This window comes from Vreelandella sp. V005 (assembly GCF_052645115.1).
Genome location: NZ_JBQXYA010000001.1, coordinates 113,610 through 344,295, shown reverse-complemented (window position 1 = coordinate 344,295; position 230,686 = coordinate 113,610). Strand labels below are relative to the sequence as shown.

203 protein-coding genes and 1 tRNA gene (2 of these 204 only partly in view) are annotated in these 230,686 nt (G+C 54.8%); 130 read left to right on the top strand and 74 right to left on the bottom strand.

The features are described 5' to 3' along the window. Together ACUN8H_RS01565 and ACUN8H_RS01560 are read right to left on the bottom strand one after the other, a co-directional pair. Positions 1–973 carry the 5' portion of a M20/M25/M40 family metallo-hydrolase gene (locus tag ACUN8H_RS01565; protein ID WP_445530441.1) on the bottom strand. 368 nt of this gene lie to the left of the window's left edge, so 973 of the gene's 1,341 nt are visible here — the first part of the coding sequence; its start codon is at positions 971–973; its stop codon lies beyond the left edge, outside the window. A gap of 106 nt (positions 974–1,079) precedes the next feature. Continuing rightward, complete coding sequence (locus ACUN8H_RS01560) at positions 1,080–1,964, bottom strand: LysR substrate-binding domain-containing protein (RefSeq protein WP_445530440.1); 885 nt, start codon at positions 1,962–1,964, stop codon at positions 1,080–1,082. 198 nt (positions 1,965–2,162) lie between these two features. Here ACUN8H_RS01560 and ACUN8H_RS01555 point away from each other — a divergent pair, with 198 nt between their 5' ends. The 6 genes from ACUN8H_RS01555 to ACUN8H_RS01530 all read left to right on the top strand — a co-directional run bounded on the left by ACUN8H_RS01555 (position 2,163) and on the right by ACUN8H_RS01530 (position 9,716). Then, positions 2,163–3,128 carry a TAXI family TRAP transporter solute-binding subunit gene (locus ACUN8H_RS01555; RefSeq protein ID WP_445530439.1) on the top strand — a complete coding sequence of 322 codons (966 nt, stop codon included), beginning with the start codon at positions 2,163–2,165 and terminating at the stop codon, positions 3,126–3,128. 21 nt (positions 3,129–3,149) lie between these two features. Next, positions 3,150–5,057 (top strand): TRAP transporter permease, encoded by a 1,908-nt coding sequence (locus ACUN8H_RS01550; protein WP_445530438.1) that lies wholly within the window; start codon positions 3,150–3,152, stop codon positions 5,055–5,057. Continuing rightward, a complete protein-coding gene (locus ACUN8H_RS01545; protein WP_445530437.1) occupies positions 5,057–6,463 on the top strand; it encodes an acyclic terpene utilization AtuA family protein in 1,407 nt (468 codons plus the stop codon). Before ACUN8H_RS01550 ends, ACUN8H_RS01545 begins: the two co-directional genes overlap by 1 nt. Then, entirely contained in the window at positions 6,450–6,803 is a 354-nt protein-coding gene (locus tag ACUN8H_RS01540; RefSeq protein ID WP_445530436.1) for an AtuA-related protein, read from the top strand. Before ACUN8H_RS01545 ends, ACUN8H_RS01540 begins: the two co-directional genes overlap by 14 nt. Before the next feature lie 142 nt (positions 6,804–6,945). Continuing rightward, positions 6,946–8,169, top strand: coding sequence for a YbfB/YjiJ family MFS transporter (locus ACUN8H_RS01535; protein WP_445530435.1), 1,224 nt, complete (start codon positions 6,946–6,948; stop codon positions 8,167–8,169). A gap of 83 nt (positions 8,170–8,252) precedes the next feature. Beyond that, a complete protein-coding gene (locus ACUN8H_RS01530) occupies positions 8,253–9,716 on the top strand; it encodes a sodium-dependent transporter (RefSeq protein ID WP_445530434.1) in 1,464 nt (487 codons plus the stop codon). Here the strand turns inward: ACUN8H_RS01530 and ACUN8H_RS01525 are convergent. Further along, a complete protein-coding gene (locus ACUN8H_RS01525; protein WP_445530433.1) occupies positions 9,678–11,048 on the bottom strand; it encodes a Y-family DNA polymerase in 1,371 nt (456 codons plus the stop codon). The two genes, ACUN8H_RS01530 and ACUN8H_RS01525, sit on opposite strands and share 39 nt — an antisense overlap. After that, complete coding sequence (locus tag ACUN8H_RS01520) at positions 11,045–11,488, bottom strand: LexA family protein (protein ID WP_445530432.1); 444 nt, start codon at positions 11,486–11,488, stop codon at positions 11,045–11,047. The genes ACUN8H_RS01525 and ACUN8H_RS01520 overlap by 4 nt, the downstream gene beginning before the upstream one ends. A gap of 261 nt (positions 11,489–11,749) precedes the next feature. On the opposite strand from ACUN8H_RS01520, the gene glyA reads away from it, so the two are divergent. The 21 genes from glyA (at position 11,750) to ACUN8H_RS01415 (ending at position 35,604) form a co-directional block, all read left to right on the top strand. Continuing rightward, the gene (gene glyA, locus ACUN8H_RS01515; protein WP_445530431.1) at positions 11,750–13,015 is read left to right on the top strand and encodes a serine hydroxymethyltransferase; all 1,266 of its coding nucleotides are present in this window, start codon (positions 11,750–11,752) and stop codon (positions 13,013–13,015) included. A gap of 845 nt (positions 13,016–13,860) precedes the next feature. Continuing rightward, on the top strand, positions 13,861–14,679 hold the full coding sequence (locus ACUN8H_RS01510; protein ID WP_445530430.1) for a Wzz/FepE/Etk N-terminal domain-containing protein: 819 nt from the start codon (positions 13,861–13,863) through the stop codon (positions 14,677–14,679). 237 nt (positions 14,680–14,916) lie between these two features. Continuing rightward, positions 14,917–16,176, top strand: coding sequence for a hypothetical protein (locus ACUN8H_RS01505; protein ID WP_445530429.1), 1,260 nt, complete (start codon positions 14,917–14,919; stop codon positions 16,174–16,176). A 2-nt stretch (positions 16,177–16,178) separates the two neighbouring features. Next, positions 16,179–17,159, top strand: a complete 981-nt coding sequence (locus ACUN8H_RS01500; protein ID WP_445530428.1) for an NAD-dependent 4,6-dehydratase LegB — start codon at positions 16,179–16,181, stop codon at positions 17,157–17,159. Between the two features lie 7 nt (positions 17,160–17,166). Continuing rightward, entirely contained in the window at positions 17,167–18,330 is a 1,164-nt protein-coding gene (locus ACUN8H_RS01495) for a LegC family aminotransferase (protein WP_445530427.1), read from the top strand. Beyond that, the gene (neuC, locus tag ACUN8H_RS01490; protein WP_445530426.1) at positions 18,330–19,496 is read left to right on the top strand and encodes a UDP-N-acetylglucosamine 2-epimerase; all 1,167 of its coding nucleotides are present in this window, start codon (positions 18,330–18,332) and stop codon (positions 19,494–19,496) included. Before ACUN8H_RS01495 ends, neuC begins: the two co-directional genes overlap by 1 nt. Further along, entirely contained in the window at positions 19,496–20,569 is a 1,074-nt protein-coding gene (gene neuB / locus ACUN8H_RS01485) for an N-acetylneuraminate synthase (protein ID WP_445531068.1), read from the top strand. Before neuC ends, neuB begins: the two co-directional genes overlap by 1 nt. Continuing rightward, entirely contained in the window at positions 20,566–21,234 is a 669-nt protein-coding gene (locus tag ACUN8H_RS01480; protein ID WP_445530425.1) for an acetyltransferase, read from the top strand. The genes neuB and ACUN8H_RS01480 overlap by 4 nt, the downstream gene beginning before the upstream one ends. Then, positions 21,231–22,286, top strand: coding sequence for a nucleotidyltransferase family protein (locus tag ACUN8H_RS01475; protein WP_445530424.1), 1,056 nt, complete (start codon positions 21,231–21,233; stop codon positions 22,284–22,286). Before ACUN8H_RS01480 ends, ACUN8H_RS01475 begins: the two co-directional genes overlap by 4 nt. Beyond that, entirely contained in the window at positions 22,283–23,002 is a 720-nt protein-coding gene (locus tag ACUN8H_RS01470) for an acylneuraminate cytidylyltransferase family protein (RefSeq protein WP_445530423.1), read from the top strand. Before ACUN8H_RS01475 ends, ACUN8H_RS01470 begins: the two co-directional genes overlap by 4 nt. Positions 23,003–23,007: 5 nt before the next feature. Then, on the top strand, positions 23,008–23,970 hold the full coding sequence (locus ACUN8H_RS01465; protein ID WP_445530422.1) for a polysialyltransferase family glycosyltransferase: 963 nt from the start codon (positions 23,008–23,010) through the stop codon (positions 23,968–23,970). Positions 23,971–24,162: 192 nt separating this feature from the next. Then, the gene (locus ACUN8H_RS01460) at positions 24,163–25,596 is read left to right on the top strand and encodes an O-antigen ligase family protein (RefSeq protein WP_445530421.1); all 1,434 of its coding nucleotides are present in this window, start codon (positions 24,163–24,165) and stop codon (positions 25,594–25,596) included. Beyond that, positions 25,589–26,710, top strand: a complete 1,122-nt coding sequence (locus ACUN8H_RS01455) for a DUF1972 domain-containing protein (protein WP_445530420.1) — start codon at positions 25,589–25,591, stop codon at positions 26,708–26,710. Before ACUN8H_RS01460 ends, ACUN8H_RS01455 begins: the two co-directional genes overlap by 8 nt. Before the next feature lie 7 nt (positions 26,711–26,717). Further along, positions 26,718–27,812 carry a dTDP-glucose 4,6-dehydratase gene (rfbB, locus tag ACUN8H_RS01450; protein ID WP_445530419.1) on the top strand — a complete coding sequence of 365 codons (1,095 nt, stop codon included), beginning with the start codon at positions 26,718–26,720 and terminating at the stop codon, positions 27,810–27,812. Positions 27,813–27,832: 20 nt separating this feature from the next. Continuing rightward, positions 27,833–28,711, top strand: coding sequence for a glucose-1-phosphate thymidylyltransferase RfbA (rfbA, locus tag ACUN8H_RS01445; protein WP_445530418.1), 879 nt, complete (start codon positions 27,833–27,835; stop codon positions 28,709–28,711). Then, the gene (gene rfbC / locus ACUN8H_RS01440) at positions 28,708–29,250 is read left to right on the top strand and encodes a dTDP-4-dehydrorhamnose 3,5-epimerase (RefSeq protein WP_445530417.1); all 543 of its coding nucleotides are present in this window, start codon (positions 28,708–28,710) and stop codon (positions 29,248–29,250) included. The genes rfbA and rfbC overlap by 4 nt, the downstream gene beginning before the upstream one ends. 2 nt (positions 29,251–29,252) lie before the next feature. After that, a complete protein-coding gene (gene rfbD / locus ACUN8H_RS01435; RefSeq protein WP_445530416.1) occupies positions 29,253–30,143 on the top strand; it encodes a dTDP-4-dehydrorhamnose reductase in 891 nt (296 codons plus the stop codon). Between the two features lie 75 nt (positions 30,144–30,218). Then, a complete protein-coding gene (locus tag ACUN8H_RS01430; RefSeq protein WP_445530415.1) occupies positions 30,219–31,601 on the top strand; it encodes an undecaprenyl-phosphate glucose phosphotransferase in 1,383 nt (460 codons plus the stop codon). Positions 31,602–31,750: 149 nt separating this feature from the next. Continuing rightward, positions 31,751–33,004 carry an O-antigen ligase family protein gene (locus ACUN8H_RS01425; protein ID WP_445530414.1) on the top strand — a complete coding sequence of 418 codons (1,254 nt, stop codon included), beginning with the start codon at positions 31,751–31,753 and terminating at the stop codon, positions 33,002–33,004. 282 nt (positions 33,005–33,286) lie between these two features. Continuing rightward, positions 33,287–33,970 carry a hypothetical protein gene (locus tag ACUN8H_RS01420; protein ID WP_445530413.1) on the top strand — a complete coding sequence of 228 codons (684 nt, stop codon included), beginning with the start codon at positions 33,287–33,289 and terminating at the stop codon, positions 33,968–33,970. 182 nt (positions 33,971–34,152) lie between these two features. Further along, entirely contained in the window at positions 34,153–35,604 is a 1,452-nt protein-coding gene (locus ACUN8H_RS01415) for an MBL fold metallo-hydrolase RNA specificity domain-containing protein (protein WP_445530412.1), read from the top strand. Positions 35,605–35,681: 77 nt separating this feature from the next. Here ACUN8H_RS01415 and ACUN8H_RS01410 read toward each other — a convergent pair whose 3' ends face one another. Beyond that, complete coding sequence (locus tag ACUN8H_RS01410) at positions 35,682–36,263, bottom strand: FlgO family outer membrane protein (RefSeq protein ID WP_445530411.1); 582 nt, start codon at positions 36,261–36,263, stop codon at positions 35,682–35,684. A gap of 4 nt (positions 36,264–36,267) precedes the next feature. Next, on the bottom strand, positions 36,268–37,005 hold the full coding sequence (locus ACUN8H_RS01405) for a hypothetical protein (protein WP_445530410.1): 738 nt from the start codon (positions 37,003–37,005) through the stop codon (positions 36,268–36,270). A 284-nt stretch (positions 37,006–37,289) separates the two neighbouring features. Here ACUN8H_RS01405 and ACUN8H_RS01400 point away from each other — a divergent pair, with 284 nt between their 5' ends. The 3 genes from ACUN8H_RS01400 (at position 37,290) to ACUN8H_RS01390 (ending at position 40,985) form a co-directional block, all read left to right on the top strand. Beyond that, entirely contained in the window at positions 37,290–38,288 is a 999-nt protein-coding gene (locus ACUN8H_RS01400; RefSeq protein ID WP_445530409.1) for an OmpA family protein, read from the top strand. Between the two features lie 487 nt (positions 38,289–38,775). Then, complete coding sequence (locus ACUN8H_RS01395) at positions 38,776–39,768, top strand: HAD-IIB family hydrolase (protein ID WP_445530408.1); 993 nt, start codon at positions 38,776–38,778, stop codon at positions 39,766–39,768. Further along, positions 39,765–40,985 (top strand): glycosyl transferase, encoded by a 1,221-nt coding sequence (locus ACUN8H_RS01390; RefSeq protein WP_445530407.1) that lies wholly within the window; start codon positions 39,765–39,767, stop codon positions 40,983–40,985. Before ACUN8H_RS01395 ends, ACUN8H_RS01390 begins: the two co-directional genes overlap by 4 nt. Before the next feature lie 207 nt (positions 40,986–41,192). Here ACUN8H_RS01390 and ACUN8H_RS01385 read toward each other — a convergent pair whose 3' ends face one another. The 4 genes from ACUN8H_RS01385 to ACUN8H_RS01370 all read right to left on the bottom strand — a co-directional run bounded on the left by ACUN8H_RS01385 (position 41,193) and on the right by ACUN8H_RS01370 (position 47,328). Then, positions 41,193–42,791 carry a methyl-accepting chemotaxis protein gene (locus ACUN8H_RS01385; RefSeq protein ID WP_445530406.1) on the bottom strand — a complete coding sequence of 533 codons (1,599 nt, stop codon included), beginning with the start codon at positions 42,789–42,791 and terminating at the stop codon, positions 41,193–41,195. 149 nt (positions 42,792–42,940) lie between these two features. Next, the gene (locus tag ACUN8H_RS01380) at positions 42,941–44,554 is read right to left on the bottom strand and encodes a methyl-accepting chemotaxis protein (protein WP_445530405.1); all 1,614 of its coding nucleotides are present in this window, start codon (positions 44,552–44,554) and stop codon (positions 42,941–42,943) included. Positions 44,555–44,705: 151 nt separating this feature from the next. Further along, complete coding sequence (gene dsbG / locus ACUN8H_RS01375) at positions 44,706–45,488, bottom strand: thiol:disulfide interchange protein DsbG (RefSeq protein WP_445530404.1); 783 nt, start codon at positions 45,486–45,488, stop codon at positions 44,706–44,708. A gap of 73 nt (positions 45,489–45,561) precedes the next feature. Beyond that, positions 45,562–47,328 (bottom strand): sugar phosphorylase, encoded by a 1,767-nt coding sequence (locus ACUN8H_RS01370; protein ID WP_445530403.1) that lies wholly within the window; start codon positions 47,326–47,328, stop codon positions 45,562–45,564. A gap of 211 nt (positions 47,329–47,539) precedes the next feature. Between ACUN8H_RS01370 and nrdR the strand changes: the two genes are divergently transcribed. The 12 genes from nrdR (at position 47,540) to ACUN8H_RS01310 (ending at position 63,008) form a co-directional block, all read left to right on the top strand. Next, positions 47,540–48,001 carry a transcriptional regulator NrdR gene (nrdR, locus tag ACUN8H_RS01365; RefSeq protein ID WP_290695679.1) on the top strand — a complete coding sequence of 154 codons (462 nt, stop codon included), beginning with the start codon at positions 47,540–47,542 and terminating at the stop codon, positions 47,999–48,001. Then, positions 47,998–49,164: a bifunctional diaminohydroxyphosphoribosylaminopyrimidine deaminase/5-amino-6-(5-phosphoribosylamino)uracil reductase RibD gene (gene ribD / locus ACUN8H_RS01360; RefSeq protein ID WP_445530402.1), complete on the top strand. Its 1,167-nt coding sequence runs from the start codon at positions 47,998–48,000 to the stop codon at positions 49,162–49,164. The genes nrdR and ribD overlap by 4 nt, the downstream gene beginning before the upstream one ends. Before the next feature lie 107 nt (positions 49,165–49,271). Next, positions 49,272–50,438, top strand: coding sequence for a bifunctional 3,4-dihydroxy-2-butanone-4-phosphate synthase/GTP cyclohydrolase II (gene ribBA / locus ACUN8H_RS01355; RefSeq protein WP_445530401.1), 1,167 nt, complete (start codon positions 49,272–49,274; stop codon positions 50,436–50,438). Between the two features lie 73 nt (positions 50,439–50,511). Next, on the top strand, positions 50,512–51,000 hold the full coding sequence (ribH, locus tag ACUN8H_RS01350; RefSeq protein ID WP_176302773.1) for a 6,7-dimethyl-8-ribityllumazine synthase: 489 nt from the start codon (positions 50,512–50,514) through the stop codon (positions 50,998–51,000). After that, the gene (gene nusB, locus ACUN8H_RS01345; protein WP_445530400.1) at positions 50,997–51,491 is read left to right on the top strand and encodes a transcription antitermination factor NusB; all 495 of its coding nucleotides are present in this window, start codon (positions 50,997–50,999) and stop codon (positions 51,489–51,491) included. The genes ribH and nusB overlap by 4 nt, the downstream gene beginning before the upstream one ends. 36 nt (positions 51,492–51,527) lie before the next feature. Then, complete coding sequence (thiL, locus tag ACUN8H_RS01340; protein ID WP_445530399.1) at positions 51,528–52,517, top strand: thiamine-phosphate kinase; 990 nt, start codon at positions 51,528–51,530, stop codon at positions 52,515–52,517. Further along, positions 52,514–52,987, top strand: a complete 474-nt coding sequence (locus ACUN8H_RS01335) for a phosphatidylglycerophosphatase A family protein (RefSeq protein ID WP_008959669.1) — start codon at positions 52,514–52,516, stop codon at positions 52,985–52,987. The genes thiL and ACUN8H_RS01335 overlap by 4 nt, the downstream gene beginning before the upstream one ends. Before the next feature lie 88 nt (positions 52,988–53,075). Further along, entirely contained in the window at positions 53,076–54,329 is a 1,254-nt protein-coding gene (locus ACUN8H_RS01330; RefSeq protein ID WP_445530398.1) for a DUF945 family protein, read from the top strand. Positions 54,330–54,501: 172 nt separating this feature from the next. Then, the gene (gene lon / locus ACUN8H_RS01325; protein WP_445530397.1) at positions 54,502–56,982 is read left to right on the top strand and encodes an endopeptidase La; all 2,481 of its coding nucleotides are present in this window, start codon (positions 54,502–54,504) and stop codon (positions 56,980–56,982) included. A gap of 163 nt (positions 56,983–57,145) precedes the next feature. Beyond that, the gene (locus ACUN8H_RS01320; protein WP_445530396.1) at positions 57,146–59,311 is read left to right on the top strand and encodes a methyl-accepting chemotaxis protein; all 2,166 of its coding nucleotides are present in this window, start codon (positions 57,146–57,148) and stop codon (positions 59,309–59,311) included. Positions 59,312–59,480: 169 nt separating this feature from the next. Further along, positions 59,481–61,652 carry a methyl-accepting chemotaxis protein gene (locus tag ACUN8H_RS01315; RefSeq protein WP_445530395.1) on the top strand — a complete coding sequence of 724 codons (2,172 nt, stop codon included), beginning with the start codon at positions 59,481–59,483 and terminating at the stop codon, positions 61,650–61,652. 297 nt (positions 61,653–61,949) lie between these two features. After that, on the top strand, positions 61,950–63,008 hold the full coding sequence (locus tag ACUN8H_RS01310) for an oxidoreductase (RefSeq protein WP_445530394.1): 1,059 nt from the start codon (positions 61,950–61,952) through the stop codon (positions 63,006–63,008). A gap of 52 nt (positions 63,009–63,060) precedes the next feature. Here ACUN8H_RS01310 and nudE read toward each other — a convergent pair whose 3' ends face one another. Then, positions 63,061–63,702, bottom strand: coding sequence for an ADP compounds hydrolase NudE (gene nudE / locus ACUN8H_RS01305; protein WP_445530393.1), 642 nt, complete (start codon positions 63,700–63,702; stop codon positions 63,061–63,063). Between the two features lie 77 nt (positions 63,703–63,779). Here nudE and yrfG point away from each other — a divergent pair, with 77 nt between their 5' ends. The 6 genes from yrfG (at position 63,780) to ACUN8H_RS01275 (ending at position 69,689) form a co-directional block, all read left to right on the top strand. Beyond that, on the top strand, positions 63,780–64,472 hold the full coding sequence (gene yrfG / locus ACUN8H_RS01300) for a GMP/IMP nucleotidase (RefSeq protein ID WP_445530392.1): 693 nt from the start codon (positions 63,780–63,782) through the stop codon (positions 64,470–64,472). Beyond that, complete coding sequence (gene hslR / locus ACUN8H_RS01295; protein WP_445530391.1) at positions 64,469–64,858, top strand: ribosome-associated heat shock protein Hsp15; 390 nt, start codon at positions 64,469–64,471, stop codon at positions 64,856–64,858. Before yrfG ends, hslR begins: the two co-directional genes overlap by 4 nt. Before the next feature lie 41 nt (positions 64,859–64,899). Further along, complete coding sequence (hslO, locus tag ACUN8H_RS01290) at positions 64,900–65,775, top strand: Hsp33 family molecular chaperone HslO (protein ID WP_290695646.1); 876 nt, start codon at positions 64,900–64,902, stop codon at positions 65,773–65,775. 358 nt (positions 65,776–66,133) lie between these two features. Continuing rightward, positions 66,134–67,687: a phosphoenolpyruvate carboxykinase gene (locus ACUN8H_RS01285; RefSeq protein WP_445530390.1), complete on the top strand. Its 1,554-nt coding sequence runs from the start codon at positions 66,134–66,136 to the stop codon at positions 67,685–67,687. Between the two features lie 233 nt (positions 67,688–67,920). Then, positions 67,921–68,418 (top strand): peptide-methionine (R)-S-oxide reductase MsrB, encoded by a 498-nt coding sequence (msrB, locus tag ACUN8H_RS01280; protein ID WP_445530389.1) that lies wholly within the window; start codon positions 67,921–67,923, stop codon positions 68,416–68,418. Between the two features lie 50 nt (positions 68,419–68,468). Then, positions 68,469–69,689, top strand: a complete 1,221-nt coding sequence (locus ACUN8H_RS01275; RefSeq protein WP_445530388.1) for an alpha-hydroxy acid oxidase — start codon at positions 68,469–68,471, stop codon at positions 69,687–69,689. 58 nt (positions 69,690–69,747) lie between these two features. Here ACUN8H_RS01275 and ACUN8H_RS01270 read toward each other — a convergent pair whose 3' ends face one another. Beyond that, the gene (locus ACUN8H_RS01270) at positions 69,748–70,602 is read right to left on the bottom strand and encodes a LysR substrate-binding domain-containing protein (protein ID WP_445530387.1); all 855 of its coding nucleotides are present in this window, start codon (positions 70,600–70,602) and stop codon (positions 69,748–69,750) included. A 126-nt stretch (positions 70,603–70,728) separates the two neighbouring features. Here ACUN8H_RS01270 and ACUN8H_RS01265 point away from each other — a divergent pair, with 126 nt between their 5' ends. From ACUN8H_RS01265 to ACUN8H_RS01245, 5 genes are all read left to right on the top strand, one after another. Beyond that, positions 70,729–70,959, top strand: a complete 231-nt coding sequence (locus ACUN8H_RS01265; protein ID WP_445530386.1) for a DUF1127 domain-containing protein — start codon at positions 70,729–70,731, stop codon at positions 70,957–70,959. Between the two features lie 80 nt (positions 70,960–71,039). Then, positions 71,040–73,397, top strand: a complete 2,358-nt coding sequence (locus tag ACUN8H_RS01260) for a Tex family protein (protein ID WP_445530385.1) — start codon at positions 71,040–71,042, stop codon at positions 73,395–73,397. Positions 73,398–73,527: 130 nt separating this feature from the next. Next, positions 73,528–75,171 (top strand): glutamate--cysteine ligase, encoded by a 1,644-nt coding sequence (gene gshA, locus ACUN8H_RS01255; protein WP_445530384.1) that lies wholly within the window; start codon positions 73,528–73,530, stop codon positions 75,169–75,171. Next, positions 75,168–75,668 (top strand): disulfide bond formation protein B, encoded by a 501-nt coding sequence (locus ACUN8H_RS01250; protein ID WP_445530383.1) that lies wholly within the window; start codon positions 75,168–75,170, stop codon positions 75,666–75,668. The genes gshA and ACUN8H_RS01250 overlap by 4 nt, the downstream gene beginning before the upstream one ends. A gap of 43 nt (positions 75,669–75,711) precedes the next feature. Then, entirely contained in the window at positions 75,712–76,563 is an 852-nt protein-coding gene (locus tag ACUN8H_RS01245) for an alpha/beta hydrolase (protein WP_445530382.1), read from the top strand. A gap of 32 nt (positions 76,564–76,595) precedes the next feature. Here ACUN8H_RS01245 and ACUN8H_RS01240 read toward each other — a convergent pair whose 3' ends face one another. The 13 genes from ACUN8H_RS01240 to ACUN8H_RS01180 all read right to left on the bottom strand — a co-directional run bounded on the left by ACUN8H_RS01240 (position 76,596) and on the right by ACUN8H_RS01180 (position 89,427). Beyond that, positions 76,596–77,009: a RidA family protein gene (locus ACUN8H_RS01240; protein ID WP_445530381.1), complete on the bottom strand. Its 414-nt coding sequence runs from the start codon at positions 77,007–77,009 to the stop codon at positions 76,596–76,598. Between the two features lie 11 nt (positions 77,010–77,020). Next, positions 77,021–77,428: an acyl-CoA thioesterase gene (locus ACUN8H_RS01235; protein WP_445530380.1), complete on the bottom strand. Its 408-nt coding sequence runs from the start codon at positions 77,426–77,428 to the stop codon at positions 77,021–77,023. 49 nt (positions 77,429–77,477) lie between these two features. Beyond that, positions 77,478–78,158, bottom strand: coding sequence for an ABC transporter ATP-binding protein (locus tag ACUN8H_RS01230; RefSeq protein WP_445530379.1), 681 nt, complete (start codon positions 78,156–78,158; stop codon positions 77,478–77,480). Continuing rightward, a complete protein-coding gene (locus tag ACUN8H_RS01225) occupies positions 78,151–78,903 on the bottom strand; it encodes an ABC transporter ATP-binding protein (protein ID WP_445530378.1) in 753 nt (250 codons plus the stop codon). Before ACUN8H_RS01225 ends, ACUN8H_RS01230 begins: the two co-directional genes overlap by 8 nt. After that, positions 78,896–79,936 (bottom strand): branched-chain amino acid ABC transporter permease, encoded by a 1,041-nt coding sequence (locus tag ACUN8H_RS01220; protein ID WP_445530377.1) that lies wholly within the window; start codon positions 79,934–79,936, stop codon positions 78,896–78,898. Before ACUN8H_RS01220 ends, ACUN8H_RS01225 begins: the two co-directional genes overlap by 8 nt. Continuing rightward, on the bottom strand, positions 79,929–80,849 hold the full coding sequence (locus tag ACUN8H_RS01215) for a branched-chain amino acid ABC transporter permease (RefSeq protein WP_445530376.1): 921 nt from the start codon (positions 80,847–80,849) through the stop codon (positions 79,929–79,931). Before ACUN8H_RS01215 ends, ACUN8H_RS01220 begins: the two co-directional genes overlap by 8 nt. Positions 80,850–80,912: 63 nt before the next feature. Continuing rightward, on the bottom strand, positions 80,913–82,055 hold the full coding sequence (locus ACUN8H_RS01210; protein ID WP_445530375.1) for an ABC transporter substrate-binding protein: 1,143 nt from the start codon (positions 82,053–82,055) through the stop codon (positions 80,913–80,915). Positions 82,056–82,163: 108 nt separating this feature from the next. Next, positions 82,164–83,813: an AMP-binding protein gene (locus ACUN8H_RS01205; protein WP_445530374.1), complete on the bottom strand. Its 1,650-nt coding sequence runs from the start codon at positions 83,811–83,813 to the stop codon at positions 82,164–82,166. A gap of 127 nt (positions 83,814–83,940) precedes the next feature. Further along, positions 83,941–85,074 (bottom strand): acyl-CoA dehydrogenase family protein, encoded by a 1,134-nt coding sequence (locus tag ACUN8H_RS01200; protein WP_445530373.1) that lies wholly within the window; start codon positions 85,072–85,074, stop codon positions 83,941–83,943. Further along, positions 85,074–85,886 (bottom strand): enoyl-CoA hydratase family protein, encoded by an 813-nt coding sequence (locus ACUN8H_RS01195; protein WP_445530372.1) that lies wholly within the window; start codon positions 85,884–85,886, stop codon positions 85,074–85,076. The genes ACUN8H_RS01200 and ACUN8H_RS01195 overlap by 1 nt, the downstream gene beginning before the upstream one ends. 24 nt (positions 85,887–85,910) lie before the next feature. Next, positions 85,911–86,393 carry a MarR family winged helix-turn-helix transcriptional regulator gene (locus tag ACUN8H_RS01190; protein WP_445530371.1) on the bottom strand — a complete coding sequence of 161 codons (483 nt, stop codon included), beginning with the start codon at positions 86,391–86,393 and terminating at the stop codon, positions 85,911–85,913. Next, positions 86,390–87,145: an SDR family NAD(P)-dependent oxidoreductase gene (locus tag ACUN8H_RS01185; protein ID WP_445530370.1), complete on the bottom strand. Its 756-nt coding sequence runs from the start codon at positions 87,143–87,145 to the stop codon at positions 86,390–86,392. Before ACUN8H_RS01185 ends, ACUN8H_RS01190 begins: the two co-directional genes overlap by 4 nt. Next, entirely contained in the window at positions 87,142–89,427 is a 2,286-nt protein-coding gene (locus ACUN8H_RS01180; protein ID WP_445530369.1) for a bifunctional salicylyl-CoA 5-hydroxylase/oxidoreductase, read from the bottom strand. Before ACUN8H_RS01180 ends, ACUN8H_RS01185 begins: the two co-directional genes overlap by 4 nt. Before the next feature lie 405 nt (positions 89,428–89,832). Between ACUN8H_RS01180 and rsd the strand changes: the two genes are divergently transcribed. Then, positions 89,833–90,321, top strand: coding sequence for a sigma D regulator (gene rsd, locus ACUN8H_RS01175; RefSeq protein ID WP_445530368.1), 489 nt, complete (start codon positions 89,833–89,835; stop codon positions 90,319–90,321). Positions 90,322–90,378: 57 nt separating this feature from the next. Here rsd and ACUN8H_RS01170 read toward each other — a convergent pair whose 3' ends face one another. Next, positions 90,379–93,450, bottom strand: a complete 3,072-nt coding sequence (locus tag ACUN8H_RS01170) for an efflux RND transporter permease subunit (protein ID WP_445530367.1) — start codon at positions 93,448–93,450, stop codon at positions 90,379–90,381. Further along, a complete protein-coding gene (locus tag ACUN8H_RS01165; protein ID WP_445530366.1) occupies positions 93,434–94,555 on the bottom strand; it encodes an efflux RND transporter periplasmic adaptor subunit in 1,122 nt (373 codons plus the stop codon). Before ACUN8H_RS01165 ends, ACUN8H_RS01170 begins: the two co-directional genes overlap by 17 nt. A gap of 243 nt (positions 94,556–94,798) precedes the next feature. Between ACUN8H_RS01165 and ACUN8H_RS01160 the strand changes: the two genes are divergently transcribed. Further along, complete coding sequence (locus tag ACUN8H_RS01160; protein WP_445530365.1) at positions 94,799–95,773, top strand: malate dehydrogenase; 975 nt, start codon at positions 94,799–94,801, stop codon at positions 95,771–95,773. A gap of 189 nt (positions 95,774–95,962) precedes the next feature. Here ACUN8H_RS01160 and ACUN8H_RS01155 read toward each other — a convergent pair whose 3' ends face one another. Further along, on the bottom strand, positions 95,963–96,619 hold the full coding sequence (locus tag ACUN8H_RS01155) for an HAD family hydrolase (protein WP_445530364.1): 657 nt from the start codon (positions 96,617–96,619) through the stop codon (positions 95,963–95,965). 233 nt (positions 96,620–96,852) lie between these two features. Here ACUN8H_RS01155 and rppH point away from each other — a divergent pair, with 233 nt between their 5' ends. After that, positions 96,853–97,344, top strand: coding sequence for an RNA pyrophosphohydrolase (rppH, locus tag ACUN8H_RS01150; protein ID WP_445531067.1), 492 nt, complete (start codon positions 96,853–96,855; stop codon positions 97,342–97,344). 135 nt (positions 97,345–97,479) lie between these two features. Beyond that, entirely contained in the window at positions 97,480–99,741 is a 2,262-nt protein-coding gene (ptsP, locus tag ACUN8H_RS01145; protein ID WP_445531066.1) for a phosphoenolpyruvate--protein phosphotransferase, read from the top strand. On the opposite strand, the gene ACUN8H_RS01140 is transcribed toward ptsP, so the two are convergent. Continuing rightward, positions 99,738–100,538: an NRDE family protein gene (locus ACUN8H_RS01140; protein ID WP_445530363.1), complete on the bottom strand. Its 801-nt coding sequence runs from the start codon at positions 100,536–100,538 to the stop codon at positions 99,738–99,740. The two genes, ptsP and ACUN8H_RS01140, sit on opposite strands and share 4 nt — an antisense overlap. 207 nt (positions 100,539–100,745) lie before the next feature. Here ACUN8H_RS01140 and ACUN8H_RS01135 point away from each other — a divergent pair, with 207 nt between their 5' ends. The 12 genes from ACUN8H_RS01135 (at position 100,746) to ACUN8H_RS01080 (ending at position 115,537) form a co-directional block, all read left to right on the top strand. Then, positions 100,746–101,978 (top strand): response regulator, encoded by a 1,233-nt coding sequence (locus ACUN8H_RS01135; RefSeq protein ID WP_445530362.1) that lies wholly within the window; start codon positions 100,746–100,748, stop codon positions 101,976–101,978. Then, positions 101,975–102,772, top strand: a complete 798-nt coding sequence (locus ACUN8H_RS01130) for a sulfite exporter TauE/SafE family protein (RefSeq protein ID WP_445530361.1) — start codon at positions 101,975–101,977, stop codon at positions 102,770–102,772. Before ACUN8H_RS01135 ends, ACUN8H_RS01130 begins: the two co-directional genes overlap by 4 nt. Before the next feature lie 83 nt (positions 102,773–102,855). Then, entirely contained in the window at positions 102,856–103,644 is a 789-nt protein-coding gene (lgt, locus tag ACUN8H_RS01125) for a prolipoprotein diacylglyceryl transferase (protein ID WP_445530360.1), read from the top strand. Positions 103,645–103,808: 164 nt separating this feature from the next. Next, complete coding sequence (locus ACUN8H_RS01120; RefSeq protein ID WP_445531065.1) at positions 103,809–104,582, top strand: thymidylate synthase; 774 nt, start codon at positions 103,809–103,811, stop codon at positions 104,580–104,582. Further along, the gene (locus tag ACUN8H_RS01115; RefSeq protein ID WP_445530359.1) at positions 104,579–105,118 is read left to right on the top strand and encodes a dihydrofolate reductase; all 540 of its coding nucleotides are present in this window, start codon (positions 104,579–104,581) and stop codon (positions 105,116–105,118) included. The genes ACUN8H_RS01120 and ACUN8H_RS01115 overlap by 4 nt, the downstream gene beginning before the upstream one ends. Positions 105,119–105,138: 20 nt before the next feature. Then, positions 105,139–106,056 (top strand): ProQ/FINO family protein, encoded by a 918-nt coding sequence (locus ACUN8H_RS01110; RefSeq protein WP_445530358.1) that lies wholly within the window; start codon positions 105,139–105,141, stop codon positions 106,054–106,056. A gap of 260 nt (positions 106,057–106,316) precedes the next feature. Beyond that, positions 106,317–107,396: a porin gene (locus ACUN8H_RS01105; protein ID WP_445530357.1), complete on the top strand. Its 1,080-nt coding sequence runs from the start codon at positions 106,317–106,319 to the stop codon at positions 107,394–107,396. 552 nt (positions 107,397–107,948) lie between these two features. Further along, on the top strand, positions 107,949–109,802 hold the full coding sequence (gene glmS / locus ACUN8H_RS01100; protein WP_445530356.1) for a glutamine--fructose-6-phosphate transaminase (isomerizing): 1,854 nt from the start codon (positions 107,949–107,951) through the stop codon (positions 109,800–109,802). A 31-nt stretch (positions 109,803–109,833) separates the two neighbouring features. After that, positions 109,834–111,174, top strand: a complete 1,341-nt coding sequence (glmM, locus tag ACUN8H_RS01095) for a phosphoglucosamine mutase (protein WP_445530355.1) — start codon at positions 109,834–109,836, stop codon at positions 111,172–111,174. Between the two features lie 59 nt (positions 111,175–111,233). Beyond that, on the top strand, positions 111,234–112,826 hold the full coding sequence (pgm, locus tag ACUN8H_RS01090) for a phosphoglucomutase (alpha-D-glucose-1,6-bisphosphate-dependent) (RefSeq protein WP_445530354.1): 1,593 nt from the start codon (positions 111,234–111,236) through the stop codon (positions 112,824–112,826). A 150-nt stretch (positions 112,827–112,976) separates the two neighbouring features. Further along, on the top strand, positions 112,977–114,650 hold the full coding sequence (pgi, locus tag ACUN8H_RS01085; RefSeq protein WP_445530353.1) for a glucose-6-phosphate isomerase: 1,674 nt from the start codon (positions 112,977–112,979) through the stop codon (positions 114,648–114,650). 26 nt (positions 114,651–114,676) lie between these two features. Continuing rightward, positions 114,677–115,537 (top strand): UTP--glucose-1-phosphate uridylyltransferase, encoded by an 861-nt coding sequence (locus ACUN8H_RS01080; protein ID WP_445530352.1) that lies wholly within the window; start codon positions 114,677–114,679, stop codon positions 115,535–115,537. A gap of 84 nt (positions 115,538–115,621) precedes the next feature. On the opposite strand, the gene rfaH is transcribed toward ACUN8H_RS01080, so the two are convergent. After that, positions 115,622–116,146 carry a transcription/translation regulatory transformer protein RfaH gene (rfaH, locus tag ACUN8H_RS01075; protein WP_445530351.1) on the bottom strand — a complete coding sequence of 175 codons (525 nt, stop codon included), beginning with the start codon at positions 116,144–116,146 and terminating at the stop codon, positions 115,622–115,624. Positions 116,147–116,698: 552 nt separating this feature from the next. Between rfaH and ACUN8H_RS01070 the strand changes: the two genes are divergently transcribed. The 4 genes from ACUN8H_RS01070 to ACUN8H_RS01055 all read left to right on the top strand — a co-directional run bounded on the left by ACUN8H_RS01070 (position 116,699) and on the right by ACUN8H_RS01055 (position 121,391). Beyond that, complete coding sequence (locus ACUN8H_RS01070; protein ID WP_445530350.1) at positions 116,699–118,666, top strand: diguanylate cyclase; 1,968 nt, start codon at positions 116,699–116,701, stop codon at positions 118,664–118,666. A 144-nt stretch (positions 118,667–118,810) separates the two neighbouring features. Beyond that, a complete protein-coding gene (locus tag ACUN8H_RS01065) occupies positions 118,811–119,758 on the top strand; it encodes an AEC family transporter (RefSeq protein ID WP_445530349.1) in 948 nt (315 codons plus the stop codon). A 79-nt stretch (positions 119,759–119,837) separates the two neighbouring features. After that, a tRNA-Arg gene (locus ACUN8H_RS01060) sits at positions 119,838–119,914 on the top strand. 1,000 nt (positions 119,915–120,914) lie between these two features. Further along, positions 120,915–121,391: a CreA family protein gene (locus tag ACUN8H_RS01055; RefSeq protein ID WP_445530348.1), complete on the top strand. Its 477-nt coding sequence runs from the start codon at positions 120,915–120,917 to the stop codon at positions 121,389–121,391. A 115-nt stretch (positions 121,392–121,506) separates the two neighbouring features. Here the strand turns inward: ACUN8H_RS01055 and ACUN8H_RS01050 are convergent, their stop codons facing one another. Both ACUN8H_RS01050 and ACUN8H_RS01045 read right to left on the bottom strand, forming a co-directional pair. Continuing rightward, the gene (locus ACUN8H_RS01050) at positions 121,507–122,073 is read right to left on the bottom strand and encodes a CAP domain-containing protein (RefSeq protein WP_445530347.1); all 567 of its coding nucleotides are present in this window, start codon (positions 122,071–122,073) and stop codon (positions 121,507–121,509) included. After that, on the bottom strand, positions 122,054–122,542 hold the full coding sequence (locus ACUN8H_RS01045) for a pyridoxamine 5'-phosphate oxidase family protein (RefSeq protein ID WP_295711313.1): 489 nt from the start codon (positions 122,540–122,542) through the stop codon (positions 122,054–122,056). Before ACUN8H_RS01045 ends, ACUN8H_RS01050 begins: the two co-directional genes overlap by 20 nt. Before the next feature lie 189 nt (positions 122,543–122,731). Between ACUN8H_RS01045 and ACUN8H_RS01040 the strand changes: the two genes are divergently transcribed. The 3 genes from ACUN8H_RS01040 (at position 122,732) to ACUN8H_RS01030 (ending at position 125,085) form a co-directional block, all read left to right on the top strand. Continuing rightward, a complete protein-coding gene (locus ACUN8H_RS01040; RefSeq protein WP_445530346.1) occupies positions 122,732–123,016 on the top strand; it encodes a putative hemolysin in 285 nt (94 codons plus the stop codon). 41 nt (positions 123,017–123,057) lie between these two features. Further along, complete coding sequence (locus tag ACUN8H_RS01035) at positions 123,058–124,056, top strand: GlxA family transcriptional regulator (RefSeq protein WP_445530345.1); 999 nt, start codon at positions 123,058–123,060, stop codon at positions 124,054–124,056. A gap of 75 nt (positions 124,057–124,131) precedes the next feature. Beyond that, a complete protein-coding gene (locus ACUN8H_RS01030) occupies positions 124,132–125,085 on the top strand; it encodes an ABC transporter substrate-binding protein (protein WP_445530344.1) in 954 nt (317 codons plus the stop codon). Between the two features lie 34 nt (positions 125,086–125,119). Here ACUN8H_RS01030 and ACUN8H_RS01025 read toward each other — a convergent pair whose 3' ends face one another. Genes ACUN8H_RS01025 through ACUN8H_RS01010 form a run of 4 tightly spaced genes read right to left on the bottom strand, consistent with a single transcriptional unit; the run spans position 125,120 to position 128,282 of the window. After that, positions 125,120–125,941, bottom strand: coding sequence for an alpha/beta hydrolase (locus tag ACUN8H_RS01025; protein ID WP_445530343.1), 822 nt, complete (start codon positions 125,939–125,941; stop codon positions 125,120–125,122). A gap of 15 nt (positions 125,942–125,956) precedes the next feature. Beyond that, on the bottom strand, positions 125,957–126,412 hold the full coding sequence (locus ACUN8H_RS01020; protein WP_445530342.1) for a thioesterase family protein: 456 nt from the start codon (positions 126,410–126,412) through the stop codon (positions 125,957–125,959). Next, positions 126,412–127,365: an L-carnitine dehydrogenase gene (locus tag ACUN8H_RS01015; protein ID WP_445530341.1), complete on the bottom strand. Its 954-nt coding sequence runs from the start codon at positions 127,363–127,365 to the stop codon at positions 126,412–126,414. The genes ACUN8H_RS01020 and ACUN8H_RS01015 overlap by 1 nt, the downstream gene beginning before the upstream one ends. Continuing rightward, positions 127,362–128,282, bottom strand: a complete 921-nt coding sequence (locus ACUN8H_RS01010; protein WP_445530340.1) for a 3-keto-5-aminohexanoate cleavage protein — start codon at positions 128,280–128,282, stop codon at positions 127,362–127,364. Before ACUN8H_RS01010 ends, ACUN8H_RS01015 begins: the two co-directional genes overlap by 4 nt. Positions 128,283–128,557: 275 nt before the next feature. On the opposite strand from ACUN8H_RS01010, the gene ACUN8H_RS01005 reads away from it, so the two are divergent. Beyond that, on the top strand, positions 128,558–129,835 hold the full coding sequence (locus tag ACUN8H_RS01005; protein WP_445530339.1) for a PQQ-dependent sugar dehydrogenase: 1,278 nt from the start codon (positions 128,558–128,560) through the stop codon (positions 129,833–129,835). A gap of 89 nt (positions 129,836–129,924) precedes the next feature. Continuing rightward, positions 129,925–130,242: a c-type cytochrome gene (locus ACUN8H_RS01000; RefSeq protein WP_445530338.1), complete on the top strand. Its 318-nt coding sequence runs from the start codon at positions 129,925–129,927 to the stop codon at positions 130,240–130,242. Positions 130,243–130,311: 69 nt separating this feature from the next. Here the strand turns inward: ACUN8H_RS01000 and ACUN8H_RS00995 are convergent, their stop codons facing one another. Genes ACUN8H_RS00995 through ACUN8H_RS00980 form a run of 4 tightly spaced genes read right to left on the bottom strand, consistent with a single transcriptional unit; the run spans position 130,312 to position 136,218 of the window. Beyond that, positions 130,312–131,472, bottom strand: coding sequence for a lipocalin-like domain-containing protein (locus tag ACUN8H_RS00995; RefSeq protein ID WP_445530337.1), 1,161 nt, complete (start codon positions 131,470–131,472; stop codon positions 130,312–130,314). Continuing rightward, positions 131,469–133,949 carry an FtsX-like permease family protein gene (locus ACUN8H_RS00990; protein WP_445530336.1) on the bottom strand — a complete coding sequence of 827 codons (2,481 nt, stop codon included), beginning with the start codon at positions 133,947–133,949 and terminating at the stop codon, positions 131,469–131,471. The genes ACUN8H_RS00995 and ACUN8H_RS00990 overlap by 4 nt, the downstream gene beginning before the upstream one ends. Then, positions 133,946–134,611, bottom strand: coding sequence for an ABC transporter ATP-binding protein (locus ACUN8H_RS00985; RefSeq protein ID WP_445530335.1), 666 nt, complete (start codon positions 134,609–134,611; stop codon positions 133,946–133,948). The genes ACUN8H_RS00990 and ACUN8H_RS00985 overlap by 4 nt, the downstream gene beginning before the upstream one ends. A gap of 47 nt (positions 134,612–134,658) precedes the next feature. Continuing rightward, complete coding sequence (locus tag ACUN8H_RS00980; protein WP_445530334.1) at positions 134,659–136,218, bottom strand: sensor domain-containing diguanylate cyclase; 1,560 nt, start codon at positions 136,216–136,218, stop codon at positions 134,659–134,661. 1,081 nt (positions 136,219–137,299) lie between these two features. Here ACUN8H_RS00980 and ACUN8H_RS00975 point away from each other — a divergent pair. From ACUN8H_RS00975 to uxuA, 8 genes are all read left to right on the top strand, one after another. Next, entirely contained in the window at positions 137,300–138,055 is a 756-nt protein-coding gene (locus ACUN8H_RS00975; RefSeq protein ID WP_445530333.1) for a GntR family transcriptional regulator, read from the top strand. After that, positions 138,052–139,263: a D-mannonate dehydratase ManD gene (gene manD / locus ACUN8H_RS00970; RefSeq protein WP_445530332.1), complete on the top strand. Its 1,212-nt coding sequence runs from the start codon at positions 138,052–138,054 to the stop codon at positions 139,261–139,263. Before ACUN8H_RS00975 ends, manD begins: the two co-directional genes overlap by 4 nt. A 14-nt stretch (positions 139,264–139,277) precedes the next feature. Beyond that, a complete protein-coding gene (locus ACUN8H_RS00965; protein WP_445530331.1) occupies positions 139,278–140,300 on the top strand; it encodes a Zn-dependent oxidoreductase in 1,023 nt (340 codons plus the stop codon). 85 nt (positions 140,301–140,385) lie between these two features. Continuing rightward, a complete protein-coding gene (locus tag ACUN8H_RS00960) occupies positions 140,386–141,354 on the top strand; it encodes a TRAP transporter substrate-binding protein (RefSeq protein ID WP_445530330.1) in 969 nt (322 codons plus the stop codon). A gap of 114 nt (positions 141,355–141,468) precedes the next feature. Continuing rightward, positions 141,469–142,047 carry a TRAP transporter small permease gene (locus ACUN8H_RS00955; RefSeq protein WP_445530329.1) on the top strand — a complete coding sequence of 193 codons (579 nt, stop codon included), beginning with the start codon at positions 141,469–141,471 and terminating at the stop codon, positions 142,045–142,047. Positions 142,048–142,049: 2 nt separating this feature from the next. Further along, positions 142,050–143,330: a TRAP transporter large permease gene (locus tag ACUN8H_RS00950; RefSeq protein WP_445530328.1), complete on the top strand. Its 1,281-nt coding sequence runs from the start codon at positions 142,050–142,052 to the stop codon at positions 143,328–143,330. 3 nt (positions 143,331–143,333) lie between these two features. Further along, positions 143,334–144,806: a mannitol dehydrogenase family protein gene (locus tag ACUN8H_RS00945; RefSeq protein ID WP_445530327.1), complete on the top strand. Its 1,473-nt coding sequence runs from the start codon at positions 143,334–143,336 to the stop codon at positions 144,804–144,806. A 16-nt stretch (positions 144,807–144,822) separates the two neighbouring features. After that, the gene (gene uxuA / locus ACUN8H_RS00940) at positions 144,823–146,001 is read left to right on the top strand and encodes a mannonate dehydratase (RefSeq protein WP_445530326.1); all 1,179 of its coding nucleotides are present in this window, start codon (positions 144,823–144,825) and stop codon (positions 145,999–146,001) included. An 81-nt stretch (positions 146,002–146,082) separates the two neighbouring features. Here uxuA and ACUN8H_RS00935 read toward each other — a convergent pair whose 3' ends face one another. From ACUN8H_RS00935 to ACUN8H_RS00920, 4 genes are all read right to left on the bottom strand, one after another. Next, complete coding sequence (locus ACUN8H_RS00935; RefSeq protein ID WP_445530325.1) at positions 146,083–147,582, bottom strand: sodium:solute symporter family protein; 1,500 nt, start codon at positions 147,580–147,582, stop codon at positions 146,083–146,085. A gap of 157 nt (positions 147,583–147,739) precedes the next feature. Beyond that, on the bottom strand, positions 147,740–148,132 hold the full coding sequence (locus tag ACUN8H_RS00930) for a RidA family protein (RefSeq protein WP_445530324.1): 393 nt from the start codon (positions 148,130–148,132) through the stop codon (positions 147,740–147,742). Positions 148,133–148,137: 5 nt separating this feature from the next. After that, positions 148,138–149,616: an N-acyl-D-amino-acid deacylase family protein gene (locus tag ACUN8H_RS00925; protein WP_445530323.1), complete on the bottom strand. Its 1,479-nt coding sequence runs from the start codon at positions 149,614–149,616 to the stop codon at positions 148,138–148,140. 1 nt (position 149,617) lies between these two features. Beyond that, positions 149,618–150,481: a MurR/RpiR family transcriptional regulator gene (locus ACUN8H_RS00920; RefSeq protein WP_445530322.1), complete on the bottom strand. Its 864-nt coding sequence runs from the start codon at positions 150,479–150,481 to the stop codon at positions 149,618–149,620. Positions 150,482–150,617: 136 nt separating this feature from the next. Between ACUN8H_RS00920 and ACUN8H_RS00915 the strand changes: the two genes are divergently transcribed. After that, positions 150,618–151,826: an amino acid deaminase gene (locus ACUN8H_RS00915; protein WP_445530321.1), complete on the top strand. Its 1,209-nt coding sequence runs from the start codon at positions 150,618–150,620 to the stop codon at positions 151,824–151,826. 24 nt (positions 151,827–151,850) lie between these two features. On the opposite strand, the gene ACUN8H_RS00910 is transcribed toward ACUN8H_RS00915, so the two are convergent. The 5 genes from ACUN8H_RS00910 to ACUN8H_RS00890 form a co-directional block, all read right to left on the bottom strand. Then, the gene (locus ACUN8H_RS00910) at positions 151,851–152,540 is read right to left on the bottom strand and encodes an HAD family hydrolase (RefSeq protein ID WP_445530320.1); all 690 of its coding nucleotides are present in this window, start codon (positions 152,538–152,540) and stop codon (positions 151,851–151,853) included. Next, a complete protein-coding gene (locus ACUN8H_RS00905; RefSeq protein WP_445530319.1) occupies positions 152,537–153,511 on the bottom strand; it encodes a 2-hydroxyacid dehydrogenase in 975 nt (324 codons plus the stop codon). Before ACUN8H_RS00905 ends, ACUN8H_RS00910 begins: the two co-directional genes overlap by 4 nt. 55 nt (positions 153,512–153,566) lie before the next feature. Next, a complete protein-coding gene (locus ACUN8H_RS00900) occupies positions 153,567–154,550 on the bottom strand; it encodes a sugar kinase (protein WP_445531064.1) in 984 nt (327 codons plus the stop codon). An 85-nt stretch (positions 154,551–154,635) separates the two neighbouring features. After that, entirely contained in the window at positions 154,636–155,652 is a 1,017-nt protein-coding gene (locus ACUN8H_RS00895) for a LacI family DNA-binding transcriptional regulator (RefSeq protein WP_445530318.1), read from the bottom strand. 127 nt (positions 155,653–155,779) lie between these two features. Continuing rightward, positions 155,780–157,513 carry an HD domain-containing phosphohydrolase gene (locus ACUN8H_RS00890; RefSeq protein WP_445530317.1) on the bottom strand — a complete coding sequence of 578 codons (1,734 nt, stop codon included), beginning with the start codon at positions 157,511–157,513 and terminating at the stop codon, positions 155,780–155,782. A gap of 353 nt (positions 157,514–157,866) precedes the next feature. Between ACUN8H_RS00890 and ACUN8H_RS00885 the strand changes: the two genes are divergently transcribed. The 3 genes from ACUN8H_RS00885 to ACUN8H_RS00875 are packed head-to-tail and all read left to right on the top strand — an operon-like array spanning position 157,867 to position 161,260. Further along, entirely contained in the window at positions 157,867–159,384 is a 1,518-nt protein-coding gene (locus ACUN8H_RS00885; RefSeq protein WP_445530316.1) for an amidase, read from the top strand. A gap of 35 nt (positions 159,385–159,419) precedes the next feature. Then, positions 159,420–160,259 carry a methyltransferase domain-containing protein gene (locus ACUN8H_RS00880; protein ID WP_445530315.1) on the top strand — a complete coding sequence of 280 codons (840 nt, stop codon included), beginning with the start codon at positions 159,420–159,422 and terminating at the stop codon, positions 160,257–160,259. Next, a complete protein-coding gene (locus ACUN8H_RS00875) occupies positions 160,256–161,260 on the top strand; it encodes a methyltransferase (RefSeq protein WP_445530314.1) in 1,005 nt (334 codons plus the stop codon). The genes ACUN8H_RS00880 and ACUN8H_RS00875 overlap by 4 nt, the downstream gene beginning before the upstream one ends. 24 nt (positions 161,261–161,284) lie before the next feature. Here the strand turns inward: ACUN8H_RS00875 and ACUN8H_RS00870 are convergent, their stop codons facing one another. Beyond that, a complete protein-coding gene (locus ACUN8H_RS00870; RefSeq protein WP_445530313.1) occupies positions 161,285–162,040 on the bottom strand; it encodes a FadR/GntR family transcriptional regulator in 756 nt (251 codons plus the stop codon). A gap of 224 nt (positions 162,041–162,264) precedes the next feature. On the opposite strand from ACUN8H_RS00870, the gene ACUN8H_RS00865 reads away from it, so the two are divergent. The 3 genes from ACUN8H_RS00865 to ACUN8H_RS00855 are packed head-to-tail and all read left to right on the top strand — an operon-like array spanning position 162,265 to position 164,915. After that, positions 162,265–163,005 carry an SDR family oxidoreductase gene (locus ACUN8H_RS00865; RefSeq protein ID WP_445531063.1) on the top strand — a complete coding sequence of 247 codons (741 nt, stop codon included), beginning with the start codon at positions 162,265–162,267 and terminating at the stop codon, positions 163,003–163,005. A 21-nt stretch (positions 163,006–163,026) separates the two neighbouring features. Further along, entirely contained in the window at positions 163,027–163,869 is an 843-nt protein-coding gene (locus ACUN8H_RS00860; protein WP_445530312.1) for a fumarylacetoacetate hydrolase family protein, read from the top strand. Positions 163,870–163,892: 23 nt separating this feature from the next. Next, positions 163,893–164,915, top strand: coding sequence for a zinc-binding alcohol dehydrogenase family protein (locus ACUN8H_RS00855; protein WP_445530311.1), 1,023 nt, complete (start codon positions 163,893–163,895; stop codon positions 164,913–164,915). Between the two features lie 193 nt (positions 164,916–165,108). Here ACUN8H_RS00855 and greB read toward each other — a convergent pair whose 3' ends face one another. Beyond that, positions 165,109–165,639 carry a transcription elongation factor GreB gene (gene greB / locus ACUN8H_RS00850; protein WP_290695419.1) on the bottom strand — a complete coding sequence of 177 codons (531 nt, stop codon included), beginning with the start codon at positions 165,637–165,639 and terminating at the stop codon, positions 165,109–165,111. A gap of 171 nt (positions 165,640–165,810) precedes the next feature. On the opposite strand from greB, the gene ACUN8H_RS00845 reads away from it, so the two are divergent. The 7 genes from ACUN8H_RS00845 to ACUN8H_RS00815 all read left to right on the top strand — a co-directional run bounded on the left by ACUN8H_RS00845 (position 165,811) and on the right by ACUN8H_RS00815 (position 172,372). Then, entirely contained in the window at positions 165,811–166,470 is a 660-nt protein-coding gene (locus ACUN8H_RS00845) for a hypothetical protein (RefSeq protein WP_445530310.1), read from the top strand. Positions 166,471–166,541: 71 nt separating this feature from the next. Next, positions 166,542–167,261 (top strand): NUDIX domain-containing protein, encoded by a 720-nt coding sequence (locus ACUN8H_RS00840; RefSeq protein ID WP_445530309.1) that lies wholly within the window; start codon positions 166,542–166,544, stop codon positions 167,259–167,261. Between the two features lie 2 nt (positions 167,262–167,263). Beyond that, the gene (locus ACUN8H_RS00835) at positions 167,264–167,710 is read left to right on the top strand and encodes a DUF1249 domain-containing protein (RefSeq protein ID WP_445530308.1); all 447 of its coding nucleotides are present in this window, start codon (positions 167,264–167,266) and stop codon (positions 167,708–167,710) included. After that, the gene (locus tag ACUN8H_RS00830) at positions 167,710–168,456 is read left to right on the top strand and encodes a phosphodiesterase (protein WP_445530307.1); all 747 of its coding nucleotides are present in this window, start codon (positions 167,710–167,712) and stop codon (positions 168,454–168,456) included. Before ACUN8H_RS00835 ends, ACUN8H_RS00830 begins: the two co-directional genes overlap by 1 nt. Positions 168,457–168,643: 187 nt before the next feature. Beyond that, positions 168,644–169,666, top strand: coding sequence for a sulfate adenylyltransferase subunit CysD (gene cysD, locus ACUN8H_RS00825; RefSeq protein ID WP_445530306.1), 1,023 nt, complete (start codon positions 168,644–168,646; stop codon positions 169,664–169,666). Continuing rightward, entirely contained in the window at positions 169,666–171,108 is a 1,443-nt protein-coding gene (gene cysN / locus ACUN8H_RS00820) for a sulfate adenylyltransferase subunit CysN (protein WP_445530305.1), read from the top strand. Before cysD ends, cysN begins: the two co-directional genes overlap by 1 nt. A 214-nt stretch (positions 171,109–171,322) precedes the next feature. Next, entirely contained in the window at positions 171,323–172,372 is a 1,050-nt protein-coding gene (locus ACUN8H_RS00815; RefSeq protein ID WP_445530304.1) for an IS110 family transposase, read from the top strand. Positions 172,373–172,679: 307 nt separating this feature from the next. Here the strand turns inward: ACUN8H_RS00815 and ACUN8H_RS00810 are convergent, their stop codons facing one another. Genes ACUN8H_RS00810 through ACUN8H_RS00800 form a run of 3 tightly spaced genes read right to left on the bottom strand, consistent with a single transcriptional unit; the run spans position 172,680 to position 174,930 of the window. Next, positions 172,680–173,489, bottom strand: coding sequence for a substrate-binding domain-containing protein (locus tag ACUN8H_RS00810; RefSeq protein ID WP_445530303.1), 810 nt, complete (start codon positions 173,487–173,489; stop codon positions 172,680–172,682). Positions 173,490–173,542: 53 nt separating this feature from the next. Continuing rightward, positions 173,543–174,274: an ATP-binding cassette domain-containing protein gene (locus tag ACUN8H_RS00805; RefSeq protein ID WP_445530302.1), complete on the bottom strand. Its 732-nt coding sequence runs from the start codon at positions 174,272–174,274 to the stop codon at positions 173,543–173,545. Continuing rightward, positions 174,271–174,930 (bottom strand): ABC transporter permease, encoded by a 660-nt coding sequence (locus ACUN8H_RS00800; RefSeq protein ID WP_445530301.1) that lies wholly within the window; start codon positions 174,928–174,930, stop codon positions 174,271–174,273. The genes ACUN8H_RS00805 and ACUN8H_RS00800 overlap by 4 nt, the downstream gene beginning before the upstream one ends. Before the next feature lie 133 nt (positions 174,931–175,063). Here ACUN8H_RS00800 and ACUN8H_RS00795 point away from each other — a divergent pair, with 133 nt between their 5' ends. The 4 genes from ACUN8H_RS00795 to ACUN8H_RS00780 all read left to right on the top strand — a co-directional run bounded on the left by ACUN8H_RS00795 (position 175,064) and on the right by ACUN8H_RS00780 (position 178,583). Beyond that, entirely contained in the window at positions 175,064–176,002 is a 939-nt protein-coding gene (locus ACUN8H_RS00795; protein ID WP_445530300.1) for a substrate-binding domain-containing protein, read from the top strand. Between the two features lie 110 nt (positions 176,003–176,112). Further along, entirely contained in the window at positions 176,113–176,676 is a 564-nt protein-coding gene (locus ACUN8H_RS00790) for a type 1 glutamine amidotransferase domain-containing protein (protein ID WP_445530299.1), read from the top strand. Next, positions 176,676–177,794 carry an App1 family protein gene (locus ACUN8H_RS00785; protein ID WP_445530298.1) on the top strand — a complete coding sequence of 373 codons (1,119 nt, stop codon included), beginning with the start codon at positions 176,676–176,678 and terminating at the stop codon, positions 177,792–177,794. Before ACUN8H_RS00790 ends, ACUN8H_RS00785 begins: the two co-directional genes overlap by 1 nt. A 114-nt stretch (positions 177,795–177,908) precedes the next feature. Then, the gene (locus ACUN8H_RS00780; RefSeq protein ID WP_445530297.1) at positions 177,909–178,583 is read left to right on the top strand and encodes a zinc metallopeptidase; all 675 of its coding nucleotides are present in this window, start codon (positions 177,909–177,911) and stop codon (positions 178,581–178,583) included. Between the two features lie 67 nt (positions 178,584–178,650). On the opposite strand, the gene ACUN8H_RS00775 is transcribed toward ACUN8H_RS00780, so the two are convergent. From ACUN8H_RS00775 to cmoA, 4 genes are all read right to left on the bottom strand, one after another. Continuing rightward, positions 178,651–179,247, bottom strand: coding sequence for a cyclodeaminase/cyclohydrolase family protein (locus ACUN8H_RS00775; protein ID WP_445530296.1), 597 nt, complete (start codon positions 179,245–179,247; stop codon positions 178,651–178,653). A 55-nt stretch (positions 179,248–179,302) separates the two neighbouring features. Then, positions 179,303–179,617, bottom strand: coding sequence for a thioredoxin family protein (locus ACUN8H_RS00770; RefSeq protein ID WP_445530295.1), 315 nt, complete (start codon positions 179,615–179,617; stop codon positions 179,303–179,305). A 64-nt stretch (positions 179,618–179,681) separates the two neighbouring features. Next, positions 179,682–180,707, bottom strand: a complete 1,026-nt coding sequence (gene cmoB, locus ACUN8H_RS00765; protein ID WP_445530294.1) for a tRNA 5-methoxyuridine(34)/uridine 5-oxyacetic acid(34) synthase CmoB — start codon at positions 180,705–180,707, stop codon at positions 179,682–179,684. Positions 180,708–180,709: 2 nt separating this feature from the next. Continuing rightward, entirely contained in the window at positions 180,710–181,453 is a 744-nt protein-coding gene (cmoA, locus tag ACUN8H_RS00760) for a carboxy-S-adenosyl-L-methionine synthase CmoA (protein WP_445530293.1), read from the bottom strand. A 194-nt stretch (positions 181,454–181,647) separates the two neighbouring features. Between cmoA and pgi (ACUN8H_RS00755) the strand changes: the two genes are divergently transcribed. From pgi (ACUN8H_RS00755) to serB, 4 genes are all read left to right on the top strand, one after another. Next, on the top strand, positions 181,648–183,330 hold the full coding sequence (gene pgi / locus ACUN8H_RS00755) for a glucose-6-phosphate isomerase (protein ID WP_445530292.1): 1,683 nt from the start codon (positions 181,648–181,650) through the stop codon (positions 183,328–183,330). 193 nt (positions 183,331–183,523) lie between these two features. Then, positions 183,524–185,419 carry a DNA topoisomerase IV subunit B gene (parE, locus tag ACUN8H_RS00750; RefSeq protein ID WP_445530291.1) on the top strand — a complete coding sequence of 632 codons (1,896 nt, stop codon included), beginning with the start codon at positions 183,524–183,526 and terminating at the stop codon, positions 185,417–185,419. 6 nt (positions 185,420–185,425) lie between these two features. Further along, on the top strand, positions 185,426–187,681 hold the full coding sequence (gene parC / locus ACUN8H_RS00745; RefSeq protein WP_445530290.1) for a DNA topoisomerase IV subunit A: 2,256 nt from the start codon (positions 185,426–185,428) through the stop codon (positions 187,679–187,681). After that, positions 187,682–188,608 (top strand): phosphoserine phosphatase SerB, encoded by a 927-nt coding sequence (gene serB, locus ACUN8H_RS00740; protein WP_445530289.1) that lies wholly within the window; start codon positions 187,682–187,684, stop codon positions 188,606–188,608. A gap of 123 nt (positions 188,609–188,731) precedes the next feature. Here the strand turns inward: serB and ACUN8H_RS00735 are convergent, their stop codons facing one another. Genes ACUN8H_RS00735 through ACUN8H_RS00710 form a run of 6 tightly spaced genes read right to left on the bottom strand, consistent with a single transcriptional unit; the run spans position 188,732 to position 194,578 of the window. Further along, positions 188,732–189,118, bottom strand: coding sequence for a Na+/H+ antiporter subunit G (locus tag ACUN8H_RS00735; protein ID WP_445530288.1), 387 nt, complete (start codon positions 189,116–189,118; stop codon positions 188,732–188,734). Positions 189,119–189,140: 22 nt separating this feature from the next. Next, entirely contained in the window at positions 189,141–189,410 is a 270-nt protein-coding gene (locus ACUN8H_RS00730) for a K+/H+ antiporter subunit F (protein ID WP_445530287.1), read from the bottom strand. Continuing rightward, entirely contained in the window at positions 189,404–189,901 is a 498-nt protein-coding gene (locus ACUN8H_RS00725) for a Na+/H+ antiporter subunit E (protein WP_445530286.1), read from the bottom strand. Before ACUN8H_RS00725 ends, ACUN8H_RS00730 begins: the two co-directional genes overlap by 7 nt. Continuing rightward, a complete protein-coding gene (locus ACUN8H_RS00720) occupies positions 189,898–191,409 on the bottom strand; it encodes a monovalent cation/H+ antiporter subunit D (RefSeq protein WP_445530285.1) in 1,512 nt (503 codons plus the stop codon). Before ACUN8H_RS00720 ends, ACUN8H_RS00725 begins: the two co-directional genes overlap by 4 nt. Continuing rightward, positions 191,406–191,738: a Na+/H+ antiporter subunit C gene (locus ACUN8H_RS00715; RefSeq protein ID WP_445530284.1), complete on the bottom strand. Its 333-nt coding sequence runs from the start codon at positions 191,736–191,738 to the stop codon at positions 191,406–191,408. Before ACUN8H_RS00715 ends, ACUN8H_RS00720 begins: the two co-directional genes overlap by 4 nt. Next, positions 191,738–194,578 (bottom strand): monovalent cation/H+ antiporter subunit A, encoded by a 2,841-nt coding sequence (locus ACUN8H_RS00710; RefSeq protein WP_445530283.1) that lies wholly within the window; start codon positions 194,576–194,578, stop codon positions 191,738–191,740. Before ACUN8H_RS00710 ends, ACUN8H_RS00715 begins: the two co-directional genes overlap by 1 nt. Positions 194,579–194,749: 171 nt before the next feature. On the opposite strand from ACUN8H_RS00710, the gene ACUN8H_RS00705 reads away from it, so the two are divergent. From ACUN8H_RS00705 to ACUN8H_RS00695, 3 genes are read left to right on the top strand one after another with little or no spacing between them, the layout of a single operon-like run. Beyond that, positions 194,750–195,637: an ion transporter gene (locus tag ACUN8H_RS00705; RefSeq protein ID WP_445530282.1), complete on the top strand. Its 888-nt coding sequence runs from the start codon at positions 194,750–194,752 to the stop codon at positions 195,635–195,637. A 15-nt stretch (positions 195,638–195,652) separates the two neighbouring features. Next, entirely contained in the window at positions 195,653–197,359 is a 1,707-nt protein-coding gene (leuA, locus tag ACUN8H_RS00700; RefSeq protein WP_445530281.1) for a 2-isopropylmalate synthase, read from the top strand. 33 nt (positions 197,360–197,392) lie between these two features. Then, the gene (locus ACUN8H_RS00695) at positions 197,393–198,511 is read left to right on the top strand and encodes a hypothetical protein (protein WP_445530280.1); all 1,119 of its coding nucleotides are present in this window, start codon (positions 197,393–197,395) and stop codon (positions 198,509–198,511) included. A 79-nt stretch (positions 198,512–198,590) separates the two neighbouring features. Here ACUN8H_RS00695 and ACUN8H_RS00690 read toward each other — a convergent pair whose 3' ends face one another. The 3 genes from ACUN8H_RS00690 to epmB form a co-directional block, all read right to left on the bottom strand. Continuing rightward, positions 198,591–200,627, bottom strand: a complete 2,037-nt coding sequence (locus ACUN8H_RS00690) for a pyrroloquinoline quinone-dependent dehydrogenase (protein ID WP_445530279.1) — start codon at positions 200,625–200,627, stop codon at positions 198,591–198,593. A 10-nt stretch (positions 200,628–200,637) separates the two neighbouring features. Further along, positions 200,638–201,003, bottom strand: a complete 366-nt coding sequence (locus tag ACUN8H_RS00685) for a hypothetical protein (RefSeq protein ID WP_445530278.1) — start codon at positions 201,001–201,003, stop codon at positions 200,638–200,640. Positions 201,004–201,402: 399 nt separating this feature from the next. Continuing rightward, positions 201,403–202,425, bottom strand: coding sequence for an EF-P beta-lysylation protein EpmB (epmB, locus tag ACUN8H_RS00680; RefSeq protein WP_445530277.1), 1,023 nt, complete (start codon positions 202,423–202,425; stop codon positions 201,403–201,405). Positions 202,426–202,531: 106 nt separating this feature from the next. On the opposite strand from epmB, the gene efp reads away from it, so the two are divergent. Both efp and epmA read left to right on the top strand, forming a co-directional pair. Continuing rightward, positions 202,532–203,098, top strand: coding sequence for an elongation factor P (gene efp, locus ACUN8H_RS00675; RefSeq protein ID WP_445530276.1), 567 nt, complete (start codon positions 202,532–202,534; stop codon positions 203,096–203,098). A gap of 146 nt (positions 203,099–203,244) precedes the next feature. Beyond that, positions 203,245–204,225: an EF-P lysine aminoacylase EpmA gene (epmA, locus tag ACUN8H_RS00670; RefSeq protein WP_445530275.1), complete on the top strand. Its 981-nt coding sequence runs from the start codon at positions 203,245–203,247 to the stop codon at positions 204,223–204,225. On the opposite strand, the gene asd is transcribed toward epmA, so the two are convergent. From asd to rsgA, 3 genes are read right to left on the bottom strand one after another with little or no spacing between them, the layout of a single operon-like run. Next, the gene (gene asd, locus ACUN8H_RS00665; RefSeq protein WP_445530274.1) at positions 204,222–205,106 is read right to left on the bottom strand and encodes an archaetidylserine decarboxylase; all 885 of its coding nucleotides are present in this window, start codon (positions 205,104–205,106) and stop codon (positions 204,222–204,224) included. The genes epmA and asd overlap by 4 nt on opposite strands. 10 nt (positions 205,107–205,116) lie before the next feature. After that, the gene (locus ACUN8H_RS00660; protein WP_445530273.1) at positions 205,117–205,959 is read right to left on the bottom strand and encodes a sulfurtransferase; all 843 of its coding nucleotides are present in this window, start codon (positions 205,957–205,959) and stop codon (positions 205,117–205,119) included. Between the two features lie 18 nt (positions 205,960–205,977). Then, entirely contained in the window at positions 205,978–206,997 is a 1,020-nt protein-coding gene (gene rsgA / locus ACUN8H_RS00655) for a small ribosomal subunit biogenesis GTPase RsgA (RefSeq protein ID WP_445530272.1), read from the bottom strand. Positions 206,998–207,135: 138 nt separating this feature from the next. On the opposite strand from rsgA, the gene orn reads away from it, so the two are divergent. Beyond that, on the top strand, positions 207,136–207,729 hold the full coding sequence (gene orn / locus ACUN8H_RS00650; RefSeq protein ID WP_445530271.1) for an oligoribonuclease: 594 nt from the start codon (positions 207,136–207,138) through the stop codon (positions 207,727–207,729). A gap of 5 nt (positions 207,730–207,734) precedes the next feature. Here the strand turns inward: orn and queG are convergent, their stop codons facing one another. Beyond that, a complete protein-coding gene (queG, locus tag ACUN8H_RS00645) occupies positions 207,735–208,823 on the bottom strand; it encodes a tRNA epoxyqueuosine(34) reductase QueG (RefSeq protein WP_445531062.1) in 1,089 nt (362 codons plus the stop codon). Between the two features lie 136 nt (positions 208,824–208,959). Here queG and ACUN8H_RS00640 point away from each other — a divergent pair, with 136 nt between their 5' ends. The 11 genes from ACUN8H_RS00640 to ACUN8H_RS00590 all read left to right on the top strand — a co-directional run bounded on the left by ACUN8H_RS00640 (position 208,960) and on the right by ACUN8H_RS00590 (position 222,170). Continuing rightward, positions 208,960–210,432, top strand: a complete 1,473-nt coding sequence (locus tag ACUN8H_RS00640; protein WP_445531061.1) for an NAD(P)H-hydrate dehydratase — start codon at positions 208,960–208,962, stop codon at positions 210,430–210,432. An 11-nt stretch (positions 210,433–210,443) separates the two neighbouring features. After that, the gene (gene tsaE, locus ACUN8H_RS00635; RefSeq protein ID WP_445530270.1) at positions 210,444–210,977 is read left to right on the top strand and encodes a tRNA (adenosine(37)-N6)-threonylcarbamoyltransferase complex ATPase subunit type 1 TsaE; all 534 of its coding nucleotides are present in this window, start codon (positions 210,444–210,446) and stop codon (positions 210,975–210,977) included. Beyond that, a complete protein-coding gene (locus ACUN8H_RS00630) occupies positions 210,968–212,431 on the top strand; it encodes an N-acetylmuramoyl-L-alanine amidase (RefSeq protein WP_445530269.1) in 1,464 nt (487 codons plus the stop codon). The genes tsaE and ACUN8H_RS00630 overlap by 10 nt, the downstream gene beginning before the upstream one ends. A gap of 31 nt (positions 212,432–212,462) precedes the next feature. Continuing rightward, entirely contained in the window at positions 212,463–214,397 is a 1,935-nt protein-coding gene (mutL, locus tag ACUN8H_RS00625) for a DNA mismatch repair endonuclease MutL (RefSeq protein WP_445531060.1), read from the top strand. Between the two features lie 51 nt (positions 214,398–214,448). Next, positions 214,449–215,387, top strand: coding sequence for a tRNA (adenosine(37)-N6)-dimethylallyltransferase MiaA (gene miaA / locus ACUN8H_RS00620; RefSeq protein WP_445530268.1), 939 nt, complete (start codon positions 214,449–214,451; stop codon positions 215,385–215,387). A 164-nt stretch (positions 215,388–215,551) separates the two neighbouring features. After that, positions 215,552–215,800: an RNA chaperone Hfq gene (gene hfq / locus ACUN8H_RS00615; RefSeq protein ID WP_007114649.1), complete on the top strand. Its 249-nt coding sequence runs from the start codon at positions 215,552–215,554 to the stop codon at positions 215,798–215,800. Positions 215,801–215,837: 37 nt separating this feature from the next. Next, on the top strand, positions 215,838–217,148 hold the full coding sequence (gene hflX / locus ACUN8H_RS00610) for a ribosome rescue GTPase HflX (protein WP_445530267.1): 1,311 nt from the start codon (positions 215,838–215,840) through the stop codon (positions 217,146–217,148). A gap of 147 nt (positions 217,149–217,295) precedes the next feature. Further along, complete coding sequence (gene hflK, locus ACUN8H_RS00605) at positions 217,296–218,582, top strand: FtsH protease activity modulator HflK (protein WP_445530266.1); 1,287 nt, start codon at positions 217,296–217,298, stop codon at positions 218,580–218,582. After that, complete coding sequence (gene hflC / locus ACUN8H_RS00600; protein ID WP_445530265.1) at positions 218,583–219,479, top strand: protease modulator HflC; 897 nt, start codon at positions 218,583–218,585, stop codon at positions 219,477–219,479. A gap of 199 nt (positions 219,480–219,678) precedes the next feature. Then, positions 219,679–220,875 carry an ATP phosphoribosyltransferase regulatory subunit gene (locus tag ACUN8H_RS00595; RefSeq protein WP_445530264.1) on the top strand — a complete coding sequence of 399 codons (1,197 nt, stop codon included), beginning with the start codon at positions 219,679–219,681 and terminating at the stop codon, positions 220,873–220,875. After that, positions 220,875–222,170, top strand: coding sequence for an adenylosuccinate synthase (locus tag ACUN8H_RS00590; protein ID WP_290695301.1), 1,296 nt, complete (start codon positions 220,875–220,877; stop codon positions 222,168–222,170). Before ACUN8H_RS00595 ends, ACUN8H_RS00590 begins: the two co-directional genes overlap by 1 nt. 86 nt (positions 222,171–222,256) lie before the next feature. On the opposite strand, the gene cobO is transcribed toward ACUN8H_RS00590, so the two are convergent. After that, a complete protein-coding gene (gene cobO, locus ACUN8H_RS00585) occupies positions 222,257–222,856 on the bottom strand; it encodes a cob(I)yrinic acid a,c-diamide adenosyltransferase (RefSeq protein ID WP_445530263.1) in 600 nt (199 codons plus the stop codon). Positions 222,857–223,101: 245 nt separating this feature from the next. Here cobO and ACUN8H_RS00580 point away from each other — a divergent pair, with 245 nt between their 5' ends. From ACUN8H_RS00580 to ACUN8H_RS00565, 4 genes are all read left to right on the top strand, one after another. Next, positions 223,102–223,587 (top strand): YajQ family cyclic di-GMP-binding protein, encoded by a 486-nt coding sequence (locus ACUN8H_RS00580; protein WP_290695297.1) that lies wholly within the window; start codon positions 223,102–223,104, stop codon positions 223,585–223,587. A 98-nt stretch (positions 223,588–223,685) separates the two neighbouring features. Then, a complete protein-coding gene (pepN, locus tag ACUN8H_RS00575; protein ID WP_445530262.1) occupies positions 223,686–226,316 on the top strand; it encodes an aminopeptidase N in 2,631 nt (876 codons plus the stop codon). Between the two features lie 62 nt (positions 226,317–226,378). Further along, a complete protein-coding gene (yegS, locus tag ACUN8H_RS00570; protein ID WP_445530261.1) occupies positions 226,379–227,338 on the top strand; it encodes a lipid kinase YegS in 960 nt (319 codons plus the stop codon). A gap of 47 nt (positions 227,339–227,385) precedes the next feature. Continuing rightward, the gene (locus ACUN8H_RS00565; protein WP_445530260.1) at positions 227,386–228,162 is read left to right on the top strand and encodes a hypothetical protein; all 777 of its coding nucleotides are present in this window, start codon (positions 227,386–227,388) and stop codon (positions 228,160–228,162) included. A gap of 81 nt (positions 228,163–228,243) precedes the next feature. On the opposite strand, the gene ACUN8H_RS00560 is transcribed toward ACUN8H_RS00565, so the two are convergent. After that, positions 228,244–228,447: a cold-shock protein gene (locus ACUN8H_RS00560; RefSeq protein WP_007114660.1), complete on the bottom strand. Its 204-nt coding sequence runs from the start codon at positions 228,445–228,447 to the stop codon at positions 228,244–228,246. A gap of 135 nt (positions 228,448–228,582) precedes the next feature. Between ACUN8H_RS00560 and ACUN8H_RS00555 the strand changes: the two genes are divergently transcribed. Further along, the gene (locus ACUN8H_RS00555) at positions 228,583–229,239 is read left to right on the top strand and encodes a LysE family translocator (RefSeq protein WP_445530259.1); all 657 of its coding nucleotides are present in this window, start codon (positions 228,583–228,585) and stop codon (positions 229,237–229,239) included. Positions 229,240–229,270: 31 nt separating this feature from the next. On the opposite strand, the gene ACUN8H_RS00550 is transcribed toward ACUN8H_RS00555, so the two are convergent. Further along, on the bottom strand, positions 229,271–230,686 hold the 3' portion of the coding sequence (locus ACUN8H_RS00550; protein ID WP_445530258.1) for a transglycosylase SLT domain-containing protein. Its footprint extends 534 nt past the window's final position; only the last 1,416 of its 1,950 coding nucleotides appear in the window; its start codon lies off the right edge, out of view — the gene reads right to left on this strand; it ends in the stop codon at positions 229,271–229,273.

Sequence of the window (230,686 nt, the reverse complement as noted above, 5' to 3'; positions counted from 1 at the left end):
CGACAATATCGCGCTGCAGCGGAATATCCTGCGCCTTAGCGGCCGTCGCGATAATCCGGTTGAGCTGTTCGCTGGCGATCGAGCCCACCGCCATGGTAAAGCCTTTACCCATTTCCAGCGGCTGCATGCGTTTGTCGCCGATACCCGGCGCGCCTACGTAGTCGTGGTTCACGTCAACGCCGATCAGCGCGTCCGGTTTCATTTCTCCCGCCATGACGCGACTACCAAAGCGGCCAATTTCTTCGTAGCTGGCAATGGCAAATAGCACGCGTACTTTTTTCGTCCCGCCCGCCTCAGCGATCAGGCGCGCCACTTCGGCGGCCACGAAGCAGCCCAGGCCGTTATCGAGGTAAGCACCATAAAAGGTATTGGGGCTAAAGCCGGGGCGAATAGGGCGGTCAAAAATAATCGAATCGCCCGGGCGTACGCCCAGGTTCAACACCTGCTGCTTCTTGTTCTCACCGTGAATCTGCAAATCCAGGTAGATCTGCTCTTTCTTGATCCCTTTGCTGCCATCGCGCTGGCCGGGGTCAGAAAAGTGGATCGCGCCCAGTGCTTCTACTGTGCCGCCTTCAATGCAGCGGTAGCTGCCGGGGGCGTCCGGGTCTTCGCTGAACAGCTTCACTTCGTGGCCGATCAGCACCGACGGCAGGAAGGAATCGGTGTTGATCCAGATCTTGCCGTCTTCGCCAATCGAGCGCACTTGCATACGGATTTTGTCCGCATGGCCGATCAGCATGACCTTGAACATATCGTCGCGGCCGGGGTGAGTGTCTAGCACAACCCCTGCGTTGCCCTTGAACTGGTGAAGGTGCCAGCTTTTAGGCGCAAAGCTCTCAAAATGGGGCTTCAGCACGCCGTAGGTCATCGCCGCTTCAAGGCCCACTGGGCTTGGGGCAGCAAGAATATCCCGCATCAGTTTGAACTGTGCGTCGGGCATGGGTTGTGTCCAGGGTTTTGAAGTATCGCTCATCAATATCGCTCACTTAGTAAGGTGGATGTTCGTCGCTTCTAGTCTGCCAGATTCCTTGCTCGCTTGTAGAGAAAGCCGAGCGGAAATCGTTTATTCATAAAAAGACCTATGCGTGTTCTCGAATCAACTGGCGCAGGGCGCTGGTGGCGGCGGAAGGGGGGTGGCGTCGACTTAATATAATGCCTAACTCCCGACGGATAGTCGGTTCGACAAGCGGGCGGTGCTCGATGCCATCGGTAGCGATTTGGCGAAAGCTAAGCGAGGGCAGCACGCTAATGCCTAAGCCCGCCGCCACCATGCGGCCAACGGTGGCGATCTGGCGCGCATCGCACAGAATATCCAGCCGCTTCCCCACACTCTGCATGATGTGGTCAATATCCTGGCGTGAACTGGAAAGCCGGTTGATACCAATAAAGGGATAGGCGGCCAGTTGGCTCCACGCCACGGCCGATTGCGCCAACAGCGGGTGCCCACACGGGCAAACCGCCACATAGCTATCTTCAAGCACGGGTTCAAAGGTGAGGTCGTCAGCGTCGCTTGGCGGCACTGAAAGCCCCAAGTCGGCGCGGCCTTCCCGCACCATTTGATTGATCTGCTCGGCCAGCACATCGTGCAGGCTTAAATTAATTCTCGGGTAGGCTTCATGAAAAAGCTTAATCACTCGGGGGAATAACCCTGCTGCCAGCGTCGGCAGCGCCGCCACGGTTACTTTGCCGCGCTGTTTGGAAAACTGATCGTTGAGATCCTCAAAGGCTTCGTTCCAGTCATTCAATAGCCGCACGGCAACCGGCAGAAATGCGTCGCCTTCCGGGGTCAAGGCCAGTTGGCGTGATGTGCGGGCAAATAGCGCACCGCCTACGCTCTCTTCCAGCTTGCGCAGTGCAATCGAAATCGCCGGTTGGGAAAGGTGCACGCGCTCGCTGGCCTCCGCAAGGCTGCGGGAGTGTGCGACGGCAACAAAAACACGCAACTGCTGGATGCTTGGGTTCATTTATAAAGTAAAACACAAATTAAAAACTATTCAATATACAAAATGAAACCTGCGGACCATGCTGGGTTTATCGCGATTCGTGCATCGCGGTGATGTTCTACAACAACCAGTTTCACAATAACCGTTTTTACAAAAACTGTATTTACAACACCTCGTTCTACAATAACAACGGCTCGTACAGCGAGCTCCGGAGAGACAATGAAAACGCTACTTACCGCCATGGTGGCAAGCGCCGCGGTGCTGGCTGCTGCCACTTCCCATGCCGATGAGCGCCTGCTGATTGGTTCTACCTCAAGCTCCTCCAGCCACTACAGTTATTTTGTCGCGGTGAATCAGATCATCAACAACCAGGTCGAAGGCGTCAGTTCTTCGGTGGCCGAAACCGGTGCCACCGTGGATAACCTGCGCCGTTTAGGGCGCGACCAGATCGATATGGGGTTGGTGACCACCAATACCGGTTATCACGCCTATGCCGGTGAGGAAGATTTTGAAGGCCGCCCGGTCGATAACCGCCTGCTATGGGTCTATACCGTGGCACCGCAAAACGCCGTAATGCGCCAGGATGCCAACGTAGACACTTTCGCCGACCTGGATGGGGTGCGTTTCAATCCCGGTATCACCGGGTCAGCCACTGAGAAAACCACCGAAGCGGTCATGCGTACCCTCGGCATCGAGCCGGATTACGTGCGTGGTTCCACCACCGACATGGTCGACGCCATGAAGGATGGCCGGGTGATGGGCTCGGTGAAATCAGGAGTCGGCGAGCGTCTGGATGGCTCCTCCATGGATATCGCGACGTTTACTCCCATCAGCGTGCTTTCTCTCGATGAAGCGCAGGCCGACACGCTGCGTAGCGAAATGCCCGATGTGGCGATTGTCGATGTGCCTGAGGGGGCAGCCGACGGTATCCCCGCTTATACCACCTGGGCCTTCGGCGTTGCCGTTCATGCGCATCCGGATATGGATGAAGAGACCGCCTACCAAATCGTTAAAGCCGTGATGGAAAACCCAGAACCGCAGGTCAACGCCTTTGCCGCGATGAAGGATGCCGATATGGCGAAGATGACCTTGGAAGTAGGCACCGTGCCACTTCATGCCGGTGCGGCGCGCTATTTCGAAGAGCAGGGGTACGACATCCCCGATGCCTTGCAGCCCGTTCAGTAAGGCCATTGGGAGAAGATGATCATGCGTGAGACAGTCACCAAAGGCTTGGCGCTGCTGTTGGGCGGGCTAATCCTTTATACCTCCGCCACTGGGCCGTTCGAGAGCTTGATTCAGCGGAGTATCTTTCTCGCGCTGGTCATCCTGCTGGGGCTTGCCGTCTATCCATTGGGTCGCGGTAAGCGCTGGCGCCCGCTGGGTATCGTTATCGATGTCGTACTGGCAGTCGGTGTGGTAGGCGCCTGCGGCTACGTGGCGCTTAACCACGAACAAATTCTGGTCGAACTCCCCTGGGCAACGCCCCGCGATATGCTGCTGACCGGCGTACTGCTAGTGGCGATTTTGGAGCTTTCGCGCCGCGCCATTGGGGCTATTTTCCCCCTGCTGGTGTTAGCGGGATTAGCTTACGCGTGGTTCGGCGCGGCCATCCCCGGGCCGCTCGGCCACCGGGGGTTTGACCTCTACTACATGACCGAAACCATCTACCTAGGCGATCTAGGCGTGTGGGGCATGCTGGTCGGCGTTGCCGCCACGACCATTGCCGCTTTCGTGCTGTTCGGCTGTTTACTCCTGCACACCGGAGGCGGTAATACCTTTATGGATCTGGCGCTGCGTATTAGCGGCCGCTCGCCAGGTGGTGCGGCCAAAGTGGCCACGGTCGCTTCTGGGCTGTTTGGCATGGTCAGCGGTAGCGCGGTGGCCAATGTCGCCACCACCGGCAATTTCACCATTCCCATGATGAAACGCTTGAACTACCCACGCCCGTTCGCGGCGGGGGTAGAGGCGGTGGCCTCGACCGGTGGACAAATCGCGCCGCCGATCTTAGGTGCGGCGGCCTTTATCATGGCGGAAATTCTCGGTGAAAGTTACCTGCGTATCGCCTTGGCGGCCTTGCTGCCAGCGATCCTTTTCTACCTGGGCGTATTTGTCACCATCCACCTAGTGGCCAAACGCCGTCAGCTACAGGTGGTGCCCGATGACGAGCTGCCCAGTTGGGCAGACGTGATCCGCCCCGAACGTATTATTCCTATTCTGGCCGCGTTGGGCGGGCTCTTTTACGGCGTGCTGAGCGGCCGTTCGATTCAGATGTCGGCGTTCTACGGCATCCTGATGACCGTGCTGACGTTCGTGCCTTTTGCGCTGATGGCCAAAATGCCCCTGCGCGAGATTCTCGGCAAGCTGGTGGCGGGCCTGGTCGATGCTGGCAAGGGGATGGTGATTATTGGCGTGCTGCTGGCCGGCGCGCAGATCCTGGTGGCGATGATCGGTATGACCGGCATCGGTGTGACGCTGGCCAGCTTGATCGTCACGGTCGGCGGCGAGTCGCTGTTCCTGGTGGCCTTTATCGTTGGCGGTGTGTGCCTGATTTTGGGCATGGGAATTCCGACCACGGCAGCGTATGTTCTGGTGGCATCGGTGCTGGCGCCAGCGCTCACCACCATCGGTGTCGAGCCGCTGATTGCTCATCTGTTCGTTTTCTACTTCGCCACACTTTCGGTGATTACCCCGCCGGTCTGCATTGCGGTGTTCGTGGCCTCGGGCATCGCCGACACCAACTGGCTGCCTGCGGCGGTTGAATCGGTACGCTTGGCGGCGGCTATCTATGTCATTCCTTTCCTGCTGTTGATCTACCCAGCGCTGGCGGGCTTTGGCTCTGCCCTGGAGATCGTCTTGGCCAGTTGCCAGGGCGTCGTGTTTGTCGTGGCATTTGCTGCGCTAATGTCGCGTGTCGCCATGACAGGCAAGCGCGTCGTCGATGTGCTGGCGCTGATTGCGGTGATTGGGCTTGCACTAACGCCCGGCTGGCTCACCACGCTGGCAGCACTCGCCCTGATCATTGGGCTGTTTATACGCCGTCGTTCGCTGCTGGATAACGAGCCGGTAGCTGCTGACGGCAACAAACCTACCCTTCAGGCCAAGGAGACACACTGATGAGCTTCTTACTCGGCAGTGGCGCGGGCTTCTCCGGTGACCGTACCGATGCGGCCGTGGCCGTGGTGGCAGAGCTGATCAAACGACAGCAACCCGCCGCGCTGGTATTTGAAACCCTGGGCGAACGCACATTGGCCGCTGCCCACCGGGCGATGCGTGAAGATCCCGAAAGCGGGTTTGAACCGCTGCTAGACGAACTGCTGGCACCGGTGCTGCGCGACTGTCTGGATCACGGCATTAAAATTCTAGGCAACTTTGGTGCCGCGAACCCCAGTGGCGCTTGTCAGGTAATTAATGACTTGGCCGCCCAACTGGGCCGTGCCGATGTGCGCATTGCCCAGGTGCATGGCGATGATATCCGTCAGCAACTGCACAGCCTGGATCTACAGCGATGGGAAGCCGAACGGCTGGAAATGCCCAGCGATGACGCCTTGATTTCCGCCAATGTCTATTTGGGCGCCAAGGCACTTGCCGAAGCGTTAGCCATGCAGGCCGATGTGGTGGTTACCGGGCGGGTAGCCGATCCGGCGCTGTTTTTAGCCCCGCTGGTACACCACTTCGATTGGCGTTGGGATGATTGGGACCGCCTCGCTTGCGGCATGATGGCCGGTCACCTGGCCGAGTGCGGCGCCCAGGTGAGCGGCGGCTACTTTGCTGATCCTGGTTTTAAAGACGTGCCTGGCCTCGCCACCGTCGGCTATCCGATCATTGAAGTCGAACAGGATGGCAGCCTGATCATCACCAAGCCCGCCAATACCGGCGGCTGCGTTACTGAGCAAACGGTGAAAGAGCAGCTGCTCTATGAAGTCCACGACCCCGCCAATTACCTGACGCCGGATGTCACCGTGGATCTCACCCATGCGGAAGTACGCCAACTGGCGCCTAATCGCGTGGCGGTGACTGGCATTCGCGGCAAGCCCGCGCCTGAACGGCTAAAAACCACCGTGTGCTACGAGGGTGGCTGGCAGGGCGAGGCGGAAATTTCCTACGCCGGGCCTAACGCGCTGGCAAGAGCCCAACTGGCCGCCCAGGTACTACGCGAGCGGCTGGTATTTCGTGCGCCCGCCGAGCTGCGAACCCGCTTGGATATCATCGGCTTGGCCAGCGTCTTCGATAGCGATAGCGGCGAGCTACAGCGCAGCGCCGCGCCTTCTACCTGCGGTGATTACCGGCTGCGGCTGGCGGCCGAGCACAGCGAACGGCGCTGGGTGGCACGTGCCACGCAAGAGCTTTTGGCGCTTTATTGTGCTGGGCCAGCGGGGGGTGGCGGGGTGCGTCGCCAGTTTCAGCGGCGGGTGTTTACCGCCTCGTACCTAGTAAAGCGCAGCGATATTCACGCCCACGCCACGCTATTTGAACCGTCGGCCCAGCATACCCCTAGGAGCGAGCGCTATGCAGCAAGCTGAACACACCCCAACCGCAGCGCGTTCGCTCACGTCGGTTTCCCTGCATCAACTGGCCCACGCCCGCGCGGGGGATAAAGGCGAGCGCCTCAACGTGGCGCTGTTTGCCTATGACGCGGATCACTACGCCATCTTGCTGGAGCAGGTAACCGAGGAGCGTGTTCTGGCGCTCTTCTCCCACCGCGGCGCCAGCCGGGTGCGGCGTTACCCGCTCCCTAATTTGGCAGGCATGAACTTCGTGATCGATGATGTACTGCAAGGCGGCGTTAACGGCGCGCTCAACCTGGATGGCCACGGCAAAACGCTGTCGTTTCTACTACTAAGCCTGGAGGTAACTCTCTAGCCCGACCGCTCAAGCCAAGACCCCCGACCTAGGGGGTCATGACGCGCTGCTCAAAACACCTTACTATTACATGAAGTTGTATGCGCGCTAATCAATATAGCGCTAGCTAATATAATAATAGTAGTGTTTAAGGAGCAGCCCGATGACCGCAGCAACGCTAGGTTCCCAGCGCTTTAGAGTGCTATTGGCGGGCGTTTTCAGCCAGATATTGTGTGTGGGTATCGCGCGTTTCGCCTATACACCGCTGCTGCCGGTCATGCAGCAACAAACCTGGATGGGCGACGCCGACGGTGGCTGGCTAGCGGCGCTCAACTACGCAGGCTATATGCTGGGGGCGGTGTTGGCGGCCTCTATTCGCAGTGTCTACATCAAAGACACCCTGTTTCGCTGCGGGCTAGTGCTAGCGGTGCTCACCACCGCCGGCATGGCGCTTACCGAACACTTCTGGCTGTGGGCGGGGCTGCGTTTTCTGGCCGGCCTTTCCAGCAGCGCTTCCATGCTTCTGGCCTCTGGCCTGATTCTTCACTGGCTGATTCAGCATCGCCAGCGCGGCGAGTTGGGTATCCATTTTGCCGGGGTGGGCTTAGGCATGATTGTCGCGGCGGTCGCGGTGGAGATGATGCTGCAGCTATCGTTTAGCTGGCAGACCCAGTGGTGGGGCTTTAGCCTGCTGGGAGCCGTGCTGCTCGTGCCTGCCTGGCGCTGGTTGCCGCGTCCGGAAAAACCGGTGGTGGGGGCGAACACGGCGAATACTCAAGCGGAGATGCCGCCTACGCGTACCTTTATGCGCTGGATGCTGGCTGCCTATTTTTGCGCCGGTTACGGCTATGTGATCAGCGCTACTTTTCTTGTCGCGATTGTCGAGCGTGAGCCGCTGCTGGCGGGGATGGGCAACTGGACCTTTGCGCTGGCCGGTTTAGCTGCGGCCCCTGCGGTCATGCTATGGGATCTGGTGGCCCGCCGCGTGGGTTACCTCGGCGCGCTGATCATTGCCATGGGCATTCAGGTCGTCGGCATCGTGCTGCCCGCCATCACAGCCAATGCGGCGATCGTGCTGCTAAGCGCCGTGCTCTACGGCGGCACCTTTTTGGGCTGCGTGAGCCTGGTGCTGACCATGGCGGGGCGGCTCTACCCCTCAAGCCCCGCGCGGTTAATGGGGCAGATGACGCTGGCCTACGGGGCCGCGCAAATCTGCGCCCCGGCGCTCACCGGTATGCTGGCCGAAGCCTCTGGCCATTACGGCGTCGGGCTTTGGCTGGCCGGTGGGTTTGTGACGCTCGGCGCCATCCTGCTGGCCTGTTTACGCCGTGTAGATCAAACCGCCCAACGGCTGGACGCTGCCGCCAAAGCGGCGGTTTATGCTTAGACCCTAGGGGGCGCTTAGACCGAGTGGGCATTGCCCACGAAATCCTTTAGGATGAGTGCCTTTTTTCTGACGGGATACGGGCAATGACCTCTTCTGGGCAACCTCGCACTCAGTGGCTAGGCCGCTGGGGGTTCATGTTGGCGGCCACCGGCTCGGCGGTGGGGCTGGGCAACATCTGGAAATTCCCCTATATCACTGGCGAATTCGGCGGCGGTGCCTTTGTGCTGGTGTATCTGGCCTGTATTTTTGCCGTGGGCGTGCCGGTGATGATGACGGAAATCGCCTTTGGCCGCCGTGGCCGGGGCAGCCCGGTGGACGCCCTGCGCCGCGTGGTCAATGAATCAGGGCGCTCTTCGGTGTGGTCGTTGATCGGCTGGATGGCCATGCTCTGCGGCTTTATGGTGCTGTCTTTTTACGTCGTCGTGGCGGGCTGGTCGTTCGCCTATCTATGGAAAATGCTGACCGGTGGCCTCTCCGGCAGCAGCGTTGACGACATGGCGGCGGTGTTTGGCGCCAATAACGCCAATCCGCTCACGCTCGGTTTTTGGAGTACCTTGGTCACGCTGCTCACCATGCTGATCGTGGGCAAAGGCGTGCAGAAGGGCATCGAGAAGAGCGTTAGCTGGATGATGCCGGGCTTGGTGATCATGCTGGTGGTGCTGATTGGCTTTGGCCTGTTTTCCGGCGGTTTTGGCGCGGCGGTTAACTTTCTGTTCTCCTTCAACGCGGGCAGCCTTTCCAGCGAAGGCCTATTGGCCGCGCTGGGGCACGCCTTCTTTACCCTCTCGCTGGCCTCGGGGGCGATTCTTACCTACGGCAGCTATTTACCCAAAGAGGCATCCATTGGTCGCACCACCGTCAGCGTTGCCGTGGCGGATACGGTCGTGGCCTTGATGGCGGGGTTGGCGATCTTCCCGGTTATTTTTGCCAACGGGATGAACCCCGGCCAAGGCCCAGGCTTGATCTTCATGAGCCTGCCGCTAGCGTTCCAGGCAATGCCGCTGGGCACGCTGTTCGGTATTTTGTTCTTCTTGATGCTCTCCATGGCCGCGCTGACCTCAGCGATTTCCATGGTCGAAGCCACGGTTTCCTGGCTGTGCGATAACAAAGGCCTTTCGCGCCCGGCGGCCGCGTGGGGCACCGGTATCGTGCTGTGGTTGATCAGCACCCTGGCGATGCTGTCCTTCAACCTGGGCGCGGAGTGGACTCTGGCAGACAAAACCTTTTTCGACTGGCTGGATTACCTGACTTCGCGTTGGATGATGCCGCTGGGCGGCCTGGGCATGGTGGTGTTGGCGGGCTTTATATTGAAGAGTGACACCTTTCGCGAAGAGTTGGGGCTCTCACCGCTGCCGTATGCGCTGTGGCTGGCCATGGTGCGCTATGTTAGCCCGCTCGGCATCGTGGTGATTTTCGTCGATGCCCTGGGTATCTATCAGGTCTCGTTTGCCGCCCACTGGCCGTGGCTGCTGGCGATTCTGGTGGTGATGGCAGTGCTAGGGGAAAGCCTAAGCCCGCGGCTGCGCTCTGCGCTTCGCACTGGCTAGGGATTGTTGCTCGCGCTGCTTTGCCTTCTCTTTTTCCTTCGCCTCGGCGGCGGCTACTGCGCCGGGGTGAGTGCCCACTTTCATCAGTTCATCCCAGCGTGTGGTAAAGCGGTTGGAGCGGTGAGCGCAGCGTAGCTGCCAGGCAGCGGATGCATCGGTCATGCCAAAGCTAATGGTGCCTTGCCCCATCTGCTGGTTGATTTGATCGACCGTGGCCATCAAAAACGGATGCCGATCACGGGCCGGGGGATGCAGCAGCGAAAGCTGGTGCTGTTCGGCATCGACCAAATCGAGCAGCATCACGCCAGCCTTCATAAACCGGAAGCGGGGACGGTGAATCTGCTCAAGCCCCTGGCGTACGGCATCGAGAATCACACGCGTATCGTCGCTGGGCGAGTGCAGTGGTATCAGCGCCTGCGGAAAATATTGCGGTTGGTCACGGCGATGGCGGTTGGTCTTAAGAAATATCATTACCGCGCGTGCCAGGCTGCGCTGTTCGCGCAGTTTTTCAGCGCTACGCTGGGCGTGGCGGCGCAGTGCGTTATGCACTTCTGTAAAAGCGCCCGTCATTTGGCCGAACGAGCGCGAGGTCATAATGCGCTGGCGCGGTTGTTCCAGCGCGTTCATTTCCAGGCAGGGAGTGCCGCGCAACTCAAGCGCCGTGCGGGCCAGCACCACCGAGAAGCGCTTACGCAGCCATTTTTCATCGCTTTCACGCAAATCCCAGGCAGTGTTGACACCACCAATGGCCAATCGCTCGGCCAGCCGACGCCCGACGCCCCACACACTGCTCACCGGCGTGTGTTTTAACAGCGCCTCGGTGGTGTGGCCCTGCCCTTGCAATAGGCAAACGCCTTCGTAGCGGGGGTCTTGCTTGGCCAGGTGATTGGCCAGCTTGGCCAGCGTATGGGATGGGGCCAACCCAACACAGACCGGCAGGCCCAGGTGGCGGCGAATACGTTGGCGCAACTGCTTCCCCAGCGCCTCACACTGCTGCGGGGTAAAATCGTCTAAATAGATGAACATTTCATCGATAGAGTAAGGCGCGACCTCTGGGCAGGCGTCACGCAGTAGCTGCGCTAACCGCGAAGACATATCGCCATACAGCTCATAGTTAGACGAGAGCAGGTGTATCTCGCCACGCTGGCGCAGCCCTTCCAGTTTGAAGGCGGGCGTTCCCATGGGAATATCCAGCGCCTTCAACTCGGCGGAACGCGCGATGACGCAACCATCATTATTCGACATCACGCCCACCGGGCGGCCTTCCAGCTTGGGCTGAAACACTCGCTCACAGCTGACATAAAAGTTGTTGGCATCGACCAGGCCAATCATCGTACGTACTCGTGTATCACCGCGCGCACCACGCCCCACAGTTTGCAGTCGCTGCCTTCAAGGGGCAGGGGCGGGTAGTGCGGGTGAGTCGAGCATAGGTGCGGGGTGCCCTGGTAAAGCGAGTAACGTTTAATCAGCACTTCGCCTTCCAGCATCGCGACCAGAATATGCCCCAGCCGCGGCTCAATCCCCCGGTCCACAACGAGAAGATCGCCCTCAAAAATCCCACAGCCCTCCATACTGTCGCCGGTAGCGGTGACATAAAACGTCTGGGTAGGGTGTTTAACCAGCCGCGTATTGAGATCTAGCGTGCACGGCTCGTAATCCTGCGCAGGCGAAGGAAAACCGCTAAAACCAGCGCGGCCCAAAAAAGTTAAATGCGGCAACGGCTGGTCGCTTAACGGCAAAGCGGGGGTAAAGTGAAAAGACTGGCCCGGCATTGTCGGTATCCTGACTCTTAAAAATGTTGTATGAATATACAGTATTTTTCAGAGCGAAGGAAAATGCAAGCGGGCCGCTCGCGAATGACCTTTTGTCTATCGTGATGATTGTCCGTTCGGTCAGTATTTCATGACCAACGCAACATGAAACAGACTCATGCACGACCTGACGCGGATGCGATGAAAGTAGTGGCAGGCTGCGTTATGATAGTTCCCTCGCTTCTTCCATGATGATCCTTTCTCGTTACGAGGTTCCCGCCGATGTTCAGCCGTGATATGACAATTGCCGGATTCGATGATGTGCTGTTTGATGCCATGCAGAAAGAAGTGGCGCGCCAGGAAGCCCACATCGAACTGATTGCTTCTGAAAACTACGCCAGCCCCCGCGTACTGGAAGCCCAGGGCAGCCAGCTGACTAATAAATACGCTGAAGGCTACCCCGGTAAGCGTTACTACGGCGGCTGTGAATTCGTCGATATCGCTGAAAACCTGGCGATCGATTACGCCAAAGAACTGTTCAGCGCTACCTACGTAAACGTTCAGCCGCACTCCGGCTCGCAAGCCAACAGCGCCGTTTTCCAGGCACTGGTTAAGCCAGGCGACACCATTCTAGGCATGAGCCTGGATGCCGGTGGTCACCTGACCCACGGCGCCAAGCCGAGCTTTTCGGGCAAGCACTACAATGCCATCCAGTACGGCCTCAATGACCAAGAGCTGATCGATTACGACCAAGTGGCCCAGCTTGCCCGCGAGCACAAGCCGAAAATGATCATTGCCGGCTTCTCTGCCTATTCACAAATCGTCGATTGGGCGAAGTTCCGTGAGATCGCTGACGAAGTAGGCGCTTACTTACTGGTCGATATGGCCCACGTCTCAGGCCTGGTCGCGGCGGGTGTTTACCCAAGCCCATTGCCCCATGCCCACGTCGTCACCTCTACTACGCACAAAACCCTGCGCGGCCCGCGGAGTGGTGTGATTCTTTCAGCTGAAAACGACGCCGATATCGAGAAAAAACTGCAATCCGCCGTATTCCCTGGCGGCCAGGGCGGCCCGTTGATGCACGTGATCGCGGCCAAAGCAGTGTGCTTCAAAGAAGCCATGTCGCCCGAGTTCAAAACCTACCAGCAGCAGGTAGTGAAAAATGCCCAGGCAATGGCCAAGGTGTTTATCGACCGCGGTTACGACATCGTCTCTGGCGGCACCGAAGACCACCTCTTCCTGCTCTCGCTGATCAAGCAAGGCGTGACCGGTAAAGACGCCGATGCGGCGCTGGGCCGTGCCCACATCACCGTGAACAAGAACGCCGTACCGAACGACCCGCAAAGCCCGTTCGTCACCTCTGGCCTGCGCATCGGCACCCCGGCGGTCACCACACGCGGTTTCGGTGAAGAAGAGTGTACCCAACTGGCTGGCTGGATCTGCGACATTCTCGACGTGCTGGCCAAAGGGGAAGACACCAGCGCGATCGAAGCCCAGGTGCTGGATAAAGTGGCTGAGGTTTGTGCGCGTTTGCCGGTTTATAAATAAGCAACACTTCTTGTAAATAGCTAGCCCGGCGTTCGACAAAGCCGCCGAAGATTACCCTCTTCGGCGGCTTTGTCTGTTATGGCTTGTGCAAATACGAAATGGGCAGCTCCATCTGCTTTGAGCTTGCCATGCCGTATTCGCTAAATCACGCAGGTGTAGAGAAGCATAACCCTGTTCTCCCTACTAGGCAGAGGCGCAGAAAGGCTCGCCCCCCTCACACTGGATAAGGTACCATTGGGCGCATTTTACGCTGGCAAGGAGGCATGGCGATTCATGTGCTCCGTGTGTTAGTAGGAGGTAACTCGTGGGTATCGTTTACCGTGGGGTCAAAGCGCATTATATGAAATTCGCTGTGACCGAACGCTAAACGCTGCCGCTGGTAAGCCAAAGTTAAATAAGAGTAGGGCAAGGGAAATGTCCGGAATAATCCCTGGGCGGTAGCGTGCCTGAAAGGTCTGTACACCTGGAACTAGGGCAATCGTGGCTATTCTGTGTTTAATAGCAGCGGTTTTTAAGAAGCCGGTGCGATTTAGAAGCGCACTACAGCTGCTGCGCAAACGCCTGAGCCACTAAGCTCATTCTCCGAAATGGGAACTCGCAAGAGCTTTGATAAGGCCAGCTTGTTGGGAAACCACCCTATCTACCAAATTTCACTCACGGTACCAACGAGCCTGGCGCTTGTTCACGTGGTGCCTATCATTAAGAAAATGTATCATATCGATTAGTTTACAATTGCAGCATGCACAAATAATTAGCATATTCGCTAAATTGAAGCATGAGGCATATACCTAAAAAGGGCATGGGAAGGCGTCCGGAATATCCCTGGGCGGTAGCGTGCCTTTATTTTGATTATCCTTTACTGGCGAAATAGCATGAATCAGTCTTCTCCTTATGAGCCGCAGCACTCTCCTTCAAATGATGAAATTTCCCTAGTCGATCTCGCTAAAATAATGGTCAGGCGCTGGAAAACCATGGTGCTAGTCTTTCTGGTCGTTGTGCTCGGTGCACTGGCCTATGTGTTGCTAACAGAGCGCGCCTATGAATACGTCTCAATATATCAGGTGGCAGAGGAGGCGCCCGGACGTGCCCTGGAAGCACCAGCTTCCGTGTTGGCCAAGGCTAACAACCTCTATCTTGGACCGGAAACGCGTAAACTAAGAGAGTCGGCAGGATTGGAGAGCCTACCCTTCGAAGTGGCAGCAGCCAGTCCCAGCGACACTTTGCTTATTCGCTTGGGCTCCGAGGCGAGTGCGGACAATAATGAATTGGTCACCCAGATGCATGATGCATTGCTGGCTCGTATGATGGCAGGGCAGCAAGAGCGTGTTGAAAAACACCGTGCCAGCCTTGAGCAGCAGTTAGAGAATGCAGAGCGGGCCTTGGAAGCAGTTGAACAATCTACCAGTGAGAGAGCGGGTGAACTAATTGCGAACTATACGCAACGCTTGGCCGGTATACAGCAAGATCTCACTCAGTTAAGCGAAGGTGAGGTTGTGCAGGTGGCGGTTCAAAGCCTTGAACCCGCTGGCACTGGTCGCAGTTTAATTATGGTTTTGGCTATAGTGCTTGGTGGCATGCTGGCTGTCATCGGAGTATTCATCTTTGAGTTTGGCAGTATTGTTCGCGCAAGCCTTAAGAAAGAAAAAACAGGAAAAGCTTCTTGATTTGTGTTGCTTCGCTCTAGTGTTGATCTAGGCTAGCATTGTTGTAAAAAAAACTTAATGGAAATAACGTTGTTCATATTGCAAAGAGCTTTATGTTTTTATATTGATGGTCTGACAGCTCTCATGAAGCTACGAGTATAGTCTGTCTTTTTAATCATAATACTCAAATCATTATAATCCTAGCTGATAGGCAAGATTTCAGGTTTTAAGTGTGCTATATAACATAAGGTAGTGGTTTTGGGTCCTTTTCTAAAACGGTTGGTCAATGTAGGGCTTCGCGGCGCAACCTTGGTCAGTAAATTTTTACTAATATTTACACTTGCTTATTATCTTGAGCCGAGTCAAGTAGGCATGTATGGCTTGTTGTTTGCAGCTATAAGTTATTCCCTTTATGTGGTGGGCTTAGAGTTTTATATTTTTAGTACACGTGAGATTATTGCCACGAATAGAAATATTTGGGGGGAGTATTTAAAAAGTCATGCTTTATTAATCCTATGTCTATACTGCTTGGTTGTGCCGCTGCTTCTTTTGATTTTTAGCCTCGGGTACTTGCCGGGCGAATTTATGGTCTGGTTTTTTATCCTTCTCTTTTTGGAGCATTTCTCACAGGAGTTCAATAGATTATTAGTCGCTTCATCCAAGCAAGTTGCCGCTAGCTTTGTTCTGTTTTTTAGATCTGGAGCTTGGTGTATTGTAATTACTGGCATTATGTTTTTTTACCCGACTTATAGGTCGCTAGAAGCTGTGTTCCTTGCATGGACGATAGGGGCTAGTTTAGCTTGCTTTATATCGATAGTAATCATATATAGAATGCAACTAGGCGGGTGGAGTGCTAAGGTTAACTGGAAGTGGATTGGGTCTGGCATTATCGTAGCTTTACCATTCCTTCTGGCCTCATTGTCAACTAGGGGTATTTTTACGCTTGATCGTTTTTTTTTAGAGTACTATGCGAATTTAGAAGTATTAGGCGCCTACGTTTTTTTTGTGAGCATCTGTAATGCTCTAGTTTCGTTTCTAGATGCCTCCGTCTTTGTTTTTATATACCCCGTTTTAATTAAAAATTTCCATGATGGCGATATGCCTCTCTTCTTTTCAAATATGAAAAAACTCTTAATGCAAACAGCCATTATTGTAGGGGTGTTTGTTGTTTTTGCGTTTTTCATGATTGATGTTGTGCTGAGTTTTATTGGCAAGGATTCCTACATGGAAAACAAGGGGTTGTTTTATTTAACACTATTGACGGTTGTTGTTTTTGTTGCCGGATTTGTGCCTCAATATGGTCTTTACGCTCAAGGTCATGACCGACCAATCATAATGTCTAGCGTTTTTGCTATCATTGCCTTTGTTTGTTTTGTTTATTTTTCGGTGAGTTATATATCTTACTGGGCTATACCAATTGGTATGATTTTGGCGTTTTCGATTTCTTTTTTGTGGAAAGCGTTTTCTTATTTTAAACTGACGGCGAAAGCCCCTCAGAAGCTAGAAATAGGTAATTAAAAATGATGAAAGTACTGGTTACGGGCGCTGATGGCTTTATCGGCTCCCATCTGACCGAGCTGTTGGTTCGTGAAGGTTATCAGGTTAAAGCCTTGGCCCAATACAACTCCTTTAATAACTGGGGGTGGCTTGAGGATATCGACTGCCTAAACCAAGTAGAAGTGCTAAATGGCGATGTGCGTGATCCACATTACTGCAAACATATTATGAAAGATGTAGATGTCATCTTCCATTTGGCTGCGCTAATTGCTATCCCGTACTCTTATGTTGCACCTGATAGCTATGTGGATACCAATATCAAAGGTACGCTTAATATCTGTCAGGCGGCACTTGAGAATAATGTGAAACGCGTGATTCACACTTCGACAAGTGAGGTATATGGCACAGCCCAGTATGTGCCGATTGACGAGGATCATCCTCTGCAGCCACAGTCACCTTACAGCGCCTCGAAGATCGCTGCGGATGCCATGGCGATGAGTTTTTACAATGCTTTCGGTTTGCCGGTGACTGTGGCGCGACCTTTTAATACTTATGGTCCCCGACAGTCGGCTAGGGCGGTGATTCCCACCATCATTAGCCAGATTGCTAGCGGCATGAAGCAGATCAAACTCGGAGATGTTTCGCCAACCCGTGATTTTAATTATGTAGAAGATACTTGCCGAGGTTTTTTGGCGTTGGCCAACTGCGATGCCGCTGTAGGCCAGACGGTCAATATTGCCTCTAACTACGAAATCTCGGTGGGTGACACTCTCAGCATGATCCGTGAATTGATGGGCAGCGATGTAGAATTCGTGACTGATGAGCAGCGTCTGCGCCCAGGTAAGTCCGAGGTCTTTCGCTTATGGGGTGATAATACGCGAATCCATAAATTGACCGGATTTGCTCCGCAGTATGATATTCGTGCTGGCCTACAAGAAACAATCAGCTGGTTCACCCAGCCTCACCATTTGGCCAAATACAAGGCCGATCTCTACAACGTGTGAGACTTTTATGCCCGTCGTTGAACAGCTTGTCGAATTCGTCCGTGATCACTATCGCACTACGGACTTCGTCCCATTACATGCACCGGTCTTTCGTGGTAACGAAAAGGCTTATGTGGTCGAAACCATCGACTCTACCTTTGTTTCCAGCGTAGGGGCCTTTGTAGACCGTTTTGAGAAGGATATGGCTGCCTACACGGGTAGCTCACGGGCGGTTGCCACCGTTAACGGAACGGCAGCGCTTCACGTTGCGCTTCGTCTAGTGGGAGTAGGACAGGGTGATTATGTGATCACCCAGCCATTGACTTTCGTGGCCACCTGTAATGCCATTGCCTACTGCGGGGCAGAGCCGATTTTCATCGACGTGGATCGCCACACATTGGGCTTATCGCCCACTGCGCTGGAGGCTTGGCTGTCAGAGCATGCTAATCGTGACGACGCTGGGCAGTGTCGCCGACGTGAAGATAACCGCGTCATACGCGCCTGCCTACCGATGCATACGTTTGGCCATCCAGTAGATATTGATGGCTTACTGCGTGTATGCCATGACTGGGGGATTTCCATGGTAGAGGATGCTGCTGAATCGTTAGGAAGCACCTACCGTGGCCAGCATACGGGGACCTTCGGTGATATAGGTACTCTTAGCTTCAACGGCAATAAAATAATAACCACCGGCGGCGGCGGTATGATCCTTTGCGATGAAGAGGCAGGCAAGCGTGCCAAACACCTCACTACGACCGCTAAGCGACCGCACACTTACGAATATGTGCATGATGAGCTGGCCTATAATTATCGTCTACCCAACCTTAATGCAGCCCTCGGCTGTGCTCAGCTAGAACAATTGGACGCCTACATTGCCGATAAGCGCCAGCTTGCGGCCAATTACGCTGCTTGCCTGGACGGCAGCGAATTTACCTTTTTCACTGAGCCGGAGGGATGCCGCAGCAACTACTGGCTCAATGCGGTGATTTGTTCGGACCTGTCTCAGCGCGACCAACTGCTAAAGGTGACCAATGAGCAGGGCATTATGACGCGACCGATCTGGCAACTAATGAATCGATTGCCGATGTATAGCAATGCTCCTAGCGGCGAATTACCTAACGCCTTATGGCTGGAAGCTCGTGTGGTAAACCTGCCTAGCAGCATACGTACTGACCATGCTGGAGAGGCTTGATGCGACGTATTGCGGTGTTTACTGGTACGCGGGCAGACTATGGCTTGCTGTACTGGCTAATGAAGGATATTCAAGCCCACTCCGAGCTTGAGCTGCAAGTATTGGTTGGAGCGATGCATCTCTCCCCAGAATTTGGAAATACCTGGCAGACTGTGGTTGATGACGGCTTCATCATTGACGCCAAGATCGAAATGTTGCTTTCCTCGGATAGTCGAGTGGGTATCGCCAAGTCGATGGGAGTGGGGATGATCGGCGTCGCCGATGCTTTGGAACGTTTGGCCCCCGATGCTTTGGTAGTGCTTGGCGATCGTTTTGAAGCCCTGGTCTTGGCCCAGGCGGCCTTGGTGATGAATATTCCCATTGTCCATTTACACGGCGGGGAAGTGACCGAGGGCGCCTATGATGACGCCATCCGGCATGCTATTACCAAGATGGCTAGCTTACACTGCGTTGCGGCACCAGCTTACCGTCAAAGAGTGATTCAGATGGGTGAGGCACCGGAGCGGGTGCTGAACGTCGGCGCCCTAGGGCTTGATCATCTCACTCGATCACCGCTCATTAGTCGAGAGAACCTCGCCGAAAGTCTAGACTTTTCACTGGATTCACCGTACCTGCTGGTAACCTATCATCCCGTGACAGTGGCTGATGAGCCACCGGTCAAAAGTTTCCAATCGCTGCTGGACGTACTTGACTACTGGCCCAACCATAAAGTCATTCTTACCTATCCCAATGCGGACAACGGCGGACGTGCGATTATCCCCCTCCTTGAAGCTTACGCTGCCCGGCAACCTGATCGGGTGCTGGCGATTCCCTCGCTAGGGTTCAAGCGTTATCTATCGGCTGTGGCCGGTGCAGAGGCTGTGATTGGCAACTCCTCCAGTGGTTTGATTGAAGTGCCCAGCTTCGGTGTGCCGACAATCAACATTGGGCAGCGTCAGGAAGGGCGCTTGGCCGCTGATTCGGTGCTGCACTGTGCCGCCGAAGTTGACGCGATGAATGCTAGCCTTCGCGAGGCACTCAGCCCTTTGTTTAGAGAAAAGTGTCGACATACTCGCAACCCCTATGGCCAAGGCAACGCCTCCCAGCAGATTGTCGATGCATTGATCACACAGCCCCTTGATACTCTAAAGTCCTTCCACGACCTGCCAAGGAGCGACGCGCCGTGATGACCACACAAGCCACTTACATTATCGCCGAAGCCGGGGTTAATCATAACGGCGATCGTCAGCGCGCCTTCGCGCTGGTTGATGCTGCCGCTGACGCGGGTGCCGATGCCGTCAAGTTTCAAACATTTAATGCCAAACGACTGGCCGCGTTGACTGCCCCCAAAGCAGCCTATCAGCAACAGACGACCGAGGCCGATCAAAGTCAGCTTGAAATGCTTGAAGCGCTGGAACTGCCGCTCGAGTGGCATGCCCCTCTTCAAGCGCATGCGCATCAACGTGGAATCGAGTTCCTATCCACCGCTTTTGATACACAAAGCCTAGGATTCCTCGAAACCCTAGATCTGCCATTTTATAAAGTACCTTCAGGTGAGCTTACAAACGGCCCCCTGCTGTGGGCCTTCGCTCGTACCGGTAAACCGTTGGTCATTTCCACCGGCATGGCCACGCTTTCTGAGGTCGAACAGGGTTTGGCGGTGGTTTGCCATGCATTGACTCATGAGCGCCCCCCTGGTTCGCTTAAAGAGGTATGGCAGTGCTGGAGCGAACCTGAGGCACGTGCCACTCTAGTAGGAAAAGTGAGCCTACTTCACTGCACTTCGCAATACCCTACGCCGATGCATGAGGTCAATCTTAAAGCCATGGACTTGTTGGCCGAGGTTTTCCAACTGCAGGTGGGCTATTCCGACCATACTCAAGGAACGCTGATTCCGGTGGCTGCAGTGGCACGTGGCGCTACGATTATTGAAAAACACTTCACTCTTGATCGCCAACTGCCCGGCCCTGATCATAAATCATCCCTAGAGCCGGACGAACTTTCCTGCATGGTGCGGGATATACGCGCCATTGCTGAAGCCCTCGGCGATAGACAGAAAGCGCCCCAAGCGAGTGAGTGGGATACCCGTCAGGCTGCTCGGCAGAACCTTGTTGCCGCAACATCTATCCGCGAGGGTGAGCTTTTTACTAAAGACAATGTCACCACGGCTCGTGCGGGCCATGGTGATTTGGCCATGGCCTACTGGGACCGCCTCGGGCAGGTAGCCGCAAGAGACTTTCAAGCCGGGGATGCGTTATGAAGCAGGCGCCGGTTATTCTGCTCGGCGCTGGCGGGCATGCTAAGGTCGTGCTCGATCTACTCCAAATCCTTAATCGACAGGTTTTAGGCGTTTGTGATCCTGGGCTTGCCGATAAAGGTATTCAACAATGGCGAGGTGTGCCAGTACTGGGAAACGATACTGCGATTGAGCAGTATCACCCTCATAGAATTGAGCTTGCCAATGGTATTGGTAGCCTGCCCGGAAACTCTTTGCGCCGCCGCCTCCACGATCAGTACACTCGTCAAGGGTATTGCTTTACCACCCTGATTCACCCCAGCGCGGTGCTCGGATCCGGTGTCAAGCTGGGGCAGGGTGTACAAGTCATGGCAGGAGTCATCGTGCAGGCCGATACCCAACTTGGTGATAGCGTCATTCTTAATACTGGGGCTCGCATCGATCATGACGGTCGTATTGGCCACCATGTACACATTGCCCCGGGTGCGGTGCTATCCGGGGATGCTTGGGTGGCTAATGAATGCCATATCGGTCCTGGGGCAGTGATTATTCAGGGCGTCAAGCTTGGTCAGGGCGCTGTCGTCGGGGCTGGCACCACGGTGCTTTCCGAACTTCCGGCTCATTATCAGCTGACAGGCCAGCCACCCAGGCCCCCTGTCGATCTTAATATGGGGAGTAAGACTTCATGAAACATTGGGAAGCCGCCGTAGTGGCACCGGGAACCTCGCTGGAGCAAGCTATCCAGGTTCTGGATAAAGCTGCTCTGCGGATTGTCTTGGTGATTGATGCTGAAGGCCAATTGCTTGGTACCTTAACTGATGGTGATGTCAGAAGAGCGTTAATTCGCCACCAGTCTCTTGTCGTAGCAGTCGAGGAGGTAATGAATCCGCGTCCGCATACGGCCACCCGTGAGTGGAGCAAGGAGCGTATGCTCTCCACGATGGAAGAGCGGCAACTGCTGCAGTTACCGATTCTTGACGTTCAGGGACGGGTCATCGGCCTCGAAAGCCTTCATGACCTGCTAAACAAGCCTCGTTATGATAATCCCGTTTTCCTGATGGCGGGCGGATTCGGGAAGCGCCTGAGACCGTTAACCAATGACTGTCCTAAACCCATGCTCAAAGTGGGTGACAAGCCTATTCTGGAACTCATCCTAAACAATTTTATACAGGCGGGATTCCATCGTTTTTTCATCTCTACCCATTATATGCCCGAGCTAATACGCAGTTACTTTGGGGATGGTCGCCAGTGGGGAGTCAGTATCCGTTACATTCACGAAGAAGAGCCGCTGGGTACCGGTGGTGCCTTGGGCCTCTTGCCCCATGACGAAATCGATAAACCGATGTTCATGATGAATGGCGATCTTTTGACCTCATTGAACGTGTTGAGTCTGCTGGATTTTCACCGGGAGCATCCCGGCAGCGCCACTATGTGCGTGCGTGAATATGACTATCAGGTGCCTTACGGGGTCATCGAAAGCGAAGGACATTGCATACGCTCGATAGTCGAAAAGCCCACACAGCGTTTCTTTATCAATGCTGGCATCTATTTGTTGGAGCCAGCGCTTGTTCGCAGTGTGGCGCCTGGTACTCGTGTTGATATGCCAACCCTGCTCGAGAGCGAGATAGCAGACAATAGAGCGGTAAATATGTTTCCCATCCATGAATACTGGCTGGATATCGGTCGTATGGATGATTTTGACCGTGCCCAAACGGAAGTGGGAGGCATGACCAAAGGATGACAAAAGTATTTAAAACAGTCGATATCGTGGCTATTGTCCCGGCGCGAGGTGGCAGTAAACGATTACCTCGTAAAAATGTACTACCGCTTGCAGGTAAGCCACTTATCCAATGGACATTAGATGCAGCCAAGGAGTCTGGTGTAATCGAACTCATCGTCGTCACTTCTGACGATGAGGAAGTGCTGACTATCGCAGAGCAGCATCAGGTCATGGCCATTCGCCGCCCCGATGACTTATCCAGTGATACGGCGACGAGTGTCGATGCTGTACTTCACGCTCTCGATGCGTTGGCAGAACAAGGTATAGTGGCCAAGCGTGTCATGCTTCTTCAACCAACCTCACCGCTTCGCCGAGCTGAAGATATCCGCGACGCAGTAAAAAGAATGGATGATTGCGGGGTGGCAAGTGTGGTTTCTGTCTGTGAAATGGATCATTCACCGTTGTGGTCAAATACATTACCAGAAAATGGTAGTATGGATGATTTTATAAGGCCAGAAATTGTAGGTAAAAGAAGTCAAGATCTTCCTCAATACTATAGATTGAATGGTGCAGTTTACTTAGTCGCCACTAATAAGTTTCGCCAAAAAGAATCTTTTTTTGTTTCGCCCTGCAGTTCTTTATTAATGGAAAAAAGATTTTCGCAAGATATAGACGACAAGAGAGATTTTTTGTTCACAGAATTCTTATTAAGCTCAATAGTTTCAGATTTGGGGTAGTAAGTTTGAAAAAATATTTGTTGGTTTTTTCCTATACTAAATATCATGAAGATTTGCTTTCAAGGGTTAATTTACAAGAGGAGTATCCAGAGTTTAATATAATTAACTTTAAGTCTGAGCTGAATAATGGAAAAATAGTAAGTGCTATTAGTAAAGTCATGATGGTATTGAAATTTTTTATAATGCGCGTTTTTTTGTTTTCAGATAAAAAAAGCGTATCCATCTTGCTTCCTCATCCTGAACAGCTCCTTTCAAATTATTTCTTTTATTCTGATAGAGTTTCAGCCATATCTTTATATGAAGATGGGCTATTGAACTATATAGATGTTCGTTTGAGCGGCGGTTTTAAAAAAAGGTCTGAGAAAAGGAAGTTGATAGGGTTGTGTCTTTTATATAAATTTAGATCTATTGAAGGGCATTTGTCTGGTTGCCAAGAAAGGCCAATCTCTCGAGGATATTTTCAACACCCAGAAATGCTTTATCTTCCGGAAAGGTTTAATAAAGTAATAAAAATTGATGCAGATCATAAAAGCTTGTTAAATATTGACTACAGCATCGCGCTATTTGTAGATCAGAACGTAGAGGCATTATATGGTGAAGTTGAGGGAGGTAGGTTAAGGGAAGAGTTGTATAAGTTCCTTAAAAATTATAAAAAAGTATTCGTAAAGCTACATCACGATTACGTAGCGGGAAATTTTTCAACAACTAACATGCCTGATAATTTTGAGCTTCTCCCTGCTGAAACTCAGAAAGGAGTAGCTGAAAATATAGTCGAGAACTTAAATGTGGGAGTTGTCTGTGGATTTACTAGTACGGCTTTGATTAACATTGCATGTAGGTATACAGATACTAGATGTTATTGCTGTGTTTCAGATTCGCACATGGTTCTTTCTAACTTAGGAGAGGAGAAAATGTCCGACTTTTTAGGAAGGTTTAATATTGAGGGAGTGGGTAAAATTTCGAATTAATATATCTGAGTTAAGAGGGTGAGTGTTGTTGTAAGTTGGATATGATAATTGCTTTATGTCTTGGTTAATTAAATCTAGTGTTTAATGCTTGTGGCTTTTAAAGCAAAGGTTTTCATTTGTTGAGAGTTGTATCTAGATTTCTCATTTCAGTGGCTATGTAGTTAAAAGAAAATCAGCGAGGGTTAATGTATAATGAATGACAACGTGGAGGAAAGATACAGCTTCGAATTCCTTAATATAGCAATCTCAGTTTTTATTTTTACATGTGTTTTAGGTTTTTTTGTTTATCTTTTTATTAGTGGTGCTGGTGATCTTGCTGCGAGTCAAAATGGGGGTATTGGATTAATAGAAATTGGTTCTTTATTGTTTTTTTTCTGTCTTTTGATGCTTTCGTTTATCTCAGAAAGATTTTTTTGGTTTATCCTTCCTTTTTCTGTTTTTTCTATTCCCAATGCAGTGAATGCTTTTTTTCCATCCATAAGAATGGGGGAAGCATACATTAATCCATTTTTTTCTTTATTCACCCATATTGATATTTTTTTGTTATGCGGACTTGTGAGATTTGCGTCTTTTTTTAAAAGAGTACAGCACGATCTTTTGGTTATTTTTGCAGTTTTTTGTGCTTATTTTATTACTTTTTATTTAAGTTTAGGTGGTGAAGAATACTTGGTGTCGTTAATGGGAGGTTTTCAGCTACGGTATTTCATTTTATTGACTGCACTTTTTCTTTTTGCTAATCCGCTTAATTATCAGCGTAATTTTTTGCTTGGACTAGTTTTTGGTTGTGTGGTGACGACAGTAGAAGCTTTCGTATTTAGCTATATCAATGCAGTGCCTGACAGGCTAGCAAGCGGTAATTTTGGCGTTAACTATTTAGGGCATCTGATGGCAGCTGCGTCTATAGTTGCTATATTTTTTTTAAAAGAAACAAAAGGTTTGGCTAGAATTGCTTGGTTCGTAATTGTTTTGCTTTTCTTGTGTGTGATGATAATGTCTGGCACTAGATCTTCGGTTTTGTTTTTTATAATAGCAAGTAGCGTATTTCTATTTTTTGATAAATTTAGCAAAGGCCTTTTATTTGTTGCTGCATTAATGACTGCCGGGGCTCTCATTTTTTTTTATATGTACAGCAGTTTTGGAATATCATTAAGCATAGGTGTTGCAGATATAGTTTCAGGGAATGAGGATGCTAACTTATATCGTACTGCTGAAACTTCCTCTCTGATTACACGTCTTTTTACTTGGTATAAAACTTACTATATGTATTTAGACTATTATTTGTTAGGCGCTGGCCCAGGGATGTGGAGTTATTTGAAGCTAGACTATGGTATTCCATATGTCGGTCTGTTAGATCCACATAATGACATTCTTCATTACGCTGTTTCGTATGGTGTGTTTGGCCTATTTTTTTACTTAACTGTTTACTTTAAACCAATTTTTCAGTATTTAAAAAATGAAAAATATAAAGTTAAAGTTAATTTGCTATATTTTAGTTTGTTGATATTTTTCTTCATGGCGAGCTTTGTAAATGCTTTAACTTGGAAACATCAGTTTGCAATGTTGGTTTTTTGGTTTTCCCTAACACTTACTTGTTCAATTAGAAAAAGTGTAAATTCAAATGTATGATTATAAAATTTCTATTCTGGGAATTAGAGGTTTACCAGCTAAGCATGGCGGATTTGAAACCTTTGCTGAAAAACTTTCTCTCTATCTTGTAGAAAGGGGGTGGGACATTACCGTTTACTGCCAAGAACAAGGCAGTGGCGATGTTTACGAAACTGAATGGCAAGGGGTTACACGCATCCACATTCCTGTTAGTCGGGAAGGAGCTGCCGGTACTATAATCTTTGATTGGAAAGCCACGTGCCATGCTTTAAAGCAGCAAGGACTATTCCTCACACTAGGCTACAACACCGCTTGCTTCAACCTAATGCAACGTTTGAATGGACAGACCAATGTCATCAATATGGATGGCATTGAATGGCGGCGGGACAAGTGGGGGCTGGTGGCCAAAACCTGGTTCTGGCTAAACGAACGGGCGGGTTGCTGGATAGGTAATCATTTGGTCGCCGATCACCCTAAGATTAAGGATCATCTGGCGACACGCGTAAGGGCTGAAAAAGTGACAATGATCCCCTATGGAGGGGATGAGGTGTTGTCAGCGGATGCCGCTTTGCTAGAGCCTTATGCATTGTCACCCAACGATTATTCAGTGATCATTGCTCGGCCTGAGCCTGAAAACTCCTTTCTTGAAATGGTGCGTTCTTTTAGCTGTAAGGTGCGTCATCACAAACTGGTTGTACTGGGAAATTTCACCCCACAAGGTAATGCCTTTCATAGAGCGGTAATGGATGCAGCTTCGGAAGAAGTAATTTTTCCAGGCGCGATTTATGAAGCCCCTGTTGTTCAAGCACTGCGGTTTTATGCACGATTTTATCTACACGGTCATCGCGTAGGGGGCACCAACCCGTCACTAGTGGAAGCGTTGGGCGCGGGTTGTGCCGTGATCGCCCACGATAACCACTTTAATCGCTGGGTGGCGGGTGAGGGCGCAGCTTATTTCGAGAATGAAGCGGCCTGTGAAGGCCTATTCGATCAACTGCTAAATGATACATCCAGGCAACTAGCTATGAAGGAGGCCAGCAAAGCGCGCTTTCATGAACGTTTTACTTGGCCGCAAGTATTGCAGGAGTACGAGCAACTCTTGCAGGATTGGTATCCATCAACATTGAACAAGTAGGGGCTCTATGAGAATTCTCTTGAGCGGCGGTGCCGGTTTTATTGGGTCGGCTGTACTACGTCATTTGATACAGCACACTCAGGCTGAAGTGGCCAATGTCGATAAACTCACCTATGCCGGCAATCTGGAGTCCTTGGCCTCAGTCAGTGATTCGCCTCGCTACCATTTTTATCAGGTTGATATCTGTGACTCAGCGGCGCTTGATCAAGTGTTTGCTGCCTTCAAACCTACCCATGTAATGCACCTGGCCGCAGAGAGCCATGTGGACCGCTCGATTGATGGTCCTGCGGACTTTATCGAAACTAATATTGTTGGTACTTATTCGTTGCTGGAAGCAGCCCGCCGTTACTGGGCATCATTAGATGATGATGGACGTTCAGCGTTTCGTTTTCATCACATCTCTACCGATGAGGTTTACGGTGATCTGGAAGGAACGGATGATCTGTTTACCGAAACCACTCCCTATGCACCCAGTTCACCCTATTCAGCCTCGAAAGCCAGTTCTGATCACTTGGTTCGTGCCTGGCATCGCACTTATGGTCTGCCCACACTGATCACCAACTGCTCCAACAACTATGGCCCTTTCCATTTTCCTGAAAAATTGATTCCGCACATGATCCTCAACGCCCTAGCGGGTAAACCGCTACCGGTGTATGGCGATGGTGCCCAGATACGCGATTGGCTGTTTGTTGAAGACCATGCCCGTGCGCTGGTCAAGGTGGCAAACGAAGGGCAGGTGGGTGAGACCTACAACATCGGTGGTCACAATGAGAAAAAGAACATCAATGTTGTCAGAACCCTCTGTGCTCTGCTGGAAGAGTTAGCATCCGCTGAAAAGCCTGCGGGTGTGGAACGTTATGAAGACTTAATTACCTTCGTGAAAGACCGCCCTGGCCATGATGTGCGTTATGCCATTGATGCCGGTAAAATCCAGCGTGAGCTGGGTTGGGTGCCACAGGAATCCTTTGAATCTGGTATCCGTAAAACGGTGCAGTGGTACCTGGACAATCCTGCATGGTGGCAACGAGTATTGAGTGGGGATTACCGTTTGGGGCGTTTGGGTAAAAGCAGCGTACCTGCGCAGAACGATCAAAATCCATGAGATTTCAGTGAAGGTGTTTTATGAAAGGGATTATTTTGGCCGGTGGTTCCGGCACGCGTCTTCATCCGATTACTAAAGGCGTTTCCAAGCAGCTGCTGCCCATCTACGATAAGCCGATGGTCTACTATCCGCTCTCTGTATTGATGCTGACAGGGATTCGTGAGGTCTTGCTCATCTCGACACCCGAGGATTTGCCTAATTTTCGCAAGTTGTTGGGTGACGGTTCTGATTTCGGTATCGCACTAAGCTACGCGGAACAGCCTTCTCCAGACGGGCTAGCGCAGGCGTTCATTATTGGAGAAGAGTTTATCGGGAACGACTCTGTTTGCCTTGTGCTGGGTGATAACATTTTTCATGGTCAGCACTTCTCCGATCAGTTGAAACGGGCTGCAACTATGGAAAGCGGTGCGACTGTCTTCGGCTACTGGGTGACTGACCCTGAACGCTTCGGCGTGGTGGAGTTCGATGATCAAGGCACTGCGGTTTCCATAGAAGAGAAGCCGACGCAGCCGAAATCCTCCTATGCAGTGACTGGATTGTACTTCTACGATAACGACGTGATCGAAATTGCCAAGGCAGTGACTCCCTCCGAGCGCGGTGAGCTGGAAATTACCAGCGTGAACAATGCCTACCTTGAGCGTGGTGATTTGCGCGTAGAGCGCTTAGGCCGTGGTTTTGCTTGGTTGGATACCGGCACCCACGATAGCCTGCTGGAGGCCTCGCAGTATGTGCAGACCATTGAGCATCGCCAGGGGCTAAAAGTTGCCTGTTTGGAAGAAATTGCTTGGCGGCAAGGGTGGCTATCAGCTCAGCAGCTTTCCCGGCAAGCCAAAGCGTTGAGCAAGACAGGCTATGGCCAATATCTCCAGCGGCTATTGGCTACGGAGGCAGCACAGTGAAAATTACTGAAACTGTCTTGCCTGGTGTGCTAATCATTGAGCCCACGGTGTTCGGCGATCACCGCGGATTCTTCCTTGAAACCTTTCAGACCGAGCGCTATCGCGAGGTAGGTATCGGCCTGCCATTCGTGCAGGATAACCACTCCCGTTCCCAGCGCGGTGTACTTCGCGGCCTGCACCTTCAGCGTAGTCGTCCCCAGGGCAAGCTGGTTAGCGTTAGCCGTGGGGCTGTGTATGATGTAGCCGTCGATATCGACCCTGCATCTCCGACCTGTGGGCAGTATGTAGGCGTAGAGCTCAGCGACGAAAATCACTGCCAGCTATGGATTCCGCCGGGCTATGCCCATGGGTTTTGTGTGTTAAGTGATGAGGCGGACTTTCAGTACAAGTGTACTGATTTTTATTATCCTGACGATGAGACTGGGCTTTTATGGAACGACCCTGACGTTTCCATTCCTTGGCCGATCGCGGCGCCTAAGTTATCCGAAAAAGACCAGAAGTTACCGACGCTGCGCCACTTGCTGAACGGGGAAGGATAACCATGCATGTGCTGGTAACAGGGGCAACGGGGCAGGTAGGTTATGAACTCCTGCGGCTGGTGCCCGAAGGCTTTACGGTAACAGGGTTCGGATCAGCCGAGCTCGATATTACTGATAAGTCAGCCGTTGAAGAGGCCGTTGATCGTGAGACGCCTGCGCTGATTATCAATGCAGCGGCATACACGGCTGTCGATAAGGCCGAGGCCGAGCCGGAGCTTGCATATGCCGTTAACCAAGATGGAGTGGCGAACCTCGCAACGGTGGCAGCGCAGCGTAAAATTCCTTTGCTGCATATCTCTACTGACTACGTATTTGCCGGTGATGCCGAGACAGCATACTGCGAGGAAGATACACCCGCGCCCAGCGGCGTGTACGGAGCCAGCAAATTGGCGGGAGAGAAGGTGCTGGCAGAGACCTGCGCTAACCACCTCATCATGCGAACTAGCTGGGTATTTGGTGTTCATGGCAACAATTTTGTCAAGACGATGCTGCGGCTGGGTCGGGAACGTGAGAAGTTGTCTATTGTGTCCGATCAGCATGGTTGCCCCACCTCTGCCGCTAGTATCGCCCGGGCCTTATGGGCGCTAGTAGAGCAGTACTATGATAAGGGTGCCCTGCAGTGGGGGCTCTATCACTATGCGGGCTTGCCTTCGTGCACGTGGCATGAATTCGCTAAAAGCATCTTTGCTATTGCCCATGAGCTGGGTTTGTTGGAGCGACACCCCCTATTGAATGCCATTGGTACTGCTGACTTTCCTACCCCAGCGAAGCGCCCTGCTTGGTCGGTGTTAGACTCTAGCCGACTGAAGCGGGTACATGGCATTCAGCCAGCGGATTGGCAACTTGAGCTGCGTGATGTACTCAAAGAGTTACACTCACGAAGTAATAATTGATCATTTCAACCTGTATCAATGTATCTCGCTACATGAATAGTAATATCTCAATTAGAGCAAATAACGGATTTAACCATGTCAGGAAAGACTAAGGGGCTAACAGAGCGGTATCCGGCCCAGTTAATAGTACCAGTAGTCGATTTGCTCGCTGTTATATCTGGAAGCTTACTTTCACACTGGTGGCGGTTCGGTCATTTTCATTTACATGAGCGCTACGTTCTTGCTGTCGCCATTATTTCGCTACTCATTTTGATGCTAAATGGCCTGCTGGGTGCTTATGCGCGTTGGCGGGTTACTCGTATATCTACCTTGATCGCTAGGCTGTGCGTCGTTTGGCTAATTGTCGGTATTATGGCCACCTCCATCATCTACTTTGCCCACGCTGCTAATCGTTATTCCAGGCTTTGGGTCGGTGTTTCACTTCTTTTGTCTTTTATCATGGCGGGTGGAGCCAGGGTATCAGTGCAGCTTGTGCTTCGACAGGCGCGCTTGAAGGGTAGGGCGCGTCGCTCGGTGTTCCTGGTTGGCCCTGCTCATCATCTAATCAATGTGGCCCGCGGTATGCGGGCTTCTCCAGGCGAGGGCTATTCCATTGCTGGTGTGGAGCGACTATCGCAATCACCTGATGATGCGTGTCTTGAACGTTTATCTCGTCGGGTGGCTGCTTCTGATGCTCGTGAAGTATGGATTTGTGTGCCCCTGGAAATGGGCAGTATTGTGCGTTCATTATTTTTTGCACTGCGTAACCAAACGGCAGAAGTCCGTTTTATCCCCGAATTCAGGGATATGCATTTGCTTAACCATCGAATGAGCGAAGTCGCAGGACATTACGCTATTGATCTTAGTGTGACCCCTATGAACGGTATGGCGCAGGTGGTCAAGCGGTTGGAAGACATACTCGTTGGAGGGCTTATAAGCCTGCTAATTTTGCCCGTATGTGTTGGCATTGCTATTGCTATAAAAATTACTTCTCCAGGACCTGTGCTGTTCAAGCAGTATCGCACAGGGGCTAATGGCAGAGAGTTTAAGGTCTATAAGTTTCGTTCCATGGAAGTGCACCAGGAAGATAGCGGTACAGTCACTCAAGCCACGCAAGGAGACCCACGAGTGACAAAGCTGGGTGCTTTCCTCCGCCGCACATCGCTGGATGAATTGCCACAATTCTATAACGTTCTCCAGGGGCGAATGTCCATTGTCGGCCCTCGCCCACATGCCTTAGCGCACAATGAGCACTATAAAGAGTTGGTGGAATCTTACATGCGGCGCCATAAAGTTAAGCCAGGCATTACCGGCTGGGCCCAGGTCAATGGTTTACGTGGTGAAACCGATACGTTAGAGAAGATGGAGCGACGAGTAGAGTATGACCTTTGGTATATCGATAATTGGTCGTTGTGGTTGGATTTACGCATCATTGGGCTGACAGTCTTTAAGGGGTTTGTAAATCCCAACGCCTATTGATGCCCCCAACTGGGGAGTATTGCTTGAGCTGCCGGATAAAGCTTACTAGCGATGGCATAAGCCTTCAAATTAAAATCTTTGTGCTAGAGTGGTCGGCCTTTGCGCCGACCTTTTTTGTTTTTACACCTTATTTAGTTGACGGATCAGCAATGCCCAGCCTACCCACTGCCTCTTCCTTTCACCTTCCGGTGGTAATGCGTGCTTATACCAGCCTGGCGGTATTTCTACTGGGCGCTATCGCATTGATCGTGCCGAGTGGGTATTCACTAGGGGCGGTCATGCTGCTGCAGGGCAGTGCTCTCTTACTATTTACCCAACCTGTGCTTGGGTTGAAGCGCCAGGATTATCTGGTGATGGCGGCGTTAATGGCTTACGCCTTCATTGGCATGCTGGCCGCGTGGTGGGATGGCCAAGGCACCCGTGGGTTCGATGAGCCCATACGTTTTTTATTGGCCGTGCCCGCCATGCTGTTAGTAATGGCTTACCCACCCCGTTTGGGTTGGCTGTGGAGCGGTTTGGTCCTTGGGGCTATCGGGGCAGGAGGCTGGGCTAGCTGGCAGAAGCTGGTTGAGGGAGCCTGGCGTGCTTCCGGGTATACCAGCATTATTCAATTCGGCAACTTGAGCATGCTGCTAGGGATCCTCTGTTTGGCTGGGTTAGGTTGGGCAATGGTGCGACCGCACCGAACGGGCTGGGTCGCTTTGCTATTGGTAGGGGCCGTGGCAGGCATGCTCGGCTCACTGTTTTCAGGTAGCCGAGGCGGCTGGATTGGCTTGCCCTTCGTACTGCTGGTGCTTTATCGGGGCTATGGTCACCAATTGCCGAGCCACTTGAACATAAGCGCGCTGCTAGCAGTGGTGCTCGGTGGGCTAATGGTCTATTTCCTGCCACAAACCGGCGTTCAGCTACGGGTGCAAGAGGCTTTTAATGATGTGGCGCTCTACGTATCGGGGGAAACCTCTGCGACTTCCCTTGGGGCGCGTTTTGAGATGTGGAAGGGTGCCTATCACTTGATAGTCGAAAAGCCGCTTTTTGGGTGGGGCGAAAATGGCTATCAGACAGGCATCCAAGTGCTGGCGAATAATGGGGTGATCGATCCGATCGCGACCCATTATAGCCATGCCCATAACGAGTTCATCGATGCTTTTGCCAAGCGTGGCGTGGTGGGCTTAGCGGCGTTGTTAGCCCTTTATCTCGTTCCAATGCGGCTTTTTGCACGGCACATTGCTGCCACCAACCTTGAATTGCGCTCGCTTGCGGTGGCGGGCGTGCTCCTTCCCGTGGCTTTTATCGATTTCGGTTTTTCGCAGGCATTCTTAACCCATAACAGTGGGGTAATGATGTACGCCTTTTTGCTTGCGGTGCTGTGGGGCTGTTTCTCGGTACGCGCCAGGCAATATTGATCAACTTCATAACGGCTGCTTGCTATAGGCAGTGCAAGCGCAGCGTCATCAGTGCCTTTAAAGCTACTTAATTACAGTGTCAACGTAGGTTGTACTGGATTAGGAATCTCAGTAGTCTCAGATGGCGGGATTAGCAATTTTCTACACATGTTTGATGCATGATTAAGTAGAATTTGTTGGTTCGGACTCATGCCTGGGGCGGCGCATCAGTCGCAGGAAACGCTGTATGGTGAGGTCTCCGTACAAGAACAGCCGAATAAATTTCAAGGGATAATGAAAACGATGCTAAATACGAAAAATACACTCGCATTGGCCGTAAGCGCTGTCACGTTGACGATGCTCGCGGGGACTAGCTTCGCGTACGAAAAAAAGGTTTCCGTTTCCGCTATTGCGGGTACCACGGGTTTTGGCGCCGATGCCTCTTGGCGTTTCCATGAAAACCTAGCGGTAACAGCACGTTATACCGATGGTTTGGATTACGATACTGACTTTGATGAAGATGATGTGAACTACGACGCTGACTTTGAAATGAAAGCGTCTAGCGTCAAATTGGATTATTTTCCGCTTGGCGGCAGCTTCTTTTTATCGGCAGGCATCATGATGCCGGATATCGAAGCGAACGTGGTCGGCACTCCGGATAACGACACCACTTACGAATTCAATGATCGTACTTATACTGCCGCTGAGATCGGTTCGGTCGTGGGGACTGCGACCGTTTCGGATGGCACTCAGCCGTATGTAGGGCTTGGATGGCGCAGCTCTCACCAGAGCGGGTTCTCGTTCTTCTCTGAGTTCGGCGTTGTGGCTACCAATGTGGATGTGTCTTTGAGTACTAGCCGTAACTTTGAAGCGCTCAACCCGCAGTTACGCGATGACATTCGTGCTGAAGAGCAAAGCCTCGAAGACGATATCGATAAGTTCCCACTTTTCCCGGTAGCGGTGCTGGGTGTTACCTATACCTTTTAAGCGCTGAGCCTGATTTTTAGTTGCCGATACAAGCGCTTGTAAACCCGCCATCACCCAAGAGGTGTTGCGGGTTTTTGCTAATTAAATATTGCCTTCCATGCTCTCTTATTGCATCGTCACATTGTTATTAGTTTTATTTAATTAAGCTAGTGGCCTTATAGACGCCACTTGGAGAGCTGATGATGGCAACACATTCCTTATCGAATTTCCTATCTACTATCGTTCACCACGGTGGTGCCAGCGGCGTTACCGGTAGTTGTCATCAACTCTTCAGCCATAGTGAGTCTTCACTGTTAATCGATTGCGGTCTGTTTCAAGGCGAAGACGCCCAGCAGGATAGCTTCGATCAGCTCTCAATTGATTTTGATATTTCGACGGTTAAAGCGCTGGTGATTACCCATGTGCATATCGACCACGTGGGGCGGCTGCCTTATCTCCTGGCGGCGGGGTTTGCCGGCCCCATCATCTGCTCAAAACCTTCGGCGAAGCTATTACCGTTAGTGATTGAAGATGCGCTGAAAATAGGTTTTACCCGTGACTCGCGTTTGATTGAGCAGTTTTTAGAACGGGTCGAGCAGCAGCTAGTGCCGATCAATTATGCGAAGTGGCACACCGTCGAGGATGCTTCTTCTTTAAGTATGAAGATAAAACTGCAGCGGGCGGGTCACATTCTGGGGTCGAGTTATGTTGAGGTGGCGTTAGCTGATCCTCGTTCAAAGCGTCGTGAGTGTGTCGTGTTCTCCGGTGATTTGGGGGCGGCCAATTCGCCTTTACTGCCTGCGCCGAAAGCGCCTTCCCAGGCGGATGTGTTGGTGCTGGAATCGACCTATGGCGATCGCCTGCACGAAGGGCGTAATGAAAGAGCGGCACTGCTGAAAAAGGCGATCGAGCAGGCGTTGGTGAATAAGGGCACGGTGATTATTCCTGCCTTCAGTATTGGGCGCACCCAAGAACTGCTTTATGAGTTAGAGGGCATTATTCATTGGGCGGGCAATGATGCGCTCTGGCAGTCGCTGGAAATCATCGTCGATTCGCCGTTGGCGGCGCGTTTTACCCGGGTTTACCGCGATTTAAAACCTTTCTGGGACGCTGAAGCGCAGACGCGCTTAAAGGCGGGGCGGCACCCGCTCAACTTCGATGCGCTGTATACCGTCGATAGCCATGAAACCCATGAGCAAACAGTTAGCTATTTAGCCGAAAGCGGCCGACCTGCGGTGGTGATTGCGGCCAGCGGGATGTGCGCAGGTGGGCGGGTCGTTAATTACTTGAAAGCCATGCTGGGTGATCCGCGCCACCAGGTGTTGTTTGTGGGTTACCAGGGAGCAGGAACGCCGGGGCGTGATATACAGCGTTACGGGCCCCAGGGCGGTTGGGTGATGTTGGACGGCGAGCGTTATGATATTCGCGCAGGGGTGACCACCATTAGCGGTTACTCTGCCCATGCTGACCAACGCGATTTACTCAATTTCGTCAAGCGCATGCGCCACTGGCCGCGGGAGATTCGCCTCGTACATGGTGATGCAGAGGCGAAACTAGTACTTAAAGCGAAGATAGAAGCCTTGGCAGCTAAACGGCATCGCACTGTGAGAGTGGTGTTGCCTGAGAATGCCGCGTCGCTCAGCTCCTCGCAATGACATGAAATAAGGGCGCCTCGCAATTACATGTGGGCTGTCACGGCGAACGCTGCGCTTTATGTCATTGCGATTGGTGCTTACCAGCCCCCTTGGCCTTCTAATAAACTGCGGGTGTTGTTATTTAACGGTAGGCGGAAATCGGCACTGCCGAGCACCATGGCGTCGCCTGCGCGTACCACACGGGCACTCACATAGATGTAGTCCTGGCCTTGTGCGTAGGTGCCCATCAGGATAGAGCGGGCGTTATGCTGGGCACTGAGGCGCTGCACTTGGCGTGAGAGAATCAACTCGCCCACGCTCTCTTCGATAAACATGCTGTCGCGCATTTTGACTTCACGCACTTGCATGCCCTGGCGCGAGAGTGCCGATGCCATGATTTCAGAGCTAATTCGGCCAAGCGTGGAGGACTGGCTCAAGTTGTCGATGCTGACGAACGTGGCGGCAATCATGGGGCTATAGCGCGTCAGGTCCGGGTTGCTGGCAATCATCTGTTCGGCGGCGGCGTGCACCAGCTCAGAAAGGTCGGGTTCCGGTTCGGCGGGGGGGTTGTTAGCATTGCCCATTGCGCTGCAGCCCGCCAGAAAAAGCAGTGCAATGCTCATGGCCGCCATACGGCTGATAGAATAAGCGCGCTGCGCCTTTAAAAGTGTGATCAGCATGACATTACCACGTATCAGTAAGGGGAACGGTGGGAGTGGTAGGCGCCTGGGGCACGCGATGTGGGGCATATTGACGACGGTCGCCCGCATTAATGTAGTAAATGTTGGATGATGAGTAGAGAATTCGTTCGCCATCAATAATTTGCGTCGTCACGATAATTTCTTCATTGCCGGTGTTGGTCCAACTGCCGCTGGTGACGTCGGCGAGCATGCCCGCTGGGATGAGCCCCAAGGCGGGTTCGCTCCACTGATTAAACGGGATGGTTGCCACGGCGATACCCGCGGTTAGCGCGGTGAAAGCGCCTATCGGGGGGCGGATAAAATCGCGATCCCGGTGCTCGACGACTTCGACATCGATGGTAATGTTGGCGCTGTTGGTCGTCGGCACAGTGGTGAGGTTAGCTCCGCGAGAGACCAGTTCACTGGTAAGTAGTGTGCGAAAGCCCCGTTCAAACTCGCCACCGCTATAGGTGCGGAGTTCACCATGGTCAGCTTCGCTGATGTGTAAGTCGCGATTGCGAACACGTTCGCGCTGCAAAATGCTGGTCGCTTCGTGACGCGCCAGCACATCCCAGTGGTGGGCTGCCTGCATGCGCTGCTGTTCGGTATAGGGGTAGGTGACGGCAACGGGCGCTTGTGAGGTATTCGCATAAAAGCAGCCGCTAAGCATTAGCGTTGCCAGCCCCAAACCAACAGGGCGTATGAAATAGGGTAAACGACTTAATGAGGGACGGGTGCGCACCTGCGGGTTCCTTTTTCGCTACAAAACGGCTTTTGATAGACTGTTGGTCATGCTTAGTTCGTCGTGCTTAGTTCGTGATGGTTAGTTTGCCATGGCTAATTCAATGTAACTGTTTTGAAATAGCTAACTCAGTGAGCCTAATTCGAAATACTTAATGTGAAGTACCCGGTTCAGAGTACTTGATTCAAGGTGCTGATTTTAAAGTGCCTAGCGCGGCGCACTTGATTAGATCTACCTAGCTACATCGGCCAAGAGGTTCAAAACTTGAATGAGCGAACATACTAATGCTTGAAGATCACCGCTGCGGCCCGCGCCACGATTCGCTGATGTCGGCTTATCAGGAAAGCGATAGCAATAGCGGTTGGATGATTAGCTATCTCGATATTATGACCTTGTTGGTGGCGCTTTTCGTGGTCATCATCGCGGCCGCCGAAGCGACCGGCCCTGAGTGGTTAGCCGGCGATACCATTGAAGAGGCGATTAACCCACCGGTCCCCACGCTTGGAATCCCTTTGCCAGAGGCGTTAGCGCAAGCCATGCCTGACCGCGCGAGCCTTCCCATCTGGCGTGGTGTAGGGCTGAGCCCCATGGCGGTGAGTGCTTCGCTGGGTGTGGCCGGCTTGCCGCCGCTTTCTGAGCGGCTCCGGCGCGTTAGTTACGGTGTTCCACCGCTCTTGGCCGCACCGCCCCCGGCGCCCGCCATTACATTGCCCAAACTGTTGATGCCAGCCGGTAGCGATGATTTTTCGTCACCCTTGGCGGATTACATGGTGGTATTGACCGATCGGCCGCCGGTGAACGTGCAACCGGTTAGCGATGAATCGGTGTCGGGGGCCTTGGCCTTGAACCAGGCGCTGTCTCAGCGCGTTGAAGAGTCTACCTATCTACCCGACTTGGAAGGTGTCGAGGTGTCACGAGTGGATGAGGGGATTAGTTTGCGTGTGCAGGATCAACTGCTATTTCCTTCCGCTACGGCTGAGTTGACCGACGATGGGTCATCGCTAGTGGGTAGCTTGCTGGAGACGATACAGCGCTACGATGGCGAGGTATGGGTGGAAGGCCACTCTGATAGCCAAACGATCAATACTGAAGAATTCTCTTCCAACTGGGCCCTCTCGAGTGCACGGGCCATTGCCATTGTGGAGGCGCTCGAAGCGTCGGGCGTCGATGCAGAGCGCCTGCGCGCGGTTGGCTTGGCGGCCACTAGGCCACTGGAAAGTAACGCCACGGCAGAAGGGCGTGCGCGTAACCGTCGGGTTGAAGTCGTTATTCATGTGGAGTAGAGCTCTGACTTCCCATGTCATTGCGAGGAGCGCAGCGACGCGGCAATCTCTGCCCGCGGTGTATCCCACTTTTCCAGCATAAAAAAAACCGCCGGGGGAGGCGGGTAGAAAGGGCTTGGCTCACTGCAGCCCACTGGCGTCAGGTGAGGGGTGTACAGGACAACCAGTGGGTACAAGATAAGTATAGCTATTTATGCGCCGCTGCCAAGTCTTGTGTTAGTTTTTTTTCGTTTACCGACGCAAAAAGTGCACTAAAGTGCCTCATGCGCCTTTTTGGTGCTTTTAGGCTGCTTCTTTTTGGTGCCTGCAGCGAAGCCATCTCCCTGGGCGTTCTCAAATGCGCCATAACCTGCTGCTAAAACTACGTTTCTTCGTTTTGGCTTATAACTTGCTATCTTTTTCTTAGCCGAACCATTGCGGGACTTAGCGATTAGCTATCCTTGCCATATACATCGATGATGCGCTAAGACCGAAAAGAGGTAGTGCCATGCCGGAATCAAATCAATTTTCAGCGCCGCTTTCTCCATCGCCATCTTCATTCACCGCATCAGCCGACCCGATGTTGCCGCCGCGTATAGTGGTGACCGATTTAGATGGCTCGCTGCTGGATCACCACACCTATGACTTCAGCCCGGCCGCCCCTTGGCTGGCTCGTTTTAAGCAAATGGGCGTGCCGGTCATTCCGGTTACCAGTAAAACCCGTGCGGAGTTGATTCCCTTGCGCGAAGCGCTCGGCCTCACCGCGACGCCGTTTATTGCGGAAAATGGGGCGGTGATTGGCCTGCCGCCAGGCTGGTGCCATGCGCGGTTAGACCGCCCTGGCGGTGGTCGTGATGGAGTGGTGATTAAACATCCTGGGGTGGATATTGGTTTTATAAGTGCGCGTTTAAAGGTGTGGCGCGAGCGTTTGGATGTTCAATTTACCCGCATGGGTGAGTTGAGTGTGAAGGAAGTAATGGAACTGACGGGGTTGGATGAATCCCGTGCCCATGATGCGCGGCAGCGGGAAGGCAGCGAGCCGCTGTTGTGGAAAGATAGTGACGCGGCATTGGAAACATTTCGTGCGGCTTTGGAAGGGGATGGCCTGCAGCTAACACAAGGCGGGCGTTTCTGGCATGTGATGGGGCGTGCGGCGGACAAAGGCAGCGCCGTGGAGTGGCTGGTCAAACGCTTTACGGCCTTGAGAGGCCGGACGCCTCTCTCGTTAGGCCTGGGAGATGGGCCAAATGATATCTCTATGCTTGAGGCGGTGGATCAGGCCGTGGTGATCCGTGGGTGTCATGACTTAGTCGTTGAGCCATGTAACAGTGCGCTTTACCGCACGGAAGCAACCGGGCCAACCGGCTGGGCCGAGGGGGTGGCCCACTGGTGGGGGCGAGACGAACGCCGTTTAGCGACGGCAGAGAAGGGTGATGCTGTTGTTGTAGAGCGGTTCGTTAATCAAGAACAGTTCGACGAATCCAGGGAGGCAAGCGCATGAGTGACTTTCATCAAAACGGCATTATTACTGACTTTCATAACCTGACGAAGCGCCCAGTGGAGGCGTTAGAAGAAGAGCTTTGCCAGTTCGCTCGTCGGCGGCCGATGGGCTTGATTCTACCGTCACTGTTTTCGGAGTTAGAGGGGCCAGCGCTGTCAGCGATTGTCGATGAGCTGGTTAAAGTGCCTTATCTCAATGAGATAGTCATTGGTCTGGATCGTGCCGACCGTGAGCAGTTTTTATTCGCTCGGGAGTTTTTCTCGCGCCTGCCACAGCATACGCGTATTTTGTGGAACGATGGCCCGCGCCTGAGAGCGCTGGATGCGGAGCTGGAAGCGCATGGGCTAGGGGCGTTGGAGCCTGGAAAAGGGCGTAACGTTTGGTATTGCGCTGGGTATATGCTGTCGTCAGCTCGCTCGACGGTAGTGGGGCTGCACGATTGCGATATTCTCACTTATGAGCGCGGTTTGCTGGCGCGCCTGATGTATCCGGTCGCCCACCCCAATTTCAATTATAGTTTCTGTAAAGGTTATTACCCCCGCATTGCGGAGGGCAAACTCAATGGCCGGGTTTCTCGGCTGCTGGTGACGCCGTTGCTGCGGGCGCTGAAAACCGTCTGCGGGCCGCTGGCGTATCTCGACTACTTGGATAGCTTCCGCTACCCGCTTTCGGGCGAGTTTGCGATGCGCAGCGAGGTGCTCGAAGGCATTCGAATTCCTGCCGATTGGGGGCTGGAAATCGGGGTGTTATCGGAGCTTCAGCGCAACTATTCTACGCGCCAGATCTGCCAGGTGGACATCGCCGATGCCTACGACCACAAGCACCAACCAGTGAGTGAAGAGGACCCTAACGGCGGCTTGAACCGGATGAGTTTGGATATCTCCAAAGCGTTGTATCGCAAGTTGGCCACGCAAGGGATTACCTTTAGCAGTGAAGACTTTCGCACGCTCAAAGCCACTTACTACCGCTTTGCATTGGATTTGATCGAAGCCTACGACCACGATGCGACCATGAACGGTTTGAGCCTCGATCGCCATAGCGAAGAGCAGGCGGTCGAACTCTTCGCCAGCAACCTGCTGGAAGCAGGCAACTTGTTCCTGGACAACCCCAGAGAGCGACCCTTTATTCCCAGCTGGAACCGCGTCCAGGCAGCCGTGCCCGATCTGTTGACACGTATGCACGAAGCGGTCGAGTTGGATAATCAAGGCAAGGTTTAAAACTTCTTGTATTGCCAATATGGAAGGGCGCCTGATAAGCCATTATCAGGCGCTTTTTTTGTCATGGCAATTAACCCCATGCCGCGAGGAACTTCTTTTTCTGTTATTGCGAGGAGCGAAGCGACGCGGCAATCTCAGCTCGCGGTGGCAAGCCAACCCGAGATCGCCACGCTTCGCTCGCGATGACAAAGGCTAAAAATCGCTGTCCTAATAAGCTGCCCGAGAGGCAGATGAGGAGGCGGGTAATGCCTGAGCATGCTCCAGGTTCTGGTTAATACGGAAATGAGCCACCAACTGACGTAACTGGGCGCTTAGCTGGGCAAGCGCCTGGGTCGCGTGGTTGCTCTCTTGTACCAAGCTGGCATTTTGCTGGGTCATTTGATCCATTTGGGTCACCGCTTGGTTGACCTGCTCAATACCGCTGCTCTGTTCGATAGTAGCCGCCGAGATTTCCTGAACCAGCGTGCTGAGCTGCTTGATGTCGTCGACCATCCCATGGATCACGTCGCCGGTCTCGCGTACTTGGCGGCTGCCTTCGACCACTTTGCTATCCGATGCTTCGATCAGCGTTTTGATCTCTTGAGCGGCAGCAGCAGAGCGGCTGGCAAGCTGGCGAACCTCGTTGGCGACCACGGCAAAACCGCGCCCTTGCTCCCCTGCACGTGCGGCTTCTACAGACGCATTCAGTGCCAGAATATTGGTTTGGAAAGCAATGCCGTCAATGGTGTTAACGATGCTGCTCATTTGCGTCGCACTTTCGTTAATGGTCGCCATAGTGGTGATCACCGTCGACATGGCATCACTGCCGCGCTGAGCACTGTCAGCGGTGCGGGTTGCCAGCGTCCGGGCATGATCGGCATGGTCTGCGTTCTGCTTAACGGTTGCGGTAAGCTGCTCCATGCTGGAAGCCGTTTCGGCCAGGGAGGCCGCCTGCTCTTCGGTACGGGTCGAGAGTTCTTCATTGACAGCCACAATCTGCTCGACACCACTATTCACCTGACTTGCCCCTTGGTGGATATCGCCGATCGTGGCGGCCAGGGTTTCCCGCATGCGGTTAATATCGAACAGCAGGCTTTGCTGATCTTTGCTTGAAAGCTGGGTTACCTGGGTGAGATCGCCGTCGGCAATATGGCGCACAACGCTGGCGGCGTAGCGTGGGTCACCGCCTAAGCGGCGGGAAACATCACGAATCACCCAGCCCATCAGCAACGTTACCGGTACGCCAATAATCAACAGAATGACCACCGAGCGAATCAAGCCGGCAATAAACGCTTCGTTAATGTCATCAACATAAACGCCAGACGCCAGCGACCACTGCCATTCAGGTAGGTAAGCGACGTAGCTGATTTTGGGCACCTGCTCATCGCCGGTAATGCGGCGAGAATAGTAACCTACATGCCCACCACCGGATTGGGCAGCCTCAAGAAAAGCGGCGTAAAGATCCATACCGCTGGCATCTTGGTAAGCACTCATATCTTCGCCGCGGGGGCGATTGGGGTGGGAAACGATACGCAGATCGTTGTCGAAAGAGAATAGGTATTCACCGTCGCCAAAGCTAACGCTAGCCATGTTGTCGATAGCGCGCTGTTGCGCCTCTGCTTCGCTGAGTTCGCCAGTGGCCACCCGGGCTTGCAGGGCTTCAATTTGGCTATGTACGCTCTCGATCACGTATTGAATGCTATCGCGGCGCTCACTTTCGATCGTTTGGCGATTTTCCAATGCGAGCCAGCCAACTAATAGCAGCATGGCGATCCAGATGATGCCCAGCGTACCCCAGAGTTTTTGCGTCGTTGTTAAGCGTGTCATGTTCTTCCTAGCCGATGTAAGTAACCAACGGTTTTTTCTATCGGCCTAGGGCGTTAATACATGAGCTTTTTTTAAAGTAAAAGCGGCGGCAAGGTTACTTGCCGCCGCTGTTCACGTGGGTCGCTGCGCTACACTCGCGATCATGAGGCTTAAAAATCGCTGTCCTCATAGGCTGCCCGCGGGGCAGGCGAGGAGGCGGGTAATGCCTGAGCATGCTCCAGGTTCTGGTTAATGCGGAAATGAGCGACCAACTGACGTAACTGGGCGCTTAGCTGGGCAAGTGTCTGGGTCGCATGGTTGCTTTCCTGCACGAGACTGGCATTTTGCTGGGTCATTTGATCCATTTGGGTGACCGCTTGGTTGACCTGCTCAATACCACTGCTCTGTTCGATGGTGGCCGCCGAGATTTCCTGAACCAGTGTGCTGAGCTGCTTGATGTCGTCGACCATGCCGTTAATAACATCCCCGGTATCGCGTACTTGGCGGCTGCCTTCGACCACTTTGCTATCCGATGCTTCGATCAGCGTTTTGATTTCTTGGGCGGCAGACGCAGAGCGGCTGGCAAGCTGACGGACCTCGTTGGCAACTACCGCAAAACCGCGGCCTTGATCACCGGCCCGTGCGGCTTCTACAGAGGCGTTAAGTGCCAGAATATTGGTTTGGAAAGCAATGCCGTCAATGGTGTTAACGATGCTGCTCATTTGTGTCGCGCTTTCGTTAATTGTCGCCATGGTAGCGGTGACGGAGGACATTGAGTCACTGCCGCGCTGAGCGCTGTCGGCCGCCCGGGTGGCAAGCGTGCGCGCATGGTCTGCATGTTCCGCATTCTGCTTAACGGTGGCGGTAAGCTGTTCCATGCTGGAAGCCGTTTCAGCCAGTGAGGCTGCCTGCTCTTCGGTTCGGGTCGAGAGTTCTTCGTTGACGCCGACTATTTGCTCGACGCCGCTGTTCACTTGGCTTGCCCCACGGTGAATATCGCCGATTGTGGCGGCCAACGTTTCTCGCATGCGGTTAATATCGAACAGCAAGCTTTGCTGGTCTTTCGCCGAAAGCTGCGTTACCTGGGTGAGATCACCATCGGCTATATGGCGCACAACGCTGGCGGCGTAGCGTGGGTCACCGCCTAAACGCCGGGAAACATCGCGAATAACCAAGCCCATAAGCAGCGTTACCGGTAGGCCGATGATCAGCAAGATGCCAATTGAGTGAATCAAACCGGTAATAAACGCTTCATTGATGTCGTCGACATACACGCCCGTGGCTAACGACCAGCCCCATTCGGGAAGGTGGGCGACATAACTGGTTTTAGGCAGCTGTTCTTCGCCACCGGCCCGGGTAGAGTAGTAATTGACGTGACCACCGCCTGTTTGGGCAACGCGCAGCAACTCCGGATAAAGCGCCATGCCGCTAGCGTCTAAATAGTCAGTCATGTCCGTGCCGGACTCGCGGCTGGGGTGTGAAATAATTAATAAGTCATCATTGAAAGCGAAAATATACTCGCCCGCGCCGAAGCTGACGCTAGACATATTGTCGATCGCGCGCTGCTGCGCCTCTTCTAGGCTGAGCTCACCGGCGGCAACCCTTTCCTGAAGCGCTTCAATTTGGTTTTGGACGCTTTCGACCACGTATTGAATGCTGTCGCGGCGTTCGTTTACTATCGTTTGACGGTTCTCTAATGCCAGCCAGCCCACCAGGAGCAGCATCGCGATCCAGATGATGCCCAGCGTTCCCCACAGTTTTTGTGTTGTCGTTAAACGAGTCATGGTTTTCCTGTTTTTATAATTGAGCCATTTGTTTCTATCGGCCTAAAGCGTCGATACCTTAGCGTTATTTTTGTATTTCACTCTTGGTGTTAGGTCTTTCCTTCACGTGGAGAGGAACGATACTAACGTGAGAAGTGACACAATCGTTCTTTCAGGGCGCTTCGCTGCCCATCATTTCAGTCAGTTGCTCATCGCTGGGTAGGCCCTGCACGCGGTCAATGCGAACCGTGCCGTCGTCTGTGGTGCGTTGGAAAGCGCTGGTGGGGGTGGCGTAAAGGCCTAGTTCATCAAACAGCTGGTTATTGGCATATACCTGCTCTTCGAACGCCCTTGACTGGGCGCTGGCGTCGACGGCTTGCTCGCCGCTTTCATGGGCGTGCAGTGTGGCCGCGGGGTCATCCGCAGCGAGCAGAGTTGCCGCTTTGGCAGGGCTATCGGGCGCTAAGATACCCACCATGATATGGCGCAACTGTACCTGGCCGGCTTCTACCCAGGGGCGAACGTCTTGCCAAAACTGGCGGCAGTAGGGGCAGTTGGCGTCCGTAAACGTGTAAATGGTACGAGGCGCATCGACATCGCCATCCTGGATCCAGTGGCTTTCGCTAAGTAACTGCCAAGTTTGGGCTTCCAGCGGCGCGCGAACGTGCTCGTCCAGTTGCGCTTCAGTAAGGTCATTACCCTCGCTGTCCATCAGTGTTCCCACCACCGCGTGCTCGCCATCCGGGGTTAGGTAAATCGCCATGTCCTGGCCCTGAACGCTGGCGCCGTAGCCGCGTAAACCGCCGGGGGCGTCAAATTGGCCATGTATTTCCAGGCCCTGGTCGGCTAGCGCCTGAACAGGGGCTGGAAGCTCGTTGGTGTCGTTCGCCGAGGTATTTCCAGTCGCGGTGAGTAGTAATAGTCCGCCAATGACGAAGGGACGTTTCAAGTGCATGCAGGTGCCTTCTTGAATAAAAAAGAGTTGAATAAAAAAATGTTGAATAAAAAGAGATGAATGAAAGGAACGGTTAGTTCGGAGCCACCAGCCAGCGTACCGCATAAGGTGGCAGGGCGCCGCTAGCAGACCAGGGATTATCTGAATCAAGTGCCTGCCAGGCGTGCTGGCTCAGCGCTTGGGTGACCGCCTCGCCTACATTCGCTAAGGGGAGCGGCAGGTCGGTGACGTTATACAGCGCGAGCAGGCGACGGCCATCATGCAGGGGGCCGCGTTCCATCGCCAGTAACTCTGGTGGCGATTCCAACACTCGCTGGGCAGCCGTGGGATGGAAACAGGGCTCTTGACGGCGCTGGTCAAGTAGCTTGTTCAAGGCGTTAAACACATCGTGGGTCGGCGTAGAGGGGCTGTCTAACAGCAGCTCTAGCTCCTGACGCTGCCAGCGCCGCCGGTTGATCGAGCGCAGCCGTCCGCTGCGTTCAACGCCTTCTACATCGTTGAGCGTGCCGGTTAGCGTATGAATATAGAGCGCTGGAATCCCTTGCAGGCTGAGCATGATCGCCTGGCTGCAGAGGAAACGGGCGATTTGCCAGGGGTCAGGCCCCCGCCGTGTGCCGCGCATGGCCTCAAACCAGGTGATGTTGATTTCGTAGGGCGTGTCGCTGCCGTCGGGGTTGCTGCGCATGCTGACAAAACCGCCAAATTTATGCATCAGCTCTAACAGTGCGTCCCGCTCGTGGTCGGGCAATAAGCCTTCCAGTGGCCGCACGCCAATGCCGTCATGGCTGGCGGTAAAATTGAGATAGGTGCAGTGATCAGGCAGCACGGGAAGACTGGTAAGCCACGTTTGTAAGGTGCTGGCTTCACCGCGCGTTAACGTGTGCAGCAACAACGGTGGCAGCGTGAACTGGTAGATCATGTGTGCTTCATCGGGCGGCCCTTTGGGGAGTCGCTCAAGCCCGAAATAGCTAATGTTCTCTTGGTGAGGCACGTTGGTTTCGGTAATCAGCAGGGTGCCGGGGGCAACGTAATCGACAATTGCGCGAAGCAACCGCACCACGGTATGCGTTTCCGGCAGATGAATGCATGACGTGCCGAGGCGTTTCCAAAGGAAAGCTACTGCGTCCAAACGGATAATCCGCGTGCCCTGCTCCAGGTAGAACAGCAGAATGCCGACAAAATCGAGCAACACATCCGGGTTTTCAAAATTTAGGTCGAGCTGGTCTTCGGAGAAGGTTGCCCATAGGTAACGGGTGCCACGCCGGGTGGAAACGGGCACCAGCAGCGGGCTGCTGCGGGGGCGAACGACCTGGGAAACATCGGTGTCGGGGTCAACTTCGATAAAGTAATCACGGCCTGGCAGGCTGCCGCTCAGGTAATCGACGAACCATAGCGATTCTCGGGAGACATGGTTGAGCACCAGGTCGGCCATTAAATCATAGTGACTGGCGAGTTCGCGGATATGCGCCCAGTCGCCCAGCTCGCTGTTCACTTCCCGGTAATGAATTACCGAGAAGCCGTCGTCGCTGCTCCACGGAAAGAAGGGCAGCACGTGTACGCCGCTAATGCGATCACCCAAGCGTGCTTGAAGAAAGTCGCTAAGCACTGCCAGCGGCGGCACGCCCTCTTCTATAATGGAATCACCGTAACTGATGACCCATTGGTCTTTTTCGCTCCAAGACGGTGCGCTTTTCGACGGGGCATCGCCGGGGGCGGACGAAAAAGGGGCAAGCGAGAGAAAGTGCTCAAGATGCTGGTTTAAACGGCGCTGTACTTCACCTGCACGCGGCCCATACAGGTGGTTGAGGTAGCCGTTGATAGTCTGCTCAAAGGGTGACATGGGTGGCTCCTGATAAACAATCTGCGACAAACGCTGCAGCTTGTGTGCCAAATCGTTACAATATGAAGTTGATACCGCGTTTAAACGCTAAGAAGCCTTCGTTTAAGGCAGCTATTACTCGTTTAGATGCCACTAATAGCTCACACATAGACAGGTTATAACACGCTAACTCGTGGAGTAGTCGACACGAGCTGACAACAGGTTGACCGCCATGCATTGCCCTTTTTGTGGTGCAAACGATACTCGAGTGACCGATTCACGGTTGGTGGCCGATGGTGACCAGGTGCGCCGTCGCCGCCAGTGCGCGAGCTGCCAAGAGCGCTTTACCACTTACGAAACCGCTGAGCTCGTGATGCCTCGGGTGGTGAAGTCAGACGGTTCACGCGAGAGCTTTAATGAAGCCAAGTTACGGGCGGGCATGCTGCGTGCGCTTGAAAAGCGCCCGGTAAGTGCTGAGTCCATTGAAGCCGCCGTGGAGCGCATACGTCAAACCCTTCGTGCGCGCGGTGATCGTGAGATCAACGCCCGTGATATTGGTGAATCTGTGATGCAGGCGCTTAAAACCCTCGATCACGTGGCTTATATCCGCTTTGCGTCGGTTTATCGTAAGTTTCAGGATTTGGACGAGTTTCGCGCTGAGATCGATCGGCTTTCTCAAGAGCCGTCAAAATGAGTGCGCTTTTCAGCCAAGACGATCACCGTTATATGGCGCGGGCGCTCAAGCTGGCACACAGAGGGCTTTACACCACCGACCCGAATCCACGGGTAGGCTGTGTGATCGTGCGCGATGAGCAGGTCGTCGGGGAAGGCTTTCATGTGCGTGCTGGTGAGCCGCATGCGGAAGTCCATGCACTCGCAGCGGCCGGTGAACGGGCTCAGGGCGCAACCGCTTATGTCACCCTTGAACCCTGCTCTCATACCGGGCGAACCGGCCCCTGTGCGGTGGCGCTCAAGGAGGCCAAGGTATCGCGGGTTGTTATCGCGATGCAGGACCCCAACCCTCAGGTCAGTGGCCGGGGTATCCGCCTGTTAGAAGACGCCGGTATTAAGGTGGCGATAGGATTGCTTGAGAGTGAAGCACGGGCGCTGAACCCGGGGTTTATCGCGCGCATGACCCTTCAACGACCTTTTGTGCGCCTGAAAATGGCGATGAGTCTGGATGGCCGAACTGCCATGGGGTCAGGAGAATCGCAGTGGATTACCGGGCCCGAAGCGCGTACTCAGGTGCAGCGGCTTAGGGCGCGTTCGAGTGCGATATTAAGCGGCGTCGAATCGATTATCATGGACGATTCGCGGCTAACCCTGCGCTCAGAACAGCTGCAGCTGGCCAATACCGATGACGTCCTTCACCGCCAACCGCTGCGGGTTATTTTGGATACGCGACTGCGTTTACCCCTGGCGGCCGCCTGTTTACGTGAGCCGGGGCGCACGTTAGTGATAACAACGCCCGCCCACTCAGCTGAAAAGCGGGCTCGATTGACCCAGGCGGGCGCTGAGGTGCATGTGCTGCCTGCCGGGCATGATGGGCGGGTTGATTTAGCCTTAATGCTGCACTGGTTAGCCGACAACGAACAGGTGAATGAACTGCTGGTGGAAACCGGGGCGACCTTGGCGGGCGCTATGCTGGATGCAGCACTCGTGGACGAGCTGCAACTGTTTGTCGCCCCCACCTTGTTGGGGGGAGAAGCCAGGCCGCTTTTTGCACTGCCAGGGCTCTCCCGTATGGCTGACCAGCGGCGTTTAACCATTCATGATATGCGAGCGGTGGGTCGCGATTGGCGTATTATTGCGTCCCCGCAGCCGACTAGCGCAACTAGCGATACCAGGGTACCCTGACGCGCGAAATCGGCGCTGACGTGACAATTTTTGGATGACGACTTTTCGTTACATACTGGCGCAACAGCTTTTTGCGGCAACGTTACGCGACAACTTTTGGAGATTCCATGGCGCACTCCTCCTCTAGAGGCTTAGCCCCCATCGCCGAGCTGGTAGATGATATTCGCCAGGGCAAAATGGTGATTCTCATGGACGACGAGGATCGCGAAAATGAAGGTGATATCATCATGGCTGCCGAAAAAGTGCAGGCTGAGCATATCAACTTTATGGCCCGATTTGCCCGTGGCCTTATCTGTATGCCCATGACCCGTGCCCGCTGCGAGCAACTTAATTTGCCGCTGATGGTGCGTGATAACGGCTCCGGTTTCGGCACTAAATTTACGCTCTCGATCGAAGCGACCGAAGGCGTTACCACCGGCATCTCTGCTGCCGATCGCGCACGCACGGTACAAGCGGCCGTGGCAGCCAACGCCAAGCCTTCGGATATCGTTCAGCCGGGGCATATTTTCCCGTTGATGGCTGAGCCGGGTGGAGTACTTCGCCGAGCGGGTCACACCGAAGCGGCATGCGATTTGGCTGCGTTAGCGGGGTTTGATCCTAGTGGCGTAATCTGCGAAATCATGAACGACGACGGCAGCATGGCGCGCCGCCCGGAGTTGGAAGCGTTTGCCCACGAGCACGGTATCAAAATGGGCACGATCGCGGACTTGATTCATTACCGCATCGTCAACGAGCAGACCATCGATCACCTCGAAGCCTCCACTGTGACGACCTCTCACGGTGAACTGACGCTGCATGTGTTTCGTGATCGCATTCAGGGAGCTCACCACTTGGCGCTCGTCAAGGGACAGCCTACGCCTGAAATGCCTACGACAATTCGCGTGCATCTCACCGATACGTTGCGCGATGTGATGGGCTTAATGAAGGGTGAGCAGTGCCGTTGGGATGCTCACCGCGCGCTGGAAGAGATTGCCAACTCCACCGCTGGGGTGTTTGTGTTGATTGACGATGGGCGCCCCCATCAGAATCTTAAGGATCAACTGGATATCTTTTTGGATCGTGTTCGCCAGCCGCGAACCAGCGACTCTGATGGTGCTGGCAACTATTTAACCATCGGCACTGGGTCACAGATACTGCGCTTTTTAGGCGTGGGCAAAATGCGTTTATTGAGTTCACCGTGGAAGTTTTCCGCGCTATCCGGCTTCGATCTCGAAGTCGTCGAGCGGCTGGGGCCTAATGACGCGGCGGATGAGCCAACCTTTCAGCAGGACTGATCCAGCAGGATCAATCCCGCAAGACTAATCCAGCAGTACTAATCCAACAGTACTAAGCAGCAGGAATAAATTGATGAATTCTCTTTCTCAAGTTGAAGGTACTTTTGTTGACGTCGATGGGCATTATGTCATCGTGGTCGGTCGCTTTAACCATCACGTGGTGGATAGTCTGGTGGAAGGGGCAGTCGACAGCTTGACGCGTCATGGCGTTGATGCCGAGCATATCCATATTGTTCACGTGCCGGGTGCCTGGGAACTGCCGCTCGCGGTCAAGCGCGTGCTGAAGGTAATGAAGCCGGATGCCGTCATTGCGCTAGGCGCGGTGATTCGCGGTGGTACGCCCCATTTTGAGTACGTAGCCGGTGGCTGTAACACGGCGATCAATCATTTGCAGCTTGAGTTCGATACGCCGGTCGCCAACGGGGTGTTAACCGTTGAATCGATCGAACAAGCGATTGAGCGTGCGGGCACCAAAGCGGGCAACAAAGGCACCGAAGCGGCCATGGCAGCGATGGAAATGGTCTCACTGCTGCGCGCGCTGCCTTTAGGAGATACCCAATGAGCGAGCGTAAACCCTCTGCCGCTCAGCAGGGCCGCCATGCTGCCCGCGAGCTTGCCGTGCAAGGGCTTTATCAGTGGCACATGACGGGTAAATCCATTACCACCATCGAAGCCGAGTTTCGTAGCCAGGTTGCTGATGATGATCTGGAAGACCACGAAAACTGGGTCAAGGTAATGGAGATCGCCGACAAGGCGCTGTTTCACGATTTGCTGCATAACACCGTGCGTTTCAAGGCGGAGCTCGACCGTGAAATCTCCCCGCTGTTGGATCGCCGCTTGGAAGATCTCGACGCCGTCGAACTGGCGATTCTTCGCTTGGGCGCTTATGAGCTATCCCGGCGCATGGAAGTACCCTATCGTGTAGTGATTAACGAAGGCGTTGAGCTGGCTAAGTCATTTGGCGCCACCGACGGCCATAAATACGTGAACGGCATTTTAGACAAGCTGGCGATTCGCCTGCGTAGTGCCGAGGTCAGCGCTCGCCGTCTCTGAACGCGAGCGTCGTGACAATGCGTTTAAGGGGCCTTTGTGCTTGCCGAATTTGATTTGATCCGACGCTACTTTGTGTCGTCGCAGGAGGCGTCGTCCGCGTCAAATGGCGTCACACTGGGATGTGGAGACGACGCCACGCTATTGGTGCCGCGCGCGGGTCAACAGCTGGCCGTGAGCGTTGATACCTCGGTCGTCGATGTACACTTTCCTAGTGACGCCCCGGCGTTTGCGGTGGGACATCGCGCTTTGGCGGTCGCGCTAAGCGATTTGGCCGCCATGGGGGCGTCTTCCCGCTGGTGCCTGATGGCGTTAACGCTTGATCAGCGCCAATTCTCTGATGAGGATGCTGCCCACGCATGGCTCGCCGAGTATGCGCGGGGCTTTCACACGCTCAGGCAGCAACATGCCACCGCGCTGGTAGGCGGCGATGTCACTTCCGGTGCGCTGTCGATTGGCGTGACGGTGATGGGCGACGTGCCCGTGGGCGAAGCGCTTACCAGAAGCGGTGCTCAGCCGGGCGACCTGATTGCGGTGACCGGGGAATTGGGTGGTGGGGCAGGGGGGCTGGCGCTCTGGCAAAAAGGGGAGCGAGATCTTGCCAACCCTCTGCTACGCCGCTATTTACTGCCTGAACCACGTTTGGCGGCGGGAGTGGCGCTGCGTGGGCTCGCTACGGCGGCGATGGATATTTCCGATGGGTTATTGGCTGACCTGAAACACCTCCGCGAGGCCTCCCAAGTAGGCGCCGTTATTACGCTGGGAGCGCTACCGCTAGCGGAAACGCTTGAAAGCCTGTTGGGCCGAGAGATGGCCTTAAAGGCAGCGCTTTCCGGTGGCGATGACTACGAACTGCTGGTCACGTTAAACGCTGACAGCCTTGCTGAAGCACAACAGCGCCTGGCGCCATTGGGTCTGACGCTGACGGTGATTGGCCACTGCCGTGAGGCAATGGGCGTTAACGCCTCTGACCAGAGCGACCTCAGCGGCTATGCCGGTTGGCAGCATTTTAGTGGGGATACGCCATGAATCGTGCACCGAAAAGTGTCTGGCGTCGCCCAACACATTTTTTTGCGTTTGGCCTGGGTAGCGGCACCGTGCCGTGGGCACCCGGCACCTTTGGTACGCTGGCGGCGATCCCGTTCTACTGGATGATGGCGGACTTGCCACTGGGATGGTACCTAAGTATTTGTTTTGTTGCTTTTGTTGTAGGCGTATGGCTTTGTGATAAAACCTCGCACGACTTAGGCGTACACGACCACTCAGGGATCGTGTGGGATGAGTTTGTCGGTTATTGGTTGACCATGGCAGCGGTGCCTTTTTCATGGGAGGCTGCGCTGTGGGGGTTTGTAGTATTTCGTATCTTCGATGTCTTCAAGCCCTGGCCAATACGTTGGGCAGACCGCCGTGTCGCTGGTGGTTTTGGCATTATGATTGATGATGTGATGGCAGGGGTTTACGCCTGGAGTACCATGCATCTCTGGTTCTGGTTACACTAAAAAACTAGTACAAGTAGGAAAAAAGTACGGATACTAAGCACTATCGGTTGCTGGCGCCATTACCGTGCGGTGGCTCCAAGGAGGTAGCATGCGCAAGGAACGTCTGATTGTCCCTACCTTGGCGATAATCGCCGTGGTATGGATAGCAGCGCAACTTATCTCCAGTGTTCTTTTTGAACGCAGTCTGCGTCAGGCGCTGGAAGATCTTGAAGCGCGTGGCGAGTGGCGTGTCAATAGAACTGAGAGTCATCAGGGCTGGTTAAGTTCCCAAGGGCGACTATTACTTTCGCCACTATTGGGGCGCCCCTGGCGGCTTGAGCTGACCTATCGTGCCCGCCACGGTATTTTGAGTACTGATGTCGAAGGCACGTTGCTGCCTCGCCTTGATACCGTTTTGCAGCAAGCGGTGGGGGAGGTGACGGCGCCCTCTGTGCCGCGCTGGCAAGGGCGTTACCACACCCTTAGCGGCCACAGCGAGCTACGCCTTGCCCTGGCCCCCTTTGTGATTCAACAAAATGGTCGCGAGTTAGCTGTCCGCGGTGGCCGGCTGCGCTTGGAAGGTGTCTTTGGCGATTGGCGTCTGCGCGCCTTATTGGATCAGTTAACGCTGACAGATGGGGCCGCTCAGCTAACCGTTGGACCGTCGGTGCTTGAAAGCCGCTACACCTATACCGAGGGCGCTTACCACTTTGCCCAACGCGATCATCTGCATGTTGAAACGCTGACACTCAGTTACCCGTCCTATGATATTCAACTGGCGCCGCTCGATCTGAACAGCCATATGGTGCTGGACGAAAGTGAGTTGCGTATCAAAGGCGATTTAGAAGTGGGTGAGGTCATGGTGCCCTCGGAAGCGCCAGAAACACCGCTGCTCAATGGACGCATAGAAATGGAGCTTTCGCGTATCAACGCCGATGCGGTTCGCCATGCCATTCGCCGTTTACGCCAGGAAGCGGCTTGGGGAGATGCCAGCCTGCCGATGGCCGAAGGATTGTTGGCGCGCCTTGAGCCGGATTTGCGTAAGATGTTGAGTGACTCGCCACGCCTGGATGTACCCACTATCGCCATCGATAGCCCCTTACTCGGCATTCGTCTCGATGCAGATGGTGCGCTGTTTTTCGATGCCCGCCAGCTAGATGAGCTTAGCGTGGTTCACTTGAACGAAAAGAAAGAGCAGGCGCAATGGCTAGAGCGTGTTGACGGTGATTTTACTTGGCACGATGCGCCCACCGTCGCTGCCCTCTGGTTGGGCCTACCCCTTGGCACCCGCGAGTTGCAGTTCGATGTGGTACGCGGCGTCTGGCGCGTTAATGGCCGCCCGATGCCCGAGCTATGGCCCTAGGCCTGGATAATTGCTCTTCGCGTTGATGGCATAAGCCTCTTCTGACAACGCTAACTGCGGTAGGCATTTTATCTACGACCCACCCCAAGGGTTGAAGTTTTGGCGCACTGCCCGCATTCCATGAACAACGCTAGCCGGTGGTCACCGCCGGTATCGGTTCATTGGAGGACGCATGAGCGACCAGGATTACGAACGCGATCACGAACACCACGATTGGCAACTTGACGATGAAGCATCGGCTACCACTGCTGATGATGAAGGCAATGCTGACGCGCAGGGCGGCGATGAGTACCGTTCCGACGGCGAACGGGTAAACTCGTTGGTGCCTGCCAGCGATATGCTGCCTGAGCGCATTTATCTTCTGCCTATTCATAACCGCCCCTTCTTTCCCGCCCAGGTTCAGCCTCTAGTTGTAAATCGCGAGCGCTGGGAAGAGACCATGCGTCGTGTCGGTAATACCCCGCATCACACGCTGGGCGTGGCATTCGTGGGCGAGCAGGGTGTTACTGCGCTTGATCACGAAGGCTTTCCCGACATCGGTACCGCGGTTAAGGTGCATAAGCTCAAAGGCGAAGACGACCAGATCCAGTTTATCGCCCAGGGGCTTCAACGCTTTAAAATTACCCGCTGGCTCTCCAAAGAACCGCCTTACCTGGTGGAAGTCACTTATCCCAAAGAGCCCGTCGACGCGGAGAATGAAGAGACCCGCGCCTACGCCATGGCGATTATCAATGGGATCAAAGAGCTACTACCGATCAACCCGCTGTATGGCGAAGAGCTTAAGCACTACCTGAACCGCTTTAGCCCCCATCAACCGGGGCCGCTGACAGATTTTGCCGCCGCGATCACCTCCGCGAAAGGGCCTGAGCTTCAGGATGTGCTCGCCACGCTATCGGTGGAAGAGCGGATGCAAAAAGTTCTGCCGTTGCTGCGTAAAGAGATCGATGTAGCGCTGTTGCAAGGCGAGATCAGCGAGCAGGTCAACGCGCAAATGCAGGATCGCCAGCGCGAGTTTTTCCTGCGTGAGCAGCTTAAGGTCATCCAGCGTGAACTCGGTATTTCTAAAGACGACCGTGAAAACGATGTCGATACTTTCCGAGCGCGGCTGGAATCGCTGGTTGTACCTGAGCGCGTCCAAACACGTATCGACGAAGAGTTGAATAAACTCAGCGTGCTGGAAACCGGCTCGCCGGAGTATGGCACCACGCGTAACTATCTCGATTGGCTCACCTCGCTGCCATGGGGCGTTACTAGTCAGGATCAGCTCGATCTTCCCCACGCGCGCCAAGTACTTGATCGCGATCACGATGGCCTGAAAGACGTTAAAGAGCGCATTATCGAGTTTCTGGCCGAGGGTACCTTCAAAGGGGATGTTGGCGGTTCGATCGTGCTGTTGGTAGGCCCACCAGGGGTGGGTAAAACCTCTATTGGACGCTCGATCGCCGAAGCTCTGGGGCGTCAGTTCTACCGCTTTTCGGTAGGCGGCATGCGTGATGAAGCCGAAATTAAAGGTCATCGGCGCACTTATGTCGGCGCAATGCCCGGCAAACTCGTGCAGGCCTTCAAAGAGGTCGAAGTCGAAAACCCGGTCATTATGCTCGATGAGATCGACAAGCTAGGCCAATCCTTCCAGGGCGACCCTGCGTCGGCGCTGCTGGAAGTGCTTGATCCGGAGCAGAATGTCGATTTCCTCGACCACTACTTAGACGTGCGCATGGATCTTTCCAAAGTGCTGTTCGTGTGTACGGCGAACACGCTGGATTCGATTCCGGGACCGTTGCTCGACCGGATGGAGCAAATTCGTCTCTCGGGCTATATCGCCGAGGAAAAACTGGCGATTGCAAAGAATCACCTGTGGCCGAAACTACTCAAGCGCGACAACCTGCCCAAAAAATGCATCAACTTATCCGATGCGGCCTTGAAGCAGGTAATCGAAGGCTATGCCCGAGAAGCCGGTGTGCGTCAGCTTGAGAAGCAACTGCACCGCATTGTTCGTAAATCCGCGGTCAAACTGCTCGAAGAAGATATCGAAACGGTCAAAATATCGGTGAAGAACCTGGAAGAATTCTTGGGTGCGCCGATCTTCCGTAAAGAAAAAGTGCTCACTGGCGAAGGGGTAGTGACCGGCCTAGCCTGGACCTCAATGGGCGGTGCGACTCTGCCCATTGAAGCGGGTAAAGTCCACTCACTGGATCGTGGCTTTAAGCTGACGGGGAAACTCGGCGAAGTGATGCAAGAGTCGGCCAATATCGCTTACAGCTATACGTTGGGCCACCTGCAGGAGTATGGCGCCGATTCAGACTTCTTTGACTCGGCCTTTGTACACTTGCACGTGCCGGAAGGCGCTACCCCGAAAGATGGTCCCTCGGCGGGTGTAACCATGACCACGGCACTGCTCTCGCTTGCCAAGCACAAGGCCATCGATCGACCCTTGGCCATGACCGGGGAGCTAACCCTAACTGGCCAAGTATTGCCGGTCGGCGGTATCCGCGAGAAGGTGATTGCCGCACGGCGTAGCGATATTTTTGAGTTGATCCTGCCCGATGCCAACAAGCGAGATTACGAAGAGTTGCCGGACTACCTCAAAGAGGGCATGACAGTGCACTTTGCCAAACGTTATCGCGATGTGGCGGATGTCGTGTTTGGGCGCTGATAGCGTAGCGTCTACCTCTGCTTGACTAACGGATTAAGTTCTATCCAAGCGCCATACGAAAGTATGGCGCTTTTTTTACAGTTGTTTATTGGTTTGCCGATAGTGAGTTCAGCGATACTATTTTTTAATAAAAAATTAATTATGCCTAATTCTTGGAGAGCCAATGCGCAATAATCAGCCCGTCACACAGCGTGAGTATGTCTTGAGCGAGGAAGCGGTGCTCATTTCCCGTTCGGATCTAAAAGGCAATGTCACTTACGCGAACCCAACGTTCGTTGACGTCAGCGGTTATAGCCGTGAAGAGCTCATTGGTTCGCCTCATAATCTCCTGCGCCATCCTGATATGCCCCAGGCGGCCTACGCCGACTTCTGGAAAACCATCCAAGCCGGCGCAACTTGGCAAGGCGTGGTCAAGAATCGGCGTAAAAATGGCGATCATTACTGGGTACACGCCACCGTAGCCCCGCTGCGAGACGGCGAGCGACTAGTGGGGTACACCTCTGTTCGCCGCAAAGCGCCAGCAAACCTGGTGGCCAGGGCGGAGCAGGTTTACGCCGAAATTAGTGCCAAGGGTAAATCACGCTCCTACAAGCTCACGCAGGGAGCACTTCGCCGCAAGGGCATAACGGGCTTCGTGTCGCGCTTACAGTTGTCGAGTTTAAAAGCCAAGCTCACCAGCATGGTGGTGGCATCGCTGCTATTGCTCTGCCTGTCGGGTGCCTTGGGGGTATATGCGCTCATGGTTTCCGGCGAGCGGCTGGAAATCATTAATCGTTCAGGGTTGGGTGAGGTTGCGTCACTACAACACATCGAGCGCTATATGGGACAAACGGTCGAGACGCTGGAGCCGGTCGTGCGCAATCCACGTCAAGTGGACCTTGACGCCGTTAACGCTGAAATTGGCGACTATGTCAGCGCATTGAACACACTATGGCTTGATTACAAGGTTGATGATGTGGCTGAGGCTGAAGTGACCCAAACGTTCGATACCGCACTGACGGCCTGGAATAACGGTGTAGAGGCCACCCTGGTGGCGATTCAGGAAGGCAATGGGTTTGCGGCGTTCGAGGCCTTCAATAACATTGTGGTGCCGACGACTGAATCACTGCGAGAAATTAATAGTGCGCTGGTCGAGCAAGTGCGCGCCGAGGCGCAAGCGCTGGTGACTCAGGCGCAACAGGGCCGTCAGCAGATGCTGCTTGCCCAGTTGGTGCTTCTGGCTGTCGGCTTTTTGGTCATGATTGGCTTGAGCGTGATGATTTTGAAATCCGTGTTCCGCAGTTTATCAGGAGCGCGCTATATCACTTTTCAGATTGCCGCTGGCAATCTAGCTGCCCGGGAGCGTCGCCAAACCAACGATGAACTGGGTGAACTGCTCTACTCGCTGGACACCATGCGCTTCAGCCTATCCAGTATTGTGGGAGATGTGGAAAGTCGCGTTTCGGTGGTGACCCCAGCGATTCAACGGATAGCGGCTGAAAATGAAGAGCTCTCTTCGCGCACGGAGCAACAGGCGTCGTCGTTGCAGCAGACGGCATCGAGCATGGAAGAGATGACGTCAACGGTGCAGCAGAATACCGAGAATGCCCGTCAGGCAACGGATTTGGCGGTACAGAACGCGGCCAGCACCAAAGACACCGGCCAGCAAATGCAGCAATTGGTGGAACGTATGCAGCGTATCGCGCAGAGCGCTGAAAAGATGACCGAGATGATCAGCGTGATCGACGGGATTGCTTTTCAAACCAATATTTTGGCGCTCAACGCCTCGGTTGAGGCCGCTCGTGCTGGCGAGCATGGCCGTGGCTTCGCGGTCGTTGCCAGTGAAGTGCGTAACCTGGCCGGGCGCAGTGCCGACGCCGCTCAGGAAATCCGCAAGATGATCGATAGCACAACCCAAGAAGTCAGCGGAGGCCGCAGTGCGGTCGAGCAGGCGGAGCGGGCGATTGAAGAAGTCTCTCAGCAGGTGAGTCGAGTCAGCGAACTGATGGCTGCCATCAGCAACGCCTCAACCGAGCAGAGCAGTGGGATTGGCCAAATCAATACGGCCATTGCTGAGATGGATCATGTCACTCAGCAGAATGCCTCGAAAGTTCAGTCGATTGCAGCGTCAGCCGACAATCTCTCGCTTGAGGCGCATGAGCTGGCCAACGTGGTGGATGCGTTCCGGCTGGAAGGCGCCCAGGATGAAAACATCAATGAAGCGCGGGCGAAGTTGCAGCGCGCCACCCATGCCTTGAGCAAAGCAACGCGTGGTTTACCCGCGCCCGCTGCACAGCATAACAAGTCACCCGCCGTCCAATCCCGCAGCGATCAGTGGGAAGCGTTTTGACGCTCGGGTAATACGGTTAGGTGGTTGATTTCCCTTCGTTCATTTTTACAACATGCCACCCTTTGCGGTGGCATGTTTCATGCATACCCCCTAATTGAAAAGGCTTAGCGCTAAGGAAACGCTAAGACGAAAAATGGCGCAAGCCTTCAATAAAAAGTAGGGGGTTTAAATGCATAATGCCGCACAAACAGCATCCGCAGCGTACGAGCTAGCCGAGGATGACGTGTTGATCTCACGCTCGGATCGCCAAGGCCGAATCACTTACGCCAATCAAACTTTTGTGGAAGTAAGCGGCTATGCGTTGGATGAGTTGATGGGCGAACCTCATAGCCTGTTTCGCCACCCCAGCATGCCCCAAACCGTGTTTAAGAATTTGTGGGCAACCATTGAGGCAGGTAAAACCTGGCAGGGCTTGATCAAGAACCGCCGAAAAAACGGCGAAGCCTATTGGATACATACCACCATCGCACCGCTACTCGATGGTGAGCGCGTCGTGGGCTATACCTCTATTCGGCGCAAAGCTACCGCTAACGCCATCGCCCAGGCAGAGCGCGTTTACGCTGCGATGCAAAAGGGCAAAGCGCGGGGGGTTAAGCTCCATTATGGTGCAATTCGCCGTGCCGGTCTGTGTGGGTGGGTAAAGCGTTTAAGCTTCAGCAATATACAAGCCAAGCTAATGGGTATGGTGATGGCCGCGGTACTGTTGCTGGTGCTGGCTGGCGCGGCGGGGGTTTATGGCTTAACCAGCTCTGCTGAAAGGCTGCGTACGCTCAATCAAACCGGCCTTGAAGGCATTTCCGATCTTCAGCAGGTCGACCAGCGCGTTAGCCAGGCGATACAGGCGCTCGAGCCCGCGGTGCGCAACCCGCGCCGCGCTGATTTGGATACCTTGGAAACACAGCTGGCCACCATGCAGGGTGATATCGAGCAGTCCTGGCAGAGCTACACGGCCCATCGCGAAGCGGGCAGTGTGCAGGAAGGCTTAACCGCACACATCACCACGTTTGTTGAAAGTGCCAATATCACCTTGACCGCCATCCGCGATGGCAATGGGTTTGCTGCCTTTGAAGCCTTTAATGACACTGTGCAGCCGACCTCTGAAAACATTAGCGCCACGATCAATCTATTGGTCGAGCAGGAGCGAACCGCGGCCCAAGCGCTCATGGCCAGTGCCGAACAGCAGCAACAGGTGCTGCTGTATGGCCAGTTAGCGGTACTGCTGCTGGGTATTGCCTTGATGATCGGCCTGAGTATGGCGGTGCTGAAGTCGCTGATTAACTCACTCAACGAAGCGCGCCGCGTGACCTTTCAAATAGCAGCAGGCAACCTCGCCAATCGCGTTACCCTGAAACGCAATGACGAGCTGGGTGAGCTACTGAACTCGCTAGAAACCATGCGTGCAAGCTTATCGGGGCTGATTACTGAGGTAGGCAATAAGGTCGATATCGTCACGCCTGCTTCTGAACATATCAAACAGCAGAATGAAGAGCTGGCCTCACGTACCGAACAGCAGGCATCCTCGCTGCAGCAAACTGCCTCCAGCATGGATGAGATGACAGCAACCGTGCAGCAGAATACCGAAAACGCCCGCGAGGCCAATCAGCTAGCCATGCAAAACGCCACTACCAGCCGTGAAACCGGCGAGCGCATGCAGGCGCTTGTGGAACGGATGGAGCGCATTGCTGCCAGTGCCGATAAAATGACCGATATCATTAGCGTGATCGACGGCATTGCCTTTCAGACCAATATTCTGGCGCTCAATGCCTCGGTCGAGGCTGCTCGGGCCGGTGAGCAGGGGCGTGGTTTTGCCGTGGTGGCAAATGAAGTGCGCAATCTGGCGGGGCGCAGTGCCGATGCCGCTGGCGAAATTCGCCGTTTAATCGCTGCCTCTTCCCTGGAGATCAGCGGTGGCGCTCAGGCAGTGAAAGAGGCCGAAGCGGCTATCGATCAGGTCGTGTCCCAAGTCATGAAAGTCAGCGACATCATGGAAGAAATCAGCACCGCCTCCGATGAGCAGAGCAGCGGTATCGCCCAAATTAACACCGCCGTCTCCGAGATGGATCACGTTACTCAGCAGAACGCCTCCAAAGTGCAATCGATTTCCAGCGCTGCTCAAGACCTTACACGTGAAGCCTTGAGCCTCGCTAATGTGATTGCCGCTTTTCGCTTGGAGGGCGCGGCAGAAGAGAGCAGTGACACCGCTCGCGAGCGTGTGCTTAAGCGTCAGCCCTCGCCTCCCTTAGTCGACGACTCTTCTCCGGCGCTTTCCCTGCCCCAGCAGCGTTCGCATCAACGCGCTGCGGCCCCGCAGGCAGCCGAAGAGGCGTGGGAAACGTTTTAAGCCACCTGTGCCACAACAACAGTGCCATGGAAGGCGCTTCTCTCTTTGTAATTCGTCCAGAATCTCTAGCTAGCCTTAATCTCCAGACTCAACTGCCCGTGCCTGCATCTAGTCTCTCGGTGGCGCTCATGCCACAATTCAACTCGGACGATCAACGTCAACCTGAGCGATGCTGAGCTGGCGGCTCGCCGCGAGGCAGTGATGGCAGAAGGCGCCACGGCCTGGAAACCGGTAGGACAGCGCCCGCGTAAGATTACACACAGCTGAAACACACAATCAGCCCGAGTAAGGAATCAAATGAAGGCGATTATTAACGTTGGATTAGTCGGCTACGGTTTTGCGAGCCAAACGTTCCATGCGCCGCTGATCCAGGCCACGGAAGGCCTGGATTTGGTTGCGGTCTCCTCAAGCGATGCGGCCAAGGTGCAGGCGTCGCTGCCCGGCGTGGAAGTCGAGAGCCAGGCGATGGCACTGTGCCAACGCAAGGATATTGATTTGATCGTTATTCCTACGCCTAACGACACCCATTTTTCGCTCGCCAAGGCGGCACTCACGGCGGGTAAGCATGTCGTGGTCGATAAACCCTTCACGGTCACGCTGTCGGAAGGCAAGCTGCTCAAAAAGTTGGCGGATGACAAAGAGCGTTTACTGTCGGTCTTTCACAACCGCCGTTGGGATAGCGATTTTCTGACTATCAAGGCGTTGCTGGAAGCGGGTACGTTGGGGCGTGTAGTGAATGTTGAATCGCGTTTTGACCGCTTCCGGCCTGAAGTGCGTGACCGCTGGCGCGAGAAAGCGATGCCTGGTGGCGGCATTTGGTACGACCTGGGGCCGCATTTGCTGGATCAAGCCTGCGAGCTGTTTGGCATGCCTCAGGCCATTCTGCTGGAACTAGGCGCCTTACGTGATGGTGCCAAAGCCGATGATGACTTCCTGGCGCTGCTCGATTATGAAGGCTTACGCGTCACCCTGGCGGCAGGCTCGCTGGTCGCCGATCCCACCCCGCGCTTTCGGATTCATGGTACCCAAGGCAGCTTCGTTAAGTATGGCCTGGATCCTCAGGAAGACCGCTTAAAAGCAGGCGAAGTGCCTAGCCCGCAGTGGGGCACCGATAGCCAGCCTGGCATCCTGACATTAACCGAAAGGGAAGGTGAAAACGCACCGCTCATCCGTAGCGAGTACCCAACGCTGCCGGGCGACTACCTGGCCTATTACCAGGGCATCGCGGCCGCTATCCGCGACAAAGCCCCACTACCGGTAAGCGTCGACGACGCCCTGCGTTCGATGGCGCTGTTGGAAGCAGGGCTGGACAGCCACCGCCAACGGCGTTGGATCGCATTGAAGAATCATCTTTAGGAAAGGTTAAAGCTTGGGTCGCGAGCGAAAACACCTTCCCGCTTACGGTGTTTCAAAGCAGATCCGTCGCGCTATCGCGCTTCTCTTCTCGCAGTCTGTCTCGCGCGATATAGAGAGCGGCGATGGCGCGGGCCTCATGAAAATCCTCGCGTAACAGTAACGCGGGTAGGTCTTCGATCGCGTGGGTTTCGACGATTAGTGGCTCGGGTTCATCGCCCGGCAGGCGTTTGGGGTACAGGTCGGTGGCGAGCAGCACCTGCATGCGGTGGCGCATATAGTTGGGTGCCAGGGAAAGCTCAACGAGCGGCTCAATGCGGTGCGCGCCAACGCCACACTCCTCCATCAACTCACGGTTAGCGGCGGTGATAATGTCTTCGCCGGGGTCGACCAAGCCCTTTGGTAACGTGAGCACATAATCTTCAAACCCTGCTGCGTATTCGCGAATTAGCAGTACGTGGTCTGGGTCGGGCATTGCCACCATCATCACCGCGCCGCGGTCAGCGCCGGTCAAACGTTCGAATTGACGCTCTTCGCCATTGGAAAAGCGCAGATCCAGCGATTCAATCTGAAACAAGCGGCTCTGGGCAACGCGCGTACGCGCCAGAATTTGCGGCTTACGCTGGTAGCCGGAGCGATTGTCGCGGCCATCTTCAGTGCGGTTCAAGGGTGGCTGCGTTGGGGGGTATGTAGACATAAACCTGTGCCTCCATGGCTGGAAAAAGGCGGTTAAGCTACAATAGCACGCTTACTCCTTATGCGACTGGAGCGGCAATGATTGATTGGCGCGAGATTGATACCGTCCTGCTGGATATGGACGGCACGCTGCTGGATTTACATTTCGATAGCCACTTTTGGCTTGAGCATTTACCGCGACGCTACCGTGAGCTGCACCAATTGGATGAAGCCTCGCAAGAGGCGCTGCGTGCCCGCATTATCGGTGAGCAGGGTACGCTGAACTGGTACAGCTTGGCGTACTGGAGCCGCGAATTAGGGGTGGATATTGTGGCCCTGAAGCGGGAGGTGCAGCACCTGATCGGGCTGCGCGGCGACGCACTGGATTTTCTGAAATGGCTGAAATTAGCACATCCTAGAGTGGTGCTTGCCACCAACGCTGATCGCGCCAGTTTATCGCTAAAGCTGCCGCTTACCGGCCTGGAAAGCTATTTAGACGCTATCGTCTCCTCCGAAGATGTCGGCGCTGCCAAAGAGGAGCAGGCGTTCTGGTTTGCGTTACAGGAAATTGAAGCCTTTGACCCGGCGCGCACGCTATTTATCGATGATAATCCCCGTGTGTTGGAGAGCGCGCGTGAATTTGGCATCAAATATTTATTGGGCATTAAACAACCTGACAGCCAGCGGCCTGAAAAGGAGCTACAGGAATTTATAGTGCTTGACCGGTTCGCGCATTTGTTACCCGAACAACGGCCGGAACAGCTGTCAGATAGGCAAGGAGAGCACCCATGAGTGAGAGCGTACGCTTGGATAAATGGCTCTGGGCAGCACGCTTCTTCAAGACCCGTGCGCTGGCTAAGAAAGCCATTGAAGGTGGCAAAGTGCAATACGATGGCGGCCGGGCGAAAACCAGCAAGCAAGTCGAGCTAGGGGCCATTATCCGTGTGCCACAGGGCTGGGATATTTACGAAGTTGAAGTCATCTCGCTTTCCGACCAGCGCCGCGGTGCCCCGGAAGCGCGCACGCTGTATGCCGAAACCGATGAGAGCGTGCAGCGCCGTGGCAAAGAGGCGGAGGCAAGAGGCCTTACTAATGAAGTTATGCAGCACCCGCTCAAACGGCCTGACAAAAAGCAGCGCCGCGACATTCAGCGCTTTCAGCGTCACCAGGGTGAATAAACCCCGCCTTCAATACACCAGTTAACCCTAGGTTGCCCATTATGTCCGATCAAATTCAGCGCTTTATGTTCGATCACACCAATGTTCGTGGCGAGATCGTTACCTTAGCGGCCGCCTACCACGAGGTGTTGGATCGCCACGCTTACCCACCTGCGGTCAATGAGCTATTGGGCGAGTTGCTCGCGGCCGTCGCACTGCTCACCGATACCGTAAAACTGGATGGCACATTGAGTATTGAAGTACGTGGACGCGGCGTATTGTCTCTACTGATGGCCGAGTCCAACCCCGGTGGTGAACTACGTGCGATTGCCCGCATCGCGGAAGACGCCGCACTGCCGAGTGAGCATGCCTCCTTCCGCGAACTGGTCGGCGAGGGCCAAATCGTGATTACGCTCGATCCCCGCGAAGGGCATCGTTACCAAGGGATTGTCGCGCTGGATCAAGAAACGCTGGGCGGCTGTCTGGAAGCCTACTTCAGCCAATCTGAGCAGTTGCCCACCCGGTTATGGTTAGCGGCAGATGAGAAACGCGCTGGAGGGCTACTGCTGCAGCGCCTGCCGGAAGAGTCACAAAACCAGGATGTCGATGCCTGGGATCGCAGCGTGCAGTTGGCCGATACGATCAAGACCGAGGAGCTTCTCGGATTAGAGCAGCGCGAAGTGCTCTATCGCCTCTACCACGAAGAAACCGTGCGCGTCTTCGACCCGAAGGCTTTGCGTTTTGGCTGTACTTGCTCGCGTGAGCGGATGAGTCATGCGTTGCACTCATTAGGCAAAGACGAGTTGCGCGATATTCTTCACGAACAGGGCGCTATCGACACCCAATGCCACTTTTGCCACACGAAATATCACTACACGGCAGCGGATATTGAAACTTTGTTGGATGACCCTGAAGCGCCATCCCCTACAATTCACTAAGTGTGTAGTCGAGAGCGCGGGAGCTTGGGTTTTAGCGCCAAACGAGGAGGGCCAGTAGATTCAATGAATACGGCACGCTGGCTAAACGGGCGTTTTAATTTCTACTGCGCTGCAACACAAAATATAGTGTCTTTGTAGTAGTTTAACTACAAGATATTTGATCTTCGCCCCCGTTTCCCGGGGGCTTTCTTTTTGCCATAATGCGCCGGACTTCAGCGTACCCAGCCGAATTAGCAGGGCTGGGGTGAACTTTAAGGCGTCGGAAAGAAAGTGATTACAAAGTAGCTCAACCCTCCTTTGTAGGCAGCTTCAAGCGCCCGGTAACGAGATACAATGGCCTCAAGGCCCAGGAATCGACATGACCACGACTCAAGCTCCCCAAGCCCACGTCAATCTCAGCAGCGCCGAACTTATCGAGCGCGCCGTGGCACGTGGCGAAGGCCGCCTCTCGGCTAACGGTGCCCTGGTAGTTAATACCGGCCTGCGTACCGGCCGCTCACCGAAAGACCGCTTTATTGTCGATGAGCCCTCTACGCGCAGCCAAATTGATTGGGGCAGCGTCAACCGTCCCTTCGATGCTGATAAGTTCGATGCCTTGTGGAACCGGGTCGAAGATTACCTGAACAGCCAAGAGCAATTTGTCTCTGAGCTTCATGTGGGCAGTGATGCTACTCACTACCTGCCGGTGCGTGTCACCACCGAGACCGCTTGGCAAAACCTGTTTGGCCGCACCATGTTTGTGCGCCCCTTGGCTTACAACCAAGCGGCCAAAGATGAGTGGACCATTCTGAATGCGGCGGGCTTTGAGTGTGATCCTGCTCGCGACGGCACCAACTCTGATGGCTGTGTGATCATCAACTTCGCCGCGAAAAAAGTGCTGATCGCGGGCATGCGCTACGCCGGTGAAATGAAAAAAGCCATGTTCTCCGTACAGAACTTCCTGCTGCCGGCCGCTGACGTACTGCCGATGCACTGCTCGGCGAACGTGGGCGAAGATGGCGAAACCTGCCTCTTCTTTGGTCTCTCTGGCACCGGTAAAACCACGCTTTCTGCCGATCAGGCGCGTTTTTTGATCGGTGATGATGAGCACGCCTGGGGTGACGACATCGTCTTCAATATGGAAGGCGGCTGCTACGCTAAGTGTATCGATCTTTCTGAAAAGAATGAGCCGGTCATTTGGAACGCGATCAAGTTTGGTACCGTGCTGGAAAACGTCGTGCTGGATGACCGTCGTGAGCCCGACTACGCCGATGATAGCCTAACGCAGAACTCGCGTGCCGCTTACCCGCTTGAGCACGTCGAGAAGCGCGTGCCGGAAAACCTGGCGGGCGAGCCGAATGCGATTGTGTTCCTGACCTGCGATATGTCTGGCGTGCTGCCTCCTGTCTCAATTCTTAGCAAAGAAGCTGCGGCTTATCACTTCCTGTCCGGTTATACCGCTAAGGTAGGCTCGACTGAGATGGGCTCGTCTGAAGGTTTGGCCGCCACGTTCTCTACTTGCTTTGGTGCACCGTTCTTCCCGCGCCCGGCACGTGAGTACGCGGACCTGCTGATCAAGCGTGTCGATAAGAAAGACGCCCAGGTATATCTGGTCAACACAGGCTGGACCGGTGGTGCTTACGGTGAAGGTGGCTCGCGCTTCTCTATCCCGACCACGCGTGCCATCATCAGTGCCATCCAGTCAGGCGTACTGCGCGATATCGATACCAAGCATATCGTCGGTCTCAACCTGCAAGTGCCTGTCGCCGTGCCTGGCGTTGACTCTAGCCTGCTCGACCCGCGTGAAACCTGGCAGGACCGCGACGCCTACGACCGCCACCTTAAAGAGCTGGCGACCAAGTTCGTCGACAACTTCAAAAAGTTCGAAGGCGTTAACGAAGCGATCATCCAGGCGGGGCCCCAGTTAACCTAATGGTTAGCGGCTGGTAGATGACTGAACCGGTGCGTTTACTAGCTAAAAAGGCAAGTAGCCAAAAAGGTAGGCTAAAAAAGCAATCGGCGGGTGTAAGTATTCGACGGTTAGAACGACTAAGTGCTTAGAAGTGATCGCCATTAAAATCGATCGACGCCAAATGGGACAGCGCTTCGGCACTGTCCCATTTTTATTGGCTACTTTCTTCGCAGAACAGCACGGGAGCAATACCCATGAAAAGACGTCAATTCTTAGGCTTAGCGGGACTCACCGGCGTAGTAGGGGCGATACCAGGCTTATCGTTTGGCTTTCCAAGGCTTGACCTTGAACCTGCCCCAGGGTTGGAAAAGCTAGAGCTGAGTGAAGAGGAGTGGCGCGAACGGCTCTCCGATGAAGCCTATAACGTTCTCCGCGACCATGGCACTGAACCCGCCTTTTCAAGCCCTTTAGACAAAGAGTGGGGTGAGGGCGAATATCGTTGCGCTGGCTGCGATCTATTACTGTACACCAGTGAAATGAAATATGATTCTGGTACCGGCTGGCCAAGCTTTTTTGAGCACGTAGAAGGACACATGCTCACCGAGCTTGATTTCAAGCTGGTTTGGCCCCGCACTGAATACCACTGTGCACGCTGCGGTGGCCATCAGGGACATGTCTTTGAAGACGGCCCCGACCCTACCGGCCTGCGCTGGTGCAACAATGGCGTGGCGCTGCGCTTTGTGCCAGCGTGAGCAAGCGGATAGATGGGCGGGTAATCAAAAACAATCAGTAGGAGGGTGGTGTGAAAGGTTGGCTCCAACAACGATGGACTCGAAAAAAACTCGCCCGTATCCATAACTTGCATGACGTTGAACGGCTCGCCCGCAGAGCGCTACCACGGCCTATTTTTGGCTATATCGATCATGTCGCAGAGGATGGGCGAACCCAGCGCGCTAACCTCACCGCTTTTGATGATTATCGCTTTTTGCCCAAGGCGTTTGTCAATGTGTCGCAAATTGATCTGCACACAGAGCTATATGGCAAACGCTACGCCGTGCCTTTCGGTATTGCCCCTATGGGCATTAGTGCGCTTTCTACTTACCAGGGCGACCTAGTGCTAGCGCGAGCAGCAGCGAAGCGCAACTTACCCATGATCATGAGTGGTTCATCGCTGGTGCCCATGGAAGACGTGGCCAAGGTGGAAGGTGCCGACTGGTTCCAGGCCTACTTACCCGGCACGCCCGAGGGCATCGAAGCGCTGCTCGCGAGGATCAAGCGAGCCGGTTTCAAGAAGCTGGTGGTTACGCTGGATTACCCCGTGCCGCCCAATCCGGATAATTTCCGGCGTTCAGGTTTTACATCCCCTTTGGAGCCAACGCTTCGCTTGGTAATCGATGGGTTGATGCGGCCAGGCTGGTTGTGTAATACCTTTCTGCGCACGCTCTGGAAACAGGGCATGCCGCATTTCGAGAACAACCACGCCGAGCGAGGCGCGCCAGTGATCTCCCGTCAAGCTGCGCGAGACTTTTCAGGACGTCGCCATTTTGACTGGGGCTATCTCGATCTGGTGCGGCGGTTATGGCCAGACACGCTGATCGTCAAAGGGGTGCTCAACCCTGAGGATGCGGTACGCGCCCGCCAAGCCGGCGTAGATGGCATTATCCTCTCCAACCACGGCGCCCGTCAGTTGGATAGCACTATTTCTCCGCTCCAAGTGCTGCCTGAGATCAAGCGTCGCATTAGCGATATCCCCATTATGGTCGACAGCGGCTTTCGCCGAGGCACCGATGTCATCAAGGCCCTGGCGCTGGGCGCTGACTTTGTCTTCGTGGGGCGCCCCTTCAATTACGCGGCTGCTTGCGCAGGGCAGGAAGGCGTAGAGCATGTTGCCGCTCTTCTAGAGCATGAAATTGAGCGCAATATGGCGCTATTAGGGCTGACCAGTCTTTCCCAGTTGGATCGTTCATGCCTTTATCAACCATCAACCGGTGAAGTACCACCGCCGTTACCCCCCATGCCTTAAAACGCTCGCTGAGCTCGCTTTTTCGTTACCACGCGCTACGGTTTGTGCAGCTAACTGATTAAAGCCTAAACCCTTCAACGATATGCTCGGCCAGGCTGTCGATGATGGGAGAGTGAGCGGTGGAGGTGCGCAGCAGCACAATGGAAGCTTCAGGCAGGGCAGGAAAGCCCTCCCGTTCACCCAGGATCTGCATATCAGCGGTGACGAGGCTACTCATCCATGCCGAGACGGCTAGCCCGGCACTCACCACGGCTTGAAGCGTGGCCAAGCTGGGGCTGCTGTAAGCCACCCGGTAACCTGTTCCTGCACGATCGAGCGCATGGCAGGCGTGGCGGCGGCAGAAGCAGGGGGCCTCAAACATGGCGAGGGGGAGTGGTGAAAGCAAATGCGTGCTATGACTCGCCGCGGAGACCCACACGGTTGACTCACGCCGTAGAAGAGTACCAATTTCATCGCCTACTTCGCGGGTAATGATACTCAGATCGAGCCGCTCATCCTGTTGCTGCAATAACACCGATGACGGTGCGCAGTGTACGTCGACATCAATCATTGGCCACGCCTGGGAAAATGATTTCAAGATACCGGGCAGAAAGCGCATGACATAGTCATCCGGCACGCCCAGGCGGACACGGCCAACCATATCAGGCTCGCGCAGCACGTTAAGGGCCTCGCTATGCAGGTCAAGAATACGCCGCGCATAGCCAAGTAGCGTATGCCCCTCGCTAGTCAACTGCAGCGGCTTGCTCTGGCGCAGAAACAGCGGACGCTGAATAACATCCTCCTCCAGCCGTTTGATCTGCATACTCACGGCGGATTGCGTGCGGTTAACCGCTTGTGCCGCACGAGTGAAACCGCCCTGATCGACGATCGCAACAAAGGTACGCAACAGTTCGTGATCAATCGTAGATAGCATGGCCATGAGTATCAATATTTTTGATGTTGTATATCAGAGGTATTCGTTGGATTGATTGTAGACGCTGATCAATACTTCCTTCAACGCTTATTTGCTAGGCCGTTTAAACGGCTAAAGGAGCTTGAAATGGAGTGTTCAGTCGCAACTCATCAAAACGCCCAGCGCCAGCAGGCAGAGCAGTGTTTAAGCAAAGTAACCTGGCGGGAAAGGTTCTATCGCTGGCGGCAACTGAGTCGCGAGCGCTATGCATTGCGTCACTTGAGTGACGACATGTTGAAAGATATTGGCATCAGCCGTGATGACGTTCAGCGTGAATCGCATCGGCCGTTTTGGGATGACCGAGGCTGGCGTCGTTAGTGGAGCAAGTCATGCCAGCCATGGTGGGTTTGTGATACCTTGTGGGCACTAAAAAATGCTGCATGAGTTAGTTGCAATTTATGGATGTCAATCAGCGTATTATTTCCCGCCTGGCCACCGAGCTAAGCGTAAGACCCGAACAAGTCGCCGCCACGGTGGAACTGCTGGATGGCGGTGCCACCGTGCCGTTTATTGCCCGTTACCGTAAAGAAGTCACCGGCGCGCTGGACGATATCCAACTGCGCCAACTGGATGAACGCCTGCGCTACCTGCGCGAGCTGGAAGAGCGCCGCACCGCTGTTCTCGCAGCCATCGATGAGCAGGGCAAGCTGGACGCCCCGCTGAAAGCGAGCATTGAGGCCGCTGAGACCAAGCAGCGGCTGGAAGATTTATACCTACCCTTCAAGAAGAAGCGGCGTACCAAGGCGCAGATCGCCCGTGAGGCAGGGTTAGAGCCTCTGGCCGATGCACTACTGGCCGATCCAACGCTTAACCCGGAAAGCGAAGCGGAAAACTACCTGCGTCCGGCTGAGGGTGATATTCCCGCCATCGAAGATGCCAAGGCGGCGCTGGACGGCGCCAAGCAGATATTGATGGAGCGCTTTGCTGAAGACCCGGAGCTGATTGGCCAACTGCGCGAGCGCCTCTGGCAGGAGGGTGAGTTAAGCGCCCGTGTGCTGGAAGGCAAGCAACAGGAGGGCGCCAAGTTCTCCGACTACTTCGAGCATGACGAAAAACTTGCCAAGGCGCCTTCTCACCGCGCTCTGGCGATGTTTCGGGCGCGCAACGAAGGCGTGTTGAGCCTGTCGATCCGCTTGCCTGGTGAAGAGGAAGCCCCGGTGCACCCCGCCCAGGTGACGATTGCCAAGCAGTTCGGCATCAGCGACCAGGGCCGTGCGGCGGATAAATGGCTATCCGAAGTGGTGCGCTGGACCTGGCGCGTGAAGCTTTACACGGCACTTGAAACCGAGTTGCTCGGTCGCTTGCGCGAACAGGCTGAATTAACGGCGATTGAGGTGTTTGCCGCCAATCTTAAAGACCTATTGCTAGCCGCGCCGGCGGGGCAGAAAGTAACGCTGGCCATCGACCCCGGTCAGCGTACTGGCTGTAAAATCGCGGTGATCGATGCCACCGGCCAGTTTGTCGACCACACCACGATTTATCCCCACGCGCCGCAAAACCAGTGGAATGAGGCCTTGAGCGTGTTGGCCAAGCTGGTTAAACAGCACGGCGTCGAGCTGATTGCGGTAGGCAACGGTACCGCCAGCCGTGAAACCGACAAGCTGGCCGGCGAACTACTCAAAGCGTTGGCCCCTGCCCACCGCTTGAGCAAAGTGATGGTGTCGGAAGCGGGGGCTTCGGTCTACTCCGCCTCTGAGTACGCTTCCCGGGAAATGCCCGATCTTGATGTTACGGTGCGGGGCGCTGTCTCAATTGGCCGCCGCCTTCAAGACCCCCTCGCCGAGTTGGTGAAAATCGAGCCTAAATCGATCGGGGTGGGCCAGTACCAGCATGATGTTTCCCAGGTGCAGCTCTCACGCAGTCTGGAAGTGGTGATCGAAGACTGTGTTAACGCCGTGGGCGTTGATCTCAACACTGCCTCCAGTGCATTGCTTTCGCGAGTGGCGGGTTTGAGCACGGCGTTGGCCGAGAATATCGTTGCCCAGCGCAACGTTAAAGGCGCTTTCAAAAGCCGTAAAGAGCTGCTGGAAGTCAGCCGCTTGGGCGCAAAAACTTTTGAGCAGTGCGCCGGCTTCCTGCGTATTCATAACGCCGATAACCCTCTGGATGCCAGCGCCGTTCACCCGGAAGCCTATCCGCTAGTCGAGCGTATCGCCAAGCAGAGTAGCCGTGAAGTGCGCGGCTTGATTGGCGACAGCGCAACGCTAAAAGCGTTGAAGCCTGCCGACTTCGCCGATGAGCGTTTCGGTGTGCCCACGGTGAGCGACATTCTTAAAGAGTTGGACAAGCCAGGCCGCGATCCGCGCCCGGAATTTAAAGCCGCTGAATTCCGTGAAGGGGTCGAAACCCTCAACGACCTCAAACTCGGGATGGTGCTGGAAGGCACCGTGACAAACGTGACGCACTTCGGCGCTTTTGTGGATATTGGCGTTCACCAGGACGGCCTGGTGCATATCTCGGCGCTGTCTGATCGTTTTATCGATGATCCACGTAGCGTGGTGAAAGCCGGGGATATCGTCACCGTCAAGGTCATGAACGTGGATATTCCTCGTAAGAGGGTAGGGCTGTCGATGCGCTTGGATGACCAGCCGGAAACTGAAAACGCAGCCAATAAGAGCAGTGGTTCGCCTACAGATCAGCGCAGCGGCTCACGTAAACCAGCGCGTAGCCAGCGCAGCAGCGCAAAGCCTGCGGAAGCACCGGCCCCCATGGGCGCGTTAGGCGCCGCGCTGTTAAAAGCGCGCGGCGGCAAATAGTCGCGCGCCTTGAAAAATGCATGGTTGCCGCCATATTCTGTTTTCTATTTTGAGACAGCGATGATGGCGATGCCACCTGACTACACCAAGGCCCGCTTACAGCGGGCTTTACTGACAAGGAGTGTTCACCTTGCCTGAACCACTCACTGTGCCATCTGCGCTGACCGCGCAAGTCGAGCGCCTGTTTCCCAGTGCGCGCCTTGGTCGGTTGGGACGCCTGCGTCGTGGGCTTGAAAAAGAGGGGTTGCGGGTTGATGCCAATGGCCACATTGCGCAAACGCCGCACCCGCACGCGCTGGGCTCTAAACTCACCCACCCGCATATCACCACGGATTACTCTGAGTCGCTGCTTGAGTACATCACGCCGGTATACTCGCAGCCGGGTGAAGCGCTGTGCTTTTTGTCTGATCTGCACACGTTTACTTATCATCACCTAGAAAATGAGTGGATCTGGCCCGGCAGCATGCCGTCGCGGCTTTCGGGGAACGACAGCGTACCGATTGCAGATTACGGCAGCTCCAATGTCGGCACCATGAAGCATGTTTACCGTAAAGGGTTGGACATGCGCTATGGTCGTATCATGCAGGCAATTGCGGGCGTTCATTACAACGTGTCGTTGCCGGACGATATGTGGCACGCCCTGCGTGAGATGGAAAAAGCCACCAATATCCCGTTTAACGATTACCGCTCCACCCGCTATTTCGGCATGATTCGCCACTTCCGTCGTCATAGCTGGTTACTGCTTTATCTGTTTGGTGCCTCACCGGCTATCGATAAGAGCTTTTTACCCGACGACAAGAAAGTGCCTGAAAAACTGCAGTCACTCAGCGACGACACCTACTTCGCGCCGTATGCAACGACCCTTCGTATGTCAGACTTGGGTTACCAGAACAAGGTACAGTCGCAGCTCAAAATCTGTTTCAACTCGCTCTCCAATTATGTCAACACCCTGCGTCATGCCATCTCGTCGCCTTGGCCGGACTACGAAAAAATGGGGGTTAACGTCGATGGCGAATGGCGACAGTTAAACGCCAACATCCTGCAGATTGAAAACGAGTACTACAGCGATATTCGCCCCAAGCGTGTCGCCAAGCACAACGAAACGCCCAGCCAGGCCCTCGAAGCCCGTGGTGTGGAATATATCGAAGTTCGCTGTTTGGATTTAAATCCTTTCGATCCTCTCGGCGTCACTGAAGATCAAATGCGCTTTGTGGACACCTTCTTGATGTGGTGTCTGCTCAGCGACAGCCCCTGGATCTCTGACGAAGAGTGTGACCGCTTAGACGACAACCGTCGTTGGGTCGTCGAGCGTGGCCGTGATCCTGAGCTTGAACTTTACAATCACGGCGAAACCACCTCGGTGCGGGAGTGGGGCGAGCAAATTTTCACTGAGATGGGTGAAGTCGCCCGTCTGTTAGATGCTGTCGAAGAGGGCGCCCCGCACGCGAACGCCTTGGCAAGCCTCGCCCCACGCCTCGCAGACCCTTCGCTAACGCCGTCTGCCCAGGTGCTCGAACGGCTCAAAGCGAACGGTGGCTCGCTGAGTGATTTGATGCTTAGTCTGGCCCAAGAGCAGGCGGAGCAGTTGAAAGCCGAACCGATGCAGCGCAGCCGCGAAGCACTGCTTGCCCAACTGATTGAGACCTCGCACCAGCAGCAGCACGATATTGAAGCCGCTGACGAAGAGTCATTTGAGTCGTTCCTAGAGGTCTATTTCACTAAAGCTCGCGAGTCCCGCGCCTTGTCGGCGCTGCCACCTGAGGTTCGTCAATGATTCTGCACTCCTTTCGCTCTACTGCCCTGGCCGGTTTAGCTTTTTGCGTTTTAATGATGGCGGTAGCCCTGGGACTAGAACATATCGGTGGCTTTGAGCCTTGCCCGCTATGCATCTTCCAGCGTGTCGCGGCCATCGCGGCGGGCATTGTGTTTGCCATTGCCGCTATCCACAGCCCGGCCGGGCGAGTGGGTAAGGTGGTTTACGGGCTGCTGGCGCTGGTTGCCGTGGGCACCGGTGCCTTTATCGCCGGTCGTCATGTGTGGCTGCAAGGCTTGCCCGCCGATGAAGTGCCCTCCTGTGGCCCAGGGCTCGATTACATGATGGATATCCTGCCCATGCAGGATGTGGTGGCCATGGTGCTGACCGGTTCAGGGGAGTGCGCCAATATCGATTTCTCCCTGCTAGGCCTTTCGCTCCCCGCCTGGACGCTGATCGGTTTTGCCATTCTGGCCATCGCCCCGTTACGGATGCTGTTTTTTAAAAGCCGGGGTTAGCCATGCGCCAGGGATAAGGAGCGCCAGCTATAAGGAGATCGGCATGCTCTATCGACACTTTGCGACCCAAGAAGAGATCGATCGCGCCTACGATCCGATGCGCGGTCGAGACCCAGTGGTGTTGGCCAAGGAGTGGCGTGAACGTAGCGAAGTATCACGGGGGCGCCACCGTGTAAGTCTCGATCTGCCTTATGGCCCAACGCTTGCCGAGCGCATGGATATCTTCCATGCTGATCATCCAAAAGCCCCGGTGCATGTGTTCTACCACGGCGGCTACTGGCGCGCTCTCAGTCAACGAGAATTCAGCTTTATCGTCGATGAACTGATCAACGCCGGTATCACCGTCGCGGTGGTCAACTACGCGCTTTGCCCGCAGGTACGCTTTAGCGAGCTGGTGCGCCAGAGTCAGGCAGCGATTGCCCACGTTTACACGCATGCTGCTGAGTTAGGCGTCGATCCTGAGCAATTGAGCATTTCGGGCCATTCGGCGGGTGGGCATCTGTGTGCCATGCTAATGGCGACGGATTGGGAGGGCACGTTTGGCTTGCCGAATCAGTTGATTCACGGCGCGCTCTGTATCAGCGGTCTCTACGACCTACGACCCTTCCCATGGTCTTGGCTGCAGCCCAAGCTTCAACTTAGCGGTCGTGATGTACAGGAATTCAGCCCGTTATGGCTACCGTGCCGGGTGCCTGCGCCTATAAAGCTGGTGGCAGGGGAAGGGGAGTCAAAAGAGTTTGAACGGCAGATGAGTCGCTATGCTGAGTATTTGAGCCAGCAGGGCCAAACAGTGACTCAGCAGCTACTTTCCGACGTGGATCACTTCTCTATTCTTGAGCACTATCTAAACGACGGCTGCTTTGTTGAGTGGATTAAAGGGTTTCACGATTTATAACAGCGCCTCGCTAGAGGCGCTGTCTATAGCGGCTACTCAGCAGGAATCACCGCCGTCGCTTCAATTTCCACCTTGGCCTCATCCTCAACCAGCCCCGCCACCTGCACCATCGTCATGGCCGGAAAATGCTTGCCCAGCACTTCGCGGTAGGCGGCGCCTACCTCTTTAAGCCGTGCCAAATACTCCTGCTTATCCGTCACATACCAGGTTAAGCGTACGATATGCTCTGGGCCTGCATTCGCCTCTTTCAAAATCGCCACGATATTCTGCAGCGCTTGGTTAACCTGAAGGACGAAGTCGTCGCTTTCGAACACCTGGTCGGCATTCCAGCCAATCTGACCGCCCACAAAAACCGTCTGGCCGGAAGCCAGCACACCATTGGCGTAACCGATGGCAGGCTTCCAATGAGAAGGGTGAAGAAGTTGATGAAAGGTGGCGTCACTCATGATGGCTATCCTTATAAGTTATCGACGGTAATGCGCTGGCGTATTGCCTCGGTCCATGGCATCGACTTACCGCTATTTAAATCCATAAAAACCAGGGTGGAACAACTCGTTAAGCGCTTTTGATCGCCGCAATAAGCGGTGATCTGCAGGGTCAGGCTGCTACGGCCCAGCGCCTGCACCAACAACTCGAACGTTAGCCGCTCCCCTAACCGGCTAGGGGCGTGAAACTGAGTGTCGATCGCGGCCGTGGGTACGCCGGTGTCGCTCTTTACATGCAGCTGATTAAAGTCGTGCTGCACGACCTCCTCGAACCAGTCCTCGACCACTGAATTGATCAGCTCAAAATAACGCGGGTAAAAGACGATTCCCGCCGGATCGCAGTGCTGAAAGCGAACTTTCCGCTGAGTGGTAAACGCCATGGTTATCTTCCTGTTCTATTCGCGGCTTTCTTCTCAACTTTATTTCACATTACACACCCAGATAACGATCACGTACCGTGCTGTCCAGCGCGGCGGGTTTGCCGTCCCACACCGTGCAGCCTTTTTCCAGAATGGTGCAGCGGTCAGCGATGGGTAGAATTTCACTCAGCGACTTATCGACCAACAAGGTGGCCTGCCCCTGCTCCTTAAGCAGCCTAATCGCCCGCCAGATCTCCTGGCGAATCACCGGCGCCAATCCTTCAGTGGCTTCATCCAGCACCAGCAAGCGCGGATTAGTCATCAACGCCCGTCCAATGGCCAGCATCTGCTGTTCGCCTCCGGAAAGGGTCTTAGCCATTTGCGCGCGACGCTCCTCCAGGCGGGGAAATAGCGTTTCCACTTTCTCCAGCGTCCACTCGCCGGGGCGGGCCGTGACCAACAGGTTTTCGCGTACCGATAAGTTGGGAAAGCAGCGACGACCCTCCGGCACCAAGCCAAGCCCCGCCTTGGCAATGCGATAAGCGGGCAGGCGACGTATATTTTGAGCTTCGAACTCAATCGTGCCGCGGCTGGCAGGGGTCAGCCCAAAGATCGAGCGGATCGTGGTGGTCTTGCCCATGCCATTGCGGCCCATAAGGGCAACCATTTCACCGGCCGCAACCTCAAGCGTAACGCCGAACAGCGCCTGGGAGGGACCGTAAAACGTCTCAATGTCAGCAACTTTAAGCATCAACATCTCCCAGGTAGGCTTCACGGACGCGCGGGTCCTGCTTGATGGCGTGGCTATCGCCATGGGCGATCACGCTGCCGGAAACGAGCACCGAGATACGGTCAGCAAGGCGAAAAACCGCTTCCATGTCGTGTTCGATCAGCAGAATGGGCACTTCCAGCTTCAGTGCTTCAAGCAGCTCGGTTAGTTTTGCCGACCCTTCCGGCCCCAGGCCCGCCATTGGTTCGTCCAGCAGCAGGGCGCGGGGCTTGAGCGCCAGGGCGCAGGCGACTTCCACCTGACGGCGCTCACCGTGAGAAAGCTCGAATACCGGCGTCCAGGCGCGATGGCTGAGCTGCATACGTTCCAGCGCCGCATAGGCAGGCTCGAGCAGGTCACGGTCGCGGGCGACCGGCTTCCAGAAGCGAAAGCTGTGATTCTGCAGCGCCTGAACGCCCATCATCACGTTGCGCATCACCGACAGCGGTTCAGCCAGCGATGACACCTGAAAGCTTCTCCCCAGCCCAAGACGTGCGCGCTCGGCAATGCTCATCGTGGTAATGTCGGTATCAGCCAGATAAACGCGGCCCTGGTCGGGGCGCAGGCTGCCGGCAATCTGCCCGATTAACGTAGATTTGCCCGCGCCGTTAGGGCCAATCAAGGCATGGATTTCCCCCTGCCGGAGATCGAGCGACACATCGTTGGTCGCCTGCAGCGCCCCAAAGCGCTTGTGCAGCTTTTGCAGTGAAAGGACAGCCTCACTCATTGCGCTCACTCCCAGCCAGCCAACCCATCACACCGTGCTTGGCAAATAGCACCACGCCAAGCAGCACTAGCCCTAGAAACAGCTGCCAGTACTCGGTGATGCCCCCCAGGAAGGTTTCCATCATCACAAACAGCACCGCCCCGGCCAGCGGGCCATAAAGGCGCCCAACACCACCCAGGATGACAATGACCATCAGCTCACCAGAGAAGTGCCAACTGAGCATTGAGGGGCTGACGAAGCCGTTCAGATCCGCGTAGAGCGCTCCGGCAAGCCCGGTGATCGCCGCAGAAATAACGAACGCCACCAGACGAATGGGATACGGGCTGACCCCCGCCGTTGCCAGTCGTACGTCATTCAGCCGTGCCATTGTCAGCGCAGCACCAAAGCGGGATTTCATCAGCCGCGAAGTTAGCGCCATCGCCAGCACCAGCCCGGTGAAGCAGATTAGGAAATAGGTTAACGCATCACTGCTGTCGACAAGTGGCAGGGTGTTGCGTATATAAATAGGCAGCCCATCCTGGCCGCCATAGGTGGGCCAGGAGTTGGCAAAGTAGTAGATCATTTGCGCAAAGGCGAGGGTGATCATGATGAAGTAGACGCCCGTGGTGCGCAGCGAAATGGCGCCGATCGCCAGTGCCAGGAGGGCACACAGCACGACGGCGGCCAGCCAAACCACCAGCAGGCTATCGCTGCCCGGCACGCTGAAGGGCCAGCTCATGAATGGCGTCATGTCGAAGGCATGATAGGCGCTGATGCCCGCTACATAGCCACCCAGGCCAAAATAGGCCGCGTGACCGAAGCTCACCATGCCGCCATAGCCAATCGCCAAGTTGAGCCCGACGGCCGCCATGGCAATGATGGTGACCCGCGAGGCCAGGTTGACGTAATAGGTGTGACCCAAAAAATAGGCGGCCACGGGCAGTAAAAGCAGCAGGCCGAGCAGGATCATCTGTACCAGGCCTTTGCGGTCGAAGTGGCTCTCCGCGTGGGTGGCTGGTGCAGCGTTCTTGGAAAGGGAAGTGGTATTAGTCATTGGCAGCAAACAGTCCCTTAGGCTTGAACGCGAGGATGACGGCCATGAGGATATAGATCAGCATCGCAGCCAGTGAAGAACCGACCCCGGTGGCTTCGGAAGGCGGCATAAATGTTTGAAAAAAGAGCGGCAGGTAGACGCGCCCCAATGTATCGACAACCCCTACCAGCAGTGCACCGAATAACGCGCCCTTGATCGAACCGATCCCGCCGATCACGATGACCACGAAGGCCAGGATCAGCACCGGCTCGCCCATACCGACCTGCACGGACTGCAATGCCCCCACCAGCGCACCGGCCAGGCCTGCCAGCGCAGCCCCCAGGGCAAACACTACGGTATAAAGCTTGGCAATGTTGACCCCCAGTGCGCCAATCATCTCGCGGTCACTTTCGCCCGCCCGAATGCGCATGCCTAGCCGCGTGCGGGAAATCAGCAGATATAGGGCAATCGCAATAGCGACCCCCACCCCGATCAGCATTAGCCGGTAGATCGGGTAGCGGGTCTCCCCCGGAAGGGTGACAAACCCGGTAAGCCAGGAGGGTGGGCTCAGCCATAGCGGCGACGAGCCGAAGAGCCAGCGAGTGCCTTCCGAGAAGATCAGTATCAGTGCAAAGGTCGCCAATACCTGGTCGAGATGCGGGCGATGATAGAGACGACGTATGACCAGCAGCTCGACCAGCGCGCCGACCAGGGCCGCGGCCATCATGCCCGCTGCCAGGCCGATCAGAAAAGAGCCCGTCGAGGCAGTGACCGCGGCCGTGGCGTAGGCGCCCACCATGTAAAAAGAGCCGTGGGCAAGATTGATCAGCCCCATCACCCCGAACACTAGGGTGAGGCCACTGGCCATCAAAAACAGCATGGTGCCTAGCTGAACGCCGTTAAGCAGTTGCTCGATTAGCAGGGTAACGGACACGTTAGTTAACCTTAACGAAGGGAAAGATAAGTGGCTGGGTGCAGGCACCCAGCCGAGGCGAGCTTACATTTCGCACTGTTCGTAGTAGACGTCCTGGATATCTTCGATTGCGACACCAATCAGGCGATTAGTGGGCTCGCCATCGTCACCTTCAACGACTTCACGCACGTAAATATCTTGGATGGGGTGCTGGTTCGGGCCAAAGCGAAATTCTCCACGCACGCTGTCAAAGTCGGCGGCCCGCAGTGCTTCGCGAAAGGCATCCTTGTCATCTGGGTGAGCAGTTTCAAGGGCGCTAAGAATCAGATTGGCGGTGTCGTAACCCTGCGCTGCGTACAGTGTTGGCATGCGGTCATAAGCGGCTTGGAAGCCCTCTACAAAGCGGTCGTTGGCCTCGTTTTCCAGGTCATATGCCCATAGCGAGGTGTTGCGTGCGCCAATCGCCGCACTGCCTACCGCTTTGATAAGAATTTCATCAAACGAGAAGGCGGCGCCGAAGATTGGCATCTCCACGCCCGAGCTTTCCCACTGTTTCATAAACGAAATGCCCATACCGCCGGGCAGGAAGAAGAAGAGGCTATCGGCATCGCTATCACGAATCTGGGCGATTTCGGCTGCGTAGTCGGTCTGACCCATCTGGGTGTAAAGCTCGCCAACGACCTCACCTTCATAGAGGTGCTTGAAGCCCGCCAGCGCATCGGTACCCGCCGGGTAGTTGGGCGCCATGATGATCGGGCGCTCATAACCCTGTTCGCGCATGTAGGCACCCATGGCGCCATGCAGGTTGTCGTTCTGATACGCCACGTTGAAATAGTTTTCGTGGCACATGCGGCCAGCCAGGTCGGAAGGGCCCGCATTGGGCGAGAGGTAGAAGGTGCCCTGACGTACCACTGAGGGAACGACGGCCATTGCCAAGTTGGACCAGATGATACCGGTCAGGATATCGACCTCATCACGCTGCATAAACTCATTGGACAAGCTGCGCGCCAAATCAGGGCGTCTAGCGTCATCCTGGATCAGCACTTCCACATCGTCGCGGCCTGACTGCTCAAGCGCCAGCATAAAGCCGTCGCGAACGTCCACGCCCAGGTGCGAGCCGCCGCCTGAAAGCGTGGTGATCATGCCGATCTTGACATCTTCAGCGTGCGCGGCCAGCACGCTTGAAGAGAGCAGTAAGCCAAGGCCAAAGCGGGATATCATTTTCATGGATCATTCCTCATTTTTTAATCGTTTATTGCTTAGAGGGTCATGCGTTAGTGTCGTTGCTACTTATGTTGATGCTATTTATGTCGGTGCTATTTATGTCGGTGCTATTTATGTGGTGCCAGGAGCGCCAGCGCTCGGGTAATGTTCCTGGCTCAGCCGAAAGCGCTGAACCTTACCCGTGGGTGTTTTAGGTAGTGCCTCGATAAAGCGTAGGGAGCGAGGGTACTTATACGGCGCGATGGTCTGCTTCACGAAGTCCTGCAACATTTGCTGACATTCTTCATCTTGCTGAAAACCATCGTTTAGAACAACAAAAGCCTCGACAATTTGCCCACGCTCCTGGCTGGGAGCGCCGATCACCGCGCATTCTTTGACGGCAGGGTGGGCCAGTAGCGCGGCCTCCACCTCGGGGCCTGCGATGTTATAGCCAGCCGAGACGATCATGTCGTCGTTGCGAGCGGCGAAATGAAAGTAGCCCTCCTCATCCTGATAAAACGCATCGCCAGTGATATTCCAGCCTGCCTTTACATACTTTTGCTGGCGCTTATCGGCCAGATAGCGGCAGCCGGTGGGGCCGCGCACGGCCAGTTTTCCGACCGTGCCAAGCGGGACATCTCGCATGTCGTGATCGACGATACGCGCTTCGTAACCCGCCACCGGCTTGCCGGTACAGTGGGGGCGGTGGTCATCCAGGCGATTGGTGATAAAGATATGCAGCATTTCCGTGGCGCCGATGCCATCGAGGATCGGCGTGCCGGTTTGCTTGATCCAATCGTGATAGATCGGCGCAGGCAGGGTTTCACCAGCGGAGACGGCAACGCGCAGACTGCTTAAATCTTCGTGGCGTGTGGGCGCGGCAAGCATCGCTCGATAAGCGGTTGGTGCGGTAAACACTACCGTGGCCTGATACTCGCGGATGATATCCATCATGTTGGGCGGTGAGGTGTGTTCGAGCAGCACGGCGGTGGCGCCAAAGCGCAGCGGGAAGATGGCCAGCCCGCCCAGGCCAAAGGTGAAGGCCAGCGGGGGAGAGCCGACGAAGACATCCTCCGGCGTTACCTGCAGCACTTCCTTGGCGTAGCCATCGGCAATTGCTAATAGGTCGCGGTGGAAATGCATGGTGGCTTTTGGCGAGCCGGTGGTGCCCGAGGTAAAGCCCAGTAGCGCCACATCGTCGGCGGCGGTATCCACTGCCTTAAAGGTAGCGGGTTTGCTGAGTGCCAAGCGATCGAGTTCCGCATCGTGGTTGGCGGTGCCATCAAAGCCGACGATACGTTTGAGCACCGGGCTGTGCTGTTGGCATTCAACCAGGTCATCGAGTAGGCGGGTGTCGCACAAGGCTAGACTAATTTCCGCTTTATCGATTACCTGGCATAGCTCTTTAGTGCGCAGCATCGGCATGGTGTTGACCACCACCGCTCCCGCTTTTGTGGCGGCTAGCCAGCAGGCCACCATGGCCGGGTTATTCGCGGAGCGGATCAATACCCGCTGGCCGGGTATCACGCCCAGGTCTTCGGCCAGCACGTGGGCTAGGCGGTTGGTCCACTCTGCGAGCTCGCGGTAAGTGCGGCGTCGCCCGTTGCCCGCTAAGGCAATGCGTTCACCGTGACCCTGGTCGAGCAGCCGATCGCAAAGCTCAACGCCCGCGTTCAGTCGTTGAGGGTAATCGTAGCCCGCGAGTAGAAACTCAGGCTGACAATCAGTGGGTGGCAGGTTATCCCGCGCAAAAGTATCAGCATGGGCCGACTGGATGTACATGACCAACCTCCGTATTTGGTGTCGTTGTTTATTCCTGACGACGCCTCTACGAGAGGCGTTATCAGGGATACGGTGTCTGGCGTTGTGTTTTATTGTTTTGGGTACTGCTGTTCGGCTTTTTTGCTGTTTACTCCTCCGCGAGCATGCTGCGGGCGATGACGACTTTTTGTACGTCGGAAGCGCCTTCGTAAATACGCAGCGCGCGGATTTCCCGGTAGAGGCTTTCGATAATATGGCCCTTGCGAACGCCGTCGCCGCCGTGCAGCTGAACTGCCTGGTCAATCACCTGTTGGGCCTGGTCGGTGGCAAACAGCTTGGCCATCGCCGCTTCACGGGTCACTCGCTCAGCGCCTTGATCTTTCGTCCAGGCAGCGCGGTAGACCAGCAGGGCGGCGGCATCCACATTGAGCGCCATATCGGCCAAGTGGCCCTGCACCATTTGTAGATCAGCAAGAGTGGCGCCAAACAACTCCCGGGAGCGGCTGCGGGAGAGCGACTCTGCCAGCGCCCGGCGAGCGAAGCCTAGTGCAGCCGCACCAACCGTGGAGCGGAAAACGTCCAGCACCGACATGGCAATCCGAAAGCCTTGCCCTGGTTTGCCGATCAAGGCGCTGGCAGGCAGCACCATATCGTTAAAGCCAAGCCGCGCGAGCGGATGAGGCGCCACCGTCTCCAGACGTTCGCGGATCTCCAACCCTGGGGTGTCGGCGGGCACTAAAAAGGCCGAAAGCCCTTTGGCACCGGGGCCTTCACCGGTGCGGGCGAAGACCGTGTAAATATCGGCAATGCCGCCGTTGGAGATCCAGGTCTTTTCGCCATTCAAACGGTAGTTGTCGCCATCGCGCTCGGCGGTGGTATCCAGTTGCGCCACATCAGAGCCAGAACGAGGCTCGCTAAGGGCAAACGCGGAAAGCGCTTCGCCTCGGCGGGTTTTATTCAGCCACTGCTTCTGCTCATCGCTGCCATACAGGCTGATGGCGCCGGTGCCCAGCCCCTGCATGGCAAACGAAAAGTCGGCCAGGCCATCATGGCGGGCCAGGGTTTCACGGATCAGGCACAGGCTGCGTACATCGATATGCTCGCCCGCAGTGCCTTCCAGAAACCCGGCCTTGCCTAAATCGCGTACTAATTGAATGCAGGTCGCATCCACATCGCTGTGGTCGCGGGGCAGCTCAGCGCGGCACCACGCTTCCAACTGCTCGGAAAGCTCGCGGTGCTGGGCCTCGAAGAAGGGCCACTCCAGAAAACGCTTGTCGCTCATCAATCCCCCTTGAACTCAGGTTTTTGTTTGGCTACGAAGGCGTGGTAGGCGCGCTCGAAATCGTTGGTCTGCATGCAGATCGCCTGGGCCTGGGCTTCCGATTCGATCGCCTGCTCCAGGCTCATCGACCATTCCTGGTTTAACTGGGTCTTGGTAATGCTGTGGCCAAAGGTCGGGCCCTGGGCCAGGCGGGTGGCGTAGGCAATGGCGTCTTCTTCCAGGGAGTCTGATTCGACCACGCGATTGTAAAAGCCCCACTGGAAACCCTCTTCGGCACTCATGCTGCGCCCGCTGTAGAGCAGATCGGCGGCGCGACCCTGGCCAATGATGCGAGGCAGAATGGCACAGGCGCCCATATCGCAGCCCGCCAGGCCCACGCGGGTAAACAGGAAGGCCGTGCTGGCGCGGGGCGTGGCGAAGCGAATATCCGACGACATGGCAATGATTGCCCCAGCGCCAACGCAAATACCGTCCACAGCGGCAACGATCGGTTTGCCGCAATTCAGCATCGCCTTGACCAGATCCCCGGTCATGCGGGTGAATTCGAGCAGGCCCTTCATATCTTTGCCCACCAGGGGGCCGATGATTTCATGCACATCGCCGCCGGAGCAGAAGTTCTCGCCGTTGGAGGTAAATACCACCGCGTGCACATCCGAGGCATACGCCAGGTCACGAAAGGTATCGCGCAGCTCGGCGTAGCTCTCGAACGTCAGCGGGTTTTTGCGCTCTGGGCGATTGAGCCGAATAACCGCGACGTCACCACGCATTTCCCAAATAAAGTGCTCGGGGGCCAGGTCAGCCATGCTTTTCATATTCTTGTTCTCGCCTGTCAGTGATTAGTGGGTATCGTCTAGAGAAGCCGGTAAGCGGTGGAGCAGCTCACCGATATGGTGGGCATCCTCTTCGGTTACCCCTTCGAACAGCGCGTTGATCCAGCGCTCATGCTCAACGGCCATGGCGCGGAAGCTTTCGCGGCCAGCGCCGGTCAGGCAGACCCGCGTGGCGCGCCGGTCGCCTTCAATGGCAATGCGCTCCACGGCGCCATCCTCCACCAAACGGTCGATAATGCCGGTGACATTACCGTTAGAAACCCGTAGCCGCTTGGAGAGCTCGTTCATCTTTAACCCCTCTTCACTGGCATACAGGGCGGCCATGACATCAAAGCGGGGGAGTGTAGAGTCGTGCTCGGTGCGCAGCCGCTCACGTAGCTCGGACTCCACTTGACGGGTCACCCGCAGCATGCGCAGCCATAAGCGCAGGCGCTCCTTGCTCAAGCTTTTTTTGTCCTGGCTTTTTTTATCCAAGCTTCCTGTTTTCATACTTCACCCCCTGAGATCGAGATCGCCTGGCCGTTGATGGCGCCGCTGTTCGGGCCGCACAGCCATAGGGCCGTCGCGGTGACCTCCGCGGGAGTGACTAAGCGCCCGGTGGGGTTGGTAGCTTGGAAATGGGCGGTGGCCTGCTCGGCTGACTGGCCGGTTTTGGTCACGATATTCTCAACACTGGCGGCCAGCAGCGGTGTATCGGTAAAGCCGGGGCAGAGCGCATTGACGGTCAGGTTGCGGGTGGCGGTTTCAGCCGCCAGAGAACGCACCAGCCCCACCACGCCGTGTTTAGCCGCGCAGTAAGCGCCCACGTAGGCGTAGCCCTTCAGGCCAGCGGTGGAAGCCACGGCAATCAGTCGGCCGCCGTCGTTCAACTGCTTCAGCCCCTCACGCAGCGTTAGAAACACCCCACCGAGGTTGACGTTCAGCATGTGCTGCCACTGCTCGAAAGAGGTCTTGGCGAAGGGGGCGCTTTCCGCTGCCCCGGCGTTGGCGATCACGATGTCGACGTTGCCCAACTGCTCGAAGAGCGCCACCATGGCGGCTTCGTCGGTGACATCGACCACCGCAAAGTGAATAGCGCTATGCTGCTCGGCGACCGCTTGCAGGGCAGCCTCCCGGCGGCCGGTAATGATGACCTCGGCGCCCGCCTGGGCAAAGGCCAGGGCCATATTGGCGCCAATGCCACTGCCGCCGCCAGTGATCACAGCGCGTTTGCCGGCCAGATTGTTATCAGACAGCGTCATACCCAGCCCTCGCCACGTTCAGCCAAGCGCTGTAGCTGATCAGCTCCGGCCCGGTAAGGCGCGGGCCACGCCACTTCGCGATCCCCTAGCCCGGCAGCCACGTGCAGCAGCCAATAAGGGTCGGCAAGGTGCGGGCGAGCGATACAAACCAGGTCGGCGCGCCCCGCCATTAGAATCGAGTTCACATGGTCGGCCTGATAGATATTGCCCACCGCCATGGTGGCAATCGATGCTTCGTTACGAATCCGGTCGGAGAAGGGCGTCTGGAACATGCGCCCATAGACAGGTTTGGCCTGAGTCGAGGTTTGCCCTGCGGAGACATCGACGATATCCACCTCCGCGTCGCGTAGCCGCTTGGCGATTTCGACCGCATCGTCTGGGGTGATGCCTTCATTATCACGCCAGTCGTTGGCCGAAATACGCACAGCAAGCGGCTTATGGGCGGGCCAGGCATGGCGCACTGCGTTGATCACCTCCAACGGATAGCGCAGCCGGTTGTCCAGTGAGCCGCCATACTCATCGTCACGGTGGTTGGTCAGCGGGGTAATGAACGAAGAGAGCAGGTAGCCGTGGGCAGCGTGAATCTCGATCATGTCGAACCCGGCGCGGTCGGCCATGTGGGCGGCACTCACGAACTCGTCGCGGATCCGCTCCATATCGTCGTGGGTCATCGCCTTGGGCACTTGGTTGTGCTCTGACCAGGGCTGTGCCGAAGCTGCCATTATTGGCCAGTTGCCCTCGGCAAGCGGGGCATCCATCTCCTGCCAGCCAAGCTGGGTCGATCCCTTGGGGCCCGAGTGGCCAATCTGGGCACACAGTTTGGCCTGGGTTTCCGCATGTACAAAATCACACAGGCGTTTCCACGCCGCTTCATGTGCTGGCGCATACAGGCCAGGGCAGCCTGGAGTAATGCGTCCCATGGGACTAACGCAGGTCATTTCGGTATACACCAGCCCTGCGCCACCCTTGGCGCGCTCGGCATAGTGGCTGAAGTGCCAATCGGTCGGGCAGCCATCAACGGCCTTGTACTGCGCCATGGGAGAGACCACGACGCGGTTGGTCAGCGTCATGTCGCGCAACTGGTAAGGGGCAAACATCGGCGCGCGGGCACTGCCCGGATTGCCCGCTTGGGTTTGGAACCAGCGCTCGGCGCTCTCCAGCCACGCCGGATCCCGCACCCGCAGGTTTTCATGGCTGATGCGTTGGGAGCGGGTGAGTAACGAGTAGTTGAACTGCACCGGGTCGAGATCCTGATAGCGCTCCACCTGCTCGAACCACTCGGTGGAGTTGCGCGCTGCAGACTGTAGGCGAAGCACCTCGAAGCGGCGCTCCTCCTCGTAGCGGGCGAAGGCCTCTGCCATAGTGGGTTCACTGTGCAAGACGTTGGTCAGCGCGATGGCACTCTCTAGGGCGAGTTTAGAGCCCGAGCCAATCGAGAAGTGCGCGGTAGCGGCGGCGTCGCCCATCAGCACCACGTTATCGAAGCTCCAGCGCTCGCAGAGTACTCGGGGGAAGTTGATCCACGCCGAGCCGCGTAGGTGGTTGGCGTTGGTCATCAGCGCATGGCCGTCGAGATGCTTGGCAAAGATGCGCTCGCAGACTGCTATCGCCTCCTGCTGGCTCATTTCGCCAAAGCCAAACGCCTGCCAGGTGGGCTCGCTGCACTCGACGATAAAAGTCGCGGTGTCCTGATCGAACTGATAGGCATGGGCCCATACCCAGCCATGATCGGTCTTCTCGAAAATAAAGGTAAAGGCATCGTTAAAGGTCTGGTGCGTACCCAGCCAGACGAACTTGCAGGCGCGTACATCAATATCGGGTTGGAAGTGCTCGGCATAGGTTTGGCGGGTGCGTGAGTTTAAGCCATCGGCGGCGAGCACCATATCGAACTCGCGCCGGTACTCATCGACGCTGGTCTCCTGGATATCGGTTTCAAAGCGCATTTCCACACCCAGCTCACGAGCGCGCTCCTGGAGCAGAATCAACAGTTGGCGGCGGCCAATGCCGCAGAAGCCGTGGCCGGTCGATACGGTTTTGACTCCGTTATGCACCACGGCAATGTCGTCCCAGTAGGCGAAATGCTCGCGAATACGTTCGGCACTGACTGGGTCGTTGGCCGCAAGGTTGTCCAGGGTCTCGTCGGACAGGACCACGCCCCAGCCGAAGGTATCGTCTGCCCGGTTGCGCTCAAACACCACGATCTCATGGGAAGGGTCCTGCAGTTTCATGCTAATGGCGAAGTAGAGGCCGGCGGGCCCTCCGCCCAGGCAGGCGATTCTCATTTTTGTTCTCCATGGGAAAGCTCACTCTTTTTTGAAGATAGGAGAGGGAGTAATAAAATTCAAGCTTAAATTGTTTAAGTTTAAAATATTATTTATACCTACATTTGTTTCCTCGGCTACCGCACTACTCGCAATGTGGCCGTTAAGATGAGAGCATCAATATTCCCAACGCGAGGGTAGGCTACCTAGCTTTATAAGGGTGCTTATCTGTCATAGAAGAAAGCGTTATGGCGAACGAACATTTAGTACCATGGAAACCGTACTTGCCGGGATTGACAGCGATAGTCGAAGGCGCGACTCTAACCCTGTTCATTGTCCTAAGCGGCTGGTTGTTAACGCTGATAGTTGTTAACCGATAGTAGTTAACTAATAGCAGTTAAAAAGGTGAGTTAAGGAGAAAGCCCCATGCTCGAAGATTGCAAAAATGCCCTGGAGCGCTGGGGAGGCGTGCACACTCTGATCGATCGCTGGCTAGATCAACGTCGCCAGCTATTGATCAGCTTCATAGAGTTGAAGGAAGCGTGTGACGCTGAACTGGAAGCAGTAAGCAAAGCCCCTATTGATACTTTCAGTGAACAGTTGATGGACTATATCAGCGCCGGTCACTTTGAGATTTATCCTCAGTTGTCGGAAGAGGCGCAGGCCTTTGGCGATGAGGCTGCGCTAGTGATCGCCGGGAAGTTGCTCGAGCGGCTGGAAATGTCGACCGAGATGGTCCTGGAGTTTGATACTGATTTCGGCTCCACCCTTAGCTGCGAGCAAAATATTGCCCGGCTACCTGCCTGGATCGACCGTCTCGCCCGCGGCCTCACCGAGCGTTTTGCCTTGGAAGACCAGCTTATCGCGCGCCTGCACGCCGCGCACAGCCCGCAGAACGCTAAAGCACCCGCTTAGTTTTAAAAGGTTTAAAAATGTCTAAAAGCGCCGTTTACCGGCGCTTTTTGGCATTTTTCACCCTCTTCGCCGTAACTTACCCCCAATCACCAACATACAAGGCGTGAGCAATAGCGTGAGCGCGGTGGCGAAGGTCAGCCCGCCGGCGATGGCGCTCGACATCTGCGTCCACCACTGGGCGGAGGGCGCGTTGAAACCGAGTGCGGGGGAGAAGAGATCAACATTGATCCCCAGCACCATCGGCATTAACCCCAGTACCGTGGTAATCGCCGTCAATAACACCGGGCGCAGACGCAAGCAGCCGGCTTCCAGCGCCGCCTCGCCGGGCGTCATGCCTTCTTCCCGCAGCTCGTTGTAGGTATCGATCAAGACAATGTTGTTATTGACCACGATACCCGCCAGGGCAATCACGCCCATTCCCACCATGACAATGCCAAACGCCTGCCCGGTAATCAGTAGGCCCATGAGCACCCCCGCGGTGGAGAACACAATCGCCGACAGCACCAATCCCGCCTGGTAGAAACTGTTGAACTGGGTCACCAGAATCAGCGCCATCAAGCCGATCGCAATCATGAAGGCGCTGGCTAGGAACTGCATCGACTCCTGCTGATCCTCCTGTTCACCCGCCACATTGACCATCAAGCCGTCAGGCAGGCTGTCGCTGTCTGCTTCAAGCAGCGCACGCAGGCGCTCGTCGGCGAGATAGCCTGGGGCGAGATCTGCATCAATGGTAATCGCCCGGCGGCCATCGATACGGTTAAGGGTGCCCACTTTCGGCGCCGGCTCCAGGGTCACAAAATGTGAAATCGGCACCTGGCCCCGCTGGGTATTGATGGTCAAGCGTTCAAGCTGATCGAGCGAGCGCCAGTTTTGCGGCAGGCGCACGCGAATATCCACCTCATCGCTGACTTCGGGTGGCCGATAGCTCGCGACCTGAAGGCCGGTGGTGAGTAACTGCACGGCACTACCAATGGTGGTGACGTCGGTCCCCATGCGCGCCGCCGCTTCCCGATCGACGTTCACTCGCCACTCTACCCCCGGCAGGCTACGGTTATCCTGAATGTCGGTGAAACCGCCCAGCTCGCGCATCAATTGGGTCAGTTGGTTAACCCCGGCATCGGCCACGTCGGGGTTGGTGGCACTGACTTCAAGCACGATCGGCTTGCCGCCGCCGGGCCCCATCTCCTGCTCCTGAAACTCTAGCGTAATGCCGGGAATATCTTCCGCACGTTCTGCCATCTCAGCTAGGATCGCCTGGGCGGGGCGTCGCTCGTGCCAGTCGATAAACTGGAATTGCAGCATACCGATCACATCGCTGCCCATTTGCTCGTTGGGCACCGCAAATGAGCGCGCATAGAGCGCCCGGACTTCGCTCATGCCGGATAGCTTGGCTTCCACTCGCTGTACGATGGCGTCGGTCTCTTCCGCTGAAAAATCGCCCCTAGCGCGCACCAGCACCTGGGCGCTGTCGGGCTCCACGGCTGGGAAGAAATCGATGCCGTGGTTAAAGCGGGCGTAGCCTGTATACAGCAGCACCATCAACAGTATCGTCACCAGCAGTACCCAAGCGGGGTGCTTGAGCAATCTAGCCAGCACATGGCGGTAGCCACGCCCGAACGAGGTAGTCGATTCGTCATGCTTAGCGTCGGTCTGTTGCACGGCTGGGCGGGTAAATAAACGCCCCAGTGTAGGTAGAAACACCAGCGCCATGGCTAGCGATGCCAGCAGGCACAAAATCACGGTCGCGGGCAGGTACTTCATAAACTGGCCCACCACACCGGGCCAGAATAGCAGGGGAATAAATACCGCCAGCGTCGTGGCAGTCGAGGCAATCACCGGCCAACTCATTCTTGAGGCGGCGTTGAGCCAAGCCTGATGAGGTGTTTGGCCATCGCGCAGGTGGCGATCGGCAAGCTCACTGACTACGATAGCGCCATCCACCAGCATGCCCGCCACTAAGATTAGCCCAAACAGCACCACGATATTGAGCGTAAAGCTAAACGCCCAGATGAGCAGAACGCCGGTTAAGAACGCGCCAGGAATGGTGAGGCCGACCAGCAGCGCCATCCGCCAGCCCATGACCGCCACCACGACAATCAATACCAGCACTACGGCGGTGAGCACGTTGTTGAGCAACTCGGAGAGCATATTCTCAACGGTGGTCGACTCATCCAGAATGGTGGTGAAACGCAGTTGCTCGGGGAGTAAGTCATCGGCTGCCGCCAATCGCTCGCGCACCGCATCAATGGTGGCGATGATATTGGCCCCGGCACGCTTGGAAATTTCTAGCACCACTGCGGGTTGGCCATCAATGCGGGCGAAGCCTTCCGGCTCTTTATAGGTGGGGTTAATCCAAGCCACATCGCCAAAGGTGACGACGCGATCTTCATCTACCTTGACCGGCATGTTCATGACGTCCTCAAGGGACTCAATAATGCCGGGAACTTTTAGCGCCAACCGCCCCGCACCGGTATCCAAACTGCCGGCGGCGACCAAGCGATTATTGCGCGATACTTGATTGAACAGCGCGTCGAAATCGACTCCATAGCTCTCGAGCACCAGCGGGTCCACGACGATTTCCAGCAGGTCTTCTCTTTCGCCAGCAATATCGACTTCCAACACATCGGCGATGCCTTCGATCTCTTCCTGCAGTCGCCGGGCAATCGTCATGCGTTCGCGGGTATCCAATTGCCCCGAGAGGCCGATAGTCAACACCGGGAATTCCGAGACGTTGACCTCCATTACCCGCGGCTCATCGGCCTCATCAGGCAGCTCACTACGGGCAATATCCACGCGATCACGCACATCGGTCAGCGCAGTATCGGGGTCAAAACCAGGGTCGAACTCCAGCGTGATCGAGCCATGCCCCTCGCTTGATTGGGCGGTAAACTGGCGCAGCCCTTCAATCCCGCGCAGTTCCTGTTCCATGGGTCGAATCAGCAGCCGCTCGCCATCCTCGGGGCTTACGCCCTCGAGCGACAGCGAGACATAAATCATCGGGATGGTGACGTCGGGGTTGGCTTCTTTGGGAATCATCTGCCAGGCAGTGATGCCCGCCAGCAGCAGGCTCACTAACAGCAGTAACGTGGTCCGCGTGTGGGCGAGCGCCGCATTAATCAACTGGCGCATGAGCGCTATCCTGACCGCTCGGCGGTTGTGAAATAGTGGCTTCTTCAGTAGGCACCGGCGTCACCACTTCGCCGACATCTACCATCCCCGCGCCCAGTGTGATCAAACGCAGCGGGTCGGGGAGGCCGGTGACATAGGCGCGCTGAATATCGGCGCTCACCAGTTCCACGGCGGTCTGTTGAACTTGGTCATTCGCATCCATGTGTTTGACAGCCAGTTGGCCTTCGCTGTTTAGGCTGAGTAGTGCTGGGGAAAGTGTGTGCACTTGGCGTGGAGGTAGGGTAATCGTCAGCTCCGCGCTACCGCCAGCAAGGCGCTTGCCGGCGGGATTATCCAGCGTGGCTTCGATATAAAAAGTGCGTGTGGCCTCTTCGGCGCGGTGGCTAATAAAAGTCAATTCGCCCTCTAAATGGTCGCCATTGAGTAATCGTGCGGTGACCGGTAAACCCTCGCTCAAATCACCTACCTGTTGCTGGGACACCCAAGCCGCGCCCTTCAAACGTCGATCATTCACCAGTTGGCCCCACTCTTCCCCAGGTTGCAGCAAATCGCCCAGTTCCACCTGCACGCGGTTAAGCACGCCGTCAAACGGCGCGGTGGGGCGGCTGTCGTCCAGCTGTTTTTGTAGCTGAGCGACCGAGGCGGCGCTGGCGCTCAAAGCGCTTTGCAAACGCAGCAGCTCCGGCTGCGATATCAATTCGCGCTGGCGCAGGTTACGCGCACCGGCATACTCCGCCTCGGCCACGGCGAGTTCGTCCTGGGCTTGCTGCAGTTGCTCGGGCAGGGCGTCGTTATCCAATACCAGTAAGGTGTCGCCTTCTTCAACGCGGCTACCCTGAGCCACCGGCTTTTCAGCCACAAAACCCGCAACGTTGGCGCGTAGTGTGGTTTCGCGTGCAGCGGTCAACTGGCCTTGAATGATTTGTTGGGGAATAAATGGCGTGCTTTGCTGCACTGAAATCTCTACCCGTGGCCCTGACTCGCTGCGGGGAGAAGCATCCGGTGCGGTGGTTTGAAAACGCTGAAAATTACCAAAAGCGAGCCATATCACCAGTGCCAGCACCAGTAGGCTAGCCAAGGCGTAAGAAAACGGGATTCGTCGCATGGGGGCGTCCATGTCCTTAGCATTACAAGAAAGGAGGGCGTTAAGCCGAAGACACCATAGCGTAACTCGGCCTTTTCAGCGAGGGTCAGGCCGCAACGAGTAGGGTAAGTGTGGTAAATGGGTAGTCGTCTCATGTCTGATTGAGTTTTTGCTCGACTGGGCATACCATCTTTGCGTCTTGAGTTCTGTTGAGCCACTCCTCAGGCGAGAACCATCCCTAGGCGAACCTATCAAGGAGCAATGATGAAAGATCCAGTACGTATTGCGATTACCGGCGGCGCCGGTCAGATCAGCTATTCTCTCATTTTCCGCATCGCCGCTGGCGACATGTTGGGGCCGGATCAGCCTGTCATTCTCCAGCTTCTGGAAATTCCCCAGGCAATGGACGCCCTGAACGGCGTGGTAATGGAAGTCAATGACTGTGCCTTCCCGCTAGTACAAGACATCGTTGCCACCGACGATCCGAATGTGGCGTTCAAAGACGCCGACTTCGCCCTGTTGGTCGGTGCACGTCCGCGTGGTCCGGGTATGGAGCGTAAAGACCTGCTGGAAGCCAACGCAGCGATCTTCTCCGTTCAAGGTAAAGCATTGAACGATCACGCTAGCCGTGACGTGAAAGTACTGGTCGTGGGTAACCCGGCTAACACCAACGCGCTGATTGCTTCCTGCAACGCGCCGGATCTGGACGCAGGTCAGTTCACCGCCATGACGCGTTTGGATCACAACCGCGCGCTGACCCAGCTGGCGCAGAAAACCGGCAAGCACGTCACTGACGTCGAAAACATGATCATCTGGGGCAACCACAGTGCCACCCAGTACCCGGATCTGGCCCAGTGTAAAGTCGACGGCAAAGCAGCGTTCGATCTGGTTGAGCGTGACTGGTACGAAAACGACTTCATCCCCACCGTGCAGCAGCGCGGCGCGGCGATCATCAAAGCACGTGGCGCCTCTTCTGCCGCGTCTGCCGCCTCTTCCGCCATCGACCACATGCACGACTGGGCGCTGGGTTCCAAAGGCATCGTCAGCATGGCGATTCCGTCTGACGGCAGCTACGGCATCGCAGAAGGCATCATCTACTCCTACCCAGTGCGTTGCCAGGGTGGCAAGTATGAAATCGTTCAAGGCTTCGAAATCGACGCTTTCAGCGAAGAGAAAATGAAAGCTACTGAGAAAGAACTGCGCGAAGAGCGTGCTGCTGTTGAGCACCTGCTCGGCTAAACGCGCTCGCTGACGCTTTTGCGCTAGCGCCAGTCAACGCCAAACCCCGCAAGCTTAGCTTGTGGGGTTTTTTATTCGTTGTGATTTAGTAGCGCGCAACGGTGCCGGGGTTGGCTTGTATAGGTAGAGAGGGTGGGATGCCTCTGGGCGTCGTTCCGTCGCCTCCCTCGGGTGCCTCGCCCCTATCCCTTAATCCCGTAAACTCATAATCCGCCATTGGCGCTCTTCGGCGACTTTGCGCAGGGTATCGTCGGGGTCTACCGCGACGGGGTGGTCGACTTTCTCAAGCAGGGGTAAATCATTGTGGGAGTCGCTATAAAACCAAGCGCCGTCCAATGAGATATCCTGCTGTTCAAGCCACTGATTCAAGCGGGTGACTTTGCCTTCACGGTAACTGGGAATGCCGGACACACGCCCGGTATAGCGCCCCTGGTTCACTTCCGGATTGACAGCAATTAGGTGATCAACACCCAACCGCTCGGCGATCGGCGCAGTGATAAAGCGATTAGTGGCCGTGATGATCAGCAGCGTGTCGCCTTTGGTGCGGTGGCGGGCTAGTAGCTCTTCCGCTTTGGGCAGGATGCTAGACTCGATTTTGCTGGCCATAAACTGCTGATGCCAAGCCGAAAGCTGCTCAGGGGTGTTGTCGGCCAATGGTTTGAGTGCCATTTCCAGAAAGGCGGCCATATCCAGGGTGCCAGCATTGTAATCGGCCATGAAGCGCTCATTGGCTTCCCGATAAGCGACTGGGTCGACAGCGCCTTGTTCGAGTAAAAACTCGCCCCAGGCATGATCGCTGTCGATGGATAGCAGCGTATTATCCAAATCGAATATGGCCAGACTCACGGCGCTCCCCTTTTTAATAAGTGATAGTGATGATGCTTGATCGTAAAAAATACGCTAGTTAGGCAAATAGCGGTGGCGGATTATCGCAGAGTCGCCATGCCATTCCCACCAACGCACGTTCTTCGCTCTACGCTGATACGCAACCATTCATCACTTAGCGTTATATTGTATTGATACGCTTGTCTCCCTTGTGGAAAAATGGGGACAACTGAAAATTTATGAAGGTGATGTCCGTGATCGACGCTGACGGCTTTCGCCCCAATGTTGGCATTATCATTGCCAATAGCCAGGGGCAGCTGCTTTGGGCGCGTCGGGTAGGACAAAATGCGTGGCAATTTCCCCAGGGGGGCATCAATGCAAGCGAGACGCCACAACAAGCACTTCTTCGCGAGCTTTACGAAGAGATCGGCCTAACCGCCGATGATGTTGATGTTGTTGCCTGCACCCGGGGCTGGCTACGCTACCGTCTGCCACGACGTATGATTCGCACACATTCGCGTCCGGTCTGTATAGGCCAGAAGCAGAAGTGGTTTTTACTTAAAATCCGTTGCCAGGAAAGCCAGATCTGTATGACGGCGACCCCAACACCCGAATTTGATGGGTGGCGGTGGGTGAGCTACTGGTACCCGCTAGGGCAGGTAGTGCCTTTTAAGCGAGAGGTATATCGCCGTGCGCTGCGAGAATTGTCTCCCCGCGTTCAGCGCTTGGCACAGGATGAAGATTAGGGCAGCACGCCGTTACCCAAACTAGGGTTACCCACGTTAGGGGCTACCCACGTTAGAGGTAACCCAAAGTAGGGCAGCGGCCGTTCGCCAAGAAATTCCTCAGCGAGGCAAATAACAGTGAAAAGTAAAACGTCCATGCTTGAGGTGTTGCGACGAGTCATTCAGGAAGTGAACGGCGCGCGCAATCTCGATGCCGCGCTGTCTACCATGGTACGTCGAATTCGCAAAGCGATGCAGACCGACGTGTGCTCTTTCTATCTCTATGACAAAGAGCTTGAGTCGCTGGTATTAATGGAGACCATTGGTCTGCGAACCCAAGCCGTTGGGCGCGTCGTGCTACCGCTAGGTGAAGGCTTGGTCGGCTTAGTGGCTAAGCGTAGTGAACCGTTGAATCTTGAAGACGCCCAAACCCACTCGCATTTCCGCTATTTCGAAGCCACCGGCGAAGAGCGCTACTCCAGCTTTTTAGGCGTGCCGATCATTCACCAGCGCCACATGTTGGGCGTGCTGGTGGTTCAGCAGGCTGAAAAACGCCGTTATGATGACGAAGATGAAGCCTTTCTGGTGACCATGGCCGCGCAGTTGGCAGGGGTATTGGCCCATGCGTTAGCAACGGGCAACCTAATGCGCCCAGCGCTTGCGGGTGGCCAGGCCATGTTTAAAGGCGTTGCCGCGTCACCCGGTATGGCGATGGGAGAGGCCGTGGTCATTACCCCGCCTGCCGATTTGAACAGCGTGCCTGATCTGGTACCCAGCGATCAGGATTTTGAAGTCGCTCGTTTAAAAGAAGCCATTGGCAAAACCCGTAGCGAAATTCGTGCGGCAGCGGAGCGCCTGACCAACCGCATCTCTGCCCAGGAGCTGGCGCTGTTCGATGTTTATCAGCAAATGCTGGGTGAAGCGGCCCTGGCCGATGAAGTCGAAAAGCGTATTCGTGAAGGGCAGTGGGCGCCAGGCGCGCTTGCCGATGTAGTCCGACGCCACGTCCAGTATTTAGAGCGGGTCGACGATAATTACCTGCGTGAGCGGGCGGCCGATATTCGTGACTTGGGCCGCCGGGTGCTTGCCCATCTCCAGGAGGACACGCCTTCCACGCCAGAAACCTACCCCGATAACGCTATTCTGGTCGGCGATGAAATCAGCGTGGCCATGCTGGGCGAAGTACCCCGCGACAAGCTCAAAGGGCTGGTGTCGGTGCGGGGCTCGAGCACATCCCACGTGGCGATCGTTGCCCGCGCTATGGGTATCCCCACGGTACTCGGCATGGTGGATTTGCCGTTACCACGCCTGGGCGGCGCGCCAGTGGTGCTGGACGGCCACCGGGGTCGGCTGTTTGTGCGCCCAGCGCCTGAACTTAAAGCACGTTACGCCAGTCTGATCGCCGAAGAAGAGGCGCTCAGCGAGCTGCTTGAGCACGAGCAGGATTTGCCCAGCGCCACACCCGATGGTCATACCATGCCGCTTATGGTGAACACCGGGTTGGCGGTCGACGCTACGGCACTGCTAAAAAGCCGTATCGGCGGAGTGGGCCTTTACCGTACCGAAGTGCCGTTTATGATTACCGAGCGTTTCCCTGGCGAAAAAGAGCAAACCAAGCTCTATCGTGATCAGTTAGAAGGCTTTGCACCGCTGCCGGTGGTGATGCGTACGCTGGATATCGGGGGCGACAAAGATCTGCCCTATTTCCCTATTGAAGAGGCTAATCCGTTTCTGGGCTGGCGCGGCATGCGGGTAACGCTGGATCACCCTGAAGTGTTGATGGTGCAGCTGCGCGCCATGCTTAAAGCTTCCATCGATCTAGACAACCTCTACGTGCTGTTCCCGATGATCACTAACGTAGAAGAAGTAGACGAAGCTCTACGCTTACTGGATCGCGCTATTTTAGAGTTAGGCGAAGAGGGCATTACCGTTATCAGGCCAAAAGTTGGCGTGATGATCGAAGTGCCCGCCACCATCTACCAGATGGATGCATTGGCGAAACGCGTCGACTTCTTCTCCGTGGGTAGCAACGACCTTACCCAGTACCTGCTGGCGGTGGATCGCAATAACCCGCGGGTATCGAGCCTTTACGATGCGCTGCACCCAGCGCTGCTCGGTGCACTGCTGGAGCTTGCGACCGATGCCACGCGGCTTAACAAGCCTATATCGCTATGCGGTGAACTGGCGGGTGACCCGGCCGGGGCGCTGCTGCTAATGGCGATGGGGTTTACCAGTCTCTCCATGAACGCCCCCAGCCTGCCCAAAGTGCGCGCAGCGATCCGTCGGGTGCCGTTTGCCGATGCTAAGCAGCTACTTCAAGAAGTGATGGAGCTAGATACACCTGCCCAGGTACATGCGCTTTTAAATCAACGCCTAGATGAATGGCAGCTATCTCACCTAATGCCTCCTCGAGATTAGGTCGTCGGCAGTGAAGGATCGCTGGGTAGCGCCAGGGTAGTCTGACCCTCAAAGCGCCCCAGCGCCCCAAAACGTTGCTCGGTCATCTCAATGTTGCCTTGAGCGTCTAATGTCAGCCATGAAGTCGCACGGGTGCCATAGCGCTCGCCGATAATAAAGGCTGCGGAAAGCTGACGCTCCAGCTCGAGCCCTACACCGGTATCCGGTAACGCCTCATCGGCTGCCTCCTGCGGATTTTGCATGGCGCGTTGAACTTCGTTAGGCCAACCCTGGGTCAGATCTACCTGGATAAGCGTGCGTTCGAGCGCGTTACGCACGTGTAAAAGCTTCGGCCAGGGTGAATCTAGATCCGCATTGGAGAGCCCGTAAACGCCGGGGAGCACCTCATTTAGCGCTAAGCGACCGCGACCACGATGCAAGTGCCAAAGCCGTTGGGGAGTAGCAACTAATAAGTTAAAGCCGGTATAGCGCAAGGCGCCGCCTTGACTCAGCTTGGTGAGCCAGACATCAATGTCGTTGCATCGTAGGGCGTTGGCGACCAGTTCCCCGCGGCTAGGCGCGCCAGGGGGCACATTGAGCAGCGGGTCGCGAACGTTAGTGAGTGCGGCCACAATGCCACCCCGCTTGGCGGCCAGCCATGAACCACCTGCTTCTAAATCACGACCGCCAACAATAGCCGGAGTGTCGCTCCACGCTGCAAGAGGCGCGGTAGGGCGCGCGTGGAACTCGTCACGATTGCCCATTAGCCGCAAAGGCGTCGGCGTGCCGGGTTGCCAAGCAAGCGATATCAAGCACATAACAAACTCTTAAGTAAAAAGGATGAAAAACGTTCAACGGAAGAGCAGCATGACAGTAACGAAGTGTAGACGTACACTTATGTCGGTATCATCTTTGTAGCATAAATTACCACATCAAATGTGTGAGTTAATGCAGTTGGTGGTTGCACAGAGGTAATACTACGGTCACGTTATCAGCGGCCATTTGGCCAAAAGGAAGGCGAGATCATGCAACGCTATCAAAGGGAGCACTTTTGGAACGCCATCGTGTGGCCGCTGCTGTGGCCATTGCTGCTTTTGCAGGCGGCCTTGATCATACTTTGCCTTGCCGTTGGTGCCATGGTGTGGTGGATGTCGCCCGCTAACGCCTCCTGGAGTACCACGCTGTGGTTGATGTCAGCCTTGCTGATTGGCAGCAGCTTGAACGTGGGTGCGTTTTTGATGTTGGTCAAGGCCCGTGGTCGGCGAAAAGACATCCGTTTCATACAGGAGCTCGCTGAACTTGAGCGGCACAGCCAAGCACTCTGTGCCACCGTTGCCCAATCACAGCCCGACCCTAAATTCGCCACCCCCAACGAAGCTGTTGAATCTCATCTACCCCTCCAACGACTGGCCCGTGTGAACGAAGTACTCGCAGGGCTCGAACGTCGCATGCATTGTTTGCAGTTGGCAAACGTAGCCTCTAGGAGTACTCAGCAGGAGCAAGAGCAAGAGCAAGCTCTGCTAGATGATCTGCAACACCAGCAGCGGCAACTCAAGCATTTAATAGCGGGACGTGACAGAGCGCGAGAAGAGTCGCGCTTGAAATCAGGATATCTTACGCTGCTCCAGCGTGAAACGGACGCTTTGCTAGACCATCTGAATGTGATGGCTGATAAAGAAATTACCGACAGCTGTCGGCAAAACGTAATGGAGGTGCGTGAGCGCTTGTCGGACATTCGTGCGCTGTTAACGAACCTTGTCCAACAGAGCGTCGGTGAGTCTGCAGTGGCAGGTGCGGTGACCGGGGTGACCGGCTCTGAAGAGGCCACTAGTGGCCAGCGTGGCGGTCTTCAGCGTCATTTGCGAGTGCTGGTGGTGGATGATGGCCCGGTCAACTTGATGCTGGCGCGGCAAATGCTGGAAACGCAAGGCCTTCAAGTAGAAGGCGTGAGTAGCGGTGAACAGGCGCTTGCACGCCAGCAAGGCGGCTTTTTCGACCTGGTGTTTATGGATATCTTCATGCCCACCATGGATGGGCTTGAGACCTCCCGGCGCTGGCGTGACTATGAGCGTACCCATGGTGGTAACCAAAGCAGCGTGCTGGTTGCCCTCACGGCAAACGCCGACAACGCTGGGCGCGATGCTTGCTTAAATGCCGGCATGGATGACCTGCTCGCCAAGCCTTATCAGCCTGAAACGCTGCTGAATATGATTACTCACTGGTTCCCCGGCAAGATCAAGCCAGCACCCTCTGCATGACCATTGCCGTTGCCTTATCGATCTATTTAACTCTCGGGGCCGTCGCAGGCTCCATGGCTGGCGTATTTGGCGTCGGCGGTGGGCTGATTATCGTGCCAGTGTTGGTGTTTGCCTTTGGCCTACAAAACGTTGCTCCCGAGATCATCATGCATCTCGCCATTGGTACCTCCCTCGCTACTATCCTGGTCACCGGTTCGTCTTCTGCGTTGGGGCATTTTCGACGGGGCAGCATACATCGCGTATGGCTCAATGCCCTGTTGCCAGGCTTGGTGGTAGGCGCCATCGCTGGCGTGTTTGTGGCCGATAATCTTTCGGGCACATCGTTAGGAACTATGTTTGGCATCTTCGTTCTACTCATTGCTGCCAAGATGGTGTTCGGCCTAACCCCCAAACCCGGCAGTGTCGCGCCGGGAAAATGGGTAATGGCACTGGCGGGTGGTGTTATCGGTGGTATTTCCGCTCTTTTCGGGATTGGTGGTGGCGCCATGACGGTACCATTGCTGTCTCGTTGCGGGGCTAGCATGACCCAAGCAGTGGGGACAGCCGCCGCCGTTGGGTTACCCATCGCACTGGTGGGCGCACTGGTATTTATCATCGTTGGCTGGGGAAACCCACTGTTGCCGCCCTGGGCGACGGGCTTTGTCATGTGGCCTGCGTTTTTCAGTATTGTCGTGACCAGCGTTCCATTTGCCCGCTTAGGCGTTAAACTTGCCCATGTGTTACCCGCCCATGCGCTTCGGCTCTCCTTTGCACTACTGCTAGCAGTGGTTGGGGTACGATTTCTCCTCTCCTAGCGGTTGATGGCTTCGCCAATGAGGTGAGCGCTTTTAGTGATTCATGAATGAAAAATTCCCTTTGGATAGACTTGAGAGTGTAAATGATTAATTACCCGACGATTGACCCGGTGGCGATCTCCTTAGGGCCACTACAAGTCCATTGGTATGGTTTGATGTACGTAGTAGGTTTTGTCGCAGCATGGTGGCTTGGTTGCCGTCGGGCATCGCGGATTGGCCTCAACAATGACGATATTGGCGATTTACTCTTCTACTGTGCGATTGGGGTGGTCGCCGGTGGGCGTCTAGGTTATGCGCTCTTCTACGGGCTAGGCCAGTGGACCGCCGACCCACTCTGGATCTTCCGCGTGTGGGATGGCGGCATGAGCTTTCACGGCGGCCTGCTCGGCGTACTGCTGGCGGCCTGGATATTTGCTCGGCGTAAACAGCTAGCTTTCTTCACCCTGACGGACTTCATCGCCCCGGTGGTGCCAATCGGCTTAGGGGCAGGGCGCATTGGTAACTTTATCAATCATGAACTCCCGGGCCGTGTTACGTCACTCCCTTGGGGGATGCCCTTCCCTGGTATGGGACCTGAACCTCGACACCCATCCGCTCTCTATGAAGCCTTACTGGAAGGGGTGGTGCTATTCATTATCCTGTGGTGGGTTTCCGCGAAACCAACCGCACGAGGGTTTGTCTCCGGGCTGTTTTTAGTCTGTTACGGTGTTTTCCGCTTTATGGTCGAATTCGTCCGCATGCCCGACGCGCATATAGGTTTCATTGCTTTTGGCTGGGTCACCATGGGGATGCTGCTAACACTGCCCATGATCGCGCTAGGCCTTGTCATCATCGCCTGGTCACGCTCTCAGCCAGTGGATGTGAAGCCATAAAGCACATGAGCATCGGGCATTAAGCCAGCGTGATAAAAAGAGGGGCAATCTTCGCATTGCCCCTCTTCACCTCACCCCCTAGAATAAAACGCTACACCGCCTGTTAATTTGGAAATTCTGTGACTGCACCAACGCCCGCGCTCGAGCAACCCTATTTAGATTTGATGCAAACCGTTCTGGAACATGGCATTGACCGCCATGACCGCACTGGTGTGGGCACGCGCTCCGTGTTTGGCCACCAAATGCGCTTTGACCTATCGCGTGGCTTTCCGCTACTGACGACCAAAAAGCTGCATCTGCGCTCGATCATTCATGAGCTCTTATGGTTTCTCAAAGGCGACACCAACATCGCCTATCTAAAAGAGAACGGTGTGCGGATTTGGGATGAATGGGCAGATGAAAACGGAGACCTAGGCCCCGTTTATGGCTATCAATGGCGTAGCTGGCCTGACCCTAAAGGCGGCAGCGTTGACCAAATTGCCAAGGTGCTGAATCAAATTCGCACCTCTCCGCAGTCGCGACGCCTGATTGTGTCTGCCTGGAACCCGGCCCAGGTCGATGAAATGCAACTGCCGCCGTGCCACTGCCTGTTTCAGTTTTACGTCGCCAATGGAAAGCTGTCGTGTCAGCTCTACCAACGCAGTGCCGATATCTTCCTCGGTGTGCCGTTCAATATTGGCAGCTACGCACTACTGCTAACGATGGTGGCACAGGTGACAGGGCTGCAGCCCGGTGAGTTTATCCACACCCTCGGCGATGCCCACCTCTACAGTAATCATTTAGAGCAGGCCAAAGAGCAGCTCACGCGTACGCCGAAAGCTGCACCAACGCTCGTGCTCAATCCAGACGTTGACGATCTGTTCGCGTTCCGCTTTGAAGACATTCAGATTGAGGGATACGAAGCACACCCACACATCAAAGCCGAGGTGGCGGTATGAGTCACACGAGCGATACCTTCGACTTCCTAGTGCCAGTCGCAATGATCGCTGCCATGGCCAAAAACCGAGTAATTGGTGTCGACGGCAAGCTACCCTGGTACCTACCGGAAGACCTCAAGTTCTTCAAGCGTATTACCCAGGCCAAGCCGCTGGTAATGGGTCGGAAAACCTATGCCTCCATTGGCAAGCCGCTGCCGAATCGACTGAATGTAGTCGTTACCCGAAATGCCGAGTTTAGCCAAGAAGGCGTGCGCGTCTGCCATGACCTGTCGGCAGCGTTGGCGCTAGCCGACCAACACGCCACTATAGAAGCGGCGGAAGAGATCATGGTAATGGGGGGCGGAGAAATTTATCGTCAGGCATTACCCTTCGCTCAGCGGCTTTACATAACGGAAGTAGATGTAGAGGTAGAAGGCGACGCCACGTTTCCTGACTTCGAATCCAGCGAGTGGCAAGAAGTACAGCGCGTAGCGGGGCAGCCAGCAGAAGGGCAGCCAAACTACGATTTTGTCGTCTACGAGCGCATCGCCGACTGAATGGGTCAAAGGAGAAGGCTATGGCCGCCAGCTTAATGAACTTGTTGGATGATTTAGAAACGCGCCTTGAACGCACACAAGCTGAACTGCACGCCCTGCGAGACGAAAATCAGCGGCTCAAGCAGCAATTGGCGCAGCCACGTGCTCAAGAGCAAAGCGAGCCAAGCCCGGAAACTGCGACCAAAGCTGAGTTACACAGCGAAGAAACTGTTTACCAGGAAGTGACTGACCAAAAAAATACCGCTCAAGAAGCTGTTGTTCAAACAACACCTGAACAAGGTAAGTCTGAACAAGGTACGCTTGAGCAAGAAGCGCCTCTCACAGCAGTTCGAGAAGCAGAACGGCCCGAAGAAGAAACGTTTGAGCCAGATGTTGCTGATAGTGTTGTTGGTGGCCAAGCTATTAACGGTGATGATACGTCGAATAACGTAGAAGAATCTCCGCAAACGGCTGAAACGGCCAAAACTCCTTCACCGCACGCACTGCTCAATCAGTGGTATGAGCGATACCCAAACGCCTTTTTTAAAGGGCATACCAAGCCACTAAAAATAGGCATCCACCAAGACTTGGCAGAGCGTGAAGCGTGGCCCAATAAATTGATTCGTCGCGCATTGGCCAACTACGTCAACCTGCCGCGCTATATAAAAGCAGTGCGAGCAGGGGCTGAAAGGGTCGATTTAGACGGTCAGCCTGCTGGCAAGGTGGATAAAGAAGCCGCGCAGCATGCCTCAGAAAAACGCGGCGATAAGAAGGAGGGTGGGGATAAAAAAGAGAGCGCCTCAATCAAGAAGCCTCAGCCTAAATCTTCGACGCCAGCTGCATCAAAGCCACGTCAAGAGCCGTTAAAGCAAGCCGAAAGTGAAAAAAGTGAACCACGTAAGACGCTTAGCCTGGAAGACAAATTGCTTGGCTTACAGCAGAAATTCAAAGGCCGCTGAGACCAAGCCTGAAGGCTAGGGTTCAATAAAAAAGCATAAATAGTAAAAAAACACTGTTTTTTTCTATTGCGTTCACTGGAATCCCGGTATAGAGTTTGTCCTGCGAGCATTGGACTATAACAAGGCTTAGTTGAGGACATGCCGCATACCTCCGGAAAAACGGAGGATGGGAAAAGAGCATGGCCCGCAAGCCATCTGCCGTCTCATTAAGAGCCGAGCAGCAACGATCGAAACAGTATACGAGTTAAGGAACTTACATCATGAAAAAAACACTTTTAGCGACTGCTATCGTTGGCGCCCTGGGTGCCTCAGCTGCAGCACAAGCTGCAACTGTCTATGACCAGGACGGCACCAAGTTGGACGTCTATGGCCGTATCGCTATGGGTATCGCCGGTGGCGGCCCTGATTTTAATAGCGCCGGTCAGGAAATTAATAATGACGCTGAGTTTGTAGACGTCTACTCACGTCTTGGTCTGCGCATGAGTCATGAAGTTTCTCGTGACCTGACTGCTTTCGGTCGTCTCGAGTGGCGTTTCCGTGCGGATGAGTCTGGTAACCGCAACGGCAACAGCTTCTCTGCTTTCTCTGAAACCCGTCAAGCTTACTTAGGTCTACAAAGCGATCAGTTTGGTACCTTCCAAGCGGGTAACTTCGACGGCTTCTACAACCAGTTTGTTTCTCTGCCATTCGATGTTTACATCGACCGTGGCCTAGAGTTCGCTGGTCATCCGGTCCAGTCACGCGGTGATTCTATCGGTTACTACACGCCTGACCTGAACGGTTTCACTGCTGCCTTGCAAGCTAAGCACTACAGTTCGCGCGGAGCAGTAGAGGGAAGCGTTGAAGATGAAGATTCTGAAGTAGCAACGCAAGGTGGTGTTCGTTACGCACAAGGCCCTGTAACCATTGGTTTAGGTTTTGTGGATGATATCCTAGAAGGTGATGGCGGCAACGATGAAGTGCGTTACGGCCTGATTGGTTCTTACGATTTTACCGATCAGTTCTCTATGCGTTTGGGTTATGAGACGCGTGACAACAACGACGATCTCTCCCCGACTGTTGCAGATAACGGTTTTGACAAAGTTGGTCTAGGCGGTACGTTTACAACTGGTCCTTGGGCATTCACAGCTGATTACTACAACGTAGAGCGTGATAGTCAAGATACCCGCCACGCATGGGCTGCAGGCACTTACTACAAAGTTTCCAGTGCATTCGATGTATTTGTTGAGGTCGCTGACGGCGACACTGGCTTTAGCAGTGACGAGTCAAGCATCGGCGACAACTTCGATGAGCTGAAAGATGACGTATACTGGCTGACTGGCGCACGTTACCACTTCTAAGCTTGGTTTAACTACCACGCTTGAAGGGTTAACTGCCTAGCAGAACCAATAGAACCGGCCTCTTATGAGGCCGGTTTTTTGTTTGTTAAGATGTATGTTCAGCAATAAATAGCGGGGTGATTATTAGTAAATAAGTAATGAGAAAAAATACTCTTTTTTATTAATTGTTATCTTATGTTTCTTCATTTTAATTCAAGGCGTTAAATCAGTTTTAAATAGGCGGGTAAAGAGCGTAAGCGTAAGGAGTTGAGGGCTCATGGTCGTTACATCCTCTGGTACAGAGCAGCGGCTGGGGAATGCATCAAAAGAGGAATTCCAATTGCCTGCTCTAGATAGTATTTCGTTAGAGTGGCGATGTAAGGTGTTATAACAAGGCTCCTGTCTGTCGTGGGTTCTGTATTATGCTTCAGCCCTTTTAGTCAGCCCTTTGCCTTTAGGTACACTAGCGTGCCTGCTGGCTTACGGGCTATTATTCTCGACACCTAACTTTAATATTTACATTTGTATACATTAGGTGTTATTTTTTAACCAAAAGCTACCTATGGAAGCATTATGTGCGGCATTGTCGGCGCGGTTAGCGCAAAGGATAGCACGCCTTTCTTACTGGAAGGGTTAGCAACACTGGAGTACCGCGGCTATGATTCGGCGGGGTTGGCATTACTTGAGAGTGAGAGCTTCAATGGCTTACAGCGTGCGCGCTCCAAGGGGCGCGTGGCTGAGTTGGCCAACAAGGTCGCCCAAGAAAACTTGCACGGCAATGTGGGCATTGCACATACGCGCTGGGCTACCCATGGTGTACCTGCCGAGCGAAACGCCCATCCCCATATTTCGGGTGGCTTGGCGGTTGTGCATAACGGCATTATTGAGAATTACGAATCCCTGCGCGAAAAGCTGCAGGGATTCGGCTACGAATTTACCTCTGATACCGACACCGAAACCATTGCCCATCTGATTCAGGCTTGCTTTAAAGGTCAGATTGGCGAGCCTGCCGAAAACCTGTTTTCTGCCGTGCAGTGTGCCGTGGTCCATTTAAAAGGTGCCTTCGCTCTGGCCGCTATTTCAGAGGAAGAACCTGATTGCGTAGTGGTGGCCCGGGAAGGTTCACCCTTAATGCTCGGTATTGCAGAGGATGGTCACTACGCTGCCTCTGATGCTTCTGCCTTGCTATCGGTCACTAAACGGATGATGTACCTGGAGAATGGGGACGTTGCTAGGTTGAGCCGCAATGCAGTAGCAGTGGTCGATAGAATCGGTCAGCCTGTCCGCAGAGAAGTGATTACCTCAAGCTTGAATGCCAATGCGGTAGAGTTGGGTGATTACAACCACTACATGCAGAAGGAAATCTTCGAGCAGCCTCAGGCACTGAGCAATACGCTCGAGATGATTAGTGGTGCAGGCCAGCTGCAGGCAGGTATTTTTGGAGCCGAAGCTGCTGACATATTCCAACAGATAGATTCGGTGCTGATTATTGCTTGTGGCACCTCGAGCTATGCGGGTATGACCGCCAAATATTGGATTGAGCAATTAGCGGGTATTGCCTGTAATGTGGAAATTGCTAGTGAGTACCGCTATCGGCAAAGTGTGCCCAATCCTAAACAACTGGTAGTGGTAATCTCCCAATCGGGAGAAACTGCCGACACTCTGGCCGCGCTGCACCATGCCAAATCACAAGGGCATACTTATACTTTGGCGATCTGCAATGTGCCAGAATCGGCGATCGTGCGTGAAACCTCTCTGCGTTTCATTACGCGTGCTGGGCCAGAAATTGGCGTGGCCTCTACTAAGGCATTTACTACTCAGCTAAGCGCACTGTTCCTACTGACTTTATTGCTGGCAAAAGCCAACCAGCGATTAAGTGATGCGGATGAAAAAGCCTACCTGGATGAATTAAGGCATTTGCCAATCGCGGTCGATAAAGTCCTGTCATTGGAACCCAATATCAAAGACTGGTCGATGCATTTCGCTAATAAGCATCATGCGCTATTCCTGGGTCGTGGGCGGCACTATCCCATTGCGTTGGAAGGCGCATTAAAACTTAAAGAGATCTCCTATATCCATGCCGAAGCCTACCCAGCGGGCGAGTTAAAGCATGGTCCTCTAGCATTGGTAGATGCTGAAATGCCGGTAGTCGTGGTAGCACCTAACGATGAAATGCTGGAAAAACTCAAAGCCAACATGCAAGAAGTGAGCGCCCGAGGGGGCCAGCTTTATGTATTTGCTGATGGTGGCAGTAAGGTGCAGCCTTCCGAGGGCGTTCATGTACTGCAAATGCCAGAACACTACGGCTTACTTTCGCCTGTATTGCATGTAGTAGCACTGCAACTGCTTTCTTACCACGTGGCCTTAGTGAAGGGCACCGATGTAGATAAGCCGCGCAATCTCGCAAAGAGCGTGACCGTAGAGTAAGGCCATCATTTGCTATACAGGTTTATTTAAAATGCGTAAATATTTCGGCACTGACGGTGTGCGTGGTCGGGTAGGTGAGTTCCCAATGACGCCTGATTTCGCTATGAAGCTTGGTTGGGCGGCTGGCCAAGTGTTGGGCGCAGAGGGTGTTAAGGAAGTACTGATTGGGAAAGACACCCGCGCCAGTGGTTATATGCTGGAATCTGCGTTAGAAGCGGGTTTTTCAGCGGCCGGTGTAAATGTTGCTTTGGTAGGGCCATTACCCACTCCGGGCGTTGCCTACTTGACCTCTACTTTCCGGGCCGATGCGGGTGTGGTTATCAGTGCTTCGCATAACCCGTTTGATGATAATGGCATCAAAATATTTGCCCAGGGCGGCCATAAGCTGACCGACCAACAAGAGCAGGAAATCGAGCGTTGGCTGCAGGTGGCACTTGATGGCGGTATGACGTGTGTCAGGTCTGATAAATTAGGTAAAGCACGCCGCATTGATGATGCAGCCGGGCGTTATACTGAGTACTGCAAAGCGAATCTGCCTGGGCACTTAAGCCTTAACGGTCTGAAAATTGTTGTCGATTCGGCTAACGGTGCAGCCTATAAGGTGGCACCCGCAGTCTATAGTGAATTGGGCGCCGAGCTCATTAGCATTCATGCTACGCCCAATGGCATCAACATTAACGAGCACTGTGGTGCTACTGCTATGCAAAGCCTAAGAGCGGCGGTACTAGAACACCAAGCTGACCTAGGGATTGCATTGGATGGTGATGCCGACCGCTTGATGATGGTTGACCACACCGGCACCGTTGTCGATGGCGATGAGCTTCTTTACCTGCTGGCGAAAGATGCTAAAGCATCTGGGTATACTGGAGGTGTGGTAGGCACTCAAATGAGTAATTTGGGTTTAGAGCAAGCCTTGGCAGGATTGGAGATTCCTTTTCTGCGCGCTAAGGTCGGCGATCGCTATGTGATGGAGCAGCTTAAAGCGACAGGCTGGAGGCTGGGTGGTGAAGGGTCTGGCCACTTATTGAGCTTAGACCATGCTTCAACAGGGGATGCCATCATTGCCTCATTACGTGTCATGACCTGTCTATTGCAACAAGAAACGATTCTTTTCGATGGCAAGCAGGGCATGGTAAAGCTACCTCAAACACTCATCAATGTGCGCTACAGTGATGCTAATGATGGGGATCCGCTAGAAAAAGAGCAGATCAAAGCAGTGGTCACCCAAGTGGAGGATGAACTAGGCAAAGATGGTCGTTTGTTATTGCGCAAGTCAGGCACTGAGCCGTTGATTCGAGTCATGGTGGAAGCGATTGATGCCAAGCAGGCTCGTCGCTGCGCCGAGCAAATAGCAGACGCGTTGAGCGGTTAATAAGTTTCTGTAAGCACGTATTCACGGTGATATGACTAAATAAAGCGAGGGAGACGCAAATGGATGCTGTCACGAAGGCTTTTTATGATGAAACACCGAGCGCTAACGAGCCAGCAGAACGCGTAGCGTTTGGCACATCCGGCCATCGTGGCCGTTCTATTGAGCGTACATTTAATCAAGCGCATATATTTGCTATCACTCAGGCGGTTGTTGATTACCGGCGCGAAGCGGACTATCAAGGGCCGCTTTTTTTGGGCTTTGACACCCATGCGCTTTCACGACCTGCCTGGGAGTGCGCGCTTCAAGTGTTAGCGGCTAATAATGTACCTGTGTTTATTGAAAAAGGGCACGGCTACACCGCTACGCCGCTGGTTAGCCATGCTATTTTACAACTTAATCGTCATCACGGGCAGGGATCGGCTAGCGCAGGACTGGCAGACGGCTTAATTATCACGCCTTCTCACAACCCGCCAGAAGATGGCGGCATCAAGTACAACCCCCACCACGGTGGGCCCGCTGAAACGGATATCACTACCTGGATTGAACTACGTGCAAATGCCTATCTGCTGAGAAATTTAACCGATGTGCCTACAGTGCCAGTCAAGCAGGCACTAGCGCATGCTCAGCAGTACGACTTTACAGCCCACTATGTCGCCCAATTGGCCGAGGTGGTGGACATTGCAGCAATTCAGCAGGCGAACCTGACGCTGGGCGCCGACCCAATGGGGGGCACGGCTTTGCCGGTTTGGCAGGCTATCACCGCTCACTACAACCTCAATCTTGAGGTAGTGAATACGGCCATTGATGCCGAGTTTGCGTTTATGCCGCCGGACCATGATGGCAAGACCCGCATGGACTGTTCAAGCCCGGCAGCGATGGCGAATTTGCTTAAGATTAAAGACCGGTTCGATATTGCCTTTGGTAATGACCCTGATGCTGATCGTCATGGCATTGTGGACGCCAATGGCTTGATGAATCCGAACCATTTTTTAGCGGTGTGTATCGATTACTTAATCACCCATCGTCCTGAGTGGGCAGCAACGCTAAAAATTGGCAAAACGCTGGTGTCATCTTCGACGATCGACCGCTTAGTGGCTGCTCATGGTCGCGAGCTTTATGAAGTGCCCGTTGGTTTTAAATGGTTTGTCGACGGACTGCATGAAGGTTGGTTGGCATTTGGGGGCGAGGAGAGCGCTGGTGCTAGTTTGCTGACTCGCACTGGCAAGGCATGGTCCACCGATAAAGATGGCATCGTGCTTTGCTTACTGGCTGCCGAAATCATGGCAGTCACCGGTAAAACGCCTAGTGAATACTTTCAAACACTAACCGAGCGCTTTGGTGTGCCGTTTTATAAGCGCGTTGATACTGCTTGTTCAGCCGAAGAAAAAGCGGCGTTTAAAAACCTCAGTGCTGAGAGTGTCAATGAAGCTAGCTTGGCCGGTGATGCAATTACAGCGGTTCTAGTTGCCGCACCGGGTAATGGGGCAGCCATTGGTGGCATCAAAGTAACGACCGATAGTGGCTGGTTTGCAGCGCGCCCCAGCGGCACCGAATCGCTTTATAAAATTTACGCGGAGAGCTTCAAAGGCGAACAACATTTAGATGAGCTCATCGAAAACGCAAAATCCCTATTAGCGCGTGTGTTGAAGTAGTACCAGAAGATTCATATTGCGCACTATCTGTTTGTCTATTATTAAATTAAGTGCTTGATGGCGCTTCATGGCGTAAAGCTTGCTTTATTACCAAATGAAGTAATACAGCAGGCTTTCGCCATAAGAGTATCCGAGTTCACGGAGGAACGAATGTACACATCATCACCTCAACGGCTGTCGCGTGTTTATACACCTATCAACGCCTTAGAAGCACATGCGGAACATTTACAGGCGCAGTCCCTCAGCGATTTAATCGGGGGTGAGTCTAAGGCTGCCTGTCGCCGTGCCACTGACTTGGCTTTTACGCTAGGTCCGCTTTATTTAGATCTCAGCAAGCAACGCATTACGTCAGAAACTCTTTCCTTATTAGTGGATTGGGCGCATAGCTGTGGGTTGGAGTCGAAACGCCATGCATTATTTGCTGGTGACATGGTAAATGAATCAGAGCGTCGATCTGCGCTACATATGGCAGCTCGCTGGCCTGCTGATGCAGCGCCACCAGCGGGAATGGAGGAGGCGGTTGAATTTTGCCAGTTTCAGCGTGTTCGCTTAACGGCAATGGTCGAGCGCTTGCATGACGCTAACTGGTTTGGTGCTACTGGTCAGGCAATCACTGATGTGGTGCATATTGGCGTTGGTGGCTCAGATTTAGGGCCAAAAATGATCAGTGAGGCGCTAGCAGCAGGCTGCCCAAGCCAAAAACGCATCAATGTTCATTATGTTTCTAGCATGGATGGTGCACAGCTGCTGCCATTGATGGAGCGCCTCGATCCCGCTAAGACATTACTGGTGTTGGCGTCTAAATCATTTACCACTGCCGACACACAGTTTAATTTGCGCACAGCGTTGGCGTGGCTAAGTGAGGCACTGGAAATTGATGTGCCTACGGTATGTCGCCACCAAGTAGTGGGCGTATCCGCCAAACCTGAAAAAATGTCTGAGTTTGGTATTCCTACCGAGCACCAGTTAATTTTTAAAGATTGGATTGGCGGGCGTTTTTCGTTGTGGTCGCCCATTGGTGTCAGCGTGGCAATGCAGCTCGGTATTGAGAGTTTTGACGCACTGCTGGCGGGTGCTCATTCAATGGATCGACATTTCCTGGAAGCGCCATTGATGGAGAGTTTACCAACGTTAGTGGCGCTGGTAGGCGCTTGGAATTGCCAGTTTCTGAAAATCCCCACCCATACAGTGCTGCCTTATGATGCTCGGCTGAAAAGTTTACCTGCCTATTTGCAGCAGCTAGAGATGGAATCGAATGGTAAAAGCGTGTGTTTGGATGGTCGTTCTGTCACGCACGCCACCTGCCCCATTATATGGGGCGAAGTAGGACCAAATGCGCAGCATGCGTTTTACCAATTGCTACATCAGGGTGGGCATACCGTTAGTGCTGATTTTGTCGCCGTGGCGCGGCGCGAAATCGAAGCTCCTCAGGCGGTATGCGATTTGCTAGCCGCTCAGGAGCAATTGACGCTCGCCAATTGCCTGGCTCAGGCACAGCTTTTTGCTTTGGGGGATGATGCAATTCCTACCGTTTTACGTGGGCACATGGCGCAGGGGTATCGCGGAAATCAGCCTAATTCGCTCCTACTAATGAAACAGTTAGATGCGTGGAGCTTAGGCGCGTTGCTGGCACTCTACGAGCATAAAGTGTTTGTACAATCAGTGCTGTGGAACCTTAATCCGTTCGATCAACCGGGCGTAGAGTTAGGGAAGAAATTGGCAACAAGCCTGTTTAACGTAATTTCAGGTAACGCCTTAGAGCAAAGTCTGGTGAAAGATCCAAGTACCCAGCAGTTATTAAACAAAGTAGTTGAATGGCGTTAGTAAAGAAACGATCAAGGAATCAGATGATGACGCAGGTGCGAAAAGCGATTATTCCGGTTGCGGGTTTTGGAACCCGTCTATTACCCATTAGCAAATCGATCCCTAAGGAAATGGTGCCTGTGGTCGACCGGCCACTTATTCAACATGTAGTGGAAGAGGCCTTGGCCGCGGGTATAAACGAAATTATTCTAGTCACCCGTTCAGGAAAGTCGGCGATAGAAGACCATTTCGATGCCCATGCGGAGTTAGAAGACGCATTAGCCAGCAAAGGCAAAGATGATTTGCTGAAGACCTTAGCGTCCATTGCGCCACCGTCATTAAGAATCACCAGCGTGCGCCAGCCAAATGCCCAAGGTTTGGGACACGCTATTTATTGCGCTGCACACCTATTAGAGAAGGATGAGCCCTTCGCTGTTATCCTGCCAGATGTACTGGTTAAGCCCCAGCCGGGCGCTAATAGTTGTGACCTTGGCGTGATGGTAACTCATTGGGAAGCCAGCCGTGCGGCGCAAATAATGGTGGAAGCTGTGCCAGAAGAAGAAGTGTTGCGCTACGGCATTGTCGATTGCCTAGGCAACGAACCTCGTGCTGGGGAAAGTGCTAATATGCGTGGCATAGTGGAAAAACCAAAGCCCAAGGATGCTCCTTCGCGGCTTTCTGTCATTGGCCGTTATGTGCTGCCTTTTCAAATAATGGAACTGCTAAGCGACCAACCGCCTGGTGCAGGAAACGAAATTCAATTAACCGATGCCATTGATCGATTGATAAAGAAAGATAAACCGGTCCAAGCTTTTCGTATGAACGGCCGCACGTTTGATTGCGGCCATATCGACGGCTGGTTAAAGGCAAATACTATTCTTGCCCGAGAAGCAGGCTACGACGTGTAACTTTGCTTTTCTTATTGGCGGCTCGCGGCGCCCTCGTTGCCTATGAGTGAGCCAGCGAGTCATATGGCGAGAAGAAATATTCGATCATCTTTCGCTTTTTTGTATACCACCTACTGGGACGTCTAAGTGTTGTGGCCGATTAAGCACGTTAAGCAGGACAATAGCACGCTCTTCTCCCTTGCAACGAGTGAAAATGGCTTCTAAATCCTTAAACGGGCCTTCCGTTATAGTGACTTTCTCACCAGCACTAAAGTAAGTGTGGATGCTGTCCTGCTGGTGTGGTTGAGAACGCAGGGTATCGATTAGTGCGTTGGGCGTGGCGACTGGTTTATTACCAAAAGTGAGTAACCGCAGCACGCCGCGCGTGGAACGAATCGGCCGCCAGTTGCTGACTACTTGATCTAATCGAATGAAGAGGTAGTAAGGGAATAGCGGCTCGGTCATGCTGACTAACTTGCCTTGGCGTTTCCGCTTAAGGGTAAGGACAGGATGAAAAACTTCATAACCCTGGTTAGTGAGATGTTCGGCGGCGCGAAATGATTCCCCGCCTTTGCATTGAATAACATACCAAGAGGGCGTCGCACCTTCTAAGTCGTTCACAGAATCCATCCAGTCATCCTTGGGCCTAACGCGTGAGCTATGTTTATCGTATCAGCAAGGTTACGGTAGCTGCGTCGCTAATGCATGTAACGTTTGGTCAAAATGTATTTTACAGGCACTCACAAGAAGGAAAAGTGCATTATCATCCTTTTTCTTGGCTGCCCCTGGGGTGAGAAAGCGTTCATTTTTTGTTATGTCTTCTAGGTCGCTGGTTAAGTTTCTAAAGAATCGAGGGCAGAGCGCGATAATAAATTAACGAACAAAGGTGCATTGTGTATTGGTGGGATAATCGATTTCTCGGCTCTTTCGCCTGAGCGGGAGATTGTTGCATCGCTACTCATGCAGAAAACTATGTCTGTGCATTGCTGGGGGAGATGTCTTCGAGACATTTCAACGCGCACTTTTACTAAGTTTTTGGTACGTTAGTAGCGATAAAATCTTATTAATTTCTCTAGGGCGCATACATACGCTAATGATTTTTCTCGACACCAAGGTAATGCTGTGCGCTTGGCCGGTCTGTTAAATTCGTTTCCATGCTTCCGTACTCTTAAAGGCCGGCTGTTGCTGGGCCTTGCGCTTACTTGGTTGCTGGTGGTTTCCCTGGTGCTCGGCATGTCGTGGCAGCTGGGCAAAACCATGGTGCAAGAAACCAACATGTCGCACCTTCGTTATGAAGCGACCCTGTTAGCCGACGAGGTCACTCAGCAAATAGAGCTGCGGTTTGAGGCTTTAGAGCGCTTAAGAGAAATGATTGGCGAGACTGATGATGCCGATTGGATCAGTTATCAGCTACGCCAAAACGATAGTTTGCTGGCTTGGTTTGAGGGCGTCGTGGTTGCCAATCGTGAGGGGGAGATCGTGGCTGATTGGCCTGCTATTGTGGGACGAGTAGGGTTGCAGTCGGCTGAGCTTGAATATTTCCGCATGTTGCGAGGCACACGCAGGCCCTACGTGAGTGAGCCCTTTATTGGTCGAGCAAGCGGCGTGTCCATGGTGTTAGTGGGTGTGCCTCGTTTCACCATACAGGGCGATTTCGATGGCATCGTCGGGGGTGTTTTACGTCTTGACTCGGGGGGGATATTTAGCCGTTTAGCCAAGGTGCGTCTGGGGGAAAAAGGTTATGCAGGCGTTGCCACTGCCTCCGGTAAGATTTTATATCACCCTGAGCGTTCACTGATTACTGGCCCGGTGCCGAGCAAGGATTTTAACCCTTGGCTGGATCTAGCGCTGGATGGCTGGGAGGGCGATACCACAGGGCCGTTATTGAATGGCCAGACAGCACTACAGTCATACGCCCAGGTGTGGCCAGCAAGCTGGGTGGTTGGTCTCTATTTACCGCTTGAGCAGGCCCAATTGCCGCTGGCTAATTTTATTCAGAAGCTGTGGTGGCTATGGGTTTCGCTGGCATTGTTAATGATGCCGCTGTTGTGGTGGATGTTGGGACGCGAGCTTACCCCTCTTAGACACCTGGAAAAGCAAATTGGCGAGGTAGGGCTTGGCCATCGCGAGAACGTAAGCCTCGCCACCAATATGCAGGAGTTGCAGCAAGTGGCGTCTACGTTCAACCGCGTAGAAGAAGAGCGACAACTGTTGTTAGGTAATCTCCAGGAGCGTGAAGCATTTCTTGATTCGGTACTTAATGCGGCGCCGCAGGGTATGTTTGTCGCTAATATCAAGGGGGATATCACTTATATGAATCCCGCCTTGCTGGAGATGCTGGGTATTTCTGCTGATCTGCCGATGGAGACATGGTTGACCCAAATTCATAATGACGACATTGAGGGTGCCCAGGATATGTGGCTGCATAGCCTGCGCACAGGCATTGATTTTATTCGTCAATTACGGTTTTTACGTAGCGATGAAGAGCTGCTGTGGTTGGACATACATGCCCGTGTGGTCATGCTTTCTCAGGCTGGCCACACCCTTGGGTTGGTGGGGGTGGTTAAAGATATAACGGAGCGCCGTGAGCAGGAAGCGCTTCAGCGCTGGGAGGCGGAGCATGACCCATTAACCGGACTACTCAATCGTCGCGGCTTTGAACGCCGCCTTGAGGAGGCGTTTGCTGATTTCCAAAAAACCAGTACCCCTTCAGCACTGCTGCTTTTCGACTTGGATCACTTCAAGCCCATTAACGATGAAGGTGGGCATGCGCTAGGCGACGAAATGTTGCGCCGGATTGCACAGGTAGTCGCTTGGGAGGTGCGCCGTAGCGACCATGTGGCGCGCCAGGGCGGCGATGAATTTGGCGTGCTACTGCCTAGCTGTACGCTTTCTCAGGCTAAGCGAATTGCCGAATCCTTGCGCCAGGCAGTGGGGGAGGTCTCTGTCACCCACCAGGGCAAAGAGTACATGGTGACGCTGAGTATCGGTGTTACCACCTTTGATGAAACCGACTCCAGCGTCTCCCACGTTTTAGCACGCGCTGACGCGGGGAGCTACGAAGCCAAGGGGAAAGGCCGTGATGGGGTCGTGATCAATATGCCCCATAGCCAAAAAGATGTAATTGAGCATTTTGATCCGTTTAAATAGCCACGGTTAACGTGCTTATGACGTACTTGCCCGTGAAGCGTGCTTGATTAGTCGACAAAACCTTCTCAACAGTGGAATATAAGCAGGTGCTGAACTTGTTGTAAAAAGCCAATCTTTAACAGCCAGGCCGATCGAGATACCTTTTTGAACCTACTAGAACTGTTTGCACGTACGCTGGATATCACGCTGCCTGTTTTTGCGATGGTGTTTATAGGGCTTGTCCTTAAGCGCTTGAAATGGATCGATACTGCCTTTGTCTCAACCGCTTCAGCTCTGGTCTTTAAAGCGACGCTGCCCACCCTGATTTTCCTGAGCTTGATAAAAGCTGACTTAAGCGTCGCACTAGATGTATCGCTGATGGCTTTTTTTGCTGCTGCTACGCTGGCGCAGTTTCTGCTGAGCTGGGCATGGGCACATTATCATGTTATGCGTGAAAATCGCGGCATTTATGTCCAAGGTGCGTTTCGGGGTAACTGTGGCGTCGTTGGCCTGGCGCTGGCGGCGGGAATGTACGGTAACTACGGCCTTTCGGCGGGTAGCCTGCTGCTAGGCGTGGTAATTGTGATGTACAACGTACTCTCCGTTGTGGTGTTGGCAACTTACCAGCCTGGGCAGTCGACCGACTGGCGCAGTTTGCTAAAGCACGTCGTCACCAACCCTTTGATCATCTCGGTATTTACCGCACTTCCGTTTACCGCTTTTTCGGTATCGCTGCCCAGCTGGTTAATTACCTCCGGGGATTACTTCGCCTCGTTAACACTCCCTTTAGCGCTGATTTGTATTGGTGCCACGCTATCAGTCTCCAGTATGCGCGACAGTAGTCAGGTAGCCATGGGGGCCAGTTGGATGAAGATGGTCACACTGCCGGTGCTCTCCACCGCGGCAGCTTGGTTAATGGGCTTTTCTGGCGAGCAGTTGGGGTTGCTGTTTCTGTTCTTCGCTAGCCCCACCGCCGCCGCAAGCTTTGTAATGGTGAAAGCGATAGGTGGCAACGTGGCTCTAGCCGCCAACATCATTGCGATTACCACGCTGATGGCGAGTGTCACCGTCACGCTTGGCGTCTTTGTGCTGCGTTTACTTGGCTGGATTTAGGGCGGGTAGAGCAACTTGGTTGGCCCTGCCTAAGGGGACGCGTTATACTATGCGCCCTCAAGTTTAGATACCGCTTAAAGTCCCTGTAGCTCAGTAGGATAGAGCAGCCGCCTCCTAAGCGGCAGGTCGCAGGTTCGACTCCTGCCAGGGACGCCAACGGGCTATCTTCATAGCTTTCTCGGTACCTCATCACTCCAAAACTAGTGTTCATGTCCCCCTGGCAACTATTTGCCCGTTTTGCTATGCAATGGCTATTCGTTCCAGCACGGTGCCCCCATATTGCATCGACAAATAATAATTAAAAGGAATGACCGTCCTTAGTAAAGCAATGTTCTTGCTGCTGGCGCTATGCTTTTCAAGTGTGGCAAATGCTCAGCAGCTGGTTGAGGTCCCTGAAAATTGGCTATCACAAGCTGAGTTGGTCGTGGCACTTGAAGAGAGCCGATGTGAGCTGACGTTCGATACGATGTCAAAAGAGCTTTTCCTAGCCCAGGGCGGATGCTGTCGAACATGCTACAAAGGCAAGGCATGTGGTAATGCTTGTATCAACCGTCACTATACCTGCCAACAACCGAAAGGGTGTGCTTGTGATGGTTAAGTAAAAATTGAAGTAGCAAAGATTCGCTAGCCTCGCTTCTTTGCGAGGTTAGCTTATTGTGGGACAGGGGCTGATCACAGGATTAAGGGCGCGGTTGCCAGCACAAATTGTTTCAACCTGAGAGCGCTAAGATAATGCGCTATCGCATAGAACTGAACGTTACGCAGGAAAGAGTAGGCTAGTAACAAAGGAGCCATCCTTGGCTTGCCGCGCGTCCTTGTTCCTTCCGCCTAATGTCTATCCCTAGTTTCATCCATGACCAAGTACAACATACTCCTTGTACGCGGCATGCTTCGGCGTATGGGTACGTTAGCTGATCGACAGATGAGATTATGTAAGCTATTTCTGACACGGTTGTAAGATATAGCTTACAGGGGCAAAAAAATCCGGATAAACGTGATAGGACGGGAAGCAAACATGAACGACATCGGCGTCTCATATTGCTCTCCTTGTCAGATTTTAACATTTTTTTCTGATCCCCTGCGCGCCCTAAGCTTGCGCATTACGCGTATAGTTGGCCTGTTTTTATCAACGGATATGTAGAAGGAAGCTCTATTTATGGTTTTTCATAAGCGCGTTGTCATCGGCGGGAGCATTGCCATGTTGGCGCTGCTGCCAGCTTCATTACAGGCACAAGATGCCCATATTGGTAGTGTACGAACGGAGTTCAAGCTGCTTGGCCCCAACAACACTATTGAAGTCGAGCGCTTTGATGACCCTAAGGTACAAGGTATTTCCTGCTACCTTTCCTACTCGCAAATAGGTGGCATCTCCGGTGCGGTAGGGCTTGCCGAGGAAGCCAGCGAAGCCAGCGTGGCCTGTCGTCAGACTGGGGAAATTGTGTTTGATCCCGCTGAAGTCGAAGAGCAAGAAGTGATTTTTACTCAGCGCCGCTCGGCACTGTTTAAAAATATGCGCGTGGTTCGCATGCACGATAGCGAAACCCAAACCTTTGTGTACCTTACCTACAGTACTAAGTTGGTGGATGGGTCACCTAAAAATGCCATTACGGCTGTCAATTATGGGGATTTTTGAACGGGGCTGTTAATGATGTAACTGCCTTGCTTGAAGCCGCTCTTAACCCTGTGTTCTTTACTAAACCATGGGGCAGGGCGGGCGAATACTGCTATGGGTCCTAGGGCTAATGCACTTAGCGTGAGTTGCCTAGCGTCTGTGTCCAGTAGGTTCCATAGCGTGACTGCGGGTTGCGCGCTTTTGCCATGCCCATTTCGGTAAACGTGCCGTTCATGATGTTTTGGCAGTGGCCAGAGCTTGCCAACCAACCTTCCACAACTGCAGAGGGTGATGTGTGCCCAGCAGCGATATTTTCACCCACCGCTTGCCATACGTAATCCTGATAATTAATACGCTGCTCAATCCCGCTGCCATCCGGCGCGGTGTGACTGAAATAGTCATTTTCCGCCATGTCTTGAGCGTGTCGTTCAGCCGCTGCTTCCAGCTTACAATTCCAAGCTAATGCTTCCACTGGCTCAAAGGGTTGCTCGCCGCACCGCCGCTGTTGGCTGCGTGCCTCGTTGATTAGCGAAAGCATGGCCTGCTTTTGATCGGTCAGTTCACACTGGCTTTCCGCGCTGGCGTCATCTTCATTAGATTCACCGCTCGCTAGTGCACTGCTGGCACCCATCAGCATTGCCAAACTGAAAAGCACCCCGAAGGCGGGGTGCTTATAGAGGCGATTAGCCACCAAATTTTTCATTCTCACCTAAATCCGGTGTGGCATCTTTTTTGAGGTTAGCTTTAGCGATTTCATAAAGCTGGAAGGTTTTGCTCTCTTTGGCCTTCCAGTGCTCCCCCATGTGTACTTTGATTTCTAGCAGCGCCACGTCCGGGTCATCCTTACCTTCAGGAAACCAAGCCGCAACGAAGGGGTTCCAGTACTTTTCGATAAGGTCACGGTTGTCGATCAGGTTGGCTTTACCGGAAAGCGAAACGTAAACACCGTCTTCCTGATCAGAAAAGCTGAGACATACATCGTGGTCACTTTCGGTTTCAATTACTTTTTCAGCACTGCGACGGGTAAAAAACCATAATGTGCCGTCGTACTCTTCTTGCACCAAGTGCATGGGACGAGCTCGCGGGGTATCGTGATCCGAGGTAACGAGCATACCCACTTTGATATCTTTGATCATCTTCCAGATCTTTTGCTTATGTTCAGGGCTAGACATAACTTCACACTCCTTATGAATTGGTACAACTTTTATCCTAGCTGACATTGCCGACCTCGGCAACCGTCATCCGGTGTTCAAGCCTATGGCTGAGCTCGGTAGGGGGTGAGTCGCCTCGGTAAAGTAGCCACCGTGACCTTACACCACTAAGCTAAACACCAATGTGCCGTTAATCATTAGGAGGCTGTTATGCCGTTAAGTTCAACGCGACGCGTAACCGCGATGAGATCGATAGGGCAGAGCTTGTGCCTATTCGCCGTTTTATTGGTAGTGGCGGGGTGTGCCACGCAAAAGAGCGGCGAGCACTCTCAAAACCAGATGACCCAACTCGCCGCTGAGTATTGTGAAAGTGTGGGGGGTGAAACCGAAGTACAAGAAACGAGCTTAGGTACCGGGCGTTATTGCCACTTGCCTGATGGCCGGGTCGAAAATCAATGGCAGCTTTACCGTACTGAACGTCTCGACAATGACTAGTGTGTTTTGGATTTCCTTTAATTTCGACTTTGAGTACTGCGATGCGTCTTAATTACCAAGGCCCGCTCCCGGAAATGGTGGGCTTTTTATTGCTACCGCAGTATTCGATGATGGCTTTTTTTGCTGCTGTGGAACCTTTGCGGATAGCGAATCGCATTGCAAGCCGCCCGTTGTTCGATTGGACCCTGATTAGTACTGATGGGGAACCGGTGACGGCGTCTAACGGCATGACGCTGATAGCAGACCAGGCAACGTCAGAGGTACATCATTTACCTTCGCTAGCGGTATGCAGTGGCTTTACGCCGGAAGCACATCTGAGCCGGCCGCTAATGGCTTGGCTTCATCAGTTGGATCAGTCGGGCTGTTGCCTGGGTGGGATCGATACAGGCGCTTTTTTGCTCGCGGCGACCGGCCTGTTAAAGCACGAGCGAGTGGCGCTGCATTGGGAGAGTCTGCCTGCCTTTCGTGAGCGCTTTCCAGGTATTGAAACCACCGATGAACTGTATGCGCTGGGCGATCGGCGTTTCTCTTGTGCGGGCGGGGCAGCGGCCATGGATATGTCGCTGGAAGTGATTGCACGGCGCCATGGCGCAAAATTGGCCATCGATGTTTCCGAGCAACTTATCCATGACCGTATCCGCACCCGTAGCGACCAGCAACGTATGGCATTGGTAAAACGCCTGGGGACGCATAACCGGCGAGTTGTGGAGGCGGTGGCGCTAATGGAGCAGAACTTGGAAGAGCCGCTTGCGCTTGAGGACGTTGCCAGCCGGGTTGAGGTGTCGGCTCGCCAGCTACAGCGCTTATTCGAACAAGAGTTGGATGTCACCCCGCGCCAGTGGTATCTGCAGCTGCGCATTAAGCGTGCCCGGCGGTTGCTGGCCGAAACAGATTTGGCGGTACTCGCGGTAGGCTTAGCCTGCGGGTTTAGCTCGTCATCGAGCTTTGCGCGTTCTTTTCGTATGCATTATGGATATTCACCCCGGCAAGTGCGGGAAAAAGCGAAGAAGGCGGCAGTGGAGTCGCCTAATGTTGGGTAAGCGTCGCATAGTGACTAGTAGTAGAGAGGCAGCCGCGCATACTGACTAAACCCAGCTAATAAGAGGTTCTCTGCTATGTCTTTTCCTACCAAGTCCTTTCCTTCAAAGTCGCTGTCGCTAAAAGCAGGCTTTTTACTTTCTGCGTTGGCTGCCACGCCTGCCATGGCGGAGCTTGATGAGCTGCGCTTTGGTGTCCCGCCTTGGCCTGGTGTCACGGTTAAGTCAGAAGTGGCTGCTCAACTGTTGGAGACGATGGGTTACGAAACGCGTCAACAAGATTTGGCCGTGAGCGTGATTCTGGAAGGCTTGTCGCGTAACGATCTGGAAATCTATTTAGGCGGCTGGTATCCGGTACAGACTGATATGGTGGAGCCATTGGTTGCCGACGGGAAAGTAGAAAAAGTGGTTTCCAATATCAGTGGCGCCAATTCCGGTTTGGTAGTTCCTCAGTACGTTTACGATGCCGGTGTCACCACAGTGGCTGAATTGGCCGCCCATTACGATCAGTTCGACGGTGAAATCCAGGGCATAGAAGCGGGTACCGGGATCAATGAGGCGATACTAAACGCTATCGACAATGACTTGGCGGGCCTGGGCGACTGGCAACTGCGCGAAAGTTCGACCTCGGCTATGCTTGCTCAGGCGGAGCAGAAAATGGCTGACGAGGAGTGGGTAACGTTTGTCGGTTGGGAACCTCACTGGATGAACGTAAGCTTCGATTTAGCCTACTTAGCAGATAGCGATGACGCGGGTGTGGCCTCTATTGAAAGCACGGTTTGGACCATTACCCCTGCTAGCCTGGCTAAGGAAGCCCCGCAAGCGCACCGCTTTCTATCCCAATACGTCGTAACCATTGAAGACCAGAACGAATGGGTGCACGAATACAGCTATGAAGAGCGCCCTGCTGATGAAGTGGCCCAAGAGTGGATTGGGAACAACTTAGATACCGTTGCCGAGTGGCTGAAAGGTGTTGAAACCCGCGAGGGTGAATCTGCGATTGAGCAGGTACGGGCTCAGTTCGGCGCTTAATCGGCCGTTAACGTAGACCCCACGACAAAGCGCCTTATGGTTTAAGGCGCTTTTTTAGTGCCTGACAAAATGCCTGCCACGCGCTTCCCATCTCGGCTAATTGAAATTGAGCATGAAGGGCGCCATGCACCATCTGCGGTGCGCAGCGATAGCCTATCGAGGTACCTTTAAGGCGCCAGTCTGCCACCGCGGCTTCGATTGGGTACGTCAAAGGGTCGTGCTCTACGGTGAGTATTTCGATACACGAGGCCGGTGGGTAGCGGTCTCGCTCAGTAGCGATGATCGCCGGGCATTGCGCCCGAATACTCAATATATCGCTACGTGACAGCAGCGGTGCATCCTTCCCCAGGCACGCCAAGGACAGCTCGCCGACCGGCGGATAGATCAACCCCAGTGGCGGCGCTCCTCTCAACGGGTGGGCAAGGTCAATGGCTAATCGACCGCCCGCACTATCACCTACCAGGGCGCTCGGCTGGATGGCATCTAAGACCGTACGGCACTCTGCCAGCATGACGGGGTAATCTACTTCTGGCGCAAGCCGGTAGTTCACGCTGACCACTTCGTGATTGAGTGCCCAGGCCAAGCTGGCGGCGGTGCCATGGTGGCTATCGACGGAGCCAATCGTAAAGCCTCCCCCATGGATAAACAGTATGGCGCCAGGCGTGGATGAGTGAGGAATAAAACGGCGCACGCTGACGCTTTCTATCACGCTATCTTCAACCCGCATGCCGTCTGGGTCGGGTGGGGTGAAGGTGCGGCAAAGTTTATCGTAGGCGCGCCGTGCTTGAGGTAATGGCATGTCTGCCATTACCTCAAGCACGGCGCCAAAGCGCTGAATAAACGCCTCTACGTTCATCGCGTGGGCTCCCTGTTAACGACGAATGCCGATAGTGCGGCCAGCCAACTCCGGCCAGGCATCACGGTCTGCGCTAGGGAGATCAGCGATACGCTGTGTGACCGCTTCGGGGAAGGGGCTTGGTCGGCCTGATGCTTGCTTCATGCCCATCAGCATCTGTTCGCTGGTGGCCAGCAGGTTGGCCTCGTCATCGAACATGGCGAAAAACACGTGCAGCCGTTTGGCATCGCTATCGAGCAGGGTTAGATCAATAGTGAGCGGCTGGTCTTGATGCGCTTCACGCCGATAGCAGAGATGCGTTTCCAGGGTATAGATCGTGTAGCCGTAGTGTTCACGGCCCGCTTCATCCAAGCCTATTTGATCAATCAGCGCTTCACAGGCCTGGGAAAAGACGCGGGCATACGCCGCGTCGTTCATGTGTCCGTTGTAGTCGACCCAGTCAGCAGCGACCTGGGTTTCCAGAATGATCATTAAATACGCCCCTTTAAGCCTTCGGCTTCCGGCCAGTACTTCTGCACTACCTCCATCAGCTCGACTAAAAAGTCATCCCTGCGGCGATCCAGCGTCGCGACCGAGCGGCCAGCCGCTTGGTGTTCGCAGCCTTCGACCACTTTGTCGATCAACTCATCGGTCAGCTCGGGGGCTTCCAGCTTGGTCCAGGGCAGTTTTAAGGCGGGGCCAAACTGCTCCAGCATGTGGCGCATGCCGGGTTCGCCACCGGCGAGGTGGAAGGTGAGGAAAGTGCCCATCAGCGACCAGCGCAACCCGCAGCCGTAAACAACGGCGGCATCGATCTCTTCGGTGGTGGCCACGCCATCGTTGACCAAGTGCAGGGCTTCACGCCACAGCGCTTCCATCAAGCGGTCGGCGATATGGCCTTCAATCTCACGGCGAACCACCAGCGGGCGCATGGCGAGCGATTGATACAGCCCTTGGGCACTTTCGATCTGCGTGGGCTGGGTGGCCTCACCGCCCACCAGCTCGACCAAGGGGAGCAGGTACACCGGGTTGAAAGGATGGGCGACGATCACGCGGCCAGGTGCTGTTTGGCACTGCTGCTGTAGGTCGGTGGGTTTGAAGCCGGAGGTAGACGAGCCGATGATCACTTCCGGTGCGGCAGCCGCATCAATGGAGGCCAGGATCTCTTGCTTAAGGGGCAGGCGCTCGGGCACGTTTTCCTGAATCAGGTCAGCACCAGCCACGGCTTTTTCAATCGTATCCGCAAAGGTTAACCGCCGAGGGCTAGCATTGGGTGCCAAGCCGAGCTGGGTTAGCGAGGTCCAAGCATTGTCGATAAACGATTGGGTGCGCGCTGGCGCGTTGGGATCCGGGTCGAAAGCGACGACGTCCCACCCTTGGGCGAGGGCGCGGGCGATCCAACCGTTGCCAATCACACCGGTACCAATAACGGCTAAGCGGCTCATGCTTCACCTCCTGCTGTGTTACCCATGATACGTCCGGTCACCGGGTCGCGTAGTTTGAGATGCGCGCGGGTTTCTGCGGGTGTCATGACGCGAGCGCCGAGGTTTTCGATAATGGTGGACGCTTTTTCGATCAGTTGGCCGTTATTGGCCAGCACGCCTTTTTCCAGAAACAGATTGTCTTCCAGGCCGACTCGGGCATGGCCGCCCAGCAGCACCGCTTGCGCCACCATCGGCATTTGATGGCGGCCAATGCCGAAGGCGGCCCAGTTGGCGTTGGCAGGTAATTTGTTACGCATGGCCAGCATCGTTTCGGTGTCCGCTTCGGCGCCCCAGGGGATGCCCAGGCAGAGCTGATAGAGCGGGTCGCCATCGATCAAGCCCTCTTGCTGAAGCTGACGGGCAAACCAGACGTGGCCCAGGTCAAAGCACTCGAGCTCCGGCTTAACGCCAGCGGCTTGAACGAGGCGGGCGTGTTCGCGCAGCCAATCCGCAGGGTTGACGTAGACCATGTCGCCAAAGTTGAGGCTGCCACAATCCAGCGTACACAGTTCGGGAAGCAGCTCTCCCACCGGGGCATGTCGTTCGGCGGGCGTTTGAATATCGGTGCCGGGGCCGCCGCGGGTGGGGTCTTGTGCATCAGGTATCCAGTCGCCACCGCCACCCGCGGTGATGTTCATGACGATATCCACATCCGCTTCGCGAACCCGCTCCATTACCTCACGGAACTGCTCGGTGGAGTGGCTGATGCCGCCGTTTTTCGGGTCACGAACGTGAATATGCGCGATGCTGGCCCCGGCGTGAGCCGCTTCGATGCAAGACGCCGCGATGGCTTTGGGGGTGACGGGAACGTTGGGATTTTTGGCGGTGGTGTCACCGGCGCCAGTGACGGCACAGGTAAGAATGACATTGCGATTCATGGCGCGCTCTCTAATAAAGATTTATTCGCTTACTAGTGTGTCGCGGTGAGCAGAGAATAGTTGTCGTAATGCGTCACTCACTATACATAAATGGCGATTTTTGGCGTGTGGGGCGCTCATCACTACGTTTTAAGCCCTCGGACTGCTTGCCTGGGATATTTTGATCGAGCACTCACTGAGAAGACGTATTGACCGCTTTGATTGCCGATCTAAACTCAATAAGTGCGTGCAAGGTTAACAACAATTACAAACAACGTATGGAAGGAGTGCTTGCCATGTACCCGAAACCCACACTGCGACCGCTAGGTGCAGCTATCGCCGCGGCGGTCATCACCGGTTTGCCTGCAGTCACGATTGCCGCTGGCCCTGAACTTAGCCAAACCGAGGTGTTGTCTGGCCTTGAAAACCCTTGGGATATGGCATTTTTGCCAGATGGCACGATGTTTTTCACCGAACGCTGCCGTGGCCTATCGGTGCGCCTCCCCGATGGCGATGTTCAACATCTGCTAGGCATGGAAGGCACCGATGCGTATGCCACTACCGCCGATGATCTTGTCTGCCAGGGGCAGGCGGGAATGAACGGTGTGGCGATCGATCCAGATTTTGATGAAAACCGCACGATCTATGTGTACTCGGCGTCCAACATGGCTGAGCCGCGCACCAATCGCGTGCTACGCATGACGGTCAACAGCGATTTTGATGCGGTCGCCGATCGCACGGACATCGTCGATGACATTCCCTATAAACCTGAAGCCACCGACCACCCCTTTGGTGATGCTGGCGCCCATAATGGCGGACGAATCCGTTTCAGCCCGGAAGATGGCTATCTCTACGTGACCACTGGCGATAACCATAACAGCGAGATTCCTCAGTCGCCGGACCGTTTAGGGGGCAAGGTGCTGCGCATTGATCGTGATGGCAATGCTGCTGAAGGTAACGAGCCGCCAGAAGGGTTTGATCCGCGCATCTATACCTACGGCCACCGCAACGTTCAGGGCATTACCTTCCACCCAGACACCGGCCAGCCAATCGTGACCGAACATGGCCCCTGGCATTCCGATGAGATCAATGCGCTGGTCAATGGCGGCAATAGCGGCTGGGACCCGCGCCCCAACATGGCGGGTCGTGGCGATTGCCCCGATGACTACTGCGGTTATGAACCCAATCAGGGCGAAGGAATGGACCCTAAGGAGCGGGCGGCCTATATGCCGGTAACCGATACTGAAACCTACCCCAATGCCATGAAACCCGCCTGGGGTAACGATGGGCTTTCCCAAGGCATCTCCTCTGCTGAGTTTCTAACCGGCGAGCAGTGGGGGGAGTGGAATGGTCGCCTGATCGTTGGCTTTTTGGGGATTGGCTTTGGCGGAACCCCTGTTGGGCAGCGCATCAACGTTATGGATATTGCGGAGGACGGCCTGTCAGTTAACGACATTACCGAAATGTCCCCACCCATGGGGGCGGCACGTTTCCGCTCGATAGTACTTGGGCCGGACGGCGACCTGTATACCGCCGTTGATCAAGGCAGCATTTACCGCATCACACCGGAATGAGCCATTGGCAGCCACGCTGAGCGATAACAGTGCGGCTGCTCTCTTGACGCCGTATTGGTTCAAGCGCCATTGATAGAGAACAGGCCATTATGAAGAGATCATGCTTTTTCGTTGTTGCGATTGCACTGACGGTGGGGTCGGCGAGTGGGCAGGCTGCCGATAAGGCCGCTGGAGAATCGATGTACGCCGATGCCTGCGCCCAATGCCACGGCCCCACCAGAAAGGGGATGGCCAGCTTTCCATCATTAACGGGCCGGAGTGTGGACTACCTCACCTCTCGGCTTGAAACGTATCGCGCCGGCGAGCGGGTTGGTTCCAACTCCTCGCTGATGATTCCCAATGCTGCCGATTTATCGGACGACGACATTGCCAATCTGGCTGCTTATATCGCCGATGATACCGAGTAAAAATACGGGCTTTTGGCAGGCACTGCCTGCCTCCATTGAGCCATCCATGCTGTTGTTAACCCCGGTTTGTTAATAGCCGGTCATTTCCAGGTAGCTCTCGCCAATTGATTCGCCGCTGGCGTGGTCGTTGACCACCACTTCGCCCTCCCAGTAGGGCACGCTGGTGGTCATCCAACGATTGGCGTAGGGCGCTTCGACGTTGACATCTACGTTAACTGACGGCACCTCCAGACGCCAGCGGGTAGGAATATCCCGCCCGGCCACTACGGAGGTGGCTAGCGGTGTCATGGTTATATCCGTGTTGGTCAGTGATGTAGTTTGGCCTTGGGGCGTTATCCAGGAGCCGGAGCGATAGTCGCTTCCTTCCTCGCCGTCACCGCCGCCGCGTAGTTGAAACGCCATCAGCTTGTGACCGTCATCAAGGTGAATCGAGAACCAGTCCCAGCCGGATTGGCGGGCGTCCAATAGTTGGCTGCTCCACTCACGATCCAGCCAACCGCGCCCGCTGACCGTTTTGGTCTCGCCGTGAAGGGTGACTTCGCCGGTTATCTGCCAGAAGGGTTGGCTGTAATACATTGAGCCTTGGCCATTGGCGGCTTTCTGGCTGAAGCCCTGTCTGCCATGCAGCACCAGCGGTCCTTCGGCAGAAAGCGATAGCGAATAGCCAAAACGCTCAGTGCCTTCTCCGCTGTAGGCACTGAGCGTCAGGTGGCTGAAATCGGGGCTAGCCGCTTTTTCGTTGGCTTTTAGCTGCCAGTCATCCAGCCAGGCATGAAAAGGGCTAGCGGTGGCGCCTGCCTGGCTTTGCTGGGGAGTGATCGCTTCTGCCTGTGAATGGCTGCGCCCGAAACGTTCGGCCACTTGGTGCTGCTCGCCTTGGGAAACCGCCATATGCGCCATCCAGAGCTGGTCGGCGGCCCAAGGCGTAGGGGTAGGGCGCTCGCTGGGTGGCATCAGCGCTTGGCGAAAGAGCGTCCACTGCAGGCCCAGTGGCTCACCGTCGGTATCTTGCAGATTAGCGGTTAAATACCACCACTCGATACGGTAATCCGGGTGGGCGGCGTGATCCGTTGGGAACGCCAGCACTTGGTTGGGCTCAGCATGTTGAAAGCCATCGGCGTTCTGGCCCAAACCGGCGAAGCCAGCGTTACTCGTCGTAGGCTGATCCTCAGGGCCACAGCCGCTTAGGTTCAGGGCTGTGATGAGTATTAGCAGTCTAATTAGGCTCATTGGTTGGCCTCTTCGGCCAGAAGTGTGCGCGGCGAGGTCCGCCAGAAGCGCAGCGCTGGCAGTGCTGCCGAAAGGAGTGCCACAGTGACCGTGGTCGCCAGCGTAACGGCCATTTCACTGGGGAACAGATAGAGCGGTAATCGCCAGCCGAAGGCGGCTACGTTGATGATGGCGACCAAGCCCCAGGTAATGGCAATGCCCAGCGGAATTGCCAGTAAGCCAGTCATCAAGGCCGCGCCCCCCAGCTGTGCCAAGCTGAGTTGGGCAAGCTTAGAGCGAGAAATACCCAGCGCCCAAAGCGGTGCCAACTGTTGGCGCCGGCTGCGGGCCTGGGCGAGTAGGCTGGCCAGCAAAGCCAGTGCGGCGACCACAAGGGTCAATACATTAAGTGCGCGGGTAATTGTAAAGGTTCGCTCAAAAACCTCGGTGGCGACACGTTTGATCTCGCGCTGGTCGCTAAGCGCATCGCGGCTTAGCTTAAAACGTGCGCTAAGGGCGCTGCGCAGCGCTTCTACATCGGCGTTATCATGCAGCACTACGCCCATCGAGCCAGGCGGCGCATCAAATCGCCTGGCAAGCTGGGGCGATGCCATAAGCACCTGACCACTGGGATTGCCATAGTCGGGGTAGACGGCTGCGATAAGCAGTGTGGCATTGGCACCTGGGGCATCAATGGTTAGCTGGTCGCCAGGGGAAAGGTTCTCAGCAGTAGCGAGTTGCTCGTTAACGAACACAGCCTCTTTTTCAAAGGCTGCCCAAGCAGCATGACGCCCTTGCTGGGTTGCCAGCAAGGGCCAGTGCGGCGTTAATGACTCGCCTGGGGTAATGCCGTAGAGCTCGGTAGGGGTGCCGAGTGAACGGCTGCCTTCGGGAGTGGTAATTCGCGCTAAGGTAGCATCGCTACGACGGGTAAGTAGGCGTTCTGCCACCTCTGGCCGCCCAGCCAGCCAAGCATCAATTGCTTCATATTGCTCGGCGGGTGCGTTTACATAGAGCGGGGCGACAAGGCGTTGATCAAGCCAGTCCAAAAAAGTGAGACGAAAGCCGCCGACCATACTGCCGACGCCCAAGTTGGTGGCGAGCGCGATGAGTAGTGCCATCATGGCGAGCGAAAGTTTAGGCAACTGAAGCTGCATATCCGCCACTGCCCAGTGAATCAGCGGTCGCCGTCGGGTGAGGTGTATCAGCGCTTTTAGCACCAAGGCTAGCAAGGGTGGCAGCCATAGCGCGCTGGCGAGAAGTAACGAGGCAATTAACCCAAAGCCTGCTGCTAAGCCATTCCCTGGGGGCTGAAAGCGTAACCAAAGATACAGCGCTAGCGAAACGCCCATCGCGACTGCGCCACCGATGCCCATGAAGGTTAACTGCTGCCGATACCCGCTGCGCCAAGCCTGTAGCTGCCCTAACGCCAGCAGGTTTAAGCGTGCCGCCCGCCACAGCACACTGCTGCCTGCCAGCAACAGTCCGCCGAGGCTGACCGTGAGCCCGCCTAGCCAGTAATGCCAGGGTAAGCTAAGTTCTCTGCCGACCCCCGCACCATAGAGTGAGCCCAGGGTGGCAGCGACATCAGGGAGTAGCAGGCGTGCTAGCCATACGCCACTGGCAATGCCCGCCAGCGCACCGATCAGGCCGATGACAATGAGTTCTACGCTGAGTGCCAGCACCAGACTGCGCCCTGAAACCCCCAGCACCCGCAGCGTACGCAGCATACCCAAACGCTGTTCCAAGGCGAGGCCCAGGGCAGCTTGAACTATCAATAGCCCTACCACCCAGGCAAGGAGCCCTAAGGCCGTCAGGTTTAAATGAAAACTTTCGGTTAGTTGGCCGGGGGAGGCGAGGCTACTGGCGCGGGTGAGTGTTAGCCCGGCAGGCGCATCAGCGAGTGAACCGGGAGCGGCCACGAGTCGCGTTATCGCTTCACCGCTCTCCAGAAGGCGTGCGGCGGCGGCAATATCCATTATTAGCGTGTCTGGCGGTAGTGCTGGCACCAGCACGTGCGGCGGTAGCGTTTTGCCATTAGCTAACTCGGGAGTGGTCGTTAATGTGTCGGGTGCTACGCGCGTTTGCCAAGGCGGTGTTAGAAAATCAGTCAATGCCCCTGCGGAGTCTGCTTCGGCCAGCGCGTTATCGCTGGGCAGGGTCAGCGGATCAATGCCGATCAGCGTTAACCGGGTACCATCCTGAAGAACGATTTCCCCTTCTAACATAGGAGAAACGGGTAAGCCTGCCTGACGTAAGGCGTAGTAATTGGCTTGCGTGAAGGGAGTACCATCGCGTCTCTCAAGTTGGTCCAACTGAGTGGTAAACAGTGCATCGGCACGGGCATAGCTATCGCGCGCCGTGGCATTGATTGCCTGAATACCGCTCCACAAGGCGCTGGCCACCCAAAGGCCGAGCAGCAGCATGGCTAGCTGGCCGGGGTGACGACGGTAATGGGTGAGAAGCGTGGCCAGTACTGTGGGCAGCGCTTTGATCATAGCGCCACGCTTACTAATTGGCCGTGACGCAGGCGCAGGCAGCGATCAAGCGGTGCCGCCACTTGCGGGCTATGGGTGACCACCAGTAATGCGCACTGGGTTTCGTGAACAAGGCTCACGAGCAGTTCAAGCACTTCGCCCGCGGTGATTTCATCTAAATTACCCGTGGGCTCATCCGCTAGCAGCAGGGGCGGGCGCGGCGCCAGGGCGCGGCCAATCGCCAAACGCTGCTGCTGCCCACCGGAAAGCTGTTCAGGGTAACGTTTTTCTAGGCCTTCAAGCCCCAGCCGTTGGATCAGATAGGTGGACCACTCGGCAGTTTCACGGTTGGCTAGGCGCGCTTGCAGGCGCAGATTATCGATCACCGTGAGGCTAGGCACTAAATGAAACTGCTGGAACACTAAGCCCAATGATTCACGACGAAGTTTAGCGCGTGCGGGTTCCGCTAGTGAGGCGACGTTATTCCCTGCAAGAGTGATGCGGCCTGTATCGGGGAGGTCTAATCCGGCCGCCAAATGTAATAGGGTAGATTTGCCACTTCCCGATTCGCCCATCAAGGCCATGCTTTGGCCCGACCCTAGTCGAAAAGAGACATTATCGAGTACGTTTAACCACCCTTGAGGCGTCTTGTAGGTTTTGTGTACCTGATGAAGTTCCAACATAAGCTGCTCTTTTGGTGATGCAGCGCGCTAAATGCAACGCCCACGGGCTAGTCATCGATAGGTGTCATCGGTGTGCTGCGCTCGCCGTAAACAGCTATTCCGCCACGCCCAGTTCGTTTGATGAAGTACATGCATTTATCGGCCGCATCAATAAGTTCATCGGCGTTGGCAAACCCTCCATCATCTGAGCAGGCTATCCCTATAGAAACCGATACATGAATGGGATATTGCCCATCGCTGGCCATAGGCGTTTTTTCAAGCCGTTGAATAATTCTCCTAGCGAATACATGGGCGGCTTTGGCGTTTTCATCCGGCAAGATTATCAGAAACTCTTCACCACCCCACCGTCCTGCTAAATCTCCCTCACGAATTAATGCCTGTAGCGTTTTGCCAAATTTTTCGAGCACTTGATCGCCCATTTGATGCCCGTACTGATCATTTAATTTTTTGAAGTGATCAAGATCGATGAATACCACTGACATTATGTGCGCCTGTTCTTGGCATAAAACAAAGCGTTTTTGCATTTGTTCCTCAAGCCAAGAGCGATTAGCAAGGCCGGTTAACGTATCTGTTCGCGAACGCTCTTCCAATTTATCCTGTCGCTGGCGTAAAGATGCGAGCTCAGCCTGTTGAACATCAAGACGTGCATTAAGCTGTAGCGTTTGACGAAATAGCAGTTGCTGAGCCTCAGCTAACAGGGATTCATTGTCCTGCATTGGTGGGGCTGCCATTTGCAACATGTCGGCTAGCGCTGGTAACTGTTCCTGGATATTTTCTAATAAAAGGCGTAGGGAAATTGAGTGAGCATTCTGATAAGTTTCAAACTCTCTAATGACCGTTACCAGAGATTGTGCGGGATGTGACGATAGCCAAGCATCGGCAATAGGGCCAGAAAGCTGTATGCAGAGCATATCTGGAACAGCGATGTCGTATTCGCGGTGGCTGTCCCCAATTCGCTGAGTGAGCGGGGTAGGAACTCCCCACTTGGCGGCAATCCAAGCGCCAACTTGAGAGTGGTCACAGCCAAAAAGCCGCTCTTCTGATTCAGTTAGCTGCCGATGGGATAGGGCATCTTCATTATATAAATTGCTAATTTCTGATGGATAGGTGGCCCTTAGCGCCATAATGCCAATATCTTGAAGTAGAGCTGCCGTAAATACTGCCCCTGACATATGAGGACACAGGTGAATAGCAAGGTGGCGTGCGGCCAATGAGGCGATGATAGAGCGCATCCATACATGTTGATAGTGTGTATCGACACCTCTATTTTGCAGCAGGCTAAAACTCATCACCGCTGCCAGCGTGGCGTCCAAGCCTAAACGTGCGGTCGCTTCCTGACAGGCATGCACTTTGGTATGGGTGCGTGAAAAAAAAGCGCTATTAGCGAGCGTAATGATACGCATGGTCAAGGCAGGATCACGCTCAATAGCATTGGCGTAGTCGTTAACCGAAGGATTTTCAGTGCGCGCTAATTTTAAAATTTCCACAGCAACAGCGGGAAGCGTCGGCAGGTCTGGGCATTTGAGTAGATCAGCAACCAAAAATGTAGGCAATTCAGTCGTCAAGACTAAGTCCTTTGAATTGTCGTTTGTCTGAATTACCTGCATTACTCTCTCCTAGGCTCGTATTAACCAGCATCAACACAGCCTTGAGCCTTACCTGGCACTTACTAAGCAGTGGTGATCTTATTCAGTCGTCTGTATCAAGTCATCATAACGCAGCAAGGCTATGAAAGGGATACGTATCAAGCTATCGGCTTCGTCACTGCTTTTCTTAGTCTGCATGCCTACATACGTGAAAAAAACGCTATTTTTCGACTCACCAGCGAAGTTAACATTTCGTTCTTCTTTGTGCTTAGTTTATATCCTATAATTTTCTAGGTAATGGTTATCGAACTGAAGGCATTAAAACTATTTGATTAAAGCTATTTTATTAGTTTTTTATTTAATTATATTTTTGTTTTTGTGAAAAAATGTTTTGTATAGGAAGTCAGTGGATTTGAAGCGGATGAACTTATAAAAGAGCTTCATCGTTTGGCTCGACACCGAGGTATGCTGCCAAAAAAATTTACCGAGACATGTGGGAAACATTACGGGAAAGCCCGGCTTGCCAAGGCTATGCCTAGAAGCGTCGTATCAATGACGAACACTAATAGGTTCATGCGAACATGGCGACGATGGTATAAAAAGGAGGATTTCAAGAGTACGCCTCTTTACGCTCATGTGCAGGGGAAGAGAGAACCCGGTATTTTGAAAATATGTATCGTCAAATGCGTGAGAGAAAGTGCCCTTACTATGTTAAAAGAGGTCAATTAAAAAAACGGGATTTATTGGGCAAGTTGTCCAGTTTTAAGTTGGTAGTATACGTGCGCGCCCATGAGTAAGGTGAGGTGGCATGCAAGTTAGCTGGGCAATAGCTGTGCCCGACAGGACTACTCAGGCAAGCGAGAGTGATTTTGGGAGGGGCAAGCCAATCTCTCTGATTACTGTTAGTACCACTACCCCGCGTGATCCCCTGTCAGCGTTTTGATAACCTCTCTTCTACAACTCTGTTCTAAAAACCCGTGCGGCGAGGCATCGACTAAAGGCTAAGCATGTTAGTCTTTTTTTATTGCCTGTCTACTACCATACTAGTCATATCAGTTCCTGTCGCTAAACGTTACGGGCAACTCTATTAGGATCAGGTGCAATGCAGACGACATTACAAACGCTATGGCAGGAAACCCACGAAGGGGAGTCGGTTCGCCAACGGCTATTTCATGTGCTGAGGCAGTCGATTATTCAGATGGTGCTGGCGCCTGGTCAGGCGCTGTCGGAAAAGGAGCTTGCCGACACATTTTCGGTGAGCCGACAGCCGGTGCGTGAAGCTTTTATCAGGCTATCTGAGGCTGGGCTGGTAGAGGTGAAACCTCAACGCGGCACCTATGTGGTCAAGATATCCCAGCAGGCGGTGCTCGAGGCGCGTTTTGTACGTGAAGCAGTTGAAGTTGCCATTGTAAGGCTGGCCGCTGAAAAAGGCCTTGAGCCAACAGTGCTAACCGATTTGCACGATCTGTTGGCCCGCCAGCGTCGCTGTATTGAACCGAATGACAACGATCGATTTTACCGTCTTGATGAAGCCTTCCACCGCACGCTTTCCCTAGGGGTTAAACAGCACGCCGCCTGGAAAGTCATCGAGGAAGTTCGTGCGCAGCTTGACCGGGTGCGCTACCTGAGTGTGCCCCATAGCACTCCGCTGGAACGGCTTGTGGATCAGCATGCCAGTATCGTTGCTGCCATTGAGGCACGAGACACTCAGCAAGCTGAAGAAGCGATGGCGCTGCATTTGCGTGAAATTTTGGTCTCTATGCCCGACCTAGTCCGTCGTTTCCCCGCGATGTTTGAAGGAAAAACAGCATTTGAAGAACAACAAAGCCCAGCCCTGAAGCAGGAGAGTATCCAATGAAAATTGAGCAGGCTTACACCATTGTGACCTCGCCGGGGCGCAATTTTGTGACACTGAAAATTGTGACCGATCAAGGCGAGTACGGCATTGGTGATGCGACGCTCAATGGGCGCGAAATGGCCGTTGTGGCTTACCTAGAGGAGCACGTTATCCCGGCATTAATCGGTCGTGACCCTCAGCGTATCGAAGATATCTGGCACTACCTTTACCGCGGCGCTTACTGGCGTCGTGGCCCCGTGACCATGAGTGCGATTGCTGCCGTTGATATGGCGCTTTGGGATATCAAAGCAAAGCTCGCGGGTATGCCGCTGTATCAATTGTTAGGGGGTAAGAGCCGTGATCGAGTGATGGTGTATGGCCATGCGACGGGACGCGATATTGACGCGTGCCTGGAAGAAGTCGCTCGCCATGTGGCTGAAGGCTATAAAGCGGTGCGCGTTCAAGCTGGCGTGCCCGGTATTGCGAGTATTTATGGCGTCGCCAAAAAGGATGGCGAGCCTTATGAGCCTGCCGATGCGGATTTGCCCGCCGAGCACGTGTGGAGTACCAGTAAATACTTAAACCATGTGCCTAAACTATTTGCCGCCGTACGTGAGCGCTTTGGTGATGACTTGCACGTGCTACACGATGTTCATCACCGACTGACGCCCATTGAAGCTGCTCGCTTAGGTAAAGAAGTGGAGCCCTATCATCTCTTTTGGCTCGAGGACTGCGTCCCGGCAGAAAACCAGGAGGCGTTTGGACTTATCCGCCAGCACACCACGACACCGCTGGCCGTAGGTGAAGTCTTTAACAGTCTATATGACGCCAAAGCGTTGATTGAAAATCAGTGGATCGACTATATCCGCGCCACTCTGACGCATGCTGGCGGCATTACCCATATGCGTCGCATTGCTGATTTAGCGGGCCTTTATCATGTGCGTACTGGCTTCCACGGGCCGACGGATCTTTCGCCGGTTTGCCTGGGCGCGGCGATTCACTTTGACACTTGGGTGCCTAATTTCGGTATTCAGGAATATATGCCGCATACCCGCGCCACTGATGAGGTCTTCCCCCACGACTATCGCTTTGAGGATGGCCATTTCATCGTTGGTGAAAAGGCGGGGCACGGTGTGGATATCGATGAGCAGTTAGCCAAGCAATACCCCTATAAGCGCGCCAGCCTGCCGGTGAACCGGTTAGAAGACGGCACCTTGTGGCACTGGTAAAGGAGGCCATCTAGATGAAAGCATTTCAGGTAAAGGCGCCCCATGACTATCAAATCATGGAAATTGAGCCGCCCAAGGTGGCCGCTGGTGAAGCGTTGGTACGCGTCGCATTTGCCGGTATCTGCGGCTCGGATATGCACATTATCCATGGCGACAACGCCTTTGTGCGTTTTCCTCGCATTACTGGCCATGAGTTCGCCGGGGTAGTGGAAGCGGTAGGAGAGGGCGTGACGGACGTAGTCGTCGGATCTCGCGTGTGTGTTGATCCGGTTATTAGCTGCGGCAACTGCTATCCATGCCGCATTGGCCGTCCCAACGTGTGCAGTTCGCTTGAAGTGATCGGCGTGCATCGCGATGGTGGTTTTGAAGAGTTGGTTGTTGTCCCCGCGGCTAACGTACATCAGCTACCTGATCATATCGGACTAGACGCTGCTGCCTTGGTTGAGCCATACACCATTGCCGCCAACGTGCTTGATCGTATGCAGCCGCACCCGGGTGACCGACTCATGATTCTGGGTGCCGGTGTTATTGGTCTTACGATCCTGCAGATGGCCCTGGCCAAGGGTATCGAAGAGGTCATCGTCACTGACGTTATTAATGAGCGATTAGCGGCGGCAAAACAGCTTGGGGCAACGCAGGTATTGAATAGCCGCGAGCAGGATGTGGAAAAAGAGGTGCTTGCCTTAACCCAAGGGGAAGGCGTACCGCTAATTGCCGATGCGGCCTGCGTCCCAGCGCTGTTACCGCAAATGCTGCGTTTAGCGTCGCCAGCAGGGCGCATTGGTCTACTGGGCTTTAGCGTTCAGCCCAGCGAGCTGGTGCAGTTAGAGGTGATTAAGAAAGAGCTGACCTTGGTAGGGTCACGACTTAACAACCGTAAGTTTCCGGAGGTGCTAAAGCTAATGGCAAGTGGGCAGCTGGACCCGTTGGCGTTAGTCAGCCATCGGTTGCCGCTAAGCGACATGCCCAGCGCCATCAATATGCTTGATCACCGACCAGAAGAGGCCCGCAAGGTGCTGATTCAAATCAGTGCTTGAGAAGGCTAAACCAACCCATGCCAACCCATGCGCAATTAATGGCTGCAATTAACAATTAACAACACCCGTATGCAGGAGAAAGATAATGATCAAACGACTTATCACCAGCGCCGTTCTTGGGGCCGCCATGCTAGGCAGTCACTCACTAATGGCCGCCGATTTTACTCTGCGTTTTGGCCATTTAGCCAATGAGCAGAACATTTGGCACCAAGCTGCCGAGAAATTCAAAGAGGAGGTCGAAGCAAACTCTGATGGGCAGATCGAGGTGCGTCTCTATCCCAGCGAGCAGCTGGGTAATGAGATGGACGTGATCAACAGTATTCAGCTGGGCACGGCGGATATGACTATTACCGGTGAGAGCTTACAGAACTGGGCACCTAAAGCCGCGATGATGGCAGTACCTTACGCCTTTCGTGACTCTGAGCACCTCCATGCGGCGGTGAATGGCGATATCGGTGCTGAGATCGAGGCGCAAATTACCGAGCGTACTAACCTGGTTCCCTTGGCGTGGTTTGAGCGTGGCCCTCGTGAGCTGACGTCCAATCGTCCCATTCGCACGCCAGAAGAGCTGGATGGGTTACGTCTGCGCGTACCTAACGTGCCGCTCTTCGTTGATACCTGGCAGGCGATGGGGGCACGACCCACCCCAATGGCATTTAGCGAAGTGTTCACCGCACTTCAGCAAAACACCCTGGAAGGGCAAGAAAACCCGCTTAGTCTGATCGAAAGCGCCAGCTTCAATGAGGTGCAGGACTACGTCAACATGACCGGCCATGTGCGCAGCTGGATCTACGTGGTGATTGGGCGTAACCAGTTAGAAAATATGCCGGAAGAGCTTCAGCAGGTGGTGCGAGACGCTGCTCAAACGATGCAGACGTATCAAGCCGAGCTTTTCGTTGATGACCATGCACGTCTTGAGCAAGCGCTACAGGAGCGTGGCATGGAGTTTGTGGAAGTCGATGTCGATGCTTTCGCAGAGAAAGCTCGACCTGCCGTGCTTGAGGCCTTAACCGAAGAGCAGCGTGAACTCTTTGACGCTATCCAGGGATTGTAATGTCGCTGGCAAGGTCGCGGTTAAAGTACTGGTAGTGAACTGGTAATGAAGATGGGCTGGCATATGTCAGTCCATTTTCTGAGGCACAAGCTGCTTGCCCATGAGGATACGGTTATGAACTCGGATCAAGAAGCGCTTGAACAGGAAGCGTTGGAGAGTCTGGCTTCAATGTCGGCGGTGCCGAAAATAAAAGGCCCAATCGGGCGCATGATTGGCTGGGTGGATAAGTGCTTTCTGACCTTGGCCGTGGTCGCGCTGGTGGCGATTGCTGCAACGGTGCTGCTGCAAATTTGTTCAAGGCTATTTTTGCCATTTTCGATAGCCTGGACCGAAGAACTCTCGCGCTATCTATTTATTTATATGGTGGCCCTATCTGTTGGTGTGGTGCTGCGACAGAACAGAAACATCAGCGTTGAGCTTTTCCATCATCTGTTAGGGCCGCGCATGCAGGCAGCCTTTCAAGTATTGATCTGTGCGTTGATTGGTCTGTTTGCCTTATTGGTGCTGCCTTACGCTTGGCAGTATGCGCAGAACGGCGCTTGGCAAACCTCGCCAACGCTGCATGTTCCCATGCTGTATATCTTTTTTTCAACGGTAGTCACCTTTGCACTTCTTCTGGTTTACAGCTTGCTGGGGTGTCTTGAGGGAATTATCGCAATGTGTCGCTCCTCTGCCTCCCTTCAGGAATCGTAAGCATGGAAGTTATTATTCTCTTTAGTGTTTTCTTGGTTTTGCTCTTGGTGGGAATGCCCATTGCGTTTGCGTTGGGGCTAGCCTCGCTCTCTTATCTAGTGCTTGAAGGCATTTCATTAACCATTGTGCCGCAGCGCATGTATGCGGGTATCGACACCTTCGTGCTGCTGTGTATTCCCGGCTTTGTATTGGCTGGCAATTTAATGAACGTAGGCAATATTACGGATCATATTGTGCGTTTCTCCAACGCTTTGTTAGGCCACATTCGCGGCGGTCTTGGCTTGGCCAATGTGGCCGGGTCGATGATTTTCGGTGGTATCTCCGGTACGGCGGTTGCCGATTCCGCCAGCATCGGTTCGGTGATGATTCCCGGTATGGCGCGCTCGGGTTACGACAAGCCGTTTGCAGCGGCCGTTACCGCCGCCTCCTCAACCGTTGGGCCGATCATACCGCCCAGCGTGCCGATGATTATCGCCGGTTCGCTTAGCGGTATTTCAGTCGGGCGGATGTTTCTGGCAGGGGCAGTGCCTGGGCTTCTAATGGGCCTTGCCATGATGATTACGGTGTATATCTTGGCCGTTCGGCGTGGCTATCCCAAAGAGCAACGGGTACCTTTTTTGCAGCTATTGCGCGAAGCCAAAACGGCCTTCTGGGCACTGCTAATGACCGTGATTATTCTCTACGGCATCATTGGCGGCTTCTTTACCCCTACCGAAGCGTCGATTGTGGCTTGCCTCTATGCGTTGGTCGTCGGTATGTACGTCTATAAAGGCCTGACATGGAAAAAGCTGCCGGCGATTTTGTCGGATACGGTATTAACCTCTTCAGCACTACTGCTGATGGTAGGGTTGGCTAACCTGTTTGGCTGGATACTCACCAGTGAGCAGATCCCGCAGATGATCGCTGCGCTTATTCTCTCCATTAGCGATAACCCGCTGATTGTTTTACTTATCCTTAATCTGATTCTTTTATTTGTCGGTGCTTTTATGGAGACCATTGCCGCACTGATTATTCTTTTCCCAGCCTTGGTGGGCGTAGCGACTGGTGTGGGTGTCGATCCGGTCCACTTTGCAGTAATCGCGGTATTGAACCTGATGATTGGGCTGACAACACCGCCGGTGGGGGTGTGCCTCTTCGTGGTGGCGGGGATTGGCAAACTGCCCATGTTGACAGTGGCGCGAGCCATCGTGCCCTTTTTGCTATGCAACTTGGCGGTGCTATTGTTGGTGACCTATGTCCCGGCGATTTCGCTTTGGCTGCCTAACTTGCTGATGGGAGAGTAATTAATGATGGCTCCACAGCGTATTGAAGCAACGCCAACAAGCGGCCAAATCGGGATTGTCCACCTTGGTTTAGGCGCTTTCCACCGCGCCCATCAAGCGGTCTACCTAGAGCGCTATCGCCAGCGCAGTGGCGATATTAGTTGGGGCGTATCCAGCGCTAACCTGCGGGCTAGCGTCGGTTTAGTCGATGGGTTACGCACAGCAGGACAGCGCTATCATGTAGCGGAGTACGCCGACAGCGAGCGCATCACGCTACGTGAAATTGGTGTGATAGAAGAGTCGCTTTTTTCAGGGCGTGATAGTTCGAATAACTGGGGGCGCGATCGGGAGACGCTGCTGACGCGCATGGCCTCTGTGGACACCTGTATCGTTACCTTAACAGTCACCGAGAAGGGCTACTTTTTAAACCCCGCGAGCGGTGAGTTAAAAGCCGATGACCCCATGATTATTGGCGATATTGCCTCGCCCCAGCAGCCGCGCACCGCCCCAGGGCTATTGGTGGAAGCGTTAGCGCGACGACGTGAGGCAGGCATTGCCCCCTTTACCGTGCTTTCTTGCGACAACATGCCGGATAACGGACAGCGAACACGCCAAGCGGTGGTGCAACTGGCCGAGCATCGAGACGCAGCGTTGTCCAGTTGGATCGCCAGTGAAGTGGCGTTCCCCTGCAGCATGGTGGATCGCATCGTCCCCGCGATGACCGACGCCGATTTTGAGCGCTTAGCGGTGTTGGGCATTACCGATCCAAACGCCGTGGTATGCGAAGCGTTCTCTCAGTGGGTGGTTGAAGATGATTTTCCCCAGGGTCGACCCGATTGGGAAGCCGAGGGGGTCGAGATGGTCGCCGATGTGGCGCCGTTTGAAACCATGAAACTGCGCATGCTCAACGGTAGCCACTCCTTGCTTGCCTATCTTGGCGCGCTTTCAAGTATCGAAACGGTTTATGACGGCATCAATCACGACAAACTTCGCTCGCTGTTGCGTCGCTATATGCTTGAAGAGGCGGCGCCTACACTTGATATGCCTGAGGGAATTGATTTAGATGCTTATGCCGATTCTCTGTTAGCACGCTTTGCCAATGACAGTTTGCGCCACCGTCTGCAGCAAATTGCCATGGATGGTAGCCAGAAGCTTCCGCAGCGCTGGCTGTCTGGTGCACTAAAGCGAAGTGCTGCTGGGCAAACATCGCCTTGCGTGGCACTGGGAATGGCGGCCTGGATTCGCTACACCGCTGGCGAAGACCTAGAAGGTAATGGCTACACCGTCGATGACCCCCTAGCCAAACGCTTTGCTGATTTACATCATACCCATAGCGCCGATTCCAGCGCACTGGTAGCGGCCTATTTAGCCATGGACGATGTGGTGCCTAATGCATTAGCAGCCGATAAGACGTTTGCTCAGGCCGTACTATTGGCGTATCAAACGCTGACCCAGGACGGATTGAATGGGGCGCTCGCGGCGCTTGAGCGCAACTAACAAACAGGAGATCACCATGGAGCATACCTGGCGCTGGTTTGGCCCTAACGATGCTATTCGGCTAGAAGAGATTCGCCAGACAGGCGCAACCGGTATCGTCACCGCACTTCACGAAGTGCCCAACGATCAGGTTTGGCCGGTTGAGGCAATCCGTGAACGTCAGCAAATGATTGAAGCGGCTGGTCTGGCATGGTCGGTGGTGGAAAGCGTGCCGGTGCATGAGTCGATCAAAAAAGGCTTGCCCGAGCGAGATGCCCTGATCGCTACCTACTGTCAGACCCTGCGTAACCTGGCGGCCTGCGGTATCGACACCGTTTGCTACAACTTTATGCCGATACTGGACTGGACGCGTACCGACCTGACCTACGAGTTACCCGACGGCGCATTGGCGCTGCGCTTTGATCAGGTGGCATTTGCCGCCTTTGATCTTTATCTGCTGCAGCGGCCAGAGGCTGAGCATGAGTACAGCGATCAAGAGAAAGCTCAAGCACGCCGCCACCTAGAGGGGTTAGATAGCGCTGGCCGTGACAAATTAGTCAATACGTTGATTGCTGGGCTGCCGGGTGCCGAAGAGCACTACACCCTTGAACAATTTCGCGCCGTGCTAGAAGAGTATACGGATATTGATGCCGCTCGGTTGCGAGAAAACCTTGGCTACTTTCTGCAGGCGGTGATCCCGGTGGCAGAAGAGGTAGGTATTCGTATGGCGATCCATCCCGATGATCCGCCGCGGCCGCTATTGGGCCTGCCTCGAGTGGTGTCGGCTCGTGAGGATGCCCAATGGATTATCGATTGCGTGCCTAGTCCCGCCAATGGCTTGACACTGTGCACGGGCTCTTACGGCGTTCGTGAAGATAATGATTTGGTGGCCATGACCCGCCACTTCGCCGCGCATATTCACTTTATTCACCTGCGCGCCACCCAGCGTGAAGAGGATGTGTTCACGTTCCACGAGGCCCCGCACTTGGCTGGCGATGTGGATATGATAGGGGTTATTCAAGCGCTGGTTGAAGAGGAGCGGAGACGTGAAAGAGAGGGTGGGGCGCGTTTACCGCTACGCCCGGATCACGGCCACCAACTCCTTGATGATCGAAAGCGCCATACCGCACCCGGCTATCCGCTTTACGGCCGACTACGCGGCTTGGCTGAATTGCGCGGTGTAGAACTGGCGGTTCGACAGTTAACGGCTGGGTAATCCACCCTTGATCAAACTACAAAGCCCCACGATTGAATTGTCACTCGTGGGGCTTTTTTGGCAACGCTGGTTGGCTCGCGGTTAGCGAGTAATCGAGGGTGCTTCAGCGCTGGTCAGGGTGGGTTCGGGCACTTGCTCCATACGCTTGCGCTCTTCATCGAGAATCGCCAGTGCCTGGGCAGAGGTTACGCGTGAGGCGGGCGTCGCTAGGCTTACCATCACACCCGCTACCAGCGCTACTAGCACCGCGGGGATGCTTGGGTTACCCCAGAAGGCTGTCCAGGCGCTATTGGCAATAATCGATAACGAAGTCACTGACGCGCAAATTAACGTGGCGATGGCACCCTGCCAGTTATAGCGCGACCAGAAACGGCCCAGCATGGCACTTACGAACAGCCCTGACAGAATCGTCGAGATCATGCGGGTGATGTAGGTGATCACATTGTCCGAGGCGAGCGCAAACAGCAGCGCCAGCCCAATTGTTGCCACCAGCGCAATACGCGAGAAGCGCACCACATTGCGGGCTGAAGGCGTGCGGCCCGTGGCGAGAACATACAGGTCACGGATCAGCGTGGAGACACCGGCGATGGCGTCGGAGCTGGCGCTCGACATGGTGGCCGAGAGGCCAGCGACGAGCAGCAGTAACCCAAGCCCTAACGGCATGATTTCAGTGGCCAAAAAGGGGAAGGCGTAGTTGCTATTTTCAAGCCCAGGATTAAGGGCGTGAGTGGCCATACCAATAATGGCGGGAATGATCGAGAAGCCTAAATAGAGAAAACCGGTGATTAAGAACGAGCGACGTACCGATTTGACTGATTCACCGGAATAGATCCGCTGCCGGAACGAAGGGGTTGCCAGCACGCCAATCGCAATGACGGCCGCCAGTGACAACGCCGGTAACGCACCAATCTGATCGATGCCAAGAAAACTGGTGGCACTCGCTTCCATGCCTGCGGTAAGTCCCGAGAAACCGCCGACTTCCACCAGCGCTAGCACGGCCATGAGGATAAACCCTGCGAACAGCACGACTGCTTGAATGGTGTCTGTCCAGATAACCGCAAAATAACCACCCACCACGCAGTAGATACCAAAGCCCAGTGCCACCAGAATACGCGCCGTGGTTAAGTCGATCCCTGCCATCCAGGAGAGGTAAAGGCCGCCGCCCAGGATATGGGCGCCGAGCCAGCCGATGCAGGCGATATAGATGAGCAGGGCAACGACGTTGCGTACCAGTCGGTTTGCGCCAACGTAGTAGGCCAGCTCTTCGCTCATGGTCATGAAGCGAAGCTTACGTACGGGGGCAAAACAGACCGCGAGCAGTAAAATACCTACGGCGCCCCCAAGCCCGTATAAAGCACCTGCCCAACCGTTAGCGTAACCGAATCCAACCGCACCCATACTAGAGCCGGTACCCACCATCGTGGCGACCGTGGTGCCAACGGTTAGAAAGAGGGGGACGCTGCGTCCGCCCAGCAAAAAGTCGTCGCCGCTGCCACGTTTATGTCGCGAAACCCACCAGCCAAACACAATCATGGCGACAATGTAGAGCACAAAGGTGGTAAGGAATATCTGACTGTTCATGGTAACCTCTTGTCGTTGTTTATCCGGCCGTTGCCGCGGCCGAAGGTAGGCAATGGAAGCGATTGCCGCGGGGCTTTTTTATCCTAATCACGCGGTAATCTGGCGCTGTACCCTTGCCGGGGTGCGGCGCTTTTTTTGTGCTATTGTTCTGGGTTGCCTAGGCGCGATCAGCGCGGTAACACTTCACGTCGACCTCTACTTTGCAATCCACCACTAGGTCTTGAACGCTACAGATGCGTGCCGGTGGGTGGTCGCCAAAGACCTCCTTGAACACTTTGTTGAAAGAGCTGAAATAGCGCGCATCAGTGAGCACGGTGGTGACATGCACGACATCTTCAACGCCGAAACCGGCTTCCTTCATGATGGCCAAGCAATTATCGAAGGCGAGGCGTGTCTGCTCGACAATGCCACCTTCAACCACTTCGCCATCGGTCATGGGGGTTTGTCCGGAGACGTAAAGCCAGCCACCTGCCTCGACGGCGCGGGCAAAAGGTAGTTTTTGACCGCCGGTACCTACACCGCCTTCGGTGCCGTAACGTTGAACGCTCATGGTGTTTACTCCTGTTTGGGTGGGAAAGAAGGTATCGCTTGGGAAATCCGCTCGGTGCGGCGTAACATTCGCCCTGAACGCTGGGCGGTGATGCCACCCTGGTAATAGGCGAGCTGGCCATTCACCACGACTAACTCGATCCCTTTCGCTGCGACGATAGGGGTTTCGTAATTTGCCATATCTTCAAGCACAGCAAGGTCGAAGAGCGTAAGATCCGCGTAGGCGCCCACCTGAATGACACCTCGATCCGTTAAGCCGAAATTGGCAGCTGAAAGACTGGTCATCTTGCGTACCGCTTCAGCCAGCGGCATCAAATTCAAATCGCGACTGTAGTGGGCAAGGACTCGTGGAAAGGCACCCCAAAGGCGTGGGTGCGGGTGCGGATCGTTGGGTAAGCCGTCGGAGCCCACCATGGCGAGCGGATGCGCCAATACCTGCTGCATATCCGCTTCACTCATGTTGTGGTAAACCGCCCCTGCGGGCTGCAATCGTCTGGCGGCTTCCAGCAGCGATACTTCCCACTCGGCGGCAATCTCTTTCAAAGGTCGCCGCGCCTGCGCCGGGTGTGGCTGCGACCAGGTAATGGTGATCTCTATTTCGTCCGTCACTTGGCCCAGGTCGAGCGTAGAAGAACCAGCGGTGTAAGGGTAACAATCGCAGTGGGCGTGCTGGTGCTGAGCGGCAGCTTCCAATTTTTTCAGGGCCTTACCCGCACCTCCCCAGTTACCTGCGCCGGCACACTTCAGATGCGAGATCACCAGTGGTACTTGGCCTTTGCGTGCGGTGGCAAACGCTTCGTCCATCGCCTCCAGCAAACCTGCAAACTCATCGCGAAGGTGAGTGGTGTAGACGCCTCCTGAGTGGCCAACGGCAGCCACCAGGGGAGCCATCTCGGTGGTCGGCGCGTGTATTGCGTTACGGTAGGCAAGCCCGGAACTCAGCCCTAATGCGCCCTCATCAAGCGCTTGGCGAAGCAGTGCTTCCATGGCGGCGATCTCATCGCTTTCAGCAGGGCGGTCAAAGCTATCCATTACTTGGCTGCGTAAGCTGGTATGCCCGACTAAAGCGGCCACATTGATACTGGGCTTGGCGATATCGACGGCCGAGGCGTAGTCAGCGAAGCTTGGATAGCGGAAGTCTTCGGCGCCACCCAGTAAGGTCATCGGGTCGGGAACATCCGTGGCGAGGGTGACCGGGCTTGCGCTTATGCCGCAGTTACCGACTACGACGGTGGTGACGCCCTGGGTCAGCTTTGGCAGCATCGCGGGGGTACGAATGACGTTGGTATCGTCATGGGTGTGAACATCAATGAAACCGGGTGCCAGATAGCGCTCTTCAGCCTCGATGATGGTCGTGGCGGTGGCATAGGGCATCTTGCCGATAGCGCAGATACGTTCGCCTTGAATTGCCACGTCGGCCAGGAATGAGGGGGCGCCGGAGCCATCGAGCACGTTGGCGTTACGGATCAGCAGGTCGTAAACCATCTTAATCTCCTAGTGGCTGACGGTTATCACCGCCGCGATGGTCGTCCAGGCTGAGCTTGAGCCGGCGCAGCTTGGTCCGCGAACGTTCGCGATGGCGCATGGCAAGCTCCAGTGCTAGCACATCGATGACGGCAAGCATGGCGTAGCGTGACGCAGAGGGGTGGTAGATGAAGTCGGTTTCACGGGAGGTAATGGGCAGCACGATGTCGGCAGTGTTGGCGAGCGGTGAGTTCAACGCCGTAATGGCAATTACCTTGGCGCCATACTGTTTGGCAATCTGCGCCGACTCCACCATCTCCGGGGTGTAGCCGGTCACTGAGAGCACTACGACGACATCGTCTGGATCGAGGGTGGAGGCCACCATGCGAGGCAGCAGCGCCTGGGGATAGGCGCAGATCGCATAGCCCAAGCGGACGAGTCGAAACTGCAGTTCTTGAGAGAGCGTGCTTGAGCCACCCCCCGAGCCGAACACCAATATTTGGCGTGCGCCATCCAATTGTTCAACTGCCCCCGCGACATCCGCCTGGGCCAGCAGGTCACGGTTGAGTGCCAGGGTCTGTGTAGCGATGTCGTATACCACGCTGGAACTGTCTTCGGGCGTTGCTTCCTGGATGAAGCGACGCCCGGCTGCCAGTGCCCGGGTCAAGCGCGTTTTCAGGTCGCGCACATTAGCGCAGCCGATGGCACGTGCGAAGCGCGTCACACTGGCATCACTGACCCCGGCACGTTGGGCAATCTCGCCGATACTTGCCTCGGTGGCAAAGTCGATGTCAGCGAAAATCAATTCGGCGACCTTTTTTTCTGCATCGCGAAGCGCGGCAAAGTCAGTGGTGATACGGGATAAAATATCGATTTCTTGGCTCACCGTGGACTCCTGAAGGTTGCCTTGCCTAAAAAGTATGTTAGTTTCTATCTTAAAGTCAACAAGCGTGAAAGTATCTAACATGGCGCCCTTTGGGCCAGATGGTTTTAACATGCGCCACGAACGAGGAGATGGGGTCATGCGGAAAGGGGCGGTAACGATAGATAAAGGCGGCGTGGAGATCAGCTCCAACCTGTTGTCCGGCGTCAGCTTGCCTGCGGCTGTGGTGCATGAGGCGCCGCTTGCCCATAATCTGGAGTGGATGCAGCGGTTTGCCGACGCCCACGGGGCTCAGCTGGCCCCCCACGGCAAGACCACTATGACGCCAGCGCTTTTCCAATGTCAGCTTCAGGCGGGGGCGTGGGGTATCACTCTGGCAACGGCTCCCCAGTGTCGTGCGGCTTTTGCGAATGGTGTCACACGGTTGCTGATGGCGAACCAGCTAGTCGGTCAGGCTAATATGGCCATTATTGCGAGTTTGGTCGAGCAAGGGGCGACGTTTTACTGCGTGGTCGATAGCCAGGAGAACGTGCGACAGCTTGGGCGCTTCTTTGCCGAGCGTGGTTTGACGTTGTCAGTGCTGATTGAAGTGGGCGTGACCGGGGGGCGGTGCGGTTGCCGTACTCAGCAGCAGATTCTTTCGCTTGCCGAGATCATTGCTGATGAGCCAGCTCTCTTGTTGGCAGGATTGGAGGGCTATGAAGGTGTCGTGCATGGGGATAACCCTGAGGCCGGTATCCGAGCCTATGCTAAATACCTGGTTGATGTTGCCGTAGAGCTCGAAGCTGCTGGACGCTTTACTGAAAAAAATCCGCTTGTCACCGCGTCAGGTTCCGCTTGGTATGATGTGATTGCCGAAGCCTTTGACGGTGCGCTGCAGCAGGGAAGCTTCACGCCCATCTTGCGACCTGGGTGCTATGTGGTACACGACCATGGGTTGTACCGCGAGGCGCAGTCCGCCGTGTTGAGCCGACGACCCGATTTGCAGCAGGGGCTCAAACCCGCTCTTGAAGTATTTGCCCAGGTGCAGTCACTTCCCGAGCCTGGGCTCGCCATCATGGCACTAGGCAAACGCGATATTGGCCATGACCAGCTACCCATTGCCCTGCGTCGCTATCGAGAAGCTGGCACGCCAGCGCAGCGGCTATCGGTGGCTGGCTGGGAAGTCACCCACATCATGGATCAGCACACGTTTGTGCGGCTGCCTGATGATGGCCAAGACGTTAAGATCGGGGACATCGTTGCCTTTGGTGCCTCCCACCCCTGCCTGACGTTTGATAAATGGCGCCAACTGCTGCTGGTCGATGACGCCCTGAACGTGAAAGAGCACTTGGCGACCTGCTTTTAACCATCGCTTTGCTCGTTTCTGTTGCTAGGCGGTAACGGCGGTCGATAGACGTTGGATGACAGCGGGTAGCTCGCTGGCGTGGTGAATATTCACTGCGCCTTCGGGCGTGCGTTCCTCTGTAGGGAAGTGATTGAGATGAATGACGTGCATGCCTGCCGCCAAGCCTGCTTCCACGCCCACCGCCGCATCATCGATCACGATACAGTGGTGGGGCGCAAACCCCATGGCGGCCGCCGCTTTACGGTAAAGTTCTGGGTCTGGCTTCCATACATTGAGGGTATAAGCGCTGAACAACCGACTTTGGAAGTGATGCCCCAGGTCGGTGCTTTCCAGGGCGCAGCGAATTTTTCGTTCAGGGCCGTTAGAGACCACGGCTTTTGGATAGCTTCTTAGCTGCTCCAGCGCGTCGGGAATGCCCGCAATAGCCACCAACTCTGCGCGCATTCGCGCTTCCATGCGGGTTCGCATACCCGCTTCAAGCATTGAAAACTCTCCCTCAGCCAGTGCCTGAAAGCGCTGTTCGAGCGTTTTGACGATGGTGTAAAAGCGTACGCCACGAAACTCTTCCATATAATGCTGCGACGAGAAGGGTAGGCCGAACTCGGGAAGGATAGCGCCCATTACTTCGGCGAGAAGGATCTCGCTATCGACCAGGGTGCCATCGCAGTCGAACAGAAGGCAGAAGTGGGTGGGGGCGTTGCGAGTTGAACTCATTGATTAACCTCTTCGTTAACCAGGCTGATCGGCTTCTCACCCTGCAGTGCCAAACGGACGTTATCGACTGCCCGCTGAGCCATGGCATCGCGGGTTTCGTGGGTGGCGGAGCCGATGTGGGGGAGGGCAACCACGTTGGGCATGTTAAGCAGGGGAGACGCAGCGGGGAGCGGTTCCTGCTCAAAAACATCGAGTCCGGCCGCTTGAATGACGCCGTTTTCGAGGGCGTTAATCAAAGCACTCTCATCGACCACTTTGCCCCGGGCAATATTGATGAAGATAGCGGAAGGCTGCATGAGCGCAAACTGTTGGGCGCCGATCAGCCGTTCGGTGTCGGCGGTCAGTGGTACGGTAACGCAGACAAAATCGGACGTGGCCAGTAGCTCATCGAGTTCACAGCGCACAGCCCCCAGCTCCTGTTCCAATGCGGGTTTGGGAGAGGCATTGGAGTAGCGGACTTGCATGCCGAACCCCAGTGCACCCCGCCTGGCAACGGCCTGGCCGATACGGCCAAAGCCAATCATGCCTAGGGTCTTGCCATGCACATCGCTGCCAAACAGCGCGGGGCCAATGCTGGCCTGCCACTTGCCGGCTTTCACCCACTCCGCTAGTTCAACCACCCGGCGTGCCGTCGCCATGATGAGGGTAAAGCCTGTATCGGCAGTGGTTTCGGTGAGTACATCGGGCGTGTTGCACAGCATGATGCCGCGTTTGGTCAGTTCTTCAACGGGAAGGTTGTCGTATCCCACCGAGATGGTCGCGACGACCTCCAAGTTGGGCGTGGCGTCCAATAGCTGGGGAGTGATCGCCAGGCCGGAACCGATAATGCCGTGCGCTTCCGCCAGCAGTGCGTGGTTGTCTGGGTCATTTAGCGCCGTTGTTTTGGGTAACACGCTCACATCAAACAAATCGTTAAGTGTCGCTAGCTGCGCGTCGCTGAGTCTTCCTTGAACCACTAGACGTTTTTTCATTGTTATCTCCAGGTTGTAAAACGCTGATTGAAAGCATAACAGAGCGTACTAAGCGCTAAGTACTAAGCTGACCGGCTTCAAGCGCCTGCAACTTCTCGCGACTCGGCAGGCCTTCCATATCTCCCACCACCTGAATGGCCTGCGCGCCGATTAGGTTGCCACGTTGGGCCGCCTGACGTGCAGTGCAGCCATCGAGTAGCCCGCTGATTACGCCTACGGCAAAGCCATCGCCAGCACCGACGGTATCCACCACCTCAGCGACGTGACAACCCTCAACCGTAAGGTGCTCATCTTGGCCGTCTAAGTGACCGCGATAATAGCTACCTTTCGGCCCCAGCTTAATGATCACTGCGGAAGCGCCTTGATCCAGATAGTAGCCTGCTATGTCGTAAGGCGTCTTCTGCCCGGTGAGCAGTTGGCCCTCGGAAAGCCCAGGTAGAACCCAGTCGGCAAGGCTGGCGAGCTCATTGAGGGTCGAACGCATAACGTTTTCGCTGGGCCAAAGTGATGGTCGCAAATTGGGGTCAAAGGAAATAGTAGCGCCGTGGGCGCGTGCCTGTACCATCAAATGATGGCTAAGCTGGCGGGCGCTTTCAGATAGCGCCGGGGTAATGCCCGTCGCATGAAGGTGGTTAAGCGCCTGAAAGTCGACATCCTGGGCGTCGTCGATAGTGAGATGGCTGGCGGCACTGCCACGTCTGAAATATTCGACTCGCGGGTCGGCGCCGCCCTGGGCGCGCTCTTTAAAGAGCAGCCCAGTGGGGTGCTGTGAATCGGCATGAATATAGCGGTCATCGATACCTTCCGCCGTTAAAGCCGCCTGGATGAACTCCCCGAAGCTATCGGTTCCCACTCGGCTTAGCCAGCCCACGTGAAAACCCAGCCTTGAGAGGCCGATAGCGACATTGTTATCGGCACCGGCCAAGCGCCGGTGAAAACGCTCAATGCTGGATAAACCGCCCGGCATTTCCGCCACAAACATGGCCATGGCTTCGCCAAAGGTAAGAATTTCGGGTGGGCTAGAGGTAGGGTGGGGCATGCTCATTACTCTCTTTGTGCTGTTTATTATCATTCAATGGGAACGATACCATTTTTGCGACTCTTTTCTAGCGGTGACTTAAAAATTAGCGCTGGGTAGAGCCTCGTTCAATCAGGCTAGGTGCAAAACTTATCGTGGTCGGCAGTGCCGATGTATGTGGCGCAATGCGATGCATCAAGCACTCAACTGCCGTTTTGCCGATCGCATCGGTGGGCTGGGCAAGCGTGGTAATACCGGGAGGAACCAAGGCGCACCAATCGAGCTCATCAATTCCCATCAAACCTACCTTGCCAAGCGGTAAGCCCAGCTGCTGAAACAGGCGAGTCACTACGAGGGTGGCATTACCGTTACCACATAATACGGCACAGGCGTGTTGCTGATTAGCGGTTAAAAAGTCGCTAAGCGCCCCAAGCGTTGTGGCGTCATTTGCAGTAGCAAGCAGTGAGGTTGCGTAATTCAGCCCATGCTGTTCGGCAGAGTGGTTAAAGCGGGCCAAGCGTTTTTGTCGGGTGCTTGATTGCTCGGGAGCTTCGCTCACATACAGCACAGACTGGTAGCCTTGATCGGCTAAGTGCCCGAGCGCCATATCAATGGCCAGGTGATTATCGAGCCCAACCACTTCTGCCTCCACATGGTCGACTTCCCGATCTAGCAGCACGATAGGAGTTCCCTGGCGGGTAAATGTGTGTAGCTGGCGTTCGGGGCTGCCGGAGGCATTTACCACCAACCCTTCCACTTGGTACGCACCCAGGAGGTCTAAGTGCTGGCGCTCCTGTTCCGGGTCATTGTCAGTGTTACACACGACCAGCGAGTAGCCGTATTGGCGGCACGCTTGCTCGACACCGTGAGTGATGGCAACGGAAAATGGGTTGCGGATATCGGCAACTAACATGCCTATCAATTTAGAGCGCCCCCCTTTTAGTCCGCGCGCCATTTGATTGGGCTGGTAGCCAAGGATGCCTGCCGCATGGGCGATGCGCGCCTGAAGTGAGGGCGAGAGCCGGTCTCGCTCTTCGCCAAAATAGCGAGATACGCTGGTTTTAGAAGCGCCAGCTAGTCGGGCTACTTCAATAATGGTGGAGCGACGTGAAATGGAAGACATAAACCACTTAAGTGAATGGTATCGATCCCATTTTGAGCAATCACTTATTACTTAGCAACGACTTTTGAGAGTGGCTATGTTTGAAAGTGGCTATGTTTGAAAGTGGCTATGTTTGAGAACGGTAAGCCTAGCTATGCTTTTTCATGTTGACATTATAATCGCTAGGGTTGACCGTCCCTTCGAGTCGACCAATCTGGTTAAAGTCGTTACTGAACAGCACTGTATCAATGGACGTATCCCTAAAAGCCAAATTTTTAACAACGTCTACTTTGCAAGGCATGCCCTTTGCGTCTACATCCACAATCCAGGCTAGAAAACCGTTTGAAAACTTAGCCAGGCTACCGATAGGGTAAAGGCCAAAATGTTGGATATATTCAACCAGCAATGACTTTTCATACGCCTCAGGGCGGCTATTGACCCACCGGTAGGCGTCCAGAGGTTGCCGTGGGTGCTGTCCATTGCGTTCATGGGTCAGCTTGTTGATTATTTTTATAACACTCATTAAACGAACAACGTCTGATAACTCTTCTGCCTGTATGCCCTTAGGGTAGCCGCTGCCATCAAGCCGCTCGTTTGCATTGAGGATAATGTCGCTGCACGTTGGGCTGGGTGTCCAGTTGAGAACCGACAGTTTTTTGCTAAGAGCATGTACGTGCTGCTTGAGTATCTCCCCTTGTGACGGCGACATGTGAATTTTCAGTGAGGGCAACTGTTCACTAATGAGTAGTGGTTTACCCATGGTATGAAGTAAGGCGCCCGCTACTGCCTCCTGCGTTTTGTAGGCATAGGGGTCACGGCTAATTAGCATCATGGCGAGCTGGCTAGCTACTTGGATAGCGTGGCGTACCCACTCCGGCTCATCGTGCAAATATGTTAGCGCATACTGTAGAGCTTTGCGGTCATGGTTGACCATATACAGAATGCTGTCTACACACTCATATAAAATTTCATCGGGTAACAAATGTTTATTTTTCATAAACATCAACATGATTTGGAGCTGCTGAGCTATTTCGAGGACACCCCGCAGTAAGGGCGGATGCTGGGCACTTACAAGTTGATCATGCTCTTCTTGATGCTGCATTTTTTTCTCTTTCGCATTGGCTATAAACAGTTTTGACCTTGCCCGTGAGCTATATTGCGTGCCCGAGCGCAAAGCGGCTTCGAATTCAGCTTCAGAAACGTAATGGAAGAGCGTTTCCGTTGAAGCGGGGCTCATATCAAGAAACTCTATGCCAACAGCGGCATGGCCGTGATGGCCAAAAGGGCGCATATGACGTATGCGCCCTTGGGTATTAAATGCCTCTCCATTTGGAAATTCTAGCGTTACTCTTGGAAGTATCTGATCCACAGAAAGCGCAATGCTATCTTCGAGGCGCACATCCACCATACAGCCGCCCACTGAAAGGTTACGCACTTTCCCTTCTATATTGAGCTCGTGGGCAAACACTTCCAGGTAAACACGGGCGTGCATGCCAAGCACGAAAGGGACTCTTAGGGCACCACGGTTATCAGAAGAAAAGATGGAGTTGGGCAGTTGGCACTCTAGGTGGTAAGTATGGGTGCCTATTTGAATGATATGAGCAGGAACATGCTCAATATTATAAATTTCTCCAGCATCATGCCCATGCCGCGCAGCCTCTATATCAAACGATATGGTGTCGTTATTTAGATAAGGAGACAGCGAAAGGCCCGTGTACGTTATCTCTAGGGTAATTTTTCTATTATCGGGCTCAACTTTAATCGCTGTCGCCTCGATGGATTGAGCAGCTTCCTTAGAAAAAATCGTAATAGAGTGCTCTTTAGTGAACAGCGATTTAATTATTTGACTGGTAGTATTTTGAATAGTTGTGTCGATAAGCATGTCAATACCACCATTTGTATTGTTTTTGTAAGAAAAGGTGATGTTTCTTTATAGGTGTTTATCAACACCTATAGGAAATATTTGCCAATACTTTTAGTACATTAGCTAGCATTCTAGGAGTATTTGCAAACACGCGTCGATAAAATTTATTTATATCTTTCTTTTTTGATGGTTTTTTTAATCTTATGGTGTGGGCATAAATGACATGCTCCCAGGGGGCGAAGATTAGCGCTTTTGTGCATCACAGGAATTAACAGTGTTCGACGCTGTTACTAGGCGCCGCTTTGCTGGAGTGGTGAGAGAGGAGATAGATATCCTCTCTGCTAGGCTAAGAGAAACATAAGGCTACTACCATGCATCTTGACGAGTACCAGCAGTATGACGCGATGGGCTTAGCCGAGCTAATCCGTCGCCGTGAAGTGAGTCGGGATGAGGTGCTGGAAGCGGCCCTAACGGCTATTGAGAAACTTAATCCTGCATTGAATGCTTTGGTACGCACACGTTACGAACGCGCCCGACAAGAGAGTCATAAACTCCCGGCTGATACCCTATTCGGTGGAGTGCCTACCTTAAGTAAAGACCTGTTGATGGGGCTAGCCGGCGAGCCACTGGCTTTCGGAAGCGCATCTCTATCCCACTGGTGCCCCAAGGAAGATGCGTTACTGATTCAGCGTGCACGAGCGGCTGGCTTGGTCATCGTAGGGCAGACAGCTACCCCTGAGCTTGGCTTGATGGGGATTACTGAGCCGAAAGCTTATCCACACCCCCAGAATCCGTGGCGGGCGGGATACTCGCCTGGAGGCTCCAGCGGTGGTGCCGCGTCAGCAGTGGCGGGGGGAATCGTACCAATGGCCCTCGCCGGGGACGGTGGAGGCTCTATTCGTATTCCTGCCAGTTACTGTGGATTGTTTGGTTTTAAGCCTTCGCGGGGACGGGTTCCCCTTGCGCCTGCCCATGGCGAGGTATGGCAAGGTGCGGTCATTGAGCATGCTGTGACGCGTAGCGTACGTGATAGTGCTGCCCTCCTTGAGCAGATCAACGGTATGGCGGCGTCGGGGCCCTATCCGGTGCCGAGGGAAACCGGCTATGTGGCAGCGTTGTCGGTTCCGTCTCCGCCGTTACGCATTGCCGTCTCGCTGGGTGAGCCGTTAAGCCGAGGCTTGGGAACGACATTAAGCCGTGATGTTGGCTTGGCGGTTGAGAAGGCGGCTAAGGCGCTGGCAGCGATGGGGCACGAGGTCGAGTGGTGTGACCCGCCGGTTGATGGAGAGGCGCTAGCGGATAGTTATCTCACCCTTTACTTGGGCCATTTGGCCGCGGATCTTGCTTGGGTAAGTCAGCAAACCAGGGTGCCTGTCCGCAAGCTCGCTATTGAGCCTTCAACCCGCGCCATTGGTCGATTGGGAGCAAAGCTTTCCGCGCGTGACTATGAGCTGGCGAAACGTTACTGGCATGTGGCGGCCGAGCAAATGAGCCTGTTTCATCAGCGCTATGATGCCCTGGTGATGCCAGTAGCCGCAGGTTCAGCCCCAAAAATTGGCGAGCTATACCCTTCAGAAGCGCGAGAGCGGATGATGGGGATGTTAGCAATTCCAGGGCTACCATCGTTGGCGTTGAAGGCGGGGATGCTAAAACGGTTGGCGGTAGACGCGCTCAACCGTACGCCGTTTACCCAGCTAGCCAATCTCACCGGGCAGCCTGCCATGTCAGTGCCTATGCATATTGGCACCAATGACTTACCGGTTGGTGTTCAGGTGGTGGGCCGCCTTGGGGAGGACAAACAGTTGCTTCAGCTCGCTGCTGCCATGGAGCAGCACGATGATTGGCAACACTGCTTACCCCAGCAGGCGTTCCGTGCGCAAGCAGGGTAAACTACGCCGCTTTGATGCGACGCTTGGTCTTTTACATGCACCCCAACGATAAATTGATAAATTCCGAATTTAAAAGCTATGAATTAACCCAGGCTGGCGATCGCTATTTCGATGGTTTAGCCGATAAATTTTCGCGTTCGCTCTACCAAGCGCCTCGTGGCGAACTGCGTTTAGCAATGCTGAACTATCTGTTGCCGCAAATGCTTACTTTGAGCCACCAGAAAGTGCTCGATGTGGGCGGTGGCTTGGGCCAGCAGGCGGCATGGTTGGCTGAGCGGGGGCACCGGGTAACGATGGCTGAGCCTTCAGCGGATATGCTGAACTACGCAAAAACCTGGCATCGGGACGCTAAGACGTTACCGGAAGGGGCCATTACTTACCTGCAGGCGCCGCTGCAACAGTTAACCCTGCATGCCCCAGGCCCATGGTCGCTAATTACCTGCCATGCAGTGTTGGAGTGGTTAGGTGACCCCCAGGCGGCGCTGACGACCTTGAGCGATTTATTGGCACCTGGCGGCCAGCTTAGCTTGATGGTGTTTAACCGCGATGCGCTGCGCTTTTCCAATGCGGTCAAAGGCAATCTTGAGAAGGCGTTGAGTGATCGTTTAGCAGGGAAGGGCAAGCGACAACGATTGACGCCTATTTCGCCCGTTAGTCACGCCGAGATTGAGCAGTGGAGTGCGGATAACGGCTTAGTGATAGACGCCGTCGCCGGTATCCGCGTATTTCAAGACTACTTGCGCCATCCACCCGCCACGCCAGCAGAAAATGCCACGCTGCTGGCGCTGGAGAAGCAGTACTGTCGTCATGATTCCCACTGGCGCCTGGGGCGCTACCTGCTTTATACCTTAATTAAACCGGAGATCGTTGAATGAGTGCCCAAGCCCCAGCGTGCCAGCTATTAGAGCGCCAAAAAGATAACTATGCTGCGCTGTGGGCCATTGGCCCGCCAGTCGATAGCTGGCTTATTGATCAATCGGTGGGTGTGGTAAGCGGCGATTTTGACGTACTGCGTGAGTGGCAGGCGAAAGGCAAGCAGGCCCGCACGCCTTTTGATTTGACGGGTGACAAGCCCCTCGGCAAAGAGATTGTGCTGTTTTGGCCGAAGGCGCACCAGTTAGGTATTTGGTGGCTCAAGTGGTTATGTGAGCAGCTACCTGAAGGGGCACCCATTGAAATTGTCGGCGAACATCAAGGTGGCATCAAACGCGTTCCTAAAATGTTGGAAGAGCTGGGTATGCCATGGGATAAGCGCGACAACGCCCGGCGCTGCTCTTTATTCGCTACGCGTACCGTTGCGTTGACGTCATCCAGCGACAGCGCTTGGCAAACGTTTGAGACGCTAGGTTTAACATTAATCAGCCACCCGGGCGTATTTGGCCACGGCAAAGTTGATGAAGGCACGCTGTTACTGTTGGAGAGCCTGGAGAGTAAGCTGCCCAACAAGCCGCTTAAGGTGCTGGATATGGGCTGCGGTGACGGCATCGTCAGTGCCTGGCTGGCCCAGCGCGGTCATCATGTCTCCGCTGTGGATGTCAGCACGTTTGCCGTCGAGGCGTGTCGGCGTACGCTCGCCGCCAACGGGCTGGAAGGGCGCGTACTTGAAAGCGATGTATTCAGTGCGTTGGAGAGCGAGCAGTTTGATTGGATTGTGAGTAACCCGCCTTTTCATAAAGAGCGTGATATTAGTTATGGGCCAAGCCAGCGCTTGATCAGCGAGGCCCCCGAGCACCTAAAGAAGGGCGGGCACTTGGTGATTGTGGCGAACGGCTTTTTACCTTACCCAGACCATTTACAGCGGGCATTCCAGGATTTTTATACCCTGGCGGATAATCGCCGTTTCAAAGTTTATGGTGCGATGAAAACAAGCCGCTAATGCGACATCTTTATGAGGAATCACTTACTCAGCGAAGAAGACGCTCAATACGTGATCCAGATGGTTTTCCATGGCACGTCGCGCAGTCACTGGGTCGCGTGCCTCGATGGCAGCCACAATGTGTCGGTGGTCTTCCTGGGAGCGCTGCGGCATGTCCGTTTCCATAAATAGCGCTTGAAGACGTCGAAACATAGCGCCGTACTGATGCCCCAGTAGGTGCTTGATCAGCAGAGCGTAGGCGGCGTTACCTGAGGCCTCGGCGATACGGATATGCAGCAATCGATCCCCTGCGCAGTTGCGGCCGCCGTTGGCGTTGTCCGCTACATTGCGTTCAAAGGCGAAACGGATGGCTGTCAGGTCGTCGTCGGTTGCGTTTAACGCCGCCAGCGCCGCAATTTCCGGCTCGAGGTAGCGCCGCGATTGCAGTAACGAAAAAGGCGGAATTTCTTCTTCCAAATTGAGCTCTATTTCACTCTTGAACTCAGGGTCGAGGGCCCAGGGTTCGGTGCGTGCCGCCGCACGCATAACGGGTTCCAGCGCCGCTGTGCTGGATTCAAGCACCACCACGCCGTAGCCCACCTTGACCGCCACCTGGCCAACCACTTCAAGCGCAATCAACGCCTCTCGCACCGAGGCGCGGCTAACGCCTAGCGATTGGGCAAGCTCCCGTTCGGGAGGCAGCAGGGTGCCTGGCGGAAACTCGCCAGCGTGAATTAACTGCTGTAGTTGATCCGCAATCTGGCGGTAGAGCCGCTGCGAGCGGATGGTTTGAATCGGCATGTGAAATGTTCCCTGCCCGTTTCAATAATGGATTAATTAGCATTAACTGCGACTAAAGTTGATCTTTAAAAGCGCAATTGCGCTGTTTGTCGCCTTGCCAGTGGCAAAGTCTCTCTAGCATACTCGTTTTATTGGTCAGGCCATTAGGTGTTTGGATGTCTGACCTACTCTATGATCCCACGATTGTTGGGACATGCGATAGCGACGAAGAGGGCATCCAGCCGATGAGACTCAAGAACAAAACAGCGTTAATCACCGCCGCCGCGAATGGCATCGGACGCGCCAGCGCCGAACGTTTTGTGGCTGAAGGAGCACGGGTATTCGCCACGGATATTGATATTGCCATGCTAGAGGGCGTCACGGGCGTTGAGGCCTATTGCCTGGATGTCACGGATAGCAAAGCGATCCATGAGTTAGCCAGCTCGCTGCCTAATGTGGATATCCTCTTCAACTGTGCAGGCATGGTGGCCGGTGGCAGCGTACTCGAGTGTGATGAGGCTACCTGGCAGCGGTCGCTGGATCTAAATGTCACTTCCATGTTTCATACTTTGCAGGCTTTTTTACCGGGCATGCTGGCAAACGGCGGTGGCAGCGTTATCAATATGGCGTCTCTGGCCTCCAGTGTTAAAGGCGTGGCGAATCGCTGCGCTTACGGCGCTTCCAAAGCCGCGGTCATAGGGCTCACCAAATCCGTCGCTGCCGATTTCATGACCCAAGGCATTCGCTGCAACGCCATCTGCCCGGGTACTGTCGATTCGCCCTCGTTAAAGCAACGTATTGCAGAGCAGGCGCGCAAAGAGGGGCGGAGTGATGCTGACGTATTGGCCTCTTTTGTGGCGCGCCAGCCAATGGGCAGGCTGGGGCGGGTCGAGGAAGTAGCAGCATTAGCTACTTTTCTGGCCAGTGATGACGCCCAATTTATTACCGGTACCGCGCAACTGATCGATGGCGGCTGGGCAAACTGATTCTTTAGAAAGGATAACACTATGAAGCTTTTACGTTTTGGAGCGTCTGGTCAGGAAAAGCCGGGCATTCTTGATAGCCAGGGCAAGGTGCGTGATCTTTCTGCCGTCATTGACGATATCGCCGGTGATCTGTTGAGTGATGAAACGCTGCAGACACTGCGTGATACGGATCTTTCTTCCCTACCTGAGGTCGCGGCGGATGTGCGTCTGGGGCCCTGCGTGGGCCGGGTCGGCAAGTTTATTTGTATTGGCCTCAACTACTCCGACCATGCAGCGGAAACCGGCGCGGAGGTGCCGCCAGAACCGGTTATTTTCAACAAATGGACCAGCGCTATCTGTGGCCCTAATGATGATGTGGAAATTCCACGCGGCTCAAAGAAGACCGATTGGGAAGTAGAGCTGGGTGTCGTTGTCGGCAAAGCCGGCCGTTACATTGATGAAGCCGATGCAATGTCGCATGTTGCTGGGTTTTGTGTGGTTAATGACGTCTCTGAGCGCGAATTTCAGTTAGAGCGTAGCGGTACCTGGGACAAAGGCAAAGGGTGCGACACGTTCGGTCCCTTAGGCCCTTGGTTGGTAACGCGGGATGAAGTAGCTGATCCCCATCAATTGAGTATGTGGTTAGAGGTGGACGGCAAGCGTTATCAGGATGGCAGTACACGCACCATGGTGTATCAAGTGCCTTTTCTGATTAGCTACTTGAGCCAGTTCATGAGCCTGCAGCCTGGTGATGTTATCTCGACCGGCACGCCACCTGGCGTTGGCATGGGTCAGAAGCCACCTGTTTACCTCCGCGAAGGACAGCAGATGCGCTTGGGTATTGAAGGGCTCGGTGAGCAACAGCAGCGCGTTGTCCAGGCGTAAGGACGGTGGAGGAGGTTGGTTCAATGCAAGTGCTTGTCTGTTCAGAACCGCACCATCTTGAGCTACAACACGCTGGCCGTCCCGCGTGCGCTCCGGGGCACGCCGTCGTGAAGATCCGTCGTATCGGCATCTGCGGAACGGATATTCATGCTTACGGTGGCAATCAGCCCTATTTCCAATATCCCAGGGTGTTAGGTCATGAGCTTGCCGGTGAGATAGTCGAAGTGGCTGATGAGCACGACACTCCTCTGCTTGGCCAGCAGGTGTATGTCATTCCCTACCTGCATTGTGGTGAATGCCGCGCCTGCCAGCAGCTCAAAACCAACTGTTGCCAGAACATGCAGGTGATTGGCGTACACCGGGACGGTGGAATGGCGGAATATCTTGCTGTTCCCACCACACATCTTGTGGTGTCGGACACGCTGACTATCGATCAGCTGGCGCTGGTGGAGTGCATGGCGATTGGTGCCCACGCGGTCAGACGCAGTGCCCTTGAAGCGGATGAGCTGGCGGTGATCGTTGGCGCAGGCCCGATTGGCATGGGCGTGCTGCAGGTAGCTAAAAGCCGCGGTGCCCGTACATTGATGGTAGACACTAACTCATCGCGTTTGTCTTTTTGCCGAGATGTATTAGGTGCCGATGCGGTGGCTAACCCCAACGAAGACGATGTGATGGCACTTATCAGCGAGCGCAATAATGGGGCACTGGCAGACGCGGTGTTCGACGCCACCGGAAATCCTCACGCCATGCAGAAGGGATTCGATTTTGCAGGTCATGGCGGGCGCTATGTGTTGGTGAGTGTGGTGAAAGCTGATATTACGTTTAGTGATCCTGAGTTTCACAAGAAAGAGTTGACCCTGATCGGCAGTCGTAATGCTACCCGCGAGGATTTTGAGTATGTGGTGTCACTGATGGAGAGCGGCGCGATCAACGCGGAAGCGATGATCACTCACCGTGCGCCACTCGTTGACGTGCCTGCCCGCATGCCCCAATGGTGTGACCCTGCCCATCAGGTTATCAAGGCCATGATATCTATCGATTCATGAAATGTTTTGGAATATTTCCTTAAACTCTTGTCACATTCGGATGGTCAGCAGTTGGAGAAACGTTACCACGCCGAGGCAACGCTGCTGCTGGCTCACCCGATATCGAAAGAGTGATTGAGGCGTTTCCACAGGCTACCTCGCTAGTGCGTGAAGGCGTGTTGCTGTGTTTTCACCGAGCAGGTGCGCTACACGATTAGCCTCGGTAGTCGAGGGCAGTAATGGTATAGAACATCTCACCATTGGGGGTGAGTACTTTCGCTTCATCGCCAATCTGCTTGCCCAGCAGGGCCTTGGCCATGGGAGCATCGATACTGATCCAGCGTTTTTTGGTATCGATCTCGTCATGGCCGACGATCCTGAGCTGGACCTCCTCCCCATTTTCATCTTCTAAGTTAACGAAAGCGCCAAAAAAGACTTTGCTGGTGTCGGCGGGAAGGCGATCAACGATCTGCAGCTCATCCAACCGCTTGGTGAGATAGCCGATCCGCGCAATCACACGGTTCAGCTCTTTTTTATTGTACGTGTAATCAGCGTTTTCGCTGCGGTCACCCTGAGCGGCGGCTTCACCGACCTTGGCGGTGATGGCCGGGCGCTTGACCCGTAGTAGATGATCCAGAATAGCGCGCAAGCGAGCCGCCCCCTCCGCGGTAATCAGATTGCTCTTGGGGGCCTGGCGCGGATCTTTGGCTGGATCGCGCCAGCGGGTCATGTTGCGGCCTTTCATTACCAATTTCCTATCATGTTTCGAGCCATCTACCTTACGTCAATTACGGGATGCATACCAAGCAAGTTGCAACGGTTGAATCATTCAAACGTTCGTTACATTTTTTGCTATATTGGAGAAGAGACCAGCCAAGCGTAGGTCTCGCTGGACAACAATAATTCAGGAGCCGTTATGCGCACTCTCTCATTTTTACCCCTCTCTCTATCACGTTCGTTGATCGCCGCTGCCGTTGGCACCGCGCTGGCGCTTTCACCGTTAACCGCGACCGCCTTCGAAGGTGAGCTGTTTTCGCTGAAAAACCGCTGGGAGCACACCGTGACGGACATGCCCGCGAATGAGCGGGAAAGTACTTTGAAAGCGCTGGCAGGCGAAGTGGAGCAGTTGGCTGAACAGCACGGCGACGAAGCGGATGTGCTGGTCTGGCAGGGGATTATTCTTGCCTCTTACGCGCGTGAACGAGGTGGTTTGGGCGCATTGGGAACCGCTGGTGATGCGCGCGATGCGTTGGAAAAGGCAATTGAGATCGACCCGCAGGGGTTGAACGGGTCTGCCTATGTAACGCTTGGCGCGCTTTATGACCGGGCGCCGGGTAGGCCACTCGGTTTCGGCAATAGCGAGACGGCTGAACGCATGTTCCAGCGAGCTTTGGAAATCCGTCCGCACGGTATCGATGTCAACTATTACTACGCCTCTTTCTTGAAAGAGGAGGGCAATGCGCAGGCAGCTCGCGAGCACGCCCAGCGAGCGGTGAATGGTAACGCTCGCGAGAACCGGCAAGTCTCAGATGAAGCGCTACGCCGCGATGCCGAGACGCTTCTCAATCAGCTGTAATCCACTCACTGGATTGGCATTCCCGGTGGCAAGCACTGATAATAGGGCCATATCACCACCGGGAGTGCCCCATGGCGTCTAACTCCAAGCACGATGCTGCTCAACACTCTCCTCTGCGAGAGGCCTCTTTTCGGAATACGTCGCTGAATGTTCCCTCATTGAAACGCAGTGATGTCGATCTGCTTAAGCGTGAGATTCTGCATCAAGGTTTTTTCCGTCTCGAAGCGCTAGAGCTTCGCCACCGCCTTTTTGAAGGCGGTTGGAGCGAGCCCATGCGCCGTGAAGTACACAGCCGCTTCGATGCGGTAGGCGTGCTGCTCTACGACCCTGAGCGGGATTTAGTAGTCTTGATCGAACAGTTTCGCGCGGGCGCCATCGATGATGGGGTTTCCCCTTGGAAGCTTGAGCTTGTGGCGGGCCTGGTGGAAGAGGGCGAGACGCTGGAAGACGTGGCTCGTCGCGAAGCATGGGAAGAAGCCGGTTGTAAAGTGACCGAACTGACCAAACTGCATACTTATTATCCCAGTCCTGGTGCCTGCAATGAGCAAGTGACTCTCTTTTGTGGTTTGTTAGATTGCCAGGGGCTTGGCGGTGTTCATGGCTTAGTTGAAGAGCATGAGGATATACGGGTACACGTCATGCCGTTTGCCAATGCGTGGGAACTCTTGATGCATGGACGACTCGACAACGCCATGTGCCTGATTGGTCTACATTGGCTTAATAGCCAACGAGCCTCACTACGTGCCGCTTCACAGCGGGCGTCGACACAAAGCGAAACAAACGAGGAGTGAACATGGCGAGAACGGCCTATGTCACCGATTTAAAAACGCTCCAAGGGGAGTGTAGCGCCAACTATTTGCGTTTGGTGCGCCTGGTGGGCGACATGGAGGCCGGCCAGCGCCGTGATATTGCCCTGCACGGTGATCAACACTACTTTGGTGATCTGCACCTCTATATTCAGGAGCAGGCGCCTTATACCACCATGGTGGATGTGTCTCAAACTGGCCCGCTCGATACCGTCATCGAAGGGCCGCGCATGCGCGTACACCTCTACCATGACGTACGCATGGCGGAGGTGACCGACTTTCAACGCGAGCGTCATTTCAGCGGCCGCTACCGTTACCCCAATGCACGTATGCACCAGCCCGATGAAAAACTGCAGCTCAACCGTTTCCTGGGCGAATGGTTAGCTCACGGGCTTGCCCATGGGCATACCTATGATGTGCCGGAGATGCCCTGATGCGGGTGGTACAGATTACCGATGCCCATCTACGTGCGGATACCCAGGCGCGCTCCCGCGCGGGTATCCCTTGGCGGCAGTTTGAACAGGTCATCAACGCCGTGGCGGCTGAGCAACCCGATCTCGTGCTCTTCACCGGCGATGTCAGCCAAGACGAGTCGGTTGCTTCTTATGCCTTAGCGGTCAAAGGGTTAGCGGCGCTGCCTTGCCCTTGGTATTGGCTTGCCGGTAATCACGACCAACAAGCGTTGATGGCCGCTGAGCGCCCGCTGGTGGAGGAGGTGGAGGTAGGTAGCTGGCGCCTGCTGTTGCTGAATACTCAAGTAGCGGGCGAGCCCCATGGTGAACTAGGGAACAAGCAGCTAGCGACGCTGGCGGAACGCTTACAAGCGGATAACCGACCCACGCTCATCGCTATGCATCATCCCCCGGTTGACGTTGGGGCAGTGTGGATGGATGCCATCGGCCTTCAGGATCGCGACGCCTTTTGGCACGTGCTGGGTAAACATACGCATGTTCATATCATTTTGTTTGGCCATGCGCACCAAGCTTATGCCGAACACCATCGCAGCGGTGACGCCACTATCGACGTTTACGGTTGTCCTGCCATGGCGGACCAGTTCTTACCCGGCGCCGAGCACTTCGCGATTGATGAAGCATCACGCCCTGGCTATCGCATCGTCGATTTACACTGGAGCGAGCTGGCCGGAAGCGAATGGCAAAGCTGGATTGAGCGCATTGATTGACGGGTGGCACGCTCGAAATCTTCTGTTAGGTTATTAAGGAATAAAAAGATAGTTATTAATTCTTTTGGGTTATTATCGGCTCGGCGTTACCCTACCCACATTCGAACGTAAATTTTTGAACGTACCTGTTTGGACGTACACGGCTTTCAGCGTGTGTAACGAGCTTGTACTTGTGAGGTAAGGGGCCATGACCCAATTGTCTACATCGTCTTTTAAGGAGCGGTCGTTACAAGAACGGTCGTCAGAGACGACTGCTTCAGCAACACGTTCTTCAGCGGCGCCGCAAGACGCTTTCAAGGCGCCTGACGCTGCGCGCTTGACCCACCTTAAGCAGCTAGAAGCCGAGTCTATTCACATTATTCGTGAAGTAGCCGCCGAATTCTCCAACCCGGTGATGATGTATTCGATCGGTAAAGACTCTTCGGTCATGCTGCACTTGGCCCGTAAAGCGTTTTATCCAGGTACGCCGCCCTTCCCGCTGATGCATGTGGATACCACATGGAAGTTTCGTGAAATGATCGAGTTCCGCAACCGTATGGCGGAAGAAGCGGGTATGGAGTTGATCGTACATACCAACGAAGAGGGCCGGGCAGCCAATATTAATCCGTTCGATCACGGTAGTGCCAAATACACCGATATTATGAAGACCCAAGCGCTCAAGCAGGCGCTGGATAAATACGGTTTTGATGCGGCTTTCGGTGGAGCGCGCCGCGATGAAGAAGCCTCGCGTGCTAAAGAGCGCGTCTACTCTTTTCGTGACAAATATCACCGCTGGGATCCCAAGAGCCAGCGCCCCGAGCTATGGAACGTGTATAACGCCAAGGTCAATAAAGGCGAGTCCATTCGTGTGTTTCCGCTCTCCAACTGGACCGAGCTGGACATCTGGCAGTATATCTATCTGGAATCGATCCCCATTGTGCCGCTCTATTACTCGGCCAAGCGCCCGGTCGTTGAACGTGATGGCATGCAAATCATGGTGGACGATGATCGCCTGCCGTTAGCCCCCGGCGAAGTGCCCGAGCAGAAGTCAGTGCGCTTTAGAACACTTGGCTGCTATCCGCTGACCGGCGCCGTGGAGTCCGAGGCCGCGACGTTGCCTGAAATTATCCAGGAAATGCTGCTGACTCGTACCAGTGAGCGAAGTGGCCGTGCCATTGACCGCGATCAAGTGGGTTCGATGGAGAAGAAAAAGCGCGAGGGGTACTTCTAATGTCTCATCAATCCAATTTAATCGCTGATAATATCGAGCAGTACCTACACGAGCATGAAAACAAAGACCTGCTGCGCTTTATTACCTGTGGCAGCGTGGACGATGGCAAATCGACTCTGATTGGCCGGATGCTCCATGATTCGAAAATGATCTTTGAAGATCAATTGGCGGCCATCACCCAGGCGTCTAAAACCATTGGCACGACCGGGGATAGCGTCGATTTGGCACTGTTGGTGGATGGCTTGCAGTCAGAGCGCGAGCAGGGCATCACCATCGATGTGGCGTACCGCTTTTTCTCCACCGATAAGCGCAAGTTTATTATTGCCGATACGCCTGGGCACGAGCAGTACACGCGCAACATGGCGACGGGTGCTTCCACCGCCAGCCTGGCAATTATTCTGATCGATGCCCGCTACGGGGTGCAGACCCAAACCCGGCGCCACAGCTTTATCGCCGACCTGCTGGGTATTCAGCACTTGGTGATTGCGGTCAATAAGATGGATTTGGTGGGCTTCTCCGAGAAGCGCTATAACGAGATTGTGGAGGAGTACCGCGCCTTTGCCACCAACCTGCAAGCGCCGGATATACGCTTTGTACCGATGTCGGCACTCAACGGCGACAACGTGGTCAACCGCAGCGAACAGACGCCCTGGTACTTTACTGAGGGTTATGAGGGGCTAACACTGATCGAGTTGCTCGAGAGTGTCGAAATCAGCCGCGACCAGAACCTCAGCGATCTGCGTTTACCAGTTCAGTACGTCAATCGGCCGAATCTCGATTTTCGCGGTTATTGCGGTACCCTGGCGGCGGGTATGATTCGCCCTGGGCAGGCCATCAAAGTGTTGCCGTCGGGTAAAACATCCACCGTGGCCCGGGTGGTTACCTTTGATGGCGATCTTGACGTGGCTTATCCCGGCCAAGCAATCACCGTTACCCTAGAAGACGAGATTGATATCTCCCGCGGGGATTGGTTGGTAGCAGCGGATAGCGAACTGCCACTCTCGAATACCTTTAAAGCCGATATCGTGTGGATGCATGAAGAGGTATTAACCCCTGGCAAGCTTTATGATTTCAAGTTGGCAACGCGCGACCTTTCCGGACAGGTAAGCGCCATTGATTACCAAATCGATGTCAATACGCTGGAAAAGCATACGACCCACTCGCTGGGTCTTAATGCCATTGCCCGCTGTGATGTGGAGTTGACGGCGGCCATTCCGGTGGATGATTACCGCACTAGTCCGGGCACCGGCAGTTTCATCATCATTGATCGGCTTACCAACGTTACCGTTGGGGCAGGGATGATACGCGGAACCGCGAGTGAATCAGCCTCTACCACGCCAACCACCGATTGGGCGGCCTTTGAGCGTGACCTGAATGCGCTGGTGCGTAAGCACTTTCCACACTGGGAAGCCAAGGATATCAGCGGCTTATTCAATCGCTAATGGGCGAAAGACTTGGTCGTTCTTCGCAACATGTATGTGTGACGAACGTTACCTACGTCATTGCGAGGAGCGAAGCGACGCGGCAATCTCTGTATGCGTTAGTCGCAAAACCCGAGATTGCTTCGCTTCGCTCAATGAAAGGGACTCCTCCCCTCTCGAAGCTTCAGAGAGCTACATTGATAAGTGAACCACATCAATGCGGAGGGGAAGAGTCATGAATAAGCATAAGACAATAGGGCTTGATCTGGCAAAGCGTGTTTTTCAGGTATGTGTGGTTGATATACGCACCTCGCACGTTCAGGTCAACAAAGAACTTAAGCGACATCAGGTCTTGGATTTCATGCGCCGCCAACCCGCCTGTCGGGTGTTCATGGAGGCGTGCGGTGAATCACATTATTGGGCGCGGCAGCTGCAGGCCCTCGGCCACACCGTTGCGCTCATTTCGCCGCAGTTTGTGACGCCCTTTCGCAAGGGACACAAGACAGATGCCAACGACGCCCTCGCCATTGTAGAGGCCGGGTTGCGCCCTGATATGCGCTTTGTCCCGCTAAAAAGCATCGAGCAACAGGATATTCAGAGCCTGCACCGTATTCGGGAAAGGTATATTCATCAACGCACTCAGTTGATCAATCAGGTTCATGGGTTATTGCAGGAATATGGGGTGATTAGTGGCCGTGGTCAGAAAGCGTTAAAACAACGTGTCTGGCTCGCCCTGGAAGATGCCAACAACGAGCTGTCGATGCTGATGCGTGACTTGATTGCCGAGCAAATGGCGGAGCTGGATCGACTCAACGACCGTATTCAGTCACTAGATAAGCGCGTGGAGCAGATGAGCCGTGCGGTAATGCCTTGTCGCCAACTGTTGGCAATTGAGGGAGTGGGGCCTGTGATCGCCACCCAGCTCTATAGCGCCCTCGGTAACGGCAACGCATTCAAGAAAGGTCGCCAAGCGTCAGCTTATCTGGGATTAACGCCGACACAGCACAGCAGCGGTGGCATCGCTAAGATCAAGGGCATTGGCCGAACGGGGCAGGTCTCGCTGAAAGCCGCCCTGATACGCGGGGCACATTCGGTCATCAACACGGTGGGTGACAAGCAGGATGCCAAAAGCTGTTGGCTACGCGCGCTGGTCGCACGCGTTGGCAAGAACAAGGCGGCAGTCGCGCTCGCGAATAAGACGGTGCGAACCGCCTGGGCTGTCCTACACCGCGGTCAGTCCTATTGTAGAGAGTTTAACGAAGGTTCAGCACTGATGGTGAGCTAAGCAGTAGCGCCATCAGCGTCTAAGCGCCGACAGGCGGCTACCTTGTTGCCGGGCAACGAACGATGAAAAACAGGTCAGACCGACCTTCTCAAAACCTGCTCATTGCGATGGCTGAAGAAGCCTACCGTTCGTTGAGGAGAGAAGGTGCGCGGCATTCATCAGGGTCCGGGGATAGCGTCCCCCTAGAGAGACCGACTATACGCACGCATCGGCTTTTGTTTTTCCATCATCGTCGCTTGCAACCGGGGAGGAGTCCCTATACGCAATGACAAAGGGTAATCACGCAATAACAAAATTTAAATAGGATTTACTCGGCGTTAGGGAAAAACAGCTGTTGGCCGTCTACCTCAAAATCCGCAATGGCTTGCTGACCCTCTTCAGAGACCAGCCACTCGTGCCACTGAGCCGCAAGATCGTGCTTCAGGTCTGGGTGGCGCTCTTCCGAAAGTAGTAGGCTGCCGTACTGATTGAACAGTGCTTCGTCGCCGCCAAACAGCAGCGTTAAATCCTGTGGATTTTCAAACGCAACCCAGGTGGCGCGGTCGGTAAACGTATAGGCATCCATTCCCGCCGCGGTGTTCAGTGTCGGACCCATGCCGCTACCCAGCTCACGGTACCACTCGCCCTGTGCCGTGACTCCCGCATCTTCCCACAAACGCAGTTCAGCGCGGTTGGTGCCACTGTCATCGCCGCGTGAAGCAAAGGGTGACTCACTTTCCGCTATACGCTGCATGGCCTCAATCACGTTTTCACTGTCGCTGATACCCGCCGGGTCATCACTCGGCCCAACGATAACGAAATCGTTGTACATCACATTGAGGCGTTCAGTGGCATAGCCTTCAGCTACAAACTTCTCTTCGCCAGCAGTGTCATGCACTAAAAGGCTATCGGCATCGCCACGGCGACCGATTTCAAACGCCTGGCCGGTGCCGACAGCCACCACACGAACCTCAATGCCCGTCTCTTCGGTGAAGGTGGGAATGATTGCGTCGAACAAACCTGAATTTTCAGTCGAGGTGGTGGAAGCCAGAGTGATGTAATCATCGGCCGCCATCAGCGTGCCGCTAAAAGTCACACCCAGAGCGCCTGCCGTTATCAATGTGGTGGCTTTCTTCATTTTATTACTCCTTGCTCATTTTTGATTAGTCACAGAGTTCACGCCTTTCGGGGTTACCAAACCAGTTCGCCCCGAATAAATGCCCCTGCCTCGGGTGAAGAGGGGGTAGTAAAAAAATCATTGGCTGGGGTATGTTCGAGTAACTCGCCGTTATGCAAAAACAGCACGTCGTTGGCTAAGCGACGCGCTTGATATAAATCATGGGTAGTCATCACGATACGGGTACCGCTGTGATGGAACTCAAGCACCGCGTCTTCAACCGCTTTAATAGCCGCCGGGTCGAGGGCAGAGGTGGGTTCGTCTAAAAACAGTACGCGCGGGTTGAGCAGCCAGGCCCTCGCCAGCGCCAAACGCTGTTGTTCGCCACCGGAAAGCACCCGTGCAGGCCGTTTGGCCAACGGCGCCAAGCCAAACTTTTCAAGCGCGCTCATCGCCTGCGCTTTGCGAGATAATCCTTTTAGCTCGGGGCGTGGGGTTGTGTTGATCGCTAGCACATAGGTGAGATTATCCAGTGCCGAGCGGCGTAACAGCACCGGGCGTTGAAACACCATCGCTTGAGCCGGTGGCTCGCTTTGCCAGTGCACCGAGCCGCTAGTGGGCGCGAGTAAGCCGTGGGAGAGACGCATTAGCAGGCTTTTACCCGCGCCATTCGGGCCCATGATAAGTGTTCGCTGGCAGCCCGCTAGTTGCAGTGTGGTCGGCTTGAGCAGTGTGCTGCCGCGGTGAACGAAGCTGACGTTTTCCAGTTGCAGCGTGGCAACGGGGGGCGCTTGGTATATCGTCATCCCAGTCGCCTTTTTGCCGTCTCACCGATGACATGAGCAATTGCATTAATCATGGTGACCAGTCCGAGTAGAATAATTCCCAGCCCCAGCGCCATGGGCAAGTTGCCTTTGCTGGTTTCCAGCACAATGCTGGTGGTCATGACGCGGGTCACTCCATCGATATTACCGCCCACAATCATCACCGCGCCTACCTCGGCGCTGGCGCGGCCAAAGCCCGCTAAAATGACGGTCATTAGCGCAAAACGCGCATCCCAAAGCAGGGTAGGGATCATGCGGCTACGCGTTAAGCCAAAGGAGTTCAATTGCTCGGCATACTCAACGTGGAGTGCCTCGACTTGTTGGCGGGTTAGGGCGGCGATGATCGGTAGAACGAGAATGACTTGCGCGATGACCATCGCCGTGGGGGTAAACAGCAATCCCCACTCACCCAGTGGGCCAGCGCGTGAAAGCAGTAAATAGACGCAAAGACCGGCGACGACGGGCGGTAACCCCATGAGGGCATTGAGCGCGACGATCACTGCGTTGCGCCCCGGAAAGCGCCACAGCGCGAGAGCGGCGCCCATCGGAAGTGCAAGCAAGCTGGCAATAAATACCGCCATTAGCGATACCTGCAGCGAAAGCATCACGATTGAAATTAAGGCGCTGTCCATGCTCATAATTAGAGCGAGAGCAGTGCTAAAGGCGTTGTCGCTAGTCAGCATTGAGTGTTGGCGTCATTATTAGGTTCGTTTCGGCATAATGTACCCAAAAATGACCGATTGCACTCTAGACTGAAATGAATGCAGTCTTATGCAGCAAAATACAGTGTGGGCCACACTGTCAGGTGAGGGTATTATTGCAATGAGTGAACGACACGCTTACTTGACCACTGCTGAAGTCGCTGACTACCTGCGCCTGAAAGAGCGTAAGGTGTACGACTTAGTCAGCCAAGGCCAAATCCCCTGCAGCCGGGTTACCGGCAAACTGCTGTTTCCACGCCAGCAGATCGATTTATGGGTGCTGAGTCACCTAGAAGGCGACCAAGCGCAGCGTTTATCGGTGCCGTTAGTCGTCGCGGGAAGTCAGGACCCACTATTAGAGTGGGCCGTGCGGGAAAGTGGCTCCGATTTGGCCATGCTCTGCCAAGGCAGCGGTGACGGCGTGCGTCGCCTGCTTGATGGCAAGGCCATGGTGGCCGGTATTCATCTGCTAGACCCAGCGACTCAGCGTTATAACGAGCCCAACGCGCTCGGCTTGAGCGGTATGCGCGACCTGCTAATCATTCGTTGGGCCACGCGTCGTCAGGGGTTGCTGGTGCCCACCGGTAACCCGCTTAAGATTAAATCGTTAAATGACTTGAAACGTCTGAAGGTGCGTGTGGCGCATCGTCAGCCTGATGCTGGCGCGGCGCATCTGTTAGGTTTTTTATTGCAACAGGCAGGTATAGACCGTTCAGCGCTTACCTGGGCGCCACATGCTTCCTTAAGTGAGGATGATCTGGCGCTCAGTATTGGCCAGGGTGAAGCTGATGTGGGGTTGGGGGTAGAGGCTGCGGCGCATCGACAACAACTAGCGTTTATCCCTATACATGAGGAGTCGTTTGACCTCGTGATGCAGCGACGTAGTTATTTTGAACCTGCGGTCCAGCGGCTATTGGCCTTTGCGCATCAAGCGCGCTTTACAGAACGCGCAGCGCAGTTGGGTGGTTACGATATCGCTGAAACGGGTAAAATTGTCTACAATGCTTAGCGGGCTATTAATCAACCCTGAATCCTGCGTAGCTAGGCTTGACGCTGTTGTTGTATGCGCCACACTAATGTGGCGTTATAGACATCCATCATCACGAAATGGAGAGCATGATGACACAAGCACTGAATGGTAAACGCGTGGCTATTTTAGCGGCCGCTGGTTTCGAAGAGTCTGAGTTGAGCGTGCCGCGTGCCGCCTTACAGAAAGAGGGTGTAGAAGTGCACATCGTTACACCCGATGGTAAGGGTATTCGCGCTTGGGCAGAAACTGAGTGGGGTGATACTTATCAGGCCGATAAAGCTCTCGCCGATGTCAATGAGTCTGACTACCATGCGCTGGTTCTCCCCGGTGGCTTATTCAACCCCGACGAACTGCGCACTAACGACGATGCCCTGAGTTTCGTTAAAGCATTTTTCCAGGCAGGCAAGCCCGTTGCGGCTATTTGCCATGCCCCGTGGATTTTAATCAACGCGGGTGTGGTTGAAGGGCGCCGTATGACCTCAGTGCCGAGCGTGGCGCAGGACCTTCTTAATGCCGGCGCTGAGTGGGTGGATGAGCCTGTCGTGGTAGACAGTGGTCTCGTCACCAGCCGTACGCCAAAAGACCTGGATGCGTTCAACGCCAAGTTACTCGAAGAACTGCAAGAAGGTCGTCACGCTGGTCAGCACGCTTGATGGGGCTATTGCGTCAGTGGGCAAGCTTTGTCAAAAGGCTTGTCCATGTCATTGCCAAACCCATTAAAGGCGACAGTAGCCGCGGGGGGATGGTGGTGCATCCATACCGTGGCTATGGTTCTCAACGTGAAATATTCGTCATGGGCAGGGTTTTTCGTCAAGCAGCCCTGGGGCGGGCGATACCTCGTCATGGCATGCTGCGCGACACGGCCGATGTCGCGCGACGTATTTTTCGCCGCGGGCTTGCCAATGCACAGGTAGAAGTTCGAATTGGCGACAATCAGCTCTGTGTGAGCACCGATCGCGATGGCTATTTCGATGTTCATTTGCCGATCAGCCACACACTCCCTATTGATGTCTCCTGGCACCGCGCGGATATCTTGGTTCACCGCGTAGATCAAGCCACGGTGCGTACGCATGTAGAAGTTTATGTGCCACCACCAGAGGCGGATTTGCTGGTGATTAGCGATATAGATGACACCGTTATGTTCACTGGCGTGGCGGAAAAGCTCAAAATGCTTTATCGCCTATTTGTCAAAAAACCTCACCGCCGCACCGCTTTCCCTGGCGTGGCATCGCTGTATCAGGCGCTGTATCGAGGTGTTAGCGAGCGTGCCGAACGGCCCATTCTCTATGTCTCACGCGGGCCGTGGGCGATTTACGAAATGCTCGAGACGTTTTTTCAGATCAACCGAATTCCTGTGGGCCCCATTCTTTTCTTGCGCGAATGGGGCATCTCCTGGCGTCGCCCCTGGCCACGGCGTGCCGAAGAGCATAAGCGCGAATTGATCGACCGCATGCTAACGCTGTATCACGACATGCCCTGCATACTCATTGGTGACAGCGGCCAGCACGATCCCGAAGTGTATATCGAAATCGTCAAAGCTTACCCCAACCGAATCAAAGCCATTTATATTCGGCGAGTCGATAAAGACCCCCAAAGAGAAACAGCGATTCAGCGTCTGCGCGATGAGTTGGTCGGCACCCAATGTGATTTGGTGCTAGCTGTTGATAGCGTGCTGATTGCTGAACATGCGCACGCCCAGGGCGATATTTCCATTCATGGTTTGCAGGCCGTCAAGCGCGATGTGGAAGAGCATCGCAACAATCCCGTTTAACCGCCATCCTGTCTAACGCTGTTGCCAGTTCAGTTCCCATGGTAAAAGCTAAGCTGAAAAGAGATTGTTGAACGTTAAGTGCTCAAAGACGGTGTTATGTAGATAGGGGCTGCCATGGTTGTTCTGCTTATTATCGTTGCACTGGCCATTTTTGTGCTCCCCAATGTTTGGGCAAAGTGGGTGCTCAAGCGCCACACGAAAGGGCGTGACGATTACCCAGGCACCGGTGCAGAACTCGCTGATCATCTACTGCGTCGTCTTGGGGTTGAAGGCGCCAGCGTAGAGCGCACCGAATTTGGCGATCATTACGACCCGGAAGCACGCTGTGTACGGCTTTCCCCGGATAATTACGATGGCCGCTCGCTGACCGCCGTTACGGTAGCTGCGCATGAAGTGGGGCACGCCATCCAGCACCATCAGGGGTATGCGCCGCTGATAGCGCGCAGCCGATTGGTGGCGGTCGCTCAAAAAGCCGAGAAAATTGGCGCTTTGCTGATGATGGCCGCGCCGTTTTTGTTCTTATTAACACGCCTGCCGGGTGGTTTAGCGATAGTCGTGGCGATGGCGGTGATCAGCTTTGGCACCGCCGCGGTGGTGCATTTAGTGACGCTACCGGTGGAGTTCGATGCCAGCTTCAATCGGGCGTTACCGTTGTTGAAAGAGTACGTGCCGCCTGCGGATATGGCAGGCGCCCGGCATGTGCTCACCGCCTGCGCGTTTACTTACGTAGCCGCTTCACTCGCCAGCGTGATGAATCTGGGCCGCTGGCTGGTGATTTTGCGGCGGTAAGTAGCGCGATACCGCATCAAGCCCCGTACGATGCTTTAAAGCCTGCCCCAGGGCCGTTTTCGCGACACTATCCGGTGATGGCCGTCAGCAGTGCATCGGCGCGCTGAGAAAGGTCATCGCGGGAAAGTCTGGCCTTGCCACGGGCGGCGTCACTGCCGAGTTGTTTGGCATTTGCATCCACGTTGAGCAGCACGCTGTGCAGTGAGGCGTGAATCAACCGCGCCCCGGCGTGCGCGTCGCTAATAAACTGCTGTTCGATATGTTCTTCTGCCTGCTGCGTCAGTGCCAGCGCCGCAGCACACAGCTGCGCCGTTTTCAGCGGTACCTCAACGGCAGTAGCGGCCGCCGCATGAAGGGCGCTTTGACGCCCTTCGTCCTCCTCATGGCGGCCGACGGCTGCTATGAATGCCTCAAAGGCGGCCACATCCTCTTGGGCCAGCGGCGCTAGGCGCTGCTTAAGCGACCCGCCTTCATCAATCAACGCCTGACGCAGTGCCGTGGTGTCATGGCGCTGGCTCAGATGCAGCCCCTTGAGCACGAGCGCTAGGCCCAGGTCGGCACTCACCACGGCCACCGCGCCGCAGCCGGGCATCGGCTCGCGGGCCACGGTGTCGCTAAAATCACTCAGTCTGTGCTCCCAGAGCGGTGCGGTGTTATCCGGCATGACGTCCTATCCTTTTTTCATAGGGTGGTGGATATACCACACCACGTTTCATGCTTTACACAATGCACTTAAGTGCGGTTTTCAATGCTTGGCGCGTCTCGGGACGCACGCAGCGCGCCTTTTCCTGACCATCCCTTAGAAAGATCAGCGTCGGCCAGAGCTTGACCCGGTATGAGCGTCCCAGTCGTTTTCCCCTGCCATCCTCGACTCGGATATGGCGGACCCCGGGGGCCTGATCAATCACTTCCCTGATCAGTGGCTGCGCCGCAAGACAATAGCCGCACCAGGGCGTGCCAAACTCCACCACTATCGGCCCCTGACTGGCATCCAGTTCGCTTCGCTTTGGTACGATGCTATCGGCTATGGTCATGTGTTCTCTCCTGAGGTGATGACAGGCCCCACATCCCTGGAGGCCTGGTTAGTATAGCGACCGATCAAGATAAGCGAGATAAACCCGGTTTATTCGCCAATATTACCGCGCGACGCGGTGCGGGGTAGCCTTCGATGGTGCGGGTGCGGTCTTCCGGGTCCAGAAAATCGGCCAGCGATTGGTAGGTCATCCATTCGGTCGAGCGCTGCTCATCAAGCGTGGTGACTGCTTCATCCACCACGCGCACATTGGTAAAGCCGCAGCGTTCCAGCCAGTGGCAGAGTGCTTGTGAAGAGGGCAGAAAGTAGACATTCGGCATGGCGGCGTAACGTTCGCCGGGCACGAAGACGGTTCGTTCGTCGCCTTCAACCACTAGGGTTTCCAGCACCAGCTCCCCACCGGGCGCCAGCGCCGCTTTTAACTGCTGAAGATGCTCCAGGGGCGCAGGGCGGTGGTAGAGCACGCCCATGGAAAATACCGTATCGAAAAAATTGAGGTTCTCTGGCACATCCTCAATGCCCACTGGTAAGAACTGTGTTGTGCCGCCATCGGCATCGCCGACGAAGTGGCGTACCGCCTGAAACTGCCAGTAGAAGCGCGGCGAAGGGTCTATGACCAGCACAAAGGCGGCACCTGCCCCGGCCATCCGCCAGGCGTGATAACCGCTGCCACCACCGACATCGAGCACCTTACGATACTTCAGGGGCGCCAAGTGCGGGGCAACTCGTTGCCATTTCCAGTCCGAGCGCCATTCGGTATCAATATAGATACCGCCCAGTTGAAAAGGGCCTTTACGCCAGGGGGCGAGCTTTCTTAGCAGGTTAAAGCACTGGCGCTGCTGGCTATCGCTAAGGGCAAGCTCGACGGTGACCGTATCACTGTTTAAGTTCACTCGCCTCTCAGAGGGCAGCGCCGGCAATTTAGCAACGGCCTTTTCCCAGGCGGAGAGGTCGCCGTGGCGGTTGCGATCCAATCCGTGGGCTAACTGCTCAGGAAGCTTTGCCAGCCAGGGAGTTAGCGAAGCATCAAGCGTTGATTGATCTAAAAACGCCTGATAAATCGCGCGATGATCGTCGGATAACGGCGCCACCTTTAATCCTCCTTAAATGCAATTAGCGAGGCAAAATTAAGGTACTGGAACCAGGTCATCGAGCGTGGAAAGCCAGCCTGCTTCAAGCGGCCATGGAGAGCGTCGAGGGTATCCGGTACCAGCACGTTTTCAAGGGCGGTGCGCTTTTGGCTAATTTCCAGGTCGCTATAGCCGTTGGCACGCTTGAAATCATGGTAGCGCTCGACCCGCCAGGCGTTATCGCGCTCGTCGGCATCCACGGTTTTCTCTGAAAGAATCAAGACGCCACCCGGCTCCAGCGCCGCGTAAAGCCGTGCCAACAGCGAATCGCGGTCTGCTGCAGGCAGAAACTGCAGCGTAAAGTTGAGAATGATCATGCCCGAAGGCGCATACTCCAGTGTACGGATATCGGCTTCTTCCACTTGCATGGCATGCTCAGGGCACTCTTGCTGGAAGGTCTGGCGTGCCTGGGCCACCATGGCCGGCGACAGGTCGACCCCTGTATAGCGAAAGGCGGCCGGCGGTAGTGCGCCCGCCAATGCTAGGCCAGAGGCGCCCAGAGAGCAGCCCAGATCATAGACATGGGCGCCATGGCGAAGGTGGCGTTGAGCAATCAGACTCAGCATGCCAAGAATTTGTCCGTAGCCTGGCACCGAGCGGCGGATCATATCCGGAAAGCAGGCGACCACTTTTTCATCGAAAGAGAAACGCGCTACGCGGTCAAGGGGTGTCGAAAAGATAGCGTCACGGTAAGATGCATCACTCATGGGCAAGCCGGGATTGTAAATGAGGCTGAGTAGTTTACGCGCCCTTGTTAACACAGAACAGAGTTAACACAGAACGTAGTTAACACAGAACGTAGTTAACACAGAACGTAGTTAACACAGAACGTAGTTAACGTAGAACAGACCTGTCTGGCAAAGACACGGACTGCAAGGATCGACGCCACAGGAGACGGCATATGGCTTCAGCAACAAACGCTACCCCCGATACGCTACCTGCGTGGCAGACGTTGAAGCATCACGCTGAGACGCTGCAGCACGTCCACTTGAAAACCCTATTTGGCAGCGAAGCATCGCGCTGGGAAAGTTTTACCCGCCAAGTGGCAGGTTTGACGCTGGACCTTTCTAAGCAGCGTTGGGACGACGATACGCTTGAGCATTTGTTTACCCTGGCTAGCGAAGCGGGTGTGCCTTCCGCTATTGAGTCACTGTTAAGCGGCAAACGCGTGAACGTTAGTGAAAACCGCCCGGCTTTGCACACGGCGTTGCGTCTGCCAGCGGATGCAACGCTTGAGGTGGAGGGGGAAGATATTGTTGCGGCTGTACATGAAAGTCTGGCTCAAATGGAGCGTTTGGTTAGCCGCCTGCATGCCGGACAGTGGCGTGGCGCTACCGGCAAACCCATTCGTCATGTGGTCAATCTGGGCGTAGGCGGTTCGGATTTAGGCCCTCTCATGGTCACCCATGCATTAGCCGATTTTCGCCCCAGCGATGTGCATCCCGTCGAGGTGCATTTTGCCTCCACCATGGATGGTTCACAGCTGGCGGACTACTTGAGCCGGTTGAACCCTGAAACCACCATTTTCGTGCTGTCGTCCAAATCATTCACGACCATCGACACGCTCTCAAATGCCAACACGGCGCGTGAATGGCTGCTGAGCCGTTTGACCCAGCATGGCGCGTCCCCCGTCAGTGCTGAACTGGTAGTGCGCCAACACTTTATTGGCGTATCGGCAAGTCCTGAAAAAATGAGTGAGTGGGGAATATCTTCGGACCATCAATTGACCTTTTGGGAGTGGGTGGGCGGCCGTTATTCACTGTGGGGCACTATCGGCTTGCCGATTGCCCTCGTGGTCGGGATGGATAATTTCCGGGCATTTCTGGCGGGTGCTCACGATATGGATCGGCACTTTGCCGAAGCGCCAATGGAAGATAATTTGCCCGTGCTGCTAGGCTTGGCAGGAATCTGGAACGTCAACTTTCTGGACATACGCGCGCACTCCATTCTGCCTTACGACGGTCGGTTGGAGTATTTTGCCGCTTATCTTGAACAGCTCGAGATGGAATCCAATGGCAAGTCGGTTACTCGCCAGGGCCAGCCGGTCAGCTACTCTACCTGCCCGGTACTCTGGGGGCAGCTTGGTCCCAATGCGCAGCACGCTTTTTATCAGCTGCTGCACCAGGGCACCCAGCCAGTGGTGTGCGATTTCATCGCGCCGCTCAAGCGCTACGATGAGGTGGAAGACCAGGATACCCGGCGCCACCTGAAAACCCAGCACCGTCTGGCACTGGCCAACTGCTTTGCCCAGTCGCGTGTATTGATGCTGGGCGACGATGCGATAGACGACGATGGCCCACGCCCCGAACATAAGCGCTACCGTGGCAACCAGCCGTCGACCACGGTGCTGCTCGATCAGTTGACGCCCACGACGCTTGGCGCGCTGATCGCCCTTTACGAACACAAGGTGTTTGTTCAGGCGGTTATCTGGGATATCAACCCGTTCGATCAGTGGGGCGTTGAGCTAGGCAAACAGATTGCCACGGATACCCAAAAGATTATCGACCATCAGGGCGATCTATCGCGTATGGATGCGTCTAGCCGTGGCTTGATCGAGGCGTTCTGGGCCGCTGAGCAGGAGTGATACAGAGTCGCCATTAGAGGGGGCTATCCCCGGTAGCCCCTGATAATAAGCATGGCTAGATATACAGCTTTTTGGTTTTCCGCTATCCTGTGGCCCTTTGTAAGCTGCTGAACTTATTTTTAACGTCTGCATTCAACCACTGACTTAACGCCCAGCGAGGCTGCCAGCACTACTTCTCAGGAAACGACGTTACATGACCCAGTTTGATGCCTCTCAGTACGGCGCGAGTTCCATCGAAGTCCTGTCCGGGCTCGAGCCGGTACGTAAGCGTCCCGGTATGTATACCGACACCACACGCCCCAACCATCTTGCCCAGGAAGTGATCGATAACAGCGTCGATGAGGCGCTTGCGGGCCACGCCACCGCCATCAGCGTCGTACTGCATAGTGATGGTGGGATTGAAGTGCAGGACAACGGTCGTGGTATGCCGATTGATCTGCACCCCGAGCACGGTCTGTCGGGCGTGGAGCTTATTTTCACCAAGCTCCATTCAGGGGGAAAATTCTCCTCTACCAGCTATCGTTTCTCTGGCGGTCTTCACGGGGTAGGTGTCTCGGTCGTTAACGCGCTCTCTCGCCGATTGGATGTTGAAGTCACCCGCGGCGGCGCACGCCACGCCATGGCCTTCGAGTTCGGTGAAAAAGTCGAAGAGTTGCATGAAATTGGCAAAGCCCCCAAGCGGGCGAGTGGCACGCTGGTGCGTTTCTGGCCGGACGAAAGCTACTTCGATAGTCCCAAGTTAGCGCTCACGCGGCTGAAGCACCTGCTGCGTGCCAAGGCGGTGCTCTGCCCAGGGCTAAAAGTCACCTTGGTCGAACCCGACGGCACTACCACCGAATGGGAATTTGCCGATGGCCTGCGCGACTATCTGGTTGAAGCCACCGACGGCTACGAAGTGCTCCCCCGCGAACCTTTCATTGGCCACTTCAATGACGACGAACATGGTGTCGATTGGGCGGTTCAATGGCTACCGGAAGGCGGTGAAGCGCTGCTGGAGAGTTACGTCAACCTGATCCCCACCCCGCAGGGCGGCACTCACGTCAATGGCTTTCGTTCAGGGCTGCTGGATGCGCTACGCGAGTTCTGTGAATACCGCAGCCTGCTGCCCCGTGGGATCAAATTGACCGCTGATGACCTTTGGGAGCGTGCCTCTTTTGTGCTCTCGGTGAAGATGCTCGACCCCCAGTTTGCCGGGCAAACCAAAGAGCGGCTCTCGTCACGCACCATTGCTGGCTTTGTATCGGGAGTGGTGAAAGACGCTTTTTCGCTGTGGCTAAACCACCATGTGGATCAAGCCGAAGCGATTGCCGAACTGGTCATTAGCGCGGCGCAAAATCGTCAGAAAAAAGCCAAAAAGGTCGCCCGTAAAAAGGTCACTTCCGGCCCGGCGCTGCCCGGTAAGTTGGCGGACTGCTCCGGTCAGGACCCTGCTCAGAGCGAGCTGTTTTTAGTCGAAGGGGACTCGGCGGGGGGCAGTGCCAAGCAGGCGCGTAACCGTGAAACCCAGGCGATTCTGCCACTGCGCGGTAAGATCCTCAACACCTGGGAAGTGGAGACCCACGATATCTACGGCTCACAGGAAGTGCACGATATCGCCGTGGCGATTGGCGCCGATCCCGGCAGCGCTGATCTGGAAAAGCTGCGATACCACAAGATCTGTATTCTTGCCGATGCCGACTCCGACGGCCTGCACATCGCGACGCTGCTCTGCGCGCTGTTTGTGCGTCACTTCCCCAGTTTGGTGGATGCAGGTCATGTTTATGTCGCGATGCCACCGCTCTACCGCATCGATCTGGGTAAAGAGGTGCACTACGCCCTGGATGAGAGCGAAAAGGCCGCCATTCTCAAACAGCTGGCGAACAAGCGTGGCACGCCCAACGTCCAGCGTTTCAAGGGCCTGGGTGAGATGAGCCCGCTGCAACTGCGTGAAACCACCATGTCGACGGAAACTCGACGCCTTGTCCAGCTCACTTTAACGGAAGGCGACGGCACCATGGAAATGATGGATATGCTGCTGGCCAAAAAGCGCGCCAGTGACCGCAAAAAGTGGCTGGAAGATTACGGCAACCTCGCAGACATTGAGGTATAACCCCCGATGACCATGGATATTCAAGTAGCGGAGGGCGACGTCGAACGTCTCTCCCTGCGCGACTACACCGAAAAAGCGTACCTCGACTACTCGATGTACGTCATTCTAGATCGTGCACTGCCCAATATCGGCGACGGTATGAAGCCCGTTCAGCGCCGCATCATTTACGCCATGCGCGAGCTGGCGCTGCACGCCAACGCTAAGTATAAAAAGTCGGCGCGTACCGTGGGTGACGTACTGGGTAAATTTCATCCCCATGGCGACAGCGCCTGCTACGAAGCCATGGTGCTGATGGCGCAGCCATTTAGCTACCGTTACCCCTTGGTAGACGGGCAGGGCAACTGGGGGAGTCCCGATGACCCCAAATCCTTCGCCGCCATGCGCTACACCGAGGCCAAACTTTCCAAGTTTGCCGAGGTGCTGCTGGGTGAACTGGGCCAGGGCACTGTCGACTGGGCACCCAACTTTGACGGCACCATGCAAGAGCCGCTGGTACTGCCTGCCAAATTGCCTCATGTATTGCTCAACGGCGGTACCGGGATCGCAGTGGGCATGGCCACCGATATTCCGCCGCACAACGTGTCGGAAGTCGTCGAAGCCACCTGTCATCTACTGCGTAACCCGAAGGCCACCACCGCCGACTTGATGGAATTCGTACCGGCGCCGGATTTCCCCACCGATGCGGAAATTATTACTCCGCCGGCGGACTTGCGGAAGCTCTACGAATCTGGCCGAGGTTCGGTCAAACTGCGCGCGCGCTACATTCGCGAAGAAGCCAATATCGTTATCACCTCGGTGCCCTATCAGGTGAGTGGCGCCAAGGTGCTGGAGCAGATTGCCGCTCAAATGCAGGCTAAAAAGCTGCCTATGGTGGCGGACCTGCGCGATGAGTCAACTCATGAAGAGCCCACTCGGCTGGTGATTGAACCACGCTCAAGCCGTATCGACGTTGAGTCATTGATGGCGCATTTGTTCGCCACTACTGACTTGGAAAAAAACGTGCGGGTGAACATGAACGTGATCGGCCTGGACGGTCGCCCGCGAGTGATGCCGCTACCCGAAATGCTGGGTGAGTGGCTACAGTTCCGTCGTAGCACGGTACGTCGCCGTTTAGAGCATCGCCTAGGCAAAGTCGAAGACCGCTTACATATCTTGGAAGGCTTGCTGATCGCCTACCTCGATCTTGACGAAGTGATCCGCATTATTCGCGAAGAGGATGATCCCAAAGCCTCGCTGATGGCGACGTTTAGTCTCTCCGAGCGCCAAGCCGAAGCCATTTTAGAGCTGCGCCTGCGTCACCTTGCCAAGCTCGAAGAGATGAAAATTCGTGGCGAGCAGGATGAGCTGGAAAAAGAGCGCAAGTACCTGCAGGGGTTGCTGGGCAGCGAAGCCAAGCTCACCACGCTGATGGAAAAAGAGATCCGCGCGGCAGGCAAAGAGCATGGCGACGAACGTCGCTCCCCGCTGGTCGAGCGTGAAGAGTCCAAGGCGCTGTCGGAAGTGGAGTTAATGGGCGCTGATCCGATTACCGTGGTGCTCTCCGACAAAGGCTGGATTCGCGCGGCTAAGGGCCACGACATTGACCCTGAAGGGCTCTCCTATAAAGCGGGCGATAGTTTCCAACTGGCGGCACGCGGCAAAACCAATCAGCCGCTGGTACTGCTCGATGATACCGGTCGCGCCTATAGCCTTTCGGCACATAACCTCCCCAGTGCTCGCGGCCAGGGTGAGCCGGTGACCGGGCGCGCCAATGTCGCCGCTGGGGCGAAAATGGCGGGGCTGATGCTGGCGCCACCGGAGCGGCGCTTTGTGCTCGCGACCGACGGTGGCTACGGCTTTGTCGCACGGCTTGATACGCTCACCGGGAAAAATAAAGCCGGAAAAGCAGTGCTTAGCCTGCCCAAGGGCTGCAATGTGATGGCCCCGATAGAAGTCCCGGAAGGGGAAGGCCTATGGGTTGCCTCTGTTTCCAACGAAGGACGGCTGCTGCTGTTCCCGTTAGAACAACTGCCCGAGATGTCCAAGGGCAAGGGTAGCAAAATGCTCGATATTCCTGGCCCGCGAGCGGCTCGTCGGGAAGAGTTTGTATGCGGCATCGCCGTGCTGGCTGCTAACGAGGCGCTGATGATTCATGCCGGCAAGCGCAAGCTCACGTTGAAAGCCGATGACTTGGCCTATTATCGCGGAGAGCGCGGGCGTCGTGGCAGCAAACTGCCTCGCGGCTTTCAAAAAGTAGATCGTTTAGAGGCAGGAGAGTCGTAAATGGCACGCGGTGATTTGATCCTAACCGTACTGGCGCCGCGTTTAACGGCGGATATCCAATCGCAGGTTGATGCGCTGGTGGTGCAGTTTGGCCTACAGGAAAAGAGTACACAGCGTTTGGCGGACGGCTCGCAGGGCACCAGCGGCATTGAGTGCATTGAGCAGCGATTGGCGGGTGATCATGTCGATATAGACGATGTTAGACATGCCGCCCTGTTGCTCAGTGAAACGCTGGGTGTCGATATCGTCATTCAGGAAGATCTGCGCGATCAGATTCAGCCCCGCTTGGTGTGCTTCGATATGGACTCGACGCTGATTAAAGCTGAAGTCATTGATGAGCTGGCACGCCGCCATGGCGTGGGCGAAGAAGTGGCAGAAGTAACTGAGCGTGCCATGCGCGGTGAGCTGGATTTTAAGGCCAGCTTTCGCGAACGCATGAGCAAGCTGGCCGGGCTGGATGAAAACGTGCTGGCCGATATTGCTGCTGAGCTACCGCTGATGGAAGGCGTTGAGCGTCTGCTAACCAACTTGAAGCGCCTGGGATACCGTACCGCCATTCTTTCCGGTGGTTTTACCTACTTTGCCCTCCACTTACAGAAAACGCTTGGCTTTGACGAGGTGCATGCCAATGAGTTGGTCATCGAAAATGGCAAAGTAACCGGTGAAGTGAGCGAACCGATAGTGGATGCTGAGCGCAAAGCAGAATTATTGGAAGCCATTGCCCGCCGTGAAGGTTTTACGCTGGGGCAAACCATTGCTGTAGGCGATGGCGCCAATGATCTTAAAATGCTGGCCAAGGCTGGTATGGGCGTTGCGTTTCGGGCAAAGCCGATGGTGCGCGCGCAAGCGCGCCAAGCGATATCGACGGCAGGCCTGGACGGTGTGCTCTATCTGCTAGGCTATCACCAGCGTGATTTGACACCGTAACCCTGCTAGGGGACATGTCATTGCGAGGAGTTTACGACGCGGCAATCTTAGCCTTGGGAGGCTCAGTTCAACGAGAGATTGCCGCGCTTCGCTCGCAATGACCAAAGCGAGATTGCCGCGCTGTTAGCCATGACCTGTGTCTGGGTGGGGAACCGGCTTGTCACCTACTTCTTCTGCGCGCAGCTCTATCGGCTTACCCTGAGTCTTATCGGTGTTTTTCAAGCGCAGGTGCAAACCAGACTTGGCTAACAGGTGAGCACTGACCGGCGCGGTGATAAATAGGAAAAGCGTAATCAGCATCTCCTGAATATCTGGTTTACCCTCTACACTCCAGAAATAGAGCATAGAGGCGATCAACATACAGCCGATGCCAAGCGTGGTGGCTTTGGTCGGGCCATGCAGGCGCATGTAGAAATCACGCAGGTGCGCCATGCCCAGTGAACCGATAAATACAAAAATACCCCCAGCGATCAGCAGTAGTGAAGTAAGCCCTTCAATCATTACTGACATAGATCCTCCTGGTTTCCATTGATCATTCGATAATATCCCCGCGCAGAATGTATTTGCACACCGCCACGGTGCTAATGAAACCTAACATCGCAATTAACAGTGCCGATTCGAAATACGTTTTGCTGTCCAGCCATAACCCCAATAGCACAATCAGGGCAATGGAGTTGACGTACATAGTGTCTAGCGCTAACACGCGGTCAGGCAAGCTGGGACCAACGGTGAGGCGATACAAGTTCATCAGCAGCGCCATCACAACTAACGCCAAGGTGATATAGAGCGCAACACTTAGCATTCGTAAATCTCCTTTAGCGGGCGTTCATAGCGCTCGCGAATCTGTTCAATAAGCGCCTCTTCATCGTCGACGTTCAAAGCGTGAATCAGCAGACTCTTACCATCCATACGCAGGTTGGCTGAAACGGTGCCTGGGGTCAGACTAATCGTGCTGGCCAACAGTGTGATGGTGAATCGTTCCTCTAGGATTAACGGGTATTCGATAAAGTGAGGTTTGAGCTTGCGCCAGGGATTGGCGATTAAATAAGCCACCTCAAAGTTGGCGGTGATGATGTCGCCCAGTACGCGAAAGATAAAACGCAGCAAGGCAATTGGTTTGGCAATGCGAGGGCGGGCGTCCCAAAAGCGGTGGGTCAATAAGGGAATTAAGATTGCTAATGACCCACCCAGTACAAACTGGCCAAACGCATAGCTGCGAACCAGTAACAGCCAAACCAGCAGGAGCAAAAGGGATAAGACAGGTGTGGGTAGCCAGGCACGCGGAGTGATCATTGGGCATCTCCTGCATCAGGTAGAAGCGTACGAATTAGCAGCTGTGGGTTAGCTAACTGATCAGCCGTGGCCTGGGTGTAACTGCTCACTGGCCCAGCCAGTGCCACTAATAGCGGTGCTGCACTAAGCAGCCATACCACCCCAAACCACTGACGACGGGGTAAGGCGCTACCGCTGGTGTTACCACGATGGCTGCGCCAGAACAGCGTAGAGCCTGCCCGTGAAAGTGCCACCAGCGAGGCGAGGCTGGAAAGCAGCAACAGTGGCCAGAGCCAAAGGCGTTGAGTCCCTTCGGCTGCATTCATCATCAATGCCTTGCCGAAGGCGCCGGAGAAGGGCGGTACACCAGCAACCGCAATAGCGCCGATAAAAAACAGCATCGCCAGCGCCGCTCCTTGCACCATCGGGCGGCCTTTCACCAAACGTGTGCCTGCTTTACCACGTTGCAGGCCAATCATTTCTGCTAATAGGAATAGGCCACCGGTAATTAAGGTGGTATGGATTAAATAATAAAGCAGTGCGGAAACGGCCTGGGGCGAGCGCATACCAATACCCGCCAGCAGCGTGCCTACCGACACTAGAACTAAGTAGGCCACTAGCAGACGCAAATCCCGCGCAGCCATGACCCCCACACCCGCCGCGGCCAGAGTGGCAAGCGACAGCCACCAAACCCAGGGGTGTTCCAACGCTTCCAAACCGCCAGCGCTTTCGCCAAAAATGAGCGAATAGACACGCAGAATGGCATAAATACCGACCTTGGTCATGATGGCAAAGAGAGCTGCCACCGGGGCGGGGGCTGACGCGTAGGCTTTAGGTAACCAGAAGTAGAGTGGCAGAATGGCGGCTTTTAAGCCAAAAACAACCAGTAGCATCAGTGCGCCAGCAGTGACCAAACCATCGCGTTCCTCTGGCAGCTCAGCCACCCGGATCGCCATGTCAGCCATATTAAGCGTGCCCGTCGCGCCATAAAGAACCCCCACCGCGATCAGAAACAGCGAAGAACCCGCGAGGTTAAGCACCACATAGTGAACGCTGGCTTGAATACGCGCTTTGCCACCGCCGTGCAGTAATAACGCGTAAGAGGCCAAAAGAAGTACTTCAAAAAAGACGAACAGGTTGAATAAATCGCCGGTCAAGAAAGCGCCGTTAATGCCCAGCAGTTGCCACTGAAATAGACCATGAAAATTGCTGCCTTTTTCATCGTCCCCTGCGCAGGCAAACACCACCACGCCGATGGCGAGTACCGCGGTGACCAGCAGCATAAGCGCTGAGAGACGATCAAGCACGAGCACGATACCAAAAGGCGCCTGCCAATCGCCCAAGGCGTAGTAGGTGATTTCGCCACTGTCTGCCTGGCGTAAGAGGGCTATCGTTACAACCAGCAGTAACACGGTAGCTACAACGCTAACTGCACGTTTGTAGTGCACCAATCCGTGCCGTTGATAGAGTAATAAAATACCTGCTACTAACGGTAAAACCACAGGAAAAACAATCAGGTGTTGCATCATTCGCGATCTTCCTTTTTACCGTCGACGTGGTCGTTGCCCACTTCGCTCCGTGCACGCATCGCTAAAATTACTACAAATGCCGTCATTGCAAAGCCGATTACAATCGCGGTGAGCACTAGCGCTTGGGGTAATGGGTCAGCGTAGCCAGCCTCTTCCGACACGATCGCGGGACCATCGGTCGTTAAACCACCCATCGAAAATAGGAACAAGTTCACTGCATAAGAGAGCAGTGTTAAGCCCACCACGACAGGAAAGGTGCGTCCTCGCAGCGTTAAGTAAAGGCCACAGGCGGTTAGCACACCGGTGGTCATCGCATAGAGCAGTTCCATTAACGAGGCTCCTGAGCAGAAGGGGTGGCAGCGTTAGCATCGGGCTCTTTTTCTGGTGCTTCGGTCACTGGGCGGTGCGCCGTGGTGACTTTGCCAAGATTAGCCAAAATCATCAGCGTGGCGCCTACCACGGCCAAATACACCCCTAAATCAAACAGTAGCGCAGTGGCCAGCTCAAAAGTACCGACCAGCGGAAGGCTGAAATAGCCAAAGGCTGAGGTTAAGAATGGATGGCCAAATAGCCAGCTACCCAGCCCCGTTAAGGTGGCAACAGCTACCCCGATGACGGCCACGGGTTGGAAAGGGAAATCCAGGCGCGCTTGGGCCCATTCAACGCCACGGGCCATATAGAGCAGAATCAGCGCGACAGCGGTAATCAGGCCGGCAATAAAACCGCCCCCCGGCTGGTTGTGCCCACGCAGAAAGATAAACGCAGAAACCAGCAGGGCAAGTGGGAGCAATGTCATTGAAATCGACGTAAGTACCGCTGGGTAGCGATCAGGCGACCATACCCGGCCTTCGCCATCACTATGCGGCATAAACAAACGTAAACGGTTGAGTAGCTTGAAGATTGCCAAGCCAGCGATAGCCAGTACCGTGATTTCACCAAGCGTATCGAAGCCACGGAAATCGACCAAAATAACGTTGACCACGTTATAGCCGCCACCGCCGGGCTTGCTGTTTTCGACGAAGAAATTAGAGATCGACAGCGTATCGCGTGTCATTACCGCATAGTTAAGGCTGGCGATCACCAGCCCCAGCGAGCCTGCGAGCAGCATATCGCGAACATTGCGCAGTGGGCTTGATTCCCGCGGCGTTTTTTGGGGTAAGAAAAAAAGTGCCAGCATGAGCAATATCATGGTGACGACTTCCACCGATAGCTGGGTAAGCGCCAAGTCGGGCGCCGAAAAACGTGCAAAGGTCAGTGCTACAAATAGTCCCACTACCGACAGCATCAGCAGCGAAATTAGCCGGTAGCGGTGAGTGGCGGCGGTCGCGATACCACCAAACATCAGCATGCCAGCGCCGAGAATAAGCACGCCGTCCAGCGGCTGATTACCTGCGCTTCCGGTTAAATTGTTCATCTGCACAAGACCGATGCCACCCATGACGAGTGCCGCCAGCCATAACCAGCCGACATAGCGCTGAAGTGAATTTCCTTCTAATGCGCCAATAATTTGCTCCGCGCGATAACCTATCGAGATAAGGATGCGCTCAAACACCCGGCGTGCATCGACGCCTGCAAACTGCTGGGTAAAGCGACGCACATCAGCATGGCGCCAATAAAGCGCAATGCCGACCACGAAGGCGAGCAAACTCATGATGAGGGGCAAATTCACGCCGTGCCAGATAGCCAAATGGAAATCGAGCGGGCTACCGATAACGGCTTGACTGGCCAGCGATAGCAACCCTGTTGCCATCAAGGCAGGAAACAGGCCGACCACGACGCAGAGAACGACTAAGATTTCAACCGGCAACCGCATTAGGTGCGGTGGCTCATGAGGTGACTTGGGTGGCGTTTCACGAGCGGGTTTAAAGAAAACGGCATGCACCAAACGCAGAGAATAAGCGACGGAAAGTATACCGCCCAGGGCGGCTAACGCGGGCAATAACCAGCTTATACCTCCTAAAACGGGTGTCGCCAGCGATTCAGTAAAAAACATCTCTTTGGATAAGAAACCATTAAATAGCGGTACGCCCGCCATGGCGGCTGCGGCGAGTGTGGTGAGTAGGGCCGTCACCGGCATCGCTTTTTTCAGGCCACCCAGCTGTTTTAGCTCCCGAGTGCCGGCTTCATGGTCGATGATGCCAGCACTCATAAAGAGCGCGGCTTTAAAGGTTGCGTGGTTAAGGATATGGAAGAGGGCGGCCAAAATAGCCATCGGACTGCCAATTCCCAATAGCACGGTAATCAAACCTAAATGGCTAACGGTGGAAAACGCCAAGATGCCCTTGAGATCGGTTTTCACCAATGCAAACCAAGCGCCGTATAGCATCGTTACAATGCCAACCAGTGATACGACAACACTCCATAACTCGCTACCTGCGATAGCAGGGTGTAAGCGAGCCATTAGGAAAATACCGGCTTTAACCATGGTGGCCGAATGCAAATAGGCCGACACCGGGGTCGGCGCTGCCATCGCGTGGGGTAACCAAAAATGAAAAGGAAACTGGGCTGACTTGGTAAAAGCCCCAAGCAGTACCAAGCCGAGCATGATTGGGTAGCGCGGGTCGGCAAGAACAGCGTCGCCACTGGCCAGCACATCGCCCATGTTGAAGCTGCCCGCCATGTCGCCCAGCAGCAGCAAACCTGCCAGCAGCGCAAGGCCGCCCGCACCGGTCACCGTTAGCGCCATGCGGGCGCCTTTACGAGCGTCCGATTGGTGCGACCAAAAGCCAATGAGCAAGAACGATGATAGGCTGGTTAACTCCCAGAATAGCCACAGCAGAATCAGGTTGTCCGACATTGAAATGCCGACCATTGATGCCATAAAAAGCATTAGGAAGGCGTAAAAACGTCCAAAGGGTTCATCTTTCGCTAGGTAGTAATGGGCGTAGAGAATAATTAATAGGCCAATGCCTAAAATCAGTAGATTGAATAGCAGCGTTAGCCCATCTAGGCGAAATGCTAAGTTCAACGCCAACTCCGGCATCCAGGTAGCCGAAAAACGTAGCTGCTCGCCGTCTAACAGTGCAGGCACGTTGAGTAGGGTCATCACTAAAGCGGTAGCGGGCAGCACCGCCGTCGCCATCGAGCAAAAGCGGCGACCACGCTGAGCGGTGAGTACCGGCACCAGTACGCCTAGCAGAGGCAATAAGGCTATCCAAAGCAGTGTCATGGGTGTCCATCCAGCGCTAAAATAAAAGTCAAAAGAGTACCAGCAGGGCGCTTTAAAAGCGTTCTGATGGCTTAGGATACATCAAGTGAAACAAGAGCATATCACTTGTGTAGCATGTGTGTAATTTTAGTATAAAGTTTGCCGGTTAACCTATGAGAGATCTGTCGTTCCATGCGTGAGTCCTTTACTACCTGGCAAGCCCGTTTTGAAAAGCTGCGCTCAAATAAGATTTTCGAGGCGGTCGTTATTTCCATCATCGTGATTTCCGCCCTGGTGATAGGGGCCAAGACTTACGAAGAAACGACTCAAATTGAACAGTGGCTACTCTATCTTGATATCGCAGTAACGATTTTTTTCCTGGTGGAAATATTAATCAGGATGGCGGCTGAACGCACGCTTCTTAGTTTTTTTAAAAAAGGTTGGAACGTTTTTGACTTCCTTATCGTGACAGCCAGCTTAATCCCTATGGATGATTCTGAAATGGTGCTGTTGGCCAGGCTGCTGCGTATTTTCAGGGTGCTGCGTTTAGTGTCGATGATTCCCGAATTGCAGATGCTGCTTGGGGCGTTGGTGAAGTCGGTTCCTCGCATGGGCTATGTCGTGCTGCTGATGTTCATTATTTTTTATATCTACGCCGCCCTGGGTAGCTTTCTCTTTCATAATGTCGATGACTTTTTATGGGGCAATATTTCCGTTTCGATGCTCACGCTGTTCCGTATTGCCACGTTTGAGGATTGGACCGATGTCATGTACGCCACGCAAGAGGTGTACGCGTGGAGCTGGATCTACTATTTAACGTTTATATTTCTGACCGCGTTTATCTTTCTCAATATGATGATTGGTATCGTGCTGGATGTGATGCAAAAAGAGAGCGCCTTACTCGATTTGAGTAACGACGAGGGCGACGCCGCTCAGATGCAGGGGCTGCGCGCCGATGTGCATGATTTACGTGCTCAGCTTGACCGCATGGAAGCAGCACTCGCGCAGTCACGCTCGCCTCGTGCGCCATCCCATCAGGAGATGGGCGGTAACCACATCGAAAAGCCCACAAACGACTAATGCTGGAGAGCTTCCATGATGTTGACTGACCCCGCCAACAAGTACCGCCCCTTTGTGGCCGTTGATTTAGCTGATCGTCAATGGCCGAATCAGCGCATTGAAGCAGCGCCCATATGGTGTAGCGTGGACCTTCGCGACGGCAATCAATCGCTGATCGATCCGATGGATCAGGAGCGCAAACAGCGCTTTTTCGACATGCTGCTGGACGTCGGTTTTAAACAGATCGAAGTCGGTTTTCCCTCTGCCTCGCAAACCGACTTCGATTTTGTGCGCTCGCTGATCGAGCAGAATAAAATTCCCGAGGATGTGACCATTCAAGTGCTGACCCAGGCGCGTCCGCATTTGATCGAGCGCACCTTTGAAGCACTGCAAGGGGCCAAAAACGCCATCGTTCACGTCTATAACGCCACCGACCCTATGTTTCGTCGTGTGGTGTTTAACGTGGATAAAGCGGAGTGCGTTCAGATTGCTATAGAGGCCACTCAACAGATACGCGCGCAGATGGAAGCCGCGCCGGAAACTAACTGGACCTTTCAGTACTCGCCTGAGCTATTCACCACCACCGAGATGGATTTTGCCGTTGAGATCGTTGAAGCGGTCATGGAAGCCTATGGCGCGAGCACTGAAAAACCGATGATCGTGAACCTGCCTGCCACGGTAGAAGTGGCTACGCCCAATAACTATGCCGACCAAATTGAGTGGTTCTGTCGTAACGTTAAACATCGTGGTCATCTGATTGTCAGCGTTCATCCGCATAACGACCGCGGAACGGGCGTGGCGGCGGCAGAGCTCACCCTGATGGCAGGTGCCGACCGTGTAGAGGGCACTCTGTTTGGTAACGGCGAACGTACCGGCAACGTCGATATCGTCACGCTCGCCATGAACATGTATACCCAGGGTGTTCATCCGCAGCTCGATTTTTCCAATATCACCCCGATCATGCGTGAAGTGGAGTACTGCAACCAACTGCCCGTGCATCCGCGCCACCCTTATGTGGGCGATCTGGTGTTCACCGCTTTTTCTGGTTCACATCAGGACGCTATCAAGAAAGGTATGGCCGATCGCCGTGCGAATCCTGACGCCGTGTGGGATGTGCCTTATCTGCCCATCGACCCGCTCGATGTGGGCCGTAGTTACGAAGCCGTTATCCGGGTGAACAGCCAATCGGGTAAAGGCGGTGTTTCTTACCTACTTGAGCAGGAGCATGGCATTGAGTTGCCGCGTCGCCTCTCCATTGAGTTCAGCCAGGTGGTACAGGAAGTGGCTGAACGCACCGGGCGCGAGATCACTTCTCAGATGATCTATCAAGCGTTCGCCGATGAGTATCTGGAGCAGCGGGCCCCCTTTGGGTTGGTGAGTCATCGGCTCTCTTCTGAACCTGACAGCCCCAAAGTGACGCTGGAAGCCATCGTTGAGACAGACGGCAGTCGCCAGACGCTCAGTGGAGAAGGTAATGGCCCGTTAGCCGCCTTTGTCAAAGCGCTGGCCGCCGCCGGGCACGATGTAGAAATCATTGACTACCACGAGCACTCCCGCGGCCAAGGCGCCGATGCCGAGGCAATTGCTTACGTGGAAGTACGTATTGATGGCCAAGCGGTGTTCGGTGTGGGCACCGATGAAAGCATTACCAGTGCTTCCATGAAAGGCGTGCTTAGTGCGATCAATCGCCATCATTCAACACAGCCTGTGGCGGCCAATGTGACAGCAGAAACACTAGGATAACTAGCGGGTTATCCCTTTAACGAGGCGAAAGCAATGCGGCCCTGGCAGATCATAGTGTTGACCGCGGTGGTAATGGCGGGGCTTGCCTCTGCGGTGGCTTCCCACGAACCCTTTGACGCTAAATTGGTGCGATTGGAAGCACAGCGGGCACTGCCCACGCTAAAGGACTCGCTTCAACAGGAAACGCCAGCGATCAACGCGGTTTTCCTCAACTATGCCGAGGATCAGGCGTTATGGATGAGTGCTTCGCTGGCGATTTTGCGGCATGGCGACGTGGCGCGAGATGTGTTGGTAGAGTACGGTCTGCTGCCCCAGTTTCAGCAAGTGCTGATGCGCTTCGGTGCGGATGCGGTGCTACCCATCAGCTACTTCCGTGATCATGATATTGCTACCCTGCGAGCCCAGCACTGGGTTGGGGAGCGCTATCATCAGCTTAGCCGCTGGTGGAGCGATGAGGAGGATGGCGCGGATTCAGCGTTCACCCCTGATCGCCGCGGCCAGATGGGCATTGCCTTGCTGGATGAGAATGGTCACGCGCTGCTTAATCAATTTGTGGTTAGCGAGCAGGGCGAAGTGGTGTGGCTGCAGGGTGAGCGATTAGTGGCGGGCGTGGGCGACTTCTTTACCAGCGGCTTGCGTGATTTGGAAAGCCAGTGGCGACGAGGCGATGACATTGGCGCAAGTGATTTAGGCTGGGCCGGGGTGGACCTGCTGGTGATGGCCAGTACCGTCAAAGTCCTACGGGCGGGAAGGGCTGCTCGTGCTGCGCGGTTGGGTAGCGTTGAAGCACAAGGCGCTCGCGCTGGTTGGCGCCAAGGTCTTGTGGCCACCAGCGGTCGCTTTGCAACCTTGCCCCGGATGGCCAAAGTAGCCGCCGTGGCAGGCACCGTCTATGTCGTGGTTCGTCACCCCAGTTTGGTAAGTGCTTTGGGCGCCAATCTTTCCACGTGGCTGGGTTGGCCAGCATGGGTAGGGCAGTTTGTTATTTGGCTGGTGGTGCTACTGCCGGTCCTGTTCATGGCAAGGTTTATCTATCGCTGGTTACTGACGCCACTGATGTGGCTGCTTATGCCGCTGATGCGCCGCTTGGCGAAAGCGGCGAGCAAAGCGTTAGCCAAGCGCGCTACTAAGCCCGCTGCAAACCTCGAATGAGCGCTTTTCCATCACCCTTCATGCAAACGGGGCGGCCAATAAGGCCGCCCCGTTGATTTTCTATCGATCAAGCATGCCTTTATTCCGGCAATGCGTAAACAGCGACTTGATCGCCTACCTGGTTTTTCAAAATGGTATTCCCGCCGGACACAAAGGCAACGTATTGCCGACCGTCGTACTCATAAACGGCGGGGTTGGAGACGGATGGCGCCTCGCTCTGATCCGACCAGAGCTCTTCACCGGTCTCAAGAGAGTAAGCGCGTACTTTGGCGTCCATGGAGGCACCGATAAAGATAACATTGCCTGCGGTCACCGCGGGGCCGCCAATGGTAGGAGAGCCCCAGCTTTCCGGCATGTAGAAGCCGTACTGCTGCGAAGCACCCAGCGGACGGCGCCATTTGATATCGCCGGTGGTCATGTCGAGCGCCACGAGTTCACCAAACGGCGGCTCCCAGCAGGGCATTCCCAGCCGGTTGAGAGCAACCTCTAAGCGCATGCCGTAGGGCGCCCCTTCCTGAGAGGCAAAGCCGCTCTCGTTGCCAGATGCTCTATTGGCTGACTCGTAAAGCTCACGGCCATAAAGCCTGACGTGCTGAACGATATGTGACGTATTGACCACCGCTGTCTGACTCTCTGGATCGAAGGCTACGCCGCCCCACTGCACCCCCCCTGCGCTGATAGGGAAGCCTAGCGTCCCTTCCCCTTCGGTAGTGGGCGGGGTGTACATGCCTTCATAGTGAAGGTCTTCCCAAAGGGCGGAACACTGACCGAAGCTAACCGCGTCGGCCAGGGCCCACACCTTGGGCTTCTCTGACTGATCCATCAACGGCGCCGGTTTAGTCGGGAACGGTTGAGTAGGCGCATAGACTTCCCCCTCAACGGAGCCGTCACCAGCCGGAACCGGCCGTTCTTCAATCGGCCAGACATCTTCACCTGTTTCGCGGTTGACCACAAACAGGAAGCCCATCTTGGTCGCCTGGATCAGTGCCGGTATCTCTTCACCATCGACCGTAATATCCATGAGCGTGGGCGCAGAATTAATATCGTAATCCCAGATGTCGTGATGAACCCACTGACGGGACCAGACCACTTCGCCCGTTTCAATATCAAGGGCAGTGGTTGACGTACCGAGAGGGACTTCTTCAGTGCGGTTACCGCCCCAGTAGTTAGGCGAGGGTGACGACACTGGGAGGTAAACCAAGCCGAGCTCTTCGTCGGCAGACATATGTGTCCACACATTGGCGGTACCGCTCTGCTCACGCATCTGATCGCTCAGTGCCTGGAATGTCCATTCAAGTTCGCCGGTGCGAGCATTGATGGAAAAGACGGTGCCAGGGGGCGCCTCTTCATAGGCCCAATCCATGCCCGCCCAACCCAGAATCAGGCGATCTCCCACCACGGTAGGTGGCTGCAGCAGCGACAACGGCCACTTGTCGTTGGTGTCGTTCCACTGATTAACATTGAGCACACCGTTATCAGCAAATCCTTGGCACGGCTCGCCGCTGTCGGCGTCGACCGCAAACAGTCGCGCATCCATGGTGCCCATGTAGATGATTTTCTGGCAGGACTCGCCAGCCACCGGATCATCGGCCTCCCAGTAAGACACACCGCGATTCTTCAAGGCAGGCTGGGTGAGTGCCTCAAGAGAGGACTGAGTGTCGAAACTCCATTTTTCTTCCCCACTCGCTGGATCCAGCGCGATAATCCGATAGAACGGCGTGCCGATGTAGAGCGTGTCGTTGGCAAAGACAGGGGTTGCTGACCATACCGTCGCCGGTAAATCACCCGAACCATCGGCAACATCGCCGGTATGGATTTCCCACACCTTCTCTAACTCGCCGACATTATCGGCGTTAATCTGATTCAGCGGGCTATACTTTTGCGCGTTGAGCTGGCCATGAAAGCTATCCCAGATGGGCTCGCCAGGCACCAGCGGGATAGGTGCAGTGTTGGTTGCCTCTGCCTCACTGTTTGCCGGACTATTTTCCGGCTCATCTTGCGGTTCTTGTGCCAGTAACGGCATGGGGGATAAGCAGAGCACCAGCGCAGTGGCCGTGCGCCAGCTCAGCGTGGCAGGCGTAAAATGAGGGCGTTTAGCAAATGAAAAATTTGGCATCGTCGGCTCCTCAGGCATGGGCAGGTTGGACATGGTGCGCAGGACGAACCATATCAAGTATCAGGCCGATGAAACCGACCCCCATCGCTGCGCAGATCCACCACTGGTGCAGTAACAACCCTGCTAAGAATGTACCAACGAGCCCCAGTAGGATGAGAGCGCGTAACAGGATGGCCGCTTTTTTGTGTTTGATGCCTGCAAGAAGGAGCGCCATTACCCCGAGAGCGAGGCAGGCCAAAATGGCTACCAGGGCGCCAAGTGTTCCGGTCACGCCAGTGAGGGGCACAAAATAGGCATAGAGAGCGATAGCGAGCCCAGCGAGCGAGGCAATCAATAGCACTATTGCCCCCAGCCGGGTCGGACGTAATGTCGACATAGCGTTATTTCCTCCTTGAAATTTTCAGGATAGTAAGGCGAGCGCCTCACCACAAAGTAATTAGCCCTATAACGTTAGCAGATAACGATGGATTTTTGGCACGTAAGCGCCAATGAAAAAAAATAGAAAATCCACTTCGGACGTCAACAAACACGATGACGCCCCCGTGGGTCTTTGAAATGCTTCCGGCACCTGAAGCGGTATCAATTTTGCTGCACGCGATGGGACTTAATGCTTAGTAGGAGCAAGCAACTCAGCGCTTCCAATTGGACAAACGCCTGTCGCATAACTAGGTGTAGACGGCGGTTACCTTCAACAGCCTTGTGAGATCCTCAGCGGTTAAGTTGTACAGGCTAATAGGGAACATGATTTGACGAAAGCCAGAAGCTTTGAGCGATCCTACAAAGGCGTTTTGCTCATCCTCCCAGGCACTTCGCGCACCAGCCGGGGCATTAAAAATCCGGGTAAGTGTTCCAGCAGCGCTTGAACGAGCGTTTGGGCCTCATGATCGGGTACGTCAAAGTGGGCGGCGCCCTGGACCGGGTCGAGTACGTGCAGGTAGTAGGGCATTACGCCTGCCTCAAATAGCCGTTCCGAGAGGCTCGCCAGCGCTGGCACATTGTCATTGATGCCCCTTAATAGAACGCTCTGGTTTAGCAGCGTGGCGCCAGCCTGCTTTAAGCGCGTGCAGGCATCCACCACGGCCTGATCGATTTCATTGGCGTGGTTGATATGCAGTACGACGACTTTCTGTAAGTGGGTGCTGCCTAGCCAGCCGAGCAGGGCCTCATCCACGCGATCAGGAATGACCACAGGCAGGCGAGTGTGGATACGCAGCCGTTTCAGGTGAGGGATGCTTTCCAGCTGTTCGACCAGCCAGTCAAGCTGGCGGTCGTTGGAAGCCAACGGGTCGCCGCCGGAAAGAATCGCCTCGTTAATGGAGGTATCTTCACGCAGGTAATCCAGTGCTTCCTGCCATTGGGCACGAGAGGGTGAGTTCTCGCTGTAGGGGAAGTGGCGGCGAAAACAGTAACGGCAGTTGATGGCGCAAGCGGGGCTGGCAATCAGCAGTACGCGATTGGCATACTTATGGATCAGGCCTTTGACAGGACGATGATCGGCCTCTTCAAGCGGGTCGGTCACATACCCAGGCGTTGCGTCGGTTTCCTCTCCAAGAGGCAGTACTTGTAGAAGCAGAGGGTCATTAGGATCGTTGGGTACAATACGCGCCAGATAAGCGTCGGGTACGCAGATCTCAAAGAGCTGATGCCCAGCGTCGGCACCGGCAAGCCACGCCTGGCTTAAGCCAAGGCGCTCACACAGCACGGCGGGGTCGCGAATCGCCTGGGAAAGCTGCTGCTGCCAGGCGCTAGGCATCTGGGCAGCGGCCTGCTTAGCAGCGATAATGATGTTCTCCTGCAAAAAGCCCTCCTTCGGGTTATCATGCGCGCACTTATGGGATGAAGTTATTAACGGCGAAGCACGGCTTCGCGCATTACGTTGCTGAAATTAAACATTGAGAGGCTTTATGGCGAACTATTCTACCAATGAATTCAAAGGCGGTTTGAAAGTAATGCTTGATGGCGACCCTTGTTCGATCGTTGAGAACGAACTGGTGAAGCCGGGTAAGGGGCAGGCATTCAACCGTGTGAAGCTGCGTAACCTGATGACGGGCCGTGTCGGTGAGCGTACGTTCAAGTCGGGTGACTCGTTGGAAGGTGCCGATGTCATGGATCTGGAGATGGAGTACCTCTACACCGATGGTGACATGTGGCACTTCATGAAGACCGATGGCTCCTTTGAACAGTACGCGGTAGAGAAAAAAGCCCTAAGTGATACCGAAAAATGGCTCAAAGAGCAGGTGCCTTATACCATCACGTTGTGGAATGATAAGGCTATTTCAGTAACGCCGCCCAACTTTATTGAATTGGAAGTGGTTGAAACTGATCCAGGTTTAAAAGGCGACACGGCGCAGGGGGGCTCCAAGCCTGCTACGCTATCTTCTGGTGCCGTGGTACGCGTACCGCTATTTATCAATCAGGGTGAAGTGCTGAAAATTGATACGCGCAGTGGCGAATACGTCTCGCGTGCGTAGTTAATTGCCACTTCTGCTGAAGTCGTAATGATGGCCACGCATTTTGCGTGGCCATTTTTTGCTGAGCAAGTATTGCAAAGCAAGCATTGACTACCCAACGTATTTCCAGAAACTGGTTTCAAAAAAAGCTTGTCTAAGGAGTAGTGATGGCCATTGATTGGCAACCCTCGGCGTCGATTGAAACGCTCCGCGAGCGTGCGCGGTTAATGGCCAAAGTGCGGGCATTTTTTGCCCAGCGTGATGTGCTAGAAGTGGAAACACCTGTGTTGGGGCAGGGCGGCAGCACCGACGTGCATTTGGTCTCGCTATCGACGCTTGCCCGCACCGACAAAGGTCAGCGTAAACTCTGGCTGCAAACCTCGCCTGAATTTCATATGAAGCGTCTGCTCGCTGCTGGTAGTGGCCCTATTTTTCAGCTCGCCAAAAGCTTTCGCGATGGTGAAGTAGGGGGGCGCCACAATATCGAGTTCACCATGTTGGAGTGGTACCGGCCGCAGTTTACCTTAGACAAGCTGATTAATGAGACGGCTACCCTGGTCATGTCGCTGCTTCCCAGTTTCCCAGGCCCAGTCGTGCATTACCGCTACCGAGAACTTTTCCATACCCACCTAGAGGTGGACCCCTTTAACACGTCGCTGGAAAAGCTGCGATTGATTGCCGCCGAGCGGGCGCAAATGTCTGCACAATCGTTGGCCGGTGAGGGCCGCGATACCTGTCTTGACCTGCTCATGAGCATGGTGATCGAGCCACAGTTAGGCCAGCATGAACTGAGTGTGGTGGTCGATTACCCCACCAGCCAGGCCGCGCTGGCACAACGCCACCAGGATGCGGAGGGGGAGTGGGTGGCTTCACGCTTCGAGCTCTACCTGAATGGTATTGAGCTGGCCAACGGCTATCAAGAATTGACCGATGCCGCTGAACAGCGTAAACGATTTACAGACGACAACGCCGAGCGTCGCCGCTTGGGCTTGCCGGAAGTGAGCATTGACGAGCGTTTGTTGGCTGCGCTGGAGCACGGCATGCCAGCCGGTGCGGGCGTGGCGCTGGGGATTGATCGCCTCATCCAACTGGCGCTAGGCAAAGCACGCCTGGAAGACGTGCTCGCCTTTTCTACGCCTCGCTGCTAAACCGCTGTGTCGCTTGTGAGGGGCGCATCGCTATCAGGGGTGGGAGAATCAATATTGCCCAGCGATTGCCCCATGCTGACCATGACACCTTTAGGGTAGTCAGCAAAGTTAACCGGTTTGGTAAAGCACATCACGACGGTAGAACCCAGTTTGAAGCGACCCATTTCGGCGCCTTTTTCCAGCGTGATGGGTTGCCCAAACTGCATACGTTGAGGCTGGCCAGCCAGCGGCGTTACCTGGCCCGACCAGACAGTCTCAATGGCCGCGACGATCATCGCGCCCACCAATACCATCGCCATGGGGCCGTGCTCAGTATCAAAGATACACACCAGCCGCTCGTTGCGGGCAAACAGGCCCGGGACATAGTTGGCAGTGGCTTGGTTGACCGAGAAGAGCCTGCCCGGCACATAGATCATTTCTCTCAGCGTGCCGGTCACCGGCATGTGCACACGGTGGTAATCCCGTGGGGAGAGATACACCGTGGCAAAACTGCCGCCGAGAAACTCCTCTGCCAGGCTGGTATCGCCGCCCAGCAGCGTTTGCGCGGAGTAAGTGTGGCCCTTTGCCTGAACCAGTTGGCCGGCTTGCAAGCGCCCATATTGCGAAAGCGTGCCATCGGCAGGGCTCAATATTCCCTCGCCTAATGGGCGTGCATCGGTTTTTAACGCGCGGGTAAAGAAGGCGTTAAACGTTGCGTAGGCGCTGGGGTCAGGCTCCAGCGCCTGGCTCATGTCGACATTGAAGTGTTTGATAAAGGCGTTAATCAGGGGGCTTTTTACCCAGCGGTTATCACACTCGCCAAACTTACCCGTCAGACGCGATAGTGTGTGCTGGGGCAATGGGTATTGAAGTAGCGAAAAAGCTTTTTGGGAAAGAGTCACAGTAATATTTTCACTTCTCTATCGGGGTGTCGTCGCGGTTGCCCCATTCGCCCCAGGAGCCCGCATAGCCGCGCATCGTAAAGCCTAGCGCTTTGCCTACCAACCAGGTAAAGCTGCTGCGGTGGTGGCTTTGGCAATGGGTAGCGATTTCCATGTCGGGGGTCAGGCCTAGGGCGCCCAGTTCGGTGATGAGCTCGGCGTAATCGCGAATGCGAAGCGCGCGCTGGCGATCCATGGCGTGGAGCCAGTCCATATTGACCGCCCCCGGAATATGCCCGAGGTATTTGTTGTTGCCTCGAACACCCTCGTACTCCTCCTTGGAGCGCGCATCCCATACCGCGAACTGTTTATCGTCCAGCTTTTCTTTGATCTCTTCGCAGGTGATCAGTGTCTGGGGATTGAGAATTTCAGCTTGATAGTCGCTCTGGGTGGGGGCGGTAGGCTCGGTGCTCTCACTTAGGCCTGCCGCGCGCCACGCGTGTATGCCGCCATTCAAATAGGAGTAACGTGTATGGCCGATGAGCTCTAATGTCCACAACAGGCGTGCCGCCCAGCCACCGCCTTCGTCATCGTAGGCCACTATGTGGGTGTCGCGGGTCAGCCCTAATGCGCTGAACAGGCGCGAAAGTGCTTCTACGCTGGGCACGTCACTGGGTACCGGCCCTTCGCCACGCATCAAGTAGCGGAAGTCGAGGAAAATAGCACCTGGCACGTGGCCCTGACGGTAGCTGTCGCCGTTGACCGGTACATCGATAATCAGCAGTTGGGGATCATCTAAATGGGCCTGCAGCTGCTCTGGTTCAATAATCAGCGGTAGAAGGTTGACTTCCGACGACTGGTTTTCAGTGCTCATGGGTAACTCCTGTCAACGTTAGCCGTCCAAGCTATCAAGAATACGTCGATAGCTGGCAAAGCGTGCTGGATGAATCTTGCCTGCCTCAACCGCCGCGAGTAAAGCGCAACCGGGCTCATTACGGTGGCGACAGTCACGGAAGCGGCAGTGGCCAAGGTAGTCGTGAAATTCGATAAACCCGTCGGTGACTTCCTGCTCATTGAGATGAACTAAACCGAATTCGCGAATACCCGGTGAGTCGATGACATCGCCATCAGCTACCTCGGCGCGGCTCATCGTGTAGAGGCGCGCCGTGGTGGTGGTATGCGTGCCCTTGCGAGAGTCTTCTGACAGCGCGCCAATGCGCAGGGTTTCATCCGGTAGCAGCAAGTCGATCAACGAAGACTTGCCAACCCCGCTCTGGCCAACGAATACCGACGTTCGCCCCTCAAGCTGGTGGCGCAGCTCATCTAGCCCGGTGGCGGTGGCGGTAGTAGTACGTACTACGGTGTAACCCAAATCGCGATAACGCTCCAGCAGCTTGCCTAGCTCGCCACCATCTTCGGGTAGTAAGTCGGTTTTATTGAGTACCAGCACCGGCGCTATGCCGGTGGCTTCGGCGGCGACCAGATAGCGATCGATAAGGTTAGCGTGAGGTGCGGGCTCCACTGCGAACACGATCAATAATTGATCGATATTGGCGGCCACTGGCTTTAACTGGCCACGGGCATCGGGGCGTTTAAGCACGCTTTCACGCTCTTCACGAGCCACCACTACGCCAGAACCTTCCTGCCCGGCACGCCATATGACCCGGTCGCCGGTGACTAAGCCGTCCAGGTTGGCGCGTAGGTGGCAGCGCACCGGTTCATTATCGCTATTACGTACTTCCAGGGTGCGGCCAAAGTGAGCAACTACACGGCCCGGCTGTTCGGCGCCGTATTCACCAGCGGCGAGTTTTTCAGCGTCCTGGACATCACGCTTTTCAGCGCGCTGAGCCCGTTCCGCCTGGACTTTCTCGACGCGCCATTGCTGCTGACGACTTAATTTACGTTTGCTCATGACCACCTGATGCTCGGTACAATAGAGGCCATTGTACCTACCAAGTAGCCAAGCTGTCCTGTATAGCTGCTTGGTAAGCCTATTTAAGGCACACTGACAGGCTATTAATAGCCAACATGGGCAAAAAGGATAACGGTAATGAGCAACGATACGACAGCGGCGATGGCGCCACGGGATGATCTGCTGGTCTGGATTGATCTGGAAATGACGGGGCTCGATCCTAATAAGGAGCGCATCATCGAGGTGGCAACGCTGATTACCGATGCAGACTTAAACGTGGTCGCCGAGGGTCCGATCATTGCGGTGAAGCAGCCCGATAGCCTGCTGGCACAAATGGACGACTGGAATCAGAAAACCCACGGCGAGTCGGGCTTGGTCGCCCGTGTCAAATCCAGTCATATGGAAACGGCTGAAGCCGAGCAGCAAACTCTGGCATTTTTGCAACAGTACGCGGTGGCGGGCTCCTCACCCATGTGTGGCAACAGCATCCACCAGGATCGGCGCTTTTTAGAGCGTGAAATGCCTGCGCTACTCGACTTTTTTCACTACCGAAATCTCGATGTGTCGACTTTGAAAGAAGTGGCTAAACGCTGGAACCCCGGCGCGCTGGCAGGCTTTCAAAAACGTAACGTGCATTTGGCGATGGACGATATTAAAGAGTCGATTGCCGAGCTTGCGCACTACCGCAGCACATTTTTGCGCGTTGAGCAGGAAAGCGACGAAGAAGAGTAAAGCGGTTAAGACATATCGGTGGCAATACGCCTGCCGCGCTTGAGGCGCTGTTCCTCAAGCGCCCAGGCGACGTGCTCACGCACCAGTGCGCTTGGGTAGGCGCGGCGCGCCCAAAGCGCGGCTTCTACGGCATCGCTCCAGGCCGCGTTGCCCAGGCCAATGGCGAGATTGCGCAACCAGCGTTCATAGCCGATTCGGCGTATGGGGCTGCCAGCGGTTTTATCCAGAAATTCCGCCTCGCTCCAGGAGAACAGGCTGATTAACGAGGCACGATCCAGATCGTGGCGTGGGGCAAAATCATCTTCCTGGGTAGTGCGGGTAAAGCGCGTAAAAGGGCAGACCAGCTGGCAGTCATCGCAGCCATAAATGCGGTTGCCCATGGCGCGGCGGTACTCGACGGGGATGGCGCCGTGTAGTTCGATGGTCAGATACGAAATGCACTTGCGCGAGTCGACCACCTTGTCATCAACAATGGCGCCGGTAGGGCAGGCGGTACGACACGCGCTGCAACTGCCGCAGTGCTCTTGCTCAAACGGCGCGTCGATTGGCAGGGGAAGGTCGGTATAAAGTTCACCCAGAAAAAACAGTGAGCCTGCTTTTGGATTCAGCAGCATCGCGTTCTTGCCGAACCAGCCTAATCCGGCCTTTTGCGCTAAGGCGCGCTCCATGACGGGGGCAGAGTCTACAAAAGCGCGGTAGCCAAAAGGCCCGACTTCTTGTTCAATTTTTTTTGCTAATAGGGCTAACCGTTTGCGTATTAGCTTGTGATAATCACGCCCGAGAGCGTAGCGGGAAACATAGGCGCGGTTGGGTTGGCCCAGTACCTTGGTGCTTTCCACCTCAGCGGGAAGATAATCTATGCGCACGCTGATAATGCGCTGTGTGCCGGGTTCCAGCTCCGCCGGGCGGGTACGCTTCGTACCGTGCTTGGCCATAAAGCCCATTTCACCGTGGTAGCCCTTTTCAAGCCACGTATCGAGATGGGCCTCATGGGCCGACAGCTCAGTATCGGTAATGCCGACCTGCTGAAAGCCCAGCTCTCGCCCCCAGGTTTTAATCAGGTCGGCAAGGTGGGCAATTTTCTGGTCAGTCATTGCACGATGAGAACGTGCAAAGGCAGTGGAAGTAGACATAGTCAATCAACAGCAAGGCATTAAGCGCGCTATGCTAACGCATCGGCAGCTATCAAAACATGTGAAAGGAGAGATCGTGACGATCCCGAATACTTCCATGCTACGCCCTCTCTACAAAGCCGCCCAGGTGCGCGAGCTGGATCGGCGAACTATCGCCGGTGGTATCGATGGTTTTGCATTGATGCAGCGCGCGGCCTCAAGCGCTTGGCACAGCTTTCGTTCGCGCTGGCCACAGGCACGTAGCTTAACCGTGATGTGTGGAAGTGGTAATAACGGGGGCGACGGTCATGTGCTGGCAGCACTGGCCATGCAGTCTGGCCTCAAGGTGCAGCGAGTGACGCTCAAGCCCTTGGATGAGCTAAGCGGCGACGCCGCCCGAGCTGCGCAATTGGCCACCTCTGCGGGCGTGGGTTGTGAAGAGTGGGAGGCAGGCACTGTATTGACGGGCGAAGTCATTATTGATGCCTTGCTAGGCACCGGTTTGACGGGTGACGTTGAGGGTCGCTTTCGGCGGGCCATCGAAATGGTCAATGCCGCTCAACGGCCGGTGCTCGCCATTGATATTCCCTCTGGGTTGGTCGCCGACACCGGTGCTGTGCCAAGCCTTGCCGTTAAGGCCACCTGCACGGTGACCTTTATCGGCGATAAGATCGGTTTGCATACGGGCGATGCGCCCGCTTACACCGGCGAGATCGATTTTCGTCCGTTGGGGGTGAAGTCCCAGGCGTATTTTGATATTCCCGCCACGGCGTGGCGGCTTGACGATTCGCTACTGATCGATGCCTTTGCCCCGCGCCTGCGCACGAGCCATAAAGGCTCGATGGGCCATGTGTTGGTCATGGGGGGCGCTCCCGGCTTTGGTGGCGCGGCGCTGCTGGCCTGTCAGGCCGCCGCACGTCTTGGGGCGGGCAAGGTGAGTCTGGCGACAGCACCGGAACACATATCGGCGAGTTTGGTGCGCTGCCCTGAAGTAATGGCTCATGGCATTCGTGGCGGTGCTGAAGCCGCTGAGCTACCTGCGACGGCTGATGTTGTCGTGGTTGGCCCTGGCCTTGGGCAAGCAGCCTGGGGGCAGGCCATATTACAGAGTGCGCTGCAGTCAGAGGCGCCATTGATCGTCGATGCAGACGGGCTGAATCTATTAGCGCGCCAATGGCCAGAGGTACGGCGCGACAACTGGATATTGACACCTCACCCCGGTGAAGCCGCGCGGCTACTAGGGTGTTCTGTGGCGGATATCCAGGCTGATCGGCCTGCCGCTGCCCAGGCGCTACAGCGGGCACGTGGCGGCGTGGTAGTTTTGAAAGGCGCAGGGAGTTTGATTGCGGGTCCCAGTGGTCTAGTGGTGTGTCCCTATGGAAACCCTGGTATGGCCAGCGGTGGGATGGGGGATGTGCTCAGCGGCATGTTGGGAGCCATAGTAGCGCAGCGTGGTGATGTCGAGCTTAGTGCTTGGCTCGCCACCATGGTGCATGCGTTAGCAGCTGATCGTGCGGCAGCGCATGAAGGTGAACGTGGCTTGCTGGCCAGTGATCTGGCATCCTATGCGCGAAAATTGATTAATCCGTGAAGGCAGCCCCCATGCAGGTGCAACTAGATAATGAAGAGGCCCAGGTCGCGTTTGGTGAAGCGCTAGGGCATGCATTGCAACGCCGTGGGCTGGTGTTCCTTGAAGGTGATCTAGGCGCGGGCAAAACCACCTTAACCCGTGGCATCTTGAAAGCTTATGGCCACCAGGACGCGGTCAAAAGTCCTACCTATACGCTGGTAGAGCCCTACGAGCTGGGCTCTCAGCGAGTGTATCATTTAGATCTGTATCGCTTATCCGATCCTGAAGAGCTTGAGTTTATCGGTGGCCGCGATGTATTGGCCGACGAGGCAGTGTGTATTATTGAGTGGCCCAGCCGGGGAGAAGGGTGGTTACCCACGCCTGACCTGCGCCTTGCTTTGGAAGTGGCTGCTCAAGGCCGTTTGATCACTTTAACGGCTTGCAGTGATTTGGGCGCGCGTATCCTGACACTGCTTGAGCGTCAGGCCCCGGAAGCAAGCCTAGCCGGTGGAGCAAGTAAGGTAAGCGACGATCAGTTGGAGAATGGTGTGATTCAATGGAAATGAAGGCCGCTGCGGCTCGTGTATATCGTCTATTGACCGTTAGTTTCTTTGCCCTTGCGGCGGCCAACGTTCAGGCGTCCAGCGTCGAAAGCATGCGCTTGTGGGCGGCGCCTGATCACGCGCGTCTGGTATTTGACCTATCTGCGGCCACCAGTGCTAATGTATTTTCATTACAAAATCCTGAGCGTTTAGTGATCGATTTAGACGATACGCAAATGGATACTGACCCGGATACCTTGCCCCTTAACGACAGTGCCATTACATCGGTGCGAACGGGTACCCGTGAAGGCGGCGGTTTGCGCGTTGTGCTCGAGCTCAATCGCGCCGTCGAGCCACGCCATTTCACCCTGACGCCGAACGATCAATACGGGCACCGGCTGGTGGTGGATCTTGAGTATCCGGGTGAAAGCGCGGTTGAGAATCCCATTGATCCTATCGAGGCGATGATTCGTGAGCAGGAAATCCAGGCCCAGCGCGCCACTGCCCAAGCACAACTGCCGGGGAGTGTAGCGCCACCAATCAACGAAGCACCGGCTGAAGTGCAGGAGGCCAAACCGCATCCGCGTAGAGATATCATTATTGCTGTGGATGCTGGGCACGGTGGCGAAGATCCCGGGGCCATCGGCCCTTCAGGAACCCGTGAAAAAGACGTGGTGCTGGAAATTGCCCGTCGTTTGGCGTCTGAGGTCAATGGTACGCCGGGCTTCAAGGCGGTGCTAACCCGCGATGGTGACTACTATATTGGGCTGCGTCAGCGCACCGCACTGGCCCGCGAGCAGAAGGCGGACTTCTTCGTCTCCATTCACGCCGACGCCTTTACCAGTCCTCGCCCTCAAGGCAGTTCGGTTTATGCGCTCTCTCAACGTGGCGCTACCTCGGAAACCGCTCAGTGGCTGGCGGATAGCGAAAACCGCTCCGATTTGATCGGCGGCGTCGATGGGAGTTTATCACTCCGCGATAAGGATCAGGTGCTGCGCGGCGTCTTGTTAGATCTCACCATGACCGCCACCTTGAATGACTCTCTCTCGATTGGCGGGCAAGTGCTGGAACAGTTGGCGCGGGTGAATCGGTTGCACAAATCGCGGGTCGAACAGGCCGGATTCATGGTGTTGAAATCGCCAGATATTCCTTCTCTATTGATCGAGGTTGGTTTTATTTCTAACCCGGACGAGGAGCGCCGCCTGCGTGATCCGGTGCACCAGGGAGGTCTGTCTCAAGCGATTTTCAGTGGCTTGCGCGACCACTTCCAGCGTTACCCGCCGCCGGCTAGTTTGCTTGCATGGCAACGCGATAACCAACGTCGCCCTTCGGGGAACGAATACCGTATTCAGTCAGGCGATACCCTGTCGGCGATAGCTGTTCGTCACGGTGTGCCGGTGAATCAACTGAAGCAGGCCAATGATATTAATGGTGATGTGATACGGGTCGGCCAAGTGTTGCAAATCCCCCGTTCATAAAAATCGTTCTTGAGGTGTTGTGTTGACTGAGATGACCGCTGCTACGCCGCGTATTCAGGTACTCGACCCACGGTTAGCCAACCAGATTGCGGCTGGCGAGGTGGTTGAGCGCCCCTCGTCGGTCACCAAGGAGCTGATAGAAAACGCGATCGATGCCGGCAGCCAGCGCATTGAAGTTGAAATTGAGCAAGGCGGCACGCGGCTTATCAAGGTGCGTGATGACGGTATTGGTATCGGCGAAGATGATTTGCCGCTTGCTTTGGCGCGCCATGCCACCAGTAAGATCGGTAGCTTGGAAGATTTAGAAGGCGTTAGCTCGTTAGGTTTCCGGGGCGAGGCGTTGGCCTCGATTAGCTCTGTTTCTCGTTTGGAGCTCATTTCTAACGCGCAGGAAGACCCCCGCTATGGGTGGCGGGTAGTCGCGGAAGGTCGAGGCATGGAGGCGCGAGTAACGCCGGCACCTCACCCCCGGGGAACCAGCGTTGGCGTGCGCGACCTGTTTTTTAACACCCCCGCCCGACGCAAATTTCTGCGCACCGAAAAGACCGAATTCGCGCATGTGGAAGAAGCCTTTCGCCGTCAGGCGCTATCACGCTACGACATCGCTTGGGTGTTACGCCACAATCAAAAAGTGATTCACCAGCTTCCCCCGGGGCACTCGGCGGCCGCTCGCGAACGGCGGATTGCTTCACTGTTGGGTAAAAACTTTATTGAGCACGCCCGCTATATCGAACGCGAAGCGGGAGGTTTACGGCTAAGCGGTTGGGTGGGGCTGCCCACTCATTCTCGTTCCCAGGCTGACCAGCAATATTTTTTCGTTAATGGGCGCGTGGTGCGCGACCGCCTGGTGGCCCATGCGGTGCGCCAGGCGTATCGCGATGTGCTGTTTAACGGCAGGCATCCGGTGTTTGTACTCTATCTGGAGCTTGACCCAGACGTTGTCGACGTCAATGTCCACCCGACGAAACATGAAGTGCGTTTTCGCGATGGCCGCATGGTGCATGATTTTCTGTACTCCAGTCTGCATCACTGTCTGGCATCCTCTAAGCCTGCAGAAAGCGATGAACAAAATAGCGTCGAAAAGGCAAATGATTTAGCTGCTTCTCAGCAGCAAGAGCGTGGACAGCCGCCCCAGGGAGAAGCGGGGGTGGGTGAAAACGCCGAGCAGCCGCGTTGGCAGCAACAGGGCATTGCGCTTACTCACTCGCCACATCGCCACCCAGGTGCTGAGCGTGTGCGCCGCTTTATGCAGGGCTATCAAGCGCTGCATCCCAATCATGAAGAAACGCTGTTAACACCCCAGGCGAACACCACGGGTACAGAAAGCGGTGAAGTGCGTGAAGCCCCACTGGCGATGCCTGATAACGACCCCACGGCGGCGCCACCGCTTGGGTTTGCGCTGGGCCAGCTGCACGGTATTTATATCCTGGCTCAGAATGCTCAGGGGTTGGTGCTGGTAGATATGCATGCCGCTCATGAGCGGATCGTTTATGAACGGATGAAAACACAGCTAGCCGCGGTTAAAGGCATAGATGCCCAGCCGCTGCTAGTGCCTGTTTCCATCGCCGCCAGTCGGGCAGAGGTGGCGACCGCTGAGAGCGAGCAAGAAGCGATTGCTAAGTTAGGTATCGAGCTGGATGTCGCTGGCCCAGAGACGCTGCTGGTGCGCCAATTGCCAGCGCTCCTTTCACAGGCAGACCCCGAAGCGTTGGTGCGTCAGATGTTAGAAGAGCTGGCGCGCTATGGGCGCACGCATCAGGTCGAGGCTCGACTGCATGAGCTGCTCTCTACCATGGCGTGCCACGGCAGCGTGCGCGCCAATCGGCGGCTCACTATTGATGAAATGAATGCTCTGCTACGTGATATGGAGCGCACGGAGCGCAGTGATCAGTGTAATCATGGCCGACCCACCTGGACCCAGATGGGCCTAAAAGCGCTTGATCGGCTGTTCTTAAGAGGGCAGTAGCGGCACGATCATAAATTTAATGATTGATAAATAGTGGAGCATTACCCGCGCATGGCTGATACGCGCCCTTGGGCGATTTTTTTGATGGGTCCGACGGCCGCCGGGAAAACCGACACCGCGATGGCGCTACATGAGCGCTTGGGACATGAGCTGATCAGCGTTGATTCGGCGATGGTCTATCGCGGCATGGATATTGGTAGCGCCAAACCTAGCCCGGCTGAGCTTTCCCGAGCCCCTCACTACTTGATCGATATCCGCGACCCAGCATCACCATACTCTGCGGCTGATTTTCGCGAAGATGCCCTCTCTTTGATGCGACAAATCAGCGCGGCGGGCAATGTGCCTCTCTTGGTAGGCGGCACGATGCTTTACTACAAGCGCTTAATTGAAGGGGTGGCGGACTTGCCTGCTGCAGACCCGCTTATTCGCCAGCAGCTTGAAGCGAAGTGGCAAAAAGAGGGGCTTTTATCGCTGCATAAGCGCTTAGCCGAAGTGGATGCCGTTTCCGCTCAGCGCATTCATCCCAACGACCCGCAACGCTTAATGCGCGCACTCGAAGTGTACTATGCCAGCGGGCGTCCGATGAGTGAGTTATGGGCAGAGCAGTCGCGGGAAACCTTTCCATGGCGCGTGTTGTCGATTGCATTGGCACCGAGTGACCGTCACCTTTTACATCAACGCATCGCCAAGCGCTTTGAACTAATGATGGCGGAGGGCTTGATAAATGAAGTCGCTGCCCTCAAAAAGCGTAATGACTTACATTTAGGCCTGCCAGCGATGAAAAGTGTGGGGTACCGCCAAGTGTGGGAATACCTCGAAGGTGAATATGATTATGCCACACTGGTAGAAAGGGGTGTCATTGCCACTCGCCAGCTCGCCAAGCGTCAGCTAACGTGGTTAAGAAGTTGGCCATCGCTCGAGTGGGTAGATTCTCAACGCCCTGACGCGCTTGATAAGGTGTTGAAAATCGTGCGTGAAAGCGGTGCTTAGCGTAAGATAGTCCGTTAGGATAGCGATTTAGTAAGCGTATGTTTTCGAAGGGTCGTTAGATACTTTCGACGACATTAGGCCTTCCAGGCAAAAGATTGCGGCGTAGCACTAGTAGGGCACGCCATTTGAAAATTAACCCCAACGACAGTTTTAGGGAGAGCAACATGTCCAAAGGGCAGTCCCTTCAAGACCCTTACTTGAACATTCTGCGCAAGGAGCGCATTCCGGTCTCCATCTTTTTGGTCAATGGCATCAAGTTACAAGGCCAGATCGAATCGTTTGACCAGTTTGTTATTTTATTGCGCAATACCGTTAGCCAGATGGTTTATAAACACGCTATTTCTACGGTGGTTCCGTCTCGCAACGTACGCTTGCCTGCGCAAGACCCGGCAGAGCAGGATGCGGAGATTTAACACCGCTGGATAAGCAAGAGATTCCACGAGGTATTGATTGTTTTTCGAACGCCCAGACGCCGGTGAAACGGCAGTTCTTGTTCATGTCGATTTCCATGATGAGCAAAAACGTGAAGACCCGGGTGAGTTTCTAGAGCTCGTACGCTCTGCGGGTGCAGAGCCTGCGACTCTACTCACTGCCAGCCGCCATCGACCTGACTCGCGCACTTTTATCGGTTCAGGTAAGTTGGAAGAGTTGCGGGCACTGCTCGCCGCTCATGAAGCCGAGTTGGTGATCTTCAATCACAGCTTAAGTCCCTCCCAAGAGCGCAATGTTGAGCAAGAGCTCAAGTGCCGAGTGTTGGACCGTACCGGTCTTATTCTCGATATTTTTGCGCAACGGGCAAGAACCCATGAAGGTAAGCTGCAAGTAGAGCTTGCCCAGCTTGAATACATGTCGACTCGCTTGGTACGCGGGTGGACACACCTTGAACGCCAAAAAGGCGGGATTGGCCTACGGGGTCCTGGTGAAACACAGCTCGAGACGGACCGGCGTTTGTTACGTGGGCGGATTAAGTCCATTCACAAACGATTGGATAAAGTGCGCAGCCAGCGTGACCAGAACCGTCGTGCCCGTGCCCGCGCTGAAATTCATAGCGTCTCGTTGGTGGGTTACACCAACGCGGGTAAATCAACGCTGTTTAATGCGTTAACGAATTCCGAAGTGTATGCCGCTGACCAACTGTTTGCGACGCTCGACCCGACGCTAAGACGGCTTGAAGTTGAAGACGTTGGGCCTGTGGTGATGGCTGATACCGTTGGGTTTATCCGCCACTTACCGCATAAATTGGTAGAAGCGTTCCAGGCCACGCTTCAGGAGGCTTCAGAAGCGTCCTTGCTGGTGCATGTGATTGATGCGGCAGACCCAGACCGTGAGTTAAACGTAGAGCAGGTAGAGCTAGTGCTAAAAGAGATCGGCGCTGATGATGTGCCGGTTCTCAAGGTCATGAATAAAATCGATAAGCTCGACAGCGCGCCCCGTATCGAGCGAGATGGCCATGGGGTGCCGGAAGTCGTTTGGCTCTCGGCTCAGCAGGGCCAGGGGCTGGATTTATTGCATGAGGCCCTGAGCGAGCGTTTGGCAAACGATGTCATTGGCTTTTCGCTGACACTGACGCCTGAGCAGGGTAAGCTGCGTGCTGGCCTGCATGAACTTAATGCTGTTCGTGAGGAAGCGTTTGATGAGCAAGGGCATTCGGTACTGGATGTTCGATTGCCTCGGCGTGATTTCAACCAATTAATGGCTCAACTAGGTGAGCGTGCCAACCACTATTTACCCGAAGCGTTGCGGGAAGTTGATGAGTGGTAAGCGGCTCATTGCGCATTTTAAAGCGTTATCTGTATTCTAAATTGTATAAAGATGGTACAAGTTTTATAAAGCAATAATATCAAAGTGCGATGCTAACGCGTCATGCGGTGGCATCAGCGCTAGCGAATACCTTAGTGGAGACGAAGTATGGCCTGGAATGAGCCTGGTGGTGGCAACCAGCATGACCCTTGGAGTAGTGGCGGCCGACGCGGTGGAAACGATGGCGATGGCAACCGTGGCAGTAATAATGGTGGCAATGGCGGCAACAATGGCAATAAAGGAGGCAACAACCAAGGACCTCCTGATTTGGATGAAGCGCTGAAAAAGTTTCAAGACAAGCTCAATAGTATGTTGGGTGGCAGCAAAAAGGGCGGCGGCAAGAAGGGCGGTGGCGGCAGTGATGGCAAAAATCGCAATCCCTTTGCACTGCCTGGGTTGCTAGTTGTTGTTGCGCTGGCGATATGGGCGGCCATGGGTTTTTACTTAGTGGACCAGTCCGAGCGTGGCGTTGTCCTTCGCTTTGGTGAATTCCAAGGTATCGTTGAGCCTGGTCTACAGTGGAATCCGCCATTGATTGATGATGTGCGTATGGTCAATGTGACGCGGGTACGGTCACTTACCCAAACGCAGTCCATGCTGACCCGCGATGAAAATATCGTTGAAGTAGAGATTTCAGCTCAGTACCAAGTCGCTAATCCACGCGATTTCGTTCTGAATGTGCGTGATCCTGCTATTTCGATTGAAAACGCATTGGACTCGGCGTTGCGCCACGTGGTGGGGGGTACTGACATGATCGATATCCTAACCTCGGGTCGTGAGATTCTGGGCAGTTCAGTCTCAAGCCGTTTGCAGTCTTATCTCGATAACTATGGTGCTGGTATTCGCTTACAAACCATTAACATTGAATCGACGTCGGCCCCTGCACCGGTAATCGACGCGTTTGATGACGTTATCCGCGCCCGCGAAGATCGTCAGCGTACGATTAACGAAGGGATGGCATACGCTAATGCGATCATCCCTGCAGCTCAGGGTCAGGCGCAGCGTCTCGTTGAGCAGGGCCAAGGGTATCGCGAATCGGTCGTTGCGGAAGCGCAGGGTCAAGCCAACCGCTTTAACTCACTGCTTTCCGAGTACGGTAATGCGCCGGAGGTCATGCGTGAACGTATGTACCTAGACACGATGGAAGAGGTGTTTGGTAATTCGCCGAAGGTGCTGCTGGATGTGAGCGAAAACGCCCCATTAATGTATCTACCGTTAGACCAGATGCGTGGCGCTACTAGCGGTAATCGAAGCAATTCATCGTCTGGCAATGCCGAGAACAGCAGCGATGAGCAGTTAGATGCTGATCTGCTCGAGCGCTTACGTAGCACCCAGAGCAGCTCCTCGACGTCGAATAGCAGTAGTAATAACGGCATCCGCAGGGAGGGCCGGTAAATGATTAATAATCGATCCCTGCTGATAGTGGGTGGTCTGGCTGCCGTTGCGTGGCTGGCGAGCAACACTCTGTATGTAGTAGATGAAACCGAGCGGGCGGTTAAGCTGCGCTTTGGTGAAGTCATCGAAGAGAATATTCAACCTGGCTTACACGCCAAAGTGCCGATTGCGCAAACCATCCGTAAGTTTGATACGCGGTTGCTGACGCTGGATACCGACACTAGTCGCTATCTGACGCTTGAGCAGAAGGCAGTTATCGTCGATTCTTACGTTAAGTGGCAGGTGGTTAACCCAACGCGCTACTACGAAGCGACGGCAGGTGATGAGCTAATGGCTATTCGGCTGATTCAGCCGCGCGTGGATGAAAGCCTGCGTAACGAGTTTGGCCGTTTGAATCTTCAGGAAATTATTGCTGAACGTCGCGATGATCTGATGACCGGCCCCACTGCAGAGCTCGATGAGCTGATGCGTGAAGAGCTTGGTGTGGCTATCCGCGATATTCGAATTAAGCGGATCGACCTGCCCGAAGACGTGTCGGCAGCGGTGTTTGAGCGGATGCGCTCTGAGCGTGAGCGTGAAGCCCGTGAGTGGCGTGCGCAGGGTCAAGAAGAGGCCGAGCGAATTCGCGCTAACGCCGATCGTCGCCGCCAGGTGTTGCTTGCCCAGGCTAATGAGCGAGCCGAAACCCTACGCGGTGAAGGGGATGCCCAGGCTGCCGCGATCTTCTCTGAAGCCTACAGCCAGGATCAGGAGTTCTTCTCCTTTTGGCGTAGTCTAGACGCCTATCGTAATAGCTTTGCTGATGATGGCAATCTGATGGTGTTGGAGCCGAATAGTGATTTTTTCCGCTATTTGCGTAATCCAGAGCCAGAAGGTAGCGAAAGCGATAGCGAGTAAGTGGTTTTAGGCCGGTGTTCTTCGTCTCGTCATTCCTAGGACGTGGCGGGGTTTATCCGGCCAATAAACGTGATAGAATTCATTAACCGGGCGTCGCCCGGTTTTTTTGTGGCCCTCATTTAACGCTGGCGTCGGCAATCATATTGCTTCGTTACTGCTTGAGTTTGTTGGGCCTTCATCGTCTTGCAGGATTGTTTACATGACCATCGCTGACCGCTGGCTACTGCCCGACGGCATGGATGAGGTGCTTCCGCCTCAGGCAAGCCGCATGGAAGAGCTGCGCCGTGCGCTGCTCGATCTTTACCATTGCTGGGGCTATGACCAGGTAATGCCGCCGCCGGTGGAGTTTCTAGACTCCTTGTTAACGGGGACAGGTACCGATCTTGATCTTCAGACTTTCAAGCTCACTGATCAGTTAACAGGTCGGATGATGGGCGCCTCGGCGGACGTAACGCCGCAAGTAGCGCGCATGGACGCCCACTCGCTTAAGCGTCAGGGGCCTGTGCGCCTTTGTTACTGCACCAATGTGCTAAGGGCTAAAGCGGATCAGCACCAAGGCGGGCGCAGTCCGGTGCAGGTCGGCGCTGAACTGTTTGGCCATGCAGGGCTTGAGGCAGACAGTGAGATTATCCACCTGGCGCTGGCTAGCATGGAAGCCGCCGGGGCTAAGGAAATCCACTTAGCACTCGGCCATATCGGCATTTACCGCAGTCTTGTGGAAGCCGCTGCACTCAGTGATGAGCAAGAGAGCGCGCTATTCGAGGCGCTGGCTCTCAAGTCGCCGACGCAGCTTGTACAGCTTGTCGGTGCTAGCGTTAACGACCCGGCGTTAGCCGATATGTTGCTGGCGCTGGGTGAATTACACGGTGGTGCCGATATTTTAAGCCAAGCGCGCGAGCGTTTTGCGGGGGCACCTGCCTCGGTGACAGCGGCGCTGGATCAATTAGAGGCACTTTATCAAGGCGTGCTGGCGCGTTTTGACGTATCGCTCTACTTTGACTTGGCTGAGCTGCGTGGCTATCAATACCATACAGGGATGATGTTTGCTGCCTATGTCCCGGGCTATGGTCATGCGCTGGCAAAAGGCGGGCGCTATGACGATACAGGACGGGCCTTTGGCCGTGCGCGCCCTGCAACCGGGTTCTCGATGGATTTGAAACAGCTGGCGTCGTTGGCGCTGGCGGCTGAAAGCCGCGGCAGTATTTGGGCATCCGCCCAGCAGGATGAGTCGCTCAACGCTGCCATTGTTGCACTGCGTGAGCAAGGGGAACGCGTAATTCAAGCGCTGCCTGGGCAGCGTACTGGGCCGGCGGAGCATGACTGTGACCGCCGTCTTGAGCTTATCAATGGCCGTTGGCAGCCAACGGCCCTGACACAAGAGACGAGTGCATCATAATGGGTAAGAATGTCGTAGTGCTGGGCACCCAATGGGGTGACGAAGGTAAAGGCAAGATCGTTGATCTGTTGACAGAATCCGCCTCTGCGGTGGTGCGCTTCCAAGGTGGCCACAATGCGGGCCACACGCTGGTCATCGACGGCGAAAAAACCGTTCTGCACCTGATTCCCTCCGGTGTTTTGCGCCCAGGCAAAACCTGCGTCATCGGCAACGGAGTAGTGCTTTCGCCTGAAGCGCTGATCAAAGAGATCCGCGAACTCGAAGCTAAAGGTGTGCCGGTGCGTGAGCGCCTGCGTCTGTCACCGGCTTGCCCGCTGATTCTGCCTTACCATGTGCGCTTGGATCAGGCCCGTGAGAAAGCCCGCGGTATCGCCAAAATTGGCACCACCGGCCGGGGTATCGGACCTGCTTACGAAGACAAAGTCGCCCGTCGAGGCCTACGCTTGGGTGATATGCTTCACCGTGAGCGGTTTGCTTCCAAGCTGGGCGAAGTGCTCGACTACCACAACTTCGTGCTGGTGAATTATCACGGCGAACCGGCAGTCGATTTCCAGGAAGTACTCGACGGCGCGATGCAAATGGCCGAAGAGCTACGCCCAATGGTCTGTGACACGGTCAGCATGGTGCACGACCTGCGTAAAGCCGGTGAGAATATCCTGTTCGAAGGCGCGCAGGGATCGCTGTTGGATATCGATCACGGTACTTATCCCTACGTGACCAGTTCTAACACCACGGCGGGCGGCACGGCCACCGGCTCTGGCGTCGGCCCGCTCTATTTGGACTACGTGCTGGGTATCACCAAGGCGTATACCACCCGTGTTGGTTCAGGTCCGTTCCCCACGGAGCTGTTCGATGTCGATGGCCGTCACCTTGCCGAGCGTGGCCACGAGTTCGGCGCTACCACTGGCCGTGCACGTCGCTGTGGCTGGTTTGACGCCGTGGCCCTGCGTCACGCGGTGCAGATCAACTCGGTTTCCGGCATCTGCCTGACCAAGCTCGACGTACTGGATGGCTTGGAAAATATCCGCGTTTGCGTTGGTTATCGCAGTAAAGACGGTGACGTGTTGGATAACCCGGTGGATTCGGAAGGCTACGAAGCGGTTGAACCGCTTTATCAGGATCTGCCGGGTTGGAAAGAGTCGACCCTGGGGGCCAAGCGCGTAGAAGACCTGCCGGCTAATGCCCGTGCCTACATTAGTTTCCTCGAAGAGAAAGTGGGCACCAGTATCGACATTATCTCCACCGGCCCCGATCGCATGGAGACTATCGTTCTGCGTAACCCTTTCGATAGTTAATTCACGTCTAGCCGGGTGTAGGCATCCGATGCGGTTTAAACGGTTTAGGGGCAACGGCGTTGCCCCTTTTGCATCTATAAGCGGTATTAAAAATCGATCCCTCGGCGCGCCTGTAAGCCATTATTGAAAGCGTGGCGCACTTCCTGCATTTCGGTCACTGTATCGGCCATGGCGACTAGCTCGCGGTGGGCATTTCTTCCCGTCATAATCACTGTCTGTTCTGTCGGCCGGTTTTCCAGCGCTTGTTTAACGGTTTCGATGTCCAGGTAGCCGAACTTGAGCATGTAGGTGATTTCATCAAGCACCACCAGGTAGGTTTCTGGGTCCGCTAGCATCCGCTCAGCGTCTTTCCATACCGCTTGGCATGCTTCTGTGTCTGCCTGGCGATTCTGGGTGTCCCAGGTAAAGCCGGTGGCCATTATCGCCACCTCGAGGTTAGTGTCTTCCTCCAAGCGATTGCGCTCACCGCACTCCCAGAGCCCTTTAATGAACTGCACCACGCCAACCTTGTAGCCATACCCTAAGGCGCGAGTGACAGTGCCCCAGGCGGCTGTGGTTTTGCCTTTCCCGTTACCGGTGTTAACAATGATTAAGCCGCGTTGCTCATCAGCACTAGCGACTTTTTCGTCGACGCGTGCTTTGAGTTTTTCCATTGATGCTTTATGGCGGGTGTCTCGATCGCTCATGGTCTCTCCTAAATAGGGGGTTCAAAAACGCTAGCTGAGAATATGTCGGCCATCCTAAGCGGTAACGCCTTGGCTGAACATGTCAGTAAACACTTGTTAGGCTAATTTGCGTACAACTATTTTTCGATATAATGAAAGGCTTGTTAAATAAATTCGACTTTATAACAACAGAAAAGCTACAGGATTGGCCCGTAGGGGGCTGGCTGCTCTAGAATAGGTGGCCATGTCTTGCCAGGAATTACATCATGCCCTCTTTTGATATTGTGTCAGAGTTTGATAAGCACGAAGGCGCTAACGCCATCGATCAAGCCAACCGTGAAGTTCAGTCGCGTTTTGATTTTAAAGGTGTCGATGCCAGCTTCACGCTTGAAGGCGACAAAGTACATTTGGAAGCCGAAGTCGATTTCCAACTCAAGCAGATGCTGGATGTGCTGCGTGCTCGCTTGATAGCCCGCGGCATTGATGCACGCTGTATGGATATTCAAGACCCGGTGCTTTCGGGTGTCAAAGCACGCCAGGAAGTCGCTTTGAAGCAGGGGTTGGATGCTGCAGAAGCTAAAGATGTGGTTAAACGTATCAAAGCCAGTAAGCTAAAAGTGCAGGCGCAAATCCAAGGTGAGAAGGTGCGGGTGACGGGTAAAAAGCGCGACGATTTACAAGCGGTTATGACGTTGCTAAGAGGCGAAGAAGGGCCGGATTTGCCGCTTCAGTTTGATAACTTCCGCGACTAATGATTCCCGCAACTAATAATTTCCGCAACTAAGCGGTGCTATTGAGCTGTCAAATATTTTAATGATGCAATAATCGTTTTATACAGGAGTCACGCACTATGTCTGATCCGCAGCCGGTTTATTTAAGCGACTACCAGCCGCCCGCCTACCGGGTAACTCATACCGAGCTGACGTTTGATCTTGACCCCGCCGCGACCCGTGTGAAAGCGCGACTGTTGATGGAGCGTCATGCCGACGCTGACGCTAATGCGCCGCTTGTGCTCAACGGAGAGCATCTAAAGCTTATCTCCTTGTCGATCGACGCAAAGCCACTAGATGAAAGTGCTTATCAGCTGGATACAGCGTCTCTGCGTATTGATGACGTGCCTGAATCGTTTGTGCTAGAAAGCGAGGTGGAAATCGCGCCCAGTGAGAACACTGCGCTAGAAGGCCTGTATCAATCTAACGGCATGTACTGTACGCAATGCGAAGCGGAAGGCTTTCGCCGGATTACCTTTTACCCTGACCGCCCGGATGTCATGGCGACTTTCAAGGTCACTGTGGTTGGCGACCAGCAGCGAGAACCGGTACTGCTGGCAAACGGCAACCCTATCGCGCGCGGTGAAATGGAAAACGGGCGTCATTTTGTGACCTGGGAGGATCCGCATCCCAAACCCTGCTATCTGTTTGCACTGGTGGCCGGGAATTTACATTGCGTTGAAGACCACTTCATCACCATGAGTGGCAGAAACGTCGCGCTACAGATTTGGGTCGAGAAAGAGAACCTGGATAAAACCGAGCACGCGATGGCCTCTTTAAAGCGTGCCATGGCCTGGGATGAACACACGTATGGTCGTGAGTATGACTTGGACCTCTTCATGGTCGTTGCTGTCAATGATTTCAATATGGGAGCGATGGAGAATAAAGGCCTTAACATCTTTAACTCCGCGGCCGTGCTGACCCACCCCAACACCGCCACCGATGCAGCGTTCCAGAATGTGGAAGGTATCGTGGCCCATGAATACTTCCACAACTGGTCCGGCAACCGCGTCACCTGTCGCGACTGGTTCCAGCTCTCACTGAAAGAGGGCTTTACCGTATTTCGTGACCAGTGCTTTTCGGCGGATACCAACTCAGCGCCGGTCAAGCGCATCCAAGATGTCTCTTTTTTCCGTACGGCCCAGTTTGCCGAAGACGCTTGCCCCACGGCGCATCCTATTCGCCCTGAGCACTTTATTGAAATTACCAACTTCTACACCCTGACCATTTATGAGAAGGGCGCAGAAGTGGTGCGTATGCTGCGCAATCTAGTCGGCGAAGAGAATTTCCGGCGCGGCTCAGATCTTTACTTCGAGCGATTTGATGGTCAGGCCGTGACGATCGAAGATTTTGTAGCCTGCATGGCGGAAGCTTCTGGCGAGGATTTTAGCCAGTTTATGCGCTGGTACTCTCAGGCAGGTACACCGGAAATTGATGCCCACGGCGAGTATGACTATGTGCATAGCGAATACCATTTAACGTTGCGTCAGCGCACACCGGCGACGCCCGGCCAGCCGGATAAATTGCCGCTGCACATACCTATTCGTATGGGGTTGGTGGGTACCAAATCGGGCCAAGATCTCACCCTGTCGCTCGATGGCGAAAAGATAGGTAAAGACGCCGTTATTCACTTGCGTGACGATGAGCAGACCTTTGTGTTTACCGATGTTGCCGAAGCGCCGGTGCCCTCGTTGTTACGTGCATTTTCCGCACCCGTTAAGCTGCATTTTCCCTATTCAAGAGAGGATCTTGCCTTCCTGTTGACCCATGATAACGATGGCTTCAACCGTTGGGATGCCGGACAACGCTTAGCGCTATTGGCGTTGGACGACCTGATTGCTGCGCATCGTAACGGCGTGGAAAAGGTAATGGATAGCCGTGTTGTCGATGCCTTTAAGGCGCTACTGACCGGCTCGATGAGCGATAAAGCAGTCTTGGCAGAAATGTTGACGCTGCCGTCAGAAGCCTACATCGCGGAACAGCAGCCGATTGTCGATGTTGATGCCATTCACGCGGCGCGTGAATTTGTGCGCCAGTCGTTGGCCTTGGCGTTACGTGAAGAGTTTTTGTCAGTTTATGACGCCAATGTAACGGAAGAGCCGTTCGCACCGACACCAGAGCAAATTGCCCAGCGCAGCCTGAAAAACGTTGCGCTCTCCTATCTCATGTCGATTGAAGACGAGCAAGGGTTAGCACTGTGTGAAGCACAGTTTGCCGCCGATCATAATATGACCGATGTGCGTCAAGCGCTGACATTATTGGTTCATAGTGATCGCGATGATTTGGCCTCGCCAGCGTTGAAAGCATTTGGTGAAAAATGGGCGCATGACCCGCTGGTAATGGATCAGTGGTTCTCTATTCAGGTCTCTCGCCCCCAAGAAGATGTGCTGGAGCGTGTGAAGTACCTGATGCAGCACCCCGCATTTTCACTTAAAAACCCCAATAAGGTGCGTGCCCTGATTGGTGCATTTGCCCAAAACCGGGTGAATTTCCACCGCTTGGATGGTCAGGGTTACCAGCTTTTGGCCGATGTGGTAATCGAGCTTAACCGACTTAATCCAGAAATAGCTGCACGTCTCGTCACGCCGCTCACACGCTGGCAGCGTTTTGATGAAACCCGCCAAGCATTAATGCGGTCTCAGCTAGAACGTATTAGGCAACAGCCGCTGTCTTCAAACGTGTACGAGGTGGTCGAGAAAGCATTGGCATAGATGCAGGTGGACGCATAGGCATAGTGGGCAAAAGCAGTTAACCAAGGAAAGGAACAGCAACGGTGACAGACTCTCAGCAACACTATTTACTTATCATCAATGGTAAATCTGCCGGCAGTCCGGCATTGCGTGAAGCAGTCAACGAACAACGCCAAGCAGGGATGCAAATTACCGTCCGCGCTACCTGGGAGGGAGGTGACGCTGCTGATATTGCTGAGTTGTCAGATGCTATGGGTGTCACTCATGTCATTGCCTGCGGTGGTGACGGCACGGTAAGTGAAGTCATGAATGGGCTGATGCGATTGCCCCATGATCGTCGCCCGGTGCTAGGCATTGTGCCATTAGGCAGCGCCAATGATTTTGCCACCTCCGTTGGGCTGCCGTTAGAGCCAGGCGCAGCCTTGGCAGTTGCAAGAACACTACGTGCTTATCCCATTGACGTTGTCCGTGTGACGGCGGGGTCTGAAGATGAGTCGTCTACCAGCTACTACATTAATATGACGACCGGTGGGTTTGGTGCCGAAATTACCTCCTCAACCCCGAAAACCCTAAAGCGGTTATTGGGCGGGGGAGCATACTCATTGATGGGGGCGCTTAAGGCATGGCGTCACCGCAGCTATCGTGGCACGCTGCACTGGGATGAAAAAGAAGAAATTGCATCGTTATTACTGTTGGCGCTGGGCAATGGCCGCCAGTCAGGCGGCGGTCAAGTGCTGGGGCCGAGAGCGAAGCTAGATGATGGCCGCTTGGATGTGCTGTTGGTGAAGGACTTTAGTTCGGTGACAGAACTGACCAAGTTGATCAGTGAGCTACAAAGTTTTCCTTATGAAGGCCGGTTCGTGCGCTATTTCACCACCACGCAATTAAAGGTGACGACCCAGCCGGGGGACCCACCCTGGCCCTTGACGCTGGATGGCGAGGCACGCTTTTACGACCATTTTTGTGCCGAAGTGGTGCCGCTTGCCCTGCGAGTGCTGTTACCTGAGGATTGCCCTTTGCTAACTCCCTCTAGCAAGCCTTAACGGTATTTTTTCAGCTTTTAATCGTTTTTTTTCAAGGAGAGTATCGAATGGCCAATCGTGTTTGGATACCTGCCGTTGCCGCCATAGCACTCTTACTGAGTGCCTGCGGTGACTCCCAGGAAGATCCCACCGTGGCACCAGAAGATAATTCTGAGGTAACGGATGATGAGGCAGTGCGCAACGAAGAGGCGCCCGAGGCGGCTGAAAACGCGGTAGAAAGGGATAGCCCCGAGCAGGTAGAAGATGATCTTGAGGCACAGCAAGCAGCTGAAGAGCTTGAACAAGCGGAAGCGATGCGTGAAGGAAACGAAAGCCCAAATGGCGATAATTCTGCAGCTGACGCAACCGCGGTGGAAGCCGAAGAAGACACGCTTGCTGCCGACCCTGATGAGGTGCTTGATGAAGAGAGCGCCATGCCAGGGGAGGCAACCCGTTCAGACGTCGATGAAATGATTGCTGAAACTGAGCGTCGTTTTGAAGAAGCAGAGCAGCGTCTTGAAGAGCAGTTTCAAGAGATTGAACAGCAGGCACCCACCTCAGAGCCAATGGAAAGTGAAGACTTCTCCGCTGGGTTCGATGAAAACAGCAGCCTTCCAGAACGGACGCCCTTGGAGGATAACCGAGAGGCAACCGATGTCGAGGCGCTGATTGAAGATACAGAGCGTCGCTTTGAAGAAGCTCAGCAGAATCTGGAAGAGCAGTTTCAGGAACTTGAGAGCCGTGAGGCGGAGACCGGGCCAGCGATCGAATCGGATAATGGTGGCGCGAGTGGGTCTGATACCAATGAGGATAGCTCGACAGCCAATCGCAGCCGTGAGGAGTGAACGGTAGCGTTTACGGCCAGGGTATAAATCTTAGCCATAAAAAAGGCCCGCATGAGCGGGCCTTTGTCCATCCGTTAGCAATTAAGCTGGGCGGATGTTAGAAGCCTGAAGGCCTTTTTTACCCTGAGTCACTTCAAAGCTGACTTTTTGACCATCTTGCAGGGTCTTGAAGCCTTCAGCTTGAATTTCGGAGAAGTGGGCGAACAGATCGTCTCCGCCATCATCAGGAGAGATGAAGCCGAAGCCTTTAGTATCGTTGAACCACTTAACTGTGCCAGTTGCCATTTTCTATTTCCTTAACGTGCTTAATATTCAAACGGGAAACTCTATTGTCCACCCGCTACAATCACTCTAGATGTAAACTCCGCTGTCGTCCAGCGTCATTCCTAAGATTTTTTATTTCATGATGAGTAGAGTTCTATGATGCAGCTAGGTTTTATCGACGCCCAGTTTCTTTCCTTCCTATTGGCTATCACGCTATTAACGATTAGCCCAGGAGTGGATACGCTGTTAGTCATTCGGAACACGGCGCGGGGAGGCGTGCGGGATGGTATTACCACCAGTGTGGCTATTTGCTGTGGACTGTTTGTCCATGCCACTATTTCAGCATTAGGTATCTCACTCATTCTGCTGCAATCTGCCTGGGCATTTCATATGCTGAAGTTGGTTGGCGCGGCTTACTTGATTTGGCTTGGCATTACCAGTTTGTTGGCAGCACGCCGAGGGCAGGCGCTTCCCATCGGTGGGGTGAGCAGCAACGCGCCAAGTGTTTCTCGTTGGCAGCCGATCAAAGAGGGCTTTCTTTCCAATGTGTTGAACCCCAAAACGGTGGTGTTCTACATGGCCTTTCTGCCTCAGTTCATCGCGCCTGGCGATCCTGCTCTACTGAAATCGCTTTGGCTTGCCGGAGTGCACTTCATCATTGCGAATGTTTGGCAGATCAGTGTGGTAATGATGGTGGGAAGTGCCGGTAAGTGGCTTGCTAACGCACGATTCGCGCAAACCTTGAACGCTGCTACGGGGGCCGTATTGGTGGTGTTTGGTATTCGTCTGGCATTAACACAGCGCCCGATATAAACCGGGCACTGTGAAGAGGGGAGAAGTTTATTTAGCGGCGAGCAAGCAGGGCTCGGTCATAGCGCACCTGCTGCTCGTTTTCGCTTAGTAGCGAAACGCCTTCACTACTGCCCCCGTTGGCAAGGCTCTCGTAAATCACCCGATAGCTAAGCACTGCTTGTACATAGTCCCGCGTTTCGCGGAAAGGGATACTTTCCACGAATAGATCAAACGCCTCTACGCCATCGCCCAACCACTGGTCAACACGTCCAGGGCCCGCATTATAGGCAGCAGCGGCTGCCAGACGATTTCCTTGGTAGCGCTGTAACTTGTCGCGCAAATAGGTGCTTCCCAGGCGAATATTGAGTGCCGGATCTAACACGCCATAGGGACCAGGATCGCTGATACCCAGTTCGCGGCTGACTTGGCTAGCAGTGCCTGGCATTAGTTGCATCAAGCCCCGTGCGCCGGCTGGTGAAAGGGCGTCAGGGTTGTACGCACTTTCCCGACGGGCAATGGCCATTAGCAGGTAAGGATCAACGCCAGTGAGTTGCCCCCAATGCTGAAAGCTATCGTAGTAGGCCTGCGGAAAACGCCAATCAAGGGCATCCCACATTTCGGCAGCAATGGTGGTTTGCACCAGGCGAGCATGCCACTGCTGTTGAGCAGCATAGTCGGCTAACGCGCGAGCTTGTTGCGGCGTGCCATTCTGCACAGCGTTTAACCACTCGCTATTGGCTAGTCCATCTTCTCCAATACGAAGTAATGCCTCGGTGCGCTGAACGGTAGGTAGTTGCGCGATCCGTTGCCGTGACGCTTCATCAAAATGATTGCGTTCCCTATTCAACTGATAGGGCTGGCCGAGTTTTTCGGCGGCTGCAAAGCCGTAAAAACTGCGGTCTGTCGCTGCCTGCTGGTAGCGTTCCTCGGCGGCTGTATGGTTGCCAAGCTGGGCGTTTGCCCGCCCCAGCCAGTACTGCCAGCGACTATTTTCTTGCTGGTCCACCGGCATTTCGGCAATCCAATGGAGCACACCATTCCAATCACGGTTCGCCAGCGAATGGCGTACACGTAGCTCTAGTACACGCTCGCTCTCAAGCGTTGGCAGTACGCTGTCAATCCAGCTAAGGGTGCCCGGTACATCGCGCACCAGTGCATAGAACGCCAGCTCTTCCTCAATCACAGCGCGGTCGCTAGGGAGCAAGCTCAATCGTGGAGACAGTGCCTGCCAGGCGGCAAACGCGGCGGGTGTATCGTCCCGTGTAAAACGCTGCATGGCAGCCTGATAAAAGCTAGCGGTGGCCGCACACTCCGGTCCTAGACAGGAGGGGAACTGAGTAATTGCACGAGGGGTGGTGGTAGCGCTGTCCACTGCCGCCAGCGCGGTTTGCCACTGGCCGTTTAATAGCCCGCTTAGATAATTTGAAAGGCGCATTTCTCCGGCCTGCCAAGCCAGCATTTTGCGCTC

Coding starts and splice junctions, on each gene's coding strand:
- ACUN8H_RS01000 (WP_445530338.1), top strand. CDS start 129,925: ATGAAGAGATCATGCTTTTTCGTTGTTGCGATTGCACTGACGGTGGGG.
- ACUN8H_RS01190 (WP_445530371.1), bottom strand. CDS start 86,393: ATGAAAACAGGAAGCTTGGATAAAAAAAGCCAGGACAAAAAAAGCTTG.
- ACUN8H_RS00870 (WP_445530313.1), bottom strand. CDS start 162,040: ATGCCGATTCAAACCATCCGCTCGCAGCGGCTCTACCGCCAGATTGCG.
- ACUN8H_RS00875 (WP_445530314.1), top strand. CDS start 160,256: ATGAGTGCCCAAGCCCCAGCGTGCCAGCTATTAGAGCGCCAAAAAGAT.
- glmS (WP_445530356.1), top strand. CDS start 107,949: ATGTGCGGCATTGTCGGCGCGGTTAGCGCAAAGGATAGCACGCCTTTC.
- ACUN8H_RS00880 (WP_445530315.1), top strand. CDS start 159,420: ATGCACCCCAACGATAAATTGATAAATTCCGAATTTAAAAGCTATGAA.
- ACUN8H_RS00990 (WP_445530336.1), bottom strand. CDS start 133,949: ATGATCAAAGCGCTGCCCACAGTACTGGCCACGCTTCTCACCCATTAC.
- ACUN8H_RS00845 (WP_445530310.1), top strand. CDS start 165,811: ATGCGCACTCTCTCATTTTTACCCCTCTCTCTATCACGTTCGTTGATC.
- queG (WP_445531062.1), bottom strand. CDS start 208,823: ATGACTGACCAGAAAATTGCCCACCTTGCCGACCTGATTAAAACCTGG.
- ACUN8H_RS00905 (WP_445530319.1), bottom strand. CDS start 153,511: ATGAAAAAACGTCTAGTGGTTCAAGGAAGACTCAGCGACGCGCAGCTA.
- parE (WP_445530291.1), top strand. CDS start 183,524: ATGACCCAGTTTGATGCCTCTCAGTACGGCGCGAGTTCCATCGAAGTC.
- ACUN8H_RS01010 (WP_445530340.1), bottom strand. CDS start 128,282: ATGAATCGCAATGTCATTCTTACCTGTGCCGTCACTGGCGCCGGTGAC.
- ACUN8H_RS00725 (WP_445530286.1), bottom strand. CDS start 189,901: ATGATCACTCCGCGTGCCTGGCTACCCACACCTGTCTTATCCCTTTTG.
- ACUN8H_RS01265 (WP_445530386.1), top strand. CDS start 70,729: ATGGAGTGTTCAGTCGCAACTCATCAAAACGCCCAGCGCCAGCAGGCA.
- ACUN8H_RS01185 (WP_445530370.1), bottom strand. CDS start 87,145: ATGACGCTGTCTGATAACAATCTGGCCGGCAAACGCGCTGTGATCACT.
- ACUN8H_RS01400 (WP_445530409.1), top strand. CDS start 37,290: ATGCTTGAAGATCACCGCTGCGGCCCGCGCCACGATTCGCTGATGTCG.
- ACUN8H_RS01495 (WP_445530427.1), top strand. CDS start 17,167: ATGCCCGTCGTTGAACAGCTTGTCGAATTCGTCCGTGATCACTATCGC.
- ACUN8H_RS01200 (WP_445530373.1), bottom strand. CDS start 85,074: ATGAGCGACAAGCGTTTTCTGGAGTGGCCCTTCTTCGAGGCCCAGCAC.
- ACUN8H_RS00930 (WP_445530324.1), bottom strand. CDS start 148,132: ATGAGCGTTCAACGTTACGGCACCGAAGGCGGTGTAGGTACCGGCGGT.
- ACUN8H_RS00800 (WP_445530301.1), bottom strand. CDS start 174,930: ATGAGCATGGACAGCGCCTTAATTTCAATCGTGATGCTTTCGCTGCAG.
- ACUN8H_RS00735 (WP_445530288.1), bottom strand. CDS start 189,118: ATGTCAGTAATGATTGAAGGGCTTACTTCACTACTGCTGATCGCTGGG.
- ACUN8H_RS01310 (WP_445530394.1), top strand. CDS start 61,950: ATGAAGGCGATTATTAACGTTGGATTAGTCGGCTACGGTTTTGCGAGC.
- rfbB (WP_445530419.1), top strand. CDS start 26,718: ATGAGAATTCTCTTGAGCGGCGGTGCCGGTTTTATTGGGTCGGCTGTA.
- ACUN8H_RS01180 (WP_445530369.1), bottom strand. CDS start 89,427: ATGAGAATCGCCTGCCTGGGCGGAGGGCCCGCCGGCCTCTACTTCGCC.
- msrB (WP_445530389.1), top strand. CDS start 67,921: ATGAAAAGACGTCAATTCTTAGGCTTAGCGGGACTCACCGGCGTAGTA.
- ACUN8H_RS00935 (WP_445530325.1), bottom strand. CDS start 147,582: ATGAACAGTCAGATATTCCTTACCACCTTTGTGCTCTACATTGTCGCC.
- ACUN8H_RS01395 (WP_445530408.1), top strand. CDS start 38,776: ATGCCGGAATCAAATCAATTTTCAGCGCCGCTTTCTCCATCGCCATCT.
- ACUN8H_RS00915 (WP_445530321.1), top strand. CDS start 150,618: ATGCGGAAAGGGGCGGTAACGATAGATAAAGGCGGCGTGGAGATCAGC.
- ACUN8H_RS01080 (WP_445530352.1), top strand. CDS start 114,677: ATGACGCAGGTGCGAAAAGCGATTATTCCGGTTGCGGGTTTTGGAACC.
- ACUN8H_RS00580 (WP_290695297.1), top strand. CDS start 223,102: ATGCCCTCTTTTGATATTGTGTCAGAGTTTGATAAGCACGAAGGCGCT.
- ACUN8H_RS00715 (WP_445530284.1), bottom strand. CDS start 191,738: ATGGAACTGCTCTATGCGATGACCACCGGTGTGCTAACCGCCTGTGGC.
- ACUN8H_RS01500 (WP_445530428.1), top strand. CDS start 16,179: ATGATGAAAGTACTGGTTACGGGCGCTGATGGCTTTATCGGCTCCCAT.
- ACUN8H_RS01160 (WP_445530365.1), top strand. CDS start 94,799: ATGAAAGATCCAGTACGTATTGCGATTACCGGCGGCGCCGGTCAGATC.
- ACUN8H_RS00770 (WP_445530295.1), bottom strand. CDS start 179,617: ATGACCATAGCCGATAGCATCGTACCAAAGCGAAGCGAACTGGATGCC.
- ACUN8H_RS01050 (WP_445530347.1), bottom strand. CDS start 122,073: ATGAAAAATTTGGTGGCTAATCGCCTCTATAAGCACCCCGCCTTCGGG.
- ACUN8H_RS01380 (WP_445530405.1), bottom strand. CDS start 44,554: ATGACTCGTTTAACGACAACACAAAAACTGTGGGGAACGCTGGGCATC.
- ACUN8H_RS00965 (WP_445530331.1), top strand. CDS start 139,278: ATGAAAGCATTTCAGGTAAAGGCGCCCCATGACTATCAAATCATGGAA.
- ACUN8H_RS01245 (WP_445530382.1), top strand. CDS start 75,712: ATGCTCTATCGACACTTTGCGACCCAAGAAGAGATCGATCGCGCCTAC.
- serB (WP_445530289.1), top strand. CDS start 187,682: ATGGCACGCGGTGATTTGATCCTAACCGTACTGGCGCCGCGTTTAACG.
- rfbD (WP_445530416.1), top strand. CDS start 29,253: ATGCATGTGCTGGTAACAGGGGCAACGGGGCAGGTAGGTTATGAACTC.
- ACUN8H_RS00860 (WP_445530312.1), top strand. CDS start 163,027: ATGAAGCTTTTACGTTTTGGAGCGTCTGGTCAGGAAAAGCCGGGCATT.
- ACUN8H_RS01320 (WP_445530396.1), top strand. CDS start 57,146: ATGCGCAATAATCAGCCCGTCACACAGCGTGAGTATGTCTTGAGCGAG.
- ACUN8H_RS01525 (WP_445530433.1), bottom strand. CDS start 11,048: ATGATTGGCCTGGTCGATGCCAACAACTTTTATGTCAGCTGTGAGCGA.
- ACUN8H_RS00815 (WP_445530304.1), top strand. CDS start 171,323: ATGAATAAGCATAAGACAATAGGGCTTGATCTGGCAAAGCGTGTTTTT.
- hfq (WP_007114649.1), top strand. CDS start 215,552: ATGTCCAAAGGGCAGTCCCTTCAAGACCCTTACTTGAACATTCTGCGC.
- ACUN8H_RS00995 (WP_445530337.1), bottom strand. CDS start 131,472: ATGAGCCTAATTAGACTGCTAATACTCATCACAGCCCTGAACCTAAGC.
- ACUN8H_RS00560 (WP_007114660.1), bottom strand. CDS start 228,447: ATGGCAACTGGCACAGTTAAGTGGTTCAACGATACTAAAGGCTTCGGC.
- ACUN8H_RS01390 (WP_445530407.1), top strand. CDS start 39,765: ATGAGTGACTTTCATCAAAACGGCATTATTACTGACTTTCATAACCTG.
- ACUN8H_RS00595 (WP_445530264.1), top strand. CDS start 219,679: ATGACCATCGCTGACCGCTGGCTACTGCCCGACGGCATGGATGAGGTG.
- ACUN8H_RS01370 (WP_445530403.1), bottom strand. CDS start 47,328: ATGTCACCCTTTGAGCAGACTATCAACGGCTACCTCAACCACCTGTAT.
- ACUN8H_RS01425 (WP_445530414.1), top strand. CDS start 31,751: ATGCCCAGCCTACCCACTGCCTCTTCCTTTCACCTTCCGGTGGTAATG.
- ACUN8H_RS01135 (WP_445530362.1), top strand. CDS start 100,746: ATGCAACGCTATCAAAGGGAGCACTTTTGGAACGCCATCGTGTGGCCG.
- ACUN8H_RS00830 (WP_445530307.1), top strand. CDS start 167,710: ATGCGGGTGGTACAGATTACCGATGCCCATCTACGTGCGGATACCCAG.
- cysN (WP_445530305.1), top strand. CDS start 169,666: ATGTCTCATCAATCCAATTTAATCGCTGATAATATCGAGCAGTACCTA.
- nudE (WP_445530393.1), bottom strand. CDS start 63,702: ATGTCTACATACCCCCCAACGCAGCCACCCTTGAACCGCACTGAAGAT.
- lgt (WP_445530360.1), top strand. CDS start 102,856: ATGATTAATTACCCGACGATTGACCCGGTGGCGATCTCCTTAGGGCCA.
- lon (WP_445530397.1), top strand. CDS start 54,502: ATGAGCGACCAGGATTACGAACGCGATCACGAACACCACGATTGGCAA.
- ACUN8H_RS01480 (WP_445530425.1), top strand. CDS start 20,566: ATGAAGCAGGCGCCGGTTATTCTGCTCGGCGCTGGCGGGCATGCTAAG.
- ribD (WP_445530402.1), top strand. CDS start 47,998: ATGAGTGCGCTTTTCAGCCAAGACGATCACCGTTATATGGCGCGGGCG.
- ptsP (WP_445531066.1), top strand. CDS start 97,480: ATGCTTGAGGTGTTGCGACGAGTCATTCAGGAAGTGAACGGCGCGCGC.
- ACUN8H_RS01460 (WP_445530421.1), top strand. CDS start 24,163: ATGAATGACAACGTGGAGGAAAGATACAGCTTCGAATTCCTTAATATA.
- rfbA (WP_445530418.1), top strand. CDS start 27,833: ATGAAAGGGATTATTTTGGCCGGTGGTTCCGGCACGCGTCTTCATCCG.
- ACUN8H_RS01230 (WP_445530379.1), bottom strand. CDS start 78,158: ATGCTTAAAGTTGCTGACATTGAGACGTTTTACGGTCCCTCCCAGGCG.
- ACUN8H_RS01535 (WP_445530435.1), top strand. CDS start 6,946: ATGACCGCAGCAACGCTAGGTTCCCAGCGCTTTAGAGTGCTATTGGCG.
- ACUN8H_RS00660 (WP_445530273.1), bottom strand. CDS start 205,959: ATGAGCACTGAAAACCAGTCGTCGGAAGTCAACCTTCTACCGCTGATT.
- ACUN8H_RS01285 (WP_445530390.1), top strand. CDS start 66,134: ATGACCACGACTCAAGCTCCCCAAGCCCACGTCAATCTCAGCAGCGCC.
- hflC (WP_445530265.1), top strand. CDS start 218,583: ATGATTAATAATCGATCCCTGCTGATAGTGGGTGGTCTGGCTGCCGTT.
- ACUN8H_RS00640 (WP_445531061.1), top strand. CDS start 208,960: ATGCTACGCCCTCTCTACAAAGCCGCCCAGGTGCGCGAGCTGGATCGG.
- cmoA (WP_445530293.1), bottom strand. CDS start 181,453: ATGAGTGATGCATCTTACCGTGACGCTATCTTTTCGACACCCCTTGAC.
- ACUN8H_RS00890 (WP_445530317.1), bottom strand. CDS start 157,513: ATGCTTATCGACACAACTATTCAAAATACTACCAGTCAAATAATTAAA.
- ACUN8H_RS00960 (WP_445530330.1), top strand. CDS start 140,386: ATGATCAAACGACTTATCACCAGCGCCGTTCTTGGGGCCGCCATGCTA.
- leuA (WP_445530281.1), top strand. CDS start 195,653: ATGATGTTGACTGACCCCGCCAACAAGTACCGCCCCTTTGTGGCCGTT.
- tsaE (WP_445530270.1), top strand. CDS start 210,444: ATGCAGGTGCAACTAGATAATGAAGAGGCCCAGGTCGCGTTTGGTGAA.
- ACUN8H_RS01040 (WP_445530346.1), top strand. CDS start 122,732: ATGCCGTTAAGTTCAACGCGACGCGTAACCGCGATGAGATCGATAGGG.
- hslR (WP_445530391.1), top strand. CDS start 64,469: ATGAGTGAGAGCGTACGCTTGGATAAATGGCTCTGGGCAGCACGCTTC.
- hflK (WP_445530266.1), top strand. CDS start 217,296: ATGGCCTGGAATGAGCCTGGTGGTGGCAACCAGCATGACCCTTGGAGT.
- ACUN8H_RS00695 (WP_445530280.1), top strand. CDS start 197,393: ATGCGGCCCTGGCAGATCATAGTGTTGACCGCGGTGGTAATGGCGGGG.
- ACUN8H_RS01170 (WP_445530367.1), bottom strand. CDS start 93,450: ATGCGCCAGTTGATTAATGCGGCGCTCGCCCACACGCGGACCACGTTA.
- ACUN8H_RS00790 (WP_445530299.1), top strand. CDS start 176,113: ATGACACAAGCACTGAATGGTAAACGCGTGGCTATTTTAGCGGCCGCT.
- orn (WP_445530271.1), top strand. CDS start 207,136: ATGAGCAACGATACGACAGCGGCGATGGCGCCACGGGATGATCTGCTG.
- ACUN8H_RS01520 (WP_445530432.1), bottom strand. CDS start 11,488: ATGCCGGGCCAGTCTTTTCACTTTACCCCCGCTTTGCCGTTAAGCGAC.
- ACUN8H_RS01530 (WP_445530434.1), top strand. CDS start 8,253: ATGACCTCTTCTGGGCAACCTCGCACTCAGTGGCTAGGCCGCTGGGGG.
- dsbG (WP_445530404.1), bottom strand. CDS start 45,488: ATGCACTTGAAACGTCCCTTCGTCATTGGCGGACTATTACTACTCACC.
- ACUN8H_RS01420 (WP_445530413.1), top strand. CDS start 33,287: ATGCTAAATACGAAAAATACACTCGCATTGGCCGTAAGCGCTGTCACG.
- ACUN8H_RS00865 (WP_445531063.1), top strand. CDS start 162,265: ATGAGACTCAAGAACAAAACAGCGTTAATCACCGCCGCCGCGAATGGC.
- ACUN8H_RS01330 (WP_445530398.1), top strand. CDS start 53,076: ATGCGCAAGGAACGTCTGATTGTCCCTACCTTGGCGATAATCGCCGTG.
- glmM (WP_445530355.1), top strand. CDS start 109,834: ATGCGTAAATATTTCGGCACTGACGGTGTGCGTGGTCGGGTAGGTGAG.
- ACUN8H_RS00555 (WP_445530259.1), top strand. CDS start 228,583: ATGATGCAGCTAGGTTTTATCGACGCCCAGTTTCTTTCCTTCCTATTG.
- ACUN8H_RS01105 (WP_445530357.1), top strand. CDS start 106,317: ATGAAAAAAACACTTTTAGCGACTGCTATCGTTGGCGCCCTGGGTGCC.
- ACUN8H_RS01260 (WP_445530385.1), top strand. CDS start 71,040: ATGGATGTCAATCAGCGTATTATTTCCCGCCTGGCCACCGAGCTAAGC.
- neuC (WP_445530426.1), top strand. CDS start 18,330: ATGCGACGTATTGCGGTGTTTACTGGTACGCGGGCAGACTATGGCTTG.
- rsgA (WP_445530272.1), bottom strand. CDS start 206,997: ATGAGCAAACGTAAATTAAGTCGTCAGCAGCAATGGCGCGTCGAGAAA.
- ACUN8H_RS00950 (WP_445530328.1), top strand. CDS start 142,050: ATGGAAGTTATTATTCTCTTTAGTGTTTTCTTGGTTTTGCTCTTGGTG.
- miaA (WP_445530268.1), top strand. CDS start 214,449: ATGGCTGATACGCGCCCTTGGGCGATTTTTTTGATGGGTCCGACGGCC.
- ACUN8H_RS00590 (WP_290695301.1), top strand. CDS start 220,875: ATGGGTAAGAATGTCGTAGTGCTGGGCACCCAATGGGGTGACGAAGGT.
- ACUN8H_RS00975 (WP_445530333.1), top strand. CDS start 137,300: ATGCAGACGACATTACAAACGCTATGGCAGGAAACCCACGAAGGGGAG.
- ACUN8H_RS01470 (WP_445530423.1), top strand. CDS start 22,283: ATGACAAAAGTATTTAAAACAGTCGATATCGTGGCTATTGTCCCGGCG.
- ACUN8H_RS01140 (WP_445530363.1), bottom strand. CDS start 100,538: ATGTGCTTGATATCGCTTGCTTGGCAACCCGGCACGCCGACGCCTTTG.
- ACUN8H_RS00780 (WP_445530297.1), top strand. CDS start 177,909: ATGGTTGTTCTGCTTATTATCGTTGCACTGGCCATTTTTGTGCTCCCC.
- ACUN8H_RS00795 (WP_445530300.1), top strand. CDS start 175,064: ATGCAGCAAAATACAGTGTGGGCCACACTGTCAGGTGAGGGTATTATT.
- mutL (WP_445531060.1), top strand. CDS start 212,463: ATGACCGCTGCTACGCCGCGTATTCAGGTACTCGACCCACGGTTAGCC.
- ACUN8H_RS01550 (WP_445530438.1), top strand. CDS start 3,150: ATGCGTGAGACAGTCACCAAAGGCTTGGCGCTGCTGTTGGGCGGGCTA.
- ACUN8H_RS01195 (WP_445530372.1), bottom strand. CDS start 85,886: ATGAAAAGCATGGCTGACCTGGCCCCCGAGCACTTTATTTGGGAAATG.
- ACUN8H_RS01130 (WP_445530361.1), top strand. CDS start 101,975: ATGACCATTGCCGTTGCCTTATCGATCTATTTAACTCTCGGGGCCGTC.
- efp (WP_445530276.1), top strand. CDS start 202,532: ATGGCGAACTATTCTACCAATGAATTCAAAGGCGGTTTGAAAGTAATG.
- pgi (WP_445530292.1), top strand. CDS start 181,648: ATGGCTTCAGCAACAAACGCTACCCCCGATACGCTACCTGCGTGGCAG.
- ACUN8H_RS00805 (WP_445530302.1), bottom strand. CDS start 174,274: ATGACGATATACCAAGCGCCCCCCGTTGCCACGCTGCAACTGGAAAAC.
- epmA (WP_445530275.1), top strand. CDS start 203,245: ATGGCCATTGATTGGCAACCCTCGGCGTCGATTGAAACGCTCCGCGAG.
- yrfG (WP_445530392.1), top strand. CDS start 63,780: ATGATTGATTGGCGCGAGATTGATACCGTCCTGCTGGATATGGACGGC.
- ACUN8H_RS00885 (WP_445530316.1), top strand. CDS start 157,867: ATGCATCTTGACGAGTACCAGCAGTATGACGCGATGGGCTTAGCCGAG.
- ACUN8H_RS00840 (WP_445530309.1), top strand. CDS start 166,542: ATGGCGTCTAACTCCAAGCACGATGCTGCTCAACACTCTCCTCTGCGA.
- ACUN8H_RS00705 (WP_445530282.1), top strand. CDS start 194,750: ATGCGTGAGTCCTTTACTACCTGGCAAGCCCGTTTTGAAAAGCTGCGC.
- neuB (WP_445531068.1), top strand. CDS start 19,496: ATGACCACACAAGCCACTTACATTATCGCCGAAGCCGGGGTTAATCAT.
- pgi (WP_445530353.1), top strand. CDS start 112,977: ATGTACACATCATCACCTCAACGGCTGTCGCGTGTTTATACACCTATC.
- ACUN8H_RS01385 (WP_445530406.1), bottom strand. CDS start 42,791: ATGACACGCTTAACAACGACGCAAAAACTCTGGGGTACGCTGGGCATC.
- glyA (WP_445530431.1), top strand. CDS start 11,750: ATGTTCAGCCGTGATATGACAATTGCCGGATTCGATGATGTGCTGTTT.
- ACUN8H_RS01025 (WP_445530343.1), bottom strand. CDS start 125,941: ATGAACGTAGAGGCGTTTATTCAGCGCTTTGGCGCCGTGCTTGAGGTA.
- ACUN8H_RS00810 (WP_445530303.1), bottom strand. CDS start 173,489: ATGAAGAAAGCCACCACATTGATAACGGCAGGCGCTCTGGGTGTGACT.
- ACUN8H_RS01205 (WP_445530374.1), bottom strand. CDS start 83,813: ATGTACATCCAGTCGGCCCATGCTGATACTTTTGCGCGGGATAACCTG.
- ACUN8H_RS00945 (WP_445530327.1), top strand. CDS start 143,334: ATGATGGCTCCACAGCGTATTGAAGCAACGCCAACAAGCGGCCAAATC.
- ACUN8H_RS01540 (WP_445530436.1), top strand. CDS start 6,450: ATGCAGCAAGCTGAACACACCCCAACCGCAGCGCGTTCGCTCACGTCG.
- ACUN8H_RS01030 (WP_445530344.1), top strand. CDS start 124,132: ATGTCTTTTCCTACCAAGTCCTTTCCTTCAAAGTCGCTGTCGCTAAAA.
- ACUN8H_RS00895 (WP_445530318.1), bottom strand. CDS start 155,652: ATGTCTTCCATTTCACGTCGCTCCACCATTATTGAAGTAGCCCGACTA.
- ACUN8H_RS00775 (WP_445530296.1), bottom strand. CDS start 179,247: ATGCCGGATAACACCGCACCGCTCTGGGAGCACAGACTGAGTGATTTT.
- ACUN8H_RS01455 (WP_445530420.1), top strand. CDS start 25,589: ATGTATGATTATAAAATTTCTATTCTGGGAATTAGAGGTTTACCAGCT.
- rsd (WP_445530368.1), top strand. CDS start 89,833: ATGCTCGAAGATTGCAAAAATGCCCTGGAGCGCTGGGGAGGCGTGCAC.
- ACUN8H_RS00565 (WP_445530260.1), top strand. CDS start 227,386: ATGGCCAATCGTGTTTGGATACCTGCCGTTGCCGCCATAGCACTCTTA.
- greB (WP_290695419.1), bottom strand. CDS start 165,639: ATGAAAGGCCGCAACATGACCCGCTGGCGCGATCCAGCCAAAGATCCG.
- ACUN8H_RS01020 (WP_445530342.1), bottom strand. CDS start 126,412: ATGATCATTCTGGAAACCCAGGTCGCTGCTGACTGGGTCGACTACAAC.
- ACUN8H_RS01120 (WP_445531065.1), top strand. CDS start 103,809: ATGCAAACCGTTCTGGAACATGGCATTGACCGCCATGACCGCACTGGT.
- ACUN8H_RS01235 (WP_445530380.1), bottom strand. CDS start 77,428: ATGGCGTTTACCACTCAGCGGAAAGTTCGCTTTCAGCACTGCGATCCG.
- ACUN8H_RS01410 (WP_445530411.1), bottom strand. CDS start 36,263: ATGCTGATCACACTTTTAAAGGCGCAGCGCGCTTATTCTATCAGCCGT.
- ACUN8H_RS00955 (WP_445530329.1), top strand. CDS start 141,469: ATGAACTCGGATCAAGAAGCGCTTGAACAGGAAGCGTTGGAGAGTCTG.
- rfaH (WP_445530351.1), bottom strand. CDS start 116,146: ATGGATTCTGTGAACGACTTAGAAGGTGCGACGCCCTCTTGGTATGTT.
- ACUN8H_RS01560 (WP_445530440.1), bottom strand. CDS start 1,964: ATGAACCCAAGCATCCAGCAGTTGCGTGTTTTTGTTGCCGTCGCACAC.
- ACUN8H_RS00710 (WP_445530283.1), bottom strand. CDS start 194,578: ATGACACTGCTTTGGATAGCCTTATTGCCTCTGCTAGGCGTACTGGTG.
- uxuA (WP_445530326.1), top strand. CDS start 144,823: ATGGAGCATACCTGGCGCTGGTTTGGCCCTAACGATGCTATTCGGCTA.
- ACUN8H_RS01430 (WP_445530415.1), top strand. CDS start 30,219: ATGTCAGGAAAGACTAAGGGGCTAACAGAGCGGTATCCGGCCCAGTTA.
- ACUN8H_RS01240 (WP_445530381.1), bottom strand. CDS start 77,009: ATGAGTGACGCCACCTTTCATCAACTTCTTCACCCTTCTCATTGGAAG.
- ACUN8H_RS00690 (WP_445530279.1), bottom strand. CDS start 200,627: ATGCCAAATTTTTCATTTGCTAAACGCCCTCATTTTACGCCTGCCACG.
- ACUN8H_RS01545 (WP_445530437.1), top strand. CDS start 5,057: ATGAGCTTCTTACTCGGCAGTGGCGCGGGCTTCTCCGGTGACCGTACC.
- ACUN8H_RS00910 (WP_445530320.1), bottom strand. CDS start 152,540: ATGAGTTCAACTCGCAACGCCCCCACCCACTTCTGCCTTCTGTTCGAC.
- pepN (WP_445530262.1), top strand. CDS start 223,686: ATGTCTGATCCGCAGCCGGTTTATTTAAGCGACTACCAGCCGCCCGCC.
- ACUN8H_RS01110 (WP_445530358.1), top strand. CDS start 105,139: ATGGCCGCCAGCTTAATGAACTTGTTGGATGATTTAGAAACGCGCCTT.
- ACUN8H_RS01055 (WP_445530348.1), top strand. CDS start 120,915: ATGGTTTTTCATAAGCGCGTTGTCATCGGCGGGAGCATTGCCATGTTG.
- cysD (WP_445530306.1), top strand. CDS start 168,644: ATGACCCAATTGTCTACATCGTCTTTTAAGGAGCGGTCGTTACAAGAA.
- ACUN8H_RS01270 (WP_445530387.1), bottom strand. CDS start 70,602: ATGCTATCTACGATTGATCACGAACTGTTGCGTACCTTTGTTGCGATC.
- ACUN8H_RS01045 (WP_295711313.1), bottom strand. CDS start 122,542: ATGTCTAGCCCTGAACATAAGCAAAAGATCTGGAAGATGATCAAAGAT.
- nusB (WP_445530400.1), top strand. CDS start 50,997: ATGAGCGAGCGTAAACCCTCTGCCGCTCAGCAGGGCCGCCATGCTGCC.
- ACUN8H_RS01015 (WP_445530341.1), bottom strand. CDS start 127,365: ATGAGCCGCTTAGCCGTTATTGGTACCGGTGTGATTGGCAACGGTTGG.
- ACUN8H_RS01210 (WP_445530375.1), bottom strand. CDS start 82,055: ATGAAAATGATATCCCGCTTTGGCCTTGGCTTACTGCTCTCTTCAAGC.
- manD (WP_445530332.1), top strand. CDS start 138,052: ATGAAAATTGAGCAGGCTTACACCATTGTGACCTCGCCGGGGCGCAAT.
- ACUN8H_RS00855 (WP_445530311.1), top strand. CDS start 163,893: ATGCAAGTGCTTGTCTGTTCAGAACCGCACCATCTTGAGCTACAACAC.
- ACUN8H_RS00685 (WP_445530278.1), bottom strand. CDS start 201,003: ATGTCGACATTACGTCCGACCCGGCTGGGGGCAATAGTGCTATTGATT.
- ACUN8H_RS00985 (WP_445530335.1), bottom strand. CDS start 134,611: ATGTTGGAACTTCATCAGGTACACAAAACCTACAAGACGCCTCAAGGG.
- ACUN8H_RS00980 (WP_445530334.1), bottom strand. CDS start 136,218: ATGCAGGTAATTCAGACAAACGACAATTCAAAGGACTTAGTCTTGACG.
- ACUN8H_RS01165 (WP_445530366.1), bottom strand. CDS start 94,555: ATGCGACGAATCCCGTTTTCTTACGCCTTGGCTAGCCTACTGGTGCTG.
- ACUN8H_RS01005 (WP_445530339.1), top strand. CDS start 128,558: ATGTACCCGAAACCCACACTGCGACCGCTAGGTGCAGCTATCGCCGCG.
- hslO (WP_290695646.1), top strand. CDS start 64,900: ATGTCCGATCAAATTCAGCGCTTTATGTTCGATCACACCAATGTTCGT.
- ACUN8H_RS00730 (WP_445530287.1), bottom strand. CDS start 189,410: ATGCTAAGTGTTGCGCTCTATATCACCTTGGCGTTAGTTGTGATGGCG.
- ACUN8H_RS01250 (WP_445530383.1), top strand. CDS start 75,168: ATGATTCTGCACTCCTTTCGCTCTACTGCCCTGGCCGGTTTAGCTTTT.
- ACUN8H_RS00835 (WP_445530308.1), top strand. CDS start 167,264: ATGGCGAGAACGGCCTATGTCACCGATTTAAAAACGCTCCAAGGGGAG.
- ACUN8H_RS01115 (WP_445530359.1), top strand. CDS start 104,579: ATGAGTCACACGAGCGATACCTTCGACTTCCTAGTGCCAGTCGCAATG.
- ribBA (WP_445530401.1), top strand. CDS start 49,272: ATGGCGCACTCCTCCTCTAGAGGCTTAGCCCCCATCGCCGAGCTGGTA.
- ACUN8H_RS00630 (WP_445530269.1), top strand. CDS start 210,968: ATGGAAATGAAGGCCGCTGCGGCTCGTGTATATCGTCTATTGACCGTT.
- ACUN8H_RS01475 (WP_445530424.1), top strand. CDS start 21,231: ATGAAACATTGGGAAGCCGCCGTAGTGGCACCGGGAACCTCGCTGGAG.
- ACUN8H_RS01415 (WP_445530412.1), top strand. CDS start 34,153: ATGGCAACACATTCCTTATCGAATTTCCTATCTACTATCGTTCACCAC.
- ACUN8H_RS01035 (WP_445530345.1), top strand. CDS start 123,058: ATGCGTCTTAATTACCAAGGCCCGCTCCCGGAAATGGTGGGCTTTTTA.
- cobO (WP_445530263.1), bottom strand. CDS start 222,856: ATGAGCGATCGAGACACCCGCCATAAAGCATCAATGGAAAAACTCAAA.
- ACUN8H_RS00720 (WP_445530285.1), bottom strand. CDS start 191,409: ATGATGCAACACCTGATTGTTTTTCCTGTGGTTTTACCGTTAGTAGCA.
- ACUN8H_RS00785 (WP_445530298.1), top strand. CDS start 176,676: ATGGGGCTATTGCGTCAGTGGGCAAGCTTTGTCAAAAGGCTTGTCCAT.
- ACUN8H_RS01315 (WP_445530395.1), top strand. CDS start 59,481: ATGCATAATGCCGCACAAACAGCATCCGCAGCGTACGAGCTAGCCGAG.
- ACUN8H_RS00925 (WP_445530323.1), bottom strand. CDS start 149,616: ATGGTTTACGACCTGCTGATCCGTAACGCCAACGTGCTCGATGGCTCC.
- ACUN8H_RS01220 (WP_445530377.1), bottom strand. CDS start 79,936: ATGACTAATACCACTTCCCTTTCCAAGAACGCTGCACCAGCCACCCAC.
- ACUN8H_RS01225 (WP_445530378.1), bottom strand. CDS start 78,903: ATGAGTGAGGCTGTCCTTTCACTGCAAAAGCTGCACAAGCGCTTTGGG.
- ACUN8H_RS01555 (WP_445530439.1), top strand. CDS start 2,163: ATGAAAACGCTACTTACCGCCATGGTGGCAAGCGCCGCGGTGCTGGCT.
- nrdR (WP_290695679.1), top strand. CDS start 47,540: ATGCATTGCCCTTTTTGTGGTGCAAACGATACTCGAGTGACCGATTCA.
- pgm (WP_445530354.1), top strand. CDS start 111,234: ATGGATGCTGTCACGAAGGCTTTTTATGATGAAACACCGAGCGCTAAC.
- parC (WP_445530290.1), top strand. CDS start 185,426: ATGACCATGGATATTCAAGTAGCGGAGGGCGACGTCGAACGTCTCTCC.
- ACUN8H_RS00900 (WP_445531064.1), bottom strand. CDS start 154,550: ATGCCCCACCCTACCTCTAGCCCACCCGAAATTCTTACCTTTGGCGAA.
- ribH (WP_176302773.1), top strand. CDS start 50,512: ATGAATTCTCTTTCTCAAGTTGAAGGTACTTTTGTTGACGTCGATGGG.
- ACUN8H_RS01335 (WP_008959669.1), top strand. CDS start 52,514: ATGAATCGTGCACCGAAAAGTGTCTGGCGTCGCCCAACACATTTTTTT.